Source organism: Cellulomonas hominis (genome assembly GCF_014201095.1).
In the GTDB taxonomy this organism is placed as follows: Bacteria; Actinomycetota; Actinomycetes; order Actinomycetales; family Cellulomonadaceae; genus Cellulomonas; species Cellulomonas hominis.
Genome location: NZ_JACHDN010000001.1, coordinates 621962 through 852647, shown reverse-complemented (window position 1 = coordinate 852647; position 230686 = coordinate 621962). Strand labels below are relative to the sequence as shown.

Genomic DNA, 230686 nt, shown 5'->3' with positions numbered 1-230686 from the left:
GCACCTGCCCGTCGAGGTGGCGCTCCCGGCGCTGGCACGCGGCCGCCAGGTCGTCGTCGTCGGGGACCGGCGCTGCGCGTCCGGCACCGCCGTGCGGGAGCTCGCCGAGGTGCTGCCGACCGTCCCGCTGCGCGCCGACGCCTCGCGCCGCGACCCGTATCTCACCGCGTTCCTCGCCGCGCACGGCTACAGCGACGTGCTGTCCCCGACGCCGCTGCCCACCAGCGCCGCGACCGTCGGCCACCACCTGGTCGACGGCACCGGCATGCCGGACGGCTCCGGGGCCGTGCAGAGCACCCGGGCCGACGTCGACCGGGTCGTCGAGCTCGTCATCGAGCACGCCCTGACCCGGCCCGAGGAGTCCCTCGCGGTCGTCACGGCCTCGCCGCTGCACACCGCGCAGGTCCGCGAGGCCGTGCTCGCGCAGGTGCGGGACTCGCCGTCCCTCGCCGCGTGCCTCGACGGGTCGCGGCCCGAGCCGTTCGTCGTCACCGACCTCACCAACGTCGCCGGGCTGCGCCGGGACGCCCTCGTGCTGTCGCTCGGCTTCGGCCGCACCCCGCACGGGCGGGTGCTGCACCGGTTCGGGCCGATCAGCGGTCCCGGCGGGGACGCGCTGCTGCTCGCCGCCCTCGGCGTGACCCGGCACCGGCTGGACGTCGTGTCCTGCTTCGCGTCGGCCGACATCGACCCGGACCGGCTGCGCGGGCCCGGGCCGCGGCTGCTCGCCGACCTGCTGCGGTTCGCGGAGCGGCGGGCCGCGGGGGAGACGGACCTCGCGGTCGCGGCGGAGCCGGTGGTGGCGGAGCCGGAGGTGGCGGAGTCCGGCGTGGCGGAGTCCGGCGTGGCGGAGGACGGCGGTGCGGAGGACGGCGCAGCCGCGCCCGCCGCGGCGGGGACCCCGGACGCGGCCGGGACGGCCGACGCCCCCGACGCGCCGGAGGCGCCCGGGGCGCCCAGCGCGACCGCGCGCGAGACCGACCGCCTCGTCGTCGACCTGGCCGAGCGGCTGTGGCGGCACGGCCTCGTCGTCGAGCTGGACCACGGGCTGCCCGGCGGCCTGCACCTGCCGCTCGCCGTCGGCCACCCCGACCTGCCCGGCGAGCTCCTCGTCGCCGTGCTGACCGACGACGACGCGTACCTGGAGGAGCCGAGCGTCCGCGTCCGGGACCGCCAGGTCGCCGAGCGCCTGGAGCGCCTCGGGTGGAGCGTGCTGCGCGTGTGGTCCGCCGCCGCGTTCCTCGACCCGGAGTCCGAGGTCGACCGCATCCGCCGCGCCCTGCACGCCGTCGCCGACCGTCGCGTCGCCGAGGCCCGGGCCGAGCGGGAGCGCGGCCTGCTGCTGGTGCCCGCGCCGCTCGACGACGACGGTACAGGCCCGGCTCCGACCCTGACCGGGTTCGCGGTGCTGCCCGCCGGGGGCCTGCCCGACGCCGGCGGCGGCGCCCGCCCGGAGGAGGTCCGCGCCCCCGCCGCGCAGGCCACCGCGGCCCCGGAGGAGGTCCGCGCGCCCGGCACCGGCACGCCCGAGGAGGTCCGCGCGCCCGGCGCCTGGGCAGCCCCCGAGCCGCCCGCCGACGCCGCGCCCGCGTCCCCCATCCCGGCGATCGCCGCGGACATCCCCGGCGTGATGGAGGCGGCGGCCCCGATGACCGGCGCGCTGCGCGCGGTGCAGCCGACGCTCGCCGTGCCCGGCGGCCCGCGCCCCGACGTCCGCCCGGGCCTGCCGATCAGCGCCTACTCCGACGACCAGCTCGACGACCTCGTGGCGTGGCTGGTCTCCGACGGCAGCGAGCGGACCCCCGACGAGCTGGCCGCCGCGCTGCGCCTGCAGCTCGGCATCACCCGCCGGGGTGCCCGGGTCGACTCGGTGGTCGCCGCCGCGGTCCACCGCGCCACCGACCCCCGCTGACCCCCGCCCCGCAGCGCCGGACGTGAGCCCGCCGAGATCGGCACCTGTGACCGAGATCGGTCCTCGCACGGACCGATCTCGGCGCGACCGACCGATCTCGGCAGCCCTCGTGCGCCGAGATCGGGCGGTTCGGCCGAGACAGGGCTGGAGGAGGAGCGATCTCGGCGCGACCGACCGATCTCGGCGGCGCTGTACCGATCGAACTCGGCGCGGGCGACCGAACTCGGCGTGCACGGCGGGGGCGCCGCGGGCGGGCCGGGGTCCGCGGGCGGGTGAGGTCGATGGCGGCGGTCGTCAGTGGCGCCGAGCGCGCACGGTCACCAGTGCGGGGGGACGTCCCGGAGGAGGCGGTCGTCGTTCGAGTCGCCGCGGTCGTCGCCCCAGCCCGTGTCGGAGTCGTCGGCGCTGCGGTCCGGGATCAGCGGGGCGTCGTCGACCACCCGGTGCGGGCGGTCGGGCTGCGGCTCGGCGGGGGAGGTGATCACCCGCCCAGTGTCGCACCGCGGCGGGCACCCGCCGCGGCGGGCGTCAGGCGACCGGCGGCCGCCCCGGCGCGCCCGGTGCGGCGGGGCCGGTGGGACCCGTCGGCCCGGCGGGCGGGACCTGCCCGGTGTCGCTGCGCAGCGCCGGGGTGGACTGGGCGGCGAGCAGGTCGCGGATCTCCTGGAGCAGCAGGATGTCCTCGGAGGGGCGCTCGGGCTCGGCCTCGATGCCGCGCTTGCGACGCTCGGCCAGGGCGTTCAGCGGCAGCACGATGAGGAAGTAGATCGCCGCCGCCGTGATGAGGAACTGCAGCAGCGCGTTGAGCATGAGGCCCATGTTGATCTTGGCCTCGCCCTTGGCCCCGATCACCCAGATGTCCGAGATGTCGGGCTGGCCGAAGATCATGGCGATCAGCGGCGCGATCAGGCCGTCCTGGATCGCCGTGATGACCCCGCCGAACGCGGCGCCGATGACCACACCGACGGCGAGCTCGATCGCGTTGCCGCGCGAGATGAAGTCCTTGAACCCCTGGAACACCCGGGCGAGGCCCCGCGCCCCCTCGGTCGTCGTGCGCAGACCCTGGCGCAGTGCGTCGCTCATGCCCTGGAGACCTCCGGTGTGCCGCGGCGAGAACGTCCGCATCATCCCACGATGACCGCTCCCAGCACCCGGGCGGCGGCCGCGGCACCTAGCGTGACGGACTCCGCGGGGCTCACCGCGAGCAGCACGGGGACGTCCTGCGCCGCGCCGCCGCCGGCCCCGGCGGCGCCGCCCGACGCGCCGAGCAGCCCGCCCGACGACCCCGCCCCGGCCTCCGGCACCGCGTCCGCCCCGGCCAGCACGAGGGCGTCCCGCGCCAGCCGTTCCGCCTCGGCCCCGTCCAGCAGGGCAGCGGCGACCACGTCCACCCGCATCCCGGGCCGCAGCAGCGCGGCGACCCCGGCGTCCGCGAACCGGACCGGCACCACGACGGAGCCCTCGGGCGGCGCCGCGGCCTCCTCGGCCAGCAGCTCGGACGCGAGCGGCAGCCCGGCGGGCACGCCGACGGCCGTCCGGTGGCCGAGCACGCCCGCCGCGTCCGTCGGGACGCCCGCGGGGACCAGCGCCACCGGCACCGGCACCACGGCGACGTCGTCGTCGGCGAGGACGGTCCCCGCCGGCAGGTCGCGCGCGGCGACGGTGACCTCCACCGCGGGCGGGTCGGGCGGTCGCAGGCGCTCGACGGCGAGCAGGACCGCGAGCCCGGCGCACAGCGCCGCGAGCGGCCGGCGGGCGCGCCAGGCGAGCACCCGCAGGCGGCGGCGGGTCGGGGCGGGAAGGCGGTCGGTCAGGCGCATGCCGCGACGCTAGGGCGGAAGCCCGGGGCCGCGGCGGTCACCGGACGCGCGCCTGGGGACCACGCACGGTCCGGGCGCCTGTGGAGGACTCGGTGCCGCGTGATCCCGCGGCACCCGGCGGGATCAGCCCGCGGCGGGCTTCGCGGCGCTGCTCGTCGAGCCGCTCGAGGACGACGACGTGGTCGCGGTCGACGCGGCGGCGGGCTTCGACGCCGGGGTCGAGGAGGACGACGCGGACGTCGACGGGGTCGAGCTCGTCGTGGACGTCGAGGAGGACCGCGAGTCCGTGCGGTAGAACCCGGAGCCCTTGAACACGACGCCGACGGAGGAGAACACCTTGCGCAGCCGGCCGCCGCAGCTCGGGCACTCGGTGAGCGCCGCGTCGCTGAACGACTGGTGGATGTCGAAGGCGTGGCCGCACTCGGTGCAGGCGTAGGCGTAGGTGGGCACTGCTGTCTCCCGCGGATGACGTGACCTGGTGGCGGAGGCGCCGGTCACCCGGGCTGCTCGGCCCGGCGTCCCTGGCACTCTCTCTGTCCGAGTGCCAATGATACGCGGCTCGGCGGTATTCCCCCGTTCAGCCGCCCAGGGACTGCCAGCGCTCGGGGGTCGCGACCATGTCGACCGTGCGGTCGTGCGGCTCGCGCGGCAGCGGGCGGACGGCGGCGTCGTACAGCTCCTCGGCGAACACCAGCGCGACCACGGGCGTCCCGGGGCGGGCGTGCGCGAGGGCCCGGTCGTACCAGCCGCCGCCCTGGCCGAGCCGCGTGCCGGAGGTGTCGACGGCGAGCGCGGGCGCCACGATGACGTCGGCCTTCGCGAGCGCCTCCGCCCCGAGCGACGGCGTGGACGGCTCGGGCGGCCGCCCGGGGGCGCGCTGCAGGAGGTCGTGCCGGCCGGCGTACGTCGCCCACTCGCGCTGCAGCCCGGCGCCGAGCACCGGGAGCAGCACCTCGACCCCCCGGGCGGCGAGCGCGTCGAGCAGCGGGCCGGTGTCCGGCTCGGTCGGCCGGGCGGAGTAGACGGCGACGCAGCCCGCGTCCGCGAGGGCGGGGATGGTCTCGACGACGTCGACGAGCGCGGCGGCGGCTTCGGCGCGCCGGCGGGGCGACCGGGCCTGGCGGGCGGCCCGCAGCAGCCCCCGGAACTCGTCCTTCACCTCGGTGATCGTGCTGCCGTCGGACGCGTGCGGGTACGGCTGGGCAGCGGCGCTCATGACTCCAGTCTCGCAAACGCCTGTCAGTGCTGGTAGGACCAAAGGGGGTTCGCGCGCGGCGGGCGGGTGCCCGGCGGGTGAGTCACAGCGGCCGACCGGCGCGGTGCGTGCGCGGTCGGCGGGGACTCGCGGGCAGAATGCGGGCATGAGATCCGTGCAGGACCAGCTCGCGGCGGTGCTGGCCGCGGTCGGGCCGGTCGCCCCGCTCGACGTCGTGCTGTCCGACGCGGCGGGCTGCATCCTCGCCGAGGACGTCGTCGCCCCGGCGGACGTCCCGGCGGTGCCGGTCGCGGGGCGCGACGGGTACGCCGTGGCCACGGGGGACCTGCGCGGCGGGGCGCCCGGCGCGCCGACCGTCCTGCCCGTGGCGCACGACGTGCTCGCGGGCGACCCGGCCGCGCTGCGGCTCGCCCCGGGCCAGGCCGTGCGGATCGCGTCGGGCGGCCCCGTGCCGGCGGGCGCGGACGCGGTGGTGCCGGCCGAGGACACGGACCGCGGCGCCGTGCGCGTGACGCTGCACCGGCTCCCGGAGCCCGGCGAGCACGTGCGGGCGGCCGGCTCGGACACGGCCCGCGGCGCGGTCGTGCTGGCGGCGGGCACCCGCCTCGGCGCCCGGCAGCTGGCGGTCGCGGCGGCCACCGGTCGCGGGCGGCTGCGCGTGCACCCCGCCCCGCGCGTCGTCATCGTCTCGATCGGCTCCGAGCTGGCCGAGCCCGGCACCCCGCGCCGCGACGGCAGCGTCTACGAGTCCGCGGGCCACGCCCTGGAGGCGGCCGTCCGCGACACGGGCGCCACCCCCGTCCGGGTCGGCGTCGTCACCGACGACCGCGCGGTGCTGCGCGAGGCGCTGGAGGACCAGCTGGTGCGCGCCGACGTCGTCGTGACCACCGGCGGGCTGTCGGAGTCGCAGCACGACACCCTGGCCGACGTGCTGGCCCCGCTGGGCACCGTGCGGTTCGACCAGGTCGCGATGGCCCCGGGCTTCCGGCACGGCTTCGGGACGGTCGGCGGCGGGGCGGGCGCGGTCCCGCTGTTCGCGCTCCCGGGACACCCGGTGGCGTCGCAGGTGGCGTTCGAGGTGTTCGTCCGGCCGGCGCTGCGGGCCATGGCGGGGCACACCGACCTGTTCCGGCCGTCGGTCGCCGCGCGCGCGGACGTCGGGTGGCCGTCGCCCGCCGGCGTGCGGCAGTTCGTGCCCGCGGCCGTCGTCGGCTCGCCGAGCGAGGGCTACCGCGTGACGCCCGTCGGCGACCCCGCGGTGTCGTCGGTGACGGGGCTCGCGCACGCGAACGCGCTCGCCGTGGTGGGGGAGCAGGACGGTGCCGTCGTCGCCGGGCAGGTCGTGCACTGCCTGGTGCTGGAGGGCTGATGCAGCGCGGCTGGCCCGTGGTGCTGACCGACGGCGACGTCCGGCTGCGCCCGCTGCGGCGTGCGGACGAGGCGGCCTGGATGCGGCTGCGCGCGACGAACGCCGCGTGGCTGGAGCCGTGGGACGCGACGTCGCCGGAGCCGGTCACCGGTCGGCGGCCGACGTTCGCGCAGTTCGTCCGGACCCTGGAGCGGCAGGCGCGGGGCGGCACGTCGCTGCCGTTCGCGGTGGAGCACGCCGGGGAGCTCGTCGGCCAGCTGACCGTCTCCGGCATCACCTACGGCTCGCTGTACTCGGCGTCCATCGGCTACTGGGTCGGGCAGCACGTCGCGGGACGGGGCATCACGCCCACGGCGGTCGCGCTGGCCACGGACCACTGCTTCCGCGCGCTCGGGCTGCACCGCGTCGAGGTGAACATCCGGCCCGAGAACGGCCCGTCGCTGCGCGTCGTGGAGAAGCTCGGCTTCCGGGACGAGGGCCTGCGCGAGCGCTACCTGCACATCCAGGGCGTGTGGTGCGACCACCGGACGTTCGCGCTGACGACGGAGGACGTCCCCGGCGGCCTGCTCGCGCGCTGGCACAGGGTCCGCGCCCGGCGGTTCTGACGCCCGGCTCCCGGGTGTGGGAGGCTGGCCCCGCCGGCGGGCGAATGACATCCGTGTGATTTTCCCCCGGCGTGCCGCTCGACACGCCGTGAGGGGTCCGGTCGCACCGGCCGCCCCGCACCTACCGTCGTGGAGTGTACGAATTCGCCGGTCCCGCCACCCTCGTGGTGGTCGGCCTGTGGATCGCGTACCTGGTGCCGCACAAGCTGCGGCACCGGCAGCAGTTGCTCGAGTCGCGGACCGACGACCGGTTCTCCGACGCGCTGCGGGTGCTCGCCGTGACCGGCCCGGAGGGGTCGTCCCGGCGCAGGCGCGCAGACGTGGCCCGGAGCGTCCGGCCGGACTGCGGCCCGGTGGACAAGCGGGTCGGGCTCCTCACCCCGGGACGGGGAGCACGGGTCGTCGAGACGGACAGGGGAGGGACCCACGTGGACCGACCGCACGGGACCCAGGACAGGATCGGCGCCGACGCCGCCCGCCGCGCCGCGCAGCTGCACGCCGCCCACGCCGCCGCGACCGCCCGCCGCGGGGCCGCCGCCCGCCGCCGCGGCCTGCTCGCCGGCGTGCTGCTCGTCGCGGCCGTCGCCGGCTGGGTCGTCGCCGGCGTGACCGCGCTCGGCGTCCTCGCGGGCGTCGTGCCGACCGTCCTGCTCGCCACGGTGCTCGGCCTCGGCCGGCACGCCGTCGTGCAGGGCCGGGCCGCCGAGGCCGAGTGGGAGCGCCGGATCGCCGAGGCGACCGCCCCGCTGCGCGCCCGGGAGGCCCGCGCCGCCCGCCGCGCCGAGCCGGGACGCGCCGTGCGCCCGTCCTCGACCGACACGCAGGCGATCACCCGCGTGCGGGTGGACGCCGACGGCACGCCCGCGCAGCCCGTCCGCGACGGGGGCCGCGAGGGCGACACCTGGTCGCCTGTCGCCGTGCCGCGGCCGACCTACGCGATGAAGGCGCCCGCGCCGCGCCGCGAGCCCGCGCCCCTCGGGGACGTCGAGGGCTCGACGCACGCCGCGGCGGCCGCACGCCCCGCGACCGAGGACGTCGCGGTGCCCGAGGCGCCGGCCGGGACCGCGGCGCCCGCCGCCGAGGCGCCGCCGGCGGAGGCCGCGGCGGCCGCCACCGGGACCACCGAGCCGGCGACCGCCGAGCCCAGCGGCTCGATCGACCTCAATGCCGTCCTCGCCCGCCGCCGGGCCGCCGGGGAGTAGGCGCGCCGGTCGGTGTCGTGAGCACCCCGTCGTGGGTGCTAGGCTGATCACCGCTCAAGGGGCTGTGGCGCAGTTGGTAGCGCGTCTCGTTCGCAATGAGAAGGTCAGGGGTTCGAATCCCCTCAGCTCCACCGGCACGAAGGCCCGGGATCCGCGGATCCCGGGCCGTCGGCGTTCCCGGCGCCTCTCGCGGCACGCCGGTCATCCGGGCCGCAAGGACCGCCTGCGTCGCGACATGTACCCACCGCACGGCCTCCGGGTGCCGGGACCTGCCCGGTGTCTCGGCGACCCTGCCTTCGAGACGGGAGCGGACGGTGGGTGGACGCAGTGCCGCCATCACGGCGGCTGTTCTGACGATGACGTGCCTCCTCGTCACGGCTCCGGTGCAGGCGGTGGCCGGACGTGCCGGCGGCGCCGCGAGCGGGTCCTGGGCGACGGCGGACGACGACCGGGCGGCCGCCGTCGGTGCCCCGGCCGCAGCGCCCCCTCGGGAGAGCCCCGGCGAGTTCGCCGAGGCGGTCCGGGCGGTCCGCGAGCGGTTCCCGGGCGACTACGCCGACTCCGCGTCCGCGGCGCCGGCCGAGGGCGGAGCCTGGGTCGCCTTCCGTGGTGCCGCGCCGGCCGGCGCGCGCGAGCTCCTCGAGGCGCTCCCGATCCCGGTCCGCGTGATCGAGGACCGCGGACTGTCGGCCGCCGAGCGCGCGCTCGCCGTCGAGACCGCGGCCGAGGCTCTCGGCATCTCCCACGACGCGATCGTCGAGATGCTCCCCGCCGGCGCGGTGATCAGGATGACGACCGGCGGCCCGGTCGACGTCGCGGCGGTCGAGGCGGCCGTCCGCGACGCGCTGGGGGAGCCGGCAGCGACCGTCGACGTCCGGGTCACCGTCCAGCGGCCCAGCGGCACGACGCCGCTCGTCGCGCCGGAAGGCCTCTCCGCCGGAACCGTGCCGTGACTCCGTGCCCGCGGCGCCCGGCCGGCCCCGGGCCGTGTCGGACCCCGCCGCTAGCGTCGCGTCCATGAGGGTGATCTACAACACGGCGACGACGCTCAACGGGTACATCGCGGACGAGGAGAACTCGCTCGCCTGGCTGTTCGCGGTCGAGTCCGGCTCGATGCCGGACCACATCGCGTTCCTCGAGCCGATGACGGTCCTGATCATGGGATCGACGACCTACGAGTGGGTGCTGCGCGAGGAGGACCTGCTCGCGCACCCGGAGAAGTGGCCCGAGTACTTCGGCGACCGGCCGCAGTTCGTCTTCACGACGCGGGACCTGCCCGTGCCGGCGGGGGCGGACGTGCGGTTCGTGCAGGGCCCGGTGGCCGACGCGCTGCCCGCGATCCGCGAGGCGGCGGGGGACGGCGACGCCTGGGTCGTCGGCGGGGGCGACCTGGCCGGGCAGCTCCTCGACGCCGGCGCGCTCGACGAGGTGCAGCTCTCGGTCGCCCCGGCGGCCCTCACGGGTGGCGCCCCGGTGCTGCCGCGGCGGCTGGGGCCGGACCGGCTGCGGCTGCGCTCGGCGGAGCGGTACGACCAGTTCGTCCACCTCGTGTACGACGTCCGGCCCGCGGGCTGACGGCGGGGGCACCGGGCGCCCGGTGGCAGAATGACCCGGTGCCTGAAGCGATCCCGCCCCGTCCGGGCCGGTGGTCCCGGGCCTGGTCCGCGACCAAGACGTGGGTGGACCCGCTCGTCGTCATGATCGTCGCGGTGTTCGTGCTCGGGCTGCTCGCCCCGGCGTCCGGCGCGTTCGCGACCGGGCTCGACCACGTGACCACCGCCGCCGTCGTCCTGCTGTTCTTCCTGTACGGCGCGCGCATGTCGACCGGCGAGGTGTGGGCCGGCCTGCGGAACTGGCGGCTCCAGGGCGGGATGCTCGCGTCGACCTACCTGCTGTTCCCGGTGCTCGGCCTCGCGGTGCAGGCGCTGCCCGAGTCGGTGCTGCCGCAGGACCTCCAGACCGGCCTGCTCTACCTGTCGCTGCTGCCGTCGACCATCCAGTCCTCGGTGGTGTTCACGTCCATCGCGCGCGGGAACGTCGCGGGGGCGATCTGCGGGGCGACCGTGTCGAACGTCCTCGGCATCGTGCTCACGCCGCTGCTGGTCGGCCTGCTGATGTCGCGGGCGGGCGGGCCGGTCGGCGGCTCGGCGGGGGCGACGCTCCTGCAGCTGCTGCTGCCCTTCGTGCTGGGGCAGCTCGTGCAACCGAAGATCGGCGCGTGGGTGCGCCGGCACAAGCCGCTCACCCTGGTCACCGACCGCAGCGCGATCCTGCTCGTCGCGTACGGGTCGGTGTCCGAGGCGCAGCAGTCGGGCGTCTGGGACCACCTGACCGTCGGGGTCCTCGTGGTGCTCGTCGCCGTGTGCGCCGCGCTGCTCGCGGCGATGCTCTCGGCGACCTGGTTCGGCGGCCGGGCGCTGCGGCTCGACCGCGCGGACCGGATCGCGCTGCTCATGTGCGGCTCGAAGAAGAGCCTCGCGACCGGCCTGCCGATGGCGAGCGTGCTGTTCGGCCCCGTGGCCGCCGCGGGGGTGGCGCTGCCGGTGATCGTGTTCCACCAGATCCAGCTCGCCACGTGCGCGGTCCTCGCGCGCCGGCTCGCGGCGACGGACCCCGACCAGCAGCCGGCCGCCGCCCGGGGCTGAGCCCCCGGGGTCAGGGGCGCGGGGACCCCGCGCCGACCGGCTCCCGGCCCTCGTCGGGCGCCGGCTCCGCGGGACCGTCCGGACCCGCCGGGCCCTCGCCCGGTCCGGCGCTCCCGCCCCGCCCCGGGCCGCCCGCACCGGCCCCCGGGGCGCCCGGCGACCGGCGCCGACGCAGCGCGCGGCGGACGAGCAGCACGGCGACCCCGACGACGGCCCCGACGGCCAGCCACGGGACGAGCGCGCCGAGCACGAGCGCGGCGACGCCGAGCACCTCGACCAGGGCGTCCCACCCGTTCTGCAGCCCGCCGAGGAACCCGGTACGCGCCTCCGTCTCGGTCACGACGGGCGTCCCCGAGGTCCAGATCGTCACGTGGAGGGTGGACAGCGCGACCTGCTCGGCGACGCGGGCGCGCTCCGCCTCCAGGGACTCCAGCGAGGCCTGCCGCTCGGTGAGCGTGCTCTCGGCCTCGATGACGTCCTCGGTGGTGGTCGCGCGGGACAGCAGGTCCTCCATCCGCGCGACCGACAGCCGCATGGCGCGGATCCGCGCGTCGAGGTCCTGCGCGGCCGCCGTGACGTCCTCGGACCGCAGGTCGACGCTCTGGACCTCGCCCAGGTCCTCGAGCGCGTCCAGCACTCCCGTGAGGCCGGTGGCGGGGACGCGCACCGTCAGGTCGGCGGTGGCGTCGACGTCGTCCTCCGCGCGCGCCGCCGTCTCCTGCCGGGCGTCCACCCGGCCGCCGGACTGCTCGACGACCGCGACGACCCGGTCGGCCGCCGCACGCGGGTCCGCGGCGGCGAGCCCGACGTCCCCGGTGGTGATGACCTGCCGGCCCGCGGCGTCGGCCGCCTCGCCGCCGGGAGCCGCGGCAGCGCCCGCGTCGGACGCCGCCGCGGCGTCGCCGTCACCGCCGACGCCCTGGTCGGCGAGCGAGCCGAGCTCCTCGGCGGTGCCGCCGGCGTCCGCCGCGGTCGAGTCCGCCGCCGCGCCGCACCCCGCGAGCAGGAGCGCCACCAGTGCCAGCCCGGCGGCGGCCCGCCGCACGTCCGTCCCCGTCCCCGTGGTCCGCATGCCCGGGACGGTAGAGGCTGAGCCCCCCGCCGTGGGCGGGTTCGGGAGGACGGAGACCGAATCGTTGCCGGAGGGCACCGCCCGCGTCCGCGCCGTGACCCGCCCGCGTCCGGCCCGTGACCAGCGCGCCCGGACTGCGGGTGCGCGCGGACCCCGCGGGCCACGCACCCGCCCCGCATCCGTCCCCGCGAGTCCCTCCCGGGCGCGCCCCGGAGACGGCACACTGGTCCCCGGGGGCTGGGCCGATGAGGGCCCGTCGTCGACCCGTCGTCCCGGAAGGTCTCCCGTGCCCGCTGCGCCCACCGTCCCGCGTCTCGTGCCCGCCCCCCGGTCGGTGGAGGTCCGCGAGGGCGCCCCGTTCGTCGTCTCGGCGTCGACCGCGGTCACCGTCGGGGTGAGCCCCGCGGAGGTGTCGCTGGGCGTCCTGGCCGCCGAGGGCCTGAGCCGGGTGTCGGGCAGCACGGTGGAGGTGCGGTACCGCGACGTCGCGGAGCCCACCCAGCCGGGCGACGTGGCGCTCCGGCTGGACGACGCCCTCGCGGGCGAGCAGTACCGCCTGGACGTGGCGACCGACCTCGTGGAGATCGTCGCGGGCACCCCCGAGGGCCTGATGCGCGGCCTGGCCACCCTGCACCAGCTCGTGCGGCCGGTGGACGGCGGGTACGCCGCGTGGCTGGTGCACGTCGAGGACGAGCCGGTGCACGGCTGGCGCGGGCTGTCGGTGGACGTCGCGCGGCACTTCTTCGGCCCGGACGACCTGCGGGTCGTCGTCGAGCTGATGGCCGCCTACAAGCTCAACGTGCTGCACCTGCACCTGTCCGACGACCAGGGCTGGCGCCTGGACCTGCCGTCCCGGCCGGAGCTGACGGCCCGGTCGTCCGCCACGGCGGTGGACGGGGACCCGGGCGGGTTCTTCACCACGGAGGAGTACGAGGCGCTCGTCGCGTACGCGGCGGCCCGCGGGGTGCGGGTGGTCCCGGAGATCGACGTCCCGGGCCACGTCAACGCCGCGCTGCACGCGTACGGCGAGCTCAACCCGTCGGGCGAGCCGACCGAGGAGTACACGGGCATCGAGGTCGGGTTCAGCAAGCTGGCGGCCGACCTGCCGGCGACGGAGCCGTTCCTGCGGGACGTGTTCGGCGACGTCGCCGCGGTGACGCCGGGCGACTACGTGCACATCGGCGGCGACGAGGTGCTGACGATGGAGCGCGAGGAGTACGCGCGCCTGGTCGCGATGGCGTCGGACGCGGTGCGCGCCGCGGGCAAGCAGGTCGTCGGCTGGCAGGAGATCGCCACGACGCCGCTGGAGCCCGGCACGGTCGTGCAGTACTGGGACACCCGGATGGACCCGGCGCCGTTCGTGGCGGCGGCGAGCGCGGGCGCGCGGCTGCTCATGAGCCCGGGGTCGAAGGCGTACCTCGACATGAAGTACGACAAGGACTCGGCGCTGGGCCTGGAGTGGGCCGGGCACATCGAGCTGCGGGACGCCTACGAGTGGGAGCCGACCGCGCTGGTGCCCGGGCTGCCCGCGGGGTCGGTGATCGGCGTCGAGGCGGCGGTGTGGACCGAGACGCTGCGGGGCCTGGACGACCTGCTGACGATGCTGCTGCCCCGGCTGGCGGCGGTCGCCGAGGTGGCGTGGACCCGGCCGGAGCAGCGGGACTGGGCGGACTTCCGGGAGCGCATCGCCGCGCACGGCCCCGCCTGGGACGCCCGCGGCCTGTCCTGGTACCCGAGCCCGCAGGTCGACTGGCACGTCGACCGGTCGTGACCCCCTAGATCCAGGACCGCAGCCACATGTGGACGTGCCAGAAGTCGTACGGCACGGTCCACCCGGTCCAGATCGGGTAGAAGAACGCGCTGACCGCGACGACGACCACGACGACGGCCGCCGTCACGGTCAGCCCGAGACGCCGGCGCGCCGGGTGCTGCAGCAGCAGGCTCAGCGCGTACACCAGCGTCAGCACGACCCAGGGCGTGAAGGCGATCGAGTAGAACGTGAAGATCGTCCGGTGCGCGTAGGCGAACCACGGCAGCCAGCCGGCGATGGTCCCGGACAGCACGGCGAGCGCCCGCCAGTCGCGCCGCACCACCAGCGCCCACAGCGCCGCGACGATCGCCAGCGCCCCGAGCCACCAGATCACCGGGTTGCCGAGCGAGGTGATCGCCTGCGAGCAGGCGTCCGCGGCGCACGCGGCCTCGGCGGCGGCGGCCTTCAGGCCGGAGACCTCGGTGGGGTAGTAGAACGACGTGGGCCGCCACTGCACGATCCAGCCGAGCGGGTGCGCGGCGTAGGCGTGCTCCGACGTGAGGTGGGTGTGGAACTCCCACATCTGGGTGTGGAACTGCCAGAGCGAGCGCAGCGCGGGCGGCAGCCAGGTGACGCCCTCGCCGGGGTGCTCCACGGCCCACTGCCGCGAGTACGACCCCGGGTGCGCGAACCACGACCACCACGACGCCAGGTAGACGGCCGCCGCGGTGAGCACCATGACCAGGCCCGCCGGGACCGCGTCCCGCCAGAGCGCCGCCGGGGCCCAGCGCCGGACGCCGACCGAGCGGCGGGCCGTCGCGTCCCAGGCGACCGACAGCAGCCCGAACACGGCGAGGAAGTAGATCCCGGACCACTTCGTCCCGATGCCCAGCCCGAGCAGGACGGCGGCGGCGAACCGCCACCAGCGCCGGCCGAGCCGCGGCCCGAGACCGAGCGCCGCCCCGGAGTCCAGCACCGCGGCGGTCCGGGCGGCGAGCCGGCGCCGGGCCTGCTCCCGGTCCAGCAGCAGCGCCCCGAACGCGGCGAGCGCGAACAGCATGACGAACCCGTCGAGCAGCCCCGTCCGGGAGTGCACGATCGCCTCGCCGTCGACCGCGAGGAACAGGCCCGCCAGGGTGCCGAGCGCGGTCGACGCGAACAGCCGCCGCCCGATCCGCGCGATCAGCAGCACCGCGAGCGTCCCCGCGACGGCGGACGCCAGGCGCCAGGCCGCGGCCGACTCGATGCCGCCGCCCGCCTGGATGCCGAGCGCGATGAGCCACTTGCCGACCGGCGGGTGCACGACGTACTCCGCGGTCGCCCGCAGGGCCGAGCCGTCGCCGGCCTCGAACGCCGCGTTCGCGCCGTCCCCCCAGGTGCCCTCGTAGCCCTGCACCAGGAGCGAGTACGCCTGCTTGACGTAGTAGGTCTCGTCGAAGACGAGCTCGTGCGGGCGGCCCAGGTCCCAGAACCGCAGCACCCCGGCCAGCGCCGTGACCGCCAGCGCCCACAGCCAGCCGGTGACCCGGGCCCGCCGGGTGGCGTCGAGCAGCAGCGTGCGGGTGCCGAGCAGCGCGAGCAGCAGGCGGTCGTGGGTGGACAGCCCGGGGTCGTCGGCGCGGTCGGGGTCGGCGGCGGGGGGCAGGTCGACGGTGCCGACGAGGTGGCGGGTGTCGTCAAGGCGCTCGGGCGCGACCACGGGCGGGAACGCGACGTGCGCGCCGCCCGCGTCGGTGCCGCCGGGCGGTCCGGGGAGCGCGGGGTCGCCGGGGCCCGGGGCGGCGTCGGGGCGGTCGTCGGGCTGCGGCACGGTCGCCATCGTAGGGGCGCAGGCTGAGCCGGACCTGGGCCGATGCGGGCCGGGCACCCGCGTCCGCCGCCGGAGGTGGCAGGCTGGCCCGCGTGACCCCCCAGGCTCCCGGCAGCGGCCGGCTCGTGCTCGCGGCGACCCCGATCGGCGACGTCGAGGACGCCTCACCGCGGCTGCGCCGCCTGCTGGCCGAGGCCGACGTGGTCGCCGCGGAGGACACCCGCCGGCTGCGCGCCCTCGCCGCGCGGATGGGCGTGACCGTCGGCGGCCGGGTCGTGAGCCACCACGAGCACAACGAGTCGGCGACCGCCCCCGAGCTGCTCGAGGTCGTCGCCGCCGGCGGGACGGTGCTCGTGGTGACGGACGCCGGGATGCCCGCGGTGTCCGACCCCGGGTTCCGGGTGGTGGCCGCCGCGGTCGAGGCCGGGCTGCCCGTCACCGCGGCCCCCGGGCCGAGCGCCGTGCTCACCGCGCTCGCGCTGTCCGGGCTGCCGACCGACCGGTTCTGCTTCGAGGGCTTCCCGCCCCGCAAGCCCGGGGAGCGGGCCCGGGCGCTCGCGGCGCTCGAGCGGGAGCCGCGCACGATGGTGTTCTTCGAGGCGCCGCACCGGCTGGCGGCCACGCTCGCCGCGATGGCGACCGCGTTCGGCGCCGACCGGCCCGCCGCGGTCTGCCGCGAGCTGACGAAGACCTACGAGGAGGTCCGGCGCGACGGGCTCGGGGCGCTCGCGGACTGGGCCGCCGCCGGGGAGGTGCGCGGGGAGATCGCCGTCGTGGTGGCCGGGGCGCCGGCGCGCGAGGTCGCGTCGACCGCGGACCTGGTCGCCGAGGTGCTGTCCCGGGCCGACGCGGGGGAGCGGCTGAAGGACGCCGTGGCGGAGGTCGCGCAGGTCGCGGGGGTGCCGAAGCGGGACCTGTACGCGGCGGCGCTGGCGGCCCGCGGGCGCTGAGAGGCGCGCCTCAGCCGGGGTGGACGACGGCGAGCGCGGCCCGCAGCGCCCCGAGCTCGACCTGCCCCGGCGCGGACGCCGCCCCCACGGTCCCGAACGTCGCCGCCGACCCGAAGGCCCCGCCGGCCACCCGGGAGGCCACCCCGGTGCCCGCCATCGCCATCGTGATCAGGGGCCGCTCGGTGCGCCCGGACGCCTCCCACGTGGCGGCGAGCAGCGCGAGCACGTCGCCGGGGTCGTGCGGCATGACCGCGATCTTCAGCACGTCGGCGCCGCGGTCCGCCATGTGCAGCAGCCGGCGCACGATCTCCTCCTGCGGCGGGGTGGCGTCGAAGTCGTGGTTCGAGGCGACGACGAGGGCGCCCGCGGCGTGCGCGAGGTCCACCAGGGTCCGGACGGTCGCCTCGTCGCGCATGACCTCGACGTCCACCAGGTCGGCGAGCCCCGCCTCGAGCACGGCCCGGTAGACCGCCACGTAGTCGGCGTCCGCGACGGCGGCGAGCCCGCCCTCCGCGGCGGTGCGGATCGTCACGAGCAGCGGCAGGCCGCCGAGCGCGGCGCGCAGCTCCCGGCCCGCGGCCACCACGTCGGCGGGTGCCGCGTCGCCGGGTGCCGCGCCGCCGGGGCCCAGGTGGTCCACCCGCCACTCGACGAGGTCCGGACCGGCGGCGACGACGTCCCGGGCCTGGTCGAGCAGGGCCGGGACCGTGCCGCCGGTCAGCGGGACGATCACCTTCGGCCGCCCGGCCCCCAGCACGGTGCCGCGGACGGTCACGGGCACGGTCACGGGTCGGGTGGCCGGCGTGCGGGTCATGGCGGGTCCTCTCGTCGGGCGGTGCGGACGCCCTGGTGCAGCATCATGCCCAGTCCGGCGGCCTGCCGGGGCCGCGTGCCGGGGAGCGGACGCGCGGGGGAGCCCGCCGGGGCCGTTGGTACGCTCGCCGCCGATGACGCCCCGACCCGCCCCGCACGCCGCCCCGGACCCGGGCGCGCTGCCGCCGCTGCCCGCGCACGGGCCGCTGGTGGTGCTGTGCGGGCCGATGGGGTCGGGCAAGACGACGGTCGGGCGGGCGCTCGGCCGGCGCTGGTCCGTGGACCTCCGGGACACCGACGCGGACGTCGAGCGGCGGGCCGGAACGGACATCCCGGAGATCTTCCGCGCGCACGGGGAGGCGGAGTTCCGCCGGCTGGAGCACGAGGCCGTGGCCGCCGCGCTGGCCGAGCACCGCGGGGTGCTCGCGCTCGGCGGCGGCGCGGTGCTGCACCCGGGCACCCGGGAGGCCCTGGCGGCGTACGTGGCCGGCGGCGGGGTCGTCGTGTTCCTCGACGTGAGCCTCGAGCACGCGGCACCGCGCGTCGGGCTGGACGCCTCCCGCCCGCTGCTGCAGGGCGACCCGCGGCAGCGGTGGGCCGACATCATGGCGGAGCGCCGCCCGACGTACGAGGCGGTCGCGACGCTGCGGGTCCCCACCGACGGGCGGACGGCCGGCGAGGTGGCGAGGGAGATCGAGCGCCGCCTGCGCGCGGCCGCCCGCGGCGCCTGACCCCGCCGAGCGCGCCGACCCTCCCGCCGCGCGGACCGCGCCGCTAGCGTGGGCGGATGGAGTTCCGCCGCATCCCCGGCCTGCCGCCCTACGTGTTCACCATCATCGACGCGCTCAAGGTCGAGGCCCGGCGGGCCGGCCGGGACGTGGTCGACCTCGGCTTCGGCAACCCCGACCTGCCCAGCCCGCAGATCGCCGTCGAGAAGCTCGCCGAGGCCGCGCACAACTCCCGCAACCACCGGTACTCCGCGTCCCGCGGCATCCCGAAGCTGCGGCAGGCCGTCGCGGAGCTCTACCAGCGCCGGTTCGGCGTGACCCTGGACCCGGAGACGCAGGTGCTGTCGACCATCGGCGCCAAGGAGGGGTTCAGCCACCTCATGTGGGTGCTGCTCCAGCCCGGGGACGCCGCGCTGGTGCCGACGCCGTCGTACCCCATCCACATCTGGGGGCCGTACTTCGCGGGCGCGGACGCGCGGCAGGTGCCGATCGGGGACGGCACCGACGGGGCCGGCTACGTCGACCGGGTCATGGAGGCGTGGGACCTCGGCTGGCCGAAGCCGCGGGTGGTCGTGCTGTCGTTCCCGCACAACCCCACGACCACAACCGTCGAGCTCGCGGACCTGCAGCGGCTGGTCGACTGGGCCCGGGAGCGCGACGTCGTCCTCGTGCACGACCTGGCGTACGCGGACATGTGCTTCGACGGCTGGACGCCGCCGTCGATCATGCAGTGCACCGGCGCCACCGAGGTCGCGGTCGAGCTGTACTCGATGACGAAGTCGTACTCGATGGCCGGCTGGCGGGTGGCGTTCCTCGTCGGGCGGGCCGACGTGGTCGGCGCGCTGGCGAAGCTCAAGTCGTACCTGGACTACGGCACGTTCCAGCCGATCCAGATCGCCGCCACCGTGACGCTCAACGAGGCCCTGGAGTACCCGGCCGAGCTGTCCGCGGTCTACGAGTCCCGGCGCAACGCCCTGGTGGACGGGCTGGGCCGGATCGGCTGGGACATCCTGCGGCCGAAGGGGACGATGTTCGCCTGGGCCCGGATCCCCGAGCCGTACCGGGACCTCGGGTCGATCGAGTTCGCCGAGCTGCTGGTCCGGGAGTGCGACGTCGCGGTGTCCCCGGGCGTCGGGTTCGGGCCGGGCGGCGACGGGCACGTGCGGTTCGCCCTGATCGAGAACGAGCAGCGGATCGCGCAGGCGGTGCGCGGGCTGCGGCGGGGGCTGACCCGGCTGGGCGGCTGACGCCCCGGGCGGGCCCGCGTCCCGCGTCCCAGGGTCCGTTCAGGGTGCGATCGGGGGCGTCCCCGATGGTCCCCGCCCCGGGCGCGCTGCGAGGCTCGCAGGGAGGCGGGGGACACACCCGCGCCCCGGCGGAGGAGACGGACGATGGCACGGCGGACGACGACGGTGGCGGCGACGACGGCGCTCGGGGTGCTCGCGGCGCTCGCCCTGACCGGCTGCGTGGTCGAGTCGGCCGGCCCGGCCGAGACCCGGGAGATCGACATCGAGGACGTCAGCGCCGTCGACCTCGGCACGTCGGGCGACCTCACCGTGCGCCGCGGCGCCACCCCCTCGCTGACCGTGACCGCCGGGGCGCGCACGCACGAGCGGCTGGTGTCCGAGGTGCGCGACGGCGTCCTGGTGCTGGACTCGCGGAGCTCCTTCGGGGTCCGGAGCGCCGGCGAGATCCGCTACCAGCTGGTGGTCTCGGAGCTGAGCGACCTGGCGGTGTCCGGCTCGGGCGACGTGACGGCGGACGACGTGACCGGCGACGTCCTGCGGGTGCTCATCGAGGGCTCCGGCGACGTGGAGATCGGGCGGGTCGACGCCACGGGCGTGCGGGTGTCCGTCGAGGGGTCGGGGGACGTCGAGCTGTCCGGCCGCGCCGGGTCCGTCGGGGTCGGCATCGAGGGCTCCGGCAACGTGGACCTCGGCGACCTGCGGGTGCAGGAGGCCGACGTGTCGATCGAGGGCTCGGGCGAGGTGGACCTCGACGTGCGGGACCGGCTGGCGGTGTCGATCAGCGGCTCCGGGACCGTGACCTACTCCGGCGACCCGGAGGTCACGCAGCAGGTCGAGGGCTCGGGCGACGTGCGGCGGGGCTGACTCAGAGCACGTCCGACCCGGCCACCAGCCGGGCCCCGGGCACCGGCCCGGAGGCGGTGAGCACCGAGTCCGCCACCCCGGCGGCCGTCATCGCCGCGGCGATCACCAGCGCGTGCTGCCGGCTGCGCGCGAGCGCCGCGACGGTCGGGCCGGAGCCGGACACCACGACGCCCAGCGCGCCGGCGTCCTCCGCGACCGACAGCGTCTCCACCAGACCGGGCGCCAGCTCGACGGCCGCGTCCTGCAGGTCGTTGTGCAGCAGCGCCCCGACGGCCGGAGCGTCCCCGGCCCGCAGCGCCTGCAGCAGCGCGACGTCGCCGTCCACCGCGGGCTCCGGGTGCCCGGCGGCGAGGTCGTCGAACTCCGCGTACACCCGCGCCGTGGACAGGCCCGCGTCCCGGACGCCGAACGCCCAGTGGTACTCGCCCCGGCTGAGCGCTGCGGTCAGCAGGTCCCCGCGGCCGGAGCCGACCGCCGTCTGGCCCATGAGCAGGAACGGCACGTCCGAGCCGAGCTCGGCGGCGATCTCGTGCAGCTCCTCGCGGGGGAGGGCCGTGCCCCAGAACGCGTCGCACGCGAGGAGCGCCGCGGCCGCGTCCGCGGACCCGCCCGCCATGCCGCCCGCGACCGGGACGCCCTTGTGCAGGTGCAGGTGCACGCCGTCGTCCACCCCGGTGCGCGCGGCCAGCGCCCGGGCGGCCCGCAGGGCGAGGTTGCTGTCGTCGGTGGGCACCAGGTCGGCCTGCGGGCCGGAGACGCTCACCCGCAACTCGTCCGACGCCGAGGCGACGACGTCCTCGTAGAGCGACACCGCCTGGAACACCGTGGCGAGCGGGTGGTACCCGTCGGGCCGGCGGGAGCCGACCCGCAGCGACAGGTTCACCTTCCCGGGCGCCCGGACGCGCACCTCACGGCCGGTGCGGGGGGCGAGGCGCAGGTCGGTCACGCGCCCCACTGTGCCAGGTCCGCGCGCACCCGGCGCGGTCGGCGTCGTCCCCCGTGCCAGGGGATCCGCTCGCGTGGACACCCGCGGGCGCGGCCGGTCGGGTGGACCCGCTCCGCGGTCGGAGGGCGGGGAGGGCGGGTCAGGACGGGGGGAGGTGCTCCGCGATGCGGGCGAAGGACGTGATGTCCAGGGCCTCGCCGCGGGCCTGGGGGTCGACGCCCGCGGCCTCGATCGCGCGGACCGCCGCGTCCGAGCCGCCGAGCAGCGGGGCCAGGGCGGAGCGCAGCATCTTGCGGCGCTGGGCGAACGCGGCGTCCACGACGGCGAACACCTGCTCGCGCGTCGCGGACGTGGCGGGGGGCTCGCGACGGTCCAGGCGGACGAGCGCCGAGTCGACGTTCGGCACCGGCCAGAACACCGAGCGCCCGATGGTCGACGTCCGGCGCGCGGCGGCGTACCAGGCGGCCTTGGCGGACGGGACGCCGTAGGTGCGGCTGCCGGGCGGTGCGGCGAGCCGGTCGGCCACCTCGGCCTGCACCATGACGAGCGCCCGCTCGAGCGACGGGAACCGCTCGAGGAACGTCAGCAGCACCGGGACGGAGACGTTGTAGGGCAGGTTCGCGACCAGGGCGGTCGGCGGGCGGCCGGGCAGCGCGCGGACGTCCAGGGCGTCGCCGCGCACGACGGTCAGGGAGGGGGCCGCGGGGGAGTCGGCCCCGGCGTCCGGCGCGACGCCCGGCGCCACGCCCGGCGCGACGTCCGGCAGGTCGACCACGTCCACGGGAGCCCCCGGCACGTGCCGCCGGACGGTGTCCGGCAGCAGGCCCGCGAGCACCGGGTCGATCTCGACCGCGACGACGTCGGCGCCGGCCTCGAGCAGCCCCAGGGTCAGCGATCCGAGCCCGGGCCCGACCTCGACGACCCGCTGGCCGGCGAGCACGTCGGCCTGCCGCACGATCTTGCGGACCGTCCCGCCGTCGAGCACGAAGTTCTGCCCGAGGGTCTTGGTCGGCCGGATGCCGGCGCGCTCGGCGAGGGCGCGGATCTCGGCTGGACCGAGCAACGGCCCCGCCGCGGGTGCGACGGGGCCGTTGCTGGTGGACATGCGGGCGAGCCTACCGGCCGTCCGTGGGGGAGGCGGTGCTCAGGAGAACAGCCGCGACCCGCAGTGCGGCCACTGGCCGGCGCCGGAGCGGTTGTAGAGCATCTGCGCGCGGGCGGTCTGCTCGTCGGCCGAGGCCTCCGAGGGTAGGCCCGTGCCGCCGACGGCCGCCCAGGTGGACACCGAGAACTGGTACAGCCCGTGGTACTTGCCCGACGCGGACACCGCCGTGGCGCGGCCGCCCGACTCGCACGCGGCCAGGGCGCCCCAGTTCAGGCCGGCCGCGTCGCCGCCGCCGACCGCGGGGGTGCCGCTGGTCGCGGGGGCCTGCGTGACGACCGGCTTCTTCGTGGTGCCGATGTTGGTGACCTGGTCGACCGGGGCCTGCGTGACGTTGTCCGACAGCAGCTCGCGGCCGGTCTCCGCGCCGTCGACCGTCGTGACGCGCTCGACCACGGTCCGCACGCCGGGCACGCCCGCCGTGGTGACCTTCGACTGGCCGACGTAGAGCGACGGGTCGTTCTGCTCGGTCGCGTTGAACGGCACCTCGTGCGTGGTGGTGACGTCCTGCACGACGACGCGGTTGACGATCACGGTGACGCGGTCGCCCTGGTGCCGGACGCTGACGCGGTCCAGGGGGGTCAGCTCGACGCCGAGGCGGTCCAGCGCGTCGGCGACGGTGGTGCTGCCGTCCGGGACGGTGCGGGTCTCGCCGTCGACGAGCACGTCGGCCGGGCCGTCGAGGGTCAGCTCGAGCGACAGGTCGGGGCGGCCGCCGGCTGTGGACCGGGAGGCCACCAGGCGCACGTCGTCCCCGCGGGCGGCGAGCATCTGCAGGGCCTCGTCGGCGGTCAGCGCGGTCGTCCAGACCGTCGCCTCCTGGCCGTCGGTCTGCACCGTGACCTGGTGGGCGTGCCGGACGACGACGTCGACGCCGTCCCGCAGCGCGCCGGACGGGCTGACGGTGTCGCGGGCCCCGAGCTCGAGCTCCTGCTCGGCGAGGAGGCCCTCCACGCTGCCCGCGAAGGTCGAGACGGTCGTGGCGACGCCGTCGACGTCGAGGGTCACGGTCTTGTGCGCGTCGGCGACGGCGACGCCGCCGGTGGCGAGGACGACCACGGCGGTCGCGGCGCCGACCAGGCGCACGCGGCCCCGGCGCGACCGGCGCTCGGTGGCGCGGCCCGGGGCGTCCCCGGGGTCCGTGGTGTTGCGGACGATGCGGGTGCGCAGGCTGGCGGGCGCGGCGGCGAGGCGCGTGCGGGCGCGGCGGAGCAGAGAGGTCACGTGGGTCCAGACGACGGCGGTCCCGGGCACGGGGGGCGGGGTGCGACGCCGGTCCGGCGACGCCCGGCGGTGCCGGGGGAGCTCGTCCCCACGGCGGCGGCGGCACCCGGAGGGGAGTGCCGCACCCGTCGGTCCCGGACCCACGATCCGGCGGTCATTTCCCCCCGTGGTTCCGAGGGGCCCAGCGTCCGGACCCCGGAGGACCGGGCTGTCACGGACGACACGCGACCGTAACCCATTCGTGACCCTCTGCCAAGTGCGGCCGGGTCGCGAGGAGGGGGCGGAGGGGTCAGTACCAGCCCTTGGCCTGGAACGACGACCAGGCGCCGCAGGGCGTCGAGTACCGGCCCGCGACGTAGTTCAGGCCCCACGTGATCTGCGTGGCCGGGTTGGTGCGCCAGTCCGCGGCGATGCTCGCCATCTTCGAGCCCGGGAGGGCCTGCGGGATGCCGTAGGCGCCGGAGGAGCGGTTCTCGGCGTCGACCCGCCAGCCGCTCTCCTTGTCCCAGAGCTGCACCAGGCACGCGAACTGGTCGTCGCCCCAGCCGCGCTCGGCGGCGAGCTGCTTGCCGATGTCCTTGGCGCTGCCCGGGGTCACGGTGATGTCGACGCCGGACGCGAGCTCCATCGTGCCGACCCGGACCACCTGGGTCACCGGCTCGACGGTGACGGCCGAGGCCACGACCTGCCGGTCCACCACGGCGCCGCCGACGGTGGCCGTCGCGTACGTCGTGGTGCGCACGCCCGTGCGGCCCTTGGTCTCGACGACCCGGTTGCCCGCGACGAGCGTGGGGTCCTCGACCTCCTGCTCCTCGAACGGGACCACCTCGTCGACCCGCTCGCCGGCGGTGGCGGCGCGGGTCACGAGGACCACGAGGCCGTCCGTCGCGGTGGCGTCCAGCGGGACCGACACCCGGTCGCCCTCGTTCAGCACCAGGCCGATCTCGCGCAGCGCGTCCCGGACCGTCCCGGCGCTGGTCAGGCCGTCCACGACCTGGCCGTCGACCGCGAGGTGGATCGTCTTCTGCGTCGAGACGCGCAGCACGTCGCCGCGGACCAGGGAGGACGACCGGGACGCCGACAGCAGGGTCTCGCCCTCGCGGAGCCCGAGGCCCTCGACCGCCTCGCCGACGGTGAGCGCGGTCGTCCACACGGTGCGCTCGGCGCCGTCCACCTCGACGTCGAGCTCGCGGCCGTGCCGCACGACGATCTGGGAGCCGTCCGCCACCGGGTCGCCGAGCGCCGGGGCCACCAGGTCGTGCTCGCCCACGGTGATGTCGCCCGCCGCGAGGACCTGGCCCACCGTGCGGCCGAACGCGCTGACCTGCGTCGGCACGCCGTCGACCTCCACCGTCACCGACTTGTGCAGCCCCGCGAACGCGGTCGTCGCGCCCGCGACCAGCAGGAGCGCCGCGCCCTGGGCGCCGAGCCGCAGCATCCGGGAGCGACGGGGACGGCGACCGCGCGGCTCGACGCCCGTGAGGTGCACGAGGGCGTGCTCGCGGTCGTCGGCGGCGACGGGCGAGGTCGGGTCGGGCGCAGGCACGCGGGGGGCTCCAGCGGTTCGGGACGGCAGGAGGGAGGGGTTCCTGCCGGGACAGCCACCCGACCGTAACCGAAACGTGACCCCGAGGGGAAGGCAGGAGGTCCCGTCACCACCCGGACGCGCGACGCCGCCGCCCCGTCCCGCCTGCGGGCCGCAGCGGGGCCGCGTCGCCGAGGTTGCAGGAGATGCGGGTCTCAGCCCGCCGAGGGCAGCATCTGCTGCAACCTCGGCGACCGCGCGGGGCGGGGGCGGCGGCGAGGGCGAGGGCGGGGCGGCGGCGAGACCGCAGGATCCGCGGGTCCGGCGGGGGGCGGTTTCAGGCGGCGGTTGCAACGAGTAGGTCGTTGAGTCGTTGTGCGGGATTCTGCCAGCCGAGGGTTTCGCGGGGTCGGCCGTTGAGCTCGCGGGCGACGGCGTCGAGGTCGTCCTGGGTGTAGGTGCGGAAGTCGGTCGAGGACCGGGGGAAGTACTGGCGCAGCAGCCCGTTGGTGTTCTCGTTGCTTCCGCGCTGCCAGGGCGAGTGCGGGTCGCAGAAGAACACCCGGCAGCCTGTGGCCAGGGTGAACGCCGCGTGCTGGGCCATCTCGGATCCCTGGTCCCAGGTCAAGGTCTTGGCCAGCTCGCCCGGGACCCGGCCCATCAGGTCGATCAGGACCCGGGTGACCTCCTCGGAGACCCGGGAGTTCGGCAGCGCCCCCAGCATCACGAACCGGGTGGACCGCTCGACCAGCGTGATGATCGCCGAGGACCCCCGCGCCCCGATCACCAGGTCACCTTCCCAGTGCCCCGGGACCGCCCGATCAGCGGCCTCGGCGGGTCTGGTCGAGATGTTCAGGTCCCCGATCCAGGTCTTCGCGCCCCGGCCGGCCGACGCAACCCGTGACTGAGGTCGGCGCGCTGCGCGCCCCGAGCGCAGCGCGACCTGCCGGTCCAGCTCCGCGCGCATCCCGCCGCGGGCCTGGTAGTAGATCGCCTGGTAGATCGTCTCGTGGGACACCCACTGCTCCGGTCGGTCGGGGAACTCCTGACGCAACCAGTGTGCGATCTGCCGAGGCGACCACCGTTGCGCGAGCTTGGCGGCGACCACCGGCCAGAGTCGACCCGGGAACGGCGCGCGACCCTTGACGTTCGCGTTCCCGATCAGCTTGCCGGCCCGGGGGCGCCGCGCGCGCCGGGCGGCCCGGGCGTGGGCGTTGCCGTGGGCGTAGACCCACCGGTAGGCCCCGCCGCGACCGGCCCGACCCGAATGAGCACCACCAGGATGCCGCGACCCGGCCCCACCCAAGTGCATACCCCGGTAGGAGTTGTTCCGCGTGACCTCACGCCAGACCGTCGAGCGATCACGCCCGATCGCCCGACCGATCGCCGGGAACGTCAGCCCCTGACCGAACAACACCTCGATCTGCGCCCGCTCCTGCAGCGACAACCTCGAACCAGCCATGCCACGCACCCTCCCGGTGAGGACCACGTTGCAACAACCACCTGACGCCAAGGGGCGTGTCGCAGTCGGATCCTGCAGTCTCGGCGGATGCGCGGATGCGCGGATGCGCGGATGCGCGGATGCGTGGATGCGCGGGGGCACGGCGGGGCGAGCGGGGCCGGCCGGGGGACGACGCGGCGGAGTGCGGCGGGGTCTACCAGGCGCCGTAGACGCGGGTCGCCGTGGCCGCGAGGGCCGCGCAGGCGTCGGCGAGCGGCAGCGCGCGCTCCTCCGCGAGGCGGCGGACGGTGTGCGGGAGGACGTACGGCGCGTTCGGCCGCCCGCGCAGCGGGTGCGGGGTCAGGTAGGGCGCGTCGGTCTCGACGAGCAGCAGGTCCAGCGGCAGCAGCCGCAGCGCGGCGCGCAGGTCCTCGTTCGCGGGGTAGGTCAGCGGGCCCGCGAACGAGCAGAACCAGCCCTCCCGCGCGCAGACCTCGGCGAGCGCCGGCCCGCCGGAGAAGCAGTGGAGCACCGTCCGCTCGGGGGCGCCGTCGCGCCGCAGCACGTCCACGACGTCCTCGTGCGCGTCCCGGTCGTGGATCTGCAGCGCGAGCCCGAGCTCCTTGGCGAGCGCGACGTGCGCCCGGAACGCCTCGCGCTGCACCTCGCGGCCCCGCGGCCCGGCCCGGAAGAAGTCGAGCCCGGTCTCGCCGATCGCCCGCACCCTGTCGTTCGCGCGCGCGACCGCCGCGACCCGGGCCAGCGCGTCGTCCAGGTCGACGTCGTGCCGCGGCTGCGGGTCGGGGTCCAGGCCGTCGGGGGCGACCTCGCGGACGCCGGCGTGCAGCACGGCCTCGTTCGGGTGGATCGCGACGGCCCCGAGCAGCGCGCGCCGGCCGGGCCGCAGCGGCACGGAGGCGGTCGCGCCCGCGACGCCGGCGTCCACCGCGAGCACCGCGTCGGTCCAGGCCACGGCGTCCAGGTCGCAGCCCACCTGCACCATCCGCGGCACGCCGACGGCCGCCGCGCGGTCCAGGTGGTCGTCCAGCCCAGCCGGCGCAGGCGACGACCCCGCGGGCACGTCGAACCCCAGCACCGACTCCAGGTGCGTGTGGTCGTCGACCACGCCGACGGGGAGCGCGTCCGGCGGCTCCGGCCAGCCGCGCTCCCGGTCCTTGCGCGAGCGGCCCACTCAGCCCTGCCGCAGCCGGTCGAGCTCCTCCTCGACGATGGCGTCGTCGAGCTTGGTGAACACCGGCTCCGGCTTGGCGACCGGGGTCCCCGGCACGACCGGCGCCGGCTGCCACGCGGCGAGGGTCTCGCCGCGGCGGTAGTCGCCGGTGATCACCGGGTAGTGCCGGGACGGGTCGTCCAGGTCAGTGACCTCGTCGATCCGGGGGAGCGGGGAGAACGCGCCCGTGCCGCCCAGGGCCTCGTGCACCTTCTGCGCCGAGTGCGGCAGGAACGGCGAGAGCAGCGTGTTGCAGTCGCTCACGGCCTGCGCCGCGGTGTGCAGCACGGTGCCGAGGCGCTCCGGGTCGTTCTTCAGCTTCCACGGCTCGGTCTCGGAGATGTACCGGTTGGCCTCCTGGACCACCCGCATCGCCTCGCCAATCGCCGCCCGGTGCCGGTGCGTGCCGATGAGCTCGCCGACCCGGCCGAACGCCGTCGTGGTCGTCGCGAGCAGGTCCTCGTCCACCGCGAGCCGCGGCCCCGGCGTCGGGATCGCGCCCACGTTCTTGTGGATCATGCTGGCCGTGCGGTTCACCAGGTTGCCCCAGCCGGCGACGAGCTCGTCGTTGGTGCGGCGCTTGAAGTCGGCCCAGGTGAAGTCGGCGTCCTGGCTCTCCGGCCCGGCGGTCGAGATGTAGTACCGCAGGGCGTCCGGCTGGTAGCGGCTCAGCAAGTCGCGGACGTAGATGACCACGCCGCGCGAGGACGAGAACTGCTTGCCCTCCATCGTGAGGAACTCGCTCGACACCACCTCGGTCGGCAGGTTCAGCCGCCCGTACGGGCCGGGCTCGCCGCCCTTCGACCCGCCGCCGGCGTAGCCGAGCAGCTCGGCCGGCCAGATCTGCGAGTGGAAGGTGATGTTGTCCTTGCCCATGAAGTAGTAGGACAGCGACTGCGGGTCGGTCCAGTACTGCCGCCACGCCTCCGGGTCGCCGGACCGGCGCGCCCACTCGATCGACGCCGACAGGTAGCCGATGACGGCGTCGAACCACACGTACAGCCGCTTGTGCGAGTCCTCCTGCCAGCCCGGCAGCGGGATCGGGATGCCCCAGTCGATGTCGCGGGTCATCGCGCGCGGGCGCACGTCGTCCAGCAGGTTCAGCGAGAACTTGAGGACGTTCGGCCGCCACTCGGTGCGGGTGCGCAGCCAGTCGCCCAGCGCGTCGACGAACGCCGGCAGGTCCAGGAAGAAGTGGTTCGACTCGACGAACGTCGGGGTCTCGCCGTTGATCCGGCTGCGCGGGTTCTTCAGCTCGATCGCGTCGAGCTGGTTGCCGCAGTTGTCGCACTGGTCGCCGCGCGCGCCGTCGTAGCCGCAGATCGGGCAGGTGCCCTCGATGTAGCGGTCGGGCAGCGTGCGGCCGGTCGACGGGCTGATCGCGTTCATGGTCGTCTGCTCGACCATGTACCCGTTCTTGTGCACCGTGCGGAACATCTCCTGCACGACGGCGTAGTGGTTCCGGGTCGTGGTGCGGGTGAACAGGTCGTACGACAGGCCGAGGTTCGCCAGGTCCTCGACGATGACGCGGTTGTACCGGTCGGCGAGCTCCTGGGGCGTGACGCCCTCCTGCTCGGCCTGGACGAGGATCGGCGTGCCGTGCTCGTCGGTGCCGGACACCATGAGGACGTCGTGGCCCGCCATGCGCATGTAGCGGCTGAACACGTCGGAGGGGACGCCGAAGCCGGCGACGTGGCCGATGTGGCGCGGGCCGTTGGCGTAGGGCCAGGCGACAGCGCTGAGGATGCGGGACATGGCGTCGATCCTAGTGAGCGGCGCCGACCCGCTCGTGCTCGGTCTCATCCCCCGGCGCGGCGTCCCCGTCGGCGACGCGGGCGGCGGCGTGCGCGGCGGTGACGCGGTGCCGGAGGAAGTACCACGCGACACCGAGCGCCCCGAACCAGACCGGCATCACCAGCAGCGCCACGCGGGTCTCCGGCTCGAGGGCCAGCACCACGACCATCGCCGCGAAGAACGCCAGCACCACCCAGCACATGACCCGCCCGCCCGGCATCCGGAACGACGAGGCCGCGTGCAGCTCCGGGGACCGGCGCCGGTACACCAGGTACGACGCGAGGATCACGGTCCACACCACGATGAACAGCAGCGTCGCGACGGTCGTCACCAGCGTGAACGCCTCGATGACGCTCCGCCCGGCGTACAGCAGCGCGACGCCCGGCAGCAGGCAGGCGCAGGAGAACAGCAGCCCGCGCGCCGGCACGTGCCGCGCCGACAGCAGGCCGAACCCGGCGGGCGCCTCCTTGTCCTCCGCGAGGCCGTACAGCATCCGCGAGGTGGAGAAGATGCCGCTGTTCGCGGACGACGCGGCCGAGGTCAGCACCACGAGGTTGATGACGCCGGCGGCCGCGGGCAGCCCGGCGAGCGCGAACATCGCCACGAACGGGCTCTCCGCGGGGTCGATCGAGCGCCACGGGGTGACGGCCATGATGACGACGAGCGCGCCCAGGTAGAACAGCAGCACCCGCACCGGGATCGCGTTGATCGCCCGCGGCAGGGTGCGCTCGGGGTCGCGGGTCTCGGCGGCGGTCGTGCCGACCAGCTCGATGCCGACGAACGCGAAGATCGCGATCTGGAACCCCGCGAGGAACCCGGTGAACCCGTGCGGGAAGAACCCGCCGTCGTCCCACAGGTGCGCGAGCGAGGCCGTCGCCCCGTCGGCACCGCGGAACCCGGACGCGATCATGACGACGCCCACGGCGATCAGCGCGACGATCGCGACGATCTTGACGATGGCGAACCAGAACTCCATCTCGCCGAACAGCCGCACCGCGACGAGGTTGAGCGCGAGCAGCAGCAGGACCAGGCCGAGCGCGGGCAGCCAGCGCGGCAGGTCCGGCGCCCAGAACGCCACGTAGCCGGAGACGGCCACCACGTCCGCGATGCCGGTGACGATCCAGCAGAACCAGTACGTCCACCCGGTGAGGAACCCGGCCCACGGCCCGAGGATGTCGGCCGCCATGTCCCGGAACGACTTGTACCGCAGGTTCGACAGCAGCATCTCGCCCATGGCGCGCATGACGAAGAACAGCATGAAGCCGATGACCGCGTAGACCAACAGCACCGACGGGCCGGCCAGGGAGATCGTCCGTCCGGAGCCCAGGAACAGGCCGGTGCCGATGGCCCCGCCGATCGCGATGAGCTGGATGTGCCGGTTGGACAGGCCGCGCTGCAGGTGGTCGCCGGGCTCGGTCGTCGGGGTGGCGGGTGCGTCGGGCACGAGGGGGTCCTGCCGTCGGGGATCGGGTGGGGGGACGCTACTGCCGGTGCACGGTACTCACCCGGGACCTCGCGCCCCGGGCCGTCTCATGAGCCGCGCGCCGAGGGGGCTCAGCCCTCGACGGCCTCCGCGAGCGCCATCCACCGCTCCTCGACCTCGGCGACCTCGGCCTCGAGCGCGCCCTTGTCCTTCCCGAGGGCGGTGAGGCCGACGTAGTCCGCCGGGTCGTGCTCGGCCATCGTCCTGTCGAGCGCCTCGATCTGCCCGGACAGCTTGGAGATCCGGCGCTCGAGGGCGCCGAGCTCCTTCTTCGCCGCGCGCAGCTCCGCTCCGTCCAGCCCGGGACCGCCGTCGGCCGCCGCGCCCCCGGTCGCCTCAGTCGGCGCGCCCGTGACCACCGGGTTCCCGCTGCGGTGGTGGTCGAGCAGCCGGAGGTACTCGTCCACCCCGCCCGGCACGTGGCGGAACCGGCCGTCGAGGATCGCGTACTGCTGGTCCGTCACCCGCTCCAGCAGGTACCGGTCGTGCGAGACGACCAGCAGCGTGCCCGGCCAGGTGTCGAGCAGGTCCTCCATCGCGGCGAGCATGTCGGTGTCCAGGTCGTTGGACGGCTCGTCCAGGACCAGCACGTTCGGCTCGTCCAGCAGGATGAGCAGCAGCTGCAGCCGGCGCCGCTGCCCGCCGGACAGGTCCTTCACCGGCGTGGACATCTGCGCGTTCGTGAACCCCAGCCGCTCGAGGAGCTGGCCCGGGGTCATCTCCTTGCCGCCGGCGACGTACGTGGTGCGGTAGCGGCCGATGACGTCGCTGACCCGGTCGTCGGCGATGTCGGCGAGCTCGGCGAGCTCCTGGGTCAGCGTGGCGACCTTGACCGTCTTGCCGCGCTTGACCCGGCCGGACGTCGCGGTGACCTCGCCGGTGACCAGGCCGAGCAGCGTGGACTTCCCCGCGCCGTTCACGCCGAGGATCCCGGTGCGCTCGCCCGGACCGACCAGCCAGGTCACCCGGTGCAGCACCTCGTGGTCCCCGTAGGCCACCGACACGTCCTCGATGTCCACGACGTCCTTGCCGAGCCGGGCGGTCGCCATCCGGGACAGCTCGACGGTGTTGCGCGGCGGCGGGACGTCGGCGATCAGGGCGTTCGCCGCGTCGATGCGGAACTTGGGCTTCGACGTCCGGGCGGGGGCGCCGCGGCGCAGCCACGCGAGCTCCTTGCGCATGAGGTTCTGCCGCTTGGCCTCCGTGGCGGCGGCCATCCGGTCGCGCTCCACGCGCTGCAGCACGTACGCGGCGTACCCGCCCTCGAACGGCTCGACGACCCCGTCGTGCACCTCCCAGGTCGCGGTGCACACCTCGTCCAGGAACCAGCGGTCGTGGGTGACGACCAGCAGCCCGCCGGCGTTCGCGGACCACCGGCGGTTCAGGTGCCGGGCCAGCCAGGTGACCGCCTCGACGTCCAGGTGGTTGGTCGGCTCGTCCAGCATGAGCACGTCGTCGTCGCCCGCGAGCAGCGCCGCCAGCGCGACCCGGCGCCGCTGCCCGCCGGACAGGTCACCGACCCGCTTGTCCCACGGCAGGTCCCCGACGAGCCCGCTCACCACGTCGCGGATCCGGGCGTCGCCGGCCCACTCGTGCTCGGCGCGGTCGCCGACCACCGCCGCGCCGACCGTGAGCGACGGGTCCAGGGTGTCGGTCTGGTCGAGCACGCCGATCCGCACGCCGCCGCGCACGGTGACCCGCCCGGAGTCGGGGGTCAGCCGGCCCGCGAGCAGCGCCAGGAGGGACGACTTGCCGTCGCCGTTGCGGCCCACGATCCCGACGCGGTCTCCCTCGTCCAGCCCCACGGTGACGCCGCCGAACACGCGCTTGGTGGGGAAGGACAGGTGCAGCGCTTCGCCGCCGAGCAGGTGGGCCATGCGGCAAGGGTAGGCGGCGCGGCGGCCGGTACGGTGGGCCGGTGCAGCCCCCCGTGCCCTCCGACGCGCCCGTCCACGACGACCCGGACGCCCCGGGCTGGCGGCGGCCGGCGATCACCGCGGACCAGCGGCGCGCCGACGTGCTGCTCGCCGCGGGCCTGCTCGTCGGGGCGATCCTGAGCCTCGCGCTCGGCCGCACGGCCGGCATGTACGAGGAGCCCGCCGAGGGCTGGGTGGCGGTGCTGCTCGTCCTGGCCGTGACCGCCCCGCTCGCGCTGCGACGCCGGTGGCCCGCGGCCGTCGCGCTCGTGATCACGGCGGCGTTCGTGGCGCTCGCGGAGCTGCGGGTGCCCGAGACGCTGTTCGCGAACATCTCCCTGTTCATGGCCCTGTACACGGTCGGGGCCTGGGACGCCCACCGGCTGCGGGCGCTGTGGGTGCGGGCCGGGATCGTCGTCGCGATGTTCGTCTGGCTGCTGATCGCGATGTTCCAGGCGGTCACCGACCCCGAGGGCATCGAGGGGTTCTCCAACGCGGGGGCGTTCTCGCCGCTGGTGGCGTACCTGCTCATCCAGCTGCTGACGAACATCCTCTACTTCGCCGGTGCCTGGTGGTTCGGCGAGCACGCGTGGAACGCCGCCCGCGAGCGCGCCCGCACCGAGTACCGCGGCCGGCTGCTGGTCGGCGAGCGGCGCCGGGTCGAGGAGCAGGCGGTGGCCATCGAGCGGCTGCGCCTGGCGCGCGAGCTGCACGACGCGGTCGCCCACCACGTGTCGCTGATGGGCGTGCAGGCCGCCGCCGCGCGCACCGTGCTGGCGAGCGACCCGGACGCGGCGGCCGACGCGCTGGTGCAGGTGGAGGACTCCGCGCGCGAGGCCGTCGACGAGCTGTACGGCCTGCTCACGACGCTCCGGGAGTCGGGCGAGGCCGGGCCCGACGCCGGGCCGGCGGTCGCCTCCCTGTCGGTCGAGCGGCTGCCCGAGCTGGTGCAGCAGGCCGCCGACGGCGGGCTGACCGCGGCGTACCAGGTGGTCGGCGAGCCGGTGCGGGTGCCGCCCCTGACGTCGCTCAACCTGTACCGGATCTGCCAGGAGGCGCTGACGAACGTGCGCAAGCACGCCGGCGCGGGCGCCCGGGTGGACGTCCGGCTGCGGTACGAGGGCGACGCGGTCGAGCTGGAGGTCGCCGACGACGGCACCGGCGGCCGGCGGCTGGGGCGGCGTCAGTCCGGGGGCCTGGGACTGGTCGGCATGCGGGAGCGGGTGGCCGCGGACGGCGGCACGCTCGAGGCGGGCGCCCGCGGGCGCGGAGGTTTCCTGGTGCGGGCGCGGGTGCCGCTCGCGCCGCGCTCGGGAGGGCCACGATGACGCAGGACACGACCACCTTCGGACCCGACCGGCCCGTGCGGGTGCTGCTCGCGGACGACCAGGCGCTGCTGCGCGCCGGGCTCGCGACCATCCTCGGCGCGGCCGTGGACCTGGAGGTCGTGGGGCAGGCCGGCACCGGGCGGGAGGCCGTCGACCTCGCGCGGTCGCTGCGGCCGGACGTCGTCTGCATGGACGTGCAGATGCCGGAGATGGACGGCCTGGAGGCCACCCGGCGGATCGTCGCCGACCCGGAGGTCAGCGCGGGCGTGCTCGTGCTCACGACGTTCAACCGGGACGACTACCTGCTGGAGTCGCTGCAGGCCGGGGCCGCGGGGTTCCTGCTGAAGAACTCCCGGCCCGAGCAGCTGGCCGACGCGGTGCGCGCGGTCGCGGCGGGCGACGCCCTCCTCTCGCCGGAGGTCACCCGCGCCGTGATCTCCCGCGCGGTGTCCGCCGGCTCCGCCCCGGGGATGAGGACGCCGGCCGCCGGCACCGCGCCCGGGGGCGACGCGGCGGCCGCGGCGGGCCTGACCGAGCGCGAGACCGAGGTGCTGCGCCTGGTCGCCCGCGGCCTGAGCAACGACGAGATCGCCGCGGAGCTGGTGCTCGGGCGGGCCACGGTCAAGACCCACGTGTCGAACGTGCTGATGAAGCTCGGCCTGCGGGACCGGGTGCAGGCCGTGGTGTTCGCGTACCGGCACGGCCTGACGGACTGAGCCCGCCCGGCGCTCCGCCCCCGGGCGGAGTCCGCAGGTTCCGCCCCGCGGCTGAGGTGCGCCGCCCCCCGCCTCCGTAGCGTTGACCTCGGACGACGCGACAGCGGGACAGGAGATCGACATGTTGCGACTCGACGGCATCCACCGGACCTTCGGGGACCGCCTGGTGCTGGACGACGTGGGCTTCGAGGTGCAGCGGGGCAAGCTGACGGGCTTCGTCGGCGGCAACGGTGCGGGCAAGACCACCACGATGCGGATCGTGCTCGGCGTGCTCACGCCGGACTCGGGCACCGTCACCTTCGACGGCCGGCCGCTGGACGACGACCGGCGGCGCGCCTTCGGCTACATGCCGGAGGAGCGCGGGCTGTACCCGAAGATGCACGTGCTCGACCAGATCGCCTACCTGGCGCGGCTGCACGGCTACGACCGGCGCACCGCCACCGAGCGGGCCCGGGAGCTGCTCGAGAAGCTCGGCCTCGGCGAGCGGCTGTCCGACCCGGTCGACGACCTGTCGCTCGGCAACCAGCAGCGCGCGCAGATCGCCGCGGCGCTGGTGCACGACCCCGAGGTGCTGGTCCTGGACGAGCCGTTCTCCGGCCTGGACCCGATGGCGGTCGACCTGGTGCTCGGGGTGCTGCAGGAGCACGCCGCCCGCGGGGTGCCCGTGCTGTTCTCCTCGCACCAGCTCGACGTGGTCGAGCGCCTGTGCGACGACGTGGTCGTCATCGCCGGCGGGAAGATCCGCGCCGCGGGGGAGAAGGAGGCGCTGCGCGCCCAGTACGCCGAGCCCCGGTACGAGATCACCTCCGGCGGTGACATGGGCTGGCTCCGCACCGAGCCGGGCGTGCGCGTCGTCGAGTTCGACGGCGGCTACGCGCTGTTCGACGCCGACGAGGCCACCGCCCAGCGGGTGCTCCGCGCCGCGCTCGACGCCGCGCCGGTCACCCAGTTCGCGCCGGTCCGCCCGCGGCTGGCCGAGATCTTCCGCGACATCGTCACCGACGAGGAGCGCCACGACGACGAGCCCGCCGCCGCGCGGACGAAGGAGACGGTCCGATGAGCTCCCGCACCCCCGTCCTGCCGACCGGCGACCGCCCGCGGCCCGCCACCCCGAGCGCCGTGCAGAGCACGCTCATGGTGGCCGAGCGCGAGATCGTCACCCAGGTCCGCACGAAGTCGTTCATCATCTCGACCGTCGTGCTCCTGGTCGCCGCCCTCGGCGGCATCATCCTCACCTCGGTGCTGGGCGACACGCTCGGCGGCGGCGACACCAAGGTCGCGGTGGTCCCGGAGACCGCCGCGGTCGTGGAGGACGTCGACGGGCTGGAGGCGGTCGACGCCGCCGACCCCGACGCGGCGCGCGCCCTCGTGGAGTCCGAGGAGGTCTCCGCGGCCGTGCTGCCGGACAGCGACCCGGACAACCCGCTCGGCGTCGTGGTCGTCGGCCTGGACTCCGCGCCGGACTCCGTGCTCGGGGCGCTCGCGGTGACCCCGCCGGTCGAGCTGCTCGAGGAGTCCGCCACCTCCGACGGCCTGCGCTACCTGGTGTCGTTGCTGTTCGGCGCCGTGTTCCTCATGGCCGCGTCCTCGTTCGGCGGAACCATCGCGCAGAACACCGTGCAGGAGAAGCAGTCCCGCATCGTGGAGATCCTGCTGTCCACCGTGCCGCCGCGGGCGCTGCTCGCCGGCAAGGTGCTCGGCAACACCGTCCTCGCGGTCGGTCAGATCGCCGCCATCGCCGCGGTCGCCGTGGTCGGGCTGGTCATCACCGGCCAGGACGACGTGCTCGGGCTCGTCGGGGCGCCGGTCGCGTGGTTCGTGCTGTTCTTCCTGGTCGGGTTCGTGCTGCTCGCGGCGATGTTCGCCTCCGCGGCCTCGCTGGTCTCCCGCATCGAGGACACCGGCTCGGTGCTCATGCCGGTGATCATGCTGGTGATGCTCCCGTACTTCGGGGTGATCTTCTTCAACGACAACGAGACCGTCCTGACCGTCATGTCGTACATCCCGTTCAGCGCGGCCGTCGGGATGCCGGTGCGGCTGTTCCTCGGGGAGGCCGCCTGGTGGGAGCCGCTGCTGTCCCTGGCGATCCTGCTGGTCTCCGCGGCGGTGGTCACGGCGATCGGCGCGCGGATCTACGAGCGCTCGGTGCTGCGCACCGGCCGGCGCGTGAAGCTGTCGGAGGCGCTGGCCAAGGCCGCCTGACGACGACCGGCGCGCGCGGCACCCGGGAGGGGGGTGCCGCGCGCGTCTGCGTCTGTGGGTCAGGGGGTGTCGAAGGGGGCGACCAGGGTGCGGAGCAGGTCCGCCAGACGGTCGCGGTCCGCGTCCGGGAGGGCCGACAGCAGGGTGCGCTCGACCTCCAGGAGCGTCGACATGGCCGCGTCCACCCGGGTGCGGCCCTCGTCCGTGAGGCTGACCAGCACCCCGCGGCGGTCGTCCGGGGACGGCAGCCGCTGCACCAGGGCGCGGGAGGCCAGCCGGTCGATGCGGTTCGTCATCGTCCCGCTGGTGACCAGGGTCTGCGTCAGCAGCGCCCCCGGCGACATCCGGTAGGGCGCGCCCGCGCGGCGCAGCGCCGACAGCACGTCGAACTCCCACGGCTCCAGCCCGTGCCGGGCGAACGCCTGCCGCCGCGCGAGGTCCAGGTGCCGGGACAGCCGGGTCACCCGGGACAGCACCGACAGCGGCGCGACGTCGAGGTCCGGGCGCTCGCGGGCCCACGCCTCGACGATGCGGTCCACCTCGTCCCGGGCGGGCGCGCTCCCGCCGGTCGCGGGAGGGACGGCAGCCGACATGCGGGCGAGGCTACCCGCTGCGCGTGCCCGCACCCCGGCAAGGGCGCGCGGTGCGTCAGGCCGGCGGGTCGCCGGCGTCGGGCTTCGGCGTCTTCGGGGTCGTCCGCGGCCGGGCCGCCTCGGTCGTCAGCTTCGGGCGGCGCTCCATGCCGGACAGGCCGTTCCACGCGAGGTTCACCAGCGCTGCGGCGACGTCCGCCTTCTTCGGGCTGCGGGCGTCCAGCCAGTGCTGGCCGGTGAGCGCGACCATGCCGACGAGCATCTGCGCGTAGATCGGGGCGGTGCGCGGGTCCAGGTGCTGCTTCTTGAACTGCGCCGCCAGCAGGTGCTCGACCTGGGTGGCGACGTCCCCGATGAGGCTCGAGAACGTCCCGGTGGCCTGCGCCACCGGGGAGTCCCGCACGAGGATCCGGAACCCGTCCTCGGAGTCCTCGATGTACCCGAGCAGCGCCAGCGCCGACCGCTCGACCATGACCTTCGGGTGCCCGCCCTCGTCCAGCGCCCCGGACAGCGCGCTGGTCAGCGCCTGGATCTCCCGGTCGACGACGACGGCGTAGATGCCCTCCTTGCCGCCGAAGTGCTCGTACACGACGGGCTTGGACACCTCGGCGCGCGCGGCGATCTCCTCGACGGACGTGCCCTCGAACCCCTTCTCGGCGAACAGCTGCCGGCTGACCTCGAGCAGCTGCTCGCGCCGCTGCGTCGCGGTCATGCGGGCGCGCGTCGTGCGGGGGCGCCGGGGTTCGGAGGCCATCGGGCCATCCTGTCAGGCCCGACGGGCCCGTGGGGCGACCCGGGGGCGCGCCGCGGCCTGGCAGACTGGCCGCCGACGCGCGGCCCCGGCCGTGCGGTCCGCCCTGGTGTAACGGCAGCACGCAGGCCTTTGGAGCCTTGAGGTCCGGGTTCGAATCCTGGGGGCGGAGCGGGGTGCGCTCAGCGCGCCGCCCTGCGCCGGGCGACCGTCATCTCGTGCAGCTCCTCGCGCTGCTCGTCGTCGTCCATGACCAGCCAGACGAGGCCGCAGTTCTGCGGGCCGTCCGCGCCCGGGAAGCAGAGGGTGCAGGCGTCGCCCGGTCGGATCGGGCACTTCGGGACCGGGTGTCCCATGGCATCTCCTTCGCGGACGCGCGGCGGGGGACGCGCCCCCGTGGCGAGCGTACGCCCGCGGCGGGGCCGCCCCCGCCAGGGCCCCGGCCGGCCGGAGGGCCGCCGGGCGGGCGTGCGTAGGCACCCGCCCGGCGGCCCGGTCCGTCACGCCCCGAGCAGCACCCGCGCCGCCTCGGCGTCGAGCAGCGCCCGCACGGCGTCCCGCCCGGCGGCGGCGTCCGCCGCCCCGAGCGCGGCGTCCGCCATCGCCCGGCAGTCCGCCAGCGTGTGCGCCCGGAGCGCGTACCGCGCGGCCGGCACCCGGACGGCCGCCATCGACAGCGACGTGATCCCGAGCCCGGCCAGCACGAGGGCCATCAGCGGGTCGGACGCGGACTCGCCGCAGACGCCGACCGGCTTGCCGAGCGCGACGCCGGCCCGCGCGGTGGCGGCGACGAGGTCGAGGACGGCGGGCTGCCACGGGTCGAGCAGGTCGGCGAGCTCGCCGCGTAGGCGGTCGGCGGCCATCGTGTACTGCGCGAGGTCGTTGGTGCCCAGGGAGACGAAGTCGACCTCGGCGAGGATGTCGCGGGCCCGCAGGGCGGCCGCGGGGACCTCGACCATGACGCCCACCGTCGCGATGCCGGCGGCGCGCGCCGCCGCGGCGAACGCCCGCGCCTCGGCGGGGGTGGCGATCATCGGGGCCATGACCCAGACGTCGCCGCGCCGCTCCTCGGGCAGTGCGCGCACGGCGGCCCCGAGCGCCTCGAGCTGCCGCTCGACGACGCCCGGCACCGACCGGACCAGGCGGTAGCCGCGGACGCCGAGCGCCGGGTTCTCCTCGTCGGGCTGGGTCGCGAACGCGAGCGGCTTGTCGGCGCCGGCGTCGAGCGTGCGGATGACGACCTTGCGGCCCGCGAACGCCTCGATCACCTCGGCGTAGGCGGCGGTCTGCGCGGCCACCGACGGCTCGGTGCGGGCGTCCAGGAACAGCACCTCGGTGCGGAACAGGCCCACGCCCTCGGCCGCGCCGGCGGCGTCCCGGGCGTCCGCCGGGGTGCCGACGTTGGCGAGCAGCGGGACCGGGTGGCCGTCGGCGGTGGCGCCCGGCCCGGTGGTGGCGGCGACGACCCGCTCGGCCGCGGCGCGGCGCTCGACCACGGCGACCGCGTCCGCCGACGGGTCGGCCTCGACGGTGCCCGCGGCGGCGTCCACCAGGACGCGCGTGCCCTCGGCCAGGGTGCCGGCGCCCGCGACGCGGACCACGCACGGCAGGCCGAGCTGGCCCGCGACGATCGCGGTGTGGCTGGTCGGCCCGCCGAGCTCGGTGACGATGGCCGCGACCTTCGTCAGGTCGAGCGCGGCGGTGTCGGCGGGGGACAGGTCGTCGGCGACCACGACGGCGGGGGCGTCGAGCGGCGCGAGGCCGGGCTCCGGGACCCCGAGCAGGCGGGCGACGGCGCGGTGCCGGACGCTGCGCAGGTCGGTGGCGCGCTCGGCCAGGTCGCCGCCCGCGGCGGTGAACACCGCGGCGAACCCCTCGACGGCCCGGTCGACGGCGGTCGCGGGCCCGGTGCCGGCGTGAACCAGGCGGGCGGCCTCGGCGGCGAGGGCCGGGTCGCCGGCCATGGTCGCGGCGGCCTCGAGCATGTGCCGCAGGTCCTCGTTGCCGGTCGCCGCGGCGCGGGCGCGCAGGTCGTCGCCGACCTCGCCCAGCACCGCGCGCAGCCGGGCCTCGGCGGCGGCGGGGTCGGCCGGGGCGGGCTCGTCGGCGGGCACCTCGGGCGCGGGGGCCACGCGGGCCACCGGGGCGACCGCGCAGCCGCGCCCGACGCCGATGCCGCGCAGGACGCGGGTGGCGGTGGCGGCGGCCGTGGTCACGACTGCCCCACCAGGTCGAGGTCGGTCGCCAGCAGGGCGGCGAGCTCCTCGAGCAGCGGCTCGGCGTCGGCGGCGTCCGCGGACAGCACGACCTCCTCGCCGTGCTGCAGCTTCAGGCCCATCACGGACAGGATGCTCGCGGCGTCGACGGCGGGCTCGCCGTCGCGGCCGATCAGCACGGCGTGGCCGCCGTCGGCCGCGGCGCGGGTGAGGAGGGACGCGGGGCGGGCGTGCAGGCCGGTGGCGGTCGCGACGCGGGCTCGACGGTGAGGCATGGCTTTCCCTTCGTCCCAGGGCGACAAAAAAGACCTGAGGCGTCCGACGTGGTGCCGGTGCCTCAGGTCTTGCCTGATCCGCTCAGTAACAACCCTGGTGGGCCCCAGTTGTACGACCCCGGCCCGCGCGGCGTCAAACCCCGGGGCGCCGGTGCGGCCTGACCTGGCTACTTGCGTTCCCTGCCGCGGCAGGGGCATGCTGCCGCCCGAAGCACCCGCTTCATCACGGCCACAGGGTTGTTACTCCTCGCGGAGGCAAGATCGGTGGCCCGGCGCACGGTCGTCCGTGCCTCCGGGTCTGATCGCCTCCCAGCGGCGGGACCGGACGCACGGTCCCAGGTCCCCGAGGACGACGTGGCCCCCCTCGCCCCGCGCTGGTCGCCGGCGAGACGCCCTCCTCCCCGCCCCGGGCGGTCGACGCGCCGCAGGCAGCCCCCGCCTGCGGTCGCCGAGCCCGCCGTCCGTTCCGCGCGCCGGCGTCCGACTGCGACGGAGCAGTCGCCCCCGTTCACGTCTCGGCCCCCTGCCGAGCCGGATCCGGTCCGCGGTGCAGCGGCCCGGGAGAGGAAGCGCCATGTACACCGAGTTCGCTCGCGTCACCGTCGACGCCGTGGGCGGCCCCGAGAACATCAGGCAGGTCACGCACTGCGCGACCCGCCTGCGGTTCCAGCTCGTCGACCCGTCGAAGGTCGACCGGCAGCGCATCGAGGAGCGCCCCGAGGCCGTCGGGGTCCTGGAGTCCCAGGGTCAGTTCCAGGTGATCGTCGGCCCGGGCGTCCCGGACGCCTACAAGGCCGTCGCCGCCGTCCCCGGCGTGCCCGGCGAGGACGAGGTGCGCACGCCGGCTCAGGCCGCGGCGGCCGCCGCCGCCGATGCGCCCGCCCCGGCGAAGGGCGGGTCCTGGCTCGACCGCCTCCTGGCGACGATCTCCGCGATCTTCACCCCGTACATCCCGGTGCTCGCGTCGGTCGGCATCATCAAGGGCCTGCTGGCCCTGTGCCTGCAGTTCGGCTGGCTCGCGGACACCTCGAGCACGTACGCGATCCTGTCGGCCGCCGGCAACGCGATGATCTACTTCTTCCCGGTGCTGCTGGCGTTCACGGCGGCGCGGCAGTTCGGCGCGAACCCCTACGTCGGCGCCACGATCGGCGCGGCGCTGATGGAGCCGACGCTCACGACGATCAACGTCACCGGCGAGCGCCTGGACTTCCTCGGCATCCCGTTCGTCGGGCAGTCGTTCGCCAACACGGTGATCCCGATCATCATCGGCATGTGGGCGTTCGCCTACCTGGAGCGGGGCCTGAAGAAGGTCCTGCCGCAGATCACGCACCTGCTGCTCGTGCCGGTGATCTCGCTGGTCGTCATGGTCCCGCTCATGCTCCTGGTGTTCGGCCCGATCGGGTTCGCGATCGCCAACGGCGTGGTCACCGGCTACGACTGGCTGGTCCAGTACCCGCTCGTGCTCAGCCTGATCTTCGGCGGGTTCTTCGTGTTCGTCATCGCCATCGGCGCGCACTGGCTGGTCACGCCGATCCTGCTGGCGATCCTGGCCGACCAGGGCAAGGAGTACGCGCTCGCCGCGGGTGGCATGGGCAACTACGCCATGCTCGGCGTCCTGCTCGCCGTGCTGCTGGTGACCCGGGACAAGGCGACGAAGACCGTCGCGGGCTCCGCGGCGTTCGTCAACGGCATCGCCGGCATCACCGAGCCCGGCCTGTACGGCGTCGTCGTCAAGAGCAAGAAGTACCTGGGCGCGGTGGTCGCCGGCGGCCTGGTCGGCGGCCTCATCTGCGGGCTGTTCGACGTGTACGTGACCGCGTTCGCGTTCAGCGGCGTCCTGGGCGCCCCGGCGTTCCTGGCCTCGCCGCGCGCGGTGCCGTACTTCGCGGCCGTGTTCGCGACCATCGCCGTCAGCTTCGTGCTGACGCTGCTGCTGGACCGGCGCGGCCGGGCGCGGCAGGACGCGGCGGCGGCCGAGGCCGTCGCCACCCCGGCGGCCGAGCCCGTCCCGGCCCGCTGACCCCCGCGGCGGCGGGGACGCCCCGCGCCTCCCCGCCGCCGCGCCCCTACCGCCCCGCCCCGCCCGCACCCGGAAGGCCCCCATGGATTTCCCGCACCTGTTCTCGCCCCTGCGCATCAACCGGGTGACCACCAAGAACCGCATCGTGGCGACCCCCACCGGGGACTTCTTCGAGGACAAGGCGCTCGGCGGCGCCGGCATCGTCATCACCGGCCACGCGATCGTCGAGCCGGGCCGGTCGTCCTACGCCAGCCCCGACGAGCCCGACGCGTTCTTCAAGTACGAGGTGGAGGACACCCGCCGCCGCGTGCTGAAGGCGCACCAGGCCGGGGCGAAGGCGTCGCTGGAGATCTTCCACGGCGGCCTGCACGCGCGCGTCAAGGACTTCGCCCGGGGCCCGTCGTCGTTCGTGCGGGAGGACGGCGTCGAGGTCCGCGGGATGTCCGAGGCCGACATGGCCGAGGTGCTGGAGCTGTGGGGCCGCACGGCCCGCAACGCCCGCGACCTGGGCTTCGACATGGTGTTCCTGCACTTCGGGCACGGGTGGCTGCCGGCGCAGTTCCTGTCCCCGCGCACCAACTTCCGGACCGACGAGTACGGCGGCTCCCTGGAGAACCGCGCGCGGTTCCCGCTGGCGATCCTGCAGGCGGTCCGCGCCGCCGTCGGGCCGGACTTCCCCGTGGACATGCGGATCAGCGCGGTGGAGTGGATGGAGAACTCCATCTCGTTCGAGGACACGCTCGCGTTCATCAGGCTGGCCGAGCCGTACATCGACACCGTGCAGATCTCGGCGGGCGTGGACATCGGGATCGAGGGCAACGTGCACCTCGCCACCACGAACTTCGAGGAGCACATGCCGAACGTGCCGTGGGCGGCGCGGGTCAAGGCGGAGGTGCAGATCCCGGTCAGCGTGGTCGGGGCGATCATGACGCCGGACGAGGCCGAGAACCTCATCGCGTCGGGCGTCGTCGACATGGTCGCGCTCGGGCGGCCGCTGATCGCCGACCCGGAGTGGCCCCGCAAGGCGCAGGAGGGCCGCGCCGACGAGATCGTGCCGTGCATCCGGTGCCTGCAGTGCTACCACATCAGCACCAACCGCCGGAACGTCGGCTGCTCGGTGAACCCGCGGTTCTGGAACGAGGAGTTCGTCCCGCGGCAGCTCACCATCACCCCGCGCCCGCGGCGCACCGTGGTCGTCGGCGGCGGCCCCGGCGGCATCACCGCGGCGCTCACCGCCGCGCAGCGCGGGCACGAGGTGGTGCTGCTGGAGCGGGAGGACGTGCTCGGCGGCCAGCTGCAGTACGTCGCCCGCGAGCACTACAAGCAGGACATCAAGGCCTACCTGGACTACCTGCTGCGGCAGATCGCGAACAGCAAGGTCGACGTCCGCACCGGCGTCGCCGCGACCCCGGAGGCCGTGCGGGAGCTCGCGCCGGACGCCCTGGTGATCGCGGTCGGCGCGACCGAGGTGGTGCCGCCGATCGTCGGGCTGGGCCAGCCGCACGTCATGACCGGGAACGAGGCGATCCTGCGGGAGGACGAGCTCGGCGACCGGGTGGTCGTCGTCGGCGCCGGGTCCATCGGCACCGAGATCGGCCTGGAGCTCGCGCGCCTGCGCGGCAAGGACGTCACGCTCGTCGACATCGGCACGACGTACGCGCCGCAGGGCAACAGCCTGTACCGCGAGGCCCTCCGCCAGAAGATCGAGGACACCCCGACGCTGGGCTTCCGGCTCGGGCGGCGCTGCCTGCGGATCGAGGCGGGCGCCGTGGTCGTGGCGGACGCCGACGGCGTCGAGGAGGCGCTGCCCGCGGACCACGTGGTCGTGTCCGTCGGCATGCGGGCGCGGGACGACCTGGCCCGGTCGTTCTACGGGATCACGCCGGAGACGGTGGTGGTCGGGGACTGCGTGCGGCCCCGGATCATCATGGACGCCGTCTTCGAGGGCCACACGTACGCCATGAACCTCTGACGGGCCCCGCGCCCGCCTGCACGTCGCACCACGAGAAGGAGCACCGATGCCCACGAAGGACGAGAGCCGCCGACCCCTCTGGGGCCGGGGGCGCCGCCGCGAGGCCGCCGCGCCCGAGCCCGTCGAGGCCGGCGCCGTCCGGGTCGGCGCTCCCGTCGCCGGCGCGGCCGTGCCGCTGGCCGAGGTCGAGGACCCCGCGTTCTCGGCCGGGCTGCTCGGCCCGGGGATGGCGGTCCGGCCGTCGTCCGGCACCGTCGTCGCGCCGCTGGCCGGCACCGTCGTGACGGCCATGCCGCACGCGTACGGCCTGCGGTCGGACGCCGGGGTCGAGGTGCTGGTGCACATCGGCATCGACACCGTCACGCTGAACGGGCAGCACTTCGCGCCCGCCGTCGAGGCCGGCGCCCGGGTGGCCGCCGGCGACGTGCTCGCCCGCGTCGACCTCGCCGGCGTCGAGGCGGCGGGCTGCCCCACCACGGTGGTGCTGGTCGTGACCAACGCGCGGGCGCTCGGCGGGGTCGAGACCGGGGCCCCGGGCCCGGTCGACGCCGGCCGGACGCTCCTGACCGTCACCCCTGCGGCCTGAGGAGGACCCGTGCAGCACCGCACCCTGCGCCCGTTCCCGCCGTCCTTCCTGTGGGGCGCCTCCACGTCCGCCTACCAGGTGGAGGGCGCCGCGGCCGAGGACGGCAAGGGCCCGTCGATCATGGACGCCCGCACGGACCGCCCGGCCGGCGTGGCGGACTACACCGTCGCGAGCGACCACTACCACCGGATGGAGGAGGACGTGGCGCTCATGGCCGAGCTCGGCCTGCGCGCCTACCGGTTCTCCGTCTCGTGGTCCCGCGTGATCCCCGACGGCGACGGCGAGGTGAACCCCGCGGGGCTCGCGTTCTACGGCCGGCTGGTCGACGCGCTGCTCGCCCACGGCATCGAGCCGGTTCTGACGATGTACCACTTCGACCTGCCGCAGGCGCTGCAGGCGAAGGGCGGCTGGTCCTCGCGGTCGACCGTCGACGCCTTCGAGCGCTACGCGCGGGTGCTGACCGCCGCGCTCGGCGACCGCGTCCGGTACTGGCTGACGATCAACGAGCAGAACATCATGATCCTGTTCGGCGGCGCGCTCGGGATCCCCGCGCCGGGCGGCGACGACCCGCAGCGCGAGATCTACCAGCAGAACCACCACATGCTCGTCGCGCAGGCGCGGGCCATGCGGGCGGTGCACGAGGTGCCCGGCGCGCTCGTCGGTCCGGCACCGAACATCGCCTGCGTGTACCCGGCGAGCAGCGACCCCCTGGACGTCGTCGCCGCCGAGGACTTCGCGGCGATCCGGAACTGGCTGTACCTCGACGCGGCCGTGCACGGGGTCTACAACCCGACGGCTTGGGCGTACCTGGGGGAGCGGGGCTGGCGGCCCGCGATCGAACCGGGCGACCTGGCCGACCTGGCCGCCGGGCGCCCGGACTTCGTGGCGTTCAACTACTACACGTCGCACACCGTCGGGGCGCCGACGCCCGACGGGCCCGAGAAGGGCGGCTCGCAGGACCAGCACCTGCTCATCGGCGAGGCCGGCGTGTACCGCGGGGTGTCCAACCCGCACCTGACGACCAGCGAGTTCGGCTGGGAGATGGACCCGGTCGGCTTCCGGACGACGTTCCGCCAGCTCTACGACCGGTACCGGCTCCCGCTGCTCGTCACCGAGAACGGGCTCGGCGCCCCGGACGTCCTCGAGGCGGACGGCTCGGTGCACGACCCCTACCGGATCGCCTACCTGCGCGACCACGTCGACCAGATCCAGCAGGCCGTCACCGACGGCGTCGACGTCCTCGGCTACTGCCCGTGGGCGGCGATCGACCTGGTGTCCACGCACCAGGGCATGCGCAAGCGGTACGGGTTCGTCTACGTCGACCGCGACGAGGGCGACCTGCGCACGCTGGACCGGTACCGCAAGGACTCCTTCCACTGGTACCGCGAGCTGATCGCGACCCACGGGCAGCGGAGGTGACGATGCGCGTCAAGCAGGTCCTGAACAACAGCGTCGTGCTCGGGATCGACGACGCCGGGACCGAGGTCATCCTGCTCGGTCCCGGCCTGGGCTTCCGCACCTCGCCGGGCGACGACGTGGACCCCGCGGCGGTGCAGCGCACCTTCGTGCCGGACGGCATCGGGTCGCTCGAGCGGCTCGCGGCGATGGTGGAGGAGATCTCCATCGACGCGGTGGCGGCGTCCGAGGAGGTGATGCGCGCCGGGCGCGAGCGCCTGGGGCCGCACGTGACCGCCCGGGTGCTCATCCCGCTCGCGGACCACATCGGGTTCGCCCTCCGCCGGGTCCGCGAGGGCACCGCGATGGAGTACCCGCTGCGCTCCGAGCTGTCCTACCTGTACCCGGCCGAGCTCGCGTTCGGGCGCGAGGCGCTCGACATCGTGGAGCGGCGGACGGGCGTGCGGCTGCCCGCGTCCGAGGCGGTGCCCATCGCCATGCACTTCGTCAACGCGCAGTTCGGCTCGGACGACATGCGCGAGTACGTGCGGATGACCGAGGCGCTGCAGCGGATCCTGCAGATCATCGACGACGAGCACGGCATCCGGTTCGACGAGGGCGCGGTCGACGTCGCCCGCTTCGTCACGCACCTGCGGTTCCTGTTCGTGCGGGCGCGGCAGCACCCGAAGCCGCCGGCGCCGGGCGTGCCGAGCGGCAGCGGCGACACCGACGAGGTGCTCGCGGCGGTGCGGGCGTCCAAGCCGCGGCAGTTCGCCTCCGCGGTGCGGATCGGCGCGCTGCTCGAGGAGCTCTTCGACTGGAGCGTCGACGCCGACGAGCTGCTGTACCTCACGCTGCACGTCGCCCGGCTGACCGGGTCGGCGCCGCGGTGAGGCCCCGGTGACTCAGCCCACGAAGATGCAGAACGGGTGACCGGCCGGGTCCGCGTACACGCGCAGCGGCTCGTCCGGGTCGTCGCGGCGGTCGAACAGCAGCCGGGCGCCCAGGCCGAGCACGCGCTCGTGCTGGGCGTCCAGCGTCCCGGCGTCCGGGACGGTCATGTCCAGGTGCAGCTGCTGCGGGACGTCCGGGTCCGGCCAGGTCGGCGGCGCCATCTCCGGCACCTTCTGGAACGCCAGCGGCCACCGGCCCTCGCCCTGCAGGACCAGCCAGTCCTCGCCGTTCGGGTCGGGCTCGCCGGGCGCCGGCGGCTCGTCGCCCGGGCGGTACTCGAGGCCCAGGAGCGCGCGGTAGAACTCGGCCAGCGCGCGGGGGTCGGTGGTGTCCAGGACCGTCTGGACCACGCGGGGGTACAGGGTGCCGTCGGCCATGTGCTGACCTCCCGGTCGGGCGGCGCGGCCGGGCGCCCGCCGCTGCGCACCAGTGTGACGCGCGTCGCCGTGACCGGCGCGGGGAGCCCCTCCCGGGTGGATCCGGCACCGGGTCCCGTGGCGACGGCGGTAGAGTGCATGAGCACGACGTCCCCGCCCGTGACCGCCCCCCGGCGCCCGGGCAGACCTCTCAGAGGGAGCACCCACAGGTGACCACCCCCCGCCCTGCCGCGGTCATCGTCCTTGCCGCAGGCGAGGGCACCCGGATGCGTTCGACGACACCCAAGGTCCTGCACACGCTCGCGGGCCGCTCCATGCTCGGGCACGCGCTCGCGGCCGCGCAGGCCCTCGAGCCCCGCCGGACCGCCGTCGTCGTGCGGCACGAGCGCGAGCGGGTCGCCCAGCACGCCCGCGAGCTCCTGCCGCAGGTGCTGGTCGCCGACCAGGACGAGATCCCCGGCACCGGCCGCGCCGTGCAGTGCGCCCTGTCCGTGCTCGACGCCGCCGCGCAGGCCGACGCCGCCTCCGCGGGCGACGGCCCCGGGGCGCCCGGGTCGGTCGCGGGCGTGCTGGTCGAGGGCCCGGTCGTCGTGCTGGCGGGGGACATCCCGCTGCTAGACGGCGGCACCCTCGCGGAGCTGCTCGCCGCGCACGCCGCGGACGGCAACGCCGTCACGGTGCTCACCACCGAGGTCGCCGACCCCACCGGGTACGGCCGCATCCTGCGCTCCGAGGACCCGGCCGACGCCGGGGACGTGGTCGGCATCGTCGAGGAGAAGGACGCGACCGACGCGCAGCGCGCCATCGCCGAGATCAACTCGTCGGTCTACGTCTTCGACGCCGCGGTGCTGCGCGGCGCGTTCGGCCGGCTCGGCCGGGACAACGCGCAGGGCGAGGTCTACCTCACGGACGTGCTGGCGATCGCCCGCGGCGACGGCGGCCGGGTGCGCGCGCTGCGCACCGACGACCCCGTCCTGGTCGAGGGCGTCAACGACCGCGCGCAGATGGCCGTGCTCCGCGCCGAGCTGAACCGCCGGATCCTCGACGACTGGATGCGCTCCGGCGTGACCGTCGTCGACCCCGCGACCACGTGGGTGGACGTCGACGTCGAGCTCGCGCAGGACGTCACCCTGCTGCCGGGCACGCAGCTGCACGGCGCCACCTCGGTGGCCTCCGGCGCGACGATCGGCCCGGACACGACGCTCACCGACGTCGAGGTGCACGCGAACGCCACCGTCGTCCGCACGCACGGGTCGCTCGCGGTCATCGGCCCGGACGCCACGGTCGGCCCGTTCGCGTACCTGCGCCCCGGGACCGTGCTCGGCGAGCGCGGCAAGATCGGCACGTTCGTGGAGACCAAGAACGCCGAGATCGGCGCCGGGTCCAAGGTGCCGCACCTGTCCTACGTCGGCGACGCGACCATCGGCGAGGAGACGAACATCGGCGCCGCGTCGGTGTTCGTCAACTACGACGGCGTCCGCAAGCACCGCACGACCATCGGCTCCCACGCGCGCACCGGCTCGGACAACATGTTCGTCGCCCCGGTCACGGTCGGCGACGGCGCGTACACCGGCGCCGGGTCGGTCATCCGGCACGACGTCCCGCCGGGCGCGCTGGCCGTGAGCGCCGGCGTGCAGCGGAACATCGAGGGCTGGGTCGCCCGGTCCCGCCCCGGGACGCCCGCCGCCGAGGCCGCCGCCCGCGCCCGCGGCGACGACGCCGAGCTCTCGCCGCAGGCCCGCGCCGAGCGCGAGCGCGCCGGCCGCCACGGCACCGAGGCCGGCGTCTTCACGACCCCGCCACCGCACCTGCCGGACCACCCGGTCCCGCTGCCCGACGCCCAGCCCAGCACGGAGGACACCGCACGATGACCGGGATCGTCTCGCAGGACGGTGAGAAGCGGCTCGTCCTGGTCTCGGGTCGCGCGCACCCCGAGCTCGCCGCCGCCGTGGCCAAGAGCCTCGACATCGACCTGCTGCCCACCACGGCGTACGACTTCGCGAACGGCGAGATCTACGTGCGGTTCGCCGAGTCGGTGCGCGGCGCGGACGTGTTCGTGCTGCAGAGCCACGCGGCGCCCATCAACCAGTGGCTGATGGAGCAGTTCCTCATGGTCGACGCGCTCAAGCGCGCCTCGGCCAAGACGATCACCGTGATCGCGCCGTTCTACGGGTACGCGCGGCAGGACAAGAAGCACCGCGGGCGCGAGCCGATCTCGGCCCGCCTCATGGCGGACCTGTTCCGGACCGCCGGCGCCGACCGGCTCATGAGCGTCGACCTGCACGCCGCGCAGATCCAGGGCTTCTTCGACGGCCCGGTCGACCACCTGTGGGCGATGCCGATCCTCACGGAGTACGTGCGGACCCGCGTCGACGTGCAGAACGTCACCGTCGTGTCCCCGGACGCCGGCCGCATCCGCGTCGCGGAGCTGTGGGCGCAGAAGCTCGGCGGCGGCCCGCTGGCGTTCGTGCACAAGTCGCGCGACATCCGGCAGCCGAACAAGACCGTCGCGAACCGCGTCGTCGGCGATGTCGAGGGCCGCACCTGCGTGCTGGTCGACGACCTCATCGACACCGGCGGCACCATCACCGGGGCCGTGCGGGTGCTCAAGGAGGCCGGCGCGAAGGACGTCATCGTCGCGGCCACCCACGGCGTGCTGTCCGACCCGGCCACCGACCGTCTGCAGCAGTGCGGGGCGCGCGAGGTCGTCGTGACCGACACCCTGCCGATCCCGGACGAGCACCGGTTCGAGGGGCTGACGGTCCTGTCGATCGCGCCGCTCATCGCCCGGGCGATCCGGGAGGTCTTCGACGACGGCTCGGTGACCAGCCTGTTCGACGGCCAGTCCTGACCCGCCGCGGCGCCCCGCGCGCCGCGCGTGCCGAAGGCCCGCCCGCCCCGCCCGGGGCCGGCGGGCCTTCGCGCACCCGGACACCCCCGGCAAGCGCGGGGTGTCCGGTGGGCGGGGGGCGCGCCCCCGGGCACCCGCGGGGCATGTGCCGCGCATCCGGGGTGGTGCGGGGAGCGCCCCCGATGCACGCAGGGTGCCCGGTCGGCGTCGGGTGCCCCTGCCGGGTGGCGCGGGGGCGGATTCGTCCCCACGGGCGGGGGCGGGTAGGATCGGCGGGTTGCCTCGGCGAGGGACGTCGGACGGTCGCTCCACACGACCCCGTCGACGGTCCGCCGGACGGCGCGGCGAGCACCCCGCGGGTGCGGAGCCGCGGCCCCCGGGCGGATCGCGTCGGTGTCAGGCCGCCACTTCCGTGATCGACAGGGTGGACGCCTCCGCGTGCCCGTCCCGTGTCCCGCGTCGAGGCCACCACATCCGTCTCGCCCGTCGTCATCCTCTGCTCTTGGGAGTCATCGTGTCCGAGGTCAAGCTCGCCGCCACCGCCCGCACCGAGTTCGGCAAGGGCGCCGCGCGCCGCCTGCGCCGTGCCCACCAGATCCCCGCCGTCCTGTACGGGCACGGGACCGAGCCGGTGCACGTCGCCCTGCCGGGCCACGAGACCATGCTGGCCGTGAAGCAGGCCAACGCCCTGTTCGAGATCGAGCTCGAGGGCAAGGCCACGCTGGCCATCGCGAAGGACGTCCAGCGCGACCCGGTCAAGAACGTCATCGAGCACGTCGACCTGCTGATCGTCCGCCGCGGCGAGAAGGTCTCGGTCGAGGTCCCCGTCACGGTCGTGGGCGAGTCGGCCCCCGGCACCATCCACATCGTCGAGACCCAGGCGCTGGCGCTCGAGGCCGAGGCCACGCACCTGCCGGAGCACGTCGAGGTCTCGATCGAGGGCCTGGAGGCGGGCACCGCGCTGACCGCCGGCGAGCTGACCCTGCCGAAGGGCGCCGCGCTGGTGACCGACGCCGAGACGATCGTCGTGACGGTGACCGTCCCGACCGTCTCCGCCGAGGACCGCGCCGCGGACGAGGCCGAGGCCGAGGCCGCCGCGGAGTGATCCGCCCGGCACGGACCTCCGTGCCGACCACGCTGGGGACGCCCGGTACCGTGCGACGGTGCCGGGCGTCCGGCATGAGGAAGGGAGTGGCGCCGCGATGAGCGAGGGGCGCTGGTTGGTGGTCGGCCTGGGCAACCCCGGGCCGCAGTACGCGGGCAACCGGCACAACGTCGGCCAGATGGTCCTCGACGAGCTGGCCCGCCGCGCCGGCGCGTCGTTCTCGTCGAAGGGCGGCGTGCTGTCCCGGCGCCCGCAGGCGGCGACCGCGGAGGTGCGGATCGGCACCGGCCCCGGCGGCGTCCCCGGCCCGCGCGCGGTGCTCGCGAAGCCGACCACGTACATGAACACGTCGGGCGGCCCGGTGGCGGCGCTGGCCCGGTACTACGACGTGCCGCCGGAGCGCGTGGTCATGGTGCACGACGAGCTCGACATCCCGTTCGGCGAGATCAAGCTGAAGATCGGCGGCGGCGAGGGCGGGCACAACGGCCTGCGCGACACCACCAAGGCGCTGGGCACGAAGGACTACCTGCGGGTGCGCGTCGGTGTCGGCCGCCCGCCGGGGCGGATGGACGCCGCGGACTTCGTGCTGCGGGACTTCGCCAAGCCGGAGCAGAAGGACCTGCCGTTCCTGCTGGACGACGCCGCGGACGCCGTCGAGCTGCTGGTGACCGAGGGCCTGGAGCGGGCGCAGCTGCGGTTCCACACCCGCACGTCCTGACCCCGCCGCGGCCGCCCGCCGCGCCCCGCACGACCCCGAGGCCGTCGCCCCGGGACCGTCCCTCCGACGGTCCCGCGGCGGCGGCCTCCGTCGTGCCCGCGCACGGCCCCGCGCGGCCGGGCGGGCCACCCGGATGGCCCACGCCGGGGGGCCCGGGCGGGGCGTCGTCGCAGGTCGTCTCGGAGACCTTCGCCCATACGGGTGCGAATGGGGTGAAAGCGGACAGATAGGGCGGACCAGGGCAAACCCGCTGATATAGCCTCAAGTCACACCAACGCCGCCCAGGGGGACGACCATGAGCCTGCTCGACGATCACGACGTGTCGCGCTCCACCGAGCGCACCGTCGCGGCGCCGGGCCCCGCGACCCCGACCCCGGAGCACGAGGCCGCCGAGCGGCGACGTGCGACCCGCGGTCCGCGGCTGTCCTGGGCCTCCGAGCGCCCGTTCGACGAGGCGCACCGCACGGCCGCCCCGTCGGGCTGGCGCAGCCAGCACGCCACGTACCAGGTCGAGACGCTGGCCCGGGACATCGTGCTCGCGACCAGCATCCCGACGCTGCTGCTGTTCGTCATGCACGCCGTCACGCTGGTGCAGCTGTCCTGGGGCCTGATGATCGGCCTGCTGTTCGTGGCGATGGTCGCCGTCGAGCGCGGCTACGACCGCCAGGTGATCGGCGACGGGCACCTCGAGTTCGAGGCCGTGATCCGCGGGGGCGTCCTGAGCGCCGCGGCGCTGGCCCTGCTCGCGGTCGGCCTGGACGTCGAGGTGCCGCGCACCATCGTGTTCTTCGCGCTGCCGCTGGTCGTGCTCGTGCTCATCACCGTGCGGCACCTCGCCCGCCGCGCGCTGCACCGCCGCCGCGCCGCGGGGGAGTCGATGCGCCGCACGCTCGTCGTCGGCGACGCGTCGTCGGTGACCCAGATCGTCGACGACCTGCGCGCCCTGCCGCAGTACGGCTACCAGATCTCGGGGGTGTGCGTGCCCTCGTTCGACGGCCCGCTGCCCCCGCTCGGCGTCCCGGTGCTCGGCACCGTGTCGGACGCGGTGCAGGTCGCGGCCGACGGGGTGTTCGACGTCGTCATCGTCACGGGGTCGGAGCTGTCCGGGCAGGCGCTGCGCCGGCTGTCCTGGGCCCTGCAGCGCACCAGCGCCGAGCTGGTCGTCGCGCCCGGCATCGTCGAGGTGTTCGGCCCGCGGGTGTCGCTCGAGCCGACCGCCGGCCTGTCCCTGATCCACGTGAACGCCGCGGAGTCCCGCCGCTCGCGCATCATCACCAAGCGCGCGTTCGACACCGCGTTCGCGCTGGGCGCGCTGCTGCTGCTCGCGCCGGTGATGGCGGTCATCGCGGTCGCGGTGAAGGTCACCAGCCCCGGCCCGGTCCTGTTCCGGCAGACCCGGGTGGGCAAGGAGGGCCGCGAGTTCACGATGCTGAAGTTCCGCACGATGGTCGTGGACGCCGAGGCGAAGCTCGCCGAGCTGCGCGCCGCGAACCAGGCGGACGGCCCGCTGTTCAAGATGGACCGCGACCCGCGCATCACCAGGGTCGGGCACTTCCTGCGCAAGCACTCCCTGGACGAGCTCCCGCAGCTGCTCAACGTGGTGCGCGGCGAGATGGCGCTGGTCGGGCCCCGCCCGCCGCTGCCGTACGAGGTCGCGCAGTACCGGGAGTCCGCCCGCCGCCGCCTGCTGGTGAAGCCGGGCCTGACCGGGCTGTGGCAGATCAGCGGCCGCGCGGACCTCGCGTGGGAGGAGGCGGTCAAGCTCGACCTGCGGTACGTCGAGAACTGGTCGATCGCCTTCGACCTCATGATCCTGTGGCGCACCCTCTACGTCGTCGTGAGCGGGCATGGCGGCCGGTGACGGGGTCGCGCTGGCGCACGACTACGCCACGCAGCGCGGCGGCGCGGAGCGCGTCGCGCTGGTGATGGCGGACGCGTTCCCCGGTGCCCCGCTCTACACCACGCTGTACCACCCCGGCGGCACGTTCCCGGAGTTCGCGCCGCTGGACGTGCGGACCAGCCCGCTGGACCGGGTCGGCCTGCTGCGCCGGCACCACCGGCTGGCGCTGCCGCTGCTCGCCCCGGCGGTGCGCGCGACCCCGATCGAGGCGGACGTCGTGCTGGCGTCCTCGACCGGCTGGGCGCACGGCTTCCCGACGTCGGGCCGCAAGGTCGTCTACTGCCACGCCCCCGCGCGCTGGCTGTACCAGGCGGACCGGTACCTCGGCCCGGCCCGCGGCCCGCAGCGATGGATGGCGGCGCGAGCGCTCGGCGCGCTGGCCCCGGGGCTGCGGCGGTGGGACCGGCACGCGGCCGCGACCGCGGACCGCTACCTCGCGAACTCGACGGTCACCGCCCGCGCGATCCGGGAGGCGTACGGCATCGAGGCGGAGATCCTGCCGCCGCCGCCCGCCATGCTCCCGGATGGCCCGGAGGTCCCGGTGCCCGAGGTCGAACCCGGGTTCCTGCTCTGCGTCGCCCGGCTGCTCCCGTACAAGAACGTCGACGTCGTCGTCGAGGCGGTGCGGCGCACGCCCGGCGCCCGCCTGGTCGTCGTCGGCGACGGGCCGGAGCGCGCGGCGCTCGCCCAGCGCGTCCGGGACCTGCCGCGGGTCCGGCTGGTCGGCCGGGTGGACGACGCCCGGCTGCGCTGGCTGTACCGGAGCTGCGCGGCCCTGGTCGCCGCCTCGTACGAGGACTACGGCCTGTCCCCGCTGGAGGCCGCCGCCTTCGGCCGCCCGTCCGTCGTGCTGCGCGACGGCGGGTACCTCGACACCGTCCGCGACGGCGTCACCGGCGAGTTCTTCGACGACCCCGACCCCGACCTCGTGGCCGAGGCCGCCGGGCGCGCGCTGTCCCGCACCTGGGACCCCGGCGTGCTCACGGCGCACGCCGACGCCTTCGCCGCCGGGCGGTTCGTCGAGCGGCTGCACGCCATCGTGCGCGAGGAACGCGCGCACCTGCACCCGGCCGCCGGCGACGCCCGGCCCGAGCCCGTCCCGACCGAGAGGCGCCCCCGATGACCCTGCAGGACATGTTCCGGACCATCTGGTTCGGCAAGTGGCTGGTCCTGGCCTCCGTCGTCGCCGCCCTCGGCGGTGCGTGGCTGTACGTCGACCGGCAGGAGCCCGAGTACGCGAGCGAGGCCACGGTGCAGATCGTGGACGCCGAGACGCTGGGCACGGCGGGCGTCCGCCTCGAGAGCGACCCGGCGCTGGTGACCGGCGACGCCGTGGCGACCGCGGCGGCCACCGACCTCGGCGACCCCGGCCTGGCGGACGACCTCGCCGCGCGCACCGACGCCGGGTACGACATGGACAGCCCGAACAACGTGGTCATCACGCAGACGGGTCTGGACCCCGACGGGGTGGTGGACGGGGCGAACGCCGTGGCCGCCGCGTACGTCGCGGCGCTGCAGGCGCAGTTCGACGAGGCCGTGACCGGCATGCAGCAGCGGCTCGCCGAGCTGGCGACGAGCATCGACCAGCAGCAGCAGGCGATCACCGCCGCCCGGCGTGCCGCGGCCGCCGCGGCTGCCGCGGCCGGCCCGAACGCCCAGGTGGACCCGGTCGAGGGCCTGCTCGAGGCGCAGTACGCCACGACGATGGACCAGTACCAGACGCTGTCGGCGCAGCTCACCCAGGCGCAGCTGCTGGCCTCGCCCGCCGTGATCCTGCGCAACGCGGTGCACGGCACGCTGATCAGCATCCCGCCGTCGCTGGTCTACGCGGTGGCGGGCCTCGCCGGCCTGCTGGTCGGCATCGGCCTGGCCGTGGTCCGCCGCGGGCTGGACACGAAGGTGCGCACCACCGGCGCCGCCCGCCGCAGCGCCGGCGCCCCGGTGCTCGCGCGGCTGTCCGGCACCACGCCGGCCCTGCGGTCCTACGAGGCCGAGGGCACCCTGCCGGTCGCGCGTCGCGAGGCCACGGCCTACACCCGGTCGGTCCGGGAGCTGCGCACGGCGCTGCAGGCCGCGGTGCAGAACGACTCCGGCACCGCGGTGATCGTCGTGACCGCCGCGGACGTCGAGACCCCGCGCTCGTTCGTCGCGGCGAACCTTGCGGCGTCCTGGGCGCTGTCGGGCCGCAGCGTCGTCGTGCTGTCGGGCGACCTGCGCCAGCCGCGGCTGAACGCGCTGCTCCCGGCGGTCGCGGACGAGCCGGTGCCCGCCGGCCGCGGCGGCGCCCGCCCGCGCACCGCCGTCGTGCCGACCGCGATCCCGCACCTGTCCGTGCACCCGGCGCTGCACACGGAGCTCGACCCCGCCGACTACCTGGCCTCCGACGAGGTCCGGGCCCTGGTCGAGCAGCTGCGGCGCACCGCGGACGTCGTGATCATCGACGCCCCCCCGATGCTGGTCGCGGCGGACGCGACGATCCTCGGCTCGTACGCCGACGGCGTGCTGCTGGCCGTGACGATCGGGCACACGCCGGTCGCGGCGGTCGAGGAGTCGGCGGACCGGCTGCGGGCCGCGAACGCCGCGCTGCTCGGGCTCTCGCTGGACGGGGCGGCCGAGCGCCGGCACGTCGCGTACGAGGCGACCTACGCCTACGCCGGCGAGACGACCGACGAGGCGGAGTCCGCCGCGCACGGCGACGCGGCGGCCGACCAGCCCGGCGCCCCGGCGGCCGAGGAGCCCGCCGCCGGCACCGCCACGGACGCCGAGGCCGACGGCACGACCGACGCCGGGACCGACGCCGACACCGACACCGACGCGGCCCCGTCGCGGAAGGGCCGCGCCCCGGTCGCCGTCGAGACGCCGTGACCCGCCCCCTGCGGGTGGCCGTCCTCGACCACACCGCGGAGCTCGGCGGGGCGGAGCTCGCCCTGCTGCGGACCTGCGTGGCGCTGGACCCGTCGCGGGTCGAGGTCACCGTCGTGCTGTTCGCCGACGGACCGCTCGCGGACCGGCTCCGGGCGGTCGACGTGCCGGTGCACGTGGTCCCGCTGGACCCGCGCACCGCGGCCACGGACCGGATGCAGGCGGGGCGGTCGGTCGCCGGGGCGGCGCGGTCGGCGGCGGCGACGCTGCCGTTCGTCGCGCGGCTCACCGAGGTGCTGCGCGGGATCGGCCCCGACGTGGTGCACACGACGTCCCTCAAGGCGGACCTGCTGGGCCTGCCCGCCGCGGCGCGGGCCCGCTCGCCGCTCGTCTGGCACGTGCACGACCGGATCGCCGAGGACTACCTGCCGGCGCCGGTCGCCCGCGCGCTGCGGGTGCTGGCCCGTCGCGGGCCCCGGCACGTCGTGGTGAACTCGCGCGCCACGGCGGAGACGCTGCTGCCGCTGCCGCGGGGCTGGACCCTGGCGTACCCGGGGCTGGCCCCGGAGCAGGTGGCCGCGGACCCGGCGTCGCGCGCCGTGCCGCCGGAGCCCGTGATCGGCCTGGTGGGCCGGGTGAGCCCGACCAAGGGCCAGCGGGAGTTCGTCGAGGCCTGCGCGCTGCTCGCGCCGCGGTTCCCCACGGCCCGGTTCCGGGTGGTGGGCGCGGCCCTGTTCGCCGAGGCGGCCTACGAGGCCGAGGTCCGGGCGCTGGCGGAGCGGCGCGGGCTGGGCGACCGGATGGAGTGGACGGGCTGGGTCGCGGACCCGGCGGCGGAGGTGGACGCGCTGTCCGTGCTGGTGCACGCCTCGCCGGTCCCGGAGCCGTTCGGCCAGGTGGTCGTCGAGGGCATGGCCCGCGGCGTGCCCGTGGTGGCGACGGCGGGTGGCGGGGTCGACGAGATCGCGCGTGCCGCGGACGGCACCGAGCGCTGCCTGCTGGTCCCGCCGCGCGACCCCGCGGCGCTCGCGGACGCCGTCGCGCGGGTGCTGGACCGGCCGCAGGAGGCCGCGGCGCGGGCGGACCGCGCGTGGAAGGACGTCCAGGCGGAGTTCGCCGTGGCGGAGACCGCCGAGCGGCTGACCGCGGTGTGGCGGTCGGTCAGCCGGCCGCGCGCACGCGGCTGAGCACGGCGGCCATCTCGGTCACCCGGTCCGACCAGCGCGGCACGTCCGCGGGGCCCGGACCCGGGCCGCCCGGCACCGGGCCCGCCTCCGCCAGCACCCGGCCGACCGCGGCGGGCAGGTTCTGCGGCGAGGCGGTGGTCACCCGGTCCGCGGGCTGGTCCCGGAACCCCGCGACCGGCGTGGACACGATCGGCCGGCCGACCGCGAGGTACTCGTAGAGCTTGATCGGGTCGAGCGAGTCGGTGAAGTCGTCGACCACGTGCGGCACGACCAGGACGCCGGCGTGCTGCAGGTACGCGGGCACCTGGGCGGCCGGCCGGGCGCCGAGCAGCAGCGCGCCCGCCGCCTCGAGCCGGGTGAGGTCCAGGGCGTCGAGCAGCGGCGGCCCGACGAGCACCAGGCGGGCACCCGACGCGCGCAGCCCGGTGGCCAGCCGCAGGCAGGCGTCGACGTCCAGGCGGTCGGGGTGCAGCGTGCCGACGTAGAGGGCGTACGCGCCCTCCGGCAGGTCCGCCGGGCGCGGCGCGGGCACCCGGTAGGCGTCCACGTCGACGGCGTTGGTCAGCAGCGTGACCGGCCGGTCGGCGCCCTTGGCCCGCACGAGGGCGGGGGAGCACACGACCACCTCGGCGCACCGGTCCATCAGCTCGGCCTCGGCGGCGCGCAGCCGCTCGTGCTCCGCGGGCTCCCGGACGGCGCGCAGCCAGTCGTCGGTCACGTCGTAGAGCGCGGGCCACCCGGTGGCGCGCAGCACCGCCGCACCGCCCGGGTCGTTGACCCACAGCACCGGCGCGGACATCCCGAGGCGCCGGGCGACCCGGGCGACCCCGCGGGCGCGCCGGTCGTCGCCGCCGGCGTCCCAGCGCCGGGGCAGCCACTTGGTCGGCCGGTACGCCCACGCGCGGCCCTCCGGCGCGCCGTCGCCGGCCCCGAGCCGGCGCAGCCGCCGGCCGAGCGTCGGGGAGGCGCCGCGGCGCAGGTCGTGCAGGTGGTCGACGGGCGGCTCGACGAACAGCACCCGCAGGCCGGGGTCCGCGCGCAGCAGGCCGGCCACCAGGTGCTGGTTGCGCCGCCACACCTCGTCCCACGGCTCGAGGGAGACGACGACGAGGTCCCGGCGGCCGGCGCCCGCCGCGGGCCGGGTCGCCGCGGCGGGGGAGGCCGCGGTCACCGGCCCACCGCCGGGGCCCCGGGCGCGGGCGAGGGCGCCGGGTCGGCCCCGAGCACCGCGCGGTACACGGCGGCGATCCCGTCGGCGTGCGCGTCCAGGCCGAACCGGCGCTGCTGCACCGCCCGGAGCTCCTCGCCGTACGCCGCCCGGCGCTCGGGGTCCCGCGCGAGGCGGGCGAGCGCGGCGCCAGCGGCGGCCGCGTCGTCGGCCGGGACCAGCACCGCGCCGTCAGCCGCGCCGACGGTCTCGTCGTGCCCGCCGCCGCGGCCGGCGACCACGGGCGTGCCGTGCGCCATCGCCTCGACGACCGACAGGCCGTACGGCTCGTCGGGTCGTGGCGCCAGGAACACCGCGGCGGACGCGAGCAGGTCGTCGACGTCGGACCGGGCGCCGAGGAACCGGCAGGACCCGGCGACGCCGAGCGACGCGGCGAGCGCCTCCAGCTCCCCGCGCCGGGCGCCCTCGCCGGCGACGTGCAGCTCCCAGCCGGCGTCCGCGAGCCCCGACGCTGCCCACATCCGCAGCCCGAGGTCGGTGCGCTTCTCGGCCTCGAGCCGCTGCGCCATGAGGACCACGGGGCGCCGCCCCGCCTCCGGGGCGTCCCGCCGCACGCTCGGCACGCCGGGGTGCACGACGGTGCACGGCCCCTCGACGCGGTCGGCGACGAACCGGCTGATCGCGACCTGCGCGGCGAGCCGCGGCGTGACGTACCGGCCGACCGCGCGGCCGGGGACCGAGGAGCCGCGGCGGTCCGCGAAGTGCCGGGTGGCGACCACCGGGGCGCGCCCGGTCGCGACCGCGGCGAGCTCCGCCGCGGTCATGTGGGCGTGCACCAGCCGCGCGTCGGTGCGGCGCAGGGCGACGGCGGCCCGCAGCGCGGTGGGTGCGGGCGCCCAGGCGACCCCGGTCCCGGCGAGCTCGGCCGGCATCCGCGCGGCGCTGCCGCCGAGCACGCGCACCCGCATCCCGCGGGCGTCCTGCGTGCGGGCCAGGGTGGTCACGTAGCGCTCGACGCCGGCGAACGCGTCCGTGCACACCACGTGCACGACGTCGGCGGTCACGAGCGCCCCCGGTGGCCGACGGGGAGCGGCAGCCGGCGGGCCCGCGGGCGGCGCGCGTGCCGCCCGGCCGGGCTGTCGGCCGGTCCCGGGGCGCGCGGGGGCGCGGGCTCGGCCGACCCGGGCACGGCGCGGGGCAGCCCGTCCTCGCCCGCCCCGGACCGCGCCGCGTACGCCTGGGCGCCGAGGCAGACGCCCGCGATGACGAACGGGATCGACACCTGCGCGGCCACCCAGAACAGGTCGAACTGCCCCTGCACGAACCGCATGAGGATCATGACGAACGCGAGCGTCCCGTACCGGGAGTCGACCCGCCACAGGATGACGAGGATCGCCAGGAACATGACGAGGAACCCGACCAGGCCGACGATGCCGCCGGAGGAGAGCATCTCGAACTCGGCGTTGGGCGGCTGGAACTTCTCGTCGAACCGGTCGGTGTACCACCAGCGCAGGCCGGCGCCGAACACCGGGTACTCCTGCCAGATCTCGATCGACTGCTGGAACCAGACGAGCCGCTGGTAGGCGGAGTTGTACTGGTCGCCGGACTCGAGCTGGTCCTGCACCAGGGTGCCGACGACCAGGGCCCCGCCGGCCACCGCCAGCAGCACCACCTTGGAGCGGTGCCGGTGCGGGTCCGGCCGCAGCGCGACCACGGCGACCGCGACGGCCACGCCGATCAGCGCCTGCCGCGACTGCGCCACGAGGATGCCGGCCACGAACAGCGTGAACAGCGCCAGGCAGACCAGGTCGTTCCAGCGCAGCCACCGGGGCCGGGTGTAGACGACCATCGCGGCGAATGCGAGCACGCACCCGATGTAGTTCTTGTGCATGGAGAACGGCTCGTTGAGGTACACCGGGCCGGTGTTCCCCTGCGTGAGGTTGACGACCCACTGGCCCAGCGCGGTGACCGCCACGGCGGCCGCGGCGGCGACGTAGAGCCCGAGGGCGATCCGCGCGTAGCCCGCCGCGCCGATCGCCCAGCCGACCAGCAGCGCCCCGCCCACGAGCAGCCAGGAGTGCACCCACTCGGTCGCGTTCGCGGCGTAGGGGTTGACGATCACCGTGAACAGCACGGTGGCCTGGTAGAACGCCGTCGCCCACAGCACCCCGCGCATCGGCGGCGACAGCGGCCGGCGGCAGAACAGCAGCGCGGGCCAGAACGCGGCGAACAGCACGAGGTCCGACACCGACAGCGTCCCGCCCACCCGGTTGACGAGCAGCAGGAACGGCACGGCCACCACGGGCAGGGCGACCGGCGCGCGCAGGGTCAGCCCGACGACCAGCACCCCCACCCCCGCGGCGAGCGTCAGCCACGGCTGCGCGGACGTGAGCAGCACGACCAGCACGCCGATGCCGACGACCCCCGCGGTCAGCGCCAGGGTCCGGGCGGGGGTCCGCCCGGGCAGCCGCTCGAGCACGCCCGGGTGGATGCGGGCGCGGTGCGGGCGGACGCCGGGCGCGAGCTCGGTCCGCGGCGGGAGCGTGGTGGTCATGCGGCGGTCTCCCGCTCGTCGTCGGGGGCGGCGTCGGGGCCGGCCGGGGCGGGTGCGGTGGCCGCGGCGGCCGGGGCGGGCGCGGCGGGCGCGCCCGGCAGCGGCGGCCGGGGCGTGCGGGGGTCGCCCAGCGCGGCCTCCGCGCGCAGCGGCCCGCGCAGGTACAGCCGCACCCGCAGCCGCGCGGCCGCGCCGCGCTCCCCGGGCAGGACCGCCCGCGGCACGCCGCCGAGCAGCACCGCCGCGCGCGCGACGGACCACCCCGCGGCGCCGTGGTGGGTGCGCAGGTACCGCTCCTGGCCGGCGTGGAAGTGCGTGTCCCGGCGGGTGGGGTCCGCGCTGGTGCCGGCGCCGACGTGCCGCGCGACCACCTCGGGCACGACCGCCGACCGCCAGCCGGCCCGGCGGGCGCGCCGCTGCCAGTCGGTCTCCTCCGAGTAGAGGAAGTACGCCTCGTCGAACCCGCCGACCGCGGCGAGCGCCTCGGCCCGGAGCAGCAGCACGGACCCGATGACGAAGCCGTCCGCGGTCTGCGAGACGCCGAGGCCGAGGGACTGCCGCCACGCGCCGCCGGGCGTCGGGTACGGCCAGAGCACCCGCGCGGGGCGGCCGTCCTCGTCCACCTGCGCGGGACCCACGGCGGCCAGGTCCGCGCCGGCGCGCAGCCGGGCGTGCAGCGCGTGCACCCCGGCGACGTCGATGCGGGCGTCGGGGTTGAGCAGCAGCACGTCGGCGCCCGGCACCAGCGGGTCGGCGAGCGCGCGGTTGACCGCCGCCCCGAACCCGAGGTTCGCGCCCGGGTCGAGGTACCGCGCCCCCGCGGCGAGGGCGATGCGCCGGACCTCCGGGTCCCCGGAGTTGTCCACCACGGTGACGGGCAGCGCCCCCGCCAGCGGCGCGAGCGCGCGTTCCAGCAGCCCCGCGGCCCCGTACGCCACGACCACCACCTCGAGCCCCCCGGCTCCGCCGCCCACGGGCCCTGCGGCCGCGCCGGCGGCACCGGCGGCACCGGTCGCGCCCAGCGCGGCGCGGTACAGGGCCTCGTAGCGCTCCGCCACCGCCCCCCACGTGTACTCCGCCGCGCGCGCCCGGCCCGCGGCGCTCAGGGCCGCCGCCCGCTCCGGGTCGTCCAGCACCTCCGCCAGGGCTCGGGCCAGGGCCGCCGCGTCGCCCGGCGGGACCAGCACGCCCGCGCCGCCCACGACGTCCCGCAGCGCACCCGAGTCGGACGCGACGACGGGGACCCCGGCGGCCATGGCCTCGACGGCCACCCGGCCGAACTGCTCCAGCCACCCCGGCGCCGGGACCGAGGGCACCGCCAGCACGCCGAGGGTCCGGTAGAACGCGGCGAGGTCGGCGCCCGCGAGGTGCCCGTGGAACGTCACCCGCCCGGCGAGCGCGGGCCCGGCGGCGCGGCGGCGCAGCGCGGCCTCGTGCGGTCCGGCGCCGGCGATCGCGACGTGCAGCCGCGGGTCGGCCTCGGCGGCGTCCAGCAGCACGTCGAGCCCCTTGTGCGGGGCGAGGAGGCGGCCGACGTAGCCGGTGCGCGCGGGGGCAGCCGCACCGACTACGCCGGCGTCCTGGGTCGAGCCGGCGCCCTCGGGCGGCTCGACGCCGAGCCCGATGACGTGCGCGGGGGCGGTCAGCCCCTTGGCGCGCAGCACGTCGCCGGCCTCGGAGTTGCAGACGCTGACCGCGCCCGCGTGGCGCAGCGCCCCCCGCTCCCACCACCGGAACGGCGGCGGGTAGCGCTTGGCGAGGTTCTGCGCGGAGTACAGCACGTAGGGCACGCGGGACCGGCGCAGCGCGCGCAGCAGCAGCACCTCGGCGGTGGCCAGCGCGGCGGGCTCCTCGTGCAGGTCCAGCACGTCCCAGTCCTCGCCGAGCGCGCGCCAGACCGGGCGGGGGTCGTAGAGGAACACGTTCGGGTGGCGCCCGAGCGTGCGGACGCCGACGACGTCCTCGCCCGGCTGCGGCTCCAGGTCGACGTCCCGGCCGCCCTCCTCCCACCTGCGGGCGGACAGCGTGCGGACGGTCATCCCGCGGTCGCGCAGGGCGGCCTCCCGGCCGCGCCACGCCGTGACGACGGCGCTGTGGGAGATCCGCAGGACGCGCATGGGGACCATCGTGCCGGTCACCGGGACAATCCGGACATTTGGTGCACGAGGTTCACCCGACCGGCGTGGGTGAAACGCCCGCGGCCTCGGCCAGCACGGCGTCCAGGTGGGTGCGCGCCCAGCGCCAGTCGTGCGCCTCCGCCCACGTCCGGCACTCCGCGCCGGTCCGGAGCCGGAGCGCCTCGTCGTCCGCCAGGGCCTCCAGCGCCGCCGCGAGGTCGGCCGGGTCGCCGGGGGCGACCTGCATCCCCGTGCCCTGCATGATCTCCGGGATGCCCCCGATCCGGCTGGCCACGACCGGCACGCCGGACGCCATGCCCTCCAGGACGGTGAGCGGGCAGGGCTCGAGCCAGCGCGACGCGACCACGACGACGTCCGCCTCGCGGTAGACGCCGGCCACCTCCCGCCGCGCGGTGAACGGGCGCAGCCGGACCCGGTCGCCGAGGGCGGCGGCCTTGCGGTGCAGCTCCTGCTCGAAGGGGGACAACGGCGCCCTCGCGTCGAAGCCCTGGCTGCCGACGATCGTCAGCTCGATGTCGTCGCGGTCGAGCAGCGCCACCGCGTCGAGCACCACGTCGGCGCCCTTGTCGCGGATCATCCGGCCGACGAACGTGACCCGCAGCCGGTCGCCGCGCGCCGGGTCCGCCCGCGGCACGAAGTGCGCCGTGTCGACGCCGTTGCGCACGACCCGGATCCGGGAGTGCAGGCGCGGGGGCAGGTACGGCCGGGTCTGCTCGGCGAGCGACTCGCTCACGCACACCAGCGCGTCGGCGCGGTCGAGCGCGCGCCCCGCCTCCCGGACGGAGTACGAGCGCAGCAGCAGGTTGTGCGCGTAGAGCACGGCGACGTGCCGGGGGTCCACGAGGCCGATCGCCTGCGGCGCGTTGTGCACCAGGACGGCCGAGCGCTCCCAGTCCCGCTGCGCGCCCAGCGCCGGCCGCAGCACCCGGCGGGCGCCCGGCCGCGGCAGGCCCGCGCGCCCGGCGAGGGCGTCCAGGTAGCGGTCGGCGCGGTGCGCCCGGGCCGGCGGGTACAGCACCGCGTCCGCGCTCGGGTAGCGGTCGGCGTACGTGCCCTCGGCCACCGCGACGCGCGGCCGCGCGAGCCCGGGCACGTCCGGCAGCGCCCCGCACAGGCCGTCGACGACCGTCGGGATCGCCGAGCCCGTGGAGGGCGAGAAGTGGTCGCCCGGGGTGATGACGTGCACCTCGGGGACGCGCGTCGCGGGCACGGGTGCCGCCGCGCGCGCGGCCGTGTCGTCGGCGAGGCTCACCGGACCGCCTCCGTCCCCGGGGTCCCCGGCGTCGTGGTCGTCGTCGCCCGCGCCCGGCGGACGGCGCTGCGCGGGGCCAGGCCGGCCGCCGTGCGCAGGTCGGCGGCCGGGCCGCGCCAGCGGGGCAGCGTCCACGACCCGGGGATCACCGCGAGGCAGCGCAGCTTCTCCGCGAGCGGGATCGGCGAGGAGGTCACCGCCCGGACCAGCTCGCCGGTGACCTTGGTGTGCGGGAACGCGAACCGCACCGCGGCCGTCGGGGCGTGCCAGGCGAGCTGGCCCCGGCCCTGCTGGGAGAAGGCCTCCGGGTGCCGCCGCTGCAGGAACAGCTGCTCGGGCACCATCGCGAACGGCCCGCGGCACGCGAGCTCGGCCAGCAGCACCATGTCGTTGCTCACGCTCGGGCGGATGAGCCGCGTGCTGCGCAGCACCTCCGTGCGGTGCAGGCCGTAGAAGATGTGCGCGCCCTGCGCCCGCAGGAAGTGCGCCATCCGCTCGTGCGGTGTCGGCTCGGCGCACTCCAGGTCGGCGTCGAACAGGTCCTCGGTCACCCGGCCCGCGGCGTCGATGATCTGCGTCCGCGGGTACACCAGCACCGTGGCGGGGTCGCGGTCGGCGAACGTCTCCAGGCAGCGGCGCACGAACGACGGGCGCCGGATGTCGTCGGCCGCGGCCCAGGTGAAGTACGGCGCCGACGCGAGCTCCACCAGGCGGTTGAAGTTCCACGCGCCCCCGCGGTTCACGTCCTGCCGGTGGTAGGTGACCCGCTCGTCCGCGGCCGCCACCGCCCGGCAGATCTCCTCCGTGCCGTCGGTGGACCCGTTGTCGGAGATCAGGATCTCGAGGTCCGGCTCGTCCTGGGCGCGGACGGACGCCAGCGCCGCCTCGACGTACTTCTCCCCGTTGTAGACGGGGACCCCGACGGTGACCCGCGCGGTCACGGCCGGCCTCCCTTCGTGCGGTCGGCGGCGTCGTCCTGGCGCATCGTGCCCTCCTGGTCTGCGGTCATGGCGCTCGTCCGGGGCCGTAGGCGGCCAGTCCGACGAGGGAGACGGGCCAGGTCGGCTCGGCCTGCACCGGCTCCCACGCCGGGAGCAGGCCGCCGGACTGGCCGCTGTAGTTCGCGCTGGGGATCGTCACGTCCCGCTGCTCGGTGGTCGGCACGGTGACGCGGACGGCCGTGGCCTCGACCGGGTCGAACCGGACCGTGCTGGTGCGCTCGAGGAACGCGCCCTCGACCCGCCCGACCTCGGTCCACGCGCCGTCGGACTCGACCTCGACGACGGCGTCCTTCACGCCGGTGGTGCAGCACCGGATGCCGGCGGAGCCGATGACCACGCGGTCGAGCGTCGCGGGCTCGGCGAGCTCCACCCGCACCCACGGGCTCACATCGGGGCCCTCCGCGGTGCTGCCGCCCGCGCGCCAGGGCGTCGCGAGGGCGCCCTCGGCGGTGACGAGCGTCGCGGCGTCGCCGTCCGAGGTGGACGACGCGGTCACGGTGCCCCCGGCGAGCAAATTGCTGCCCCCGTCCAGGGCCGCGACCCGGAGCCGGGTGGACGAGGGGGCGGCCAGGAACTGCGGCGCCCCGGTGGCCCGGAAGGTGGTGGCCTCGCCGCCCACGACGTCGACCGTGCGGGTCGCGCCGTACACGTCGGTGACGGTGACGGCCGCGTCCTCGTCGGCGAGCAGGGCGACGTCGGTCAGCGCGTCCAGCGTCCACACCGCGAGCAGCGGGTCGGCGTCCGACCCGGGCGCGGGCGGGACCGTCATCGCGCGGACCGTCGGGTCCTCGACCTCCGCGGGCTCGGCGGCCGGCCGGCCGGCCAGCAGCGGCCCCACCGTGGCCATCGCGAGGGCGCCGGGCTTCACGTACGAGCCGACCTGCACCAGCGACCAGGTGTTCTCGGCCTCGCCCCAGCCGCCCTCGCTGAAGAAGTACATCCAGGCCCCGACGCCGAGTGCGCTCTGCCACAGGGAGGTGCGGGCCACGTCGTAGGCCTGGTGCCACTCGTTCGCCGGCCCGTCCGACCACCAGCCGGACTCGGTGTTCCACACCTCCACGTCGTCGCCGCAGGCGGCCAGCACCTCGCGCAGCTCCGTGATCTGGCCGATCGGTCCCTGCGCGCCCTCCTCGTCCCAGGAGCGGTTGAACCCGGTGTACGGGTGGATGCCCACGACGTCCCAGGACGCGCACGCCCCGGCGTCGACGGCCTCGGCGTACCACGGCACCACCACGTTCAGCGCGTTCCCGCCGATCACCCGCGCGCGGGGGTCGGCGCGGTGCACCGCGTCCGCGGCGGGGGCGAGGATGTCCCGGGCGTAGTCCGCGCCGCCGATCCCGGTGTTGTTCGGCTCGTTCCAGGGCGCCCACAGCGTGACGTCCGGGGCCCCCTCGTGGATCGCGGTGACGATGGCGGACACCCACGCGCCCCAGGACCCGTCCGCGACGGCCTGCTGCGCGCGCTGGTCCGCCTCGCCGATCTGCACGTAGAGCAGCACGCCGCGCTCGACGGCCTCGGACGCGGCGGCGGCCAGCCCGGCGAACGGGTCGTCCTCCTCCGCCCCGGGGATCGCGCCGAGGTCCAGCGCCGCCACGGACGGGCGGGCGCCCTCGGGCACCATGCCGGAGAAGTCGAGCTGCACCCGGTGCATGCCGAGGCCGAGCTCGTCGGCGAGCTGCACCCCGCGCAGCGGTCCGGCCCCGCCCCAGTCGGCGCCGTCCGCGAGGGCGCCCGGGTCGAACGTCGCGCCCGGCGCGCCGACCGCGTACCGCAGGCAGGTGGCCGAGCGCGCGTCGCCGGTGGCCTTCTCCACCAGCGTGGCGTGCACCTGGTAGGGGCCCGGGCGGGCCGCCGGCAGGTCGAGCGGCACCTCGCCGCCGTCCGCGGGGATCGCGACCGTGCCGGTGACCGGGGCGATCGCGGGCTGCGCCCAGGGGTCGCCGCTCACCTCGTACCGGAGCTCGTAGTCCCCGGAGACCGCACCCCACCAGGGGTCGAAGGTGGCGTGCACGGCGGGGGTCTCGCCGTCGGCGAAGTAGTCGTACGGGGCGTCCGTCGCCAGCCCGGCGCCGAAGCCCAGCTTGTCGGTGGCGCCCGAGACCGCGACGTTCCAGGTGATCGGCGCGTCCAGGAGGGTGCGCATCTCGGGGGCCGTCACGCGGGTGAGCTGCACCGTGCCGTCCTCGGTCGCGGACAGGAACACGTAGTCGTCGCCCACCCGGCGCAGCGGCGACTGCTCGGCCATCCGGAACGTCGAGCCCTCCCCGCGCTCCGACAGGGCGACGCCCCGCCACACCCCGTCCGGGCCGATCTCGGCGATCCGCCAGGTCGGGCCGAACACGAGGAACCCGTCGCCGTCCGGGGCGGGCGCGACCCCGGAGGGGTGGTCGATCACCTGGGGCCGGCCGTTGTCGGAGTCCTCGGCCATCCGGCCGCCGACCTCGAGCAGCACCTCGCCGTCGGCGTCGTACCGGGTGAGGGTCGTGTAGGTGGACTCGCCGTCGACGTCGCTCAGGACGAACAGCGTGCCGTCGGGCTGCACGAAGAACCGCGGGTACCAGTCCCACGCGAGCTCCGGCCCGTCCGAGACGGTGCCGTCCGCGTGCAGCAGGCCGAGGGTGCGCGACCCCTCGAACGCGACGGCGGCGACCACCCCGGCCTCCCCGGCGGTGAACGGCAGCACGTCGATGACCCGGCCCTCGCCGGCGTCCGCGACGTCCCACACCGTGCCGGGGTCGTCGCCGCCGGTCCACGAGCCGACCTCGGTGCCCGGCTCGGTGCCGGTCGGCGCGATGACGGCGCCGTCCGGGGCCAGGGTGAAGACGCCGGGTGCGCCGGGGATCGTCACCGTGCGCTCCGCCGCCCCGGAGGCCGACCACGTCGTGATGACGCTGCCGCCGTCGCCGTGCGCGAGCGTCGCCACGTGGTCGCCGACCGCCTCCAGGCCGCCGGGCTCGCCGCCGCCCGCCGCCGTCAGGTCGGGCACCAGGGCGCGCGGCTCGACGCTCGGCGCGTCTGCCGCCAGGGCCGCGAACCGGCCCGGGTCCACCACGCCGCACATCCGGGCGGCGGGCACCCCGGCCGACGGGGGCGCGGCGCCGTCCGCCGCCGAGGAGGCGTCGCGCTCGCGGGTCAGGGCGACGGTCGTGCCCGCGGCGGCCACCGCCACCGCGACCACGCCGGCGGCCACCGCCCAGCGCGTGCGGCGGCCCCGGCCGGGTCCCGTCTCGGTCACGTCGTCCCCCTCGCGTCGTCCGCGTCGGATGTCGCCGGCGTCAGATGACGTCGGCGAAGCCGCGCTCCATCTTCGAGAAGATCAGCGCGCCGCCGCCGAACGCGACGACGCTCACCACCGCGGTCGCGGCCATCTGCCAGCCCGCCGGCTGCGCGAGCCCGAGGAGCGACCAGCGGAAGCCCTCCAGCACCCAGGTCAGCGGGTTGATGTCGAACAGCCAGCGGATGTTCTCGCCGACCTCGGACAGGGAGTACGCCAGCGGGCTGGCGTACAGCAGCGTCTGCAGCGCGAACGGCACCACGTAGGCGACGTCACGGAACTTCACCATCAGCGCGGAGCAGGCCATGCCGAGGCCCGAGCCGAGCAGGATCACCGCGAGGATCCACAGCGGCAGCGTGAGGATCGGCCAGCCCGGCGCGATGTCGTACCAGAACAGCAGCACGACCATCAGCGCCGAGGCGACCAGGAAGTCGACCAGCACGGACAGCACGCTGGACAGCGGCACGAGCATCCGCGGGAAGAACACCTTGGACACCAGCGCCTGGTTGCTCACCAGCGAGGGGGCGGCGCGGGACACGATGCCGTTGAACAGCGTCCACGCCAGCATGCCGGCGAACGAGAAGACGAAGTACGGCACGCCGTCGCTGGACAGGTCGGCGATCTGCCCGAAGACGATCGAGAAGATGCCGGCGCTCAGCAGGGGCTGCAGCACCACCCAGATCACGCCGAGCGCGGTCTGCCTGTAGCGGAGCTTGAGGTCGCGGGTGCCGAACCGGGTGAAGACCTCGCGGGCCTCCCACAGCTCGCGCCAGGACGGCAGGGGGAGCCGGCCGGGCGGGGTGATGACGACGGTGCGCGTGGCCACGGTCCTCACCGCCTCTCGTAGTCGAAGTCGGCCAGGACGAGGCCGGCGTCCAGCCCCTCGTCCGAGACGGCCTGCGGGTAGGGCAGGACCGGGTGGATCTCGAACCGGCCGGCGCCCTCGAACGCGTCGAGCACGCCCGAGGCGCACACGAACAGGTCGACGGAGTACTCGCCGGGCTTCAGCCAGGGGCCGTTGATGGTGAGCGCGACCTTCTGCTCGACCGACGGGTCCAGCCACAGGCCGGTGACCCGGGAGTCGCACTGCAGGATCGTCGTGCCGCGCGCGTCGTTCACGTGGCAGGAGACGAAGTACTTCCCGATGTAGTCGGGGTTGGCCGAGACCAGGAACTCGACGGTCTTGGACTCCGTGGTCCTGTACAGCGGGCTCGAGATCGTCGCCGAGGTGATGCGCAGCTCGCCGGTGCCGGGCCGCCGCTCGATGTCGGTCTGGCTCATCGCCACCCGGTCGCGGCTCGACTGGTACAGCTCGATCGCCTCGTCGACGTCGCCGTGCATGACGAGCTTCCCGTGCTCCAGGAACAGGGCCGAGGTGCACAGCGCCTTCACCGTCTGGATCTGGTGCGAGACGTACAGCACCGTGCGGCCCTCGGCGGCGACCGTGCGCATCCGCTCGATGCACTTGGCCTGGAACTCCGCGTCGCCGACCGCCAGCACCTCGTCGATCGCGAGGATCTCGGTGTCCAGGTGAGCCGCGACGGCGAACGCCAGCCGCACGTACATGCCGGAGGAGTACCGCTTCACCGGGGTGTCCAGGAACTTCTCGACGCCGGAGAACGCCACGATCTCGTCGAACCGTGCCTTGATCTCCGACTTCCGCATCCCGAGCAGGGTGCCGTTGAGGAACACGTTCTCGCGGCCGGTCAGCTCGGGGTGGAAGCCGGTGCCGACCTCGAGCAGGGACCCGACGCGGCCGCCGAGCTCCATGCGGCCGCTCGTCGGGGCGGCGACGCGGGTCAGGAGCTTGAGCAGCGTGGACTTGCCCGCGCCGTTGCGCCCGAGGATGCCGATGGCCTCGCCCCACGGCACCTCGAACGACACGTCGTCCAGGGCGCGGAACTCCTCGAAGTGCTGGCGCTCGAGCGGGTGGCGCAGCCGGCGCATGACGGCCTCGGCCGCGGTGGAGGGCTGGTGCTCGCCGCCGGCGGCGATGCGGTAGTGCTTCCCCACCCCGGAGGCGCGGATGGCGACGTCGGTCATGGCTGGTCTCCGTGCGGCTGGGCGGACGGGGTCCGCGGGGCGGTCGCGGCGGGCGCTGCGGGTGCTGCGGGTGCTGCGGCGGACGCGCGGGCCGGGGTGCGGTACAGCTCCTCGTAGGCGTCGGCGACCGCGGTCAGCGAGAAGGTCCGCGAGCGGGCGAGCCCCGCGGCCGACAGCGCCGCGCGCCGGTCGTCGTCGAGCAGCAGGTCCGCCACGGCGGTGCCGAGGTCCGGCAGCTCCGCGAGCACGGCGGCGCGGCCCTCGTCGCTGACGTAGCGGGCCCCGACGTTCGGCGTCGCGACGACGGGCAGGCCGCTCGCCATCGCCTCGGCGTACGGGATGCCGAAGCCCTCGTAGGAGGACGGCAGGCAGAACACCCAGGCCCGGCGGTACGCGTCGGCGAGCTCGGCGTCGGACAGCCGGCCCAGCACGCGGATGCCGGGGCCGGGGTCGGCCGGGGCGTCCCGGGTGACCATCCACAGCTCGGCTCCCGGCACGCGGGGCAGGACGTCGTGGGCGAACGCCTCGGCCAGGTCGCGGCCGCGCTTGCGCCCGTGCCAGGTGCCGACGAACAGCACGACCGGGTGGTCCGCGCGCCCGGCCTCGTCCGCGGGGACGAACCGGGTCGTGTCCACGCCGTTCGGGATCACGGCGTGCGCGCGGGGCACCCAGCGGCGCGTCTGCGGGGACACCACGACGACCCGGTCCGCGACGTAGGCGGCCAGCACCTCGCTGAAGCCGAGCAGCAGCATCCGCAGCTTCTCCTTGGCGCCGCGGATGTGCCGGGCCTCCTCGAAGCAGGAGCCGTGCACCGTCCGCACGTGGAGCGGGGCGCGCCGGCGCCACAGCCAGTAGTCGTCGCCGTGCGCGTGCAGCACGTCGTAGCCGCGCAGGTCCTGCCGGCGCAGCGCGGAGGCGAACCGGAAGGTCCGCAGCGAGCCGGACATGGCGACGTGCCGGTGCCCGTACGCCGCGCCCGGGACGGGCGGGCAGTCGCTGAACATGTCGACGTGGTGGCCCCGGCGGGCGAGCTCGGTGGCGAGCTCGTGCGCCTGGAAGCCCACGCCGATCTTGCTGCCGGACGGGAGGTAGTACGACAGCATCGCGATCCGCAGGGGAGGGGCCTCAGCCATGCGCGACCCCGCCGTCCGTCGGGGACAGGGCGTGCGTCGGGGTGATCACTCGGGCCGGCTGGGTGGCCAGCGTGCTGCGCTCGGTCAGCCCGTGGTGCAGGGCCTCCAGCCACGCGTGGCCGTGCTCGAGGTCGGGCTCCAGGTAGTTGCCCTCCGCCCACTCGTTCCAGGACTTCACCCAGAGCAGCCGCTCGGCGGCCGGGCGGTGCTGGAGCGTCGCGACCGCCTGGCGCACGTGGTGGCCGAACACCTCGGGGGAGGACCCGGTGACCGCGAGGCCGCGCGTGCCGGACCGGGGCGTGTTGTCCCAGTTCGGGTAGACGCACGGCAGCAGGCGGTCCGAGATGCCCGCGGGCGCGGGCCGGAACTCGGGGTCGTGCGGGTAGATCTCCGGGCGGCCGAGCTTGCGCCCGACCCGCATCCGCAGCACGTCCGCCCGGGTGCGCCGGGCCGGCAGCCGCATGTACACGCCCGCGTCGAAGCCCGCCGCGTCCACGTCGGTGTACCGGGGCCCGCGGCCGAGCAGGTCGGACACCTCGGCCACGAGGTACAGGCCGGGGAGGCCGGCGGCGCGCGCCATGGCCTGCCACCGGTCCACGAACGCTGCGGCGTCCGGCAGGTCCTCCGGCCGGAACACGTAGTACACCGGCCGGTCGTCCACCCGCAGGTAGCGCTCGTCCCGGAACGCGGGGAGCAGCGTGTCGAAGTGGCGCTGCTCGTCCTCGGGGCCCGGGTAGGTCTGCTCCATCAGGACGCGGTCGCTCGCGCCGTGCCAGATGCCGCTCCACGTCTGGTTCGCCCAGGCGAGGCAGAACTTCACCGACGGGGCGCCCGACGCCAGCACCTCCTGGAACGGCCGCTCGAGGATGCGCCGTCCGCCGCCGAACCAGTAGTGCCAGTAGATGAACGCCTCGACGCCGTACTGCTGGGCCAGGTCGCTCTGCGCCTCGCGCGCCTCCGGCATCCGCAGGTCGTAGAAGCCGAGGTCGGCCGGCAGGTGGGGCTGGACGTGCCCGCGGAACAGGGGCCGCGCCTTGGCGGCGTTGGTCCACTCGGTGAACCCCGGTCCCCACCAGGCGTCGTTCTCCGGCACCGGGTGGAACTGCGGCAGGTAGAAGGTCACCGCGCGGGCGCGCAGGGCGGTCGGTGCGGGCACGGTGGTCCCCCGTTCTCGGTCTCGGTGGAGGGCTCGGGCGACGGTTCTCCCGCCCAGGCCCGTTCCTGATTCGTGAGTCTATGAGTGGGTTTGTCCGGTTTGTCCGTCGACCCCGGGTGAACTGCCTGGCATCCGGGTGACGTGTCACCCGGCGGGGCACCGCGCGTGCTCGCGCCCCGCCCGCGGGGCATCACGCGATCCGTCGGGGCACACCGGAACCCGCCCCGGGTGCGCGAGAGGTGCCCCCTCGCAGGGAGCAGGCACCCGCGGCGCGGTCACGCGAGGGCGGACTGGGCCTCGCGGAGGCGGTCGATCAGGCGGTTCTCCGGGAGGGTGACGTCGTCGTACGTGAGGGTGCGGTCCTTCGGGACCGGGTGCTTCAGCACGCACCCCTCCGCCACGCCCACCGGGAGCAGGCGCTCCGTGCGCGTGGTGTCCGCGCGCTCCGCCTGGCCGTAGTAGTGGTAGCCGCCCAGGGCGTCGAGGACCGTGCCGGCCGGCAGGTCGGTCTTCGCCGTGGTCACGACCTCCACCGTGGGGGCGCCGAGCGGCCGGATGGTCGCGTCGCCGAGCAGGAACGCCCGCGCGACCGTGTTCGGCACCTCGAAGTGGCACAGGTGGTACGGCGCGTAGAACGAGTACAGCGGCCCGGTGCCCAGCTTGTAGAGCTCCAGGTAGTGCCGCTGCTTCGGGTCGTCGTGCGTCGCCAGGACGTACACCCCGGGGCCGGGCCGGGCGCCCACGACGTAGTCCACCGCGCCGCCGAGGGCGCGCAGCTCGTCCACGTCGTACCGGGTGGTCAGCTCGTCCACGTGCCCGTCGTGGTCCATGCCGAGCATGCCGCGCCGGTGCACGGACATGCCGGTCGCGTTGGCGACGAGCGCCTGCTCGACGGACACCTTGGTTCCGTCCGCGAACGACGTGACCATGTGCGGGTCCTGGCCCCAGCGCTCGGCGAACGCCTTCTGCGTCGTCGGGGTGCGGTACTCGTCCTGCAGGCCCTTGATGTTCCCCGCGACCAGCGGCGTCAGCCCGAGGCCCCGGACGAACCGGTACAGGTTCATCTGCACGCCCGGCTGGTCGCCGTCGCACCCGGTGTAGACGACCCCGGCCTTGTCGGCCAGCCGCGCGAGCTCCGCGCCGACCGTCGCGTCCACCTCGGCGTTCATCAGCACCAGGTGCTTGCCGTGCTCGAAGCAGTCCAGCGCCACGTGCGCGCCGTACTCGACGGCCCCGGTCACGTCGACCACCACGTCCACGGCGTCGGACGCCACGGCGACCCGGTGGTCCTGCGTGACGGCGGGGGTGCCGGCGGCGGCGGCGCGGGCGAGCGCGGCGGGGGAGTCGACCTCCACGACGCCGCTCAGCCCCGCCTCGGTGTACGCGCGGATCCCCTGCTCCGGCCGGCGCGCGACGATCGCCACCACGTCCATGCCCGGCACGGAGTTGACGATCTGGTTCACCAGGCCGCGGCCCATGAACCCGGCACCGACCAGCGCGACCCGGATCGGGCGGCCGTCGGCCTGGCGGGCGCGCAGCAGCGAGTCGGTGACGATCACTGCACCGGCTCCGGGGCCACGAGCGGCCACGCCGCGTCCTTCTCCGAGATCACCGTGACGGGCACCGGCCAGACGATGCCGAACGCGGCGTCGTCGTACCGGAACCCCTGCTCGCCCTCGGGGGCGTACGGCCCGCTGACCTGGTACACCACCTCGGCGTCTTCGGTGAGCGTCTGGTACCCGTGCGCCACGTAGGGCGGGATGAACAGCGCCCGCCGGTTGGCGGCCGACAGCTCGACCATGACGTGCGCCCCGTACGTCGGGGAGTCCGGCCGGACGTCCACGGCCACGTCGACGATCGCGCCCGCGGTGCACCGCACGAGCTTGCCCTCCGCGTACGGCGGGACCTGGCGGTGCAGCCCGCGCAGCGTCCCCGCGCGGTGGTTGTACGACAGGTTGCACTGCACGACGGCGGTGTCCAGGCCGTGGGCCTCGAACTCGGTGACGTCGAACGTCCGGGCGAAGAACCCCCGGTCGTCGGCGCGGTGCTCGAGGTCGACGATCGTCACGCCCTCGACGGCGGTCGGGGTGTACTTCACGGGTTCACCGTCCAGAAGAGCTGCGGGTCCACCTGGCCGGTCTTCAGCAGGTGCTCGATCTGCGCGAGGCGGGTGTGGCCGCGCCCGGTGAACGTCTCCGTGTCCAGGGCGATCTGCTCGAACACCCGGTGCAGCTGGGCCGCGCCGGCGGCGGCGTCCCAGTCGCATCCGAAGCCGGGCAGCACCTCGCGGATCTTCGCGAACGACACCCGGTACGACCGGTTGTCCGCGCTCGGCTCCCCGAACGACACCTCGCAGCCGGGGAACTCCGCGCCCACGGTCTCGGCGATCTCGCGCACCGTGTAGTTGTTGCCGTCCGCGCCGACGTTGAGCACCTGCGCGTGCACGTCCTCGCGGGGCGCGTCGAGCACCGCCCGGATCGCCTTGGCGATGTCCAGGCCGTGCACCAGCGGCCGCCACGGCGTGCCGTCGGAGGTCATCGCGATCCGGTGCGTCGTCCAGGCCAGGCCGGCCAGGTTGTTCAGCACGATGTCGAACCGCTGCCGCGGCGAGGCGCCGAACGCCGTCGCGTTGCGCAGGAACGTGGGGGAGAAGTCGTCGTCCGCCAGCGCGGTGACGTCCCGCTCCACCAGGGCCTTGCACCGGGCGTAGGCCGTCTGCGGGTCGGTCGGGCTGGTCTCGTCGACCGTCCCGTCCGCGACGCCGTAGACGCTGCACGACGACATGTACACGAACCGGGACACCCCGGCGCGCTTGGCCGCCGACGCGAGCCCGACCGAGCCGAGGTGGTTGATGTCGTACGTCACCTCGCCGATCCGGTCGCCGATCGGGTCGTTCGACAGCTCGGCCATGTGCACGACCGCGTCGAAGCCCACCAGGTCGTCCGGCGTGACGTGCCGGATGTCCTTGACCAGGGTGTGCGGCGTCTCGTGCACGCCGTTGTAGAGCCACCCGTTCTTGTAGTAGCCGGTGTCGAGGCCGGTGACGTCGTCGCCGCGCCCGAGCAGGGTCGGGGCGAGCAGGCTGCCGAGGTAGCCCTCGGTGCCGGTGACCAGGATGCGCACGCGCTCAGTCCTCCCAGATCTTCCACGGAGCGCGGCCGCTGTCCCACAGCCCGTTGAGCTCCGTCCAGTCGCGGAACGTGTCCATGCCCATCCAGAAGCCCTCGTGCTCGTACACGGAGAGCTGCCGGTCGCGGGCGAGCTGCTGCAGCGGGGCGCTCTCGAGCATCACCGCCGGGTCGTCGTCGAGGTACTTGTCGACGAACTCCCGCTCGAACACGAAGAACCCGCCGTTCACCCAGCCGTCGGCCAGGGTCGGCTTCTCGTTGAACTCGACCACGGTCTCGCCCTCGACCCGCATCTCGCCGTAGCGGCTGGACGGGTGCACGCCGGTGAGCGTGCCGAGCAGGCCGTGCTCGGTGTGGTGCCGCAGGGCTCCGGTGATGTCGACGTCGCCGATGCCGTCGCCGTACGTCAGGGCGAAGCGCGGGGCGTCCAGGTGGTCCGCGACCCGGCGGATGCGCGCGGCGGTCGCCGTGGTCAGGCCCGTCTCGACGAACGTGATCTCCCAGTCCTCCTTCGCGGCGGAGCCGTGGAACACCGGCTCGGCGTCCGACCCGTCGCCGCCGAGGTGCAGCGTGAAGTCGGACGTCAGGTGCCGGTAGTCCAGGAAGTACTGCTTGATCAGGTCGCTCTTGTACCCGAGGGCCAGCACGAAGCGTCGGAACCCGTGCTCGGAGTACGTCTTCATGATGTGCCAGAGGATCGGCCGGCCCCCGATGTCCACCAGGGGCTTCGGGAGCTTCTCGCTGGCCTCGCGGAGCCGCGTGCCCATGCCCCCGCAGAGGATCACCACCGGGATGTCGGCCGGCTCGGGCTCGGCTGCGGTCATGGCTCCTCCTCGGCAGGGGGGTTCGGGACGGTGAGTTGGCGGCGCGCCTGGCGTCGAGGCTAGTCCGGGCATATCGGTACAGATAGGTATGAACGGGTGAACTCGGACATATCACCCTCGAACGGACACGGCGCGTCCCCCGGACGGCTCTCACGAACCTGCGCCACGCGGGTGTAGACCAGGGCCGTCCCGCCCGAGCGGGACGTCGGCCGCGACACCCGGGGGTCCGCATGATCGTCGACGCGCGCACCCTCGATCCCGGTGCCGTCCGCACCGCCGACGTCTGCGTCGTGGGGTCCGGGCCGGCCGGCGTCACGGTCGCCCTGGGCCTGCTGGCGGGCGGGCTGTCGGTGGCCGTGCTCGAGTCCGGCGGCGTCGCCGCGGATCCCGAGGCCGACCGCCTGCAGCTCGCGGCGGACGGCCTGCGGTTCGGCACGGTCCCGCAGATCTCCGGCACCCGGCGCGTCGGCGGCAACGCGAACCTGTGGAGCGTCGACCTCGGCGGCGGGCGGCGCGGCCTGCGCCTCGTGCCGCTGTCCGCCGCCGACCTCGAGGCCCGGCCCTGGCTGCCGGGCAGCGGCTGGCCGATCACCGCGGACGACCTCGCCCCGGGGTACCGCCGGGCGCAGGAGCTGTTCGGCCTGCTGCCGCAGGGCTACGACGCCGCTGCGTGGGAGCGCCCGGGGACGCCGCGGCTGCCGCTGGACGACGCGGTGGTGCGCAGCGACGTGTTCCAGTTCGCCGACCGGACGGCGTTCGCCGAGCGGCACGTCGGCCGGCTCGCCGCGCACCCCGCGTGCACGGTGTACCACCACGCCTACGTCGTCGAGCTGCGGACCGACCCGGGGGCCACGCGGGTGACCGAGGTGCGCGCGCTGGCCGCCCCGGGCCGCGAGGTGGTGTTCCGGGCGCCGACCGTGGTGCTCGCCGGCGGCGGCCTGGCCACCACGCAGCTGCTGCTCGTCTCGGGCGGGGTGCGCCGGGCGCTGGACCGGGCCGGCGGCGCCCGCGGCACGGACGCGCTCGGCCGGAACTTCATGGACCACCCGCTGGTCGACGGCGGCGTGCTCGAGCCGGCCGACCGGACCCTGGTGGACCGGATGGCGCTGTACGACCTGCACGCCGTCGAGGGTGTCCCCGTCATGGGCCACCTGCGGCTCAGCGACGACGTGCTGCGCACCGAGCCGGTGACCCAGCTGTCCACGATGTTCTTCCCGCGGCACGCGAGCCAGCGCGACCCCGAGGCGGGCGACGACCGGGCGGACGCCGCGCGCCGGTCGGCGGTCGCGGTGCGCGCGGCCGTGCGCGACCGCCGGCTGCCGCGGCTGGCGGACCTGTGGGGCGCGGTCTCCCGGACGGACGCGGTGCTGCGCCGGGTCCTGCACTCGGGCGGCCGGCGGTCCACGTACGTCGGGCACGGCGGCTGGTCGACGTTCCGGCGGCCGTCCCGGCACTTCGACCACCTGCGGGTCCTGCACCAGGCGGAGCAGGCCCCGCACCCGGGCAACCGGGTCACGCTCGGCGACCAGAAGGACGCGTTCGGCGTCCCGCGGCTGCGCATCGACTGGGCGTGGACGCCGGACGACGCCCGGGCGGCCGCCGGCGCGCACCGGCTGGTCGCGGACGCGGTCCGGCGGTCGGGCCTCGGGGAGCTGCGGCTGGCGGCGGGCGGGGTGGACCCGGTGGTGCTCGGCTCCTCGACCAACCACTACCTGGGCACCACCCGGATGCACGTCGACCCGGCGGCGGGCGTGGTGGACGCGGACTGCCGGGTGCACGGCGTCGGCAACCTCTACGTGGCCAGCACGTCCGTGTTCCCCACCGGCGGCTTCGCGAACCCGACGCTCACGCTGGTGGCGCTCGCGGCCCGGGTGGCGGAGGAGATCCTGACCGTCCTCGGCTGAGCGGCGGCGCCCGACGCACCCGACCGGGTGACAGCCAGGGTGAAAAGCCGCAAACCGGACATATGCGGGCAGGTCGGGCGGGCACACTGGGGCGGCCCCGCGGCGACTGGCGGGGGCAGGGAGCGAGCAGGAGGTCGTCCATGTCCGTCACCGGTGTCGAGCAGCCAGCACCCCGGCTGCACCCCGGCCGTGGCCGGGTCGTGCTGCGCCGGGACATGGGTCCCTTCGCGGCCCCCGCGCCCCGGCCCCTGCCGCGGCACCTCGCCGTCGAGCTCGCCCGACCGGTGCTCCGGCCGCTGTCCGCGCTGGTCTGCGTCGACACCCTCGAGCCCGTCGTGGCCCTGACCTTCGACGACGGCCCCGACCCGGCCCACACCCCCGGGATCCTGGACGTCCTCGCCCGGCACGGCGCGCGCGCCACGTTCTTCGTGCTGAGCGAGCACGCCGAGCAGCACCCCGAGATCGTCCGGCGGATCGTCGCGGAGGGCCACGAGCTCGGCCTGCACAGCCGCGACCACCGCCGGCGCCTCGCGCAGGTGCCGTACGCGGAGGCCATGGAGGTCGTCGCCGAGTCCCGCCGCGTCGTCGAGGCCGTCGCCGGCCGGCGCGTGCACCTGTTCCGCCCGCCCTACGGCTCGCACACCGTCCGCCAGCGCCGCGGGTGGGCCCGGCAGGGGCTGCGCGTCGTCCTGTGGTCGTCCTCCGTCGAGGACTGGTACCACGGCGAGCAGGACGAGATGGAGCGCCGCGCGTACGCCTCGCTGCACCCGGGCGCGATCATCCTCATGCACGACACCCGCGCCGACCCGGAGCTCGCCGCCGACCCCGCCGACCTGCCCCGGCACGACCGCGCGGCGGTCCTGGACGCGTTCCTCACCCGTGCCGCCGCCGACGGCTACCGCACCCGCACGGCGGGCGAGATCCTGGCGGAGCACCCCCCGGTCCGCGCGATGATGCGCGACATGATGCGCTGACCCCGCGCCCCGGGCCGCCGCCCCCCGGGCCCGGCCCCCGGCCCGGCGCCCGGCTCGCCCCGCCTCCCCGGCCCGCCCCCGGCCGCCTCCCCGGGCCGCCCCCCGGCTGCCCCGGGCCCGGCCCGCCCCGCCTCCCCGGCCCGCCCCCGTCCGCCCGCCGGGCCGCCCCGCGCCCGGCCCCCCGGGCCGCCCCCGTCCGCCCGCCGCCCCCCCCGGCCGCCTCCCCCGGGCCGCCGAGATCGGTCGTCCGCGCCGAGATCGGCGCCTGGAGCGACCGATCTCGGCGCGAGGTGCCGATCTCGGCGGACGGGCTCGGGCAGGGGTGCGCGGGCGCGGGCGGCGCGGGGGCCGCCGGCGCGGGGCCCGCCGGCGCGGAGGCCCGCCGTCGGCGGGGCGTCAGGCCGCGAGCTGCTCCCCGCTCGACGCCTGCTCCGCGATCCGGACGATCTCCGCCGCCACCGCGCGCTGGTCGAACGCCGGCTCCGCCGCGTGCACGACGCCGGCCGCCCCGACCGCCGCGCGCCGCCCGGGGTCGGCGAGCAGCCCCTCGACCGCCTCGGCCCACGCGGAGGCCGGAGCGGCGGGGTCCACGAGCACCCCGCCGGCGCCGACGGCCTCGGGCAGCCCGCCCGCGCGGGTGGCGACGACCGGGATCCCGTTCGCCGCGCCCTCGAGCGCCACCCGCCCGAACGTCTCGACCACCCGCGAGGGCACGAGCAGCACGGCGGTGCGCCGGTAGACGTCGGCGACGCTGGCGGCGACCGGCGACAGCCGCACGTTCGGGAGGGCGCGCAGCCGGTCGAGCAGGGCGGCGCGCTCCGCGGGGTCGAGCGCCCAGGCCTCCTGGAGCAGGAACTGCCGGTGCGGCAGCAGCGCGGCCACGGCGAGCGTGGTGTCGATGCCCTTGACGTCGCGCGGGTTCACCATCGTGACGTCGGTCGGCTCGTGGACGGCGCTGCGGCACTCGTCCAGGTCGATCGGCGGGTACACGACCGGGGTGTCCAGGCCGAGCTGCCCGCGGACGCGCCCGGCGACGTACTGGGAGTTGCTGATCACCCGCACGGCGGGGTCGCGCAGCACCGCCGCGAAGGCGGGGTCGGCGGCGGCGCGGCGCTCGAGCGCGTCGACCTCCTGCACCGCGACGATCCGGATGAGCAGCGGCACGCGGCGCCGGTGCACCGCGTCGATGAGGTCGAAGGTCGCGACGTCCTGGAGTGCGACGACGTCCCAGTCGCCGCGGTCGAGCCGCTGGAGGACGCCCGTGTGCAGGGCCCAGTCGCCGTACCGGCTGGTCGGGTAGCCGTTGACGACGTCCCGCCAGACCGTGGGGCGACCGGGGCGCACGCGCTGGAGCAGCCGGTGGGGCAGCAGCCGGCGGCCGCCGTACTTCGTGGCGACCACCTCGGGCCGGTGCCCCTCGCGGGCGAGCTCGCGGGCCAGGTGGTGCAGGTCCAGGATGCCGCCGGCGGTGACCTCGGGGAGGACCGGATGCTTGACGATCAGGGCGATCCGCATGGTGGTTCCCTCCGGCTCAGGCCGCGTGCTCCAGGGGCAGTGCGGCGTCGAGCCGCTCGACGATGTGCCGCGCGATCTCGAGCGACGCGGTGGCCGCGGGGGAGGGCGCGTTGAGGACGTGGACCTGGCGGCCCGCCGTCTGGACGAGGAAGTCGTCGACCAGGCCGCCGTCGCGGCGCAGGGCCTGCGCGCGCACCCCGGACGGGGCGGGCACCAGGTCGGACGCGGTGATGCCGGGCACGAGGCGCGCGAGGCTGCGGGCGAACGCGCGGGTGGACAGCGAGCGTCCCACCTCGGCGGCGCCGGGGACGACGTTGCGGGCGGCGAGCCGCCACAGCCCCGGCCAGGCGAGGGAGTCCGCCAGGTCGCGCGGCGAGACGTCCCGCCACGTGTAGCCCTCCCGGGCGAGGGCGAGCACGGCGTTCGGGCCGGCGTGCACGTGCCCCTCGATCCCGCGGGTGAGGTGCACGCCGAGGAAGGGGAACCGCGGGTCCGGCACCGGGTAGATCAGGCCGCGGACCTGGTCCCCGGCCTCGGGGGTCAGCTCGTAGTACTCGCCGCGGAACGGCACGATCCGGGCCTCGGGCTCCAGGCCGCACGCCCGCGCGACGCGGTCGGCGTGCAGGCCCGCGCACACCACGAGCGCGTCGGCCTCCCGGTCGGCCTTGTCGGTGCGCACCTCGACGCGGCCGCGGGTCCCGGGCGCGTCGGCGACGGTGCGCGCGGCGAGCAGCTCCTCGCCCAGCACGATCCGCCCGCCGGCAGCCGTGACGTCCGCGGCCAGGGCCCGGCAGACGCCGGGGTAGTCGACGATGCCGGTGGAGTCGACGCGCAGCGCGGCGAGCGCCCGGACGTGCGGCTCGTGCTCGCGGGCCTCGGCCGGGGTGACGCGGCGGGCCGGGACGCCGTTGGCGACCGCGCGCTCGGCCAGCTTCTGCAGGCCGGGCAGCTCCTCCGGTCCGGTGGCGACGACGAGCTTGCCGCACACGTCGACGGCGACGCCGCGCGAGCGGGCGTACGCGACCATCGACCGCGCGCCGGCCGCCGCCATCGTGGCCTTGAGACTGCCGGGGGCGTAGTAGAGCCCCGAGTGCACGACGCCGGAGTTGCGCCCGGTCTGGTGCCGGGCGAGGCCGTCCTCCTTGTCGAGCACCGTGACCTCGTCGCCGCGGGCGGCGAGGCGCGCGGCGACCGCGAGCCCCACGATGCCGGTGCCGACGACCACGACGTGGCTCATCCGTGCTCCTCCCCTGGGCCCGCGCGGCGCGTGGAGCGCGGCCGTCGCGGGCGGTGCGGACCCCTCGTCCGCGAGCCGAGGCTAGCCGTCCGAGATGCGCCATATGTGGGCTTTCGTCCGAATTCACCCTGAAGGCGGTGCCGCGTCCGGGGGACCCCGACCTACGCTCGTCGCCATGACCCCCCCGAGCACCGTGAGCGCCGTCGTGTACTCGCGCGACGAGGCTGACCTGCTGCGGGACTGCCTACCGCGCCTGGCCGGCTTCGACGAGGTGCTGGTCTGCGACATGGCCTCCACCGACGACACCGTCGCCGTGGCCGCCGCGCACGGCGCCCGCGTCGTCCCGGTGCCGGACGTCCCGGTCGTCGAGCAGGTCCGGCAGCGCGGCCTGGACGCGGCGACGTCCGACTGGGTGCTGTTCGTGGACGCCGACGAGCACCTGCCGGCAGGGTTCCGCGCCGCGCTCCAGCCGGTGCTCGACGGGCCGTCCGACGTCGCCGGCGTGCGGCTGCGGTACGACAACGTCGCGTTCGGCCGCCTGCTCGAGCACTCCCTGCAGGGCAGCGCCAAGTACGCGCTGCTGCGCCGCGGCCGGGCGCACTACGCCGAGCCCGCGCTCGCGCACGTGCCGCCGGTCCTGGACGGGCGGGGGATCGACGCGCCCGCGTCCGTGCCCGGGATCGCGCACCTGAACTTCCGCTCCGTCGAGCAGACGACCGAGAAGATCCTGCGGTACGCCGCCAACAACCCCGGCCGGTTCACCCGGGTGGACGACCCCGTCGCCCTGCTGCGCGAGCTCCTGCGGTCCACCGTGTTCGGCGGCGCGTGGCGCGACGGCCGGGCGGGGTTCGCCGTCGCCGCGCTGCACACGTTCGGGCACCTGTACGGCTCGCTGCTGGAGGCCGAGCGCGCGGGCGTCCTGGCGCGCGACGTCCCCCCGCGCAGCGCCCGGCTCCTCGGCGCCGTCGAGGGCGTCCAGCGCGCCGCGGTCGCCGCGCGCGACGGGGTGCGGCGCGCGGTGCGGGGCCGCCGGTGACCGCGCGCGAGCCGCTCCGGCTGGTGCACGTGACGCGGCTCCCCCCGAGCCCGAGCGGCGTCGCCGCGTACGCGGAGGCGTTCCGCCCGGTGCTCGACGCGCTCGGCGAGGTGGACGTGGTGCGGCTGCCGCCCGACCCCGCCGCGTCGCAGTCCGGCGTCCTCGCCCTCCGCCTCGCGCGCCGCCTGGCACGCCGGGACCCGGCCGAGGTGGCCGTCGTCGAGCAGGCCGGCCGCGGCCTGGCGGAGTTCTGGGCCGCGTGGTGGCTCGCCCGGCGCGGGCGCCGCGTCTGGCTGATGGTGCACGACGTCCCGGAGCTGTCCGGCGGCGCGTTCTTCACGACGGCGCTGGACCGGCGGGGCGGTCGGCGGGTCGCCGCGGCGCTGTCGGCGACCCTCGGTCGCCGGGCCGAGCGGGACCTGCTGCGCCGGGCCGAGCGGGTGCTGTGCCTGTCCCCGGCCGGGGCGCGCGCACTGGAGTCCGCCCACCGGCTCGACCGCACCGTGCAGCACGTGCCGCACGTCGGCGCGGTCACGGACGCCCCGGTCGACGGCCGCACCGAGGTGCTGCTGCCCGGGTACGTCGCGGACGCCGCCGACGTGCTGCCGCTGGTCCGGGCCGCCGGCGACCTGCCCGACGGCTGGACCGTCGCGGTCGGCGCGGCCTCGGCGGAGACCGAGCGCCGGGTGCGCGCCGCCGCGGCGGAGTGCGGCGCCACCGGCCGGGTCCGGCTGCTCGGCTTCCTGCCGGAGCCCGAGGTGCGGGCCGCGTTCGCCCGCGCCGCCGTCGTCGTGCGCTGGCGCCGGGACGGCTGGGGCGGCGGCGGGGCGTACGCGGTCAGCGGCCCGCTGGTCGCGGCGCTCGGCCAGGGCTGCGCCGTGGTGACCAACGACTCCCGCGGCGCGGCGTACCTGTTCGACGAGGCGGGCGTCGCGGTGGTCGGCGACGGCGACGCGGGGGAACGGGACCTGCTCGCGGCGGTGCGCGCGCTCGCGGCGGACCCCGCCGAGCGACGGCGGCGCGGGGCCGCGGGGCGCGAGGTCGTGCGCCGCGACCACGTGCCCGAGGCGGTCGCCGCGCGCCTGCGCGGCAGCGTGGACCGCGAGCACGCGGGCGCGGCCCGCGGGGAGGACGGCTGACGTGGGACGACGCGGCGAGCTGCTGTTCAACCGGGTGGTGACGCACGTGCCGAGCAACGCGCTGCGCATCCGGACGCTGCGCGCGCTCGGCGCCGACCTCGGCGAGCACGTCTACCTGTTCGGCAGCTCCGAGGTGCTGGAGCCCGGGAACCTGCGGATCGCCGGGCGCTGCCACGTCGGCCGGTTCTGCCAGGTGGACGCGCGCGGCGGCATCGACATCGGCTGGGACGTCGTGATCGCGAGCCACGTGCTGCTGGTCACGGCGGACCACGACCTGCGCGACCCGGGGTTCCCCGGCCGGCTCGGTCCGATCAGCATCGGCGACCGCGCGTGGCTGGCCAGCCGGTCGACGGTCGTGCGCGGCGTGACGATCGGGGAGGGCGCCGTCGTGGCCGCGGGCGCCGTGGTGACCGAGGACGTGCCGCCGTGGACGATCGTCGGCGGCGTCCCCGCGAAGCCGATCGGGGAGCGGCCGCGCGAGCAGCACTACCGGATCGACTACGGCCCCGAGCGGTACTGACGTGACAGCCCCGCGGGCGGGACGCCCGGCCGCCGCCGGAGGTGCGCCGTGCCCGGGTCGCTGAGGCACCGCGCCGACGTGTCGGTGGTCGTGGTCGCGCACGGCACCGAGCCCGGGCTGCCGGAGTCCGTGCGGAGCCTGCTGGCGAGCCTGGACGACGCGGCGCGCGGGGCGCACGTCGGGGCGCGCGGGGCGCACGACGCGCCGCACGCGGACGCGGCCGGCGGGCTGCGGGGCGACCACCTCGGCGGCGAGCTCGTCCTCGTCGTGCGGGACGTCGCCGCGCTGCCGTGCGCGGTGCGCGCCGCCGACCCCCGCGTGCGGGTCGTGGCGGCACCGGGCGTGGCCGGCGGGCGCGCCCGCAACGTCGGCGTCGCCGCGGCGCGGGGGCGGTACCTGCTGTTCACCGTCCCGGGCGTGCGGGTCCCCGCCGGCTGGGTCGCCGCCCTCGTCGCCCCGCTGCGCTCGGGGCACGCGGACCTGGTCGCCGGCGCCGTGCATCCGCCGGGCGGCGCGCCGGCGACCGGTCCCGCGGCCGCGCTGCTCGGCCTGGTCGCGGACCCGCCGCCGCGCGGCGTGCTGCCCGAGGCCTCCGCCGGCGCGACCCGGGCCGTGCTGGAGGCCGTCGGGTTCGACGAGGCGCTCGGCACCGCCCGCTACCCCGGAGCGGCGGAGGTGTTCCGGCGGGACGTCGTGGGCGCCGGCTTCCGCGCGCACGCCGTCGCGGGGGTGCCGGTCGAGGTGCCCGCCGACCCGCGCGCGGCGGGCGGGCGCGTCCTCGCCGCCCGGGCCCGGGGCCAGGGCCGCACCGCCGCCTACGTCGAGCGGCACCTGCGCGACCGGCCACCCGCCGCGGCCGCCGCCGGCCTGCGCCTGCTGCGGGACGCCGCCGCGCTCGCCGCCGCGCGGGCGGGCCGGGCCCCGCTCGACCGGCTGCTGCCGGCGCGGGCCGCGGTCGCCCGCGACCTGAGGTCCCTGGCGCTGCTGCGCGCGCCGGACCGGGAGCGGCCGCGGTCGGCGGCGGGCGACGCCCCCGGGGGCGCCGGCGCCCCGCGCGCCGCCGAGCCGCGGGTCCTCGTCGCGCGCGGGGCGCAGCCGCCGACGACGCTGCCCGAGCTGCCCGCCGAGCGGCCCGCCGAGCCGCCGGCCGAGCCGCCGGCCCCGGCCGCCGCGGGCGGGGTCGCCCCCGGCGACCGCGGGGTCGTGCACCAGTTCTGGTCGCCGGCGCGCACCCGCGCCGCGGCGGCCCGCGGGTGGGGCGCGCTGCCGCCGACGGGCTGAGTGTCGGCGGACGCTCGTACAGTGGGACCCCACCCCGGATCCTGCGGATCCGGGGTCATCGTGCTGTGCGCCCCCGTGGCGGAAGGAACCCATGAACGTCGCCGGTCTGCTGCCCGTCCTGCTCGCCGACCCCGCCGTCGCGCGCGCCGTCGACCTGGTCCCCTCCCGGGGCGAGGTCGACGTCGTCGGCCCGGCCGGCGTCCGCCCGCCCCTCCTCGCCGCCCTCACCGGTGGTGCCGCGCCCGTGGTGCCGGCGGCGCCCGCCGGTTCCCGCCGCGCCGGCCGGCCCCTCGTCGTCGTCACCGCCACCGGCCGCGACGCGGACGAGCTCGCCGCCGCGCTGCGCTGCTACCTGCCCGACGACGACGTCGCCGTGCTGCCCGCGTGGGAGACGCTGCCGCACGAGCGGCTCTCTCCCCGGTCCGACACGGTCGCGCGCCGGCTGGCCGTGTTCCGCCGCCTCGCGCACCCCGACCCGGAGCAGAGCCACGCCGGACCCGTCCGCGTGCTGGTGCTGCCGGTGCGGGCGCTGCTGCAGCCCGTGGTCGACGGGCTCGGGGAGCTCGAGCCCGTGGCGCTGTCCGTGGGCGACCGGGCCGACCTGACCGACGTCGCCGAGCGCCTGGTCGGCGCCGCGTACTCCCGGGTGGACATGGTCGAGCGGCGCGGGGAGTTCGCGGTCCGCGGCGGCATCCTCGACGTGTTCCCGCCCACCGAGGACCACCCGCTCCGCATCGAGTTCTGGGGCGAGGACGTCGAGGAGATCCGCTGGTTCTCGGTCGCCGACCAGCGCTCCCTCGAGGTCGCCACGCACGGCCTGTGGGCGCCGCCGTGCCGGGAGATCCTGCTGACCGACGCCGTGCGGGAGCGCGCCGCGTCCCTGGTCGAGCGGCTGCCCGGGGCCGTCGACATGCTCGACAAGCTCGCGCAGGGCATCGCGGTCGAGGGCATGGAGTCCCTCGCCCCCGCGCTGGTCGAGCGCATGGTGCCGGTGCTGGACCTGGTGCCGGACGACGCGCTGCTGGTGCTCGCCGACCCCGAGCGGGTCCGGCGCCGGGCGCACGACCTCGTCGCGACCACCGAGGAGTTCCTCCAGGCCGCCTGGACGTCCGCCGCCGCGGGCGCGGCCACCCCGCTGGACCTGTCCGCCGCGTCGTTCGCCTCGTTCGCCGAGGTGCGGGCGCTCGCTGCCGTGCGCGGCCTGGGCTGGTGGACGCTGTCGCCGTTCACGCTGGACGCCGACGCGGTCGAGGGCGAGCCGGGGGCCGACGAGCTCCGCGGGGGCGACGGCGTCGAGACGCTGGTCGTCGGCGCGCGCGAGGTCGAGCGGTACCGCGGCGAGGTCGACCGGGCCGTCGCGGACGTCCGCCGGCTGCAGCAGGACGGCTGGCGGCTGCTGCTCGCCACCGAGGGCCACGGCCCCGCGCAGCGCATGGCCGAGCAGCTGCGCGCCGCGGACGTGCCCGCGCGCCTGGTGCCGGCGCTGCCGGACGAGATCGACCCCGGCGTCGTCCACGTCACGCCCGCGCAGGTCGGTCCGGGCTTCGTCGCCGAGGACCTGCGGGTCGCCGTGTTCTCCGAGACCGACCTCACCGGCCGCCCCGGGTCCTCCACCCGGGACATGCGGAAGATGCCCAGCCGCCGGCGCAACGTCGTCGACCCGCTGCAGCTGCGCCCCGGGGACTTCGTCGTGCACGAGCAGCACGGCGTCGGCCGGTTCGTCGAGCTCGTGTCCCGGACCATCGGCTCCGGCGCGGCCGCGGCCACCCGCGAGTACATGGTCATCGAGTACGCCTCGTCGAAGCGCGGCCAGCCGGGTGATCGTCTGTTCGTGCCGACCGACCAGCTCGACCAGGTCACGAAGTACGTCGGCGGCGAGGCCCCGAGCCTGAACAAGATGGGCGGCTCCGACTGGGCGAAGACCAAGGGCCGCGCCCGCAAGGCGGTCAAGGAGATCGCCGGCGAGCTCATCCGGCTGTACAGCGCCCGGATGGCGACCTCCGGGCACGCGTTCTCCCCGGACACCCCGTGGCAGCGCGAGCTCGAGGACGCCTTCGCCTACGTCGAGACGCCGGACCAGCTCGCCACGATCGACGAGGTCAAGCAGGACATGGAGAGGCCGATCCCCATGGACCGGCTGATCTGCGGCGACGTCGGCTACGGCAAGACCGAGATCGCGGTGCGCGCGGCGTTCAAGGCGGTGCAGGACGGCAAGCAGGTGGCCGTGCTCGTGCCGACCACCCTGCTCGTCCAGCAGCACCTCGACACGTTCACGGAGCGGTACGCCGGCTTCCCGGTCACGGTCAAGGCGCTGTCCCGGTTCCAGACGAAGGCCGAGTCGGAGGCGGTCGTCGACGGGCTGCGCGACGGGTCGGTCGACGTCGTCATCGGCACGCACCGGCTCATCACCGGCGAGATCCGGTTCAAGGACCTGGGCCTGGTCATCATCGACGAGGAGCAGCGGTTCGGCGTCGAGCACAAGGAGACGCTCAAGGCCCTGCGCACGAACGTCGACGTGCTCGCGATGTCCGCGACCCCGATCCCGCGCACGCTCGAGATGGCGGTCACCGGCATCCGCGAGATGTCGACGCTGGCCACCCCGCCGGAGGAGCGGCACCCCGTGCTGACGTTCGTCGGCGCGTGGGAGGAGAAGCAGATCTCCGCCGCCATCCGCCGCGAGCTGCTGCGCGAGGGCCAGGTGTTCTACGTGCACAACAAGGTCGAGTCGATCGAGCGCACCGCGTCCCGGCTGAACGAGCTCGTCCCCGAGGCCCGGATCGCGGTGGCCCACGGCAAGATGAACGAGCACCAGCTCGAGCAGGTGATCGTCGACTTCTGGGAGAAGCGGTTCGACGTCCTCGTCTGCACGACGATCGTCGAGACCGGCCTGGACATCTCGAACGCGAACACCCTCATCCTCGAGCGCGCCGACCGGCTCGGGCTGTCCCAGCTGCACCAGCTCCGCGGGCGCGTCGGCCGCGGGCGGGAGCGGGCGTACGCGTACTTCCTGTACCCGCCGGAGAAGCCGCTCACCGAGACCGCGCACGACCGGCTCCAGACCATCGCGGCGAACACCGACCTCGGCGCCGGCATGGCCGTCGCGATGAAGGACCTCGAGATCCGCGGCGCCGGCAACATGCTCGGCGGCGAGCAGTCCGGGCACATCGAGGGCGTCGGGTTCGACCTGTACATCCGCATGGTGGGGGAGGCCGTGGCGTCCTACCGCGGCGACCAGCCCGAGGAGCTGCCGGACGTCACCGTCGAGCTCCCCGTCGACGCGCACATCCCGCACGACTACATCGCGCACGAGCGGCTGCGGCTGGAGGCGTACCGCAAGCTCGCCGCCGCGGCCGACGAGGCGGCGCTCACCGAGATCTCGGAGGAGCTCGTCGACCGGTACGGGCCGATCCCGGAGGCGGTCGCGAACCTGTTCGCGGTCGCCCGGTTCCGGCTGCACGCCCGGAAGGCCTCGCTGTCCGACGTCACCGCGCAGGGCAAGTTCGTGCGGTTCGCGCCGGTCGAGCTGCCCGAGTCCGCGCAGCTCCGGCTCAAGCGCCTCTACCCCGGCTCCGTGCTCAAGCCCGCCCTGCGCACCGTGCTCGTGCCCTTCCCGACGACGGCCCGGATCGGCGGCAAGCCCCTGCACGGGGAGGCGGTCCTGGCGTGGGCGCGCGAGCTGATCGACGCCGTGCTGCTCGGCGACGTCGCGGCCGCGGCGTCGGTCGGCACCGGCGCGGCGCGCTGAGCGGCGCGGGGACGGCCGCGCGGGGTCCTACGATGTCCGGGTCCGAAGGCGACGAGGTCGAGAAGGCGTGGGTGAGCGTGCGGTGACGCGGAAGTCGAACCGGCGGGTGGTGGCCGTCCTCGGGGCGGTGGCGCTCGCGGGCAGCCTGGCGGCGTGCAGCGGCGGACAGCCCGGGGCCGCGGCGGTCGTGGACGGCCGGGTCATCCGGACCACCGACGTCGACCGCGCTACGCGCGAGCTGTCCGGGGTCTTCCCGGGCCTGACGTCCTCGGCCGTCGTGACGGTGCTCCTGGTCGAGCCGCTGATCAGCGCGCACGCGTCCGACGCCGGCATCGGGGTGTCCGACGAGCAGGCCGTCGAGGCGCTGCAGGCGCAGGCCGAGCAGCAGGGCGTCGAGCTCGCCGGCGACCTGTCCGGCGCGTCCGTGTCCGTCGCCCGGTACGCCCTGGAGTCCTCCGCGCTGCAGCAGTCCGACCAGGGCGCCGACATCCAGCAGGCCGTCTCCGAGGACCTCGCCGCCGCGGACGTCACCGTGAACCCGCGGTTCGGCACAGTCGGCGAGGGCAACGTCCCCGGCCCGACCAGCTACCCCTGGCTCGTCACCGCCGCGACCGAGGGCTCGTGACCGACCCGGGCGCCGCCGGCGACCCGCTGCGCCGGCTCGTCGCGGTCATGGACCGGCTGCGCTCGCCCGGCGGCTGCCCCTGGGACGCCGAGCAGACGCACGCCAGCCTCGTCCCGTACACGCTGGAGGAGGCGTACGAGGTCGCCGAGGCCGTCGAGCACGACGACCGCGCCAACCTCCGCGAGGAGCTCGGGGACCTGCTGCTCCAGGTGGTGTTCCACGCCCGCATCGCGCAGGAGCACCCCGACGACCCGTTCGACGTCGACGACGTCGCCACGGATCTCGTCGCGAAGCTGGTCCGGCGCCACCCGCACGTGTTCGCCGACGCCCGGGTCACCGACGCCGACGGCGTGCACCGGCAGTGGGAGCAGATCAAGCGCACCGAGAAGCAGCGGGAGTCCGTGCTCGACGGCGTCCCGCTGGCGCTCGGGGCGCTGGCCCGGGCGCAGAAGGTCGCATCCCGCGCCGCCCGCGCCGGGCTCGACGTCTCCGCGCCGGCGGGCGACGCCCTCGGCGAGCGCCTGCTGGCCCTGGTGCTCGAGGCGCGGGCGTCCGGCCTGGACGCCGAGGGCGAGCTCCGCCGCGCCGCGGCCGCGTGGGAGACCGACCTGCGCGCCGCGGAGCGCGCGGCCGCCCCGGACGCCTGACCCGCCGCGCGGCGCCGGCCGCCCCGTCTGCCAGCGGGAAAGCGCTTGCTGGGCCAAAGGTCCGGCCCGGTCGGCGCGCAGACTGGGCAGGATGGGCGCGGCCGCGGTCCGCCCGCGGCCCGTCTCGCGCCCCGCGGGCGCGCACGAACCGATGAGGAGGGGTCGATGAGGATCGGCGTCCCGAAGGAGAGCCGGCCCGGCGAGCGCCTGGTCGCCGCGACGCCGGCCACCGTCGCCCAGCTCGCGAAGCTGGGGTACGAGGTGGTCGTCGAGCACGGCGCGGGTGCCGCGGCGAGCTTCCCGGACGCGGCCTACGCCGAGGCGGGTGCGGCGCTCGCCGACACGGCCGAGGTGTGGGCCAGCGACGTCGTCACCGCGGTGAACGCGCCGGGGGAGGCCGAGATCGCGGCGCTCACGCCGGGCGCCACGGTGGTGTCGATGATGGCCCCGGCCGCGCACCCCGAGCTCGTCGAGGCCCTCGCGGCCCGCGGCGTCTCGGCGCTGGCCCTCGACGCCGTGCCGCGCATCTCCCGCGCGCAGGCCCTCGACGTGCTCAGCACGATGTCGAACGTCGCGGGCTACCGCGCCGTCATCGAGGCGGCCGAGGAGTTCGGCGGCATGTTCACCGGCCAGGTGACGGCCGCAGGCAAGACCCCGCCCGCCACGGTGTTCGTGATCGGCGCCGGCGTCGCGGGCCTCGCGGCCATCGGCGCGGCCGGCAGCCTCGGCGCGCAGGTCCGGGCGTACGACGTGCGGCCGGAGGTCGGCGAGCAGATCGAGTCGATGGGCGCGTCCTTCGTCCAGGCGCAGGCCGCCCAGCAGGAGGTCAGCTCGGACGGGTACGCGAGCGCGCTGACCGCGGAGCAGGAGCGCCTGACCGCGGAGATGTACGCGGCCGAGACGGCCAAGGCGGACATCGTCGTCACGACCGCCCTGGTCCGCGGCACCGCGCCCCGCACGATCAGCGCCGAGATGGTCGCCGCGATGCGGCCCGGCAGCGTGATCGTCGACCTGGCGGCGTCCGGCGGCGGCAACTGCGAGCTGACCGTCCCGGGCGAGAAGGTCGTCACCGACAACGGCGTGACGATCCTCGGGTACACCGACCTCACCAGCCGGATGGCGCGGCACACGTCGCAGCTGTTCGGCACGAACGTGGTCAACCTGCTCAAGCTGCTGACCCCCGGCAAGGACGGGGCGCTCGTCCTCGACCTCGACGACGTGGTGCAGCGCGGCATGACCGTGACCCGGGCCGGGGAGGTGATGTGGCCGCCGCCGCCCGTGCAGGTCTCCGCCGCGCCGGCCGCCGACGCCGCGCCCGCCGTGGCCCCGGTCGACCCGGCCGAGAAGGCCCGGCTCGCCCGCGAGGCCGCGGCGCGCAAGGGCCAGCGGCAGATGGTCGGGCTCGCGCTCGGCGCCGTCCTGCTCGCCCTGGCGATCACGTTCTCGCCGGCCGCGTTCCTCGGGCACTTCACGGTGTTCGTGCTCGCGGTGTTCGTCGGGTACTACGTCATCTCGAACGTCAGCCACTCGCTGCACACCCCGCTGATGGCCCAGACCAACGCCATCTCCGGGATCATCCTGGTCGGCGCCCTGCTGCAGATCGGCAGCGACAGCTGGGTCGTGTCGGCACTCGCGTTCGCGGCGGCCGCGGTCGCCTCCATCAACATCTTCGGTGGCTTCCTCGTGGCCTACCGGATGATCGGGATGTTCCGGAAGGAGGAGGCCTGAGATGCTCACCTCCGCTGTCCAGGGCGTGTACCTCGTCGCCGCCGTCCTGTTCGTCCTGAGCCTCGCGGGGCTGTCCAAGCAGGAGACCGCCCGCCGGGGCAACCTGCTCGGCATGGTCGGCATGGGCCTCGCCCTCGCCGCCACCGTGGTGCTCAGCCTCGACGAGTCCGAGCGCAGCCCGCTGGTCACGCTCCTGCTCATCGCGCTGGTGCTCGTCATCGGCATCGCCGTCGGCACCTGGCGGGCGCGCAGCGTCGAGATGACGCAGATGCCCGAGATGATCGCGATGCTGCACTCGTTCGTCGGCATCGCGGCCGTGCTCGTCGGCTTCAACTCCTACCTGACCGAGACGCACGCGGACGCGGTGCACCTGGTCGAGGTCTTCCTCGGCGTGCTCATCGGCGCGGTGACGTTCACCGGCTCGATCGTCGCGTACCTCAAGCTCTCCGCGAAGATGAAGTCGGCGCCGCTCACGCTGCCCGGCCGGAACTGGCTGAACCTCGGCGCCCTCGTGGTGTCCGCGGGCCTGATGGGCTGGTTCATCGCGAGCCCGTCCCTGGTCCCGCTGGCGATCATGACCGTCGTCTCGCTCGCGCTCGGCTGGCACCTCGTGGCCGCGATCGGCGGCGGAGACATGCCCGTCGTCGTGTCGATGCTCAACTCGTACTCCGGGTGGGCCGCGGCGGCCGCGGGCTTCATGCTGAGCAACAACCTGCTCATCGTCACCGGCGCCCTCGTCGGGTCCTCCGGTGCGATCCTGTCGTACATCATGTGCCGCGCGATGAACCGGTCGTTCATCAGCGTGATCCTCGGCGGCTTCGGCGCCGAGGGCGGGACCGTCAGCGCCACGGCCCAGGACTACGGGGAGCACCGCGAGGTCCAGGCCGCCGAGGTCGCCGAGCTGCTCAAGAACGCCGGCTCGGTCGTCATCACCCCCGGCTACGGCATGGCGGTCGCCAAGGCCCAGTACCCCGTCGCCGACCTGGTGGCGCGGCTGCGGGCCGCCGGCGTGGACGTGAAGTTCGGCGTGCACCCGGTCGCCGGCCGCCTGCCCGGGCACATGAACGTGCTGCTCGCCGAGGCCAAGGTGCCGTACGACATCGTCCTCGAGATGGACGAGATCAACGACGACCTGGCGGACACCGACGTCGTGCTCGTCATCGGCGCGAACGACACGGTCAACCCGGCCGCACTCGAGGACCCGGGCTCGCCGATCGCCGGGATGCCGGTGCTCGAGGTCTGGCACGCCAAGCAGGTCGTCGTGTTCAAGCGGTCGATGGCCACGGGGTACGCCGGCGTGCAGAACCCGCTGTTCTTCCGCGAGAACACCGCGATGCTGTTCGGCGACGCGAAGGACCAGGTGGAGCGCATCGTCGCCGCGCTCTGACCTGCCCGACCCCGCCCCGACCTCGCACGACGCGGCCTCCCGCACCGCCCGCCCGGCGGTCAGGGAGGCCGCGTCGTCGGCGCGTCGGGCGCGGTTCACCGAGCCCTTGCCAAAGGTCCCACCGCCGTTCGCGGCGGACGGCACTAGGCTGAGGTCGCAAACCACCGCATTCGTCGAAGGAGCACCATGGCCAGCATCGAGGCCGTCGGCGCCCGCGAGATCCTTGACTCGCGCGGCAACCCCACTGTCGAGGTCGAGGTCGCGCTCGACGACGGCACGATCGCCCGTGCCGGCGTGCCCTCGGGTGCCTCGACCGGTGCCTTCGAGGCCGTCGAGCGCCGGGACGGCGACAAGTCGCGGTACCTGGGCAAGGGCGTCGAGAACGCCGTCAACGCCGTGATCGACGAGATCGCCCCGGAGCTCATCGGCTTCGAGGCGTCCGAGCAGCGCCTGGTGGACCAGGCCCTGATCGACCTCGACGGCACCCCGAACAAGGGCAAGCTCGGCGCCAACGCCATCCTCGGCGTCTCGCTGGCCGTCGCGAAGGCCGCGGCCGACTCGGCCGACCTGCCGCTGTTCCGCTACGTGGGCGGCCCGAACGCCCACGTCCTGCCCGTGCCGATGATGAACATCCTCAACGGCGGGTCGCACGCGGACTCCAACGTGGACATCCAGGAGTTCATGGTCGCCCCGATCGGCGCCCCGACCTTCCGCGAGGCCCTGCGCACCGGCGCCGAGGTCTACCACTCCCTCAAGTCCGTGCTGAAGAGCAAGGGCCTGTCGACGGGTCTCGGCGACGAGGGCGGCTTCGCGCCGAACCTCGAGTCGAACCGCGCCGCGCTGGACCTCATCCTCGTCGCGATCGAGAAGGCCGGCTTCGTCCCGGGCAAGGACGTCGCGCTCGCGCTCGACGTCGCCGCCACCGAGTTCTTCAAGGACGGCGCCTACCAGTTCGAGGGCGTCGCGAAGACCCCCGCCGAGATGGTCGCGTTCTACGAGCAGCTCGTCGCGGACTACCCGCTGGTCTCCATCGAGGACCCGCTGTCCGAGGACGAGTGGGGCACCTGGTCCGAGCTCGTCGGCAAGATCGGCGACAAGGTCCAGATCGTCGGCGACGACCTGTTCGTCACCAACCCGGAGCGCCTGGCCAAGGGCATCGAGCTCAAGGCCGCGAACTCCCTGCTGGTCAAGCTCAACCAGATCGGCACCCTGACCGAGACGCTGGACGCCGTGACCCTGGCGCAGCGGAACGGCTTCACCACGATGACCTCGCACCGCTCCGGCGAGACCGAGGACGTCACGATCGCCGACCTGTCCGTCGCGACCAACGCCGGCCAGATCAAGACCGGTGCGCCGGCCCGTGGCGAGCGCATCAACAAGTACAACCAGCTGCTCCGCATCGAGGAGGAGCTGGACGACGCCGGCCGTTACGCCGGCGCGACGGCCTTCCCGCGCTGGAAGGCCTGAGCCCTCAGGCTCTCGACCGGAGGCCGGCGACCCCACGCGGGGTCGCCGGCCTCCGGCGCGTCCGGGCGCCGGCGCCGTGGCTGCTGCGCGCGTGTGCGGATCGTGTGCGCGTCGGCGGACACGGCCGGTCGTCCTGCGGGTCCGGAGGCCCCGCGCGGGGCACAATCGAGCCATGCCGCCCGCCCGTCGTCCCGCCGCGCCCCGCTCGGGTGCCGCGCCCGACGACCCGCAGCGGCCCCCGGCCCCCCGGTCCGCCCCGCGCACGACGGGCGTCCCGCGCTCGCCCGCGCCGACGCGCCGGACGGGGACGCCGGCCCCCGCGACCCGCCGCTCCGGCGACCCGGCTGCGCGTCCCGGGGCGCCCGCGACCGCCCCCGCCGGCGAGGCGTCGCCCCGCACCGCCGCGCCCGCCACCCGCCCGCCGGCCGGTGCCCAGCCCGCCACCCGCGCGTCCGGCGACCCTGCCCCGCGTCCCGGCGCCGGCGTCCCGCAGCAGTCGGTCCCGCGCCCCGCCGCGCCGCGCCCCGCGACGTCGCGGGCCCGGGCGACGCCGTCGGCCCCGCCCCGCCCCGCCACGTCCCGCCCGGGTGGCACCAGGCCGGGCGGCCGGGGCTCCGGCGGCCGGCGCGCCACGGGCACCGAGACGGTGCAGCAGCGGCTGCCGCGGCTGTTCACGGTGCGGGCGCTCGTGATGCTCATCGTGCTGTCGATCGCGTTCGTCCTGGTGTTCCCGACCCTGCGGCAGTACCTGGACCAGCAGGTGCAGCTCGAGCAGCTCCGCGCCGAGGTGTCGCGGGCCGAGGCGCGCAACGAGGACCTGCAGGCCGAGCTGGACCGCTGGTCCGACCCCGCCTACGTCGAGGCGCAGGCGCGGTCGCGGCTGGCGTTCGTCATGCCGGGGGAGCGGGCGCTGCGCGTGGCCGACCCGGAGGTCGTGCCCCCGGACGCCGCCCCGGAGGACGAGGCGGCCGGCCCGGTCAGCGGGGAGGCCGACGACCCGACCCGGCCCTGGTACGCCCGGGTGTGGGACTCCGTGCAGATCGCGGGGGTCGCCGGGACCGGCACGTCCGAGGGCCCGGCCGCGACGGGGGACAATGGGACGGCGCCGGAGGACGGCACCGGGGCCACCGAGCCCGCGGGGGAGCCCTCGGCGCCGACGCCCTGACGCCGATCCGCCGACCCGCGCACCCACCGATCCCCGAGGACCACCGTGACCGACCTGCCCGGACCCGCCCTGCCCGACCCGGCCGAGGTGCCGCGCGCCCGGCACGACGCGCCGGAGGTCACCGAGGCCGACCTGACGGTGCTCCGCGAGCAGCTCGGCCGGCCCGCGCGCGGCGTGGTCGGCGTCGCGGCGCGCTGCGTGTGCGGCCGCCCGCTGGTGGTGCGGACCGCCCCGCGGCTCGACGACGGCACCCCGTTCCCGACGACGTACTACCTCACCTGCCCACCGGCCGTCGGTGCCGTGAGCACGCTCGAGGCCACCGGCCTGATGAAGGAGCTGACCGCGCGCGTGCAGGCCGAGCCGGAGCTCGCGGCGGCGTACGAGCGCGCGCACCGGGCGTACCTCGCGGACCGCGCCGAGCTCGGGGAGGTCCCGGAGATCGCGGGCATCTCGGCCGGCGGGATGCCGACGCGGGTGAAGTGCCTGCACGTCGTCGTGGGCCACGCGCTGGCCGCCGGCCCGGGCGTGAACCCCGTCGGGGACGACGTGCTGCTGCGCCTCCGGGACGCCTGGCGCCCGGACCGCTGCACCTGCTGACCCGGCGCGCGTCGCGGTCGCCCGGGATGGGAGGATGGCCCGCGTGACGCGTGTGGCTGCCATCGACTGCGGGACCAACTCCATCCGGCTCCTGGTGGCCGACGTCGACCCCGCCGCGGGGACCCTGACGGACCTGGACCGGCGCATGGAGGTCGTGCGGCTCGGCCAGGGCGTCGACCGCACCGGCCGGATCGCCCCCGAGGCGCTCGCGCGGACCCTGGACGCCACCCGCCGGTACGCGCAGGTCTGCGCCGACCTCGGCGTCGAGGCCGTGCGCTTCGTCGCGACCAGCGCGTCGCGGGACGCCGAGAACCGCGACGAGTTCGTGGCGGGCGTCCGCGAGGCGCTCGGGGTCGAGCCCGAGGTGATCGGCGGCGTCGAGGAGGCCGCGCTGTCGTTCCGCGGGGCGACGGGCGTGCTCGGCTCCCGGCACCCCGGCCCGTACCTGGTCGTGGACCTGGGCGGCGGCTCCACCGAGGTCGTGCTCGGCGAGCGCACCCCGGAGGCCGCGTACTCGATGGACGTCGGCTGCGTCCGGATCACCGAGCGGCACCTGCAGTCCGACCCGCCGACGGCGGCCGAGGTCGCCGCCGCGGAGGCCGACGTCCGGGCGGCGCTCGACGTGGCCGCGCAGCACGTGCCGTTCGGGCGCACGGCGACGCTCGTCGGGCTGGCCGGCTCGGTGACCACCGTGACCGCGCACGCGCTCGGGCTGCCCGCGTACGAGCCGGCCGCGATCGACGGCTCGGTGCTCGGCGTCGACGCGGTCGTGGCGGCGTGCGACGACCTGCTCGCGCGCGACCGGGCCTCCCGCGCGGCGCTCGGCTTCATGCACCCCGGCCGGGTCGACGTGATCGGCGCCGGCGCGCTCGTGTGGCGGGAGGTCGTGCAGCGGGTCCGCGCGGAGGTGCAGGCCGCCGGCGGCGCCCTGACCGAGGTCGTCACGTCTGAGCACGACATCCTCGACGGCATCGCCTGGAGCGTCGCGGAGCGCACGGCGGCCCCGACGGCCTGACGTCCGGAGCGCGCGCCGCTCGGCCCTGCGCGCCGCCGCGCCCGCCGGCCCTGCGCGCCGTCGCGCCCGCCGGCCGCTCGGCCTGTGCGCCGTCGCGCCCGCACCGGCCGCTCGGCCCTCCGCGGCGAGTGGAGGGTTCTGGCGGGACACGCCGGCGTGTCTCGCCAGAAACCTCCACTCGGCGGGCGGGGTGGCGTGGGGATCGGCGGGCGAATGGCGTGGGACAGGCGCGGGTGGCGTGGACAGGCGCGCGGTGGCGCGCGACACGCCGCGCTAGCGAGGTGTGCCCGGTACTGCGCAATCTGTACTACCGTGTGTCCTGCGGGAGTCGAGGAGGGTCGCCTCCCGCACCAGCAGGCGGTGGTGCGGCGGACAGGGGGCGTCGCACCACCGCACCGGTCGCACGGCGCGGCCGCCGCTCACCCGGGGAGGCGCGTTGGACACGACCCAGCTGCTCAAGGGGGTCCTCGACGTCGCGGTGCTCGCCGTCGTGGCCGAGGAGGACGGGTACGGCTACGACGTCGTCCGCCGGCTGCGGGCCGCCGGGCTCGCCGAGGTGGGCGACGCCTCCGTGTACGGGACGCTCCGGCGCCTGTACTCCCAGGGCGCCCTGACGTCCTACGTGGTGCCGAGCGACGAGGGCCCGCACCGCAAGTACTACGGGATCAACGCGCAGGGCCGGGCCATGCTGGCTGCCCAGCGCAAGGACTGGCGCGAGTTCGCGGGGACGATGGCGCGCCTGCTCGAGGTGGAGGCAGCGTGAACGGGACCGCCCATGCCGCGGCGGCGCCGGGGACCGGACCGGTCGCCGACGTCGGGGAGTACGCCGCGCGGGTGCGCGCGCACCTGGCGGGTCTGCCCCAGGACCAGGTGGACGACCTGACCGACGGGCTGGAGGCGGACCTCGCGGACGCCCTCGCCGACCCGACGGTCGTGACGGGCACGGACCCCGGCGACCTGGTCGCCCGGTTCGGCGAGCCGCGCGACTACGCCCGGGAGCTGCGGCTCGCGGCCGGGCTGCCCGAGCCGGCCCCGGCGACGGCCCGTCCTCGGGGTCCGCGCGCGGCGGGGCGGCGGCTGGCGGCGCGGGTGCACGCCGGCGGGCGGCGGATGGCCGCCGACCTCGACGCGCAGCCGTGGTGGCCGCCGGTGCGGGAGTTCCTGGTGACGCTGCGTCCCGTGTGGTGGCTGATCCGCGCCTGGGTGGCGTACCAGCTGATCGTGCTGGTCGCGGGCCGGGGCGAGGGCTGGCTGCCGCGGGACCTGGTGACCGTCGTGCTGCTCGCGGTGCTGATGGTCGTCAGCGTGCAGTGGGGGCGGGGGCGGTGGCTGCCCCGCCGGGTCCGCTGGGTGCCGGCGCTGGTGTCGGTGGCGGCGGTGGTCCTGTTCGTGCCGGCGGTGGCGGTCGCGAGCGACGCCGAGCTGAACCGGCGTGCCCCGGTCGTCGAGTACTACCCCGAGTACGTCGAGTCGGGCGTGCCGTTCCCGCAGGACGGCGTCTGGGTGGACGGCATGCAGGTGAGCAACCTGTTCGCGTACGACGCCGAGGGCAACCCGCTGCACGACGTCCAGCTCTACGATGACCGCGGGCGTCCGGTCCGCACGACGTCGGACGGCGGCTGGGGCGAGTGGAGCCTGCCGGGCGTCGAGGACGCCTGGAGCTTCGTGCCGGTGCCGGACGAGGACGGCCGCCGGCTCTGGAACGTGTACCCGCTGCGGGGCGCGCCCTCGGAGGAGTTCGACTGGGACGCGGTGGGCGACGGCGTCCAGGTCGAGGGCACCCTCGCGGGAGACCCGCGCACCCCGCCCCGGCCGTTCGCGCAGGCCCCGGCGTTGGCCGACGCTTCCGCCCAGGACGAAAGTCCTGCGTCGGACGCGAGCGTCGCCCCGACGCCGACCCCCGAAGCGACTCCCTGACGCGTCGATCCGGGACTTTGTGCCCAGAATCACGTGGCTCAGGTTCGCCTTGCCTCAGTCATGGGACGTACCGTTGAACCATGTCTGAGTCCACCGTCACGACCCCGGCGCGCCCCTCCGCGAAGCCCCGGAAGGTGCCGCGCATCGTCATCCTGGGCGGCGGGTCCGTGGGGCTGTACTCGGCCCGCCGGCTCCGTCGGCGCCTGGGCAACCGCGAGGCCGCCATCGTCGTGGTCGACCCGCGCCCGTACATGACCTACGCGCCGTTCCTGCCGGAGGCCGCCGCCGGGTCCATCGACGCCCGGCACGTCGTCGCCCCGCACCGCCGCGCGCTCAAGGGCATCGACGCGCTGCAGGGCAAGGTCTCCGCGATCAAGCACGCCGAGCGCACGGTCGAGATCACGCCCGAGGAGGGCGACCCGTACTGGATCACCTACGACCACCTGATCGTGGGCCTCGGCTCGGTCGCCCGCACGCTGCCCATCCCGGGCCTCGCGGAGCAGGCGATCGGCTTCAAGAACGTCGAGGAGGCCATCGCCGTCCGCAACCACGTGCTGGGCCGGATCGACCGCGCGTCGTCCACCTGGGACGCGGACCTGCGCAAGCGGATGCTCACCTTCACGTTCGTGGGCGGCGGGTTCGCCGGCGTCGAGGCGATCGCCGAGGTCGAGGACATGGCCCGCGACGCGATCAAGCAGTACAAGTCGCTGGACGCCGAGGACCTGCGCTTCGTGCTGGTCGAGGGCTCGCGCCGCATCCTGCCCGAGGTCTCCGAGGAGCTGGGTGGCTACACCCTGGAGCAGCTGCGCAAGCGCGGCATCGAGGTGTTCCTGTCGACCTTCCTCAACTCGTGCGTCGACGGCCACGTCGTCCTGTCCGACGGCACGGAGTTCGACTCCGAGACGATCGTGTGGACCGCGGGTGTCAAGGCCAACCCGGTGCTGCAGAACTCCGACCTGCCGCTGGACCGGATCGGCCGCGTCATCGCGCTGCCCACCCTGCAGATCGCCGACGCCGAGGGGAACGTCGTCCCCGACGCCTACGCCGCCGGCGACTGCGCCGCGGTGCCGGACCTGACGAACCCCGGCCAGTTCTGCCCGCCGAACGCCCAGCACGCCATCCGCCAGGCGAACCACCTCGCCGACAACCTGGCCCGGGTGCTGCGCAGCGCCGAGCCGACGGACTACAGCCACAAGAACATCGGCGCCGTCGCGTCGCTCGGCATGTACAAGGGCGTCGCGCAGTTCATGGGCCGGATCAAGGTCCGCGGCTTCCTGGCCTGGGTCATGCACCGCACGTACCACGTGATGGCGATGCCGACCTGGAACCGCAAGATCAGCATCATGGCCGGCTGGACCGCGAACCTGCTGTGGCGCCGCGAGGTCGTGCCGCTGGGCTCGATCCACGACCCGCGCGCGGAGTTCCGCGCCGCCTCCGTGCCGCCGAAGCCGAAGCCCGCGCCGGCCGAGGACCACTCGCCGGTCCCGAGCACCGAGGCGACGCCCAGCGCGTCCGCCTGACGCACCCGCACCCGACGCCCGCCCGTCCCCGCACCCCGGGGGCGGGCGGGCGTCCGTCTGCCCCGCGGAGAATTCCCGCGACCCGTGCCGGACCCCGGTGGCACGATGTCCGGACCGTGCCGGCGTCCGACCCGTGGACGCCCGGGGATCCCCGTCCCCCGGCGGGGGTTCTGCGACGACGCACGCCATCCCCCCGGTGGACGACCACCCGACCCCACGAGGGAGACCCATGTCCGCGAACGCCGACACCGCGCGCCGCGCGCCGAGCACCACCACCCCCGGCGCCGCCGCGACGGCGTCCGCGCCGGCCCCCGAGCGCCTCGACCCCCGGGACCGCACCGTCATCGGCCTGCTCCTGGTCGCCGGCTTCGTCGTCATCCTCAACGAGACCGCGATGGGCGTCGCCCTGCCGGTGCTCATGTCCGAGCTCGGCGTCACCGCCGCCACCGGCCAGTGGCTGACCACGGGCTTCATGCTGACGATGGCCGTCGTCATCCCCGCGACCGGCTGGGTGATGGACCGGTTCCGGACCCGGCAGGTGTTCGTCGCGGCGATGTCCCTGTTCACCCTCGGCACGACCGTGGCCGCGCTCGCGCCGGGCTTCGGGGTGCTGCTGGTCGGGCGCGTCGTCCAGGCGAGCGGCACCGCCGTGATGATCCCGCTGCTCATGACCACCGTGCTGACGCTGGTGCCGCCGAGCATCCGGGGCCGCACGATGGGCACGATCTCGATCGTCATCTCGGTGGCGCCCGCCGTCGGCCCGACCCTGTCCGGCCTGGTGCTGTCGCAGGCGTCCTGGCGGTGGATCTTCGGCGTCATGCTGCCGATCGCCCTCGTCGCGCTCGCGCTCGGCGTGTGGAAGGTCCGGGACGTCACGACCACGCGGGACGCCCGGCTGGACCTGGCGTCGCTCGCGTTGTCGGCGGTCGGGTTCGGCACGCTGATCTTCGGCCTGTCCAGCATCGGCGAGTCCGCGGGCGGGCACGCGCCCGTCGCGCCGTGGATCCCGCTGGCGGTCGGCGCGCTCGCCCTCGCGGCGTTCGTCGTGCGGCAGCTGCGGCTGCAGCGGACCACCGGCGCGCTGCTGGACCTGCGGGTCTTCGCGGACCGCTCGTACACCGTGTCCACAGTGGTGCTGGTCATCTCGTTCATGGCCATGTTCGGTGCGCTGATCGTGCTGCCGATCTTCCTGCAGGACGTCCTGCAGCGCGGCACCCTGCAGACCGGCCTGCTCCTGCTGCCCGGCGGCGTCGTGATGGGCGCGCTGTCCCCGCTGGTGGGCCGGCTGTTCGACCGGTACGGCCCGCGCCCGCTCGTGACCCCCGGTGCCGTCGCGCTGAGCGCCGCGCTCTGGCTGCTGTCGACGCTGCACCCCGGGACCCCCGCGGGCGCGGTCGTCGCGGTGCACACCCTGCTCAGCGTCGGCCTCGCGTTCATGATCACGCCGCTGTTCACCTCGGCGCTCGGGTCGCTGCCCCGGAACCTCTACGGGCACGGCTCGGCGATCATCAACACCGTGCAGCAGCTCGCGGGCGCCGCGGGCACCGCGCTGTTCATCACCGTGCTGTCCACCACGACGGCGTCGCGGCTCGCCGCGGGTGCGGACGCGCTCGAGGCCACGGCCGCGGGCGTCCAGGGCGCATTCCTGTGGGGCGGCGTGGTGTCGATCGTCGCGGTGGCGGCGACGCTGCTGGTGCGCCGCCCGCCGGCCACCGCGGGGGACCTGCCGGCGATGCACTGAGCCGGCCTGCCACCGCGGCCCCGGGCGCCGGGACCGCGGTGGCAGGATGGCCCCGGCCCCCGTAGCCCAACCGGCAGAGGCAGCCGGCTTAAACCCGGCCCAGTGCGGGTTCGATCCCCGCCGGGGGCACCCATCCATGTGCCGGCAAGGCCCGCGGGATGGCGCGTCGCGACCGCCCGTGACACCGTGGACCCGGTGGCCGCACCTCGAGACGAGGGGAGGGCGGGCACATGGCGACGTACCTGCAGCGCTACGCCCGGACGGCCGCCGACGAGCTCGGCCCCGGCACGCACGCCAGCATCACGGTGCGGCACTTCGGCGCCACCGCGCGCGCCGGCAGCAGCAGCGACCGCGCGGCCCGGTGCGACGACGTCGAGGAGCGCACGCAGGTGGGCCCGTGCATCACGGCGATGCGCGGCATGGCCCCGGTGGTGCTGCCGGCCCTCGGCGGTGAGCAGCGGTGGCCGGAGTGGCGCGCCGCCTTCCGGGAGCAGGACTTCTCGTCGTTCGCGGCCGTGCCCGTCGTCGTCACCGCGCGGTGCGAGGTCGCGCTGAACCTGTACTCCGTCGGCCGGCGCGAGTGGGACGCGGCGGACCTCGCGGCCGTCGGGCGGGTCGCGGACGCGGCCGCGGTGGACGTGCGGGAGCGGCTGGACCGCGCCGGCCCGGCGCGCCGGGGCGACGGCGCCGAGGCCCGGGACCGCGTGGCGCAGGCCGTCGGCGCGCTCATGGAGCTGCGCGGCTGCGACGCCCCGGACGCGCAGGCGCTGCTGCTCCGGTTCGCCGAGCGCAGCGGCGCGGCGCTCCCGGACGTGGCGTCGTGGGTGCTGCTCGCGGCGGTCTCCCGGGTGGGCGGCTCCCGCTAGGCGTCCGGCAGCCAGTCCGGCCGGCGGCCCGCCGTGACGGTCTCCATGACCTCCCGCGCGACCTCGGTGATCGGCGCCCGGGTCGCGCGCGCCCGCTGCGCGAGCACGGTGAACGCCTGGCCCTCGTCGGCGTCGAGCAGGTACCGCAGCGCCCCCTTGGCCTGCTCCAGCAGCGCGCGGTGCTCGGCGGTCGCCCGGACCGCCTCGGCGACGGACGCCAGGTCGGGCCGGTCGCCGGCGTGCACGATGGCGACCGCCGCGATGTCGGCGAAGCCCCGGGCGGTCTGCCGCTCGTCGGCGGTGAGCGGGTGCGCCCGGGGGAGGAACACGTTGAGCGCGCCGAACGGCTGCCCGCGCCAGCGCAGCACGAACGCGTGCACGGCGTGGTACCCGGCGCGGGAGAGCGCCGGTGCCAGGCGGGGCCAGCGCTCGCGCATCGCGGCGTCGCCCACGACGGACACGTCGGCGTCCTCGGCCACCGCGTCCAGGCACGGGCCGGAGTCGACCTGGAGCTGGTAGAGCTCGAGCGACGCGGCGGCGTGCGACGAGGCGGCGAGCAGGTCGAGCCGGCCCGCGCGCGGCGCCGTCAGGTCCTCGGAGACGACGACCCCCACGTCGCCGTCGAGCGTCTCGGCGCTGGCGCCGACGGCCTCCACGAGCGTGCTGACGACGTCCTGCTCCTCGGCGAGGGCGGCGAGGCTCGACGTGAGCGCCGCCAGGTGGGTCCCACGAGTCATGGCTCTCTCCTCGGGCCGGACGTCGGTGCGACTGCGGCTGCGGCTGCGGTCGACGGTCTCATGATCCCTCGTCCGGTCGGAACTGGAGCGTGCGGTCCAGCACCTGCCCCGCCACCTCGGGCAGCGTCAGGTCCAGCGCGAAGGCGTGCGCGCGCAGCAGGGCGAGGGCGTCGGGCGCGGGGACCGCCAGCTGCGCCATCACCATGCCGGCCGCCTGGTGGATCACGGACCGCTCGTCCCAGGGGCCGGGCAGCGGCGGGCCGGCGGGCAGGGCGTCGTCCAGCACCGCGACCGCGATGACGTCCGCGAGGAACCCGAGGTCGTCCAGGCCGGCGGCAAGGGGGCCGGGCGCCGCGCGGTAGAGGCTCAGCAGCCCGAGCACGCCGGCGCCGGCGTGCAGCGGGACGACCGTGAGCGACGCGGCGCCGGTCTGCCGCGCGGCCATCTCGGCGTAGGCGGGCCACGGGCCGCCGCGGTCGGTCAGGTCGGGAGCTCCGCGGCCGTGGCGGTGAGCGCCGCGAGCAGGGCGGAACGGTCCACCATCGCCCCACCTCGCGGCTCGGTCGCGTCTGTCCGGATCAGCGTAGCCATGCGACGCCGAAGGGGCAGGACGGACGTCAGCGGTACCCGTCCCAGACCGGGGACGGGTAGAGCACCCGCTCGAACCGCGCCCACTCCGCGCGGAGGTCCACGGCGGGCCGCCGGAAGGCGCGCACCTGCGCGCCGTCCATGGCCTCGATGGTCATCTCCACGAGGTCGCGGAGCCCGTCGAACGGCCCCACCTCCGGGGGCAGCCGCCACGGCGTCCGCCGGTACAGGTCCCAGACCGCGTCCGGCCGGTCCGCGAAGTACGCGTGCGCGGGGTGCTCGGGCGACGCGGCCTCGGCCCCGAGCACCATGTAGAGCTTCATCAGCTCGGGCCGCTCGGCGTTGCGGTCGACGAGGAACCGGAAGTACCCGGGCAGCGACGGGCCGCCGGGGTGCGTGGCGGCGGGGTCGCCGCTCGCGAGGTAGTCCTCGGGGGTGTTGCGCCGGTCGTACCGCTGGGTGACCAGCAGCTCCAGCAGCCCCTCCTTGCTGCCGACGTGGTGCAGCAGGCCGGCCTGGGTGATGCCGACCTCCCGCGCCACGTCCTGGAGGGAGACGCCGTAGAACCCGTGCTGGGCGACCAGCCGGGTCCCGGCCTCGAGGATCTGCGCGATCCGCTGCTCGGGGGTCAGCCGCACCCGCTTGCGCGGCCGGTCGTCCTGCGTCGTCGCCACGTCTCCCGCTCCCGTCGTCACCGCGAGCGACCCTAGCGCCCCCGCGGCGCGGGTCAGGACTCGAGCACGAGCAGGTCCCACGCGCCGACGGTGACCTCGGCGCCCGCGACGACGTCGGCGCCGGCGAGGACCGACCGGCCCGTGACCGGCGCGGCGAACGTCACCGGCTCGGCCGAGTAGTTCAGCAGGTACGTGATCGCGCGCCCCGCCGCGTTGGTCCCGCGCCGCACCGTGACCGTGCCGGCGAGGTCCTGCGCCCAGTCGGCCACCCCGGCGTCACGGAGCACGAGGCCCAGCACGGCCCGGAGCAGCTCCGGCGAGGTCATGGTGCCGAGGTGGGTCAGCGACCCGGACCCGGTGCGGTGCCGGGTGACCGCGGCGTACCCGTCCCACGCCGGGTGGTCGTAGGACGCCAGCACCTCGGCCCCGTCCGGCCGCAGCAGCTCGAGGAACGTCCGCGCCCCCGCCTCGGCGCCGGCCGCGCCGGCCAGGTCGCCGTGCAGGGTCAGCCCGACGCCGTCCGGGACGGTGAACTGGTTGTACGTGGCGCCGGTCACCCCGGTCAGGCCGTGCGGGGCGGTGTCGTGCCAGACGGCCAGGTGCTCGTCGGCGACGGCCGTGCGGAACGTCGTGACCAGGTGCCCGCCGCCCCGGACGTACGCGTCCAGCCGGTCGACGGTCGCCTGCGGCGCGGCGTACAGCGCGGGCACGACGAGCACGTCGTACCGTCCGAGGTCCGCGTCGTCGGCGGGCACGAAGTCGACCTCGGCGTTCAGGTCGAACAGCGCGTCGTAGACCCAGCGCAGCACGTCGTTGTAGCCGGCCGACGACCCGAACACCCCGTCGATGAAGCCGGTCTCGAGCGTGAACCAGCGCAGGGCGGTCAGCGCCTCGTTGCTCACCATGACGGCGACCCGGTTGTGCTTGCGCAGGTGGAGCAGCGACCCGCCGACCCGGGCGGCCTCCCGGCCGAAGACGCCGGCCTCCTCGTACGTCGGGTTGCTCGCCAGGTCGTGCGAGAGCAGGCCCTTCCAGTACGTCTCGAAGGAGTGGTGGAGGGAGTGCCAGTGCCAGTACAGGACGCCGTCCGCGCCGGAGGCGAGGTGGCTGTACGCCTGGAGCCGCAGCTGCCCCGGGTAGGGGAGCCACGCGAGCTGCCCCTGCGCCTGGGTCTCCAGCACCAGGTAGTTGGCCCCGCCCTTGATCGAGCGGGTCATGTCCCCGCCGAACGCGATCTCCTTGCCGGTGAGCCGGGACTGCGTCGGGTGGTAGATGTCCACGCCGGCCACGTCCACCGCGGCGGCGGCCCGGAAGTGGTCGACGGCCGGCTGCAGCCCGTACGACCAGCCGGGGGTCCAGTCGAAGTCGAAGTTCTGCGTGACGAACTGGCCGGGGCGCGCGTATTCGCGGACGATGCCGGCCTGCCAGGCGAGGAACTCCTCGACCAGGCCGCGGCGGAACCGGTCGAACGCCGCGCCGAGGGAGCCGTTGACCGTGCCGCGCACGTCCGGGAAGTCCTCCCACGCGTCCACGCGGTTCGACCAGTAGTCGAGCCCGAAGGCGGCGTTGAGCGCGTCGAGGTCACCGCCGAACTCCTCCCGGAGGTGCTTCACGAACCGGCGCTGCACGGCGGGCCCGGCCGTGCCGTAGTGCTTCGTCTCGTTGTCGACCTGGAACCCGATGACGCCCGGCCGCGGCGCGGTGTGCGCCAGGAGCGCGCGGATGACCCGCTCCGCGTGCAGCAGGTACGCCGGGTTGGTGATGTCCATGATCTGCCGAGCGCCGTACCGCCCCTCGCCCGCGTCCGTCACCGCGAGCACGTCGGGGTACGAGGCGACCAGCCACGCCGGCACCGCGTACGTCGGGGTGCCCACGATCACGTGGATCCCGGCGGCCTCGAACGCGTCGAGCGCGCGGTCGACGTGCGTGAAGTCGAACACCCCCGGCTGGGGTTCCAGCGTGCTCCACGTCGACTCCGCGATCCGGACGACCGTGATGCCGGCCGCCCGCATCATCTCGACGTCCGTCGCGATGCGGTCCGTCGGCAGGTACTCGTCGTAGTACGCCGCACCGAACAGCAGCTCGTCCACCGGTTCACCCTTCGTCGCGCGATCGCCGGGCGGCGCGCGTGCGCGGGGTCCGGCCGGTCCGCCGTCGGACCGGTCGCCACTCTACCTACCAAGTGGTAGGTAGACGAACGCGCTGGTGGCGCCGCGGCGCCGCGCGAGCGGTGGCGGACCCGGCCGGAAGGGTCCAGCCTTGCCCCCTGTGCAGGAGCGCGCAGCCTTCGCGCGACGACGCCGGGGTGATCGAGCATGTCCGTCCAGGGGTCCGACGAGGCCGTGCGGCTGGACGCCGACGCCTCGCTCGACGCACTGATCCACACCCTCACCACGCAGGCCGGGCGCACGCTCGGGGTGGACGCGCACGCGTGCGCCACCGCGACCGTCCGGGGCCTGGACCGCTGGCTGGCCGCCGCCTCGGTGTCCGCCGCGCGCTGCGACGCGGCGCAGGACCGGCACCGCCAGGGCCCGCGCTACGACGTGCGGACGACGGCCGGGCCGGTGCTGATCGAGGACCTGGACGACGCCGCGGCCACCGCCCGCTGGCCGGTGTGGGCGCACGCGTGCCGCGTGCAGGGCTACCGGTCGGCGGCGGTGGTCACCGGCACGCACCGGGACGTCACCGTCTACCTGTCGTTGTACGGCCGGCGCCCGTGCGTCTGGGGGACCGCCGCGACGCGGGCGGTCGGCCTCGCGGAGGGCATCGCGTCCGTCGTCGTCGCGCGCGACGAGGTGATCGCCCTCGCGCACACGATGGACGACCTGCTCGCGTGCAGCCGCTCCCAGCCGCTGATCGACCGGGCCGTCGGCGTCGTGATGGCGCAGCGGCACTGCGACGCCACCGAGGCGCTGGCGTACCTGCGCTCCGCGGCGACCCACCGGGACACCCGGGAGGTCGCGGCCGGCCTCGTCGCGGGGGTCGTGCACCAGCGCTGAGCGGGTACGGTCGGCTCCCGTGACGGTGCACATCGACGGCGGGGACCTGGGCTGCGCGCGGCTGCTCGTGCTGCTGCGCGACCGCGCCCGCGAGCTCGCGCCCGGCACCGTCGTGCACCTGACGACGTCCGACCCGGTCGCACCGGTCGACCTGCCCGCGTGGTGCCGGCTGACCGGCCACCGCTACCTCGGGCCCGTGCCGGACGGCCCGCCGCCGGCGACCTACGCCGTCGAGGTGGTGGCCGGGGCGCGGGCCACGGACCCGGAGCGGCCCTGGCACCTGGCCGCGGGCGGCGCCGCGGACGGCTGACTCAGTCCAGCCCCGCGGCCGCCTCGTCGTCCTCGATGCGGCGCAGCCACTCGCGCTTGCCGGCGCGCCAGCCCTCGTCGTCCGCGCCGAGCCGCCAGTAGCCGGAGATCGACAGGTCGCCCGTGGCGAGCCCGCGCTCGACGCGCAGGTGGTGCCGCAGCTCGCGGACCGCGCCCGCCTCGCCGTGCACGAAGGCGTGCACCCGGCCGCCCGGCCAGGGCAGCGCCCGCACGGCCTCGACCAGCCGCGCGCCGGGGGCGGCGTCGCCCGTGTGCACCCAGCGCAGCGCGACGCCGTCGGGCACGCGCAGCGGGACCTCCTCCGCCCGGTCGGCGACCTCGAGCACCGCGACCCCGGCGGCGTCGTCGGAGAGCCGCTCCAGCGCGACGGCGACCGCCGGCAGCGCCGAGGCGTCCCCGACCAGCAGGTGGTGGTCGGCCGTCACGTCCGGGCTGTACCCGCCGCCGGGGCCGACCACGGCGATCTCGTCGCCCGGCAGCGCGGTGGCGGCCCAGGGCCCGGCGAGCCCCTCGGCGCCGTGGACCACCACGTCCAGCGTGACGGTGAGCTCCAGGTCGTCGTAGGCGCGCACGGTGTACGTCCGCAGCCGCGGCTGGTGCTCGGGCGGCAGCGCCTCCCGGGCGGCCGCGAGGTCCACGACGCCCTCCGGGGTGGTCCACGCCGCCAGGACGTCGGCGCCGGACGGCGTGCGGCCGACGCCCGGGAGCAGCACGAGCTTGACGTACGAGTCGGCGTACGGCGACGGCGCGAACCCGGCCAGACCGGGGCCGCCGAGCGTGACGCGGACCATGGCCGGCGTGAGGTGCTCGGTGCGCAGGACGGTCGCGCGCAGCGCGGTGCGGCCCTTGCGCGGCGGGGCGGCGGGGTCGACGGCGGGGTCGGATGAGGTCACGCGGGAGCACCTTCCGGGTGGTCGGGTGCCGGACGGGAGCGGCGCGGGTTCGCGGGCGCCACGGCCCGGGGGCGTGGCCGGTGCGCCGTGGTCGAGCGTAGGTGCTCGCGGCGCGGGACGTCACGCAGACCCGCGGCGAACCCCTTCAGCGACCCGGGTGGGCACGGCCCCAGGTGTCGACGTCGGCGTTCAGCCGCGTGAGCAGCCGGGCCAGGTCGGCGCGGTCGCCGTCCGTCCACGTCGCGAGGATCTCCCCGTACAGCCGGGCGCGCTCGTCCCGGGTGCGCCCGAGGGCGGCCACCCCCTCGGGGGTCGCGGCCACGACGGTCACCCGGCCGTCCGCGGGGTCGGTCCCGCGCGTCACGTGCCCGGCCTGCTCCATCGCGAGCACCTGGCGGGTCACCGTGGACGGGTCGAGGCGCAGCGCGTCCGCGATCGCGTTCACGCTGGCCGCGCCGCCCTCCACGAGCACGCCGAGCACGAGGTACGCGGAGCGCTCGAGCTCGCCCGACCGGCGCGTGGCCGAGCGGCGGGTGCGGTCGGACAGGCGCAGCAGCATGGCCACCTGGGCCTCGATCGTGCGCACGGCGTCGTCCATGGGTCCCCTCGCGTCGGTCGGCCGTGCGCAGTCTGCCACGGCGTCCTGGGGACGATATCTGTATGATGCAGATAAACCCCGCCGCCGACTCCCGAGGAACCCGCATGCCCAGCCGGCACCCCGAACCGCACCGCACCGCCATCTACGCCACCGCCCTCACCGCGTTCTTCGCGATCGCCGGCATCGCCGTGGTGGACCCGATCCTGCCGGTCATCGGCGCCGAGATCGGCGCGTCCACCTGGCAGATCGAGCTGCTGTTCACCGCCTACCTCGTCGTCATGGCGGTCGGCATGATCCCGGCCGTCATCGCGACCGGCCGGTTCGGCTACCGCGCCGTGCTCGCGACGGGCGTCACGGTCGTGGCGGCCGCCGCGGTGCTCGCCGCGCTGTCGGGGAACATCGCGGAGCTCGCCGTGCTGCGCGGGCTCTGGGGGCTGGGCAACGCCATGTTCTTCGCCACCGCGATGGTGCTGCTCGTCGCGCTCGCCTCCGACCGCGAGTGGGTGGTCGAGCTGTTCGAGACCTGCGTCGGACTCGGCTTCGCGGTCGGCCCGCTGATCGGCGGCCTGCTCGGGCAGATCTCCTGGCGGGTGCCGTTCGCCGCGTGCGGCGTGTTCATGCTCGTCGCGCTGGCGATGTCCATCACCCGGCTCCGCGACCCGCAGGACCCGCCGACCCCGCTGCGGCTGCGCGACGTGGTGCAGCCGTACCGCCGGCCCGCGTTCCGCACGCTGTGCGTCGTGACCGCCGCGTACAACTTCGTGTTCTTCGTCGTGCTGGGCTACACCCCGGTCTTCCTCGGGCTCGACGTCGTCCCGCTCGGCCTGGTGTTCACCGCCTGGGGCGTCGGGCTCGCCGTGGGCATCCTGGTCGTCGGCCACCGCCTCGCGCACCGCGTCGGGGCCGTGGCCACCGTCGGCGTCGCGCTCGCCGGCCTGCTGGTCGCCCTGGTGCTGCTCGCGACCAGCGCCGGCACCGCGGAGTCCGTGGCCGTGCTCGTGCTCGCCGGCGTGTGCATGGGCATCGCGAACGCCAACCTCACCGACCTCGCGCTCGGCATCGGCGGTGCCGAGCGCCGGACGACGACGGCCGCGTTCAACCTGGTCCGCTGGGGCTTCGCCGCGCCGGCGCCGGTGATCGCCGGCCTGCTGCACCCGCTGAGCGCGACCGCGCCCTACTGGGTCGGTGCCGGCGTGCTGGTCGTCGGCGTGGCGGTGTTCGCCTGGAAGGGCCAGGGCATGGCGACCGCGGTGGGGGAGCGCCTGACCTGGCGGCAGTGGGACCGCGCGGCCCGGGCGGTGGAGGGCACGCCGGAGGAGGCGATCGGCGAGGCCTGAGCCGCCGCGCCACGGCCGGCGCCGCGCCCGGCCGGCGCCGCGTCAGCGACCGACGAGGCCCGACTCGTACGCGAACACCACGGCCTGCACCCGGTCCCGCACGCCGAGCTTCGCGAGGATCCGCCCCACGTGGGTCTTCACGGTGGCCTCCGACAGGAACAGCCGCTCGGCGACCTCCGCGTTCGACAGCCCCTCCGCCACGGCGAGCAGCACCTCGCGCTCGCGCTGGGTGAGCTCGGCCAGCCGCGCGTCCCCCCGCGGGGCCTCGGCGGGTCCCTCGCCCGGCAGCTCCTCGGCGAACAGCTCGAGCATCCGGCGGGTGACCCGCGGCGACACCACGGCGTCACCGGTGGCCACCGCGCGGATCGCGGCCGTGAGCTCCGCCGGCCGGGCGTCCTTGAGCAGGAAGCCGCTGGCCCCGGCGCGCAGCGCGGCGAACGCGTACTCGTCCAGGTCGAACGTCGTGAGGATGAGCACCCGGGAGGACGCCCCGGACGCCACGATCCGCTCGGTCGCCTCGATGCCGTTCATCCCGGGCATCCGGACGTCCATCAGCACGACGTCGGGCTCGAGCGCCGCGACCTGCCGCAGGGCCTCCGTGCCGTCGCCGGCCTCCCCGACGACGGTCAGGTCCTCCTCGTCGTCCAGCACCAGGCGGAAGCCCATCCGTAGCAGGGCTTGGTCGTCGACCAGCAGCACCCGGATCGGCCCGCTGCGCGCGGGGGTCTCGGTCACGGGTGCTCCTCGGGGTCGGTCGGGGCGGTGTCGTCGGTGCGCAGCTCCACGTGCACGCGCCAGCCGGCGCGGTACGGACCCGCGGTCACGGTGCCACGGTAGACCGCGGCGCGCTCCCGCATGCCCACCAGGCCGCGGCCGGTCCGCACGGGCGGCGGCGTCACGCCGGGCACCGTCGGCACCGGTGCGGGCGCCGCCGTCGTCACGGGGTCCGCGTCGGTGCGCGCCTCGGGCGTGGTGCCCAGGCGCTCGCTGAGCCGGCCGCGCAGGCCGGGGCCGGCCGACGGGGGCTCCGCCACGGGCGCCGCGCCGTTGCCGTCGTCCACCACCTCGATGCCCACCCGGCTCTCGCCGTGCCGGACGAGGACGTCGACCCGGCTGCCGGGGCCGGCGTGCCGCAGCGCGTTCGTCAGCGACTCCTGCACCACCCGGTACACGGTCAGCGCCAGCCCCGCGTCGGACGGCAGCGGCGGGCCGGCCGTCGTCAGGTGCACCGTCAGCCCCGCGGCGCGGAACTGCTGCACCAGCGACTCCAGGTCCTGGGTCCCGGGCTGCGGCTCCAGCGGGACGTCCGCGCCGCGCAGCACGCCGAGCATCCGCCGCATGTCCGCCAGCGCGGAGCGCCCGGTCTCGGAGAGCAGGTCCAGGGCCCGCTCCGCGTCGTCGGGGGAGCGGCGGACCGCGACCCGGGCGCCGTCGGACAGGGCGATCATCACGGTCAGGCCGTGCGCGACCACGTCGTGCATCTCCCGCGCGATGCGGGTCTGCTCGGCGGCCGCGGCGAGCTTCGTCTGCTGCTCGCCGGCCTCCACGAGCTGCTGGTGCCGGTCCACCAGGCTGCGGGTGTGCAGCCGCCGGCCCCGCACGTTCGCGCCCACGGCCATGGCGATCAGGCCCAGCACGAGGAACGTCGACACGTCGGACGCGGTCGACGGGCCGGCGGAGTCCTCGAGCACCGTGCCGTCGGGCGCGGTGATGACGACCGGGGCCGCGGTCCGCCCGGTGGCGCCGTCGACACCCCACACCAGCAGCGACCCGGTGACGAGCACGGTGGCCCCCGCCAGCACCACCCAGCCGGTGCGCTGCGGCCGGGTCGCCGCCACCACGTAGAGCGCCAGCGCGAACCCCATCCCGAAGCCGCCGATCCCGCCCGCGACCAGCACGTGCGCGACGGCCAGCAGCGCCGTCGTCCCGGCGACCCGGATCGGCCACCGGCGGCGGAACCACAGCGTCACCACCCCGAGCGCGGTGAGCACCATCGAGCCCACCGCGGCGCCCGCGCCGCGCTGCTCGGCGGACACCTGGACGAGGCTCGAGACGCCCTCGCCGACCTCCGAGATGCTGCCGAGCACGAACGCCAGGCAGACGACGACGTCCGACGCCCGGGGGTGCTGCGCGAAGTAGCGCCGCACCCGGCCGAGGCGCCGGGCGTCGAGCTCGGTGAACGAGGCGACCGGCAGCCGGCCGTGGTCCTGGCTCAGCGGGTCCTCCTCGGGGTCTCGGCGGGGCGTCGGGCTGGGGGAACGGCGTGGCCCCGCCCCGGGGATGGGGGCGGGGCCACTGTGCCAGAGGCGGCGGGGCTCAGGCGTCCCGGCGCTTGATGAGGACCGCGGCGCCGGCGAACGCCACGACACCCCAGGCGAGGAGGACGCCGTAGCCCTGCCAGGGCGACAGCACGGCCTCGGGGTTGGCCGACTGGACGAGCTGGCTGCCCGCGGACATCGGCAGGTAGGGCGAGACCTTCTCGAAGAACGTCCACGGGATGCTCGCGAAGATCCCCTCGACCACCAGCAGCAGGCCGAGGACCGTGGCGAGCGCGCCCGCCGAGTGCCGGAGCATCGCGCCGATCCCGAACGCGAGCAGCGCGATCGCCGCCAGGTACAGCGGGGCGCCGAGCAGGATGCGCTGGTTCTCCGTGTCCGCGAGGTCCACGCGGGTCGACGGGTCGAGGACGAGGTACGTCACGAGCCAGGACAGCGCGGTCGCGACGACACCGGTGACGAAGGCGACCGCGACCGTCACCAGCCCCTTGGCCAGCAGCGCGGGCGTGCGGGTCGGCGAGGTGGACAGCGTGCTGCGGATCATGCCGGTCGAGTACTCGCCGGTGATCGTCAGGACGGCGAGCACGCAGATCGCGAGCTGCGAGAACTGGATGCCCCCGACGACCTCGCCGGCGCCGAAGCGGCCCAGGTCGGCGCCCGAGGCGCGGATCTCCTGCATGCCGAAGTGCGCGATCATCCACGCGATGCCGGTCTGCGCGATCACCGTGATGGGCAGCACCCACCAGGTGGACCGGACCGACCAGAGCTTGATCCACTCCGACCGCACGAGCCGGGGGAACGTCACCCGGAGGTCGCCCGCCGGGCGGGCGGCGGCGCGGGTGGCGGGGACGGTGGCGGTGGCGCTCATCGCCGGGCCTCCTCGGGGGTGCTGGCGGGGGTGGTGTCGGACAGGGTGGTGCCGGCCCCGGTGGGCGCGGAGTGGTACTCGACGTCGTCGGCGGTCAGCGACATGTAGGCCGCCTCGAGCGACGCCGCCACGGGGGTCAGCTCGTGCAGGACCACCGCGTTGCGGGCGGCGAGCTCGCCGACGTCCTGCGCGGACGCGCCCACGACCTCGATGAGGCCGGCCTCCACGGAGGTCACGGTCGTCTCGGGGCCGCGGAGCAGCTCCGCGAGCCGGCCCGCCTGCGGGCTGCGCACCCGGACGCGGGTGCCGGAGGCCCCGGCGACGATGTCGGACACCGGGGCGTCCGCGATGATCCGGCCGCGGCCGATCACCAGGATGTGGTCGGCGGTCAGGGCCATCTCGCTCATGAGGTGCGAGGACAGGAACACCGTCCGGCCCTCGGACGCCAGGTGCTTGACGAGGTTGCGCACCCAGAGCACGCCCTCGGGGTCCAGGCCGTTGACCGGCTCGTCGAGGATCAGCGTGCGCGGGTCCCCGAGCAGGGCGGCGGCGATGCCGAGCCGCTGGCCCATGCCGAGGGAGAAGCCGCCGACCCGCTTGCCGGCGACCGCCTGCAGGCCGGTCATCTCGATGACCTCGTCGACCCGCTTGCGGCCGATGCCGTGCGTCGCGGCGACCGCGCGCAGGTGGTTCGTCGCCGAGCGGCCGGAGTGCACCGCCTTGGCGTCCAGCAGCGCGCCGACCTCGGTCAGCGGCGACGTCAGCTGCGCGTAGGGGCGGCCGTTCACGGTCACGGTGCCGGCCGTGGGGCGGTCCAGGCCCATGATCATCCGCATGGTCGTCGACTTGCCGGCCCCGTTCGGGCCGAGGAAGCCGGTGACCTTGCCGGGCTGCACGGAGAAGTCGATGCCGGCCACGGCCGTCTTCTTCCCGTACCTCTTGGTCAGTCCTCGTGCCTCGATCATCGTGTCCTCACAGGGTGGTCATCCGGTACACCACGAACCTACGGACCCGGGCTCGCGGCCGGAACGCCCGTGCGGCCGAACCTGCGGGGCGCGGGGCTCGCCCACCGGGAGGACGGGGGTCCACCTCACGGATGACCCCGGGGGTGGCGGCCTCGGACCGAAGTCGGCGGTCCGGCTGCGGGAACTTCCTGAGCGGTCGCGGCGTTCTAGGCTGGTGAACCACTGCCGGCTCGATCGCGAACCGACCATGGAGGACCGATGACCAACCCGGTGTTCAACAACAGTGCCGTCTTCGGCGACCCGCGCGCCCGCGGCAAGCGCGGCGGCCGCGTGCAGCAGGGCGCGCCGACGGGGACGCTCGGGGGTGCCACCGGTCCCGTGATCGAGGCGTCGACCCTCGAGCAGATGTACGGCGCGCCGTCCGCGACGACCCGGGACACCGGGCGCCTCACGTACGACGACGTCATCGTCAAGACCGGCGGGCTGCTCGCGCTGCTCGTCGTGGTCGCCGCGGCGACGTGGAACCTCGCGCCCGGCATCTGGCCGCTCGGCGCGATCGTCGGCCTGGTGCTCGGCCTGGTCAACGCGTTCAAGCGCGAGCCGAGCCCGCTGCTCATCACGCTGTACACGGTCGCGCAGGGCGTGTTCCTCGGCGGGATCAGCCTGGCGTTCCAGAACATGACGTTCGACGGCCAGAACGTGCAGCCGATCGTGCTGCAGGCCGTGATCGCGACGTTCGCGACCTTCGGCGCCGCGCTGTTCCTGTTCAAGTCCGGCCGCGTGCGGGTCACCCCGAAGTTCACGCGCTGGCTGCTCATCGCGATGGTCGGCTACCTGGCGTACTCGCTGGTGAACGTCGTCATGATGTTCTTCGTCCCGAGCGACGGCTTCGGCCCGCTGCGCGAGGGCCCGGTCGGCGTCATCGCCGGCCTCGTCGCCGTCGGCCTCGCCGCCGCCAGCCTGATCATGGACTTCGACGCCATCAAGCGCGGCGTCGACCAGGGTGCCCCGGCCAGGATGGCCTGGTCCGCCGCCTTCGGCCTCATCGTCACGCTGGTCTGGCTGTACCTCGAGATCCTGCGCATCCTCGCGATCCTGCAGGGTCGCGACTAGCACCCCACGACGACGGCCCCGACGCCCGGCCCTAGGCTGGACGGCGGGGCCGTCGCGCGTCCCGCCGCCGTTCAGCCGTCTGGAGCACCGTGAAGTACGCGCAGCACATCTCCGAGCTCGTCGGGAACACCCCGCTCGTCCGGCTGAACGCCGTCGCCGCCGGGCTGTCCGCGACGATCCTGGCCAAGGTCGAGTACCTCAACCCGGGCGGGTCGGCCAAGGACCGCATCGCGCTGAAGATGATCGAGGCCGCCGAGGCGTCGGGCGAGCTGAAGCCCGGCGGGACGATCGTCGAGCCCACGAGCGGCAACACCGGCGTCGGCCTGGCGCTGGTCGCGCAGCGCAAGGGCTACCGCTGCGTGTTCGTCTGCCCGGACAAGGTCTCCGAGGACAAGCGCGACGTGCTGCGCGCGTACGGCGCCGAGGTCGTCGTCACGCCGACCGCGGTGCCGCCGGACCACCCGGACTCCTACTACTCCGTCTCGGACCGGCTGGTCACCGAGATCGAGGGTGCCTGGAAGCCGAACCAGTACGCCAACGTCAACGGCCCCGCGAGCCACTACACGTCCACGGGGCCGGAGATCTGGTCCGACACCGACGGCCGGGTCACGCACTTCGTCGCGGGCGTGGGCACCGGCGGCACGATCACCGGCACCGGCCGGTACCTGCACGACGCGTCGGCCGACCGCCCCGAGGCCGACGGCGGCCGGGTGCGCGTCGTCGGGATCGACCCGCTCGGGTCGGTGTACTCCGGCGGGGACGGGCGGCCGTACCTGGTGGAGGGCGTCGGCGAGGACTTCTGGCCGGCCGCCTACGACCCGTCGGTGCCGGACGAGATCATCGCGGTCTCGGACGCCGACTCGTTCGCGATGACCCGGCGCCTCGCCCGCGAGGAGGCGCTGCTGGTCGGCGGCTCCTGCGGCATGGCCGTCGAGGGCGCCCTGCGCCTGGCCCGGCGCCTGCAGGACGAGGACCCGGAGGCCGCGGCGCGCGCCGTCGTCGTCGTCCTGCTGCCCGACAGCGGCCGGGGCTACCTGTCGAAGATCTTCAACGACCGGTGGATGCGTTCCTACGGGTTCCTCGACGCCGACCAGGGCGCGACCGTCGGCGACGTGCTGCGCACCAAGGACGGCAGCCTGCCCGCCCTCGTGCACACGCACCCGAACGAGACCGTCCGCGACGCCATCGAGATCCTCCAGGAGTACGGCGTCTCGCAGATGCCCGTCGTCGGGGCCGAGCCGCCGGTGAAGATCGGCGAGGTCGCCGGCGCGGTGTCCGAGCGCGAGCTGCTGGACGCGGTGTTCTCCGGTGCCGCGGCCCTGTCCGACCGGGTGGACCGGCACATGTCCGCGGCCCTGCCGCTGATCGGCTCCGGCGAGACCGTCGACTCCGCCCGGGACGCGCTGCAGAAGCACGACGCGCTCATGGTGGTGGACGACGGCCAGCCCGTCGGGGTGCTGACACGGCACGACCTGCTGGCGTTCCTGGCGCGCTGAGCGGCGCGGCGCGCGTCGGGCGCCGGGGGGGCTCAGCCGGCCAGGACGTGCCGGTCGACGAACGCGTTCCGGAACGTGCCCTCCGGGTCGAGGCGGGCCGCCAGCGCCCGGAAGTCGTCGAGCCGGGGGTACAGGTCGCGCGGGTCCGACCCGGGCACGCCCACGGAGGCGAACAGCTTGCCCCAGTGCGGCCGCGCCCCGAGCGGCGCGAGCGCGGCCTCGATCCGCGGCAGCACCGCCTCGACCTCGGGCTGCCGCGGCAGCCACGTGAAGTGCAGGCCCACGCGGTCGCCGCCGTACGCGCTGCTCAGCCACAGGTCGTCCGCCGCGACGGTGCGGATCTCGGCGACCTGCAGCAGCGGCGCGACGACCGGGCCCAGCGCGCGCAGCACCGCGATCGCCTCGACCGCGCGCTCGCGCGGGACGAGGTACTCGGACTGCAGCTCATCACCGTTGCTCGGCGTGAACTCCAGGCGGAAGTGCGGCAGCCGCTCGTGCCACGGGCCGGGGACGCCGAGCTGCTGGGTGCAGTTCACGGGGTCGATCCCGGGCAGCGGGTGCAGCGGGCCGGTCGCGGGGCGGGCGCCGAACAGGTCGGCGCGCGGCTCGTGGGTGGCGCCCGGGGCGAGCCGGGTCTTGCGCCACACCTGGTTCACGGCCGGGCCGGTCCAGTCGGTGAACAGGCTGACCGAGTCCGCGGAGCCGGTGATCTCGTCCAGGTGCTCCGCGACGGCCTCCCACGGCAGGTCGGTGTGCACCTCCTGCGCCACGTCGTACGTCGGCTCGACGTCCAGCGTCACCCGCACGACCACGCCCAGGGCCCCGAGCCCGACGACGGCGCCCGCGAGGTCCGGGTCGGCGCGGGTCAGCTGGCGCAGCGAGCCGTCGGCGGTCACGAGGTCCAGCCCGGCGACGGCGGCGGCGAGGTTCCGGGACCGGTCGCCGGACCCGTGCGTGGCGGTCGCGACCGCGCCGGCCACCGAGATGTGCGGCAGCGACGCGAGGTTGTGCAGCGCCCACCCCTGCGCGTGCAGCGCGCGTGCCAGCGTGCCGTACCGGGTGCCGGCCGCGACGGTGACCGTGCGGGCGGCGGCGTCCACCCGGACGTCGGGGTCGAGGGCGTCGAGGCGCACCAGGTCGTGCTCGGTGTCCGCGAGGTCGTTGAAGCAGTGCCGCGTGCCGAGCGCCCGCACCCGTCGCGCCCCGGCGACGACCTCCTGCACCTCCTCGACCGTGCGCGGCTCGTGCACGCGCGCGGCGGCGTAGGTGCGGTTCCCGGCCCACGTGGTCAGCGACATCGGTGCTCCCGTCCCGGCGGGCGCCCCTCGCCCGCCGGGACGACGCTAACCCGGGCGGGACCGCCGCGGGGCGGAGGCCGCGCGTGCGGCCGGGGGTGGACGCCGGCGGCCCGGCCCGGTCCCGGGGGCGGACGCGGGGACGGGGCGGCGCTGCCTAGCGTCGGTGGACATGACCGCACCGACCTCGACCCCCGCCGGATCCGACCGCGCGGACCGTGCCGACCGCGCGGACCGTGCCGAGCCGCCGCTCGCCGGGGCGCGCGCCGGGCTCGTCCTGCTCGGCACCGCGCTGGCCGTCGCGGCCGCCCGCCTGCTGCGCGCCCCGAGCGAGGCGCTGTACCTCGCGGTCGTGGCGCGCACGGGCGACCTGCCGGGCCTGGACGCCGCCGCGGCGGGGGGCGTGCTCGCGCTGCTCGTGCTGCTCGGCGTGGTCGCGGCGGCGGGCACGGCGGGCCGGGGGCGCTCCGGGGCGGCCGTCCTCGTCACCGCGGCGCTGGGCGTGGGCGCCTCGGCGGGCGCCTACCTGGTGAGCGAGGGCCTCAAGGGCGTCGTCCGGCAGCCGCGCGGCTGCTGGGACCTCGCCGCTGTCGCGGACTGCCCGGCGCGCGGGGACTGGTCGTTCCCGTCGAACCACACGACGGTCGCGGTGGCGCTCGCGGTGACGGTGGCCCTGACCGCCGCCGCGGCCGGGGTGCGGTGGGCCACGGCGCCCGCGGTGCTGCTCGCCGTGCTCGTCGCCGGGGCGCGGGTCGCGCAGGGGGCGCACCTGCCGCACGACGTCCTCGCCGGGGCGGTGCTCGGGGCGGGGATCGTGCTGGCCGTCGTGCCGCTGCTGCGCGGGCCCGCCGTGCGCGCGTTGGCCGCGCGGGCCGGGTAGGCGGCAGGATGGGGGAGTTCAGCCCACGACCAAGGAGACGTCATGTCCACCCTGCCCGAGGCCACCGGTTCGTTCGGTGAGAAGCCGACCCTGACGTTCCCCGAGGGCGACGCCCCCGCCGAGCTCGAGGTCGTCGTCCTGTCGCCCGGTGACGGCGCGCTCGTCGAGGCCGGCGACGACCTGGAGGTGCACTACCTGGGCCAGTCCTGGAACGGGCACGTCTTCGACAACTCGTACGACCGCGGGTCCTCGATCTCGTTCCCGATCGGCGTCGGCGCCGTGATCGGCGGCTGGGACGAGGGCCTCGTCGGGCAGCCGGTCGGCTCCCGCGTGCTGCTGTCGATCCCGCCGCACCTCGGCTACGGCGACCGCGGCGTGCCGCAGGCCGGCATCCGCGGCGGCGACACGCTGGTGTTCGTCGTCGACATCGTCGGCACGCACTGACCCGAGCACGTCCCGAGCACGTCCCGCGCCGCCGCCCGCCGCCCCACCGCGCCGGGCGGCGGCGCGGCGTCCGGCACCCCCCACCGCCACGACCCAGGAGCCCCGCCATGCCCACGCCGCACATCTCCGCCGAGCCCGGCGCCTTCGCCCCCGACGTCCTCATGCCGGGCGACCCGCGTCGCGCGACCCGCATCGCGGAGACCGTGCTGGAGGACGCCCGCCTCGTGACCGAGGTGCGCGGCGTCCTCGGCTACACCGGCACCTGGCAGGGCCGCCCCGTGTCGGTCATGGCGTCCGGCATGGGCGTGCCGTCGATCTCGATCTACGCCACCGAGCTGTTCCGGTTCTACGACGTGCGGCGCATCGTCCGCATCGGCACCGCGGGCGGCATGCAGCGGCACCTCGAGCTCGGCGACGTCGTCATCGCGACCGCCGCGCACACGGACTCCGGCGTCAGCGAGCACCGCATCCCCGGGCTGCACTACTCGCACGTCCCCCACTTCGGGCTCGCCGCCGCCGCGTTCGCCGCCGCGGCCGACGTCCCGGGCGCGCGCGTGCACGCCGGCCCGGTGTTCACCTCGGACTCGTTCTACGCGGCCCGCCCGCAGCTCACCGAGGCGCTCGTCGCGCACGGCACGCTCGCGGTCGAGATGGAGGCCGCCGGCCTGTACGCCGTCGCCGACCGGGAGCAGGCCGAGGCGCTGGCGATCATGTCGATCTCGGACTTCACGTTCCAGGCCGCCGAGCTGTCCGCCGCCGAGCGCGAGCAGCTGTTCGACCACGCGGTGCAGATCGCGCTCCGGGCGCTCGCGGCGGCCTGACCCCGCGGGGCGCGGCCCTCAGGCGCCGTCGACGGTGCGGGTGACCGTCCGCACGACCTCCAGCGCGCCCAGCGGGCGGGTCACGCCGTCGAGCAGGAAGCCGCAGACGTCGGACGGCCAGCGCACCCGCACCGCGCGCCCGTCCGCGTCGACCAGGTAGACCTGCGGCTGCGACTCCCACATCGCCGGGCACGCCTGGCCGGGCGGGGCGACCTGGCTCGGCCGGGCGAGGACGCCGAGCAGCGGGCCCAGGTCGCCCTCGAGCCGGGCCTCGACGACCGTCACGGGGGCGGCGTCCGGGGGCGTCGTCGACTCCGGCGGCACGGCATCCGCGGTCGGCGCCGCGGGGATCGTCGCCCGGAGGTCGGGCGGCTCGACGAGCGCCACCGGGGCGTCGAGCGGGCCGCGGCAGTGCACCGCCGCGACGGGCTCGAACCCCGCGGGGACCGAGCCCGCTGCCGGAGCCGGCCGGTCGTGGCCCTCCGGCGGGACCACGCCGAGGCCCCCGAGGACCTCCGTCGCCGTGCAGTCCGGTCCGTCGACGGCGATCGCCGCGTCCGGGGGCCGGGCCGTCGCCGGGCCGCAGCCGCCGCCGGCGAGGACCGCGGGCAGCACGAGGGCGAGGGCGGTCCCCGCGATGCGGCGGTCGCGGCGGGCCGCGCGGGCGCCGGGCGCCGGCGGCGTCGCGGGCCTGGGGGACGCGGCGGGCGGCGGGGTCGGCACGGGCGGCTCCTCGGGGCGGGCGTCGGGACGTCGGTGCGGGGCCGGCGCCGCCCGGACCGGGTGGCGCCGGGCCGGGCCGGTCAGTCGAGCAGGCGGCGCAGGCGGGACTTCTTCTCGTTCTCCCGGACGACCCACGCGACGTCGGCGTCGTCGCCCGCGCCCGCCCGCAGCGCCGCGAACGCCGGGAGCCCCGCGGCCGGGTCGCCCGCGACGGCCACGCTCCAGCAGTAGCCGAGCGCCTGGCGCAGCGTGCGCACGTCGGGATCGCGACGAGCGTCCGGGGGCACGGCCGCGAGGCCCGCGGTCGCCACGGCGCAGGCGTCCAGCGCCGCCGCGGCCGTCGCGGGGTCGCGGAGCAGGCGCGGCTCGCAGACGCCGGCGACGGCGGCGCGGCGGACCAGCGGGTGCGGGTCGCGGACCCAGTCCGCGACGAGGGTCCGGAGCGTCGCGGGGTCGTCGTCCCCGATCCGCTGGAGCGCCATCGCGGTCGCCTCCCGGACCCGCCACAGCGGGTCGGCGGCCCGCTCCCGGAGCAGGGCGCCCAGGTCGTCGGCGTCGGGTCGGCCGCGGGCCTCGAGGAGCAGCCGCCCGAGCCCGGCGGTCCCGCAGCAGCGCAGGTACTCGTCGGCGTCGTCGGCGAGCGCCCGGACGAGCGGTCCGGGGGCGACGTCCGCGAACGCGTCGATCAGCTCGAGGTTCCCGCGCGGCCCCGGCAGCCCCGAGTGCGCCGCCAGGTACGCGCGGACGTCGTCGTCGAGCGCGCGCAGCGCGGCGCGGTGCTCCTCACGTCGGCCCATGCCCGCGACGCTAGCGGGCGGGGCGTGCGCCGGGACAGGGCCGTCCGGTCGAGATCGGCCGCCCCGTCCCGGCGCCGGCGGTCACGCGTCCAGGGGACGCGGGCAGGACACGCCCGTGCCGCCGAGCCCGCAGTACCCGTTCGGGTTCTTGTCGAGGTACTGCTGGTGGTAGTCCTCGGCGTAGTAGTACGTCCCGGCCTCCGCGGCGGGCCGGATCTCCGTGGTGATCTCGCCGTACCCGGCGCGGGTCAGCCGCTCCTGGTACGCCGCGAGGGTCTCCCGCGCCGCAGCCTCCTGCTCCGGGGTCGTCGGGTAGACGGCCGACCGGTACTGGGTTCCGACGTCGTTGCCCTGCCGGTACCCCTGCGTCGGGTCGTGCGACTCCCAGAAGGCGCGCAGCAGGTCGGCGTCCGAGATCACCGCCGGGTCGTACGCGACCTGGACCATCTCGGCGTGCCCGGTCAGGCCGGTGCAGACCTCCTCGTACGTCGGGTACGGCGTGAACCCGCCCTGGTAGCCCACCGACGTCGAGACCACGCCCGGCAGCTGCCAGAACGCGCGCTCCGCGCCCCAGAAGCAGCCCAGGCCCAGGGTGATCGTGCGGGTGCCCTCGGGCCACGGGCCCTGCAGCGGCGTCCCCAGCACGGTGTGCGTGGCGGGGACGTGGTACGCGTAGCCGTCGCGGCCCTTCAGCGCGCGCGACGGGTCCACCATCGTCGACTTGAGGGCGGATCCGAACAGCCAGCTCATGGGTGTCTCCCTTCCTCGGCTCCGACGCTCTCAACCGGTGCGCGGGCGCGGGTGTTCCCCCGAGGCCCCCGCCGAGACTGCAGGATCCACGCGCGCAGGGTCGCCCCGCCCAGTCCGATCCTGCAGTCTGGGCGAGTGCCTCTAGCCTGGGGTGCGTGACTGACGAGACGCACCCCACCCTGCCCGGTTCCGGCGACCTCGGCGCGCACACCGACGACGGCGACTGGTCGTCCGCCGGCTTCGCGACCCGGGCGATCCACGCGGGCCAGGAGCCCGACGGGGCCACGGGCGCGGTGGTGACCCCGATCTACCAGGTCTCGACGTACAAGCAGGACGGCGTCGGGGGGCTGCGCGGCGGGTACGAGTACTCCCGCTCCGGCAACCCGACCCGCGCGGCGCTGGAGGAGGCCCTGCGGGCCGCGGAGGGCGGTGGCGCGGGGTTCGCGTTCGCGTCGGGGCTCGCGGCGGAGGACACGCTGCTGCGTGCGGTGCTGCGCCCGGGCGACCACGTCGTGGTGCCGGACGACGCGTACGGCGGCACGTACCGGCTGATCGCCCGGGTGTTCGGGCCCTGGGGCGTCGAGCACACGCCGGTGCACCTGTCGGACCCCGACGCGGTGCTCGCCGCGATCCGGCCGGGGGAGACGAAGCTCGTGTGGGTGGAGACCCCGACGAACCCGCTGCTGGGCGTCTCGGACATCGCGGCGCTCGCCGCGCACGCGCGGGCCGCCGGGGCGGTGCTCGTCGTGGACAACACGTTCGCGACGCCGTACCTGCAGCAGCCGATCGCGCTGGGCGCGGACGTCGTGGTGCACTCGACGACGAAGTACATCGGCGGGCACTCGGACGTCGTGGGCGGTGCCCTGGTCGTCGCGGACGGCGCGCAGCTCCCGGTGGGGCTCGAGGGGCCGACGGGCTCCACCTCGCTGGCGGACGCGGTGGCGTTCCACCAGAACGCCTCGGGCGCGGTCGCGGGTCCGTTCGACTCCTGGCTGACCCTGCGCGGGCTGAAGACGCTCGCGGTGCGCATGGACCGGCACTCCGCGAACGCCGCGGCGGTGGCCCGGTTCCTCACGGAGCGCGAGGACGTCGGCGAGGTCCTGTACCCGGGACTGGACTCGCACCCGGACCACGAGGTGGCGGCCCGGCAGATGTCCGGGTTCGGCGGCATGGTGTCGTTCCGCGCGGGCAGCGCCGAGCGTGCCGCGCAGGTGTGCGCCCGCACCCGGGTGTTCACGCTGGCGGAGTCCCTGGGCGGCGTGGAGTCGCTCATCGAGCTGCCGGCGCGGATGACGCACGGCTCGGTGGTCGGCACGGACCTGGAGGTCCCCGACGACCTGGTGCGGCTGTCCGTCGGCATCGAGGACGAGGCCGACCTGCTGGCCGACCTGGCGCAGGCGCTGGCATGACGACCCCGGGCCGGCCCGAGCGGGGCTGGCGCGCGCGGTCCCGCGGGGGACGTCCGGCGGGGACGCCGCCGGCACCGCCGGCCCCCGTCCTGCACGAGGGCGACCTCACCACGGGGGCGACCCCGCGCGGCTGGTCCGCGGAGCAGTCGGTGTCGCCCTCGGTGCGGGCCGCGGCGGCGTGGTCCTGGCGGTTCCTGCTGATCGCGGCGGCGTCCGCGGTGGCGCTGTGGATCATCGGGTACTTCAAGGTGATCGTCGTGTCGGTGGCGGTCGCGCTGCTGCTGTCCGTGCTGCTGGCGCCGGTGGCGCGGTGGCTGCGCCGGGTGCTGCGGTTCCGGCGCGGGGCGGCGGCGATCACGTCGGTGCTGCTGCTGCTCGCGGCGGTGGCGGGGCTGGTGGTGCTGGCGGGCCGGTCGATCGTCAACGGGTTCGGGGACCTGTCCGACCAGGCGTCGCAGGGCGTGGACGAGGCGCTCGCGTGGCTCTCGGACGGCCCGCTGAACGTGAGCACCGACCAGCTGGACCAGCTCATCGGGCAGGCGCGGGACCAGCTGAGCGAGAACGTGGACACCGTGCTGTCCGGCGCGCTGTCCGTGACGACGACGGTCGGGCACGTGGCGGCGGGCGCGCTGATCGCCCTGTTCTGCACGTTCTTCTTCCTGCTGGACGGCCGGACGGTCTGGGCGTGGGGCGTCGGCCTGCTGCCGCTGTCGGTCCGCGAGCGGGTGCACCAGGCCGGCCGGCGCGGCATCGTCACGCTGTCCGGGTACACGCGCACGCAGATCCTCGTGGCGTTCGTCGACGCGACGGGCATCGGCCTGGGCGCGGCGATCCTCGGGGTGCCGCTCGCGGTGCCGCTGGCGACGCTGGTGTTCGTCGGCTCGTTCATCCCGATCGTCGGTGCCATCGCCACCGGCGCGGTCGCCGTGCTGGTCGCGCTGGTCGCCAAGGGCTGGGTCGTCGCGCTGATCATGCTGGGCGTCGTGCTGCTGGTGCAGCAGGTCGAGGGCCACGTCCTGCAGCCGTTCCTCATGGGCCACGCGGTGTCGCTGCACCCGGTCGCGGTGCTGCTGGTCGTGGCGGCCGGGTCACTGGCGGCGGGCATCGTCGGGGCGCTGTTCGCGGTGCCGATCGCCGCGGTGCTCAACACGGTGGTGCTGTACCTGCACGGCCACGACAAGTTCCCGCAGCTCGGCACGGACGACCACCTGGAGCTCCGGCCGCCCGGCATGTTCTCCCGGCGGGGGGCGGGCGGCGCGGACACCGCCGCGCGTGGGTGAGGATACGCACGTGACCTTCCTCGACGACGCCCGGGCTGCCGCGCGCCTGCTGACCGGTGTGGCGACCCGCACCCCCGTGGAGACCTCGCGGGCCCTGTCCCAGATCGCCGGCACGCCGGTGCTGCTCAAGTGCGAGAACCTGCAGCGCGCGGGCTCGTTCAAGATCCGCGGGGCGTACGTGCGGATGGCCCGGCTCTCGCCGCAGGAGCAGGCGCTCGGCGTCGTGGCGGCCAGCGCCGGGAACCACGCGCAGGGCGTCGCGCTGGCGGCTCAGCTGCTCGGCCTGGACGCCGTCGTGTACATGCCGGTCGACGCCGCGCTGCCGAAGGTCGCCGCCACCAAGGAGTACGGCGCGGAGGTGCGCCTGCACGGGCACAGCGTCGACGAGGCGCTGGTCGAGGCGCGCGCCGAGGCGGAGCGCACCGGGCGGGTGCTGATCCACCCGTTCGACCACGCGGACATCGTCGCGGGGCAGGGCACGCTGGCCCTGGAGATCCTCGAGCAGGTGCCGGACGTCCGGACGATCGTCGTGCCGCTCGGCGGCGGCGGCCTGGCGGCGGGCATCCAGGCGGTCGTCGCCGAGGTGGCGCCGCACGTCCGCGTGGTCGGGGTGCAGGCCGCCCGGGCGGCGGCGTACCCGGCGTCGCTGGTCGCGGGGGAGCCGGTGACCGCCGGCGAGCTGCACACGATGGCGGACGGCATCGCGGTGGGCACCCCGGGCCGGGTGCCGTTCGACGTGCTGCACCGGCACGCCTGCGAGGTGCGCACGGTCTCGGAGGAGGACCTGTCCCGGGCGCTGCTGCTCGTCGCCGAGCGGGCCAAGCTCCTGGTCGAGCCGTCGGGCGCCGCGGGCGTCGCCGCCGTCATGGCCGCCGGCGCGGGCGACCTGGAGGGCCCGGTCGTCGTGCTGCTGTCCGGGGGGAACATCGACCCGCTGGTGCTGCTGCGCGTCGTCCGGCACGGCCTCGCGGTGTCCGGCCGCTACCTGCAGCTGCGGGTGCGGGTCACGGACACGCCCGGGGCGCTGGCCGACCTGCTGCGGGAGCTCGCGGCGGCGGGCGGCAACGTCATGCACGTGTCGCACGTGCGCACCGGGGTGGACCTGGAGATCGACGAGGTCGAGATCGAGGTCCAGGTGGAGACCAAGGGCCCCGAGCACTGCGTCCGGGTGCTGCAGCGCCTGCGCGACGCCGGCTTCCGGCTCGCCGAGCACTGACCCCCGGCAGACCCCGGCACGCCGAGAGGCCCCGTCCGCCGGACGGGGCCTCTCGGCGTGGTGCGCGAGGGCTCAGCCCTCGAACGGCTTCGCGGCCTTGATCTCGACGGGGATCTCGCGGCCGTTCGGCGCGGTGTAGGCGACGGTGTCGCCGACCTTCCGGCCGTTGATCGAGGAGCCGAGGGGCGACGTCGGGGAGAAGACCTCGATGTCGGCGGACCCGGCGATCTCGCGCGAGCCCAGCAGGAACGTCATCTCGTCGCCCGCGACGACCGCGGTCACGACCATGCCCGGCTCCACGACGCCGTCGTCCGGCGGGGTGCCGATCTGCACGTTGCGCAGCTTCTCCTTGAGCTCGCGGATGCGGGCCTCCTGCTTGGCCTGCTCCTCGCGGGCGGCGTGGTAGCCGCCGTTCTCCTTGAGGTCGCCCTCGTCGCGCGCGGCGGCGATCCGCTCGGTGACCTCGGCGCGCCCCGGGCCCTCGAGGTGCTCGAGCTCCGCCTTCAGGCGGTCGTACGCCTCCTGGGTCAGCCAGGTGGCGGCCTGCGTCGTGTCGGTCACGTCCACTCCTTCCCTGCGTGTGCAGCACGCCCGTCGGGGGCGTACCACGTCTCGTCGGCCCCGGTCAGGCGTGCGCGGACTCGCGAGAGCGTGAACGGGTTCCGCCGTATCCCTCGCGGTCGCGTCGGCCTGCGGTGACGTCGGGCGACATCGGACCGGGGCGGCGTATGAATCGGCAAGCATAGCAACGTCGCCGCTCCGGCGTGGGGTTTGAGGCGTGTTCGCGCGGGTGCGTCGTCAGGCGGGCTCGCAGGACAGGACGACGGCGGTGACGGCCTCCTGCGCGGTGGGGATCGTCGTGGTGACCCGCTGGGTGCGCGTGCCCGCGGGCCCGACCTCGACGGACTGCACGCCGACCTCGGCGTACCGGTCCGACATCGCCTGCACCCGGCAGACGGCGGTGGCGCCGGGGTCCTTGGTGACGTCGAACGTGATGTCGGTCGACGTCGGGCCGTCCACCCGGAACCCGACCTCGGTCCACGTCACCGGCTTGCCGGCCTGCCCCAGCCCGATCCACAGCACGAGCGCGAGGCCGGCCACCACGAGCACCGCCAGCGCGGCGAGGGCGGCACGCCGGCGGCCCGGCGTCGGGGTGCGGCCGTAGCGCCCGGCGGGCGGGGCCCCGGCGGTCGGGTCTGCGGTCACGCGCTGCTCCTGCAGGTCGGCGGGGCGCCGGTGGCGCGCCGTGTCGGTGGGGTGAGCGATCATTGTCTCTCGTCGGCCCCGGCCGGCGTCGAACGTGGAAGGACGACGGGAGAACCGTGACCGATCAGCTGCGCCTCATGGCCGTGCACGCCCACCCCGACGACGAGTCGAGCAAGGGGGCCGCGACGACCGCCCGGTACGCCGCGGAGGGCGTGGACGTCCTCGTCGTCACCTGCACCGGCGGCGAGCGGGGCGACGTGCTCAACCCGCACCACCCGCCCGTCGAGGGCGGCATCGAGGAGATGCGCGCGGTCCGGCGCACCGAGATGGCCGCGGCGGCCGCCGCCCTGGGGGTGCGGCAGCACTGGCTCGGCTTCGTGGACTCCGGCCTGCCCGAGGGTGACCCGCTGCCGCCGCTGCCGGAGGGGTGCTTCGCCCTGCAGCCGCTCGAGGACGCGTCCCGCCCGCTGGTCGAGCTGGTCCGCGAGTTCCGGCCGCACGTCATCACGACGTACGACCCGACCGGCGGCTACCCGCACCCGGACCACATCATGTGCCACCGCGTCGCCTTCGAGGCGTTCCACGCGGCGGGCGACCCCGAGCGGTACCGAGGCGCGGGCGAGCCGTGGACGCCGCTCAAGCTGTACTACAACCACGGGTTCTCGATGGCCCGGATCCGCGCCGCCCACGAGGCGCTCGTGGCGCGCGGCGTGGAGTCCCCGTTCGGCGAGTGGGTCGAGTCCCGCGCCGCCCGGGAGATCCCGGAGCGCGAGGTGACGACGCTGGTGCCGGTGGCCGAGTACTTCGACGCCCGGGACGCCGCGCTGCGCGCGCACGCCACGCAGATCGACCCCGAGGGCTTCTTCTTCGCGATGCCGCGCGACCTCGAGGTGGAGGTGTGGTCCACCGAGGAGTACGAGCTCGCCGAGTCCCGGGTGCCGACGACGCTGCCCGAGGACGACCTTTTCGCCGGCGTCCGGGAGGCCCTGGCATGAGCGGGCTGCTCGCCGTCGCGCACGGTGCGCTGCTGCAGGCGGCCGGGGACCCGTCGCCGTCGCCCAGCACGATCGAGATCCCGCCGGAGGACCAGACCTCGCCCGGGCTGCTCGGGTTCCTCGTGACGTTCGCCGTCGCGGCCGCGGTGATCGCGCTCGGGTTCTCCCTGGTGCGGCACCTGCGGGTCGTGGACCGCAACGCGCGACGGCTCGAGGCGGAGGAGGCGGCGGCCGCCGCGGGGTCGACGCCGGGCACCCCGGGCACGCCGGGATCCCCGGACGCGCCGCGCGCGGACGGACCCGACGGCCCCGCCGCCCCGACCCCGCCCGGCCCGGCCACCCCGCCGCCCGGCGACCGGCCGTGAGCAGCGTCCCGCCCCCGGTGCGCCCCGCGGTGCGCGTCACCGTCGGCCAGCTCCGGGTCAGCGACGACCACGACGCCAACCGCGAGGTGGTCCGCCGGGCGTTCGACACCGCCGGCCGCGCCCGCGCGGACGTCCTCGTGCTGCCCGAGTACGCCTCCGGCTTCGACCCGCGCGGGACCGGGCCCGAGCACGCCGAGCCGCTGGACGGTCCGTTCGTCACCCTGCTGCGCGAGCAGGCCGCCGCCCGCGGCGTCGCGGTGGTGGCCGGCACGACGCTCCCCGGCGGCCGCGACGACCGGGCCGTGAACGCCGTGGTGGCCGTCGCCGCGGACGGCGCGCTCGCCGGCGTGTACCGCAAGGTCCACCTGTACGACGCGTTCGGGCACCGCGAGTCCGACCGGCTGGAGCCCGGCCCCGCCGACGCCGCGCCGCTGACCCTCGACGTGGCGGGCCTCCGGCTCGGCGTGCTCACCTGCTACGACCTGCGGTTCCCGGAGTCGGCGCGCCGCGCGGTCGACGCCGGCGCCGACGTGCTCGTCGTGCCGGCCGCGTGGGCGGCCGGGCCGCTCAAGGAGCACCACTGGCGCACGCTCGCAACGGCGCGGGCGATCGAGAACACCGCGGTCGTCGTGGCGGTCGGCCAGGCCGGGCCGGGCGTCACCGGGCACTCGCTGGTCGTCGGGCCGGACGGCGTCGTCGGGCTGGAGCTCGGGGCCGAGCCGGAGCTCCGCACGGTGGACCTGGACCCGGCGGCGCTCGCGAGCGTGCGGGAGTCCAACCCGTCCCTGGCGCACCGGCGGTACCGGGTGGTGCCGGCCGTCTAGGGGTGCGCGACCCCGCGCAGCGGGAACGACGCGATCGTGCGGACCTCGGTCTGCGACCACGACACCAGGTGCACGTCCTCGACCAGCGCGGTCTGCGGCAGCCAGCCGCGGAGCAGGTCGAGGTCGGCGTCCGGCACGTCGTGGCCCAGCGGCACGTGCGGAACGGCGCGGTCGCCCGCCCCGCCGTGCGCCGGGTGGCCGGGGAACGCGGCGGCGAACGCCTCGGTCATCGCGACGAGCCGGTCGGACGGCTCGGGCGCGAGGCAGATCGGGCCGCCGGGGAGCCGCCGGATCTCGGCGAGCCGCAGCACGAGCGGGTCCCACCGCGCGCACTCCCGGGCGAGCGCCTGGAACAGCTCCGGCCCGGCGTCGGCCTCGTCGACGAACGGGTCGAGCAGCGCCACGTGGGCGCACCACGTGTCCCCCTCGGGCTCGCGCAGCCGGGGGTTCTCGGCGCGCAGGCGGGCGCGCACGAACGGCTCGAGGTCGAAGACCGGCAGCTGCAGGACGGTGTGCGCCACGGCGTCAGTGTGGCGGACCGGCGACCCGTCAGGTGCGCGGCCGGCCCTCCGAGTCCAGCCCGGTGTCCGGCGACGGCCAGAACGAGCGCAGCAGCTCCTCCGGGCTGAGCACGGCCTCGGCGTGCTCGACGGGCTGCTCCTCGCCGGCCAGGGCCTTGACCTCCTCGTGGATCCGCTCCATCGACGCGTCGAGGGACGCCGCGACGTCCGCCGCGAGCTTGAGGGAGTCGGTGAGGTGCCGGGGGACCTGCCGGCCGTACTTGTAGTAGATCTTGTGCTCCAGGCTCGCCCAGAAGTCCATGGCGATGGTCCGGATCTGGATCTCGACGATCACGTCCTCCACCCGGTCCGACAGGTAGACGGGGACCTGGACGATGAGGTGCAGCGACTTGTAGCCGTTGCCCTTGGGGTGCGCGATGTAGTCGCGCTCCTCGAGCAGCGTGAGGTCGGACTGGCCGACCAGCATGTCCCGGACCCGGTAGATGTCCGAGACGAACGAGCACGTGACCCGCACCCCCGCGATGTCGAACATCTCCGCCCGGACCGCCTCGGGCGTCAGCGGGATCCCCTTGCGCCGGCACTTGGCGACGATGGACTCGAACGACTTCAGCCGGGACCCGACGTGCTCGACCGGGTTGTAGTTCTGCATGTGCCGGAACTCGTCGCGCAGGATCGCGATCTTCGTCATGACCTCGTCGATCCCGAACTTGTACGTCAGCGCGAGGCGGCGCATGTCGCGCATGAGCGCGCGCACCTGCGCGGGTTCGGGGACGTCGTGCAGGGAGGTGGCCGCGGTCATGCCCTCCACCGTAGACGTCAGTGGAGAACGGCCATGGTCACGGCGATGTAGTGGCACGTGAACCCGACGACGGTCAGCAGGTGGAAGATCTCGTGGAACCCGAACCACCGCGGGCTGGGGTTCGGCCGCTTCAGGCCGTAGACGACGGCGCCGAGCGTGTACGCCAGGCCGCCCGCGATGACCAGCCAGACGACCGCCGGGCCGCCGTTCTCGGCCCGCCAGAACGTCGGCAGGAACCACACGGCGACCCAGCCGAGCGCGATGTACACCGGCACGTACACCCAGCGCGGGGCGCCGAGCCAGAAGATGCGGGCGAGCATGCCGACGAGCGCGCCGGCCCAGACGATGACCAGCAGCAGCCGGGCGGTGTCCGCGGGCAGCAGCGCCACGGCGAGCGGGGTGTAGGTGCCCGAGATCACCAGGAAGATGTTCGTGTGGTCCATGCGGCGCAGCACGCCGGCGACCCGCGGCGACCAGGTCCCGCGGTGGTAGACCGCGCTGGTGCCGAACAGCAGCATGGCGGCGCCGCCGAACACGGCGCACGCGATCGTCAGCGGGGCGGTGGGCGCCAGGACGACGAGCACGATGGACGCGGCGGTCACCAGCGGGAACATCCCGGCGTGGATCCAGCCGCGCAGCCGCGGCTTCACGGCGTCGGCGACCTGCTCCGCGGTCTCGCTGACCTTCACGGCGGTGCTCCTTCCGGACGAGGGACGCGACGAAGCCTAACCTACGAATGCGTAGGTTACGGGTGCGTAGGTTGCACGCGCGGGCGCCGCGCGGGCCTGCACGAATCCTCCCCGCGCCGTCCCCGGGACGCGCCGGGTGCGGCACCGCCCGGGCGGTAGCGTGAGCACCGCCATCCGCCCGATCGAAGGAGTACCGCGCGTGCGCCTGCCCCACCCGCTGTACGGGCTGTACGAGCGCCGGCTCGCCTCGTCGCTGCCCCGCGACCGGGTGCCGCGGCACGTGGGCGTCATCCTCGACGGCAACCGGCGCTGGGCGCGTCAGCTCGGCGAGTCGACGGCCACCGGGCACCGCCGCGGGGCGGACCGGATCTCCGACCTGCTCGGCTGGGGCGAGGAGGTGGGCGTCGAGGTCGTCACGCTGTGGATGCTCTCCACGGACAACCTCACCCGGGACCCCGAGGAGCTCGAGGCGCTGCTCGGCATCATCGAGGACGCCGTGCGCGAGCTCGCGGCGACCCGGCGGTGGCGGCTGCAGGCGGTCGGCTCGCTCGACCTGCTGCCGGAGCGCACCGCGCGCACCCTGCGGGACGCCGAGTCGGCGACGGCCGACGTCGACGGGCTGCACGTGAACGTGGCGATCGGCTACGGCGGCCGGCGGGAGATCGCCGACGCGGTCCGGTCCTACCTCGCCGAGCGGGCCGCCGAGGGCGCGTCGCTGGACGACATCGCGGCGACGTTCGACGTCGAGCACATCGCCGACCACCTCTACACCAAGGGCCAGCCGGACCCCGACCTGGTCATCCGCACGTCGGGCGAGCAGCGCCTCGGCGGCTTCATGCTCTGGCAGTCCGTGCACTCGGAGTACTACTTCTGCGAGGCGTACTGGCCGGACTTCCGGCGGGTCGACTTCCTGCGCGCGGTGCGCGACTACGCCGCCCGCGAGCGCCGCCACGGGCGCTGAGGCGAGCGCCGGGTGAACATCGCGTTTCGAGTGCCGCGGCCCGCGTGTCGCGCGGGCGCGGGTGTCGGAGGCCGGGCGTAGCGTCCGAGAGGACGGGCGGCGGCCGCCGTCCGCGTCCCGCCGGAGGGAGCCTGCCGTGGTCAGCAAGCTGGGAACCGCCACCGCCTCGACCGACCAGCCGGAGGGGCGCCGGACGCACGTCCTCGACACCTCCGTCCTGCTGTCCGACCCGAAGGCGATCACGCGGTTCGCCGAGCACGACGTGGTCCTCCCCGTCGTGGTGATCACCGAGCTGGAGGGCAAGCGGCACCACGCCGAGCTGGGCTACTTCGCGCGGGCCGCGCTGCGGCTGCTCGACGACCTGCGGGTGCAGCACGGCCGCCTGGACGCGCCGCTGCCGATCGGCGACCAGGGGGGCACGCTCCGCGTCGAGCTCAACCACACCGACCCCGCGGTGCTGCCGGCCGGGTTCCGGCTCGGCGACAACGACACCCGGATCCTGTCGGTCGCGGCGAACCTCGCGGCCGAGGGGTGCGACGTCACCGTGGTGTCCAAGGACCTGCCGATGCGGATCAAGGCGTCGGCGATCGGGCTGCGGGCCGAGGAGTACCGGCACGAGCTCGCCGTCGACTCCGGGTGGACCGGCATGGACACCCTCGACGTCACCGAGCAGCAGATGGCGCAGATGTGGGAGCACGAGTCGCTGCCGCTCGCGGACGTCGCCGACGCCCCGACCCTGCCGTGCCACACCGGCCTGGTGATCCACAGCCCGCGCGGCTCCGCGCTGGGTCGGGTGACGCCGGACAAGCACGTGCAGGTGGTCCGAGGCGACCAGGACGTGTTCGGGCTGCACGGCCGGTCGGCGGAGCAGCGGATCGCCATCGACCTGCTGCTGGACGAGCAGGTCGGCATCGTCTCGCTCGGCGGCCGGGCCGGCACCGGCAAGTCGGCTCTCGCGCTGTGCGCCGGGCTGGAGGCGGTGCTGGAGCGCCGGCAGCACCGGAAGGTCATGGTGTTCCGGCCGTTGTACGCGGTGGGCGGCCAGGAGCTCGGCTACCTGCCGGGCAGCGAGGCCGAGAAGATGAACCCCTGGGCGCAGGCGGTGTTCGACACCCTGGGCGCGGTGGTGAGCCGCGAGGTGGTCGAGGAGGTCATCGACCGGGACCTGCTCGAGGTGCTGCCGCTCACGCACATCCGCGGGCGCTCGCTGCACGACGCGTTCGTGATCGTCGACGAGGCGCAGTCCCTCGAGCGGAACGTCCTGCTCACGGTGCTGTCCCGGATCGGGCAGAGCTCACGCGTGGTGCTCACGCACGACGTCGCCCAGCGGGACAACCTGCGGGTCGGCCGGCACGACGGCGTCGCGGCGGTCATCGAGGCGCTCAAGGGCCACCCGCTGTTCGCGCACGTCACCCTGACCCGGTCCGAGCGGTCGCCCGTCGCGGCGCTCGTCACCGAGATGCTGGAGGGGATCGAGCTCTGACGGCTCCGGCCGGGCGGCGGCGACCGCGACCAGCACCCCGACCAGCGCGCCGACGGCGGTGTCCAGCGCGCGGTCGAGCGCCAGCCCGGCCGGGTCCGCCGGCGCGCCGAGGGACGTCATGAGCAGCGCCATGGGCGTGATGGTGAGCATCGCCGCGCCGTAGTGCCGGCCGACCACCAGCTCGGTGACGACCTGGAGGACGACGACCAGCGCGGCGACGACGGCGAAGTCGAGGTGCGCGGCGAGCAGGGGGAGCGCCAGTACGGCGCCGCACGCCGTCCCGGCGGCGCGCTGCAGCGCCCGCACGCCCGTGTGCCGCACGTGCGTGCCCTGGAGCGCGGCGGCGGCGCCCATGACGGCCCACGCGGGGTGACCCCACCCGGCGGCCGTGGCGGCGGTCCCGGCGAGCGCCGCGGCCACCCCGACGGTGAGCGCCGGGCCCAGTGCGGCGCCGCCGGCCGTCCCGGCGCGCACGACGTCGCGCAGCGGGGGCGCCGGGTCGACCGGGCGCGCGCGCCACCGGTCCAGCAGCACGCCGCCGGTGCACACCGCCAGCGCCACCGCGGCGCCCGCGGCCACCGCCAGGGCCCGTGCGGGGACGTCGGACGGTGCGGCGGCGGCCGAGCCGGCACCGGCGGCGAACACGAGGATGGTCGCCCCCGGCGGGCCGGTGCGCAGGGCGGCGGCCCCGGCCGTCGCGCCGGCGGCGAGCAGCGTCAGCGCGCCGAGGACGAGCGGCGCCGGGGCGCGGGTGGCGGCGAGGGCCGACATGAGGGCCACCGCGCCGGTGAGCCCGAGGCCGACCAGCGCCATGAGGCGGGCGCGCCACGCGTATCCGGCGCTGCGGCCGTACAGCGACGCGAGCGCCCCGAGCGAGGCGTAGCCGGCCAGGTCGTGCCGGCCGAGGGCCGCGACGAGCAGGAAGACGAGCGCGACGCTGGCCCCGCAGCGCAGGGCCCCGCCGACGACGGCCCGCGCGGACGGCCCGGGGCCGCGGTGGGGACGCAGCGCGGCGCGGAGCTGCTCGGGGTGCAGGAGGGCGGCGAGGAGGGAGAGGCGGTGCATCGCCCACCAGGGTACGCGGGAATCTTCGTCGGTGTTTTATTCGTGAACGAACTCACGCTCGGTAGGGTGGCGCGCGTGGACAGCGTGGACCGCCTGCGCGCGGACTGGCACCGGGAGCTGCCGGACCTCGACGTCGCCCCGATCGCCGTCGCGGGCCGGGTCACCCGGATCGCCGCGCTGCTCGACGCCCGGGCCGAGGCCGAGCTCGCCGCGGACGGGCTGAGCCGCGGGGAGTTCGACCTGCTGTGCGCCCTGCGCCGGGCGGGCCGGCCGCTGCGCGCGAGCGAGGTCTCGACGATCACGGCGGCGTCCGGGGCGGCGATCACCAAGCGCGCGGACGCCCTGGTGCGCGCGGGCCTGGTCGAGCGCAGCGTGCCGAGCCGGGACCGCCGTGGCGTGCTGCTCGCGCTCACCGCAGCCGGCCGGGACGCCGTGGACCGGCTGATGCCCGCGCACCTGGCCCGCGAGGCCGACGCGCTCGCCGGCCTGACCCCGGCAGAGACCGAGCGGCTCGCGGCGCTGCTGTCCCGGGTGCTGGTGCGCGTCGAGGGCCGCGCCTGACGGGTGAAATCCGCGCCCGCCGGCTCACGGAGGGCGCGCGACGGCCGATGGGAGGCCCGTCAACGCCGGTGCCGAGGGGGCTGGCGCCGGTCCACCCGGCCCCGGAGACGCCCGTGCCCCTGCACCGCCCGCGCACCAGCCTGCGCACCAGCCTCCGCGCCCAGCTCGTCGCGACCGGCGCCGGTGCCGTCGCCGCCACCGCCGCCCTGCTCACCGCCGTCGGCGGCTGGCAGGTGTCCGGCCTGGCCCGCGACGCCGGTGCGGACGTGGACCTGCTGACCCGGGACGCGATGACCCAGACCACCCGGCAGGCCGTCACGCTCGTCAGCACGCAGGTCGCCACGGTCACCGACCGGATGGCCGCGGACCTGCGGGCCGCCGAGCAGACCCTCGCGCAGGCCGGCCCCGTGACCTTCGGCGGCCCGGAGCGCTGGACGGTCACCGACCAGACCAGCGGCGCCACCCGCGAGGCCGACCTGCCGCAGCTGCTCGTCGGCGGCACCTGGCTCGGCCGCACCACCGACCCGGCCGCGGTCGTGCCGGTCGTGGACGACATCAGCACGCTGCTGGGCGCCGCCGTCACCGTGTTCCAGCGGGTCGACGAGGGCGGCGACATGCTCCGCGTCGCCACCAGCGTCCGGAACGCCGAGGGGAACCGGGCCATCGGCACCGCGATCGCCGCGACCGGCCCGGACGGGACGCCGAACGCCGTCGTCGCCGCGCTGCTCTCCGGGCAGCCGTACTACGGCACCGCGCAGGTCGTCGGGCAGCCGTACGTCACCGCCTACGCACCGCTGGTCGTGGACGGGGCGGTCGCCGGGGCGCTGTTCGTCGGGGTGCCGCAGGCCGAGGTCGACGAGCCGCTGCGCGCGGCGCTCGCGGAGGTCACAGTCGGGGAGCGCGGGTACCTCACGGTCGCGGACGACACCGGGGCCTGGGTGGTGCCCCCGCCCGGGGGTGCCGCGGCGGACGCCGCACCGGCCCTCGTCGCGGCCGGCGCGGAGCTCGAGGACGGGGCGACCACCACCGAGCGGGTCGACCTCGGCGAGGACGCGGCCACCGTCCAGCTCGCCCGGTACGCGCCGTGGGGCTGGACCGTCGCCGCCTGGGGGATGGACGCGGACCTGCGGGCCGTCTCCGACGAGCTGGCCGCCGGGTCCGGGACGCTGGTGCGGACGCTGCTGGTCGTCGGCCTCGTCGTGGCCGTGCTCGCCGTCGCGCTCGTGGTGTGGATCTCCGGGCGGGTCGTCGGCCGGGTCGGTCGGCTCACCACCGCGCTGCGCCGCGTCGCCGACCGGGACCTGTCGGGCGAGGTCCGGGGCGAGGGCCGCGACGAGATCGGGGTGATGGGTGCCGCGCTCGGCGAGGCCATCGACGCGATGCGCGCCGCCCTGGGCCGGATGCAGGCCGGGGCCGAAGCCGTGCGCAGCACCGCGGGCCGGCTCGACGGGTCCTCCGGGACGCTCGAGGCCGCCGCGGGGCGCACGGTGTCGCGGGCCGAGGGCGCCGCCGGGTCCGCGTCCGTCGTGAGCACCGAGGTGCAGACCGTCACCGCCGCGATGACCGAGATGCGCGCGTCCATCGAGTCGGTGGCGCAGGACGTCACAGCGGCCTCCGGCCAGGCCGCGCAGGCGGTGGGCATCACCGACGAGGCCGCGGGCGCCGCCGACCGGCTCGCCGCGTCCACGTCGCAGATCGCCGCCGTCCTCGACACGGTCACCGCCATCGCCGGGCAGACGCACCTGCTTGCGCTGAACGCCAGCATCGAGGCCGCCCGCGCGGGCGCCGCCGGCGCCGGGTTCGCCGTCGTCGCCGGGGAGGTCAAGGACCTCGCGCAGCAGACGTCGAGCGCCATCGGGACGATCGCCCCGGTGCTCGAGGCCGTGACCCGCGACGCCGCCGACGTGCGGACCGCCGTCGCCCGCATCTCCGAGGTCGTGACCACGGTCGACGGGCTGCAGGGGGCGGTGTCCGCGGTCGTCGAGCAGCAGAGCGCGACCACGTCCGAGATCGAGCGGAACCTGCTGGTCGCCGCCGAGTCCACCGCCGACATCGCGGGCTCCGCGGCCGACGTCGCGCAGGCCGCGGGCCAGGCGTTCGACGGCGCCGCCGAGGTCCGGCAGGCCGTGGTCACGCTCGCGGACGTCGCCGAGGAGCTCGCGGCCGGCGCGGAGGAGTTCACGCTGGCGCGCTGACCGCACGGGCCTGCCCGCACCCGCGCGCTCGCGCCCGCGCGGCGACGGGGCACCTCGCGGCCGACCGGGCATGCACCGGCGTGCCCCCGTCGCGCGTGCGGTGCCCCGCCGGCAGGCGGTGGGGGCTCGCCCCGGTCAGGTCGCCGGGCGCGTCATCCGCAGCAGGTCCAGGGCCTCGTCCAGCTGGGCCTCCGTGAGGTCGCCGCGCTCGACGTGACCCAGGGCGAGGACCGCCTCGCGGACCGTGACGCCGTGCGCGACCGCGTGCTTCGCGATCTTCGCGGCCGCCTCGTACCCGATCAGCCGGTTCAGGGGCGTGACGATCGACGGCGACGACCCGGCGTAGGCCGCGCCGCGCTCGACGTCGACCTCGATGCCGTCGACGCACCGGTCGGCCAGCACCCGGCACGCCGCCGCGAGCAGCCGCTCGGACTCCAGCACCGCCTGGCCCATCACCGGGATCTGCACGTTGAGCTCGAACGAGCCCGAGGCCCCGGCCCACGCCACGGTCGCGTCGTTGCCGACCACCCGGGCGCCGACCATGAGCACGGCCTCCGGGATCACCGGGTTCACCTTGCCCGGCATGATCGACGAGCCGGGCTGCAGGTCCGGGATCCGGATCTCGCCCAGGCCGGTGTTCGGGCCGGAGCCCATCCAGCGCAGGTCGTTGCAGATCTTCGTCAGGCTGACGGCGATGGTCCGCAGCGCCCCGGACAGCTCGACCAGCCCGTCCCGCGCGCCCTGCGCCTCGAAGTGGTCGCGCGCCTCGGTCAGCGGCAGCCCGGTGTCCTCCGCGAGCAGCGCGATCACCCGCTGCGGGAAGCCCGCCGGCGTGTTGATGCCGGTGCCGACCGCGGTGCCGCCGAGCGGGACCTCCGCGACACGGGGGAGGGCGGCCTGCACCCGCTCGACGCCCCGGCGCACGGCCGCCGCGTACCCGCCGAACTCCTGCCCGAACGTCACGGGGGTGGCGTCCATGAGGTGCGTCCGGCCGGACTTCACGTCGCCGGCGTGCCGCGCGGCCAGCCGCTCCAGCGACCCCGCGAGGTGCTCGAGGGCGGGGACCAGGTCGTGCACCGCGCCGTCCGTCGCGGCGACGTGCACCGACGTCGGGAAGACGTCGTTGGACGACTGCGAGGCGTTGACGTGGTCGTTCGGGTGCACGTCCGCGCCCAGCGAGCGGGTCGCCAGCGTCGCCAGGACCTCGTTCATGTTCATGTTGGAGGACGTGCCGGAGCCGGTCTGGTAGACGTCCACCGGGAAGTGCGCGTCGTGCTCGCCCCCGGCCACCTCGTCCGCCGCCGCGGCGATCGCGTCGGCGACGGCGGGGTCGAGGATGCCGAGCTCGGCGTTCGCGCGGGCGGCGGCCTTCTTGATCCGGGCGAGCGCGGCGACGTGCCCGCGCTCCAGCGTGGTCCCGCTGATCGGGAAGTTCTCCACCGCGCGCTGGGTCTGGGCGCGGTAGAGCGCGTCCGCGGGCACGCGGACCTCGCCCATCGTGTCGTGCTCGATGCGGTACTGGACGTCGTCGTCGGCGTGCAGGCTCATGCGCGGCATCCTGCCACCGCGCGCCGCGGGGCGGCCCACGGACCGGGACCTAGGTCCCCGGTCCGTGGCGCACGTCACACCGGCGCGACCGGCTGCTCCCCGATGTCACCCACGGCGCTCGTGAGCCGCGCCCGGCCGTCCGCCAGCGCGTACTCGACGCCGACCACCGCGCACCGGCCCTCGTCGATCGCCTCGGCCAGCGTGACCGAGTACGACCGCAGCATGTCCACGGTGTGCCGGACGTGCTCGTGGCCCAGGTCGGCCGGGTCGACGGTCGACAGGTCGCGCGGGTGGCCGTCGGCGTCCGGCCCGTGCGCGAGGGACACGATGCTCGGGATCACCCGGTCCACGACAGCCCGCACGAAGCCGCGCGGGAGCTCGCCGGTGGTGAGCGCCGCGGTCGCGGCGGCCACCGCGCCGCACGAGTCGTGGCCCAGCACGACGACCAGCGAGGCGCCGAGGACCTCCACGCCGTACTCGATCGAGCCGATGACCGTGGTGTCCAGCACGTGCCCGGCGGTGCGGACGACGAACACGTCGCCGAGCCCCTGGTCGAAGATGATCTCGGCCGCGACGCGGCTGTCCGAGCAGCCGAAGACCACGGCGAACGGCTGCTGGCCGGTGCTGACCTCGGCGCGGCGGTCGATGCCCTGGGACGGGTGCTCCATGGCGCCGCGGACGAACCGGTCGTTCCCCTCGCGGAGCGCGGACCAGGCCTCGGCGGGGGTCGTGGGGTGTGCCATGCGGCCCATCGTCGCACCGTCGGGCGGGTGCTTCGCGGCGTGTCCGCCGCCACCCGGACCGGGTGCTTCCGGTGGCAGGGCCGCGCGGACCGGTGTAGCCCTGGGGGGTGGCAGACGTGCGGGAGGTCGCGGATCCCCTGGTGGGGGCACGCGACGCCGGGGGAGGGGAGCGGTGACGGTGCACAGACGATCGAGGGGGATCGCCGCGGTGGCCGTGCTCGCCCTGGGGGCGGGTCTCGCGGCCTGCGCGCCGGCGGACGACACCCCGGTGCTGACCTGGTACACGAACCCGGACGCCGGGGGACAGGCGACGCTCGCGCAGCAGTGCACCGAGGAGGCCGGCGGCGCCTACCGGATCGAGGTCTCGGTGCTGCCGCGCGACGCCAGCTCGCAGCGCGAGCAGCTCGCCCGGCGGCTCGCCGCCTCCGACTCCTCCATCGACCTCATGAGCCTCGACCCGCCGTTCATCCCGGAGCTGGCGAACGCGGGGTTCCTCGCGCCGGTGCCCGACGACATCGCCGAGCAGGTCAGCCAGGACGTCGCGGAGGGGGCCCTGCAGGGCGCCTCCTGGGCCGACGAGCTCGTCACCGTCCCGTTCTGGGCCAACACGCAGCTGCTCTGGTACAAGAAGTCGGTCGCCGAGGCCGCCGGGCTGGACCCCGCGACCACGCCGGTGACCTGGGACCAGGTGATGGACGCGGCGCGCGACCAGGACCTCGCGCTCGGCGTGCAGGGCATCAAGGCCGAGGCGTACACCGTGTGGATCAACGCGCTGGTGGAGTCCGCGGGCGGGCACATCGTGGAGACCCCCGAGGCCCCGGCGGAGGACATCGAGCTCGGCCTGGAGTCCGAGGCGGGCCGGGAGGCCGCGCGGATCATCGGCGAGATCGGGAAGGACCGCCTCGGCGGGCCCGGCCTGCCCACGCAGGACGAGAACGCGTCGCTCACCCAGTTCCAGGGGGACAGCGGCTCGTTCATGGTGAACTGGCCGTTCGTCTGGCCCGCGATGCAGGGGTCGGTCGAGGACGGCGCGCTCGACCAGGCGTTCCTCGACGACGTCGGCTGGGCCGTGTACCCGCAGGTCGTCGAGGGCGAGGACGCCCGGCCGCCGTACGGCGGGATCAACATCGGCGTCGGGGCGTTCAGCGAGCACGTGGACGAGGCGTACGAGGCCGCCGCGTGCATCGTCCGGCCGGAGCACCAGGCGGCGTACTTCGTCACCGACGGCAACCCGCCCTCCAACACCACCGCGTACGACGACCCGGAGGTGCAGGAGACGTTCCCGATGGCGGACGTCATCCGGCAGTCGCTGGAGCAGGCGGCGCCGCGGCCCCAGACCCCGTACTACAACGAGGTCTCCCAGGGCCTGCAGGAGACCTGGCACCCGCCGGCCTCCGTGGACCCGGACTCCACGCCGCAGGAGTCCACCGACTTCATCGTCGCGGTGCTGCGAGGGGAGCGGCTGCTGTGAGTACCGAGATCACGGGGGCCACGGCCGGGACGACCGCGCGCGCCACGCGCGGGGCCGGGCCCGACCGCGGGTCGAAGCCCCGCAAGAGCGACCGCGCCCGGGCGGAGGCGCGGCTCGGCTGGCTGCTGGCCGGCCCGGCGTTCGTCGTCATGCTCGCCGTGACGGCCTACCCGATCCTGCAGGCCGTCTACGACTCGCTGTTCCGGTACCGGCTCACCGCGCCGGACGACCGCGGGTTCGTCGGGCTCGGCAACTACGGCGTGATCCTGGGCGACCCGGTGTTCTGGCAGTCGCTCGGCGTGACGACGTTCATCATGGTCGTCACGGTGGCGATCGAGCTGGTGCTCGGCTTCGCGCTCGCCCTGGTCATGCACCGGGCCATCACCCGGCTGCGCGGCCTGCTGCGGACGGCGATCCTCGTGCCCTACGGGATCATCACGGTCGTCTCGGCGTTCGCGTGGTTCTACGCGTTCGCCATCGAGTCGGGGTACGTCAACCAGTGGTTCGACTGGGTGCCCGGCATCGGCCCGGACCTCAACTGGTTCGCCGAGCGCGGCACCAGCCTGTTCGTCATCATCGCGTCCGAGGTCTGGAAGACGACGCCGTTCATCTCGCTGCTCCTGCTCGCCGGCCTGGCGCAGGTGCCCGGCGACCTGGAGGAGGCCGCGCAGGTCGACGGCGCCACCTGGTGGCAGCGGATGCGCCGGGTCGTCATGCCGAACATGAAGGCCGCGATCATGGTCGCCGTCCTGTTCCGGGCGCTCGACGCGTTCCGGATCTTCGACAACGTCTTCATCATGACGAACGGCGCGAACGGCACCACGGTGCTGTCCCTGCTGGCCTACCGGACGTCCATCGGGCGGCTGGAGATCGGCCTGGGGTCGGCGATCTCCGTGCTCCTGTTCCTGTGCGTGATCGTCATCTGCTTCATCGCGATCAAGATCTTCAAGGTCGACCTGGCCGGCGCGAGGGGGGAGAAGTGATGGGCGCCCTGTCCGGCAAGCAGAAGGTGGCCTGGGCCGCCATCACCGTCGCCGTGCTGGTGTACGCGCTGTTCCCGGTGCTGTCGATCCTCGCCACGTCGTTCAAGCTGCCCAGCGACCTGAACACCGGCAAGTTCCTCCCGACGACGTGGACGTGGACCAACTACGAGCAGATCCTCGGGCCCGACGGCTCCGCGCAGGAGCTGTTCCTGTCGTCGTTGCGGAACTCGGTCGGCATCTCGCTGATCGCCACCGCCATCTCGTCGGTGCTCGCGACCCTCGCGGCCTACGCGATCGCCCGGCTCGCGTTCCCCGGGCGCAAGCTCATCCTCACCACCGCGCTCGGGGTCTCGATCTTCCCGGTGATCTCGATCGTCACGCCGCTGTTCAACCTGTGGCGCTCGATCGGCCTGTACGACACCTGGGCCGGCCTGATCATCCCGTACCTGTCGCTGACCCTGCCGATCTCCATCTGGACGCTGACCGCGTTCTTCCGGCAGATCCCGTGGGAGCTCGAGCAGGCCGCGCAGGTCGACGGCGCCACCACCTGGCAGGCGTTCCGGAAGGCGATCGTGCCGCTCGCCGCGCCCGGGGTGTTCACCACCGCGCTCATCGCGTTCTTCATCGCGTGGAACGACTTCGTGTACGGCATCTCGCTGACCTCGACCGAGGCGGCCCGGCCCGTGCCCGCCGCGCTGGCGTTCTTCTCCGGCGCGTCCCAGTTCGAGGACCCGACCGGGGCCATCTCCGCCGCGGCCGTGGTCGTCACCATCCCCGTCGTCGTCCTGGTGCTGCTGTTCCAGCGCCAGATCGTGTCCGGGCTGACCCAGGGCGCCGTCAAGGGCTGACGCCCCGCCGCGCACGAGGAGGAATCCATGGCATCCATCACCCTGACGGACATCGTCAAGCAGTACGGCGACGGCTACCCCGCGGTCAACGGCGTCAGCCTCGACATCAAGGACGGCGAGTTCGTCATCCTGGTCGGGCCGTCCGGCTGCGGGAAGTCCACGCTGCTGCGCATGATCGTCGGCCTGGAGGACATCACCTCCGGCGAGCTGCGGATCGGCGACGAGGTCGTCAACGAGAAGGCACCGCGCGACCGGCACCTCGCGATGGTGTTCCAGAACTACGCGCTCTACCCGCACCTCACGGTGTTCGAGAACATCGCGTTCCCGCTGCGGCTGCAGAAGGGCAAGTTCACCGACGACGAGATCCGCGAGCACGTCGAGTTCGCCGCCGACACCCTGGAGCTGCGCGAGCACCTCGACCGCAAGCCCGCGAACCTGTCCGGCGGCCAGCGCCAGCGCGTCGCGATGGGCCGCGCGATCGTCCGGGACGCGCGGGCGTTCCTGTTCGACGAGCCGCTGTCCAACCTCGACGCGAAGCTCCGCGGGCAGATGCGCACCGAGATCGCCCGGATGCAGCGCCGGCTCGGCACCACCACCGTGTACGTCACGCACGACCAGACCGAGGCCATGACCCTCGGCGACCGGGTCGCGGTGCTCCGCAAGGGCGAGCTGCAGCAGGTCGCCAGCCCGCGGGCGCTGTACGAGCAGCCGGTCAACCTGTTCGTCGCCGGGTTCATCGGGTCGCCCCCGATGAACTTCCTGCCCGGGGAGGTGCGCGGGGACTCCCTGCGGCTGCCGTTCGGCGAGGTGCCGCTGTCCGAGGAGCTCCGGCAGCGGATCGACGGGCGGGAGCTCGTCATCGTCGGCCTGCGGCCCGAGCACGTCGAGGACGCCGCGGTGCTCGACGACACCAAGCGCGACGGCGGGGTGACGTTCGCGGCGGACGTGGACGTCGTCGAGTGGCTGGGCGCCGAGCTCTACGCGTACATCCCGTTCGAGACGCACGCCGACGTCGCGCAGAAGCTCGAGGAGCTCGACCGCGACCTCGACGGCGAGGGGATGCGCACGCAGATGGTCGTCGCGCTCGGGTCCGAGAGCCGGGTCCGGGACGGCAGCGAGGCCCGGCTGTGGTTCGACCCGAAGCGGCTGCTCGTGTTCGACCCGGAGTCCGGGGAGAACCTCACCTACGACGACGCCGAGGCGCAGCGGGTGGACGCCGAGACCGAGGAGGACCGGCGGGCCGCGCTGGAGCGGGCGCACCGCGACGCGGAGCGCGCCGCCGCGGGGCAGGGGCGGCACCGCCAGGCGAGCTGACCGGGGCACCTGCGGGCGTGCAGCTCGCCGAGGTCGAGGGTGTCGTGCGAAGTCGAGGGTTTCGGCGCCCCGATCGGCGCGAAACCCTCGACCTCGGCGACTGCGGCTGCGGCTGCGGCTGCGGCGCGGCGGGCGGCGGGATCAGGCCTCGCCGAGCTCCGCGCGCGTGGGCGGGTTCGCGCCGGCGCGGGAGACCGTGATCGCGGCGACCTGCGCGCAGCGGACCAGCACGCGCTCCACCGTGGGGCGGTCGATCGCGCGCAGGCGCTCGCGGGCGTCCGCACCGAGCAGGTCGGCGGACCACAGGCCGTCGATCAGCGCGGCCATGAACGAGTCCCCGGCGCCGACGGTGTCGGCCACCTGCACCGGTGGGGCCGTCACGGCCACCTCGTCGCCCGCGGCGGTGACGGCGAGCGCGCCCTCGCCGCCGAGCGTGACGACGACCAGCGCCGGCCCGCGACCCAGCCAGTCGCGGGCGATCTCCACGGGCGGGACGCCGGGGTGCAGCCACGCGAGGTCCTCGTCGGACACCTTGACCACGTCCGCCAGCGCGACGAGGCGCTCGACGACCGGCAGCGTCCGCTCCGGGGAGCCCATGAGCGCCGGGCGCAGGTTCGGGTCGTAGGTCAGCGTCGAGGCGCCCCGGCGGTCGGCGAGCAGCCGGGCCACGGCGTCGCCGCCCGGCTCGATGACCGTGGCGATCGAGCCGGTGTGCACGACGACGGGGTCGCCGTCGCCCTCGTCCCAGCGCGCGGGCAGGTCCCACGTGAGGTCGAACTCGTACGTCGCGACGCCGTCGCCGTCCAGGTGCGCGCGGGCGACCGGCGTGCGGTCCGGTGCGCTGTCGCCCGTCAGCACCGCGACGCCGGAGCCCGCGAGGTGCTCGCGCACCAGGTCGCCGTAGGCGTCGCCGGCGAGCCAGGTCAGCAGGCCGACCTCCCGGCCGAGCCGGCCGAGGCCGATCGCGACGTTCGCCGGGCTGCCGCCCGGGTGCTCGGCGGGCTCGGCGCCGGGTCGCAGGACCACGTCGACGAGGGCCTCCCCGACGACGAGGGCGCGGGCGGGGGCGGACTGCTCGGGCATCGGGCTCCTTCGGTCCGGCAGCGGTGCCGGGGTCGGGGTGGGGTGGTGCGGGTGCCGCGGGTCGCACCGGGCGGCGCGCGGCGGCTGCGGCGGCGCGGTCAGGACGCGGGTGCGTCCTCGCCCGGCGCGTCGTCGCCGGACCGGGCGGCGTCGAGCCGTGCGCGGGCGCCGTCCAGCCACTCCTGGCACCGGGCGGCCAGCGCCTCGCCGCGCTCCCACAGGGCGAGGGACTCCTCGAGGCTCGCGCCCCCGGCCTCCAGGCGGGAGACGACGGCGACGAGCTCCTCGCGGGCCTGCTCGTAGGACAGCGCGGCGACGCCCGGGGCGTCCGGTGCGTCGGGTGCGGGGGAGGTGGCGCTCACGGCCCCCATCTAACCAACGACCACGAACACCGCGCGCCGCCTCACGCGCCTGCGGCGTCCTCGTCGGGCCGGCGGCGCCCCGGCGCGACGGCCACGACCGACGCGATCAGCTCGCCGCGCGCCAGCCGTACCCGCAGCGTGTCCTTCGCCGACACGCTCGTCGCGTCCCGCACCACGGAGCCGTCGGAGGTCTGCACCACCGCGTACCCGCGCTCGAGCGTCGCGGCGGGGGACAGCGCCCGCACCTGCGCGGCGAGCGCCCGGGTCGAGGTCGCCGCCCCCGACAGGGCGTGGTCGAGGCAGCGGCGGGCGTGCTCACGCAGCCGGTGCACCTCCGCCTCGCGGGTGTCGACCATGGTGTGCGGCCGGGCGAGCACCGGGCGGCTGCGCACCTGCTCCAGGGCGGCGGTCTCCCGGGCGACCCGGTGCTCGATCGCGGACCGGATGCGCGCGCGGGCCTGGGTGACGCGGGCGCGCTCCTCGGCGACGTCGGGGACGATCCGCTTGGCCGCGTCCGTCGGGGTGGACGCGCGGTAGTCGGCCACCAGGTCGAGCAGCGGGGTGTCGGTCTCGTGCCCGATCGCGGACACCAGGGGCGTGCGGCAGGCGGCCGCCGCGCGGACCAGGGCCTCGTTGCTGAACGGCAGGAGGTCCTCGACCGACCCGCCGCCGCGCGCGACCACGACGACCTCGACCCGCGGGTCGGCGTCCAGCTCGGCGATCGCGCGGCTGACCTGCGGCACCGCGCCGACGCCCTGCACCGCGACCTCGCGGATGACGAACTCCACCTGCGGCCACCGCGCGCGGGCGTTCACCACGACGTCGTGCTCGGCCTTCGACTCCCGGCCGCACACGAGCCCGACGACGCGCGGCAGGAACGGCAGCGGCACCTTGCGGTCCGCGTCGAACAGCCCCTCGGCCGCCAGCACCCGCTTGAGGTGCTCGATCCGGGCCAGCAGCTCGCCGACGCCCACCGCCCGCACCGCGTCGGCGCTGAGCTGCAGGGTGCCGCGCTTGGTCCAGAACGTCGGCCGGGCGTGCACGACGACGTGCGCGCCCTCGGCCAGCGGGGTCTGCGCGGCGGACAGCACCTGCGCCGGCATCGACACCGGCAGGGACATGTCCGTGTCGGTGTCCCGCAGCGTCAGGAACGCGATGTTCGCCCCCGGCCGGCGGTTGAGCTGCACGACCTGGCCCTCGACCCACAGCGCCGACATCTTCGCGACGTAGTCCGCGATCTTCGCCGAGAGCAGCCGCACCGGCCACGGCCGCTCCGGGGTGGTCTCGACCGCCTTGGCGGGCAGGTCGGCGGGGAGCCCGCCGGGGCGCGGGGCGTCCGCGCGCGGGGCGTCGGGGGTGGACTGCTGCACGGGCCCACCCTGTCACGCCGCCCCGACATCGCCGGACCGGCGGCGCCCCGCGCGCCGAGTGGAGGGTTCTGCCCGACACGCCCGGTGTGTCGCGGCAGAACCCTCCACTCGGGGCCGGGGCCGGGGCCGGGGCCGGGGCCGGGGCCGGGGCCGGGGCCGGCGCCCGGGCTGGGGCCGGGACCGGGGCTGGGCCGTCACCGGGCCCGCGGCCCGGCGGGGGGTGGCGGGCGCGACCTAGACTGGCGCGGTGACCCACGCCACCGGTGCCGCGCCGGACGTCGCGGCTCCCGTCGCCGCGCACCTCGCGGCGGACGTCGCGGCTCCCGCCGTGCCGGCCCCGGGCGGCCGGCGCGTGCTGCTGGCGGCCCCCCGCGGGTACTGCGCGGGCGTGGACCGGGCGGTCGTCGCGGTCGAGCAGGCGCTGGAGCACTACGGGGCCCCGGTGTACGTCCGCAAGGAGATCGTGCACAACCGGCACGTCGTGGACACCCTGGCGGCCCGCGGCGCGGTGTTCGTCGACGAGACCGACGAGGTGCCCGAGGGCGCCCGCCTGGTGTTCTCCGCGCACGGCGTCTCCCCGGCGGTCCGCGCGGCGGCGCAGGCGCGCTCGCTCCGGACGATCGACGCGACCTGCCCCCTGGTGACGAAGGTGCACAAGGAGGCCGTGCGGTTCGCGGCCGACGACCTCGACATCCTGCTCATCGGGCACACCGGGCACGAGGAGGTCGAGGGCACCCAGGGCGAGGCCCCCGGGCACGTGCAGGTGGTCGACTCCCCGGCGGCCGTCGCGGACGTGCGGGTGCGCGACGAGAGCCGTGTGGTGTGGATCTCGCAGACCACGCTGTCGGTGGACGAGACGATGGAGACCGTCCGCCGGCTGCGCGAGCGGTTCCCGCTGCTGCAGGACCCGCCGAGCGACGACATCTGCTACGCCACGCAGAACCGGCAGGTCGCGGTGAAGAAGCTCGCGCCGGAGTGCGACGTCGTCATCACCGTCGGGTCGGCGAACTCGTCGAACTCGGTGCGGCTGGCTGAGGTCGCGAAGGAGGCCGGCGCGCGGGCGTCGTACCGGGTGGACACGGCGGCGCAGGTGGACCCGGCCTGGCTGGTGGGCGCGCGCACGGTCGGCGTCACGTCGGGGGCCTCGGTGCCGGAGATCCTGGTGCGCGACGTGCTGGACCTGCTCGCGCGGCACGGGTTCGCGGACGTCGAGGAGGTCCGGACGGCGACCGAGGACCTCATGTTCTCGCTGCCGCGCGAGCTGCGGGCCGACCTGCGCGCGGCCGGCGGCGAGGACCCGCGCCCGCGGCGCGAGCAGCGCCGGGACCTGTCGATCCGCCCGGTCTGAGCCGGCCTCAGCCCTCCGGCCGGACGTCTCCGAGCACGGCGTCGTCGAGCGCGCCGAGCGCGTCGGCCCGCCCGGCGGCGGCGGTCCCGGCGCGCGGCAGGTCGCCCTCGAGCCCGACGACCCGGGCCTGCTCCCACGCCACGAGCTCCGGAGCGGTCACCACGGACAGCCGCCGCTCCACCGGCAGCGGCGCCGGCAGGTCGGTGTCCACCACCCGCAGGTCCGCGAACTTCCGCGCCGAGACGAGCACCCGGGACTCGAGCGAGGCGATCGACTGGTTGTACGCGGTGGCCGCGCCGTCGAGCGCCCGCCCGACCTTCGCGAGGTGCCCGCCGAGGGTCGCGATCCGCCCGTGCAGCTCCTTGCCCAGGTCCAGGACGGCCTGCGCGTTGTCGGCGAGGGCGTCCTGCCGCCAGGCGTAGGCGACCGTCCGCAGCAGGGCGAGCAGGGTCATCGGGGTGGCGATGACGACGTTCTGCTCGAACGCGCGCTCGACGATCCCGGGGTCCACGTCGAGCGCCGCGTGCAGGAACGCCTCGGCCGGCACGAACATGACGACGAACTCCGGAGCGGGGGCGAACTGGTCCCAGTACCGCTTGGCGGCGAGCTGGTCCACGTGCGCCCGCACGTGCCTGGCGTGCGCCGCGGTCCGGCGCTGACGCTCCGCGGGGTCGGTGGCCTCCGCCGCCTCGAGGAACCCGAGGAACGCCACCTTGGCGTCCACGACGACGCGCTTGCCCCCGGCGAGGTGCACCACCATGTCGGGCCGCAGCAGGCCGTCGTCGGTCCGGACCTGGTCCTGCTCGACGAAGTCGACGTGCGGCAGCATCCCGGCGGCCTCGACCACGCGGCGGAGCTGCACCTCGCCCCATCGCCCGCGCACCTGCGAGGACCGCAGCGACGTGACGAGCTGCGACGTCTGCTCGCGCAGCCGCCCGGCCTCCTCCCGCATCTGCCGCACCTGCTCGCCGAGGGCCGCCCCGCCCTCGACCCGCGCCTGCTCGGCGGTGCGCAGCTCGGCCCGCACCTGGTCCAGCGTCCGGGCGAGGGGGTCCACCAGGGCCCGCACCGCCTGCTCGCGCTGCGCGAGGTCGCCGGCCTGCTCCTGGTGCCGCGCCGCGAGGCTCTGGTGCGCGAGGGCGAGGAACTGCTCGCTGCTCTGCGCCAGCGCGTCGGCGGCGAGCGCCCGGAACCGGTCGGCCTGCCGGTCCTCGTCGAGGGCGCCGCCGCCGAGCTCGGCTGCGGTCCGCCACCGCGCGGCGTCCACCTCGGCCGCCCGCAGCCGCGTCGCCGCGCGCCCCGCGGACACGAGCCACCCGACCGCGACGCCCACGAGCAGAGCCCCCGCGAGCGCGACCACCAGCGCCAGATCCGTCATGACCCGCAGACTGCCAGCCACCACCGACATCCCTGCTCCTATGCTGGCCGGATGACGGCGCAGGACGAGCCCGCGAGCCCGCGACCACCCGCGCCGCCGGCGCTCTCGCTGCAGGGGCTGTGGAAGCGGTTCGGCCCGAAGATCGCCGTCGCCGGCGTCTCCCTGGAGGTCCCGGCCGGCTCGCTGTACGGGCTGGTCGGCCCGAACGGTGCGGGCAAGACCACCACGCTGTCCATGGCGACCGGCCTGCTGCGCCCGGACGCGGGCCGCGTGCTCGTGCGGGGCAGCGACCTGTGGGCCGACCCGCTGCACGTGAAGGCGACGATCGGCGTGCTGCCCGACGGGGTGAAGCTGTTCGACCGCCTCACCGGCCAGCAGCTCGTCACCTACGCCGGGCTGCTGCACGGCCTGGACAGGTCCACGGTCGCGGACCGCGCCGCCGACCTGATCCGCACCTTCGACCTCGCCGCCGACGCGGACACCCTGGTCGTCGACTACTCCGCCGGCATGACCAAGAAGATCGCCCTGGCCTGCGCGCTCGTGCACGCCCCGCGCGTCCTGCTGCTCGACGAGCCGTTCGAGGCGGTCGACCCCGTCTCCGCGGCCAACATCCGGGACATCCTCGCCGCGTACGTCGCCGGCGGCGGGACGGTCGTGGTGTCCTCGCACGTCATGGACCTCGTGCAGCGCATGTGCGACCACGTCGCCGTGATCGCCGCCGGCCACGTGCTCGCGCAGGGCACGGTCGACGAGGTCCGCGGGTCGGCCAGCCTGGAGGACCGGTTCGTCGAGCTGGTCGGCGGCCGGCACACGGAGGAGGCGCTCGCGTGGTTGCGCACCTCGTCCGACTGAAGCTCGCCCTGCTCCGCAACGGTCTGCGGCGCAGCGTGTGGAAGCTGATCGGGCTGCTGCTCGGCTGCCTGTACGTGGCCTTCCTGCTGGTGATGGCGGGCGCGGGGCTGGTGCTGCTGGGGTCGAAGGGCGATCCGGAGCTCACCCGCACCCTGCTGGTCCTCGCGGGGACGGTGCTGGTCGCGGGCTGGTGGCTGCTCCCGCTCGTCGCGTTCGGGGTGGACAGCACGCTGGACCCCGACCGGTTCCGGCTGTTCCCGGTCCCGCGGCGCTCGCTGCTCACCGGGCTGGCGCTGGCGGGCCTGGTCGGGCTGCCGGGCGTCGCCACGGTGCTGGTGTCCGCCGCGACCTCGCTCGCCTGGTGGCGCACCCCGGCCGCCGTCGTGGCCGCGCTGGTGGGCGGCGCGCTCGGCGTCGCGCTGTGCGTGGTGGGGTCGCGGGCGGTGACGACGCTGCTGGCCCCGCTGGTGACCGGGCGCCGGTTCCGCGAGGTCGCCGCGGTGCTGGTCATCGTCCCGCTGATCCTCGCCGGGCCGATCATGCTCGGCGTCACCTCGGGGCTCGCGGCCGTCGCCGACGCGCTGCCCGCCATCGCGCAGGTCGTCGGCTGGACCCCGGTCGGGGCGCCCTGGGCCCTCGCCGCCGACGTGGCCGACGGCGCCTGGCTCGCCGCGCTCGGCCGGCTCGCCGTCGCCCTCGCCTCGCTCGCCGCGCTCGTCGTCGTGTGGGACCGCGCCCTGTCCGCCGCGCTGGAGCGGCCGGAGGGCGGGGCGCGCGTCGCCCGCAGCACCGGGCTCGGCTTCCTCGGCCGCCTGCCCGCGACGCCCACCGGCGCCGTCGTCGCCCGCTGCCTGACCTACTGGGTGCGGGACGCGCGCTACGCGGCGGCGGTCGCCGTCGTGCCGGTCCTGGTGCTGCTGCTGTGGTTCCTCGGGCGCGGGACCGACGCGCTGCTCGCCGCGGGGCCGGTCGTCGCGTTCGTCATGGGCTGGGCGCTGTCCGCCGACGTGTCCTACGACCACACCGCGTTCTGGACGCACGTCGCCGCGCCCATCGAGGGCCGGGTGGACCGCACGGGCCGGGCCGTGGCCGGGCTGCTCGTCGGGACCGTCGTGGTGCTGGTGGTCGCCCTGGTCGCGCTCGCGGTCACGGCCCGGTGGGACGCCGCGGCGCCGGTGCTCGGGGTGTCCCTGGGCGTGCTGACGACGGCCCTCGGCACGTCCAGCGTGTACTCGGCGCGGGTCGTCTACCCCGTGCCGAAGCCGGGGGAGAGCCCGTTCACCACCCCGCAGGGCACCTCGTTCGCGGTCATGGTGTCGCAGTGGGTCGGGATGCTCGTGCTCGGCGCCCTGTGCCTGCCCGGGGTCGGGCTGGGGGTCGCCGGGATCGTGACGGGGCACCCGCTCCCGACGGTCCTCGCCGCCGTCGTCGGGCCGGCGGTCGGGGTGGTCGTGCTGGTCGCGGGCATCCGGATCGGTGCGCGGATCTACGACCGGCGGGCGCCGGAGCTGCTGCAGACCATCCGCTCGTTCGCCTGAGGCGGCCCGCCCTCTAGGATGGTCGCCCGTGGCACTCACCATCGGCATCGTCGGCCTGCCCAACGTCGGCAAGAGCACGCTCTTCAACGCCCTCACCCGCGCGCAGGTGCTCGCGGCGAACTACCCGTTCGCCACGATCGAGCCGAACGTCGGCATCGTCCCGCTGCCGGACCCGCGCCTGGAGACCCTCGCCGGGATCTTCGGCAGCGAGCGCATCCTGCCGGCCACGGTGTCGTTCGTCGACATCGCCGGCATCGTCAAGGGGGCCAGCGAGGGGGAGGGGCTCGGCAACAAGTTCCTCGCGAACATCCGCGAGGCCGACGCCATCTGCCAGGTGACGCGCGCGTTCGCCGACCCCGACGTCGTGCACGTCGACGGCCGCGTGTCCCCGAAGGACGACATCGAGACGATCAACACCGAGCTCGTCCTCGCCGACCTGCAGACGCTCGAGAAGGTCGTCCCCCGCCTGGAGAAGGAGGTCCGCATCAAGAAGGCGGACCCCGCCGAGCTCGCCGCCGCCCAGGCCGCGCAGGCCGTGCTGGAGTCCGGGCAGACGCTGTTCCAGGGCGCGAAGGCCGCGGGGCTCGACCTGGCCGACCTCGCCTCGCTGCAGCTCATGACGGCCAAGCCGTTCATCTACGTCTTCAACACCGACGACGCCGGGCTCGCGGACACCGCGATGCAGGAGGAGCTGCGCGCGTTCGTGGCCCCCGCCGACGCGATCTTCCTGGACGCGAAGTTCGAGTCCGACCTGGTCGAGCTCGAGCCCGACGAGGCCAAGGAGATGCTCGCGGAGAACGGCCAGGACGAGGCGGGCCTCGACCAGCTCGCCCGCGTCGGGTTCCACACCCTCGGCCTCCAGACCTACCTCACGGCCGGCCCGAAGGAGTCCCGGGCGTGGACGATCCGGCAGGGGTGGACGGCCCCGCAGGCCGCCGGGGTGATCCACACGGACTTCCAGAAGGGCTTCATCAAGGCCGAGGTCATCTCGTTCGACGACCTGGTCGAGGCCGGGTCCGTCGCGGCCGCGCGGTCCGCCGGGAAGGCGCGGATCGAGGGCAAGGACTACGTGATGGCCGACGGCGACGTGGTGGAGTTCCGCTTCAACGTCTGACCGGCAGCCGCCGGACCCGGACTGCTAGCATAACGGCTAGCAGTCCGTCCGGAGGTGCCGCCATGTCCACCATCGTCGTCCGCGGGCTCGACGAGTCCGTCAAGCAGCAGCTCGCCCGCCAGGCCAAGGAGCACGGCCGCTCCATGGAGGCCGAGGCGCGCGACATCCTCACGCGGGCCGCGCGCCGGCCCCACATCGGCGTGGCCCTGCTGCGCGCGGCGCGTGAGGCCGGTGGCGTCGACGGCCTCCACGTGCCGGAGCGCGCCGACGAGGCCAGGGCGGTGGACTTCGGGTGATCGTGCTGGACACCAACGTCATCTCGGAGATCTTCCGGCCCGACCCCGAGGCTCGTGTCGTGACCTGGCTGGAGGGCCTGACGGGCGACGTCGCGATCACCGCCGTGACGCTCGCCGAGCTCCTGGCCGGGTTGCACCGGCTCCCCGAGGGACAGCGCCGGACCGCCCTCGTCGAGCAGGTCGACCTCGCCCTCGAGCCCTACCGCGCGACCCGGGCGATCCTTCCGTTCGACGCCGCGGCGGCCGGGCAGTACGCCGAGGTGCTGGCCGTCCGCGAGCGAGCGGGCCGGCCGATCCACACCGCCGACGCGCAGATCGCGGCGATCTGCCGCGCGCACGGGGCCACGTGCGCGACGCGCAACGTCAAGGACTTCGACGGGACCGGGATCGACGTCGTGAACCCGTGGGCCGCGTGACCGAGGACCTGCTCGCCGCCCTGCGCTGCGACCCCGAGATCCCGGCTCCCGACCTCGTGGCCGTGGACGCCGCGGACCGGCTGCTCCTCGACGAGGCGGCGCCGGTCCTCGCGGGCGCGGCACCCGGGACGGTCGTCGTCATCGGCGACCGGTACGGCGCGGTGACGCTCGGCGCGGTCGCGAGGTCCGGGGCCGCCGGCGTGCGCGCGCACACCGACCGCCTCACCGGCGAGCTCGCCCTGGCGGCCAACGCCGCGCGCGTGGGCGGTGCGGGCGCGTTCCGGTCGCTGGACCGCCTCGGTCCCGAGCTGGTGGCCGGCGCGCGGGTCGTGCTGCTCCTGCTGCCGCGGTCGCTCGACGCGCTGGACGAGATCGCGGGCCTGATCGCCCGGCACGCCGACCCCGGGGTCGTCGTGGTCGCAGGCGGTCGCGAGAAGCACATGTCGCGGTCGATGAACGAGGTGCTCGCGCGGCACTTCGCCGACGTGCGGGCCAGCCGCGGCCGGCAGAAGGCGCGGGTGCTGCACGCCTCCGGCCCGCGGGCCGGGGCGTCCACCTCGTGGCCCGTGCGGGAGCGGCACGCCGACCTCGGCCTGACCGTCTGCGCGCACGGTGCCGCCTTCGCCGGGCCCCGGGTGGACATCGGCACCCGGTTCCTCGTCGACCACCTCGCCGGCGCCCTCCCGGACGCGCGGCGGGCGGTCGACCTCGGCTGCGGCACGGGCGTGCTGGCCTGCGCGCTCGCCGCGGCCCGGCCGGAGATCGAGGTGGTGGCCACCGACGAGTCGGCCGCCGCGGTGGCCTCCGCGCGCGCCACGGTCGAGGCCAACGGCCTGGCGGACCGGGTCCGGGTGCAGCGCGCGCGGGGGACCGCGGGCATCGACGACGCGAGCGTCGACCTGGTGCTGCTCAACCCGCCGTTCCACGTCGGCGCGGCCGTGCACGACGGGGTGGCGCGCGAGCTGTTCGGCGAGGCGGCCCGGGTGCTGCGGCCGGGCGGCGAGCTGTGGTGCGTGTGGAACTCCGGGCTCGGCTACCGGCCGGCGTTGCAGGCGGCAGTGGGGCCGACCCGGCAGGTCGCGCGGAACCCGAAGTTCACCATCACGGGGTCGGTGGTCACAGCAGCGTCGTGAGCACGCCCCCGTCGGCCCGCACGGCGGCGCCGTTGGTCGCCGACGACAGCGGGCTCGCGAGGTACAGCGCGAGCCGGGCGATCTCCTCGGGCTCGATGAACCGCTGCAGCAGCGACGTCGTGCGGGCGGCGGCGAGCACGTCCTTGAGGTCGGACGCCGGCACGCCCTGCGCGTGGGCGATGCCGTCGACGGCCTGCGCGACGCCGTCCGAGTAGGTCGGCCCGCCGAGGATGGTGTTCACCGTGACGCCGGTGCCGCGCGTGAGCTTCGCCAGCCCGTTGCCCAGGGCCAGCGCGCCCGCCTTCGTGACCCCGTAGTGCGTCATGTCCGCGGGGACGTCCACGCCGGACTCGCTGCTGATGAACAGCACCCGGCCCCAGCCCCGTGCGAGCATCGGCCCGAGCAGCCGGCGGGCGAGCCGGACGCCGCTCAGGAGGTTGACGTCGAGGTACCGCTGCCAGTCGGCATCGGTGATCCGGTCGAACGGGGCGACCTCGAACACCCCGACGTTGTTGACGAGCACGTCGACGTCGCCGAGCTCGTCGAGCAGCTGCTCGACCTGCACCGCGTCGGCGAAGTCGGCGGCGATCCCGGAGACCGCGGCCCCCGGGGCGTCGGCCCGCAGCCGGGCGACCGCGTCCGCGACCCGGTGCTCGTCGCGCCCGTTGACCACGACCTCGGCGCCCTCGGCGAGCAGCGCCGCGGCGATCGCGTAGCCGATGCCCTGCGTCGACCCGCTCACGAAGGCCCGCTTGTCCGTCAGTCCCAGCTCCATGGTGCTCCTCCTCGCCCGCCGCGCCGTGCGGAATCACTTGCTCAGGAAAGTCAACGTACGTGGCGATCACTTTCCTGAGCAAGTTATGACCGGCTAGGCTCGCCGCATGACGAACTCCCGCACCCCCGCCGCGCTCATCGGGGAGGACCTCGAGGCGTGGTCGGCGCTCGCCACGGTCCTCGAGTGGCTGCCGCCCGCCCTCGACGCCCAGCTGCAGCGGGACGCGGGGCTCACGCACTTCGAGTACGGGGTGCTGTACGCGCTGGACCGCGCGGAGGACGGCACCCTGCGGATGAGCGTGCTGGCCGACTACGCGAACAGCACCCTGTCCCGGCTGTCGCGCGCGGCGGCCCGGCTGGAGGCGCGCGGCTGGCTGCGCCGGAGCCCCGACCCCGAGGACGGGCGCTACACCCTCGCGGCGCTCACGGAGGCGGGACGGGCCGCGGTCGCCGGGGCGACGCCGGGGCACGTGCAGACGGTGCACCGGCTGGTGCTCGACCGGCTGACGGGCGCGCAGGTCCGGCAGCTGCGCGAGATCGGGCGGCGCATCGCCGGGGGGATCCGTGAGGACAGCGGGTGGCGGCCGGCCGAAGATGACGAGTAGCCCACCTGCGTGCCTGCGCACCCCGGCTTGCGGGGTGCCGGTGACGAGCCTGCAAGACGTAGCGTGGGAAGCCTGCGAAACGTAGCGTAGGCCGGCTCGCGACGGTCGTCGCCCCCGGTTCGGAGCGGTGCGGCAACCGGGCGTGCCCGTCGTCGAAGCGGCGTCCCCGGCGACGAGCGTGCACGCGCGCGAGCGCACTCTCGCCGCCGCCGTTGCTGCCCTCGCGGCGGCGGGTCGGCGCCCCGGGGCGGTCACCCCGCGGCGCGCGCCACCAGGGTCCGGATCCGGTCCTCCACCTCGGGGGTCAGCTCCGTCAGCGCGTACGCCGTCGGCCACATCGCCCCGTCGTCCAGCGCCGCGCCCTGGTCGAAGCCGAGCGTCGCGTAGCGGGCCTTGAACTTCGCGGCCGCCTGGAAGAACACCACCAGCTTCCCGTCCCGGGCGTAGGCGGGCATGCCGTACCAGAGGCGCGGCACCAGGTGCGGCGCGGCCTCGCGGACGAGGGCGTGCACCCGCTCGGCGAGCAGCCGGTCGGCCTCGGGGAGCTCGGCGATCTTCGCGAGCACCTCGGGCTCGGGGTCGGCCTTGGCGTTCTTCCGCTGGGACCGCACCTCCCGGGCGCGCTCCTTCATCGCGGCGCGCTCCTCGGCGGTGAAGCTCCCGCCCTCGTCGGTGGACGTCCGGGCCATGGCGCTGCTCCTCGCTCGTGGGGTCGGGCCCATGCTCCGCAGCGGCCCGCGGGTGGTCAACCCCCGTGCGGCCGGCCCGCGGCGTACCGCTGTAGGAACAGCGCCTCGGTCAGCGCCATCGCCTCGATCTCCGCGGGGTCGACGCTCTCGTTCGGCGCGTGGATCAGCGCGAGGGGCTCCTCGACGCCGAGCAGCACGATCTCGGCGTCCGGGTAGGTCTCGGCGAACACCGTGCACAGCGGGATCGACCCGCCCTGCCCGAGGCGGCTCATCGGCCGGCCGTACGCCTCCTGCATGGCGGCGTCGAGCGCCCGGTACGCGGGGCCGTCGGTCGCGGCCTCGAACGGGGAGCCCTCGGCCTCGGCCTCGACGGTGACCCGGACGCCCCACGGCGCCGCCGCGTGCAGGTGCGCGTCGAGGGCGGCGCGGGCCTCGCCGGGGGTCGTGCCGGGCGGGATCCGGAGGTTCAGCCGGGCGGCGGCCCGGGGCTGGATCGCGGCCGCGGAGCCGACGACCGGCGGGCAGTCGATGCCGAGCACGGTGAGCGCGGGGCGGGCCCAGATCATGTCGGACACCGTGCCGCTGCCCAGCAGGTCCGTCCCGTCCAGCAGGCCGGCGTCCGCGCGGAACGCCGACGGCGGGTACGGCTCGCCCGTCCAGGTCTGGTCGGACCGCAGGCCGCGGACGACCGTGTCGCCCTTCGCGTCCCGCAGCGACGCCAGCACGGCGACGAGGGCGGCGAGCGCGTCGGGCGCGGGGCCCCCGAACATCCCGGAGTGCACCTCGCTGCGCAGCGCCTCGACCGTGACGACGACGTTGACCATGCCGCGCAGGCTCACGGTCGCGGCGGGCCGGCCCACGGCGGCGTTGCCGGTGTCGGCGACGAGGATCGCGTCGGCGCGCAGCAGGTCCGGGTGCTCGACGACGAACGCCTCCAGCCCGCCGGTGCCCTGCTCCTCGGAGCCCTCCACCACGAGCCGCAGGTGCACCGGCACGTCCCCGCCGAGCGCCCGCAGCGCCGTCAGGTGCATGAGGATGTTCCCCTTGCAGTCCGCTGCGCCCCGGCCGTACCAGCGGCCGCCGACCTCGGTCAGCGCGAACGGGGGAGTCCGCCACGCGGCGTCGTCGAGCGGGGGCTGCACGTCGTAGTGCGCGTACAGCAGGACGGTCGGGGCGTCCGGGTCGGCGCACGGTCGCGAGCCGACGACGGCCGCGCTGCCGTCGGGCGTCGGCTCCAGGCGCGCGTCCGCGAAGCCCAGGTCCGCGAACCGGGCGCGGACCCACTCGGCCGCGCGGGCGCACTCCTCGGGCGGGAACTGCCGGGGGTCGGCGACGGACCGCAGCGCGACGAGCTCCGCGAGCTCGTCGCGCACGCCCGGCATCAGGGCGCCGACCCGGTCGGACAGGACGCCCACGTCAGTCGCCCGCCGTCTCGAGCCGCAGGTCGTCGATCACGGCCTGGAGGTCGTCGAGCTCCTCGGGGCAGTACACCTCGACGATGAGGAGCTCGGCCTGCGCGGCGTCGCTCTGGGCGATCCCTGCGCGCTGGCCCGTGCCCCCGGCGGCGGTGCTGAGCCCCGCGAACAGGGCCGCGCTGCTGAGCGCGGAGCCGGGGTCGGCGCACACGACGCCGCCGTCGGTGCCGAGCACGGCGGCGACCCGCTCGGGCGGGGGCACGTGCTCGGCGCCGGCGTCGGCCAGGGCGGCCGTGAGCTGCGCGGCCTTGTCGGCGGCCTCGGCGGTCTCGCGGTGCTCCCGCCACGTGAGCAGGGCGACGAGGACGCCGACGGCGAGCAGGACGACCGCCGTCCAGTAGATGACGGTCCGCTCGCGGCGGGTGCTGGTCTCGACGGGTGCGGTCACCGCTCGCTCACCTCCGGCTGCTCGGGCCCGGACGGGACTCCGTCGGTGTCGGCGGCATCGTCGTCCGCGGCGGACGCCTGCCGCCACGACGGCTTGCGGAACCGGTAGAACAGGAACGGCACGAGCAGCCCCAGCCCCAGCGCGCCGCCGCCCACGATGACGAGGTACACCCACGGGCTGGTGGTGCCGAACTGCGACGGCGGCACGAAGCCCACGAGCAGCGCGGCGGCGGAGGCGACGAACCCGACGCCGCACAGCGTCCGGAGGATCGGCGCGCGGTAGCCGCGGGCGTGGTCGGGGTGCGTGCGCCGCAGCCGCACGGCGGCCACGAACATGAGCAGGTACATGATCAGGTAGACCTGCGTCGTGATCACCGAGAACACCCAGTAGGCGCTGGAGACCGACGGGATCAGCGCGTACCCGAGGGCGATCACGGTGGTGACCGCGCCCTGCGTGACGAGGATGTTCTGCTGCACGCCGTTCTTGTTGAGTCGCTGCAGGAACGGCGGCAGGTAGCCCTCCTGCCGGGAGATCAGCAGCAGGCCCTTCGACGGCCCCGCGAGCCACGTCAGCATCCCGCCGAGCGACGCGGCCACCAGCATGATGCCGATCACCGGCGTGAGGATCTGCCAGCCGAACTCCGCGAACACCGTCTCGAACGCCTGCATGATGCCGGCGGTCAGCGACAGCTCCTCGGCGGGCACGAACCAGGAGATGGCCAGCGCCGGGAGGATGAAGATCAGGAGCACGAGCCCCATGGCCAGGAACATCGAGCGGGGGAACTCGCGCCCGGGGTTCCTCAGCGACGACACGTGCACCGCGTTCATCTCCATGCCGGAGTACGACAGGAAGTTGTTGACGATCAGCACCAGGCTGGACAGGCCGGCCCACGCGGGCAGGAGGTGGTCGGCGTCCATCGGCGCGGCGGACGGGTTGCCCTGCCCGAGGAACACGACGCCGAGGGTCACCAGCAGCACGCCCGGGATGAGCGTGCCGATGATGAGGCCGCCCGACGCGAGCCCGGCGATGGCCTTGGTGCCGCGCGACGAGACCCACACGCCGGTCCAGTAGACGACCACGATGACCGCCGCCGTCCACACGCCGCTGGTCGCCAGCGCCGGGTTGATGACGTACGCGAGCGTGCTGGCCACGAACCCCAGCAGCGTCGGGTAGTAGAAGATCGTCATCGCGAACTGGCACCACACCGCGAGGAAGCCCATCGGCTTCGAGATGCCGGTCGCGACCCAGTTGTAGACGCCGCCGTTCCACCCGGAGGCGAGCTCGGCGGACACCAGGGACGTCGGCAGCAGGAAGACGATGGCCGGCACGACGTACAGGAACACCGCCGCCAGCCCGTACACCGCCATCGTCGGCGCGGGGCGCAGGCTCGCGACCGAGCTCGTGGTCATCAGCGCGAGCGCGACCCAGGAGATCCAGGCGGAGGCGGGCACCGGCGTGCGGCGCGGCGCCGCCTCGGCCGGCGGGCTCTCCGGCGTGCCCGCGTCCACCGGGGGAGCGGGTGCGTCCAGGCGGTGCCGGGGCGCCGCTGCGCCCGTGGTCGGGGTGTCACTCGTCGCGGACATGGCGCCCCCCGTCTGCTGCGGCCCCTGCGGCCGATGCGCGCCACGGTAGGAACCTGCCGGGTCCGGGGCCTCACCCTGCCGGGGTGAGGGTGCGCGCGCCGTGGCCTGCGAGGGCCCGGACGTACGCTCGCGTTCGCCGGTCGGTCGACGGTCGGCCGACCCGCACGAGGAGGCCACCATGCTCTCCGACCACACGGCGACGCCCTGCCTCGCGGTACGCGACCTCGCCCGGGCCCGCCGGTTCTACGAGGACACCCTCGGGTTCACGGAGCAGGAGCTCCCGGGCTTCGGCGACGACGACGAGATGGGCGTCTTCTACGGGACGAAGAACGGCGGGCTGCTGGTGTACCCGTCGTCCTTCGCGGGGACGAACAAGGCGACGTCGGTGTCGTTCCAGGTGGACGACGGGGCGTTCGACCAGGAGGTCGCGACGCTGCGCGGGCACGGCGTGGAGTTCCAGACCTTCGAGATCCCGTCGGGGACGTGGGACGACGGCGTCCTGACCGACGGCCCGATGCGGTCGGTGTGGTTCGCCGACCCGGACGGGAACATCCTCAACCTCGAGGCGGTCCGCCAGACGGCGATGGCCTGACGCGCCAGGGGCATAGCACATCCGGGGCCGTCTCCGCTGAGCGGAGGCGGCCGCGGAGGGGGTGCTGCCCCGCGGTCCCCGGCCGAACCGGGTGTTTCTGGGATGTTACGGGCATGTTCCGTCCCGAATGCTGGACACTACTGCTCAGTATCGATCCGGTAACGATCGCCCCTGCGGGGGTGCTGTGTCCGAATTGTCCCCATGGACGTCACTACCGTTGGCGCATCCATGGCGGGACCGTGCGTCCGCCTCCCTCGGGCCGGCTCCGGCCGAGCCCGCGGGTGGCCACCGACGCTGGGCGCCACCTTCACAGGAGGAACATTGAAGATCAGGCGAACAAGCGCCGTCCTGGCCGCTGCGGCGGCCGGCGCGCTGGTGCTGACGGCGTGCTCGACCCCGGCGGAGTCCGAGATCGAGTCGGAGACCGCGGTCACGGTCGGCTGGAACCAGCCGTTCTACGCGTACAACAGCCTCACCACCACGGGCAACGCGACGACGAACAACAACGTCCTCTACATGACGACGTCCTGGTTCAACTACTACGACGGGGACCTCCAGCTCCAGAAGAACGAGGACTTCGGCACGTACGAGCGGATCTCCGAGGACCCGCTGGTCGTCAAGTACACGATCAACGAGGGCGTGACCTGGTCCGACGGCACCCCCGTCGACGCCGCCGACCTCTACGCCGTGTGGGGCCCGCTCCGTGACGCGTTCGACAACGTCGAGCCCGAGTACGACGACGAGGGCAACATCACCAACCAGGAGGCCATCGACGCCGGCGTGTACTTCGACGGCTCCTCGGCCGCGATGAACATGGTCAGCGAGGCGCCCGAGGTCGGCGACGACGGCCGCTCGATCACGCTCACCTACGACTCCCCGCGGTCCGACTGGGAGCTCTCGCTCGAGCGCTCGACCGTCCCCGCGCACGTCGTGGCCCAGCGCGCCCTCGGCATCGAGGACCCGCAGGAGGCCAAGGACGCCTTCATCGCCGCGTTCCAGGACAACAACACCGAGGACCTCTCCAAGATCGCCAAGGTCTGGAACGAGGACTTCAACTTCACGTCCCTGCCGGACGACGAGGGCCTGTACCTCTCCAACGGCGCGTTCGTCATCAGCGACTTCGTCGAGAACCAGTACCTGACGCTGACGGCCAACGAGGACTTCGACTGGGGCCAGCAGCCCAAGGTCGACAAGGTCACCATCCGCTACTCGGAGGACCCGCTGGCCTCGGTCACCGCGCTGCAGAACGGTGAGGTCGACCTCATCGCCCCGCAGTCCTCGGTGGACGTGCTCGCGACGCTCGAGGGCATCGACAACATCACGTACACGACGGCGCCCGAGGGCACCTACGAGCACGTCGACCTGATGATGGCGAACGGTGGCCCGTTCGACCCGGCGACCTACGGCGGCGACGCCGAGAAGGCCCGCAAGGTCCGCGAGGCGTTCCTCAAGACCGTGCCGCGCCAGGAGATCATCGAGAAGCTGATCACCCCGCTGCAGGAGGACGCCACGACCCGTGACTCGTTCACGGTCGTCCCGGGCGCCCCGAACTACGACGAGGTCGTCGCCGCCAACGGCTCCGACGCCTACGCCGAGGTCGACATCGCCGGTGCCCAGGCCCTCCTGGCCGAGGCCGGCGTGACCACCCCGGTCGACGTCCGCTTCCTCTACGGCAAGTCGAACGTCCGTCGTGCGAACCAGTTCCAGCTGATCGCCTCGTCCGCGGCCCAGGCCGGCTTCAACGTCATCGACGAGGGCGACGACAACTGGGGCTCGCGCCTCGCGTCCACCGAGACGTACGACGCGTCGCTGTTCGGCTGGCAGTCGACCAACACGTTCGCCCTGAACTCCGAGGCGACGTACATCACCGGCGGTCTGAACAACTTCGGTGGCTACTCGGACGCCCAGATGGACGCCTGGTGGCAGGAGATGTACACGGCTGACGCCGAGCAGGAGACCCAGCTGACGATCGACATCGAGAAGCAGCTGTACGCCGACGCGTTCGGCCTCCCGATCTTCCAGTTCCCGGGTGTCGTCGCGAGCCGCGACGTCCTCCAGGGTGTCTCGACGATCGCGCTCGCGCCGACGATCTTCTGGAACTACTGGGACTGGGAGATCTCGGCTGAGGACTCCCTGGACGCCCCGACCGGGGACGCCACGTCCTGACGTCACCTGAGCAGACACGACCCGGGGGTGCCGCGTTCGCCGTGGCACCCCCGGTTCGTGCCCGGGAAGCCGTCCGCGCCGCTCGCGCGACGTGCCGGTCGTGTCCCGTTCGCGCGGTTTTTTCCGATGGCGCCGCCGCGCTCGTAGACTCTCGTCGCCATCATCCACTCCAGTGAGGTTCGGACCCCATGGTCACCCCAGAACTCCGCGTCGCCCCCGGGCAGGCGCGGTCATGACGGCGGCCGCCGTCACCACCCGGCGCCGGCTCCCCAGCGCGCCGATGATCGCGTTCCTCGGCCGCCGGCTCCTCGGGTCGCTGATCGTCCTGCTCGGCGCGACGTTCATCGTCTACATGCTGCTCGCCTACGCCCTCGACCCCCTCGAGGACCTGTACGCGAGCTCCGCGCCCAACAAGCAGCAGCAGATCGAGTCGCGCATCCAGCTCCTCGACCTCGACACCCCGCCCGTCATCCGCTACTTCAAGTGGCTCGGCGGCGCCGCCGGGTGCGTGGTGGGGCAGTGCGACCTCGGCCAGAGCTGGGTCACCAAGCAGGAGGTCACGCGGCTGCTGTCCGTGGCCGTCCCCTCGTCGGTGCAGCTGGTCGCGACCGCGACGATCATCGCCGTCGTGCTCGGCATCGTCGTCGGCGTCGCGTCGGCGCTGCGCCAGTACAGCGGCTTCGACTACACGGTGACGTTCTTCTCGTTCGTCCTGTACTCGCTGCCGGCCTTCTGGGTCGCCGTGCTCCTCAAGCTCTGGGGCGCCATCGGCTTCAACGACTTCCTGGCCGACCCGACGGTGTCGACACCGGTGCTCATCGGGTTGTCACTCGTCGCGGGCCTGATCTGGCAGGCGGTGGTCGGGGGCGACAGACGACGGCGTCTGACGACCTTCGGGGTCTCGACCCTCGCGACCGGCCTGGTCATCTTCGGTGCCACCGCGACCGGCTGGCTGCTCGACCCGAGCCTGGGGATCGTCGGCGTGGCCGTGCTCGGCGCGAGCGTCGCCGTCGGCCTCACCGCGCTGACCTCGGGCCTGCGGGACCGCCGCGCCCTCACCGCCGCCCTCATCACCGTGGGCATCGGCGTGGCGCTGTACTACCCGATGCAGTACGCCTTCGCGGCGGTCACCGGCACGGCGATGATCTTCCTGCTGGGCCTCGCGGCGATCGCCGTCGGCCTGCTGGTCGGCTGGCTCGTCGGCGGTCCCGACCGCCGGGCGCAGATGCGCAACGCTGCCCTCGTCGCGCTCGCCGTCGGCGGCTTCATGTTCGTCGACCGCGTGATGCGGGTGTGGCAGACGTACTCGAACGCCTCCCAGATCAACGGGCGCCCGATCGCGACCATCGGCTCGCAGACGCCGGGCCTGAGCGGCGACTACTGGGTCACGACGCTCGACACGTTCACGCACCTCGTGCTGCCGACGATCGCGCTGACGCTCATCTCGTTCGCGCAGTACACCCGGTACTCCCGGTCCAGCCTGCTCGAGGTGATGAACCAGGACTACATCCGCACCGCGCGGGCCAAGGGTCTGCCGGAGCGCGTGGTCACGGTGCGGCACGCGCTGCGCAACGCGCTCATCCCGCTCGCGACCATCGTGCCCCTCGACATCGCGTACATCTTCGGTGGCGCGATCATCACCGAGCGGATCTTCTCGTGGAGCGGCATGGGCACGCTGTTCCTCAAGTCCCTGCAGACCGCCGACGCGAATCCGATCATGGGCTACTTCCTCGTGATCGGGACGATGCTCGTGCTGGCCAACGTCGTCGTGGACCTGATCTACGCGGCGCTCGACCCCAGGATCCGGGTGAACGCATGACCTCCGTCGAGACCCCGACCACGGACGCCGTGGAGAACGCGATCGAGCTCAAGGAGGTCGAGGGGCTCTCCCAGGGGCGCATCGTCCTGCGGCGCTTCCTGCGCCACCGCGGCGCGATGATCTCCGCCGCGGTGCTGATCTTCGTCATCCTGCTCGCGACCACGTCGATCGGCTGGGGCCCCATCCCCGGCTGGTGGAAGTGGACGATCCTGGACCAGGCCCCCATCGTGAACGGCGGTCACCCGACCCTGTCGTTCTCCGGCGGCCTGACCATCGGCGAGCACCCGTTCGGCCAGGACAACATCGGCAAGGACGTGTTCGCGCTCGTCATGCGCGGCACGCAGCAGTCCCTGCTGGTCATGTTCACGATCGGCCTGCTCGCGACGACCATCGGCATCCTCGTCGGCTCGGCCGCCGGGTTCTTCCGGGGCCGGCTCGACAACATCCTCATGCGCGGCACGGACATGGTCATCACCATCCCGACGATCATGGTCGGCGCCATCCTGGGCCGCTGGGTCGGCGGCGCCAGCCCGATCGCGCTCGCCCTCGCGCTCAGCGCGATCACCTGGACGTCGATGGCCCGCCTCGTGCGCGGCGAGTTCCTGTCGCTGCGCGAGCGGGAGTTCGTCGACGCGGCCCGGGTCGCCGGCGCCAGCAACGGCCGGATCATGTTCAAGCACATCCTGCCGAACTCGGTCGGCGTGATCATCGTCAACGCGACGCTGCTCATGGCGTCCGCGATCCTGCTCGAGACCGCGCTGTCCTACCTCGGGTTCGGCATCGCGTTCCCGGACGTCAGCCTCGGCAACCTCATCTCCGAGTACCAGACCGCCTTCGCCACCCGGCCCTGGCTGTTCTGGTGGCCGGGCGCGTTCATCATCACCATCGCCCTGTGCGTCAACTTCATCGGCGACGGCCTGCGCGACGCGTTCGACCCGCGGCAGCGGCGCATCCCCACGCGCCGGGCCCTGGCGCGCGCCGACCGCAAGGCGGAGCGCCGCGCGGCGCAGGCCGCGGCGAAGGCCTGACGTGTCAGAGCAGGGGCGCGAGCGCGCCGGCGACCACCAGCACGCCGACGAGGGCCAGCGTCCGGCCGTGCCAGCGCACGACCGGCGCCGGCCGCTCGAGGCGGGGGTCGTCGAGCGCGCCCGCGTCCCGCAGCTCCTCCCAGCGGTACCGCACCAGGGCGGCGGCCTGACCGGAGTCGGTGTTGGCCAGGTCGCCGATCGCGACGGTCGTGTCGCGGTAGGCCGTCTCGGGCAGGTTCCGGGCGTCCGGGCGGGCGGCGAGCTTCACGCGGGTCCGGCTCGGCGCGGGCGCGGCCCACGCCGCGTAGGTGCCGTAAGCGGTCTGCAGCGTCAGGGCGTACTGCGTCGTGACCGCCTGGACGGCCGGCCACGGGATCTCGATCGTCCGCGTGACGTTGCGGATCTCGACGCCCGCGGGGCTCACCACGACGGCGGGACGCCAGTACGCCGCCCACACCAGCACGACGACGAGGGCCAGCACGGGCAGGTAGCGCACGGTCTGCGCGGGGTCCTCCACCAGGCCGGAGACGGCGCCCGCGCCGGCGACCGCCGCCACCATCACGACCAGCCAGCGGCCGAACCTCGGCCGGAACTCCACGACGTCCGTCTGCATGCGGACATCGTCCCAGACGGCCGGACCGGGGCCGATCGCCCCGGCGCCGCCTCGGACCGCACGGAAGGAACCCCGCGGTGAGCACGGACACCCACACGACGGCGACCACGTCCGTCAAGGACCCGATCCTCGAGGTCAAGGACCTCACGGTCGAGTTCTTCGTCGACGGCGAGTGGTACCCCGCCGCGATCGACGTCACCTACGACGTGCGCCCGGGCGAGGTGCTCGCCATCGTCGGCGAGTCCGGCTCCGGCAAGACGCAGTCGTCGATGTCGCTGATCGGCCTGCTGCCCCCGAACGGCCGCTCGAGCGGCTCGGCGAAGCTGCAGGGCCGCGAGATGCTCGGCCTCTCGCACAAGCAGCTCTCCCGGGTGCGCGGCGAGGACGTCGCCGTCATCTTCCAGGAGCCGATGACGGCGCTGAACCCCGTGTACTCCATCGGGTTCCAGATCGTCGAGACGCTGCGGGCGCACCAGGAGATCGGCCCGAAGGCCGCGCGCGAGCGCGCGATCGAGCTGCTCCGCCTGGTCGACCTGCCCGACCCGAAGCGGTCGATCGACAAGTACCCGCACCAGCTGTCGGGCGGTCAGCGCCAGCGCGCCATGATCGCGCAGGCGCTCGCCTGCGACCCGAAGCTGCTGATCGCCGACGAGCCGACGACGGCGCTCGATGTGACGGTGCAGGCCGAGATCCTCAAGCTGATGCGCGACCTGCGGCACCGCATCGACTCGGGCATCGTCCTCATCACCCACGACATGGGCGTGGTCGCGGACCTCGCGGACCGCGTCATCGTGATGAAGAACGGCCGCGTCGTCGAGCAGGGCACGGCCGACCAGATCTTCAACGCGCCGTCCCACCCGTACACGATCGCGCTGCTCGACGCGGTGCCCCACCTGGGGTCGGCCTCGCTGGCCGCGAAGGGCTCCTCGGAGCACGTGCACGTGCTCGAGCACGAGGAGGCGGCGGCCGCGGCGGCCGCGACGACGACCGGGTTCGCGCTCGAGGCCACCGACCTCGTGCTCGAGTACCCGTCGCGCGGCCGGATCCCGGCGTTCCGGGCCATCGACGGCGTCAACCTCACGATCGCCCGCGGCGAGGTCGTCGGCCTGGTCGGCGAGTCCGGCTCCGGCAAGACGACCGTCGGGCGCGCCGCGGTCGGCCTGCTGCCCGTCGCCGGCGGCTCGATGAAGGTCAACGGCGTCGAGCTGGCCGGGATCTCCGCGAAGGACCTGCGCGCCGTGCGCCAGGACGTGTCGATCGTGTTCCAGGACCCGGGCTCCTCGCTGAACCCCCGCCTGCCGATCGGCGAGTCGATCGGCGAGCCGCTCATGCTGCACAAGATCGCGAAGGGCGCCGAGCTGTCCCGCCGCGTCGAGACGCTCCTCGACCAGGTCGAGCTGCCGCGCGCCATGCGGAACCGCTACCCGCACGAGCTGTCCGGCGGCCAGCGCCAGCGCGTCGGCATCGCCCGGGCGCTCGCGCTGTCGCCCAAGCTGCTCATCGCGGACGAGCCCACGTCGGCGCTCGACGTGTCGGTGCAGGCCCGCGTGCTGGAGCTCTTCCAGGAGCTGCAGCGCGAGTACGGGTTCGCGTGCCTGTTCATCAGCCACGACCTCGCGGTCGTGGAGATCCTGTCCAACCGGATCGCCGTGATGAGCAAGGGCCGGCTGGTCGAGTCCGGCCCGCGCGAGCAGATCCTGCACCACCCCACCGAGGACTACACCCGGCGCCTGCTCGCCGCGGTCCCCGTGCCGAACCCGGCCGAGCAGAAGGCGCGGCGCGAGACCCGCGACCGGCTGCTCGAGCAGGCCGCGGCCGAGCTCGCCGCCCGCGACGCCGCCGAGGCCGGGTCGCGCGACCCGATCGCCGAGCACGAGGCGGCGGAGGGCACCGGCACCGCCCACCCGTGACCGTCCGGCACGCCGAGAGCCCGGCCCCGGTGCGCGCGACCCGCGCCGCCGGGCCGGGCTCTCGCCCGTGACCAGCACTCCGGCGCGCTCCGGCACCGTCCGGCCGGCCACGAGGGACGCCCGCGGCCGGAACCGGTAGAATCGATCGGCGCTCGACGTCGTCGCGCCCTCTGATCTCCCACCCCTCGCGGAATGAGTCCTGATATGTCTGTGCCCTCGACGCCCACGGGGACCCGTGTGCGCGGCGATCTGCGCAACGTCGCGATCGTCGCCCACGTCGACCACGGCAAGACCACGCTCGTCGACGCCATGCTCTGGCAGTCCGGCGCGTTCGGCGCGCACGCCCACGTGGACGAGCGCGCGATGGACTCCGGCGACCTGGAGCGCGAGAAGGGCATCACGATCCTCGCGAAGAACACCGCCGTCCGGTACTCCGGCCCCGCGGCGGCCGCGGCGGGCCAGCCCGACGGCATCACGATCAACGTGATCGACACCCCCGGGCACGCGGACTTCGGCGGCGAGGTCGAGCGCGGGCTGTCCATGGTCGACGGCGTCGTGCTGCTGGTCGACGCGTCCGAGGGCCCGCTGCCGCAGACCCGGTTCGTGCTCCGCAAGGCGCTGGCCGCGAAGCTCCCGGTGATCCTCGTGGTGAACAAGGTCGACCGGCCCGACTCCCGGATCTCGGAGGTCGTGCACGAGGCGACCGACCTGCTGCTCGGCCTGGCGTCGGACCTGCACGACGAGGTCGAGGACCTGGACCTCGACGCGATCCTCGACGTCCCGGTGGTGTACGCCGCCGCGAAGGCCGGGCGCGCGTCGCTGAACCAGCCGGCCGACGGCGGCCTGCCGGACTCCGAGACCCTCGAGCCGCTGTTCGCCACGATCCTCGAGAAGATCCCCGCGCCGACCTACACCGAGGGCGCGCCGCTGCAGGCCCACGTCACGAACCTCGACGCCTCGCCGTTCCTCGGCCGGCTCGCGCTGCTGCGCATCTTCAACGGCGAGCTGACCAAGGGCCAGACGGTGGCCTGGGCCCGCGCCGACGGCACGATGCAGAACGTCCGCATCACCGAGCTGCTGGAGACCAAGGCGCTCGAGCGCGTCCCCACGGAGAAGGCCGGCCCCGGCGACATCGTGGCCGTCGCGGGCATCGCCGACATCACCATCGGCGAGACCCTGACCGACCCCGAGGACCCGCGCCCGCTGCCGCTCATCACGGTCGACGACCCGGCGATCTCGATGACCATCGGCATCAACACCTCGCCGCTGGCCGGCAAGGGCGGCAAGAACCACAAGGTCACCGCCCGCCAGGTCAAGGACCGCCTCGACTCCGAGCTCATCGGCAACGTGTCGCTCCGCGTCGTCCCGACCGACCGCCCCGACGCCTGGGAGGTGCAGGGCCGCGGCGAGCTCGCGCTGGCGATCCTCGTCGAGCAGATGCGGCGCGAGGGCTTCGAGCTGACCGTCGGCAAGCCGCAGGTCGTCACCAAGAAGATCGACGGCAAGGTCCACGAGCCGGTCGAGCGCATGACCATCGACGTCCCCGAGGAGTACCTCGGCTCGGTCACGCAGCTGCTCGCGCAGCGCAAGGGCCGCATGGAGACCATGGCGAACCACGGCACCGGCTGGGTCCGCATGGAGTTCCTCGTCCCGTCGCGCGGCCTGATCGGCTTCCGCACCCGGTTCCTCACCGACACCCGCGGCACCGGCATCGCGTCCTCCATCGCGGAGGGCTACGAGCCGTGGGCCGGCCCGATCGAGACCCGCGTGTCGGGCTCGCTCGTCGCCGACCGCGCGGGCTCCGTGACGCCGTTCGCGATGATCAACCTGCAGGAGCGCGGGTCGTTCTTCGTCGACCCCACGCAGGAGGTCTACGAGGGCATGATCGTCGGCGAGAACTCCCGCGCCGAGGACATGGACGTCAACATCACCAAGGAGAAGAAGCTCACCAACATGCGCTCCTCCACGGCCGACAACTTCGAGAACCTGGTGCCGCCGCGGCACCTGACGCTCGAGGAGTCCCTGGAGTTCGCCCGCGAGGACGAGTGCGTCGAGGTGACCCCCGAGGTGGTGCGGATCCGCAAGGTGGTCCTGGACCAGACCGAGCGCGCCCGGCAGACCGCGCGGGCCAAGCGGGCCTGAGCGCCCCGTGACCCCCGCCGCGAGCACGCCGCCCGTCACGGGTGGCGTGCTCGCGGTGCACGCGCACCCGGACGACGAGACGCTGACGTCGGGCGCGCTGCTCGCGACGTGGGCGGCGGCCGGGCTGCCGGCCCTGGTCGTGACCTGCACCCGCGGCGAGCGGGGCGAGGTCATCGGGGCCCGGCTGGCGTCGCTGGAGGGCGACGGCCCCGCCCTGGCCCGCCACCGGGAGACCGAGCTGGCCGCGGCCGTGCACGCCCTGGGCGCGGACCAGGTCTTCCTCGACACGCTCCCGCCCCTGGGCGGCGCCGAGACTGCAGCAGATGCGGGCCTCGGGGCGCCGGAAGCAGCATCGTCCGCACCCTCGGTGCCGGATCCGGGGCCGTACGAGGACTCGGGCATGGACTGGGTCGGGGTCGGGCAGGCCGGTGCGGCGGCCGAGGTGCCGGCCCGGGCCTTCGTGGGGGTGCCGCTGGACGAGGCCGCGGGACGGCTCGCGGGGCTGCTGCGGGCCCGGCGGCCGGACCTGGTCGTGACGTACGAGCCGGGCGGCGGCTACGGGCACCCGGACCACGTCCGCGCGCACGAGGTCACGATGCGGGCGGTCGCCCTCGCCGCGGACCCCGCGTGGGCGCCCGGCGCTGCACCGAGTGGAGGGTCTCGCCACGACACGCCGGGCGTGTCCGGCGATTCGCTCCACTCGGCGGCGACGACTCCCGCGCCCGACCCCGCGTGGGCGCCCGCGGTGGCGTGGGCCGTGCAGGAGCCCGCCGCCCTGCGGGCCGGGTACGCCGCCCTCGCCGAGGACCCGGCGGCCCGCGCGGTGCTCGCCGCCGGGTCCGGTGACCGCCGCGCCACCCGCGAGGGGCCGCTCGCCCTGCCCGACCCGGCCGGCCCGCTGCCGTCGGTCGCCGCCGCGGGGGAGCCCGACCTCGCCGTGGACGCGCGGCCCGTCCGGGAGCGGGTGCTCGCCGCGCTGCGGGCGCACGCGACCCAGGTGCAGGCGGTCACGCCGCTGGACCACCCGGCCGCGGTCGCCTGCCACGCGCTGTCGAACCTCGTCCTCGCGCCCGTGCTGCCGGCCGAGGGGTACCGCTGGGCGCCCGGGCACGCGCCCGCGGGACCGCTGCCGCTGCCGCCGGGCGTGACGCGCGTGCGCCCCCGGACGTAGCCTGGCGCCCGTGCCGACCCTGTCCCTCCGCCTGGTCCTCCGCGCCCTGGGCGCCCTGCTGCTCGGCGTGGTCGTCGGCTCGGTCGGCACGGTGCTGCACCGGTCGACCCCGCCGTGGGGCGTCGTGGTGTGCCTGCTGCTCGTCCTGGCCGCCTCGGTCGCGGTGCGCGCCTCCGGCGGCTGGGTGGCGTCGGTCGCGCTGCTCGTGGGTCTGTTCCTCAGCGTGCAGGTGCTGTCCGGGCGCGGCCCCGGCGGCGACGTGCTGGTGCCGGCGGGCGGCGCGATCGGCTGGGTGTGGGCGATCGGCTCCCTGGCGGTCGCGGTGGCGGTCGCCCTCGCGCCGCGGGCGTGGTTCGCGGACGTGCCCCTGCGCCGGCGGCCGGGCACCCCGTGACCGGACCGGCCGTCGACCCGCTGTACGGCGACGGCGTCCCCGACACCGGGCAGGCCGCCACCGACGCGTTCCGGGCCGCGATGGGCCGGCTGCCCGCCGGCGTCGCGGTGGTCGCGGTGCGCTGGCGCGGCACGGACCACGCGATGACGGCGTCCGCGCTGACCTCGGTGTCGCTCGAGCCGCCGATGCTGCTGTTCTGCGTGCACCAGGACGCCCGGCTCCGCGAGGCGCTGGACGACGTGGACACCTGGGCGATCAGCGTCCTCGCGGACGACCAGGCCCCCGTCGCGGACTGGCTCGCGTCCCCGGGCCGCCCGAGCATCGGGCAGCTGGACCGGGTGCCGCACGACCGCACCCCCGCCTCCGGCGCCGCCTGGGTGCGCGGGGCGGCCGCGTGGTTCGAGTGCCGGACCGCCCGGATCGTGCCCGCGGGGGACCACGACGTCGTGCTCGGCGAGGTGCTGACGTCCCGCGAGGGCAACCCGGGGTCCGGCAGCCTGGCCCACCTCCGCCGCCGCTTGCGGCCGCTGCGCTGACCCGACCGGCGCGCGCCCGGCCCGCCGCGTCGGCGCGTCGTTGCGACATCGTGATCTCGCAGGTCCGGACAAACGGGACCTCGGGGCCGGTGTCCCGCGGTGGCGCCCGTAGAATCAGCGCTTGCGGCGTGCGAACCGGGCGCCGCGGGTCTCGCGAGGGGGAACCGGATGGCCAAGGGCAGCGCGGAGGGCACCGAGCCCGTCGTGGATCCCGACGGGATCGCGGAGCCCTGGTCGCCGCTCGAGGAGTTCGACGAGGACCGCCCGCGCCGCCGCTGGCTCCGGGTCACGCTGATCGTCCTCGCCGTGCTCGTCGTGCTCGGCGGCGCCTACGTCGGCGCCGCGTACGCCCTGGCGGACCGCGTCCCGCGCGGCACGACCGTCGCCGGCGTGGCCGTGGGCGGCATGACGAGCGCCGACGCGGAGCAGGCCCTCACCGACGGGCTCGGCGAGCTCGCGGCCCAGCCCGTGCCGGTCACGGCGCAGGACATCACCGGCTCGGTCGACCCCGCGACCGCCGGCCTGACGCTCGACGTCCCGGCCACGGTGGACGGGCTGACCGGCGTCGACCTGCGCCCGCAGCGGCTGTGGCAGCACATCGTCGGCGGCGGTGACGAGGACCCGGTCACGGAGGTCGACGAGGGCGCGCTGGGCGCGGCGGTCGACTCGCTCGCCGGCACCCTCGCGCTCGCCCCGGTGGACGGTTCGGTGGTGTTCGCCGACGGCGCCCCCCACGCGGTGGACGCCGTGGACGGCTGGGCGCTGGACGTCGACGCCGCGCGGGCCACGCTCGAGGAGAGCTGGCTGACGGCCGCCCGCCCCCTGGAGCTGGCCACCGAGTTCGTCGAGCCGGACATCACCCAGGAGGAGACCGACCGCGCGCTGCAGGACGTGGCGACCCCGCTGGCCTCCGCCCCCGTGCGCGTCGAGGTCGCCGGCCAGACGGTCGAGCTGCCGGTGGACGTGCTGGTGTCCGCAGCGTCGTTCGTGCCCGAGGCCTCCGACCTGGTGCTGCGGATGGACGGCCCCGTGCTCGTCGACGCCGTGCTGTCCCGGACCACCGACCTGCTGACGTCCTCCTCGGACGCGTACTTCGACCTGTCGAGCGGCGCCCCGGTCATCGTGCCGGGCACCCCGGGCACCACGCTGGACCCGGACGCCCTGGCGCAGGCCGTGGCCGCCGCGGCGGTGTCCGACACCCGCGCCGCGCCCGTCGAGCTCGTCGCCTCCGACCCGGCGCAGTCCACCGAGGCCCTGCAGGCGCTCGGCATCGTGCAGCCGATCTCCGAGTTCTCCACGCCGCTGACCAGCGAGCCGCGCCGCACCCAGAACATCCGCGCCGGCGCCGAGGCGATCAACGGCACGCTGGTCCGCCCGGGCGAGGAGTTCAGCCTCACCGAGGCGCTCGGCCCGATCGACGCCGCGCACGGGTTCACCACCGCGGGCGCGATCGTCAGCGGCGAGCACACCGACGCGTGGGGCGGCGGCCTGTCGCAGCTGTCCACCACGACGTTCAACGCCGCGTACGAGGCCGGCATGGAGGACATCGAGCACAAGCCGCACTCCGAGTGGTTCCAGCGGTACCCCGCGGGGCGCGAGGCGACGATCTACACCGGCACGCTCGACATGCGCTGGAAGAACAACACCCCGACCGGCGTGCTCGTGCAGGCGTGGGTGGCGGACGGCCGCACCTGGGTCCGGCTGTGGGGCACCCCGTACTGGGAGGTCACGTCGGAGTCCGGGCCGAAGACCAACGTCGTGCAGCCGACCACGGTGTACTCGCAGTCGCCGACGTGCGAGCCGCAGTCCGCGGGCAACCCCGGGTTCCGGATCACCGTGACCCGCACGATCAAGCTCAACGGCGAGGTCGTCTCGGTCGAGCCGTTCACGTGGACCTACAAGCCGCAGAACCGCGTGGTCTGCGGGGCCGACCCGGCCACGGCCGCGCCCGCGGGCTGACCGCTCACCCCTGCGGACGGCGCGGGCGGCGCGGCGGCGCGGGCGGCACGACCTTGCCGATCGCGATCTCGTCGCCCGGCACACGCACGTCGCCGGCGCGCCGCGTGCGGACGGTGACCCCCTCGTCGTCCACCGCGACCAGGTCGCCCAGCACGTCCGTGTAGGGCTGCGGCTCCCCGGCGGGCAGCCGCCGCCGCACGACCACGCGCTGCCCGGCGGACCAGGCGCGCCAGGGTGCCGGGGGAGTCGCGGCGTCGTCCGTGGTCACTGTGCTCTCCGTCTCGTCGCTGCGCCGCGCGTGCGCAGGTGAGCGATACTAGGACGACCATCTCGACCAGACCCGCGACCGCGCCGGACCCCCTCGGGCCGGGCGCGTGGAGGACGCACCGTGACGTATGTGATCGCCCAGCCCTGCGTGGACGTCAAGGACAAGGCGTGCATCGAGGAGTGTCCGGTCGACTGCATCTACGAGGGCAAGCGGTCCCTGTACATCCACCCGGACGAGTGCGTGGACTGCGGCGCCTGCGAGCCGGTCTGCCCGGTCGAGGCGATCTACTACGAGGACGACGTCCCCGAGCAGTGGAGCGAGTACTACAAGGCGAACGTCGAGTTCTTCGACGACCTCGGGTCGCCGGGCGGCGCGGCCAAGCTGGGGATGATCGAGAAGGACCACCCGATCATCGCCACGCTGCCGCTCCAGGTGCACGGCGACTGAGCGCGTGGGCCTGCTGACCGGCGCGCTGCCGGATTTCCCCTGGGACACGCTGACCCCGTACGGCGACCGCGCCCGGTCGCACCCGGGCGGCATCGTCGACCTGTCCGTCGGCACGCCCGTGGACCCGACGCCGGAGCTGCTCCGCCGCGCCCTCGCGGACGCCGCCGACGCGCCCGGCTACCCGCAGACCTGGGGCACCCCGGCGCTGCGCACCGCCGTGGCCGGGTGGTTCGCGCGCCGCCGCGGCGTGCCGGACCTCGACCCGGCCGGCGTGCTGCCGACCGTGGGCTCGAAGGAGATGGTGGCGTTCCTCCCCGCCCTGCTGGGCCTGGGCGCGGGCGACCTGGTCGCGCACCCCGCCGCGGCGTACCCGACCTACGACGTCGGCGCCCGCCTGGCCGGCGCGGAGCCGGTCGCGACCGACGACCCGGTGGCGCTGCTGTCCGGGCCGGACGGCGACCGCGTCCGCCTGGTCTGGCTGAACTCGCCCGGCAACCCGGACGGCCGCGTGCTCGGCGTCGACGAGCTGCGCGCGGTGGTCGAGGCCGCGCGGGCGGCGCAGGCCCGCAGCGGCCGGCCGGTCGTCGTGGCGTCGGACGAGTGCTACGCCGAGCTGGCGTGGGACGAGCCGTGGGCGTCCGCCGGCGTGCCGAGCGTGCTCGACCCGCGGGTCACCGGCGGGGACGTCGCCGGGCTGCTGGCGCTGTACTCCCTGTCCAAGCAGTCGAACCTCGCGGGCTACCGGGCGGCGTTCGTCGCGGGTGACCCCGCGGTCGTGGCGGGCCTGCTCGCCACCCGCAAGCACGCCGGGATGATCGTGCCCGCGCCGGTGCAGGCCGCGATGACCGTGGCGCTGGGCGACGACGCGCACGTGGCGGAGCAGCGCGAGCGGTACCGCGCGCGGCGCGCGGCGCTGCTCGGCGCGCTCGCGGGGGCGGGGCTGGTGGTCGACCGGTCGGCGGCCGGCCTGTACCTGTGGGCCCGTCCGGCCGAGGGCGACGACGACTGCTGGGCGACCGTCGGGCGGCTCGCGGACCGCGGGATCCTCGTGGCGCCGGGGGCGTTCTACGGGGCGCCGCGGCACGTCCGGGTGGCCCTGACCGCGACCGACGAACGGATCGCCGCGGCGGTCGGGCGGCTGACGCCCGCCGGCGCCCTGTGACCCGAGTCACAGCCCGACAGGCGGTCACCGGTGTGGTCGCCTGCGCGGACGCGAAGTAGCGTCAGGGCACCGACGCCTGGCGCGTCCGCACCGCTGCGGCCCGCCGGCCGACCTCGCGGACCGGACCCAGGTCCGACCCCCGCTGATCGCCCGAGGAGGAGCGCCATGACCGACGTCGCCACCGAGCCCGTCCAGCTGGTCGTCAACGGCACGAGCCACGACCTGCCGGTGGTGCGCGCGACCGAGGGCAACGACGGCGTCGTCGTGTCCTCCCTGCTGCGCGACACCGGGCTGGTCACGGTCGACCCCGGGTTCATGAACACGGCGTCCTGCGAGTCGCAGATCACCTACATCGACGGCGACGCGGGGATCCTGCGCTACCGCGGGTACCCGATCGACCAGCTCGCGGAGAAGTCCTCGTTCCTCGAGGTCGCGTACCTGCTGTTCAACGGCGAGCTCCCGACGGCGGACCAGCTCGACGCGTTCGTGGAGCGGGTCAACCGGCACACGTTCGTGCACGAGAACTTCCGCACGTTCATGGGGACCTTCCCGTCCGGCGCGCACCCGATGGCCGTCATGTCCTCGGCGATCAACGCGCTCGCGACGTTCTACCCGGAGTCGCTCGACCCGTTCGACCCCGAGACGGTCGAGCTCGCGACGGTGCTCATCCTCGCGAAGACCCGGACCATCACGTCCTACCTGCACCGCACGTCGCGGGGCGAGCCGCTGCTGTACCCGGACTACTCGCGCGGGTACATCGAGGACTTCCTGCGGATGACGTTCGCGGTGCCGTACCAGCAGTACGACGTCGACCCCACCGTGGTGCGGGCCCTGGACAAGCTGCTCATCCTGCACGCCGACCACGAGCAGAACTGCTCGACCTCGACCGTCCGCATCGTCGGGTCGAGCCACGCGAACCTGTACGCCTCGGTCGCGGCGGGGATCAACGCCCTGTCCGGCCCGCTGCACGGCGGGGCGAACGAGGCCGTGCTGCGGATGCTCGCGGAGATCCAGGCGAACGGCGGCGACGCCTCCGACTTCATGCGCCGCGTGAAGAACAAGGAGCAGGGCGTCCGGCTCATGGGCTTCGGCCACCGGGTCTACAAGAACTACGACCCGCGCGCCGCGATCGTGAAGGAGAGCGCCGACGCGGTGCTCGCGGCCCTCGGCGGCAACAACGAGCTGCTGGACATCGCCCGCACCCTCGAGGAGATCGCGCTGTCCGACGAGTACTTCATCTCGCGCAAGCTCTACCCGAACGTCGACTTCTACACCGGCCTGATCTACAAGGCCATGGGCTTCGACGAGAGCATGTTCACGCCGCTGTTCGCGCTCGGCCGGATGCCGGGCTGGATCGCGCAGTGGCGGGAGATGATGCGCGACCCGCAGACGAAGATCGGCCGGCCGCGCCAGGTGTACTCCGGCTCCCCGCAGCGGGACTACGTGGAGATGAACGCGCGGTGACGCGGGCCTGAGGGTTCCGGCCGCCCGAAAAACGGCAATCGCTTCCCCGGCATCCGGCCCGGACGAACCGGTCAGATCGGGGCGGACCGGGCCGATCAACGGAGCATGTCGCCCACTCTGACCGCGTCGCGCGGGACGAGCCGGCGGGACGGGACTGCGCGAGGGCGGCGCGCAGTGGTGCCCACCGGCGTCGAACGGCCCTACGGCCCCGAGGAGATCATCGTCTCCAAGACGGACCCCAAGGGCATCATCACGTACGCCAACGACGTGTTCCTGCGAGTCGCGGGGTACGAGGAGCACCAGATCGTCGGCGCGCCGCACAACATCATCCGGCACCCGGCGATGCCCCGGGCCGTCTTCCAGCTCATGTGGGAGGTCATCCCGACCGGCCGCGAGCTGTTCGCGTACGTGCTCAACCTGGCGGCGGACGGCGGGCACTACTGGGTGCTCGCGCACGTCACCCCGTCGTTCGGGCCCGGCGGCGCGATCACGGGCTACCACTCGAACCGGCGGTGGGTCCCGCCGGGCACGCGGCGCACCGTGGGCGACCTGTACGCGCGGATCCGCGCGGCCGAGGACGCCGAGTCCCGGACCCCCGACGCGATCGCGGCCGGGACCGCGGCGCTGGAGGGGGCGCTGGCCGACGCGGGGGCCACCTACGACGAGTTCGTCTGGTCGCTCGCCGCGGCCGACGACGCCGCGGACGAGCCCGCCCGCCGCGGGGGTCTGCGGTGAGCCCGCTCCGGCGGCGCGCGGCCGCCCCCGCCGCGGAGGGCCCCGTCGTGGACGACGTCACCCGGGCGTCCCTGGAGCAGATCGCCGCGTTCTGCGACCGGGTCGCCGAGGGCGACCTCGAGGACCGGCTCCCCGTGCTCGACGGCGACCCGGCGGTGCAGCGCGCCCGCGTCTCGCTCAACCGCCTCGCGGACCTGGTTGACGCCTACGTGCGCGAGTCCCAGGCCTCGCTGACCGCCGCGGGAGAGGGGCGGTTCCACCGCCGGTTCCTGCGCCGCGGCATGCCGGGGGCGTTCCGGGACGGCGCGGTGCGGATCGACGCCGCCCGCGCCGGGCTCGAGTCCGCGGCGACGCGGACCGCGCGCGACCAGGCCGAGCGCGCCGACCTCGCCGAGCGGATGGTCGTCGTCGCGGCGCGCCTCGCGGACTCCGCGCACGGCCTCACGTCGTCGGCCGCGACGCTGGCCGCCGCGGCGCAGTCCGCGACGACCGCCGCCCACGACTCCCGGACCACCGTGCAGGGCCTGACGGACACGTCCGCGCAGATCCAGGAGGCCGCCGGGCTGGTCAAGACCATCGCGTCCCGCACCCGGCTGCTCGCCCTGAACGCCGCGATCGAGGCCGCGCGGGCCGGGGAGGCCGGGCGCGGGTTCGCCGTCGTCGCCGACGAGGTCCGCACGCTCGCCGACGACTCCGCGGGCCGGTCCGACGACATCGCGCGCCAGGTGGTCGCCGCGCAGGCGGCCGCCGAGGACGCGGGCCGGGCGATCGAGCGGATCGACGAGATCATCGGCGGGATGTCCGAGCAGGTGGGCGCGGTCGCCGCGGCGGCCGGCGGGGGCGACGGCGCGGGCCTCGCGGAGCTCGCGGAGCAGCTCCGGGCGGAGATCACGGCCTTCGCGGCCCTGAGCTGACCGCGCGGGGCGCGGGTTTCACGGGGCGGCGAGGGTGAGGGCGACCGTGCCCGCGGGGAGCGGGGCGGGGGCGCCGTCCTGCCAGCCGGTGCCGCCGCGCTCCCAGCGGGCGTCGCCGACCTCGACGCTCTCGGCGCCCAGCGCCTCCGCGGCGGCGACGGCCCACTGCGCGACGGCCCAGCCGCTGCGGTCGGCGTCCCCGCCGGAGGCGGCGGTCAGCCCGGCGGTGTCCAGCAGCACGACCGGGCCGCCGGTGCCGTCCGCGGACCCGTCCACCGCCGCGGACACCGTCCCGCCCAGGTCGCGCTGCACCCGGGCGACCACGACGTCCGGGTCCCCGGGGCCCGCCGCCGGGTCGAGGTCGCAGTGCACCGCGGCGGGGGACCAGCCGGTCAGCGCGGACGCCCACGCCCGCGAGCGGGGCTCGTGCTGGGCGTAGGCCTCCGGGAACGCCGACCGCTGCACCGCCTGCGCGGCCTCGGTCACCTCGAGCTCGGTGTACCCGGGGACCCGCACGAGCCCGTCGTAGAACTTCCCGGTCGAGTACACCGGGTCCATGATCTGCTCGACCGTGCCCCAGCCCTGCGACGGCCGCTGCTGGAACAGCCCGATCGAGTCCCGGTCGCCGTAGTCGATGTTGATCAGCCGCGACTCCTGCAGCGCGGTCGCCAGCCCGATCGTCGCGGCGCGCGCCGGGAGCCCGCGCTCGACCGCGGTCAGCGCGATCAGCGCGGCGTTGTCCGCCTGGTCGGCGGACAGCTCCCACGCGGTGCCGTCGACCGTCGCGGTGCACCGGCGGGAAGCCGCGTCCGGGCGCGACCCGCCGAGCGCCCACACCACCACGGAGACCGCCCCGGCCAGCAGCACCAGCGCCGTGAGCGCCGCGCAGCCGAGCCGGGACCCCCGAGCCATGGCGGTCAGTTGGCGTGCAGCGCCGCGTTCAGCGTGATGCCGGTGCCGGTGCGGGCCACCGCCTCGACGCCGCCCGTGAGGGAGTTGCGGCGGAACAGGATGCCGTCCGCCCCGGCGAGCTCGCGGGCCTTGACGACGCGCGGGGCGCCGTCCTCGCCGGCCTGGCCGACGAGGGCGACCTTCGTGCCGGCCGTCAGGTAGAGGCCCGCCTCGACGACGCAGTCGTCGCCGAGCGGGATGCCGAGACCGGCGTTCGCGCCGAGCAGGGACCGCTCGCCGATCGACACCCGCTCGCGGCCGCCGCCGGACAGGGTGCCCATGATGGACGCGCCGCCGCCGATGTCCGAGCCCTCGCCGACGACGACGCCCTGCGAGATCCGGCCCTCGACCATCGACGTGCCGAGCGTGCCGGCGTTGAAGTTGACGAAGCCCTCGTGCATGACGGTGGTCCCGGACGCGAGGTGCGCGCCGAGCCGGACCCGGTCGGCGTCCGCGACCCGCACGCCGGACGGCAGCACGTAGTCCACCATCCGCGGGAACTTGTCGACCCCGAGCACGGTCACCGGCCGGCCGGTCGCCGCGCGCAGCCGGGCGCGGGTGGTCTCGAAGCCGTCGACCGCGCACGGGCCCCGGTCGGTCCACACGACGTTCGGCAGCGCGGCGAAGATGCCGTCGAGGTTGATCGTGTTCGGCAGCACGAGGCGGTGCGACAGCAGGTGCAGCCGCAGGTACGCGTCGGCGGTGTCCACCGGCTCGGCGTCCAGGTCCACCACGATGAGCACCGTCTCGGTCCGCACGCCGCGGGACTCGTCGGCGCGGACCAGCGCGGCCAGGTCCTCCGGGCACTCGGCGGCGTCCGGGACGTCGCCGAGGGCGGGCTGCGGGTACCAGGTGTCCAGGACGGAGCCGGCGTCGGTCACGGTGGCCAGGCCCCAGCCCCAGGCGGTGCGGTCGCTCATGCCCTCCAGCCTAGGGGGCCGCGCGGGGCACCCGGGCGCGCGCGGGTAGGGTCGCGACCGTGACGACGACCACCCCCCTGGACCTGACCGCCGACCTCACGAGCCTCACCGCGGCGATCTGCGACATCGCCTCCGTGAGCGGCGCCGAGGCCGCGCTGGCGGACGCGGTGGAGGCCGCGCTGCGCGCGTACCCGCACCTGGAGGTGCTGCGCGACGGGGACGCGGTGGTCGCCCGCACGCACCTCGGCCGGGCGTCGCGCGTCGTCGTCGCCGGGCACCTGGACACCGTCCCGGTCGCGGACAACCTGCCGTCCCGGCTCGAGGGCGACGGCGCGGACGCGGTGCTGTGGGGGCGGGGGACCGTCGACATGAAGGGCGGCGTCGCGGTGCAGCTCGCGCTCGCGGCGGCGCTGGCCGAGCCCACCCGGGACGTGACGTGGGTGTTCTACGACCACGAGGAGGTCGACGCGGCGCTGAACGGGCTCGGCCGGATCGCCCGCGCCCACCCGGAGTGGCTCGCCGCCGACTTCGCCGTGCTGTGCGAGCCGACCGACGCGGGCCTCGAGGGCGGCTGCAACGGGACGCTGCGCGCGGAGGTGCGGGTGCCGGGCGTGGCCGCGCACTCGGCGCGGGCGTGGACCGGGGTGAACGCGATCCACGGCGCCGCGCCGGTCCTCGCCCGGCTCGCCGCGTACGAGCCCGCCTCGGTCGAGGTCGACGGGCTCGTGTACCGGGAGGGCCTGAACGCCGTGCTGATCAGCGGCGGCGTCGCCACCAACGTCGTGCCGGACCGCTGCGTCGTCACCGTGAACTACCGGTTCGCCCCGTCGCGCTCGGTCGCCGAGGCCGAGGCGCACGTCCGGGACCTGCTCGACGGGTTCGAGGTCGTCGTCACCGACGCGGCCGCGGGCGCCCGACCGGGCCTGGACGACCCGGCGGCCGCGGAGTTCGCGGCCGCGGTGCTCGGCGTGACGGGCGGGGCGCCGGCGCCCAAGTACGGCTGGACGGACGTCGCCCGGTTCTCCGCGCTCGGCGTGCCGGCGGTGAACTTCGGCCCCGGCGACCCGCTGCTCGCGCACAAGGACGACGAGCGGCTGCCGGTCGCCCAGCTCGCGCTGTGCCACGACGCCCTCCGCGCCTGGCTGACGGCCTGAGCCCGCTGGTCACGCGGCGTTCATCCGGGCCCCGCCGTGCGTCCACGGCCGGCGCACGTAGAGTCGGCTCCCATGAGCGACGACGGCGTTCCCGCACCCGGTTCCGGCTACCGCAAGGGCCCGGTCCTGCTGCGACGCGGGCAGATCCCGGCGACCACGTCGGACCAGCGCCTGCTGTCGGGCGGCGACGGCGCGGACTGGCTGCACGGCGACCCGTGGCGCGTCATGCGGATCCAGAGCGAGTTCGTCGAGGGCTTCGGCGCCCTGGCCGAGCTCGGTCCCGCGGTCTCCGTCTTCGGTTCCGCGCGGACGCTGCCGGAGCACCCCGACTTCGCGCTCGGCGAGCAGGTCGGTCGCCGGCTCGCCGAGGCCGGGTACGCCGTCATCACCGGCGGCGGGCCGGGGATCATGTCCGCCGCCAACAAGGGGGCGTCGGAGGCGGGCGGCCTGTCCGTCGGGCTCGGCATCGAGCTGCCGTTCGAGCAGGGCATGAACCCCTGGGTCGACCTCGGCGTGAACTTCCGCTACTTCTTCGCCCGCAAGACGATGTTCGTCAAGTACGCCGAGGGCTTCATCGTGCTGCCGGGCGGCTTCGGCACGTTCGACGAGCTGTTCGAGGCGCTGACGCTGGTGCAGACGCACAAGGTCACCGAGTTCCCGATCGTGCTCGTCGGCTCGGACTACTGGACCGGCATGCTCGACTGGCTGCGCGGGCCGGTGCTCGAGCGCGGCATGATCCGCGAGGCCGACCTGGAGCTGCTCCGGCTGGTCGACGACCCCGAGGACGCCGTGCGGATCGTGCGCGACCGGGGCGTCGAGCTGCGGGCCGCCGAGCGCGAGGCCGCTGCCTCCGCCGCCCGGGCGCAGGAGGTCGCCGAGCAGGAGGTCGAGGCGGAGGCCGCCGAGGAGGGCCGGGCGGGCGCGGGTGGGCGCTGACCCCGCCGGCGCCGACCCCGCCGTCCCCGCGCGCGGCGTCCCCGCGGCGGGCGCGCCGCTGCTGCTCCGGGGCCGGTGGTTCGGGCCGGAGCACCCGGTCGTCATGGGCGTCGTCAACCGCACGCCCGACTCCTTCTACGCCGCCGCCCGCTACGACGACGCCGGGGCCGATGCGGCGGTGGCGCGCGCGGAGGAGGAGGGCGCGGACCTGGTGGACCTCGGGGGCGTGCGCGCCGGCCGGGGCCCGCGGGTCGAGGTCGCGGAGGAGATCGCCCGCGTCGTGCCGCTCGTCGAGCGCGTGCGGCGCCGGCACCCGGACCTGCTGGTCAGCGTGGACACCTGGCGCGCGGAGGTCGCGCGGGCGGCGGCGGACGCGGGCGCGGACCTGCTGAACGACACCTGGGCCGGGCACGACCCCGCCCTCGTGGAGGTCGCCGCCGAGCGCGGGCTCGGGGTGGTGTGCTCGCACACGGGCGGGTTGCCGCCGCGCACCGACCCGCTCCGGGTGAGCTACCCGCTGCCCGACGACGCCCCGGACGGCGCGGACCCGCGGGACGGCGTGCTGCTCGACGTGCTGGCCACCCTGCGGGCCGCCGCCGACCGCGCCGTCGGCCTGGGCGTGCACCCGGCGAGCGTGCTCGTCGACCCGACGCACGACTTCGGCAAGAACACCTGGCACTCGCTGCACCTGGTGCGGCGGACCGCCGCGCTGACCGCGCTGGGCCACCCGGTGCTGGTGGCGCTGTCCCGCAAGGACTTCGTCGGCGAGACCCTCGACCTGCCGCCGGAGGAGCGGCTGGAGGGCACGCTGGCCGCGACCGCCGTCGCCGCCTGGGCCGGCGCGCGGGTGTTCCGCGCGCACGACGTGCGGGCGACCCGGCGGACCGTCGACATGGTGGCCGCGCTGCGCGGGGACGCGCCCCCGGCGCGCGCGGTGCGGGGGCTCGCGTGACGGGTGCCGCGCGCGTGACGGGCGCGGCTCGCGGGACCGCCCGGCCGCTGGACCCCCGGACGTGGCCCTGGTGGGCGCAGGTGCTGGCCGTGTACGCGGCGGCGCGCGCGTTCTCCGCCGTCGTGCTGCTCGTCGTCGCGACCCGGCAGGAGGCCAACGGCTGGACGGGCGCACGGCCCGGGTACGCCGACTACACGGGCCTGATGTGGGACGCGACCTGGTACCGGCGGATCGCCGAGGGCGGGTACCCCGCGACGCTGCCGGTCGGCGCCGACGGCCTGGTGCAGCAGAACGAGTGGGCCTTCTTCCCGCTGTACCCGCTGCTCGTGCGCGGCGTCATGGCGGTGACCGGCGGGTCCTGGGCGCTGGTCGCCCCGACCGTGTCGCTGCTGGCCGGTGCCGCCGCGATGCTGCTGGTGCACCGCTCGGTCGTCCGGGGCGCGCCCCGCGCGGTCGCCGCCCGGCCCGGGCTGCCGCTCGCCACCGTGCTGCTGGTGTCGGTGTTCCCGACGTCGGTGGTGCTCCAGGTCGGGTACACCGAGGCGCTCGCGCTGCTGCTGGTCGCCGCCGCGCTGCTCGCCGTCGTCACCCGCCGGTACGGCTGGGCCTGCCTCGCGGTGCTGGCGCTCGGCTTCACCCGGGCCGTGGCGCTGCCCATGGCCGTCGTCGTCGCGGTGCACGCCCTGGTGCGGTGGCGGACCTGGCGGGCGGCGGGGGAGCGTCCGCCCGCCCGCGACCTCGTCGGCATCGGGGCGCTCGCGGTCACCGCGGTCGCCTCCGGGTTCGTCTGGCTCGCGGTGTGCGCCTGGGTGACCGGGGTGCCCGACGCCTACCTGCAGACCCAGGAGGCGTGGCGGGGCGCGCGCACCACCGCGCCGTTCGCCGGCTGGGCGTACGTGCCGCAGTTCTGGTTCGGGGGCGCGGCGCCGCTCGTGGTGCTGGCGGCGGCGGCGTTCGTCGTCGCGTGCCTCGTCGTGCCGTCGGCCTGGAGGCTGGGCCGGGAGCTGCACGCCTGGTCGGCCGCGTACCTGCTGTACCTGGCCGCCGCGGTGGAGCCGGGGAGCAGCCTCGCGCGGTTCCTGCTGCTGGCGTACCCGCTCGGCGCGGCGACCGCGGGGGTGGTCACCGGGCCGCGCCGGGCGCGGTGGGCGTGGACCGCCGCGGTGGTCGCGCTCATGCTCGCGCTCCAGGTCGTCTGGGTGTGGCGGATCTGGCGCCTGGTGCCGCCGTCGGGGTGGCCGCCGTGAGCCCGACGGGGTGCGGTGCGCCGCGCTGCGGACCCGCTGCCGGCCCGCTCCCGGCCCGCTCCCGGCCCGCTCCCGACCCACGCTGTCGCCTCGGTGAACTAGACTGAGCGACGGACATCCGCCGACCCGAGACCCGGCAGCGCCGCGCCCGCCCCCCGCGGACCAGCGCCTTCGGACCCCGGGTCGCACCGACGTGAAGGAGAGCCCCGCATGGCCGCGATGAAGCCGAGGACTGGTGACGGTCCGCTCGAGGTGACCAAGGAGGGCCGCGGCATCGTCATGCGGGTCCCGCTCGAGGGCGGTGGCCGACTCGTCGTCGAGCTCAACGCGACCGAGGCGCAGGAGCTGGGCGAGGCCCTCACCTCCGTCGTCTCCTGACGCGCCGGGGGCTCGCTCCGACGTGGCACGTTCCCTGACGCACCCCGAGGTGCGCATCGGCCGGCCGGTGCCGGCGGTCGCCCTGGCCGGGGGCTCCCTCGCGACCTCGTCCCTCCTGCTGGAGGCGGACGTCGACGCGGTGGCGGTCCCGGTCGCACCGCCGGCCCCGGACGACACCGACCTGCAGCCCGGCCGCGGCACGGCCGACGCGGCCGCCCGCTACGGCATCGACCTGGCCGAGGTCGCCGAGCGCGCCGGCCTGACCGGCGCGCCGGGCGAGGCCTGGACCCTGCTGCTGCCGCGCCCGGTCGGCAGCGCCGGCGGCACCCTGCCCTGGGACGGGCTGCCGCGCCGGCTCGTCCTCGTCGGCGTCGGCACGGGCACGCCCGACGACCTGCGCCGCGCCGGCGCCGCCCTCGCACGGGCCACCCGCGGCCTGCGCCGCGTGCTCACCACCGTGGCCACCGAGCCCGGCGCCGACGGCCCGCGCGCCGTCCGGGCGTTCGCCGAGGGCTACCTGCTGGCCGCCTACCGCGTCCAGCGCATCGGGGCACCCGCGCCCGAGAAGGACCGCCCGGCGGCGGAGCTCGTGGTCGTCGGCCGCGACGGCGTCCGCGCCCAGGCCGCGCTGGACGAGGCCGTGCGCGGCGCGACCGCGACCTGGCTGGTCCGGGACCTCGCGAACACACCCTCCAGCATCAAGGACCCCGCCTGGGTCGCCGACCGCGCCACGGAGCTGGCCCGCGCGGCCGGCCTGGCCGTCGAGGTCCTCGGCCCGCGGGAGCTCGCCGCGCAGGGCTTCGGCGGCATCCTCGCCGTCGGCGCCGGCTCGGCGTCGGCGCCGCGGCTCGTCACCGTCTCCTACACCCCGGCCGCCGAGGCGGGCGCCCGGCGCCCCCGGCACGTGGTCGTGGTCGGCAAGGGCATCACGTACGACACCGGCGGCCTGTCCATCAAGCCGCGCGAGGCCATGGTCCCGATGAAGACCGACATGGCCGGCGCCGCCGTCGCGCTCGCAACCGTGCTCGGTGCCGCCGCCGCGCAGGTCCCGCACCGGGTGACCGCCGTGCTGCCGCTCGCGGAGAACCACGTCGGGGCCGCCTCGTACCGGCCCGGCGACGTGCTCACCCTGTGGGGCGGGCGGACCGTCGAGATCGCGAACACCGACGCCGAGGGCCGCCTGGTCCTCGGGGACGCGCTCGCCTGGGCGGACGGCACGCTCGAGCCGGACGTGCTCGTCGACGTCGCGACGCTCACCGGCGCCGCGAGCCTCGGGCTCGGCAAGCAGCACGCCGCCCTGTACGCCACGGACCCCCGCCTGACCGCCGCCCTCGAGGCCGCGGCCGCCGAGTCCGGCGAGCCGGTGTGGGCGATGCCGCTGGTCGAGGACTACGGCGACGCCGTGCGGTCGGGGGTCGCCGACCTGCGCCACGTGCCGCAGGACCTGAAGTACGGCGCGGGGTCCATCACCGCCGCGCTGTTCCTGCGGGAGTTCGTCGGGGCCCGGACGTGGGCGCACCTGGACATCGCCGGGCCCGCGCGCGCGACCGCGGACAAGCACGAGGTCACCGAGGGGGCCACCGGGTACGGGGCGCGGCTGCTGCTGCGCTACCTGGCGTCGCTGCGCTGAGCCACCGCGCGGCCCCGCGGGGCGCCGCTCAGCGGCGGACGGCCACCAGCAGGCCGTCGCCCACGGGCAGCAGCGCCGGCAGCAGCCGCTCGTCGTCGCGCACCCGCCGCCCGGTCTCCCGGACGATCGTCGTCGCCTCGTCGCGCCGGGCGGGGTCGGCCACCCGGTCGTGCCACAGCGCGTCGTCCACCGCGAGCACCCCGCCCGGGCGCAGCAGCCGGACGGCCTGCTCGACGTACGCGGGGTAGCCCTCGATGTCGGCGTCCACGAACACCAGGTCGTACGCCCCGTCGGTGAGCCGCGGCAGCACGTCCAGCGCGCGGCCGGAGATGGTGCGGGTCCGGGCCGGCCGGACGCCCTCCTCGGCGAACGCCTGCTTGGCCGCGCGCTGGTGCTCCACCTCGACGTCGATCGTGGTCAGCACGCCGTCCGACGGCATCCCGCGCAGCAGGTGCAGCCCGCTGACGCCCGCGCCCGTGCCCACCTCGACGACCGCCCGGGCGCGCGCCGCGGCGGCCAGCACGGTCAGCGCCGCCCCGGTGCCGGGCTGGACCGGGGTGCAGCCGAGCTCCCCGGCGCGGTCCCGCGCGCGCAGCAGGGTGTCGTCCTCGGGGGCGAAGCCCTCCGCGTAGACCCAGCTGGCGGCCTTGTCGGTGGCGATGGTGTCCTCCTCGGACGCGAGATGCGGCATGTCGGCGCAGGCCAGCCTAGTGCGCGCCGCGGCCCGGGGACGGGCGGCGGGCCGCGACGCGCGGGCCGGTCCCGCCCGGCGGGAACTGGGCGGGGTCTGTGCGCGTTGCGGGGAGGAAGGGGTGGCACCGGTTCGCACCGGGACCCGCGCCCTGGGACACTGTGCTCCTGGGACCACGCGCCGCGCCCGCGGCACCCGACACGAAGGACCTGGATGGCGAACTCGGTGCCCGACCCGGACTGGCAGCCCCCGACCTGGGAGGCGATCGTCCGGGAGCACTCCGCGCGCGTCTACCGCCTGGCGTACCGCCTCACGGGGAACCGGCACGACGCCGAGGACCTCACGCAGGAGGTCTTCGTCCGGGTGTTCCGCTCGCTGTCCAGCTACACGCCCGGCACCTTCGAGGGCTGGCTGCACCGCATCACCACCAACCTGTTCCTCGACCAGGCGCGCCGCAAGCAGCGGATCCGGATGGACGCGATGGGCGAGGACGGCGACCGGTACCCCGCGTCCGACGCCGGTCCCGAGCGCGCGTTCGAGCACGGCAACCTCGACGTCGACATCCAGAAGGCGCTCGACGAGCTGCCGCCGGAGTACCGCGCCGCCGTCGTGCTGTGCGACATCGAGGGGCTGTCGTACGAGGAGATCGCCGTCACCCTGGGGATCAAGCTCGGCACCGTCCGCTCCCGCATCCACCGCGCCCGGGCCCGGCTCCGGGTGGCGCTGGAGCACCGCGCCCCCGCCGCCGCGCGCGCCGCGCACGACGAGGTGACCGCCGCCGCGGGGGTCCGATGAACGGGCACCTCGGGGACCGCGTGAGCGCCCTCGTCGACGGCCAGCTGGGGCCGGCGGCGACCGAGCGCGCGCTCGCGCACGTCACGGGGTGCGCCCGCTGCGCCACCGACCTCGCGGCCGCCCGCGCCGCGCGTCGCGTGCTGTCCGACGTGGACGACGTGCGGCCCGCCGGTGACCTGACCGCGCGGCTGCTGGCGCTCGGCGGCGCCGGGCTGCCGGACGCCGGTCGCACCGACACCGGCCGGACCGCGCCGCGCCGCCCGATGGACCCGTTCGTCCCGCCGTCCGGGGCGCGCGCCGCCGCGGTCGCCGACCCGGGCGCGTCGCTCGCCGGGCTGCTCGGGGGCGGCCGCGGCCTGCTCGGTCAGGGCGCCGGCGTGCTGGGCTCGCGCGGCGTTCTCGGCTCCGGATCGGTGCTCGGGACGGGCTCCGCGCTCGGCGGCACCGGGACGGGGCGGCGCCGGCTGCGCGCCGCCGTCGGGTCGCTCACCGGCCTCGGCATGGTCGCGGTCGGCCTGTTCCTGCTCGGCGACCGCCCCGAGGTCGCGCCCGCCACGGCCTCCGCCGAGGCGCTGTCGCTGCTCGGCGACGCCGGCACCGCGGCCGTCCCCGTGGCGACGGTGAGCGAGCCCGCCGTCGGCGCGTCCACGCAGGAGTACCTGGACTGGATGCGGACGCAGGGCTGGACCTGCCCGACCGAGGTCCCCGCCGGCTGGAGCGTCACCTCCGTGCGCGAGCGGGACGGCGGCAGCACCCTCGAGGTGGACCTGTCCGGGCCGTCGGGCGACGTCGTCGTCACCGAGCAGCACGGCCGCCTGGACGCGGGCGCGCTCACGGCCGCCGACCGGATCGACCTCGCCGGGCACACCGTGTACGTGCTGTCCACGGCGCCGTGGCACGCCGCCTGGCAGTCGGGGGACACCGTGGTCGAGATCGTCTCCGCCGGCAGCGGGCCCGAGGTCGCGACCGTCGTCGCGCAGTTCCCCGACGGGGACTTCGACACGGGCCTGCCCGCCCGGCTCACCCGCGGCTGGGACACCCTGACCGCCGCGGTGCACCTGCCGTGACCGGCCCGGTGGAGCCGCGCCCGGACGCCGGCAGGCCCGCGTACCCGAACCCGTTCGCGGCGCCCGGCGGGCCCGCGGCGCGCGCGGCCGACCCGTTCGCGGCCCCGGCGCCCGCGCCGCAGGGATGGACGGCGCCGCCGGCCGTGCCCGCGTCGGCCGCGCCCGCGTCCGGCCCGGTCGCCGAGGGCGCTCCGCTGCGGACAGCCCCGCTGCCGCCTGCGCCGCTGCCGGCCGACCCCGGCGCCGCCCCCGCTCCCGCGCTCCTGCCGTCCGGCGCGCCCGCCTGGCCCGACCTCGCGCCCCCGGCCGCCCCGGCGCGCCGCCGCCGCGCGCGGCTGCCGCTCGGCGTCGTCGCCGGCCTGGTCGTCGCCGCGTTCGGCGCGGGGCTGCTCGGCGGCCTCGTCGGCGCGCGGGTGTCCGACGGGGACGACCGCCTGGTCGACGCCGGCCTGCCCGCCGCGGTCGGGACCGGCGCCGGCGACCGCGCCCCGGACAGCGTCGCGGGCATCGCGGCGACGGTGCTGCCGTCGGTCGTGTCGATCGAGTCCACGACGGCGGCCGGGTCGTCGACCGGGTCGGGCCTCGTGCTCCGGCAGGACGGCTACATCCTCACGAACCACCACGTCGTCGCCGGGGCCGACGAGGCCGGCGCGACCCTGGTCGTGCTGTTCGCGGACGGCTCGCAGGAGGCCGCGACCGTCGTCGGCAGCACGCCGGACTACGACCTCGCGGTTCTCAAGGTGGAGGTCACCGGGCTCACCCCGCTCGCGCTCGGCGACTCCGACCAGGTGCAGGTCGGGGACCCGGTCGTCGCGGTCGGCGCGCCGCTCGGCCTGGCGGGCACCGTGACCTCCGGCATCGTCAGCGCGCTCAACCGGCCGGTGGCCGCGGGCGACGGCGGGGACGCCACCGCGTTCATCAACGCCATCCAGACCGACGCGGCCATCAACCCGGGCAACTCCGGCGGCCCGCTGGTGAACGCCGCGGGCGAGGTCGTCGGCATCAACTCCGCCATCGCGCAGCCGCCGGGCGCGGCCGTGACCGGGGGCGGCAGCATCGGCCTCGGGTTCGCCATCCCGTCCAACCAGGCGCGGCGCACCGCCGAGCAGCTCATCGAGACCGGGCGGGCGACCTACCCGGTGATCGGCGCGATGCTCGACACCCGGTACACCGGCGAGGGCGTGCGCGTCGCGGAGGAGTCCCAGCAGGGCCAGCAGCCGGTCACCCCCGACGGGCCCGCGGACCGCGCCGGCATCCGCCCGGGTGACGTCATCCTCGCGATCGAGGGCCGGCCGGTCACCCAGCCCGACGAGCTCATCGTCGCCATCCGCGCGCGGACCCCCGGGGAGGCCGTGCTGCTCCGGGTCCGGGGGGCGGAGGGCGCCGAGCGGGACGTCCGCGTCGTGCTCGACGAGTCCGCGCAGGGCTGAGCCGCCGGACGCGGTCCTGAGGGCGGTGGGAGGGGCACCGCCCGGGCGGTAGCCTGGTCGGGTGTTGTTCGACATCAACGGCGGCGAGCTCCTCGTGATCCTGCTCGTCGCCGTGATCGTCATCGGCCCCAGCCGGCTCCCGCGGTACGCGGAGCAGCTCGCGCGGCTGACCAAGCAGGCCCGGCACCTCCTGCAGGACGCGCGGCGCCGCGTGGACGACGAGCTCGGTGACGACGTCAAGGACATCGACTGGGACGCGCTCGACCCCCGGCGGTACGACCCGCGGCGCATCGTGCGCGACGCCCTGCTCGACCCCGAGCCCGGCACGGCCGCGCGGACCGCCACGGGTACCGCCGCCGGTGCCCGTGGCGCCACCGCCGCGCGGACCGGCTCCGCGATCCGCGGGTCCGCCCCGCCCGGTGCGGCCGCCGCCGCGGCACCCGGGCCGCCGCCCGACACCGGCGGACCCCCGCCGTTCGACGACGAGGCCACCTGACGCCTCCACCCGCTCGCCCGACCCCCTCCACCGGGCCACCGGCCCCCGACCGTCAGAATGGACCCATGGTCTCCGGCTCCCCTCGCATCTTCTCCGGGATGCAGCCCACCTCCGACTCCCTCCACCTCGGCAACTACCTGGGCGCGCTCACCCAGTGGGTCGCGCTGCAGGACTCCTACGACGCGCTGTACTGCGTCGTCGACCTGCACGCCCTGACGGTCGCCCCGGACCCGGTCGCGCTCCGCGAGCGCACGCGGCGCACCGCCGCCCAGTACCTGGCCGCCGGCGTCGACCCCGCGCGGTCGATCCTGTTCGTGCAGTCCCACGTCGCGGAGCACGCCGAGCTGTCCTGGCTGCTGTCCTGCCAGACCGGGTTCGGCGAGGCCGGCCGGATGACCCAGTTCAAGGACAAGTCCGCGAAGCACGGCGCCGAGGGCACGACGGTCGGCCTCTTCACGTACCCGATCCTCATGGCCGCGGACATCCTGCTGTACGACACCGCGCTCGTGCCGGTGGGCGAGGACCAGCGCCAGCACCTCGAGCTCACGCGCGACCTCGCGCAGCGGCTGAACTCCCGGTTCGGCGACGGCACCGCGGTCGTCCCGGAGCCGCACATCGTCAAGGCCACCGCGAAGATCTACGACCTGCAGGACCCGACGGCGAAGATGAGCAAGTCCGCCGCGAGCCCGAACGGCATCATCGAGCTGCTCGACCCGCCGAAGACCGTCGCCAAGCGCATCCGGTCCGCCGTCACCGACGCCGAGGGCGTCGTCCGGTTCGACCGCGAGGCCCAGCCCGGCGTCGCGAACCTGCTGACGATCTTCTCCGCCCTGAGCGGCCGCGAGGTCGCGGACATCGTCGCCGACTACGACGGCAAGGGCTACGGCCACCTCAAGGTCGACCTCGCCGAGGTCGTCACCGACTTCCTCACGCCGTTCCAGGAGCGGGTGAACGGGTACCTGTCCGACCCCGCCAGCCTCGACGCCGTGCTCGAGGACGGCGCCGACCGCGCGCGGGCCATCGCCCGGGCCACCCTCGGCCGGATCTCGGAGCGGTTCGGCCTGCTGCCGCGCCGCGGGACGGCATGAACCCCACCGGGCCCTTCGGCGAGGAGCTGCGGATCGGGGTCGCCGTCGCGGTCCCCGAGCCGTACGCCGGCGCGCTGCAGGCCGCCCGCGCCCGGGTCGGGGACCCCGCCGCCGAGCTGATCCGGCCGCACATCACGCTGCTGGGCCCGACCGTCCTCCCCGCGGCGGCGCTGCCCGACGTCGACCGGCACCTGCGCTCCGTCGCCGCGCGGCACCGGCCGTTCACCGTGCACCTGCGCGGCACCGCGACGTTCCGGCCGGTGTCGCCCGTCGTGTTCGTCGAGGTGGTCGAGGGCATCGCGTCGTGCGAGCTGCTGGAGGTCGACATCCGGTCCGGGGTGCTGGAGCAGGAGCTCCGGTTCCACTACCACCCGCACGTCACCATCGCGCACGAGGTGCCCGACGAGGCCCTCGACCGGGCGTTCGCCGACCTCGCGGGGTTCGAGGCGCGGTTCGACGTCCCGGAGATCCACGTGTACGAGCACGGGGACGACGGCATGTGGCGTCCGATGGGCCGGTACGCGCTGACGGGCGGGGACGTGGCCGCAGGTCAGCCCCGGGATGCCGGCGGCGGCGCCTCCTCCTAGGGTCGCCTCATGGGAGTCCCGGCCGAACCGCGAGGAGCCGGGCGCGCGCACGCCGGCGTGAGCACCACCGAGGACCTCGCTGCGGGCAACCGCACCGACATCGGAGCCCGCGTGTACCCCGGCGGGTTCGCCGGGGTGGTCGCCCGGGCCAAGGCCGTGCTCGCGTGGTGGCAGCGGACCCGCGCGGCACGGGCGAACGCGCGGTTCGGCGCCGCGGGCGGGGGCGTCCTCACCGGCGGCATCGCGTACGCGACCATCTTCTCCCTGTTCGCGGGGCTGACCATCGGGTACACGGTGTTCATGGCGGTCCTCGGCGAGAACGAGGATCTCCGGCAGTCGGTCCTCGACGCGATCAACGCCAACCTGCCGGGGCTCGTCGACACCGGGGCGGGGTCCGACGGGCTCGTGGACCCGGACACCCTCGTGCTCAGCACCGGGGTCGGGATCGCCGGGGCCGTGGCGGCGGTGGTCCTGCTGGTCAGCGCGATCTCCGCGATGGCGGCCCTGCGCACTGCCGTGCGCGCCATGTTCGCCGACGCCGGCCCGGGCGGGAACGTCGTCTCCGGCAAGCTCCGGGAGCTCGGCGGCTTCGCCGGCCTCGGCCTCGCGATCCTGCTGTCCGCCACCCTGACGCTGGCCTCGACCACGGCCGCGGACTGGGCGCTCGACGCGCTCGGGCTGTCCGGCTCGGCGGTCGGGTCCGCGGTGCTGCGCGTGGTCGGCCTCGCGGCGGCGTTCCTGGTCGACGCCGGGACGTTCGCGCTGATCGTGGTCGTCCTGGCGGGGCAGCGCCCCGCGTGGCGGGACCTGCGGCAGGGGATGGTCGTGGCCGCCGTCGGGCTCGGTGCCGTGCGGTTCCTCGGCACGTCCGTGGTCACGGGCTCCGCGGGGCAGAACGCGGTGCTCCAGTCGTTCACGGTCATCGTCACGCTGCTGGTCTGGGTCAACCTGATCGCCCGCATCGTCCTCCTGGCCTCGGCCTGGACCGCCGACCCCCCACCCCGGGAGCCCACCCCAGCCTGAATCCGCACGGTGGAAGGTTGGGACGGACACGCCAACGGTGTGTCCGTCCGAACCTTCCACCGCGTGTCGGGGGCACAGGCCCGGGGCGGGCCGCGCCGGGTCTGCGACACGCCGGTGGGCGTCCCCAAGGGGGCCGGCTCGGTTGGGTGGGACCGCGGCCGGCGGTCGAGGGTGGGGTGATGGAGACCTCGTCCGACGGCCGCCTCGCCGGCCCCGTGCTGCCTGCCGTGCTCGCCACGCGCGACGCCCGCGCGCAGGGCGTGCTCGCCGACGTGCGGGCGGGGTACGTTCCCGCGGCACGCGGGGTGCACGTGGTCGCCGGAGCGGACGTCACGGACCCGGACGTGCGGACGGCGGTCGCCATGGCGCGGGTGCCGGAGGAGGTGACGCTGGGTGGATGGGCCGCGGCGCGGGTCCACGAACGGACGGCGCTCGCGTCCGTGCCGGCGTCCGGGTCGGCACGGCGACGCGGCAGGGCCGGGCGCCGGCAGGAGGAGCAGCCGTGGTTCGACGGTGTGCCGGTGCACGGCAGACCCGGGGACGATCTCCCGGTGCTGCTCCTCGCGCCGCCCGAGGTGCGGCTGGCCGCGGGTCACGGGCGCCGACTCGTGCGCAGCCGCGTCGCGCCGGAGGAGCGGGTGGTCGCAGGGGGCCTGCCCGTGACGTCGGTGCTCCGGACCGCGTTCGACCTGGCTCGGCTCGGACGCGCGGAGGACGCCGTCGTCGGGCTCGACCGGCTGCGCGTGCTGGGGCTGCTCGACGCCGGCGAGCTCGACGCCCTGATCCGCCGCCGGCGCGGCTGGCTCGGCGTAGCGGCCGCGCGCCGGGCCCTCGCGCTGTCGGCCGACGGCGTGGAGTCGCCGCAGGAGTCCCGGATGCGTCTCGTCTGGCTCGCCGCCGGCCTGCCGGTTCCGCGGTGCAACGCCGTGGTCCTCGACGGAGCCGGTCGGTTCATCGGCCGCGTGGACGTCCTGGACGAGGGGAGCGGCCTCGTCGCGGAGTACGACGGCGCCGTCCACGCGGCGGCGGACCGCCACAGCGCGGACGCGGCTCGTCAGGAGCGGCTGCAGGCAGCGGGACTCGAGGTCGTCCGCGCCACGTCGGCGGACCTGGCCACCGCGGAGGCCCGCGCCCGCTGGCAGACCCGCGCGGTCGCGGCCCACACCCGCGCCGTGGCCCACCGCCGGCGCGCGACCTGGCGCCTGGCCGGTTGACGGCTCGCAGAGTGGAAGGTTCGAGCAGACACGCCGACGGCGAGTCCGGTCGAACCTTCCACTCTGCGGGGGCGGGCCCCCGGGGTCAGAAGGCGCGGGTGATCATCGCCCGCTTGACCTCCTGGATCGCCTTCGTGACCTCGATGCCGCGGGGGCACGCCTCGGTGCAGTTGAAGGTGGTCCGGCAGCGCCAGACGCCCTCCTTGTCGTTGAGGATCTCCAGGCGCTGCGCCCCGCCCTCGTCGCGGCTGTCGAAGATGAACCGGTGCGCGTTGACGATCGCCGCCGGGCCGAAGTACTGGCCGTCGGTCCAGAACACCGGGCACGAGCTCGTGCACGCGGCGCACAGGATGCACTTGGTGGTGTCGTCGAACCGGGCCCGCTGCTCCGGGGACTGCAGGCGCTCGCGGGACGGCTCGTGCCCGGTGGTGATGAGGAACGGCATGATCTCGCGGTACGAGGCGAAGAACGGCTCCATGTCCACGACGAGGTCCTTGATCACCGGCAGCCCCTTGATGGGCTCGACGAGGATCGGCTTGTCGGGGTTGAGGTCCTTGAGCAGGGCCTTGCACGCGAGCCGGTTCCGGCCGTTGATCCGCATGGCGTCCGAGCCGCAGACGCCGTGCGCGCAGGAGCGCCGGAAGGTCAGCGACCCGTCGTGCTCCCACTTGATCTTGTGCAGGGCGTCGAGCAGCCGGTCGGTGCCGTGCGCGGTGACGGTGAACTCCTGCCAGTACGGCTCGTCCCCGTGGGTCTCGGGCGTGTACCGGCGGATCTTCAGGGTGACGTCGAACGAGGGGACCGCCCCGGCCTGCGGGGTCGCCTCGCGGTCCACGACAGCAGTCATCAGTACTTCCGCTCCATCGGCTGGTACACGGTGGTCACGACGGGCTTGGTGCCCAGGAGCACGACCGGGCGGCCCGGCCCGGGGGGCGGGACCTCCTCGCCCTTCGGTGCGGAGCCGGCGGGGGAGTCGACCGGGACGCCCGGGACGCGCCGGTAGGCCATCGTGTGCTCCATGAAGTGCTCGTCGTCCCGCTTCGGGTAGTCCTCGCGGAAGTGCCCGCCCCGGGACTCGCGGCGGTTGAGCGCCCCGACGACGACGGTCTCGGCGATGTCGAGCAAGAACCCGAGCTCGAGCGCCTCGATCAGGTCGGTGTTGAACGACCGGCCCTTGTCCTGGACGGACACCCGCGAGTAGCGCTCCTGCAGGATCTGGATGTCCTGAAACGCCTGCCGCAGGGACTCGGCGGTGCGGAACACCTGCGCGTTGGTGTCCATCGTCTGCTGCAGCTCGCGGCGGACGTCGGACACGCGCTCGCCCTGGGGGCGGCTGCGCATGGTCTCGAGCTGCTCGACGACGGCGGCCTCGGGGGCCTCCGGCAGGTCGACCCACGGCGCGGTCTGCGCGTACTCCGCGGCGGAGATGCCGGCCCGCTTGCCGAAGACGTTGATGTCCAGCAGCGAGTTGGTGCCGAGCCGGTTCGAGCCGTGCACCGACACGCAGGCGACCTCGCCGGCCGCGTACAGGCCCTTGACGACGTGCGTCGTGTCGCGCAGCACCTCGCCCTCGACGTTGGTCGGCACGCCGCCCATCGCGTAGTGCGCGGTGGGGTAGACGGGCACCGGCTCGGTGTACGGCTCGATGCCGAGGTAGGTGCGCGCGAACTCGGTGATGTCCGGGAGCTTCGCGTCGATGTGCGCGGGGTCGAGGTGGGTCAGGTCGAGCAGCACGTAGTCCTTGTTCGGGCCGGCGCCGCGGCCCTCGCGCACCTCGTTGGCCATCGACCGGGCGACGATGTCGCGCGGCGCGAGGTCCTTGATGGTGGGCGCGTACCGCTCCATGAACCGCTCGCCGTCGGCGTTCCGGAGGATGCCGCCCTCGCCGCGCGCGGCCTCGGACAGCAGGATGCCCAGGCCCGCGAGGCCGGTCGGGTGGAACTGGAAGAACTCCATGTCCTCCAGCGGCAGGCCGCGGCGGTAGGCCAGGGCCATGCCGTCGCCGGTGAGGGTGTGCGCGTTGGAGGTGGTCTTGTAGATCTTGCCGGCGCCGCCGGTCGCGAGGACCACGGACTTGGCGCGGAAGATGTGGATCTCGCCGGTGGCGAGCTCGTACGCCACGACACCGGAGACCGCGACGTCCTCGCCGTCCGGCACCTCGCGGCCGGTCAGGTCGTGCGTCAGCAGCAGGTCGAGCACGTAGAACTCGTTGAAGAACGCGACCTCGTTCTTCACGCACTGCTGGTACAGCGTCTGCAGGATCATGTGGCCCGTGCGGTCGGCGGCGTAGCAGGCCCGGCGCACGGCGGCCTCGCCGTGGTTGCGGGTGTGGCCGCCGAACCGGCGCTGGTCGATCCGGCCCTCGGGCGTGCGGTTGAACGGCAGGCCCATGCGCTCCAGGTCGAGCACCGCGTCGATGGCCTCGTTCGCCATGATCGTCGCGGCGTCCTGGTCGACCAGGTAGTCGCCGCCCTTGACGGTGTCGAACGTGTGCCACTCGGGGTTGTCGTCCTCGACGTTGCCGAGCGCGGCGCACATGCCGCCCTGGGCCGCGCCGGTGTGGGAGCGGGTGGGGTAGAGCTTCGAGATCACCGCCGTGCGCGTGCGCGCGGAGGACTCGAGGGCGGCGCGCATCCCGGCGCCGCCGGCGCCGACGATGACGACGTCGTACTGGTGGGTCTGCATCGGGGTCGATGCCTCCAGTCGGGGGGTTCAGGCGGGGGTCAGGCCGTGCAGAAGGAGGGCAGCAGGTCCGCGGGCGAGTTCGCGGGGCACGGGTCGAACGTGAAGATCACGAGCGTGCCGAGCACCACGACGATCGTGAACGCCGTGTACAGGGCGAGCTTGAGCACCAGGCGGGTGCCGTCGCGCTCCGCGTAGTCGTTGATGATCGTCCGCACGCCGTTGGTGCCGTGGATCATCGCGAGCCACAGCATGAGCAGGTCCCAGATCTGCCAGAACGGCGACGCCCACTTGCCGGCGACGAAGCCGAAGTCGATCGCGGAGATGCCCTCGCCGGCCACGAGGTTGACGAACAGGTGGCCGAAGATCAGCACGAGCAGCACGACGCCGGACGCGCGCATGAACACCCAGCCGTACAGCTCCCAGTTGCCGCGCGAGGTGCGGCGGCCGGGGCCGCGTCCGACGGAGGTGCGGGGGGCGGGGATCGTCGTCATCACTCGCCTCCGAAGACGTGCATGAGGTGCCGCGGCAGGAAGCCCGCCATCGTCACGACGAACAGGCCGACGACCACCCAGAGCATCACGCGCTGGTACCTCGGCCCCTTGGACCAGAAGTCGACGAGGATGATCCGGATGCCGTTGAAGGCGTGGAACACGATCGCGGCGACGAGACCGGCCTCGCCGAGCCCCATGATCGGGTTCTTGTACGTGCCGATCACGGCGTCGTAGGCCTCGGGGGAGACCCGCACGAGCGACGTGTCGAGCACGTGCACGAGCAGGAAGAAGAAGATGAGCACGCCGGTGACCCGGTGAGCGACCCAGGACCACATGCCTTCGCGGCCGCGGTAGAGGGTGCCGCCGGGGGTCCGCTTCTTGGCCGGTCGGGGGGCGACGGCGCGCGGTTCGGCAGGCGCAGTGGGCACTGGATGCCTCCTGGCGAGTTCGGGCGGGACTGCAGTGTCCGGTCAGATCACTGTAGTGATGGTGCGCTCTCCGGCCCGGTGGGAGGGAACCGATCCGGCCGACTGTGACCAAGCGCACACCGCGACATGGACGGAGGTCCCTGGCTCGCGGGCGGGGTCGGTCGGGAACCGCCGGTACCCGCGGCGCCGCGTCCGCACCGATACGCTGACCGGCATGTCTGCCGCCGCCACCGCGCCGTCCGCGATCCCCGGCTTCCACGCCGTCGTCCCCGCCGGCGGCGCCGGCACCCGGCTGTGGCCGCTGTCCCGTCAGGGCGCCCCGAAGTTCCTGCACGACCTCACCGGCACCGGCCGCACCCTGCTGCAGGGGACGGTCGACCGGCTGCTCCCGCTCACCGGCCCCGAGGGCGTGCTCGTCGTGACGGGCGTGCGGCACGCGCCGGCGGTCGCCGCGCAGCTCCCCGAGCTCGGCGCGGACCAGATCATCGCGGAGCCGTCCCCGCGCGACTCGATGGCCGCCATCGGCCTGGCCGCGGCGGTCCTCGCGGAGCGGCACGGGCCCGACGCGGTGCTCGGGTCGTTCGCGGCCGACCACGTCATCACCGACCTGGACGGGTTCTGGGCGGCGGTCACCGAGGGCGTCGCCGCGGCGCGCGCCGGGTACGTGGTGACCATCGGCATCACCGCCACCGAGCCGTCGACCGCGTTCGGGTACGTGCGCTCGGCGGACCCGCTCGGCGTCGCGGACGCCCCGAGCGCCCGGCACGTCGCCGGGTTCACCGAGAAGCCGGACGCCGAGACCGCCGCGGCCTACCTCGCGACGGGGGAGTACCGGTGGAACGCCGGGATGTTCCTCGTGCAGGCGGGCGTGCTGCTCGACCACCTCGCGCAGCAGCTGCCGCCGCTGGCCGCCGGCCTGCGCACGATCGCCGCCGCCTGGGACGACCCCGAGCGCCGGGACGCCGTGCTGGCCGAGGTGTGGCCGGGCCTGACGAAGATCGCCATCGACCACGCGATCGCCGAGCCGGTGGCCGCGGCCGGCGGGGTCGCCGTGGTGCCCGGCGCGTTCACGTGGGACGACGTGGGCGACTTCGCCTCGCTCGGGACGCTGCTGCCCACCGTGGACGCCGACGGCGCGCGGACGCTCGGCGACGACGCCCTGGTGCTGCGGCTGTCCGCCCCGGGTGCGCTGGTCGTGCCGGCGGCCGGGCGGACCGTGACGGTGCTGGGCGTGCCGGACGCGGTCGTCGTCGACACCCCCGACGCGCTGCTGGTCACGACGACCGCCCACGCGCAGGCCGTCAAGCAGTCGGTCGACGGCTGGCGGGACCGGGGCCGCGACGACCTGCTCTGAGCACCGCGCGCCCCGCACCTGCGACGACGACTAGGGTCGGGTGGGTGATCGTCGACGCCTCCCGGGTGACCCAGCTCGTCGCCACCCTGCACCCCGAGCTCGTGGAGATCCGCCGCGACATCCACGCGCACCCCGAGCTCGGCCGCACGGAGCAGCGCACCACCCGGATCGTCGCCGAGCGCCTCCGGCTCGCGGGCCTCAGCCCCCGCCTGCTGCCCGGCACGGGCCTGACCTGCGACATCGGCCCCAGCCCGGTGGAGACCGGTCGCCGCCGCATCGCCCTGCGCGCCGACATGGACGCGCTGCCGGTGCAGGAGACCACAGGGCTGCCGTTCGCCTCGACGGTGCACGGGGTCGCGCACGCCTGCGGCCACGACGTGCACACCACCGCCCTGCTCGGCGCCGGCCTGGTGCTGGCCGAGCTGCACGCGGCCGGCGAGCTGCCCACCGGCGTGCGGCTGGTGTTCCAGCCCGCGGAGGAGGTGCAGCCCGGCGGCGCGCTCGACGTGATCGCCGCGGGCGCCCTGGACGGCATCGGCCGCATCTTCGCCGTGCACTGCGACCCGAAGGTGGACGTCGGCCGCATCGGCACGCGGATCGGCCCGATCACCTCGGCGTCCGACGAGATCACGGTCGTCGTCACGGGCGCCGGCGGGCACACGTCCCGCCCGCACCTGACCGAGGACGTCGTGTACGCGCTCGGCCAGGTCATCACGCAGGTGCCGGCGGTGCTCGGCCGGCGGCTGGACCCGCGGTCCGGCGTCAACCTCACGTGGGGCGCGGTGCAGGCCGGGTCGGCGCACAACGCCATCCCGGCGTCCGGCTCTGTGCGGGGCACGCTGCGGTGCCTGGACGTGCGGGCGTGGGAGCGGGCGTCGCAGGTGGTGCACGAGGCCGTCGAGCAGGTCGTCGCGCCGTACGGCGTCGAGGTCGAGGTGCGGCACCAGCGCGGCGTCCCGCCGGTGGAGAACGACGAGCGCGCCGTCGCCGTGCTCGAGGCCGCCGCCCGCGACGTGCTGGGCGAGGAGTCGGTGCAGCTGACCGAGCAGTCGCTCGGCGGCGAGGACTTCGCCTGGTACCTGACGAAGGTGCCGGGCGCGATGGCCCGGCTGGGCACCCGCACGCCCGGCGGCCGGACCTACGACATCCACCAGGGCGACCTGGTCGTCGACGAGCAGGCGATCGCGGCGGGTGCCGCGCTGCTCGCCCGGGCGGTGCTGCGCGTCGGGGCGACGCCCGGGGGCTGAGCCGGGCGGGTGACCGCCAACCGGGCAAATGTTCCAAGTCCGTAACGAAGGCGCCAGGTGACGCCCCGGTAACACTGCCGATACCTGGGCCTCGCTAGGGTCGGTCCGAACACCGGACGGAACCGACCCGTGCCGCGCGCAACGACGCGGGCGCCGCGGGCGGTCCCCCGGACCGGTCGACGACGAGAAGCAGGAGTGTCGCGTGAAGAAGATCATCCGTGTGGCCGCCCTCAGCGGGGCCGTCGCGCTCGCCCTCGCCGCCTGCGGCAGCGCGCCGGAGGAGACCGACGAGACGGCTGGTGCCGGGACCGGCACCTCCGACTTCAAGGCCTGCATGGTGTCCGACTCGGGCGGCTTCGAGGACAAGTCCTTCAACCAGTCCGGTGCCGAGGGCCTGGACCGCGCGGTGGACGAGCTGGGCATCCAGGAGGTGAAGGTCGAGTCGAGCTCCGACACCGACTTCACGCCGAACATCGACTCCCTGGTCCAGCAGGACTGCAACCTCATCATCGGCGTCGGCTTCCTGCTCGAGGACCCGATCCAGGCCGCGGCCGAGGCGAACCCCGACATCGAGTTCGCGCTCATCGACTCCGCGTTCAGCGACGCCGACTTCAACCCGGTGACCCTGGACAACGCCAAGCCGCTGCTGTTCAACACGCAGGAGGCCGCGTACCTGGCCGGCTACGTCGCCGCCGCCACCTCGAAGACCGGCACCGTCGCCACCTTCGGCGGCATCCAGCTGCCGTCGGTCTCCATCTTCATGGACGGCTTCGCCGACGGCGTCGCGAAGTACAACGAGGACAACGGCACGGACGTGAAGGTCCTCGGCTGGGACAAGGAGGCCCAGACCGGCTCCTTCACCGGTGACTTCGAGAACCAGGCCAACGGCCAGAACCTGGCCAAGGGCTTCATCGACCAGGGCGCGGACGTCATCATGCCCGTCGCCGGCCCGGTCGGCCTGGGTGCCGCCGCCGCCGCGCAGGAGGCCGGCAACGTCTCCATCGTGGGCGTCGACGCCGACTGGTTCCTCACCGCCCCGGACTACTCCTCGATCGTCCTGACCTCGGTCATGAAGGAGATCGGCCAGGCCGTGTACGACACGGTCAAGGAGGCCTCGGAGGGCAACTTCACGTCCGACCCGTACGTCGGCACGCTGGAGAACGAGGGCATCGGCATCGCCCCGTTCCACGACTTCGACTCGGTCGTGCCGGAGGAGGTCAAGACCGCGGTCGAGGACCTCAAGGCGCAGATCATCTCCGGTGACCTGGTCGTGGAGTCCCCGAGCCAGAACTGACGCACCGCACCCAGGGGTGGCCCGGGCAGGACGACTGCCCCGGCCACCCCCGTGCGTTTCCCGCACGCGCGCGCGGGTGATGCAGGGCTCACAAGGCGCCTGAATTGCCCTAGTGTGCGCACGACGAACGATCGAAGGAGCAGACCCACGTGAAGCTGGAGCTGCGGGGGATCACCAAGCGTTTCGGCGCCCTGGTGGCGAACGACCACATCGACCTGGTGGTCGAGCCCGGCGAGATCCACGCGCTGCTGGGCGAGAACGGTGCGGGCAAGAGCACGCTGATGAACGTGCTCTACGGGTTCTACGACCCCGACGACGGGCAGATCCTCGTCGACGGCGAGCCCGTGACCTTCGCCGGACCCGGCGACGCGATGGCCGCGGGGATCGGCATGGTGCACCAGCACTTCATGCTCGTCCCGGTGTTCACCGTCGCGGAGAACGTCGTCCTCGGCTACGAGCCGGTCAAGGGCGGCGGCCTCATCGACCTCCCCGAGGCGCGGCGCCGCGTCAAGGAGATCTCCGACCGCTTCGGGTTCGACGTGGACCCCGACGCCATGGTCGAGGACCTCCCGGTCGGCGCGCAGCAGCGGGTCGAGATCATCAAGGCCCTGTCGCGCGACGCGAAGGTCCTCATCCTGGACGAGCCCACCGCGGTGCTCACGCCCCAGGAGACGGACGAGCTGATCGCGATCATGCGGCAGCTCAAGGCCGCGGGCACGTCCATCGTGTTCATCACGCACAAGCTCCGTGAGGTCCGCGCCGTCGCGGACCGGATCACGGTCATCCGCCGCGGCAAGGTCGTCGGCAGCGCGTGGCCGGACGCCGCCGAGACCGAGCTGGCCTCGCTCATGGTGGGCCGGTCGGTGTCGCTCGGCGTCGACCGCGCGCCCGCGCAGCCCGGCGAGGTCGCGCTGCAGGTCCGGAACCTGTCGGTCCTCGACGAGGCCGGCGTGCGGCAGGTCGACGACGTGTCGTTCGACGTCGCGCGCGGCGAGATCGTCGCGGTGGCGGGCGTGCAGGGCAACGGCCAGACGGAGCTCACCGAGGTCATCCTCGGCCTGCAGCAGCCGGTCGCCGGGTCCGTCGTGCTCGACGGCACGGAGCTGATCGGCAAGTCCGTCAAGGACGTGCTGCTCGCCGGCGTCGGGTTCGTGCCCGAGGACCGCACCGAGGACGGCGTCGTCGCCGACTTCTCGGTGGCGGAGAACCTCATCCTCGACATGTTCGACCGCGAGCCGTTCGCGCGCGGCCTCTCCCTGGACCCGCGCAAGGTCCGGGCGAACGCCGAGCAGCGGACCGTCGAGTTCGACGTGCGCACGCCCTCGGTGGACGCGCACGCGGGCACCCTGTCCGGCGGCAACCAGCAGAAGGTCGTCCTGGCCCGCGAGATGTCCCGGCCCCTGCGCCTGTTCATCGCGTCGCAGCCGACGCGCGGCCTGGACGTCGGGTCCATCGAGTTCGTGCACAAGCGGGTCGTGCAGGAGCGGGACAACGGCACCCCGGTCATCATCGTGTCCACCGAGCTCGACGAGGTGCTCGCGCTGGCCGACCGGATCGTCGTCATGTACCGCGGCCGCATCGTCGGCATCGTCCCCGGCGGCACCGACCGCGACGTGCTCGGCCTCATGATGGCCGGCGTCCCCCTGGTCGAGGCCCAGCAGCAGGCCGCGACCCACCACACCGTGCTCGGCGAGGCCGACATCGAGGCCACCGAGGAGGAGACCAAGTGAGCGAGGCGACTCCCGCCCCCGACAAGCCGACCGGGTCGACGGCACCCGCGCCCGAGCGGCGCGACGACGGCCTCGAGGCCCGCGCCCAGGGCGCGCTCCGCGAGATGCTGGCCAGCTCCTGGCTGGTGACCGTCGCCGCGATCGTGCTGGCGCTGGTCATCTCCGGCGTCCTGATCGCCGCGGCCGACGCCGAGGTCCAGGACGCGGCCGGCTACTTCTTCGCCCGGCCGGCGGACTTCTTCTCCGCCGCGTGGGACGCGGTGTCCAGCGCGTACGTCGCGATGTTCCAGGGCGCCGTGTTCGACCCGACCGCCTCGACCGCGGCCCGGATGTTCCGGCCGCTGACCGAGACCATGACGTGGTCGGTGCCGCTGATCCTCGCGGGTCTCGGCCTCGGCATCGGCTTCCGGGCCGGCATGTTCAACATCGGTGCGCAGGGCCAGATCATCCTCGGCGCGATCTTCGCGGGCTACATCGGCTTCGCGTGGTCGCTGCCCCCGGGCCTGCACCTGCTGCTCGGCGTCATCGGCGCGGCGATCGGCGGCGGCCTGTGGGCCGGCATCGCCGGCTTCCTCAAGGCCCGGACCGGCGCCAACGAGGTCATCGTCACGATCATGCTCAACAACATCGCGATCTACCTCGTCGGCTACCTGCTGACGCTGGGCGCGTTCAAGCGCGGCGGGAGCAACAACCCGGTGTCGCCGCCGATCAAGGAGTCGGCGTTGTACCCGCTGCTCCTCGGCTCGCAGTTCCGGCTGCACCTCGGCTTCGTCGTCGCGATCCTCGCGGCGGTGTTCGTCTGGTGGCTCATGAACCGGTCGACGCTCGGCTTCGCGTTCCGCGCGGTCGGGTCGAACCCGAGCGCGGCGCGCACCGCGGGCATCAACGTCAACCGGATGTACTTCCTCGTGATGGTCGTCGCTGGTGCGTTCGCGGGCCTCGCCGGGTCGGCGCAGGTGCTCGGCACGGAGAAGGTGCTGACGGCGGGCGTCGCCGCCAGCTTCGGCTTCGACGCCATCACGGTCGCGCTGCTCGGCCGGTCCAAGCCGCTCGGGACGTTCTTCGCGGGTCTGCTCTTCGGCGCCCTGCGGGCCGGCGGCTTCGCGATGCAGGCCCGCACGGGGACGCCGATCGACATCGTGCTCGTCGTGCAGTCCCTCGTCGTGCTGTTCATCGCGGCGCCCCCGCTGGTGCGCGCGGTGTTCCGCCTCCCGTCCCCGCGCGGCTCGTCCGGCGCCCCCGCCGGCGAGCTCGCCGCACCCGTCGTGAAGGAGGCCGCCGCGTGAGCGCCGTGACCGCCACCGCCCCGGCCGCCCCGGCGTCCGCCGCGGGCAAGCCCCTGCCGCCGATCTCGTACAAGGCGCCGATCGGCTACGCCTCCGTGGCCGCGCTCGCGCTGCTGCTGTTCGGCATCCTCCCGGCCTCGGGCCGCGAGACGACCTTCACGATGTTCTGGCCGGGCGAGAACCTCGAGTTCACCGTCCCGTCCAAGCTCACGGCGATCGTGCTCTGCCTGGTCGCGCTCGCGCTGTCGGCGTGGAGCTTCCAGGCCGCCCGCACCCGCCGCAAGGTCGGCATCTGGCTGCCGGCCGTGTACTCGGTCGCGCTGATCTTCGCGCTGCTCACCTGGGCGGTCGCGGGCAAGGCCCAGCCGCTCCCGCTGACCTCGCTGCTGCAGGGCTCGCTGTTCCTCGCGGTGCCCCTGGTGTTCGGCGCCCTCGCCGGCCTGCTGTGCGAGCGGTCCGGCATCATCAACATCGCCATCGAGGGCCAGCTGCTCGCCGGGGCGTTCCTCGCCGCGGTGGTCGCGACCCTGACCCAGAGCGCCTACATGGGCCTGGTGGCCGCGCCGATCGCCGGTGCGCTGGTGTCCGCGCTGCTGGTGGCGTTCGCGATCAAGTACGTCGTCGACCAGATCATCGTCGGCGTCGTGCTCAACGTGCTCGTCGTCGGCATCACGAGCTACCTGTTCTCCACGGTGCTCAAGGACAACGCGGGGACGCTGAACTCCCCGCCGCGCCTGCCGACGATCGCGATCCCCGGGCTGTCCGACATCCCGGTCATCGGCCCGGTGCTGTTCCGGCAGACGGCGCTCGTGTACATCATGTACATCGTCGTGATCGTGCTGCAGGTGCTGATCTTCCGCAGCCGCTGGGGCCTGCGCCTGCGGGCCGTCGGCGAGCACCCGAAGGCCGCGGACACCGTCGGCATCAAGGTCAACCGCACCCGGCTGCGCAACACCCTGCTCGGCGGCGCGGTCGCCGGGCTCGGCGGCGCGTTCTTCACGGTCGCGAACGGCCTGGCCTTCGGCAAGGAGATGACCGGCGGGAAGGGCTTCATCGCCCTCGCCGCGATGATCCTCGGCCGGTGGAGCCCCAAGGGCGCCCTGGCCGCGGCCCTGCTGTTCGGCTTCGCGGACAACCTGCAGGTCGTGCTGGGCATCATCGGCACGCCGATCCCGAGCCAGATCATGCTCATGACCCCGTACGTCGTGACCATCTTCGCCGTGGCCGGCCTCGTCGGCCGCGTGCGGGCCCCCGCCGCGGAGGGCGTCGCGTACGTGAAGTGAGCGCGCCGGCCGCCGCCCGCAGACCGCGGGCGGCGGCCGGTCCGTCTCCGCACCAGGACGGGCGACCCCCGTCGGAAGGAGTACCCCGGATGCCCGAGATCGACTGGGACGCCCTGCGCGCCGCGGCCACCGAGGTGATGCACCGCGCGTACGTGCCGTACTCGAAGTTCCCCGTGGGCGTCGCCGCCCTGGTGGACGACGGCCGCATCGTGACCGGCTGCAACGTCGAGAACGCGTCCTACGGCCTGACCCTGTGCGCCGAGTGCGCGCTGGTGTCCGGCCTGCACGTGTCCGGCGGCGGGCGCCTCGTGGCGTTCGCCTGCGTGGACGCCCACGGCAACGCCCTGATGCCGTGCGGCCGGTGCCGCCAGCTCCTGTGGGAGCACGGCGGCCCGGACCTGCTCGTCGACACGGTGAGCGGGATCAAGCCGATGACCGAGGTCCTGCCCGACGCGTTCGGGCCCGCGGACCTGGTCGAGAGGAAGTCGCAGTCGTGAGCACCGAGCAGTTCGACGCCGTCGACGTCATCGTCACCAAGCGGGACGGGGGCCGCCTCAGCGACGCCCAGATCGACTGGGTCATCGACGCGTACACCCGCGGCGTGGTCGCCGAGGAGCAGATGTCCGCCCTCAACATGGCGATCCTGCTGAACGGCATGGACCGGGCGGAGATCGCCCGGTGGACCGCCGCGATGATCGCCTCCGGCGAGCGGATGGACTTCTCGGGCCTGCGCCGCCCGACCGCCGACAAGCACTCCACCGGCGGCGTCGGCGACAAGATCACGCTGCCGCTCGCGCCGCTGGTGGCCGTGTTCGACGTGGCGGTCCCGCAGCTGTCCGGACGCGGCCTCGGCCACACCGGCGGCACGCTCGACAAGCTCGAGTCGATCCCCGGCTGGCGCGCGGCGCTGTCGAACGACGAGATGATGGCGCAGCTCGACGACGTGGGCGCCGTGATCTGCCAGGCCGGCTCCGGCCTCGCGCCCGCGGACCGCAAGCTCTACGCGCTGCGGGACGTCACCGGCACGGTCGAGGCGATCCCGCTCATCGCCTCGTCGATCATGAGCAAGAAGATCGCGGAGGGCACCGGCGCGCTCGTGCTGGACGTCAAGGTCGGCTCCGGCGCGTTCATGAAGGACCTGGACCGGGCACGCGAGCTCGCCCGCACGATGGTCGACCTCGGCACCGACGCCGGCGTCCGCACGGTCGCCCTGCTGACCGACATGTCGACCCCGCTCGGCCTCACCGCGGGCAACGCGCTCGAGGTCCGGGAGTCGGTCGAGGTGCTCGCCGGCGGCGGGCCGTCCGACGTCGTGGAGCTCACGGTCGCGCTCGCGCAGGAGATGCTCGCGGCCGCCGGCCGCCCCGACGAGGACGTGCGGGCCGCGCTCGCCGACGGCCGGGCGATGGACGCGTGGCGGCGGATGATCCAGGCGCAGGGCGGCGACCCCGACGCCCCGCTGCCGGTCGCCGCGCACACCGAGCAGGTCGTCGCGGAGACCTCCGGCGTGCTGACCGGGCTGGACGCGTACGCGGTGGGCATCGCCGCGTGGCGGCTCGGCGCCGGGCGCGCGCGCAAGGAGGACCCGGTGCAGGCCGGGGCGGGCGTGGAGATCCACGCGAAGCCGGGCGACACCGTCAGCGCCGGGCAGCCGCTGCTGACCCTGCACACGGACACCCCGGAGCGGTTCGGGCGGGCGCGGGACGCGCTGGCCGGGGCCGTGACGGTCGAGGCCGGGGCGGCGTACGCGCCGACGCCGCTGGTGCTGGACCGGATCGCCGCGGTCTGACGGCCGCGACCACCCGCCGGCCGCCCGCCCGCCGACCACCCGCCCGCCGACCACCCGCCCGCCGACCACCCGCCCGCCGACCACCCGCCGAGAGTGCCGTAGTTGTCGCCCTCGGGCGCCGCGAGGCAGCATCTACTGCACTCTCGGCGCCCGGGGACGACCGGGGCGAGGCGGCATCCACGGAGGGAAGGGCGGGTGGCATGGCGAGCGGACGGCAGCTGACGACCGTGCTGCGGAGCGTGCTGGGGCGGTCCGTGCCCCCGGCCCCGACCCCGACCCCGGCACCGGCCCCGGCCCCGGCCGGGACGGGTCCGCGGTCCGTGGCGGCCCGCCCCGCGGCGGCGCTGCCCGAGGCCCTGCTCGACGGCCTCGACCCCCGCCGCCGCCGGCAGGTCGTGCGGCCCCTGGACGTCCCCGCCGGTCATCCGGTCCGGTGGGGCACCGCCGCCGCCCGGCAGGTGGACGGCACGACCTGCGGCGCGGCCGTCCTGGGCCTGCTCGCCGCGGCGGGGGACCCGCGCCTCGCGTACTGGCTGGTCACCGGGGACCTGGCCGACGGCAGCCGCCCGCCGGAGCTCGACGGCCTGGACCTGCCCGACCCGTGGCACCCCGAGGACCCGGACGCCCCCGGGTGGTTCCGCACCCCGGACGGCCGGGCCGCGCACGCCGCCGCGACGGCGGACGAGGCGGCGGCCGCCCGCTGGGGTCTGCTGCAGGCCGCCCTGCACCGGCGCAGCACCGCCCGGGCCCTCGCCGGGCTGCTGCCGTGGCCGCGGGCGCTCGGCACGCCGCCGTGGGGCGCGGCGCGGCTCGCGCGGTTCCCCGGCGTCGCGTACCGGTCGGTGCTGGTGGACGACACCCGCACCGCAGAGGTGGACGACCTGCTGGCGCGCGTGGACGACGCCCTGGACCGCGGCGTCCCCGTGCCGCTGTACTCCGGCGGCGACACCGGCGGCGGGCTCGCCGCGGCGGTGCCCCGGCACGTCGTGCTCGCGGTCGGCCGGTCGGACGGCGGGTACCGGGTGTACGAGCCGGGCGCGGGCGCGGTGCTCGGCGTCTCGCGGGAGACGCTGCGGCACCCGGACGGCCCCGTGGCCGCGCTGGGGCACTGGACGCACCTGACCTGGGCGCTCCTGCCCGTCCCGCGGCGCTGACGGCCCGGGTGCCCTGGCGGGTCGCGCGCGGCGGGGCCACGATGGAGGGGTACCGCAGCTGACGTCAGGAGGCGCCATGAGCACCGTGCCCGGAGACCGGACCTGGCGGGACGCCGGGCTGGTCGAGCCCGCGCTGACCGACCTGCCCGAGGTCGAGCCCGACGACGACCGGGACGCGCGCGACGGCGCGTACACCCCGGACGAACCGCGGCCGGACCTCGCGGGGGAGGCCGACCCGGGGGACGTCGCCGAGCAGGCCACGCCGGTGCCCGAGGACGAGACCGAGGAGTACCCCGCCTGACCCGGCACCCGGCCCGCAGCCGCCCCCGCCGCGGGATGCGACGGCCGGGGCTACGGCCCAGTACGGTGGGCGCATGACCGTGACCTTCGAGCAGATCGTCGCGCTGCCGAAGGTCCTCCTGCACGACCACCTCGACGGCGGCGTGCGCCCGGCGACCGTCGTGGACCTCGCCGCCGAGGCCGGCCACGAGCTCCCGACGACCGACCCCGAGGCGCTGGCCGCCTGGTTCGCCGAGCGCGCCGACTCCGGCAGCCTCGAGGCGTACCTGGAGACGTTCGTGCACACCGCCGGGGTCATGCAGACCGCCGACGCGCTGCGCCGGGTGGCCCGCGAGGCCGTGCTCGACCTCGCCGCGGACGGCGTCGTCTACGCCGAGGAGCGGTTCGCGCCCGAGCTGCACCAGGCGCGCGGGCTGTCGCTCCAGCAGGCCGTGGACGCCGTCCGGGAGGGGCTGGCCGAGGGCGAGGCGGAGGCCGCCGCGGGCGGCCGGACGATCCGGACCGCGCTGCTCCTGTGCGCCATGCGGGACTCGGACCGCGCCGACGAGGTCGCCGCCCTGGCGCTGGCCAACCGGGACCGGGGGGTGGTCGGCTTCGACGTCGCCGGCCCGGAGTCCGGGTTCCCCGCCACGGCGATGGCCGCGGCGTTCGCGCAGCTGCGCAAGGCCCGGTTCCCGGTGACCGTGCACGCCGGCGAGGCCGCGGGCCGCGACTCGCTGGACGACGCCGTCGACGTCGGGGCCCTGCGCCTGGGCCACGGCATCCGCGTCATGGACGACGTCACGACCTCCCCGGACGGGACGCACCGGCTCGGCCGGCTCGCGCACTGGGTCCGGGACCGGCGGATCGCGCTCGAGGTCTGCCCGACGTCCAACGTGCAGACCGGCGGCGCCCCGTCGATCGCCGCGCACCCCGTCACCGCGCTGCTGCGGCTCGGCTTCGCGGTGACCGTCAACACCGACAACCGCCTGCAGTCCCGCACCGGCCTGAGCCGGGAGCTGCACCTGCTCGTCACCGAGGCCGGCTGGACGCCCGACGACCTGCGGACGGTCACCGTGACCGCCGCGCGCCACGCGTTCCTGCACGAGGACGAGCGCACCGACCTCATCGACCGGGTGATCCTGCCCGGCCACGCACCCACCGCACCAGGAAGGCACCGCGCATGAGCGCCTCGTTGGACGCCGCAGGACTGGCGAAGTTCGTCGACCACACGCTGCTGAAGCCGGAGGCCACCCGGGCCGACGTCGAGGCGCTGATCGCGGAGGGCGCCGAGCTGGGCGTCTACTCCGTGTGCGTCTCGCCGTCGTTCCTGCCGCTGGACGCCCGCGGCCTCAAGGTCGCCACGGTGTGCGGCTTCCCGTCCGGCAAGCACCACAGCGACGTCAAGGCCGCCGAGGCCGCCCGGTCCGTCGCGGACGGCGCGGACGAGGTCGACATGGTCATCGACGTCGGCGCCGCCAAGGAGGGCCGGTTCGCCGACGTGCAGGCCGACATCGCCGCCGTGCGCGTCGCCGCGCCCGCGCCGACCGTGCTCAAGGTCATCATCGAGTCCGCCGCGCTGAGCGACCACGAGATCGTCGAGGTGTGCCGCGCCGCCGAGGCCGCGGGCGCCGACTTCGTCAAGACCTCCACCGGCTTCCACCCGGCGGGCGGCGCGTCCGTGCACGCCGTGGAGGTCATGGCCGCGACCGTCGGCGGACGCCTCGGCGTCAAGGCGTCGGGCGGCATCCGGACGACGGCCGACGCGCTCGCGATGATCGAGGCCGGCGCGACCCGGCTCGGGCTGTCCGGGACCGCGGCCGTGCTCGGCGGGTTCGAGGCGGACGGCGGGTACTGAGACCCGCCTCCGGAGCATGCGCGACGGCCCGGCACCCGCAGCGGCGGGGGCCGGGCCGGGTCTGCGGCGGTCAGCGGCGTCCGCCCTCCCAGAGGGCGCTGAGCGCCGACGTCATCTCGCGCGCGAGGTCGCTGGTGGCGTGGGTCTGGAGCCGGGCCATGGCGAGCCGGTAGCACTCCTCGTCCACCCGCGAGCCGATGACCCAGATGACGCAGACGGTGCCGTCCTCCTCGACGCGGTAGACGACGCGGTACTGCCGGTCGCCCACGACGAGCTTGCGGAACCCCGTGAGGTTGCCGGTCCGCCGGCTCCCGAGCGGGGCCCCACGCGACTCCGGGGAGTCCTCCAGCTTGCGCAGAGCACGCAGCACCAGGCGACGGGCCGAACCGTCGAGGTCGCGGAGGTCCTCCTTCGCCTCGTCGGTGAGGACGACCCGGGCCACCGCGCGGACTCCTACTCGTCCTCGTCGAGGTCCACGCCGAACTCGGCGGCGACGTCGGCGAGCTCGTGCCGCTCACCGGAGTCGGTGACGGTGCGCGCGAGGGCCAGGCCCCAGAGCAGCAGGTCCTCCTCCAGCTCGTCGATCCGGTCGATGCGGTCCATGCGGTCGAGCGGGACGAGCGCGGCGGTCGGCTCGTTGTTCCGCACGATGACGATGCTGCGGCCCTCGGACACCTCCGAGGTGTAGCGGCTGAAGTTCTTGGCGGCGTCGGAGACGCTGACGATGTCGCGCGTGTCGGTGCGCATGGGCTCGACCTCGGGTTTCGGTCAGGCGGCTGATGCGGAGAATCTTACGGCAGATCTGCCGTAGTGCGCCAGTACGAGCCGCCGAGGCCTTAGATCCCGAGCGCCGCCGCGACGTCCGCGCGCACCCGGTCCAGCCGGTCCCGGGCGGCAGCCCGCGCGGCGCCCACGGTCTCCGCGGACGCGTGCTCCTCGACCGGCACGACGACCTCGAGGTAGCACTTCACCTTCGGCTCGGTGCCGGACGGCCGCACGATGACCCGGGTGTCGTCCTGGGACAGCAGCCGGATGCCGTCGGTCGGCGGGAGGCCGCCGCGGTCGGCGTCGGAGCCGGCGGCCAGGTCGACGACCGACATGACGGGCGACCCGGCGAGCAGCACCGGCGGGTGCTCCCGCAGGCGCTGCATCGTCTCCGGGATCTGCGACAGGTCGGTGAACCGCGCCGAGAGCTGGTCCGTGAGGTGCAGGCCGTGCCGGCGGGCCAGGTCGTCGAGCACGTCGACCGGGGTGCGGCCGGCGACCTTGAGCCGGGCGGCCAGGCCCGCGAGGGTCAGCGCCGCCGAGATGCCGTCCTTGTCGCGGACGTGCGCGGGGTCGACGCAGTAGCCGAGGGCCTCCTCGTAGCCGAACACGAGGCCGTCGACCCGGGAGATCCACTTGAACCCGGTGAGCGTCTGCGCGTGCCGCAGGCCGGCGTGCGCGGCGATCCGGCTGAGCAGCCGGGACGACACGATGGAGTTCGCGAGCACGGGGGAGTCGTCCGCGGGGGCGGTCCCGGGCGTGCCGAACCGCTCCGCGGCGACGCTGCCGAGCAGGGCGCCGGTCTCGTCGCCGTGCAGCATCCGCCAGCCGTCCGACGCGGCGGCGCCGGGGCCGCCGTGCGTGCGGGCGCGGGGGTCCACGACGGCGGCGCCGCAGCGGTCGGCGTCCGGGTCGAGCGCGATGACGAGGTCGGCCCCGACCTGCGCGGCGAGCGCGACGGCCAGGTCGATCGCGCCGGGCTCCTCGGGGTTCGGGAACGCGACCGTCGGGAAGTCGGGGTCCGGCTCCGCCTGCTCGGCGACGACGTGCACGTCGGTGAACCCGGCCGCGGCCAGCACCCGGCGGGCGGTCGCGCCGCCGACGCCGTGCATCGGGGTGAGCACGATGCGCAGGTTCGCGGCGGCCGCGAGCGCCTCCGCGGAGTCGTCCGCGAGGCCCAGCACCCGCGCGACGTAGGCGTCCTCGACCTCCGGGCCCGCCGTGGCCCAGCCGTCCGCGGCGCGCGGCACGGCGGCGACCGAGGGCACGTGGCCGATCTCGGCGGCGATGTGCCCGTCCATCGGCGGGACGATCTGCGCGCCCTGGCCGGAGTCGGTGACCACCCGGCCGCCGAGGTACACCTTGTAGCCGTTGTCCTGCGGCGGGTTGTGGCTGGCCGTGACCATGACGCCCGCGTCGGCGTCGAGGTGCCGCACCGCGAAGGCGAGCACCGGGGTGGGCAGCTGCGGCGGGAGCATCGTGACCCGGATGCCGACGGCCGTCAGCACCGCGGCGGTGTCCCGGGCGAAGTCCGCGGAGCCGTGCCGGGCGTCGTGGCCCACGACGACGTGCGGGGCCGGGTCGACGCCCTCGAGCTCGCCGAGCAGGTACGCGCCGAGCCCCGACGCGGCCCGGATGACGACCGCGCGGTTCATCCGGTGCGGGCCGCCGCCGATCGCGCCGCGCAGCCCGGCGGTGCCGAACTGCAGCAGCCCCTGGAACCGGTCGGCGAGGTCGTCGCGCGCCTCCTGCACGTCGAGGACGGCCTGCCGCTGCTCGGGGGTGACGGTGTCGCCGGCGTCGGGCAGGTCGGCCTCGGCGCGCTCCAGCAGCGCCGACAGCTCGGCGGCCGTCGTCGGGTCCGGGTCGTCCGCGATCCACGTGCGCACCTGCTCGGCCAGCGCCGGCCTGCCGCCGGTCCGGGTCTCGGCGGCCTGCTGCTCGCTCATCCGGGTCTGCTCCCTCGTCCTGTTCTCGTGCTCGGCGCGCGTCAGATGCGGCCGACGATGTCCGCCAGCAGGCGGCTGATCCGCGGGCCGGCCGCGCGGCCGGCCTCGAGGACCTCCTCGTGCGACAGCGGCTCGTCGCCGACGCCCGCCGCGAGGTTGGTCACCAGCGAGATGCCGAGCACCTCCATGCCGACGTGCCGGGCGGCGATGGCCTCGATGGTCGTGGACATGCCGACCAGGCTGCCGCCGATGACGCCAGCCATCGCGACCTCGGCCGGGGTCTCGTAGTGCGGCCCGCGGAACTGCACGTACACGCCCTCGTCCAGGCTCGGGTCCACCTGGTGCGCGACGTCGCGCAGCCGGGAGGCGTACAGGTCGGTCAGGTCGACGAACGTCGCGCCCTCGAGCGGAGACACCGTCGTGAGGTTGATGTGGTCCTTGATGAGGACCGGGGTGCCGGGGCCCCAGGACGGGTCCAGGCCGCCGCAGCCGTTGGTCAGCACGATCGTCGAGCACCCCGCGGCGGCGGCGGTCCGGACGCCGTGCACGACGCGGCGCACCCCCTTGCCCTCGTACAGGTGGGTGCGCGAGCCGAGGACGAGCGCGTGCTTGCCGGTCGCCGCGATCCGGATGGAGCGGATGGTGCCGACGTGGCCGACCACCGCCGGGGCCGCGAAGCCGGGGACCTCGGGCGCGGGGATCTCCGCGACGGTCTCGCCCAGCAGGTCGGCGGCGCCGCCCCAGCCGGAGCCGAGGACCAGCGCGACGTCGTGCTTCTCCACCCCGGTCGCCTGCGCGAGGAACGCGGCGGCGTCGGCGGCGACGGCCAGCGGGTCGGTGGTGGGGTCGTCGAGGCGGGCGTCGTCGGCCATGCGGGTGCTCCTCCTGCGGGGCGGCTGCGGCGGGTGGTCTGGCGCCCCCGGGCACGGCCGGACGCACCCGCCGAGCCTACCGGCGGGTACGGTCCCGCGGCGTGCCGCGCTCCGCGCCGAGACGGCCCGTCCGCCTGCTGGTCACGGGCGGGGTGCTCGGGGCGAGGGTGCGTCCGCGCGGGCGAGGGTGTGCTCGCGCGGACGCACTCACGTCGGCGGTCGCGCACTCCCGCGGGCACCGACCGCTCCCGGGTCCCGCACGGTGCGGCGCGCGCGCCGCGGGCCCGCAGGGGTGAAGATGGCGGCGTGACGCCGACGACCCCCACGCCCGCGCCCGCCGACCCCGCCGCGACCGAGGCCCCCGCGACCCGGCCGGAGCCGACGCCGACCCCGGGCGCCGACGCCCGCCCCGCGCCGCGCGTCGTGGTCGTCGGCGGCGGCCCCGGCGGGTACGAGGCCGCGCTCGTGGCCCGGCGGCTCGGCGCGGACGTCACCGTCGTGGAGCGGGCGGGCCTCGGCGGCTCCGCCGTGCTGACGGACGTGGTGCCGTCCAAGACGCTCATCGCGACGGCGGAGTGGATGACGATCGCCGAGCGCGCCCCGGACCTCGGCATCCGCCTGGACATCCCCGCGTCCCCGGCCGACGACGCGGCGCCGTCCGCCGACGGGGACCCGGGCCGGCGCCGGCGGCACAGCGTGGACATGGCCGCGGTCAACGCCCGTGTGCGGGACCTGGCCCAGGCCCAGTCGCAGGACATCCGCACCCGCCTCGAGCGGGAGGGCGTCCGCGTCGTCATCGGGCACGGCCGGCTCGACGGGCCGGAGCGCGTGGTCGTCACCGGGGACGACGGCGAGCGGGTGCTCGACGCCGACGTGGTGCTGCTGGCCACCGGCGCGACGCCCCGCACGCTGCCGGACGCCCGCCCGGACGGCGAGCGGATCCTCACCTGGACGCAGCTCTACCACCTGGCGGAGCTCCCGGAGCGGCTCGTCGTGGTCGGCTCGGGCGTCACGGGCGCGGAGTTCGCGGGGGCCTACGTGTCCCTCGGGTCGCAGGTCGTGCTCGTGTCCAGCCGCGACCGGGTGCTGCCGGGGGAGGACGCCGACGCCGCGACGATGCTGGAGGAGGTGTTCCGGGCGCGCGGCATGGAGGTGGTCGGGCAGGCCCGGGCGACGGCGGCCCGCCGCACGGACGACGGGGTCGTGGTGACCCTGGCGGACGGCCGGGAGATCACCGGCTCGCACGTGCTGCTCGCCGTCGGGTCGATCCCCAGCACGGCGGACCTCGGGCTCGCGGAGGCGGGGGTGCGGACGACGCCGTCGGGGCACATCGAGGTGGACAAGGTGTCCCGGACCTCGGCGCGCGGCGTCTACGCGGCGGGCGACGTCACCGGGGTGCTGCCGCTGGCGTCCGTCGCGGCGATGCAGGGCCGGATCGCGATGTCGCACGCACTGGGCGACGCGGTCGCGCCGCTGAAGGTGCGCGGGGTCGCGGCGAACATCTTCACCGCCCCGGAGATCGCCACCGTGGGCCTCAGCGAGCGCGCGCTGGTCGAGCGGGACGCGCACTTCGTCACCCACACGCTGCCGCTGGCCCGGAACCCGCGGGCGAAGATGCTCGGCGTCCGGGACGGCTTCGTCAAGCTGTTCGCGCACTCCACGGCGGGCACGGTGCTCGGCGGGGTGGTGGTGGCGCCGCGGGCGTCCGAGCTGATCTTCCCGATCACGCTGGCCGTGGCGCACGGCCTGACGGTCGACGACGTGGCGAGCGCGTTCACGGTGTACCCGTCGCTGTCGGGCAGCATCGCCGAGGTCGCCCGGGTGCTGCACCACACCGAGTGACGGTCAGCCCCCGGCGCGCACCAGCGTGACGACGGGCAGGTGGTCGGAGGAGTCGTCGGTGCCCACGTGGGCGTCCGCGAACGTCACGCCGCGCCCGAGCAGCCAGTCGATGCGCACCTCCGGGTCGTCACTCGGGTGCGTGAGGGCGGCCGGGTCGCCCGCGGTGTCGAGCGCGCTGGTCCAGCCGGCGGCGTCCACGGCCTCGAGCTCGGGGGAGCCCGGCTCGGCGTTGAGGTCCCCGCCGAGCACGGACGGCCCGTCGTCCGGCAGGGCCGCGTCCAGCGCCGCGAGCTGGTGCAGGCGGGTGGTCGTGTTGTCGTCGCGGTGCTGCAGGTGCACGGACGTGACCCGCACGGGCCCGCCGTCCGGCCCGTCGACGACCGCGGTGAGCGCGGACCGGCTCTGCGGGCCCGCGCCGTACGGCAGGTGGATCACCTCGACGTCCCGCAGCGGCGTCCGGGACAGGATCGCGTTGCCGAACTGCCGGTCCGCGGCGGGGGCGAACGCCACCTCCATGCCGAGCCGGTGACCGAGCCAGGTGGCCATGTCCGTGCCGCCGCCCAGCACCCAGCCGCGCGCGACCTCCTGCAGCAGGACGACGTCGGGCGCCGAGGACTCGATCGTCCGGGCGATCTGCTCGAGGTCCACGGCCGTGTCCGCGGCGACGCCGTAGTGCAGGTTCCAGTCGAGGACCACGAGCGCGTCGCCTGCCCGGTCCGTGGTGGCGGTCGCCGGCCCCGCGGCGGAGGCCCACCAGCCCACCAGCAGCAGCGCCACCGACGGCAGCACGAGGAACCGCAGGGCGTTCGCGCGCAGCGGCGGCGCCGGCTCCCGCGGCGCGACCGGCGCGCTCGGGGTCCGCCAGCGCAGCCCGCCCACGGCGAGCAGCGCGGCCGCGAGCACCACGACCCAGGCGTTGTCGACCGGCAGCGGGACGTCGTAGTCGAGCAGGTACACGAGCAGCACGGCCACGAGCCCGAGGCCGACGCCCCCGGTCGCGAGCGCCGTGCGCGGGATCCCCGGGGGCGCGGGGCGTCGGGTGCTCAGCGCGGCCGCGAGCACGACCCCGGCGGCGGCCTCCGCGGCGACGATCGCGACGAGCGACGCGACCCCGGTCACGAGCAGGCCGACCGCCACGGCCACGGGCAGCAGCACGGCGGCCCACACCCGGACCGCGGGGACGAGGACCCGCGGGACCAGCAGCACCCAGACGGTCAGCGCGGACGCGAGCACGCTCGCGGTGCCGGCGACCATGAGCGGCAGCCCCGACTGCGACGCGGCGAACGCCGGGTTCGCGAGCACCATGAGCACGAGCGCCAGCGCGGGGCCGAGCACCCAGGTGCGGCGCGGCCGGCCGGTGGCGCCCTCCGCGCGGGCGACGACGGCGAGCGCGACCGGCAGCGCCACGAGCAGCACCGCGACGACCGTCCCGGCGACGCCCCCGCGCCACAGCGGGTCCCACGTGCCGAGCGCGAGCTGCAGCGCGGCCGACAGGCCGGAGCCGAGCGTGAGGCCGAGCGCCGCCTGCCGGCCGCCGCCGGGGCGCCCGGCGACGAGGGTCGCGGTGAGCACGAGCGTCGCGACCGCGAGGGCCGCGGTGACCAGCCCCGCGACGAACCGGGCCTCGTCGTGCACGGCCTGGGTCACGAGCCGGAGGACGCCGGTGGCGACGACCGCCGCCAGCACGGTGCGCCCGGAGGCGGTGCCGGTGCCGCGCCGTCCGGTGGCCAGCAGCGCGACCGCGGCGACGAGGCCGGCGCCGGCGAACGTGACCAGCGCGGTGAGGGCCACGGTGAGCGTGCCGACCGTGAACGCGCGGTCGAGCACCGGGCCGGACGCGCGCACCACGTCGGTCGTCAGCACCGCCACCAGGGCGAGCAGCGACACCCGGGTCGCCGTCCCGGCGTCGGGCGGCAGCGGGCTCCCGGAGGCGGGCGTGGCGGGGCGCGCGGGCGACGGGACGGTCATCCGGCCAACCTACCGCCGGGGACGGCGCGTCCGGGTGGTGGTCCACAGCCCCGGGTTCGCGGGCCGTGCCGCAGGTCAGGCGGGGCGCTCGACCTCGGCCGGCAGGCCCGCGCGCAGGGCCGGCCACGCGTCGGCGAACGCGGGCAGCAGCGGCAGCGCCGGCACGTCGTCCAGCGCGACCCAGGCGATCGCCAGGCTCTCGTCGTCGGTCGGCCGGGCGTCGACCGGCCCGTCGGCCACCGCGACGACCGTCGTGTACGACCAGTCCTCGTGGTCCAGCACGTGCTCCCCGACGACGCGGACCGACGCCGCGTCGATGCCGGCCTCCTCCGCCGCCTCGCGCAGCGCCGCCGACCGCGCGTCCTCCCCGGTGTGCCGGGCACCGCCGGGCAGCCCCCAGGTGCCGCCCTGGTCGCTCCACGGGGCGCGGTGCTGCAGCACGACGGCCGCGGCGCCGGCGCCGTCCGCGGGGCGCGCCAGCAGCAGACCGGCCGCGCCCGACAGCCCCCAGTGCCGCCGCCCGCAGCGGCACTCCACCCAGCCGTCGCCGGGGTGCCGCGGGCGGCCGACCGTCATCCGCGCGCCCTCAGTCGACGATCTCGCAGATCGCGGACCCGGCGGCGACCATGCCGCCGACGCCCGCGGACAGCGACGCCACGGTGCCCGCGCGGTGCGCGACCAGCGGCTGCTCCATCTTCATGGCCTCGAGCACGACGACGAGATCGCCCTCGGCCACCCGGTCGCCCTCGCCGACGGCCACCTTGACGATGGTGCCCTGCATGGGGGAGGTCAGGGTGTTCCCCGACGCGGCGACCGTCCGGGTGCCGGAGCGGCGCGGCGCCGCGCGCCGGGGGCCTGCCGGGGTGCGGCCGCCGCGGCCGGCGCGGAGCGCGAGGGCGGCGGGCAGCACGACCTCCAGGCGCTTGCCGCCGACCTCGACGACGACGCGCTCGAGCTCGGTGGGCACGTCGTCCTCGTCGGCGCTCGGCGCGGTGACGGCGGGGGCGCCGGTCAGGGCCGGGAGCCGGTCCGCGAACTCCGTCTCGATCCAGCGGGTGTGCACCGCGAACGGCTGCTGCGGGTCGGCCGGCACGAACGCCGGCTCGGCCATCACCGCGCGGTGGAACGGCACGACGGTCGGGATGCCGGCGATCTCGAGCTCGGCCAGCGCGCGGCGGGCGCGCTCGGCGGCCTGCTGCCGGGTCGCGCCGGTGACGACGAGCTTCGCGATCATCGAGTCGAACGCGCCGGACACCGTGTCGCCCTCGACCACGCCGGAGTCCACGCGGACGCCCGGGCCTGCCGGGAAGCGCAGCGTCGTGATGCGGCCGGGGGCGGGCAGGAACCCGGCGGCCGGGTCCTCGCCGTTCAGGCGGAACTCGAAGGAGTGCCCGCGGGTCTCGACGTGGTCGTAGCCCAGCGGCTCGCCCGCCGCGATGCGGAGCTGCTCGCGCACCAGGTCGATGCCGCTGATCTCCTCGGAGACCGGGTGCTCCACCTGGAGCCGGGTGTTCACCTCGAGGAACGAGATGGTCCCGTCGGCGGCGACCAGGAACTCGCAGGTGCCCGCGCCGACGTAGCCGGCCTCCTGGAGGATGGCGACCGACGCGTCGACGAGCTGCGCGCGCTGCGCGTCGGTGAGGAACGGCGCCGGGGCCTCCTCGACCAGCTTCTGGTGCCGGCGCTGCAGGGAGCAGTCGCGGGTGGACACGACGACGACCGTGCCGCGGGAGTCCGCGAGGCACTGCGTCTCCACGTGCCGCGGGCGGTCCAGGTACCGCTCGACGAAGCACTCGCCCCGGCCGAACGCCGCCGTCGCCTCGCGGACCGCGGAGTCGTACAGCTCGTCGATCTCGTCCTCGGTGCGGGCGACCTTGAGCCCGCGGCCGCCGCCGCCGAACGCCGCCTTGATCGCCACCGGCAGGCCGTGCTCGGCGACGAACGCGTGCACCTCCGCCGCGCCGGACACCGGGTCCGGGGTGCCGGCCACCAGCGGGGCGCCGGCGCGCTGAGCGATGTGCCGGGCGCTGACCTTGTCGCCGAGCTCGCGGATCGCCGACGGCGGCGGCCCGACCCACGTCAGGCCGGCGTCGATGACCGCCTGGGCGAACTCGGCGTTCTCCGACAGGAACCCGTATCCGGGGTGCACGGCGTCCGCGCCGGACCGGCGGGCCACGTCGAGCAGCTTCGCGACGTCGAGGTAGGTCTCGGCCGCCCGGGCTCCGTCCAGGGCGTACGCCTCGTCCGCGACGCGCACGTGCAGCGCCTCGCGGTCGGGGTCCGCGTAGACGGCGACGGAGCCGATGCCGGCGTCGCGGCAGGCGCGGGCGATGCGGACGGCGATCTCGCCGCGGTTCGCGACGAGGACCTTCGAGATGCGGGGCACGGCTCACGGTAACGCGAGGGGCGGCGGCGATCACGCTCGCGGGGAGGCGCGCCGCCAAGATTGCGGAACCGCCCACCTGGCGTGCTCGCGGCTTGGAGGTTCCGGCAACGCCCTGGCGTCGGACGGCCCGCCTGCCCCGGACGGCCTTGTCCGGACGGGACAAACGCGCGACCTCGCCGACGGTGCCCCGAGGGGCGCCTGCGCCGGACCCGAGCACGGTCCGCCGACGAGGTCGGCGAGCCGAGGGGGCATGCCGGGTGCCGAGGGGGTGCGCCGCGAGGCGCCGCGGATGCGCGCGGGGTGCCCCGGGCGCGCGGAGGGTGCGCGGACGGTGCGTGCGGTCAGGCCCAGAGGGTGTGGATCGGGGTGCCGCGCCGCGCGAGGAGGGTGCGGAGCAGGGGCAGGCTCAGGCCGACGACGCCGTGGTGGTCGCCCTCGACGCGCTCGACGTACGGGCCGCCCAGGCCGTCGATCGTGAACGCGCCCGCGACCCACAGGGGCTCGCCCGTGGCGACGTACGCCGCGATCTCCTCGTCGGTGAGGTCGGCGAAGTGCACCACCGTGGTGGACGTGGCGCCGACCTCGCCCGGGGCGGCCGGCCCGCCGCGGCCGTCCACCAGGCAGTGCCCGGTGTGCAGCCGGCCCGCGCGCCCGCGCATGGCGCGCCACCGGTCCGCGGCGTCCGCGGCGTCGGCGGGCTTGCCCAGCACCGCGCCGTCGAGTTCCAGCATCGAGTCGCAGCCCAGCACCAGCGCGCCCGGGTGCGCCGGCGCCACGTCGCGGGCCTTCGCCCGCGCGAGCAGCAGCACGGCCTCCGCCGGCGGGACGTCCCCCGCGGCGGCCAGGACGGCCGGCTCGTCGACGGCGGACACCGCGACGAGGGGCTCGATGCCGGCGGACCGCAGGGTCGCGAGCCGGGCGGGGGACGCGGAGGCCAGCACGAGGGAGGTCACGGCAGCGAGCCTACGGGGACGTCCGCCGCTCGCCGCCCCGGGGACGTACGTCCCTGTGGCCACACCCCCCGGATGCCGATGATGTCCCGGGAACGTCCAGGGGAGGGTGGCACGATGACCAGCGTGACGGAGCTGCAGGGTGCCGCGGTCGCGCCCACGCCCACCGACCTGACCGACCCCGTCGACCCCGACCCGGACTCGCCGCCCCGGCGCGCGTGGCGCCGGCGCACGGCGATCGAGATGGTCGTGTCCGGGGTCCTCGGGCTCTACACCTCGTTCGTGCTGTCGATCGAGGCGTGGCACCTCGCCGCGGACCCGGACGCCTCGTTCGGCTGCGACCTGTCCTCGGTCATCTCGTGCTCGACGGTCGCGAGCACGTGGCAGGCGCAGCTGCTCGGGTTCCCGAACGCGTTCCTGGGGATCGCCTTCGAGTGCGTGGTCATCACGATCTCGGTCGCGGCGATCGGCGGCGTGCGGTTCCCCCGCTGGTTCATGCTCGGCACCCAGGCGCTGTACACGATCGCCCTGCTGTTCGCGTACTGGTTGTTCCTGGAGTCGTACTTCGTCATCCGGGTGCTGTGCCCCTGGTGCCTGCTCATCACGGTGACCACGACGCTCGTGTGGGCCGGGCTGACCCGGTGGAACGTCCGCGACGGGCACCTGCGCCTGCCGGGCCGCGCCGGGCAGTGGGCCCGCGACTTCGTGGCCGCCGGCACCGACTGGTACGTCACGGCCGCGTGGCTCGTGGCGTTCGCCGCGATGGTGGTCCTCAAGTACGGGCCCTCGCTGCTCGCCTGACGCGGCGGCGCACCCCGCCGCGCACGACGACGGCCCCGGACCCTCTCGCGAGGGACCGGGGCCGTCGTGCGTGGTGCGGCGCGGTCTCAGGACAGCGCGCCCCGCAGCACGTCGAGCGGCAGCGCGCCCATGCCGAGCGCGCGGGCGTGGAACTCGCGCAGGTCGAACGCCTCGCCGCGGGCCTGTGCGGACGCCGCGGCGCCGTCGCGCACCTGCTCCCAGATGCGCTGCCCGATCTTGTAGGCGGGCGCCTGCCCGGGCCAGCCGAGGTACCGGTTCAGCTCGAACCGGACGAACTGCTCGGGCATGTTGACGTTGGCCCGCAGGAACTCCCAGGCCTTGTCGGCGTCCCAGGTGCCGCCGCCCCAGCGCTCGGGGGCCGGCAGGCCGAGGTGCACGCCCAGGTCCAGCACGACGCGGGCGGCGCGCATCCGCTGCCCGTCGAGCATGCCGAGCCGGTCGCCCGGGTCGTCGAGGAAGCCGAGGTCCGCCATGAGCCGCT

The 230686-nt window shown here is 75.5% G+C and carries 210 protein-coding genes, 3 tRNA genes and 1 pseudogene (2 of these 214 cut by a window edge); 125 read left to right on the top strand and 89 right to left on the bottom strand.

Features of this window, described 5'->3' with window-relative positions; translation table 11 throughout:
• On the top strand, positions 1-1912 hold the 3' portion of the coding sequence (locus HNR08_RS04000; protein WP_146835476.1) for a hypothetical protein. It extends 2816 nt beyond the left edge of the window; the window shows 1912 of its 4728 coding nt (coding positions 2817-4728); the start codon falls outside the window, past its left edge; it ends in the stop codon at positions 1910-1912.
• 317 nt (positions 1913-2229) lie between these two features.
• Here the strand turns inward: HNR08_RS04000 and HNR08_RS03995 are convergent, their stop codons facing one another.
• The 5 genes from HNR08_RS03995 to HNR08_RS03975 form a co-directional block, all read right to left on the bottom strand.
• A complete protein-coding gene (locus HNR08_RS03995) occupies positions 2230-2397 on the bottom strand; it encodes a hypothetical protein (protein ID WP_183835412.1) in 168 nt (55 codons plus the stop codon).
• Positions 2398-2440: 43 nt separating this feature from the next.
• The gene (gene mscL / locus HNR08_RS03990) at positions 2441-2995 is read right to left on the bottom strand and encodes a large conductance mechanosensitive channel protein MscL (protein WP_146835479.1); all 555 of its coding nucleotides are present in this window, start codon (positions 2993-2995) and stop codon (positions 2441-2443) included.
• Positions 2996-3036: 41 nt separating this feature from the next.
• A complete protein-coding gene (locus HNR08_RS03985) occupies positions 3037-3732 on the bottom strand; it encodes an SAF domain-containing protein (protein WP_146835482.1) in 696 nt (231 codons plus the stop codon).
• A gap of 123 nt (positions 3733-3855) precedes the next feature.
• Positions 3856-4182 carry an FmdB family zinc ribbon protein gene (locus tag HNR08_RS03980; protein WP_146835485.1) on the bottom strand — a complete coding sequence of 109 codons (327 nt, stop codon included), beginning with the start codon at positions 4180-4182 and terminating at the stop codon, positions 3856-3858.
• Positions 4183-4309: 127 nt separating this feature from the next.
• Entirely contained in the window at positions 4310-4948 is a 639-nt protein-coding gene (locus HNR08_RS03975; RefSeq protein WP_146835488.1) for a 5-formyltetrahydrofolate cyclo-ligase, read from the bottom strand.
• 145 nt (positions 4949-5093) lie between these two features.
• On the opposite strand from HNR08_RS03975, the gene HNR08_RS03970 reads away from it, so the two are divergent.
• The 7 genes from HNR08_RS03970 to HNR08_RS03940 all read left to right on the top strand — a co-directional run bounded on the left by HNR08_RS03970 (position 5094) and on the right by HNR08_RS03940 (position 10769).
• Positions 5094-6317, top strand: coding sequence for a molybdopterin molybdotransferase MoeA (locus tag HNR08_RS03970; RefSeq protein ID WP_146835490.1), 1224 nt, complete (start codon positions 5094-5096; stop codon positions 6315-6317).
• Entirely contained in the window at positions 6317-6922 is a 606-nt protein-coding gene (locus tag HNR08_RS03965; RefSeq protein WP_146835493.1) for a GNAT family N-acetyltransferase, read from the top strand. The genes HNR08_RS03970 and HNR08_RS03965 overlap by 1 nt, the downstream gene beginning before the upstream one ends.
• A gap of 134 nt (positions 6923-7056) precedes the next feature.
• Complete coding sequence (locus HNR08_RS03960; protein ID WP_146835496.1) at positions 7057-8124, top strand: hypothetical protein; 1068 nt, start codon at positions 7057-7059, stop codon at positions 8122-8124.
• 58 nt (positions 8125-8182) lie between these two features.
• Positions 8183-8255, top strand: a tRNA-Ala gene (locus tag HNR08_RS03955).
• 225 nt (positions 8256-8480) lie between these two features.
• Positions 8481-9077 carry a hypothetical protein gene (locus HNR08_RS03950; protein WP_146835499.1) on the top strand — a complete coding sequence of 199 codons (597 nt, stop codon included), beginning with the start codon at positions 8481-8483 and terminating at the stop codon, positions 9075-9077.
• Between the two features lie 64 nt (positions 9078-9141).
• Entirely contained in the window at positions 9142-9699 is a 558-nt protein-coding gene (locus HNR08_RS03945; RefSeq protein WP_146835501.1) for a dihydrofolate reductase family protein, read from the top strand.
• A gap of 38 nt (positions 9700-9737) precedes the next feature.
• A complete protein-coding gene (locus tag HNR08_RS03940; protein ID WP_307724249.1) occupies positions 9738-10769 on the top strand; it encodes a bile acid:sodium symporter family protein in 1032 nt (343 codons plus the stop codon).
• Between the two features lie 10 nt (positions 10770-10779).
• Here the strand turns inward: HNR08_RS03940 and HNR08_RS03935 are convergent, their stop codons facing one another.
• Positions 10780-11841 (bottom strand): DUF4349 domain-containing protein, encoded by a 1062-nt coding sequence (locus HNR08_RS03935; RefSeq protein WP_146835504.1) that lies wholly within the window; start codon positions 11839-11841, stop codon positions 10780-10782.
• A gap of 286 nt (positions 11842-12127) precedes the next feature.
• Here HNR08_RS03935 and HNR08_RS03930 point away from each other — a divergent pair, with 286 nt between their 5' ends.
• Positions 12128-13612 (top strand): family 20 glycosylhydrolase, encoded by a 1485-nt coding sequence (locus HNR08_RS03930; protein WP_246802993.1) that lies wholly within the window; start codon positions 12128-12130, stop codon positions 13610-13612.
• Positions 13613-13616: 4 nt separating this feature from the next.
• On the opposite strand, the gene HNR08_RS03925 is transcribed toward HNR08_RS03930, so the two are convergent.
• Complete coding sequence (locus HNR08_RS03925; protein ID WP_146835510.1) at positions 13617-15410, bottom strand: dolichyl-phosphate-mannose--protein mannosyltransferase; 1794 nt, start codon at positions 15408-15410, stop codon at positions 13617-13619.
• 83 nt (positions 15411-15493) lie between these two features.
• Here HNR08_RS03925 and rsmI point away from each other — a divergent pair, with 83 nt between their 5' ends.
• On the top strand, positions 15494-16351 hold the full coding sequence (gene rsmI, locus HNR08_RS03920) for a 16S rRNA (cytidine(1402)-2'-O)-methyltransferase (protein ID WP_146835513.1): 858 nt from the start codon (positions 15494-15496) through the stop codon (positions 16349-16351).
• A gap of 10 nt (positions 16352-16361) precedes the next feature.
• On the opposite strand, the gene aroD is transcribed toward rsmI, so the two are convergent.
• Positions 16362-17165, bottom strand: coding sequence for a type I 3-dehydroquinate dehydratase (aroD, locus tag HNR08_RS03915; protein WP_146835517.1), 804 nt, complete (start codon positions 17163-17165; stop codon positions 16362-16364).
• Positions 17166-17298: 133 nt separating this feature from the next.
• Between aroD and HNR08_RS03910 the strand changes: the two genes are divergently transcribed.
• The 3 genes from HNR08_RS03910 (at position 17299) to HNR08_RS03900 (ending at position 20003) form a co-directional block, all read left to right on the top strand.
• Positions 17299-17895, top strand: a complete 597-nt coding sequence (locus tag HNR08_RS03910) for a shikimate kinase (RefSeq protein WP_146835520.1) — start codon at positions 17299-17301, stop codon at positions 17893-17895.
• Between the two features lie 56 nt (positions 17896-17951).
• Positions 17952-19139, top strand: coding sequence for an aminotransferase class I/II-fold pyridoxal phosphate-dependent enzyme (locus HNR08_RS03905; RefSeq protein ID WP_146835524.1), 1188 nt, complete (start codon positions 17952-17954; stop codon positions 19137-19139).
• Positions 19140-19283: 144 nt separating this feature from the next.
• Positions 19284-20003 (top strand): head GIN domain-containing protein, encoded by a 720-nt coding sequence (locus tag HNR08_RS03900; RefSeq protein ID WP_146835527.1) that lies wholly within the window; start codon positions 19284-19286, stop codon positions 20001-20003.
• Between the two features lies 1 nt (position 20004).
• Here the strand turns inward: HNR08_RS03900 and HNR08_RS03895 are convergent, their stop codons facing one another.
• The 9 genes from HNR08_RS03895 to HNR08_RS03855 form a co-directional block, all read right to left on the bottom strand.
• Positions 20005-20949, bottom strand: coding sequence for a 4-(cytidine 5'-diphospho)-2-C-methyl-D-erythritol kinase (locus HNR08_RS03895; RefSeq protein ID WP_146835529.1), 945 nt, complete (start codon positions 20947-20949; stop codon positions 20005-20007).
• A 139-nt stretch (positions 20950-21088) separates the two neighbouring features.
• The gene (locus HNR08_RS03890) at positions 21089-22054 is read right to left on the bottom strand and encodes a ribosomal RNA small subunit methyltransferase A (RefSeq protein ID WP_146835532.1); all 966 of its coding nucleotides are present in this window, start codon (positions 22052-22054) and stop codon (positions 21089-21091) included.
• Between the two features lie 39 nt (positions 22055-22093).
• Complete coding sequence (locus HNR08_RS22205; RefSeq protein ID WP_276509351.1) at positions 22094-23335, bottom strand: resuscitation-promoting factor; 1242 nt, start codon at positions 23333-23335, stop codon at positions 22094-22096.
• Between the two features lie 289 nt (positions 23336-23624).
• Positions 23625-24881 (bottom strand): aggregation-promoting factor C-terminal-like domain-containing protein, encoded by a 1257-nt coding sequence (locus tag HNR08_RS03880; RefSeq protein ID WP_246802994.1) that lies wholly within the window; start codon positions 24879-24881, stop codon positions 23625-23627.
• Positions 24882-25197: 316 nt separating this feature from the next.
• On the bottom strand, positions 25198-26322 hold the full coding sequence (locus HNR08_RS03875) for an IS30 family transposase (RefSeq protein WP_183834709.1): 1125 nt from the start codon (positions 26320-26322) through the stop codon (positions 25198-25200).
• Positions 26323-26515: 193 nt separating this feature from the next.
• Positions 26516-27493 carry a TatD family hydrolase gene (locus tag HNR08_RS03870; protein ID WP_146838275.1) on the bottom strand — a complete coding sequence of 326 codons (978 nt, stop codon included), beginning with the start codon at positions 27491-27493 and terminating at the stop codon, positions 26516-26518.
• Positions 27494-29287, bottom strand: coding sequence for a methionine--tRNA ligase (gene metG / locus HNR08_RS03865; protein WP_146838273.1), 1794 nt, complete (start codon positions 29285-29287; stop codon positions 27494-27496).
• A 10-nt stretch (positions 29288-29297) separates the two neighbouring features.
• On the bottom strand, positions 29298-30770 hold the full coding sequence (gene cycA / locus HNR08_RS03860; RefSeq protein WP_146838271.1) for a D-serine/D-alanine/glycine transporter: 1473 nt from the start codon (positions 30768-30770) through the stop codon (positions 29298-29300).
• Positions 30771-30880: 110 nt separating this feature from the next.
• Positions 30881-32686, bottom strand: coding sequence for an ABC-F family ATP-binding cassette domain-containing protein (locus HNR08_RS03855; RefSeq protein ID WP_146838269.1), 1806 nt, complete (start codon positions 32684-32686; stop codon positions 30881-30883).
• Positions 32687-32727: 41 nt separating this feature from the next.
• Between HNR08_RS03855 and HNR08_RS03850 the strand changes: the two genes are divergently transcribed.
• The 4 genes from HNR08_RS03850 (at position 32728) to HNR08_RS03835 (ending at position 36971) form a co-directional block, all read left to right on the top strand.
• Positions 32728-34053 carry a sensor histidine kinase gene (locus HNR08_RS03850; RefSeq protein WP_146838267.1) on the top strand — a complete coding sequence of 442 codons (1326 nt, stop codon included), beginning with the start codon at positions 32728-32730 and terminating at the stop codon, positions 34051-34053.
• Positions 34050-34769: a response regulator gene (locus HNR08_RS03845; protein WP_146838265.1), complete on the top strand. Its 720-nt coding sequence runs from the start codon at positions 34050-34052 to the stop codon at positions 34767-34769. Before HNR08_RS03850 ends, HNR08_RS03845 begins: the two co-directional genes overlap by 4 nt.
• 121 nt (positions 34770-34890) lie before the next feature.
• Positions 34891-35829: an ABC transporter ATP-binding protein gene (locus tag HNR08_RS03840; protein WP_146838264.1), complete on the top strand. Its 939-nt coding sequence runs from the start codon at positions 34891-34893 to the stop codon at positions 35827-35829.
• The gene (locus HNR08_RS03835; RefSeq protein ID WP_146838262.1) at positions 35826-36971 is read left to right on the top strand and encodes an ABC transporter permease; all 1146 of its coding nucleotides are present in this window, start codon (positions 35826-35828) and stop codon (positions 36969-36971) included. The genes HNR08_RS03840 and HNR08_RS03835 overlap by 4 nt, the downstream gene beginning before the upstream one ends.
• Before the next feature lie 59 nt (positions 36972-37030).
• Here HNR08_RS03835 and HNR08_RS03830 read toward each other — a convergent pair whose 3' ends face one another.
• Complete coding sequence (locus tag HNR08_RS03830; RefSeq protein ID WP_146838260.1) at positions 37031-37564, bottom strand: MarR family winged helix-turn-helix transcriptional regulator; 534 nt, start codon at positions 37562-37564, stop codon at positions 37031-37033.
• Between the two features lie 55 nt (positions 37565-37619).
• On the bottom strand, positions 37620-38276 hold the full coding sequence (locus HNR08_RS03825; RefSeq protein ID WP_146838281.1) for a TetR/AcrR family transcriptional regulator: 657 nt from the start codon (positions 38274-38276) through the stop codon (positions 37620-37622).
• Between the two features lie 139 nt (positions 38277-38415).
• Here HNR08_RS03825 and HNR08_RS03820 point away from each other — a divergent pair.
• Positions 38416-38487, top strand: a tRNA-Gln gene (locus tag HNR08_RS03820).
• A gap of 10 nt (positions 38488-38497) precedes the next feature.
• Here the strand turns inward: HNR08_RS03820 and HNR08_RS03815 are convergent.
• The 3 genes from HNR08_RS03815 to HNR08_RS03805 form a co-directional block, all read right to left on the bottom strand.
• Positions 38498-38671, bottom strand: a complete 174-nt coding sequence (locus tag HNR08_RS03815) for a DUF6767 domain-containing protein (protein ID WP_183834791.1) — start codon at positions 38669-38671, stop codon at positions 38498-38500.
• 144 nt (positions 38672-38815) lie between these two features.
• A complete protein-coding gene (gene ptsP / locus HNR08_RS03810) occupies positions 38816-40531 on the bottom strand; it encodes a phosphoenolpyruvate--protein phosphotransferase (protein WP_146838258.1) in 1716 nt (571 codons plus the stop codon).
• The gene (locus HNR08_RS03805) at positions 40528-40806 is read right to left on the bottom strand and encodes an HPr family phosphocarrier protein (RefSeq protein WP_146838256.1); all 279 of its coding nucleotides are present in this window, start codon (positions 40804-40806) and stop codon (positions 40528-40530) included. The genes ptsP and HNR08_RS03805 overlap by 4 nt, the downstream gene beginning before the upstream one ends.
• Positions 40807-41380: 574 nt before the next feature.
• Here HNR08_RS03805 and HNR08_RS03800 point away from each other — a divergent pair.
• The 5 genes from HNR08_RS03800 (at position 41381) to HNR08_RS03780 (ending at position 47672) form a co-directional block, all read left to right on the top strand.
• The gene (locus HNR08_RS03800) at positions 41381-42826 is read left to right on the top strand and encodes a PTS transporter subunit EIIC (RefSeq protein WP_146838254.1); all 1446 of its coding nucleotides are present in this window, start codon (positions 41381-41383) and stop codon (positions 42824-42826) included.
• Between the two features lie 82 nt (positions 42827-42908).
• Positions 42909-44798 (top strand): oxidoreductase, encoded by a 1890-nt coding sequence (locus HNR08_RS03795; protein ID WP_146838252.1) that lies wholly within the window; start codon positions 42909-42911, stop codon positions 44796-44798.
• Positions 44799-44844: 46 nt separating this feature from the next.
• Positions 44845-45384 (top strand): PTS sugar transporter subunit IIA, encoded by a 540-nt coding sequence (locus HNR08_RS03790; RefSeq protein WP_146838250.1) that lies wholly within the window; start codon positions 44845-44847, stop codon positions 45382-45384.
• A 9-nt stretch (positions 45385-45393) separates the two neighbouring features.
• Positions 45394-46803, top strand: a complete 1410-nt coding sequence (locus tag HNR08_RS03785) for a glycoside hydrolase family 1 protein (protein ID WP_146838248.1) — start codon at positions 45394-45396, stop codon at positions 46801-46803.
• 2 nt (positions 46804-46805) lie between these two features.
• Positions 46806-47672: a PRD domain-containing protein gene (locus HNR08_RS03780; protein WP_146838246.1), complete on the top strand. Its 867-nt coding sequence runs from the start codon at positions 46806-46808 to the stop codon at positions 47670-47672.
• A gap of 12 nt (positions 47673-47684) precedes the next feature.
• Here the strand turns inward: HNR08_RS03780 and HNR08_RS03775 are convergent, their stop codons facing one another.
• Positions 47685-48110 carry a VOC family protein gene (locus HNR08_RS03775; RefSeq protein WP_146838244.1) on the bottom strand — a complete coding sequence of 142 codons (426 nt, stop codon included), beginning with the start codon at positions 48108-48110 and terminating at the stop codon, positions 47685-47687.
• A 209-nt stretch (positions 48111-48319) separates the two neighbouring features.
• Here HNR08_RS03775 and glmU point away from each other — a divergent pair, with 209 nt between their 5' ends.
• The 8 genes from glmU to HNR08_RS03735 all read left to right on the top strand — a co-directional run bounded on the left by glmU (position 48320) and on the right by HNR08_RS03735 (position 58733).
• Positions 48320-49981 (top strand): bifunctional UDP-N-acetylglucosamine diphosphorylase/glucosamine-1-phosphate N-acetyltransferase GlmU, encoded by a 1662-nt coding sequence (glmU, locus tag HNR08_RS03770; protein ID WP_146838242.1) that lies wholly within the window; start codon positions 48320-48322, stop codon positions 49979-49981.
• Positions 49978-50961 (top strand): ribose-phosphate diphosphokinase, encoded by a 984-nt coding sequence (locus tag HNR08_RS03765; protein ID WP_146838240.1) that lies wholly within the window; start codon positions 49978-49980, stop codon positions 50959-50961. Before glmU ends, HNR08_RS03765 begins: the two co-directional genes overlap by 4 nt.
• A 514-nt stretch (positions 50962-51475) precedes the next feature.
• Positions 51476-52066 carry a 50S ribosomal protein L25/general stress protein Ctc gene (locus HNR08_RS03760; protein WP_146838279.1) on the top strand — a complete coding sequence of 197 codons (591 nt, stop codon included), beginning with the start codon at positions 51476-51478 and terminating at the stop codon, positions 52064-52066.
• A 97-nt stretch (positions 52067-52163) separates the two neighbouring features.
• A complete protein-coding gene (pth, locus tag HNR08_RS03755) occupies positions 52164-52784 on the top strand; it encodes an aminoacyl-tRNA hydrolase (protein ID WP_146838238.1) in 621 nt (206 codons plus the stop codon).
• A 295-nt stretch (positions 52785-53079) separates the two neighbouring features.
• Positions 53080-54645 carry a sugar transferase gene (locus HNR08_RS03750; protein WP_146838236.1) on the top strand — a complete coding sequence of 522 codons (1566 nt, stop codon included), beginning with the start codon at positions 53080-53082 and terminating at the stop codon, positions 54643-54645.
• A complete protein-coding gene (locus HNR08_RS03745; protein ID WP_146838234.1) occupies positions 54632-55807 on the top strand; it encodes a glycosyltransferase in 1176 nt (391 codons plus the stop codon). The genes HNR08_RS03750 and HNR08_RS03745 overlap by 14 nt, the downstream gene beginning before the upstream one ends.
• Complete coding sequence (locus tag HNR08_RS03740) at positions 55804-57549, top strand: Wzz/FepE/Etk N-terminal domain-containing protein (RefSeq protein WP_146838232.1); 1746 nt, start codon at positions 55804-55806, stop codon at positions 57547-57549. Before HNR08_RS03745 ends, HNR08_RS03740 begins: the two co-directional genes overlap by 4 nt.
• Positions 57546-58733: a glycosyltransferase gene (locus HNR08_RS03735; protein ID WP_146838230.1), complete on the top strand. Its 1188-nt coding sequence runs from the start codon at positions 57546-57548 to the stop codon at positions 58731-58733. Before HNR08_RS03740 ends, HNR08_RS03735 begins: the two co-directional genes overlap by 4 nt.
• Here HNR08_RS03735 and HNR08_RS03730 read toward each other — a convergent pair.
• The 15 genes from HNR08_RS03730 to rfbF form a co-directional block, all read right to left on the bottom strand.
• Positions 58708-59904 (bottom strand): glycosyltransferase, encoded by a 1197-nt coding sequence (locus tag HNR08_RS03730; protein ID WP_146838227.1) that lies wholly within the window; start codon positions 59902-59904, stop codon positions 58708-58710. The two genes, HNR08_RS03735 and HNR08_RS03730, sit on opposite strands and share 26 nt — an antisense overlap.
• Positions 59901-60965 (bottom strand): glycosyltransferase family 4 protein, encoded by a 1065-nt coding sequence (locus HNR08_RS21465; RefSeq protein WP_146838226.1) that lies wholly within the window; start codon positions 60963-60965, stop codon positions 59901-59903. The genes HNR08_RS03730 and HNR08_RS21465 overlap by 4 nt, the downstream gene beginning before the upstream one ends.
• Positions 60962-62455, bottom strand: a complete 1494-nt coding sequence (locus HNR08_RS03720; protein WP_146838224.1) for an O-antigen ligase family protein — start codon at positions 62453-62455, stop codon at positions 60962-60964. The genes HNR08_RS21465 and HNR08_RS03720 overlap by 4 nt, the downstream gene beginning before the upstream one ends.
• Positions 62452-64572, bottom strand: a complete 2121-nt coding sequence (locus HNR08_RS03715; protein WP_246803082.1) for a glycosyltransferase — start codon at positions 64570-64572, stop codon at positions 62452-62454. Before HNR08_RS03715 ends, HNR08_RS03720 begins: the two co-directional genes overlap by 4 nt.
• 52 nt (positions 64573-64624) lie before the next feature.
• Positions 64625-65845, bottom strand: coding sequence for a glycosyltransferase family 4 protein (locus HNR08_RS03710; RefSeq protein ID WP_146838222.1), 1221 nt, complete (start codon positions 65843-65845; stop codon positions 64625-64627).
• Positions 65842-66786 carry a glycosyltransferase family 2 protein gene (locus tag HNR08_RS03705; protein ID WP_146838220.1) on the bottom strand — a complete coding sequence of 315 codons (945 nt, stop codon included), beginning with the start codon at positions 66784-66786 and terminating at the stop codon, positions 65842-65844. Before HNR08_RS03705 ends, HNR08_RS03710 begins: the two co-directional genes overlap by 4 nt.
• Positions 66787-66850: 64 nt before the next feature.
• Positions 66851-70081 carry a discoidin domain-containing protein gene (locus HNR08_RS22590; protein ID WP_183834789.1) on the bottom strand — a complete coding sequence of 1077 codons (3231 nt, stop codon included), beginning with the start codon at positions 70079-70081 and terminating at the stop codon, positions 66851-66853.
• 40 nt (positions 70082-70121) lie between these two features.
• Entirely contained in the window at positions 70122-70955 is an 834-nt protein-coding gene (locus tag HNR08_RS03695) for an ABC transporter permease (protein ID WP_146840614.1), read from the bottom strand.
• Positions 70952-72163, bottom strand: a complete 1212-nt coding sequence (locus HNR08_RS03690; RefSeq protein ID WP_146840613.1) for an ABC transporter ATP-binding protein — start codon at positions 72161-72163, stop codon at positions 70952-70954. Before HNR08_RS03690 ends, HNR08_RS03695 begins: the two co-directional genes overlap by 4 nt.
• Positions 72160-73296, bottom strand: a complete 1137-nt coding sequence (locus HNR08_RS03685) for a glycosyltransferase family 4 protein (protein ID WP_146840612.1) — start codon at positions 73294-73296, stop codon at positions 72160-72162. The genes HNR08_RS03690 and HNR08_RS03685 overlap by 4 nt, the downstream gene beginning before the upstream one ends.
• Positions 73289-74452 carry a glycosyltransferase WbsX family protein gene (locus HNR08_RS03680; RefSeq protein WP_221286306.1) on the bottom strand — a complete coding sequence of 388 codons (1164 nt, stop codon included), beginning with the start codon at positions 74450-74452 and terminating at the stop codon, positions 73289-73291. Before HNR08_RS03680 ends, HNR08_RS03685 begins: the two co-directional genes overlap by 8 nt.
• A gap of 275 nt (positions 74453-74727) precedes the next feature.
• The gene (locus HNR08_RS03675) at positions 74728-76011 is read right to left on the bottom strand and encodes an NAD(P)H-dependent oxidoreductase (protein ID WP_146840616.1); all 1284 of its coding nucleotides are present in this window, start codon (positions 76009-76011) and stop codon (positions 74728-74730) included.
• Positions 76008-76550: a dTDP-4-dehydrorhamnose 3,5-epimerase gene (gene rfbC, locus HNR08_RS03670; protein WP_146840611.1), complete on the bottom strand. Its 543-nt coding sequence runs from the start codon at positions 76548-76550 to the stop codon at positions 76008-76010. The genes HNR08_RS03675 and rfbC overlap by 4 nt, the downstream gene beginning before the upstream one ends.
• A complete protein-coding gene (locus HNR08_RS03665; RefSeq protein ID WP_146840610.1) occupies positions 76547-77575 on the bottom strand; it encodes an NAD-dependent epimerase/dehydratase family protein in 1029 nt (342 codons plus the stop codon). Before HNR08_RS03665 ends, rfbC begins: the two co-directional genes overlap by 4 nt.
• A 4-nt stretch (positions 77576-77579) precedes the next feature.
• Positions 77580-78404, bottom strand: coding sequence for a glucose-1-phosphate cytidylyltransferase (gene rfbF, locus HNR08_RS03660; protein ID WP_146840609.1), 825 nt, complete (start codon positions 78402-78404; stop codon positions 77580-77582).
• A gap of 230 nt (positions 78405-78634) precedes the next feature.
• Here rfbF and HNR08_RS03655 point away from each other — a divergent pair, with 230 nt between their 5' ends.
• Complete coding sequence (locus HNR08_RS03655; RefSeq protein ID WP_146840608.1) at positions 78635-80308, top strand: GMC oxidoreductase; 1674 nt, start codon at positions 78635-78637, stop codon at positions 80306-80308.
• A gap of 140 nt (positions 80309-80448) precedes the next feature.
• Positions 80449-81282: a polysaccharide deacetylase family protein gene (locus HNR08_RS03650; RefSeq protein ID WP_183834785.1), complete on the top strand. Its 834-nt coding sequence runs from the start codon at positions 80449-80451 to the stop codon at positions 81280-81282.
• 396 nt (positions 81283-81678) lie between these two features.
• Here the strand turns inward: HNR08_RS03650 and HNR08_RS03645 are convergent, their stop codons facing one another.
• Complete coding sequence (locus tag HNR08_RS03645) at positions 81679-82797, bottom strand: glycosyltransferase family 4 protein (protein ID WP_146834316.1); 1119 nt, start codon at positions 82795-82797, stop codon at positions 81679-81681.
• Positions 82798-82813: 16 nt separating this feature from the next.
• A complete protein-coding gene (gene lhgO, locus HNR08_RS03640) occupies positions 82814-84034 on the bottom strand; it encodes an L-2-hydroxyglutarate oxidase (RefSeq protein ID WP_146834313.1) in 1221 nt (406 codons plus the stop codon).
• A gap of 175 nt (positions 84035-84209) precedes the next feature.
• Here lhgO and HNR08_RS03635 point away from each other — a divergent pair, with 175 nt between their 5' ends.
• From HNR08_RS03635 to HNR08_RS03545, 19 genes are all read left to right on the top strand, one after another.
• The gene (locus tag HNR08_RS03635; RefSeq protein WP_183834783.1) at positions 84210-85070 is read left to right on the top strand and encodes a glycosyltransferase; all 861 of its coding nucleotides are present in this window, start codon (positions 84210-84212) and stop codon (positions 85068-85070) included.
• A complete protein-coding gene (locus HNR08_RS03630) occupies positions 85067-86209 on the top strand; it encodes a glycosyltransferase family protein (RefSeq protein WP_146834307.1) in 1143 nt (380 codons plus the stop codon). The genes HNR08_RS03635 and HNR08_RS03630 overlap by 4 nt, the downstream gene beginning before the upstream one ends.
• A 1-nt stretch (position 86210) precedes the next feature.
• The gene (locus tag HNR08_RS03625) at positions 86211-86729 is read left to right on the top strand and encodes an acyltransferase (RefSeq protein WP_146834304.1); all 519 of its coding nucleotides are present in this window, start codon (positions 86211-86213) and stop codon (positions 86727-86729) included.
• Between the two features lie 48 nt (positions 86730-86777).
• Positions 86778-88010, top strand: a complete 1233-nt coding sequence (locus HNR08_RS03620; protein ID WP_146834301.1) for a glycosyltransferase family protein — start codon at positions 86778-86780, stop codon at positions 88008-88010.
• A gap of 91 nt (positions 88011-88101) precedes the next feature.
• Entirely contained in the window at positions 88102-91755 is a 3654-nt protein-coding gene (gene mfd, locus HNR08_RS03615; RefSeq protein ID WP_146834298.1) for a transcription-repair coupling factor, read from the top strand.
• An 82-nt stretch (positions 91756-91837) separates the two neighbouring features.
• Positions 91838-92380 (top strand): SurA N-terminal domain-containing protein, encoded by a 543-nt coding sequence (locus HNR08_RS03610; protein ID WP_221286305.1) that lies wholly within the window; start codon positions 91838-91840, stop codon positions 92378-92380.
• Positions 92377-93027 (top strand): nucleoside triphosphate pyrophosphohydrolase, encoded by a 651-nt coding sequence (locus HNR08_RS03605; protein ID WP_246802946.1) that lies wholly within the window; start codon positions 92377-92379, stop codon positions 93025-93027. The genes HNR08_RS03610 and HNR08_RS03605 overlap by 4 nt, the downstream gene beginning before the upstream one ends.
• Positions 93028-93192: 165 nt before the next feature.
• Positions 93193-94755 (top strand): Re/Si-specific NAD(P)(+) transhydrogenase subunit alpha, encoded by a 1563-nt coding sequence (locus tag HNR08_RS03600; protein ID WP_146834292.1) that lies wholly within the window; start codon positions 93193-93195, stop codon positions 94753-94755.
• A 1-nt stretch (position 94756) separates the two neighbouring features.
• Positions 94757-96142, top strand: a complete 1386-nt coding sequence (pntB, locus tag HNR08_RS03595; RefSeq protein WP_146834289.1) for a Re/Si-specific NAD(P)(+) transhydrogenase subunit beta — start codon at positions 94757-94759, stop codon at positions 96140-96142.
• Positions 96143-96328: 186 nt separating this feature from the next.
• Complete coding sequence (eno, locus tag HNR08_RS03590) at positions 96329-97609, top strand: phosphopyruvate hydratase (protein WP_146834285.1); 1281 nt, start codon at positions 96329-96331, stop codon at positions 97607-97609.
• A 172-nt stretch (positions 97610-97781) separates the two neighbouring features.
• Positions 97782-98774: a septum formation initiator family protein gene (locus tag HNR08_RS22200; RefSeq protein ID WP_276509345.1), complete on the top strand. Its 993-nt coding sequence runs from the start codon at positions 97782-97784 to the stop codon at positions 98772-98774.
• Between the two features lie 54 nt (positions 98775-98828).
• A complete protein-coding gene (locus HNR08_RS03580) occupies positions 98829-99371 on the top strand; it encodes a DUF501 domain-containing protein (protein WP_371862360.1) in 543 nt (180 codons plus the stop codon).
• Positions 99372-99414: 43 nt separating this feature from the next.
• Complete coding sequence (locus tag HNR08_RS03575; protein ID WP_146834282.1) at positions 99415-100386, top strand: Ppx/GppA phosphatase family protein; 972 nt, start codon at positions 99415-99417, stop codon at positions 100384-100386.
• A 436-nt stretch (positions 100387-100822) separates the two neighbouring features.
• Positions 100823-101149: a PadR family transcriptional regulator gene (locus HNR08_RS03570; protein ID WP_146834279.1), complete on the top strand. Its 327-nt coding sequence runs from the start codon at positions 100823-100825 to the stop codon at positions 101147-101149.
• Complete coding sequence (locus HNR08_RS03565) at positions 101146-102303, top strand: HAAS signaling domain-containing protein (RefSeq protein WP_146834276.1); 1158 nt, start codon at positions 101146-101148, stop codon at positions 102301-102303. Before HNR08_RS03570 ends, HNR08_RS03565 begins: the two co-directional genes overlap by 4 nt.
• Before the next feature lie 80 nt (positions 102304-102383).
• A complete protein-coding gene (locus tag HNR08_RS03560; protein WP_146834274.1) occupies positions 102384-103823 on the top strand; it encodes an NAD(P)/FAD-dependent oxidoreductase in 1440 nt (479 codons plus the stop codon).
• Positions 103824-104052: 229 nt separating this feature from the next.
• Complete coding sequence (locus HNR08_RS03555; RefSeq protein ID WP_146834271.1) at positions 104053-105564, top strand: MDR family MFS transporter; 1512 nt, start codon at positions 104053-104055, stop codon at positions 105562-105564.
• 55 nt (positions 105565-105619) lie between these two features.
• Positions 105620-105693, top strand: a tRNA-Leu gene (locus HNR08_RS03550).
• A gap of 101 nt (positions 105694-105794) precedes the next feature.
• Positions 105795-106430, top strand: coding sequence for a GAF and ANTAR domain-containing protein (locus tag HNR08_RS03545; protein WP_146834268.1), 636 nt, complete (start codon positions 105795-105797; stop codon positions 106428-106430).
• On the opposite strand, the gene HNR08_RS03540 is transcribed toward HNR08_RS03545, so the two are convergent.
• The 4 genes from HNR08_RS03540 to HNR08_RS03525 form a co-directional block, all read right to left on the bottom strand.
• Entirely contained in the window at positions 106427-107167 is a 741-nt protein-coding gene (locus tag HNR08_RS03540; RefSeq protein WP_146834265.1) for an ANTAR domain-containing protein, read from the bottom strand. The two genes, HNR08_RS03545 and HNR08_RS03540, sit on opposite strands and share 4 nt — an antisense overlap.
• A gap of 58 nt (positions 107168-107225) precedes the next feature.
• The gene (locus HNR08_RS03535) at positions 107226-107612 is read right to left on the bottom strand and encodes an ANTAR domain-containing protein (protein WP_146834262.1); all 387 of its coding nucleotides are present in this window, start codon (positions 107610-107612) and stop codon (positions 107226-107228) included.
• 172 nt (positions 107613-107784) lie between these two features.
• Complete coding sequence (locus tag HNR08_RS03530) at positions 107785-108429, bottom strand: TetR/AcrR family transcriptional regulator (protein WP_146834259.1); 645 nt, start codon at positions 108427-108429, stop codon at positions 107785-107787.
• Positions 108430-108482: 53 nt separating this feature from the next.
• Entirely contained in the window at positions 108483-110519 is a 2037-nt protein-coding gene (locus HNR08_RS03525) for a beta-galactosidase (protein WP_222595995.1), read from the bottom strand.
• 225 nt (positions 110520-110744) lie between these two features.
• On the opposite strand from HNR08_RS03525, the gene HNR08_RS03520 reads away from it, so the two are divergent.
• Complete coding sequence (locus HNR08_RS03520; RefSeq protein WP_146834256.1) at positions 110745-111428, top strand: ANTAR domain-containing protein; 684 nt, start codon at positions 110745-110747, stop codon at positions 111426-111428.
• A 19-nt stretch (positions 111429-111447) separates the two neighbouring features.
• Positions 111448-111738 carry a sulfurtransferase TusA family protein gene (locus tag HNR08_RS21450; protein WP_146834253.1) on the top strand — a complete coding sequence of 97 codons (291 nt, stop codon included), beginning with the start codon at positions 111448-111450 and terminating at the stop codon, positions 111736-111738.
• Position 111739: 1 nt separating this feature from the next.
• On the opposite strand, the gene HNR08_RS03510 is transcribed toward HNR08_RS21450, so the two are convergent.
• Together HNR08_RS03510 and HNR08_RS03505 are read right to left on the bottom strand one after the other, a co-directional pair.
• Positions 111740-112651, bottom strand: coding sequence for a siderophore-interacting protein (locus HNR08_RS03510; RefSeq protein WP_246802945.1), 912 nt, complete (start codon positions 112649-112651; stop codon positions 111740-111742).
• A gap of 145 nt (positions 112652-112796) precedes the next feature.
• Positions 112797-113249, bottom strand: a complete 453-nt coding sequence (locus tag HNR08_RS03505) for a MarR family winged helix-turn-helix transcriptional regulator (protein WP_146834250.1) — start codon at positions 113247-113249, stop codon at positions 112797-112799.
• 104 nt (positions 113250-113353) lie between these two features.
• Between HNR08_RS03505 and HNR08_RS03500 the strand changes: the two genes are divergently transcribed.
• The gene (locus HNR08_RS03500) at positions 113354-114586 is read left to right on the top strand and encodes an MFS transporter (RefSeq protein ID WP_146834247.1); all 1233 of its coding nucleotides are present in this window, start codon (positions 113354-113356) and stop codon (positions 114584-114586) included.
• Positions 114587-114628: 42 nt separating this feature from the next.
• On the opposite strand, the gene HNR08_RS03495 is transcribed toward HNR08_RS03500, so the two are convergent.
• The 4 genes from HNR08_RS03495 to HNR08_RS03480 form a co-directional block, all read right to left on the bottom strand.
• A complete protein-coding gene (locus HNR08_RS03495; RefSeq protein ID WP_146834348.1) occupies positions 114629-115252 on the bottom strand; it encodes a response regulator in 624 nt (207 codons plus the stop codon).
• Positions 115253-115317: 65 nt separating this feature from the next.
• The gene (locus HNR08_RS03490; RefSeq protein ID WP_146834244.1) at positions 115318-116733 is read right to left on the bottom strand and encodes a sensor histidine kinase; all 1416 of its coding nucleotides are present in this window, start codon (positions 116731-116733) and stop codon (positions 115318-115320) included.
• Between the two features lie 169 nt (positions 116734-116902).
• The gene (locus HNR08_RS03485; RefSeq protein ID WP_146834241.1) at positions 116903-117730 is read right to left on the bottom strand and encodes an ABC transporter permease subunit; all 828 of its coding nucleotides are present in this window, start codon (positions 117728-117730) and stop codon (positions 116903-116905) included.
• Positions 117727-118695 (bottom strand): ABC transporter ATP-binding protein, encoded by a 969-nt coding sequence (locus HNR08_RS03480; protein ID WP_146834238.1) that lies wholly within the window; start codon positions 118693-118695, stop codon positions 117727-117729. The genes HNR08_RS03485 and HNR08_RS03480 overlap by 4 nt, the downstream gene beginning before the upstream one ends.
• 258 nt (positions 118696-118953) lie before the next feature.
• Here HNR08_RS03480 and HNR08_RS03475 point away from each other — a divergent pair, with 258 nt between their 5' ends.
• A complete protein-coding gene (locus tag HNR08_RS03475) occupies positions 118954-119808 on the top strand; it encodes a Bax inhibitor-1/YccA family protein (RefSeq protein ID WP_146834235.1) in 855 nt (284 codons plus the stop codon).
• A gap of 89 nt (positions 119809-119897) precedes the next feature.
• Complete coding sequence (locus HNR08_RS03470) at positions 119898-121304, top strand: cystathionine beta-synthase (RefSeq protein WP_146834232.1); 1407 nt, start codon at positions 119898-119900, stop codon at positions 121302-121304.
• Positions 121305-121336: 32 nt separating this feature from the next.
• Here HNR08_RS03470 and HNR08_RS03465 read toward each other — a convergent pair whose 3' ends face one another.
• Positions 121337-122602, bottom strand: coding sequence for an FAD-binding protein (locus HNR08_RS03465; RefSeq protein WP_146834229.1), 1266 nt, complete (start codon positions 122600-122602; stop codon positions 121337-121339).
• Between the two features lie 169 nt (positions 122603-122771).
• Between HNR08_RS03465 and HNR08_RS03460 the strand changes: the two genes are divergently transcribed.
• From HNR08_RS03460 to deoD, 3 genes are all read left to right on the top strand, one after another.
• Entirely contained in the window at positions 122772-123479 is a 708-nt protein-coding gene (locus tag HNR08_RS03460; RefSeq protein ID WP_146834226.1) for a phosphatase PAP2 family protein, read from the top strand.
• A 42-nt stretch (positions 123480-123521) separates the two neighbouring features.
• The gene (locus HNR08_RS03455; protein WP_146834223.1) at positions 123522-123923 is read left to right on the top strand and encodes an FKBP-type peptidyl-prolyl cis-trans isomerase; all 402 of its coding nucleotides are present in this window, start codon (positions 123522-123524) and stop codon (positions 123921-123923) included.
• A 107-nt stretch (positions 123924-124030) separates the two neighbouring features.
• Positions 124031-124744 carry a purine-nucleoside phosphorylase gene (gene deoD, locus HNR08_RS03450; protein ID WP_146834220.1) on the top strand — a complete coding sequence of 238 codons (714 nt, stop codon included), beginning with the start codon at positions 124031-124033 and terminating at the stop codon, positions 124742-124744.
• A gap of 18 nt (positions 124745-124762) precedes the next feature.
• On the opposite strand, the gene HNR08_RS03445 is transcribed toward deoD, so the two are convergent.
• From HNR08_RS03445 to msrA, 3 genes are all read right to left on the bottom strand, one after another.
• Positions 124763-125467: a hypothetical protein gene (locus tag HNR08_RS03445; RefSeq protein WP_146834217.1), complete on the bottom strand. Its 705-nt coding sequence runs from the start codon at positions 125465-125467 to the stop codon at positions 124763-124765.
• 80 nt (positions 125468-125547) lie between these two features.
• Complete coding sequence (locus tag HNR08_RS03440) at positions 125548-126264, bottom strand: HEAT repeat domain-containing protein (RefSeq protein WP_146834214.1); 717 nt, start codon at positions 126262-126264, stop codon at positions 125548-125550.
• Positions 126265-126345: 81 nt separating this feature from the next.
• Complete coding sequence (gene msrA, locus HNR08_RS03435) at positions 126346-127014, bottom strand: peptide-methionine (S)-S-oxide reductase MsrA (protein ID WP_146834212.1); 669 nt, start codon at positions 127012-127014, stop codon at positions 126346-126348.
• Positions 127015-127193: 179 nt separating this feature from the next.
• Here msrA and HNR08_RS03430 point away from each other — a divergent pair, with 179 nt between their 5' ends.
• Genes HNR08_RS03430 through ilvA form a run of 3 tightly spaced genes read left to right on the top strand, consistent with a single transcriptional unit; the run spans position 127194 to position 130919 of the window.
• Complete coding sequence (locus HNR08_RS03430; protein ID WP_146834345.1) at positions 127194-128423, top strand: cystathionine gamma-synthase; 1230 nt, start codon at positions 127194-127196, stop codon at positions 128421-128423.
• Positions 128420-129703 (top strand): AI-2E family transporter, encoded by a 1284-nt coding sequence (locus HNR08_RS03425; RefSeq protein ID WP_146834209.1) that lies wholly within the window; start codon positions 128420-128422, stop codon positions 129701-129703. The genes HNR08_RS03430 and HNR08_RS03425 overlap by 4 nt, the downstream gene beginning before the upstream one ends.
• Positions 129704-129713: 10 nt before the next feature.
• On the top strand, positions 129714-130919 hold the full coding sequence (gene ilvA / locus HNR08_RS03420) for a threonine ammonia-lyase (RefSeq protein WP_146834206.1): 1206 nt from the start codon (positions 129714-129716) through the stop codon (positions 130917-130919).
• Positions 130920-130991: 72 nt separating this feature from the next.
• Here the strand turns inward: ilvA and greA are convergent, their stop codons facing one another.
• Both greA and HNR08_RS03410 read right to left on the bottom strand, forming a co-directional pair.
• Positions 130992-131480 (bottom strand): transcription elongation factor GreA, encoded by a 489-nt coding sequence (greA, locus tag HNR08_RS03415; RefSeq protein ID WP_146834203.1) that lies wholly within the window; start codon positions 131478-131480, stop codon positions 130992-130994.
• A 237-nt stretch (positions 131481-131717) separates the two neighbouring features.
• Positions 131718-132125: a DUF4307 domain-containing protein gene (locus tag HNR08_RS03410; protein WP_246802944.1), complete on the bottom strand. Its 408-nt coding sequence runs from the start codon at positions 132123-132125 to the stop codon at positions 131718-131720.
• A gap of 137 nt (positions 132126-132262) precedes the next feature.
• On the opposite strand from HNR08_RS03410, the gene mca reads away from it, so the two are divergent.
• The 3 genes from mca to HNR08_RS03395 are packed head-to-tail and all read left to right on the top strand — an operon-like array spanning position 132263 to position 134309.
• A complete protein-coding gene (gene mca, locus HNR08_RS03405; protein ID WP_183835287.1) occupies positions 132263-133120 on the top strand; it encodes a mycothiol conjugate amidase Mca in 858 nt (285 codons plus the stop codon).
• The gene (locus HNR08_RS03400; RefSeq protein WP_146834194.1) at positions 133117-133485 is read left to right on the top strand and encodes a hypothetical protein; all 369 of its coding nucleotides are present in this window, start codon (positions 133117-133119) and stop codon (positions 133483-133485) included. The genes mca and HNR08_RS03400 overlap by 4 nt, the downstream gene beginning before the upstream one ends.
• The gene (locus tag HNR08_RS03395) at positions 133482-134309 is read left to right on the top strand and encodes a carbon-nitrogen hydrolase family protein (RefSeq protein WP_146834191.1); all 828 of its coding nucleotides are present in this window, start codon (positions 133482-133484) and stop codon (positions 134307-134309) included. The genes HNR08_RS03400 and HNR08_RS03395 overlap by 4 nt, the downstream gene beginning before the upstream one ends.
• Here the strand turns inward: HNR08_RS03395 and HNR08_RS03390 are convergent.
• Genes HNR08_RS03390 through trhA form a run of 3 tightly spaced genes read right to left on the bottom strand, consistent with a single transcriptional unit; the run spans position 134306 to position 136318 of the window.
• Positions 134306-134830, bottom strand: coding sequence for a 2'-5' RNA ligase family protein (locus tag HNR08_RS03390; protein WP_146834188.1), 525 nt, complete (start codon positions 134828-134830; stop codon positions 134306-134308). The two genes, HNR08_RS03395 and HNR08_RS03390, sit on opposite strands and share 4 nt — an antisense overlap.
• Before the next feature lie 28 nt (positions 134831-134858).
• Positions 134859-135629 carry a GTP pyrophosphokinase gene (locus tag HNR08_RS03385; RefSeq protein WP_146834185.1) on the bottom strand — a complete coding sequence of 257 codons (771 nt, stop codon included), beginning with the start codon at positions 135627-135629 and terminating at the stop codon, positions 134859-134861.
• 17 nt (positions 135630-135646) lie between these two features.
• Positions 135647-136318: a PAQR family membrane homeostasis protein TrhA gene (gene trhA / locus HNR08_RS03380; RefSeq protein WP_146834182.1), complete on the bottom strand. Its 672-nt coding sequence runs from the start codon at positions 136316-136318 to the stop codon at positions 135647-135649.
• Positions 136319-136517: 199 nt separating this feature from the next.
• Here trhA and HNR08_RS03375 point away from each other — a divergent pair, with 199 nt between their 5' ends.
• Together HNR08_RS03375 and HNR08_RS03370 are read left to right on the top strand one after the other, a co-directional pair.
• Complete coding sequence (locus tag HNR08_RS03375; RefSeq protein ID WP_146834178.1) at positions 136518-137279, top strand: isoprenyl transferase; 762 nt, start codon at positions 136518-136520, stop codon at positions 137277-137279.
• Positions 137280-137427: 148 nt separating this feature from the next.
• Positions 137428-138762, top strand: a complete 1335-nt coding sequence (locus tag HNR08_RS03370) for a PhoH family protein (RefSeq protein WP_221286498.1) — start codon at positions 137428-137430, stop codon at positions 138760-138762.
• 39 nt (positions 138763-138801) lie between these two features.
• Here the strand turns inward: HNR08_RS03370 and HNR08_RS22195 are convergent.
• Positions 138802-139533, bottom strand: a pseudogene (locus tag HNR08_RS22195) (FUSC family protein); the annotation flags it as partial.
• Between the two features lie 369 nt (positions 139534-139902).
• Between HNR08_RS22195 and HNR08_RS21440 the strand changes: the two are divergent.
• Together HNR08_RS21440 and HNR08_RS03360 are read left to right on the top strand one after the other, a co-directional pair.
• Positions 139903-140388 (top strand): MarR family winged helix-turn-helix transcriptional regulator, encoded by a 486-nt coding sequence (locus HNR08_RS21440; protein WP_221286303.1) that lies wholly within the window; start codon positions 139903-139905, stop codon positions 140386-140388.
• A gap of 113 nt (positions 140389-140501) precedes the next feature.
• Positions 140502-142583, top strand: a complete 2082-nt coding sequence (locus HNR08_RS03360; RefSeq protein WP_146834166.1) for a methyl-accepting chemotaxis protein — start codon at positions 140502-140504, stop codon at positions 142581-142583.
• 135 nt (positions 142584-142718) lie between these two features.
• On the opposite strand, the gene HNR08_RS03355 is transcribed toward HNR08_RS03360, so the two are convergent.
• Both HNR08_RS03355 and HNR08_RS03350 read right to left on the bottom strand, forming a co-directional pair.
• The gene (locus tag HNR08_RS03355) at positions 142719-144131 is read right to left on the bottom strand and encodes a class II fumarate hydratase (RefSeq protein ID WP_146834163.1); all 1413 of its coding nucleotides are present in this window, start codon (positions 144129-144131) and stop codon (positions 142719-142721) included.
• Between the two features lie 74 nt (positions 144132-144205).
• Positions 144206-144874: a carbonic anhydrase gene (locus HNR08_RS03350; protein ID WP_146834160.1), complete on the bottom strand. Its 669-nt coding sequence runs from the start codon at positions 144872-144874 to the stop codon at positions 144206-144208.
• 178 nt (positions 144875-145052) lie between these two features.
• Here HNR08_RS03350 and HNR08_RS03345 point away from each other — a divergent pair, with 178 nt between their 5' ends.
• Genes HNR08_RS03345 through HNR08_RS03330 form a run of 4 tightly spaced genes read left to right on the top strand, consistent with a single transcriptional unit; the run spans position 145053 to position 149490 of the window.
• Positions 145053-146345, top strand: a complete 1293-nt coding sequence (locus tag HNR08_RS03345; protein ID WP_246802947.1) for a sugar ABC transporter substrate-binding protein — start codon at positions 145053-145055, stop codon at positions 146343-146345.
• Entirely contained in the window at positions 146342-147328 is a 987-nt protein-coding gene (locus tag HNR08_RS03340) for a carbohydrate ABC transporter permease (RefSeq protein WP_246802943.1), read from the top strand. Before HNR08_RS03345 ends, HNR08_RS03340 begins: the two co-directional genes overlap by 4 nt.
• The gene (locus HNR08_RS03335; RefSeq protein WP_146834155.1) at positions 147328-148176 is read left to right on the top strand and encodes a carbohydrate ABC transporter permease; all 849 of its coding nucleotides are present in this window, start codon (positions 147328-147330) and stop codon (positions 148174-148176) included. The genes HNR08_RS03340 and HNR08_RS03335 overlap by 1 nt, the downstream gene beginning before the upstream one ends.
• 27 nt (positions 148177-148203) lie before the next feature.
• Complete coding sequence (locus tag HNR08_RS03330; protein ID WP_146834152.1) at positions 148204-149490, top strand: ABC transporter ATP-binding protein; 1287 nt, start codon at positions 148204-148206, stop codon at positions 149488-149490.
• 141 nt (positions 149491-149631) lie between these two features.
• Here the strand turns inward: HNR08_RS03330 and HNR08_RS03325 are convergent, their stop codons facing one another.
• The 3 genes from HNR08_RS03325 to xseA form a co-directional block, all read right to left on the bottom strand.
• Positions 149632-150573 carry a carbohydrate kinase family protein gene (locus HNR08_RS03325; RefSeq protein WP_146834149.1) on the bottom strand — a complete coding sequence of 314 codons (942 nt, stop codon included), beginning with the start codon at positions 150571-150573 and terminating at the stop codon, positions 149632-149634.
• Positions 150574-150671: 98 nt separating this feature from the next.
• The gene (locus HNR08_RS03320) at positions 150672-150944 is read right to left on the bottom strand and encodes an exodeoxyribonuclease VII small subunit (RefSeq protein WP_146834146.1); all 273 of its coding nucleotides are present in this window, start codon (positions 150942-150944) and stop codon (positions 150672-150674) included.
• 32 nt (positions 150945-150976) lie between these two features.
• On the bottom strand, positions 150977-152305 hold the full coding sequence (gene xseA / locus HNR08_RS03315; RefSeq protein ID WP_146834143.1) for an exodeoxyribonuclease VII large subunit: 1329 nt from the start codon (positions 152303-152305) through the stop codon (positions 150977-150979).
• Between the two features lie 328 nt (positions 152306-152633).
• Here xseA and HNR08_RS03310 point away from each other — a divergent pair, with 328 nt between their 5' ends.
• A complete protein-coding gene (locus tag HNR08_RS03310) occupies positions 152634-153653 on the top strand; it encodes a 4-hydroxy-3-methylbut-2-enyl diphosphate reductase (RefSeq protein WP_146834339.1) in 1020 nt (339 codons plus the stop codon).
• A gap of 7 nt (positions 153654-153660) precedes the next feature.
• Here HNR08_RS03310 and HNR08_RS03305 read toward each other — a convergent pair whose 3' ends face one another.
• Positions 153661-155031, bottom strand: a complete 1371-nt coding sequence (locus tag HNR08_RS03305) for a DNA recombination protein RmuC (RefSeq protein WP_246802942.1) — start codon at positions 155029-155031, stop codon at positions 153661-153663.
• 51 nt (positions 155032-155082) lie between these two features.
• Here HNR08_RS03305 and HNR08_RS03300 point away from each other — a divergent pair, with 51 nt between their 5' ends.
• The 6 genes from HNR08_RS03300 (at position 155083) to HNR08_RS03275 (ending at position 160380) form a co-directional block, all read left to right on the top strand.
• The gene (locus HNR08_RS03300) at positions 155083-155883 is read left to right on the top strand and encodes an ABC transporter ATP-binding protein (protein WP_146834137.1); all 801 of its coding nucleotides are present in this window, start codon (positions 155083-155085) and stop codon (positions 155881-155883) included.
• Entirely contained in the window at positions 155859-157421 is a 1563-nt protein-coding gene (locus tag HNR08_RS03295; RefSeq protein WP_146834134.1) for a hypothetical protein, read from the top strand. The genes HNR08_RS03300 and HNR08_RS03295 overlap by 25 nt, the downstream gene beginning before the upstream one ends.
• 28 nt (positions 157422-157449) lie before the next feature.
• Positions 157450-158535 carry a redox-regulated ATPase YchF gene (gene ychF, locus HNR08_RS03290; protein WP_146834131.1) on the top strand — a complete coding sequence of 362 codons (1086 nt, stop codon included), beginning with the start codon at positions 157450-157452 and terminating at the stop codon, positions 158533-158535.
• 62 nt (positions 158536-158597) lie between these two features.
• Positions 158598-158831, top strand: a complete 234-nt coding sequence (locus HNR08_RS03285) for a FitA-like ribbon-helix-helix domain-containing protein (RefSeq protein ID WP_146834128.1) — start codon at positions 158598-158600, stop codon at positions 158829-158831.
• Positions 158828-159247 carry a type II toxin-antitoxin system VapC family toxin gene (locus tag HNR08_RS03280; protein WP_146834126.1) on the top strand — a complete coding sequence of 140 codons (420 nt, stop codon included), beginning with the start codon at positions 158828-158830 and terminating at the stop codon, positions 159245-159247. The genes HNR08_RS03285 and HNR08_RS03280 overlap by 4 nt, the downstream gene beginning before the upstream one ends.
• A complete protein-coding gene (locus HNR08_RS03275) occupies positions 159235-160380 on the top strand; it encodes a class I SAM-dependent methyltransferase (RefSeq protein ID WP_246802941.1) in 1146 nt (381 codons plus the stop codon). The genes HNR08_RS03280 and HNR08_RS03275 overlap by 13 nt, the downstream gene beginning before the upstream one ends.
• Here the strand turns inward: HNR08_RS03275 and HNR08_RS03270 are convergent.
• Complete coding sequence (locus tag HNR08_RS03270) at positions 160364-161155, bottom strand: SDR family NAD(P)-dependent oxidoreductase (RefSeq protein WP_146834120.1); 792 nt, start codon at positions 161153-161155, stop codon at positions 160364-160366. The two genes, HNR08_RS03275 and HNR08_RS03270, sit on opposite strands and share 17 nt — an antisense overlap.
• Before the next feature lie 106 nt (positions 161156-161261).
• Between HNR08_RS03270 and HNR08_RS03265 the strand changes: the two genes are divergently transcribed.
• Complete coding sequence (locus HNR08_RS03265; protein WP_146834117.1) at positions 161262-161759, top strand: MarR family winged helix-turn-helix transcriptional regulator; 498 nt, start codon at positions 161262-161264, stop codon at positions 161757-161759.
• Positions 161760-162010: 251 nt separating this feature from the next.
• On the opposite strand, the gene HNR08_RS03260 is transcribed toward HNR08_RS03265, so the two are convergent.
• The 4 genes from HNR08_RS03260 to gadC are packed head-to-tail and all read right to left on the bottom strand — an operon-like array spanning position 162011 to position 165894.
• Entirely contained in the window at positions 162011-162448 is a 438-nt protein-coding gene (locus HNR08_RS03260; protein ID WP_146834113.1) for an iron chaperone, read from the bottom strand.
• Positions 162449-162504: 56 nt separating this feature from the next.
• Positions 162505-163863 (bottom strand): dipeptidase, encoded by a 1359-nt coding sequence (locus tag HNR08_RS03255; protein WP_146834110.1) that lies wholly within the window; start codon positions 163861-163863, stop codon positions 162505-162507.
• 1 nt (position 163864) lies between these two features.
• Positions 163865-164311 (bottom strand): hypothetical protein, encoded by a 447-nt coding sequence (locus HNR08_RS03250; protein WP_146834107.1) that lies wholly within the window; start codon positions 164309-164311, stop codon positions 163865-163867.
• Positions 164308-165894 (bottom strand): glutamate/gamma-aminobutyrate antiporter GadC, encoded by a 1587-nt coding sequence (gene gadC, locus HNR08_RS03245; protein WP_146834104.1) that lies wholly within the window; start codon positions 165892-165894, stop codon positions 164308-164310. Before gadC ends, HNR08_RS03250 begins: the two co-directional genes overlap by 4 nt.
• Positions 165895-166072: 178 nt before the next feature.
• On the opposite strand from gadC, the gene HNR08_RS03240 reads away from it, so the two are divergent.
• The 4 genes from HNR08_RS03240 to HNR08_RS03225 all read left to right on the top strand — a co-directional run bounded on the left by HNR08_RS03240 (position 166073) and on the right by HNR08_RS03225 (position 171499).
• Positions 166073-166486: a VOC family protein gene (locus HNR08_RS03240; RefSeq protein WP_146834101.1), complete on the top strand. Its 414-nt coding sequence runs from the start codon at positions 166073-166075 to the stop codon at positions 166484-166486.
• Positions 166487-166807: 321 nt separating this feature from the next.
• Positions 166808-168652 (top strand): ABC transporter family substrate-binding protein, encoded by a 1845-nt coding sequence (locus tag HNR08_RS03235; protein WP_146834096.1) that lies wholly within the window; start codon positions 166808-166810, stop codon positions 168650-168652.
• Positions 168653-168884: 232 nt separating this feature from the next.
• Positions 168885-170471: an ABC transporter permease gene (locus HNR08_RS03230; protein ID WP_371862359.1), complete on the top strand. Its 1587-nt coding sequence runs from the start codon at positions 168885-168887 to the stop codon at positions 170469-170471.
• The gene (locus HNR08_RS03225; RefSeq protein ID WP_146834093.1) at positions 170468-171499 is read left to right on the top strand and encodes an ABC transporter permease; all 1032 of its coding nucleotides are present in this window, start codon (positions 170468-170470) and stop codon (positions 171497-171499) included. The genes HNR08_RS03230 and HNR08_RS03225 overlap by 4 nt, the downstream gene beginning before the upstream one ends.
• 4 nt (positions 171500-171503) lie before the next feature.
• Here HNR08_RS03225 and HNR08_RS03220 read toward each other — a convergent pair whose 3' ends face one another.
• Complete coding sequence (locus HNR08_RS03220) at positions 171504-172112, bottom strand: PH domain-containing protein (protein WP_146834090.1); 609 nt, start codon at positions 172110-172112, stop codon at positions 171504-171506.
• Between the two features lie 77 nt (positions 172113-172189).
• Between HNR08_RS03220 and HNR08_RS03215 the strand changes: the two genes are divergently transcribed.
• The 6 genes from HNR08_RS03215 to HNR08_RS03190 all read left to right on the top strand — a co-directional run bounded on the left by HNR08_RS03215 (position 172190) and on the right by HNR08_RS03190 (position 180224).
• A complete protein-coding gene (locus tag HNR08_RS03215; protein WP_146834087.1) occupies positions 172190-174022 on the top strand; it encodes an ABC transporter ATP-binding protein in 1833 nt (610 codons plus the stop codon).
• Between the two features lie 204 nt (positions 174023-174226).
• The gene (gene typA, locus HNR08_RS03210; protein ID WP_146834084.1) at positions 174227-176164 is read left to right on the top strand and encodes a translational GTPase TypA; all 1938 of its coding nucleotides are present in this window, start codon (positions 174227-174229) and stop codon (positions 176162-176164) included.
• 7 nt (positions 176165-176171) lie between these two features.
• On the top strand, positions 176172-177335 hold the full coding sequence (locus tag HNR08_RS03205) for a PIG-L family deacetylase (protein ID WP_146834081.1): 1164 nt from the start codon (positions 176172-176174) through the stop codon (positions 177333-177335).
• Positions 177336-177345: 10 nt separating this feature from the next.
• Entirely contained in the window at positions 177346-177729 is a 384-nt protein-coding gene (locus tag HNR08_RS03200; RefSeq protein ID WP_146834078.1) for a hypothetical protein, read from the top strand.
• A complete protein-coding gene (locus HNR08_RS03195; RefSeq protein WP_246802940.1) occupies positions 177726-178265 on the top strand; it encodes a flavin reductase family protein in 540 nt (179 codons plus the stop codon). Before HNR08_RS03200 ends, HNR08_RS03195 begins: the two co-directional genes overlap by 4 nt.
• Before the next feature lie 168 nt (positions 178266-178433).
• Positions 178434-180224 (top strand): VanW family protein, encoded by a 1791-nt coding sequence (locus HNR08_RS03190; protein WP_146834075.1) that lies wholly within the window; start codon positions 178434-178436, stop codon positions 180222-180224.
• Between the two features lie 4 nt (positions 180225-180228).
• On the opposite strand, the gene HNR08_RS03185 is transcribed toward HNR08_RS03190, so the two are convergent.
• Positions 180229-180492: a putative acetyltransferase gene (locus HNR08_RS03185; protein ID WP_246802939.1), complete on the bottom strand. Its 264-nt coding sequence runs from the start codon at positions 180490-180492 to the stop codon at positions 180229-180231.
• Between the two features lie 120 nt (positions 180493-180612).
• On the opposite strand from HNR08_RS03185, the gene fdxA reads away from it, so the two are divergent.
• The 5 genes from fdxA (at position 180613) to HNR08_RS22585 (ending at position 185214) form a co-directional block, all read left to right on the top strand.
• Positions 180613-180939 (top strand): ferredoxin, encoded by a 327-nt coding sequence (fdxA, locus tag HNR08_RS03180; RefSeq protein WP_146834073.1) that lies wholly within the window; start codon positions 180613-180615, stop codon positions 180937-180939.
• 4 nt (positions 180940-180943) lie between these two features.
• Positions 180944-182101: a succinyldiaminopimelate transaminase gene (gene dapC / locus HNR08_RS03175; RefSeq protein ID WP_146834070.1), complete on the top strand. Its 1158-nt coding sequence runs from the start codon at positions 180944-180946 to the stop codon at positions 182099-182101.
• 165 nt (positions 182102-182266) lie between these two features.
• Complete coding sequence (locus HNR08_RS03170; protein ID WP_146834067.1) at positions 182267-183565, top strand: citrate synthase; 1299 nt, start codon at positions 182267-182269, stop codon at positions 183563-183565.
• Between the two features lie 177 nt (positions 183566-183742).
• On the top strand, positions 183743-184300 hold the full coding sequence (locus HNR08_RS03165) for a PAS domain-containing protein (protein ID WP_246802938.1): 558 nt from the start codon (positions 183743-183745) through the stop codon (positions 184298-184300).
• Positions 184297-185214: a methyl-accepting chemotaxis protein gene (locus tag HNR08_RS22585; RefSeq protein WP_276509342.1), complete on the top strand. Its 918-nt coding sequence runs from the start codon at positions 184297-184299 to the stop codon at positions 185212-185214. Before HNR08_RS03165 ends, HNR08_RS22585 begins: the two co-directional genes overlap by 4 nt.
• Before the next feature lie 18 nt (positions 185215-185232).
• On the opposite strand, the gene HNR08_RS03155 is transcribed toward HNR08_RS22585, so the two are convergent.
• Together HNR08_RS03155 and dapD are read right to left on the bottom strand one after the other, a co-directional pair.
• Positions 185233-186126, bottom strand: a complete 894-nt coding sequence (locus tag HNR08_RS03155) for a hypothetical protein (protein ID WP_246582572.1) — start codon at positions 186124-186126, stop codon at positions 185233-185235.
• A gap of 5 nt (positions 186127-186131) precedes the next feature.
• Positions 186132-187085: a 2,3,4,5-tetrahydropyridine-2,6-dicarboxylate N-succinyltransferase gene (dapD, locus tag HNR08_RS03150; protein ID WP_146834061.1), complete on the bottom strand. Its 954-nt coding sequence runs from the start codon at positions 187083-187085 to the stop codon at positions 186132-186134.
• Between the two features lie 59 nt (positions 187086-187144).
• Between dapD and dapE the strand changes: the two genes are divergently transcribed.
• The 6 genes from dapE to HNR08_RS03120 all read left to right on the top strand — a co-directional run bounded on the left by dapE (position 187145) and on the right by HNR08_RS03120 (position 193382).
• Entirely contained in the window at positions 187145-188239 is a 1095-nt protein-coding gene (dapE, locus tag HNR08_RS03145) for a succinyl-diaminopimelate desuccinylase (RefSeq protein WP_146834058.1), read from the top strand.
• A gap of 72 nt (positions 188240-188311) precedes the next feature.
• A complete protein-coding gene (locus tag HNR08_RS03140) occupies positions 188312-189175 on the top strand; it encodes an LOG family protein (protein WP_146834055.1) in 864 nt (287 codons plus the stop codon).
• Entirely contained in the window at positions 189165-190127 is a 963-nt protein-coding gene (gene folP / locus HNR08_RS03135; RefSeq protein ID WP_146834052.1) for a dihydropteroate synthase, read from the top strand. The genes HNR08_RS03140 and folP overlap by 11 nt, the downstream gene beginning before the upstream one ends.
• The gene (locus HNR08_RS03130; RefSeq protein ID WP_146834049.1) at positions 190124-191374 is read left to right on the top strand and encodes a hypothetical protein; all 1251 of its coding nucleotides are present in this window, start codon (positions 190124-190126) and stop codon (positions 191372-191374) included. Before folP ends, HNR08_RS03130 begins: the two co-directional genes overlap by 4 nt.
• Before the next feature lie 210 nt (positions 191375-191584).
• On the top strand, positions 191585-191752 hold the full coding sequence (locus HNR08_RS03125; RefSeq protein ID WP_082812748.1) for a DUF3117 domain-containing protein: 168 nt from the start codon (positions 191585-191587) through the stop codon (positions 191750-191752).
• A gap of 22 nt (positions 191753-191774) precedes the next feature.
• Positions 191775-193382, top strand: a complete 1608-nt coding sequence (locus tag HNR08_RS03120) for a leucyl aminopeptidase family protein (RefSeq protein WP_146834046.1) — start codon at positions 191775-191777, stop codon at positions 193380-193382.
• 28 nt (positions 193383-193410) lie between these two features.
• Here the strand turns inward: HNR08_RS03120 and HNR08_RS03115 are convergent, their stop codons facing one another.
• A complete protein-coding gene (locus HNR08_RS03115) occupies positions 193411-194073 on the bottom strand; it encodes an O-methyltransferase (protein WP_146834043.1) in 663 nt (220 codons plus the stop codon).
• 213 nt (positions 194074-194286) lie between these two features.
• On the opposite strand from HNR08_RS03115, the gene sigE reads away from it, so the two are divergent.
• From sigE to HNR08_RS03075, 8 genes are all read left to right on the top strand, one after another.
• A complete protein-coding gene (gene sigE / locus HNR08_RS03110) occupies positions 194287-194868 on the top strand; it encodes an RNA polymerase sigma factor SigE (RefSeq protein WP_146834041.1) in 582 nt (193 codons plus the stop codon).
• A 20-nt stretch (positions 194869-194888) separates the two neighbouring features.
• Complete coding sequence (locus HNR08_RS03105) at positions 194889-195935, top strand: zf-HC2 domain-containing protein (protein WP_246802937.1); 1047 nt, start codon at positions 194889-194891, stop codon at positions 195933-195935.
• Positions 195932-197365: a S1C family serine protease gene (locus tag HNR08_RS22580; protein ID WP_246802936.1), complete on the top strand. Its 1434-nt coding sequence runs from the start codon at positions 195932-195934 to the stop codon at positions 197363-197365. Before HNR08_RS03105 ends, HNR08_RS22580 begins: the two co-directional genes overlap by 4 nt.
• 61 nt (positions 197366-197426) lie before the next feature.
• Positions 197427-197861, top strand: coding sequence for a twin-arginine translocase TatA/TatE family subunit (locus HNR08_RS03095; RefSeq protein ID WP_307724244.1), 435 nt, complete (start codon positions 197427-197429; stop codon positions 197859-197861).
• A 65-nt stretch (positions 197862-197926) separates the two neighbouring features.
• Positions 197927-198949, top strand: coding sequence for a tryptophan--tRNA ligase (gene trpS / locus HNR08_RS03090; RefSeq protein WP_146834035.1), 1023 nt, complete (start codon positions 197927-197929; stop codon positions 198947-198949).
• Positions 198946-199536, top strand: coding sequence for a 2'-5' RNA ligase family protein (locus HNR08_RS03085; RefSeq protein WP_146834032.1), 591 nt, complete (start codon positions 198946-198948; stop codon positions 199534-199536). Before trpS ends, HNR08_RS03085 begins: the two co-directional genes overlap by 4 nt.
• Before the next feature lie 57 nt (positions 199537-199593).
• Complete coding sequence (locus HNR08_RS03080; protein WP_246802935.1) at positions 199594-200559, top strand: YihY/virulence factor BrkB family protein; 966 nt, start codon at positions 199594-199596, stop codon at positions 200557-200559.
• A 179-nt stretch (positions 200560-200738) separates the two neighbouring features.
• Entirely contained in the window at positions 200739-201773 is a 1035-nt protein-coding gene (locus tag HNR08_RS03075; RefSeq protein ID WP_146834026.1) for a hypothetical protein, read from the top strand.
• A gap of 85 nt (positions 201774-201858) precedes the next feature.
• Here HNR08_RS03075 and HNR08_RS03070 read toward each other — a convergent pair whose 3' ends face one another.
• Genes HNR08_RS03070 through sdhC form a run of 4 tightly spaced genes read right to left on the bottom strand, consistent with a single transcriptional unit; the run spans position 201859 to position 205284 of the window.
• On the bottom strand, positions 201859-202620 hold the full coding sequence (locus tag HNR08_RS03070) for a succinate dehydrogenase iron-sulfur subunit (RefSeq protein ID WP_146834023.1): 762 nt from the start codon (positions 202618-202620) through the stop codon (positions 201859-201861).
• Positions 202620-204458, bottom strand: coding sequence for a succinate dehydrogenase flavoprotein subunit (gene sdhA, locus HNR08_RS03065; protein ID WP_183834778.1), 1839 nt, complete (start codon positions 204456-204458; stop codon positions 202620-202622). Before sdhA ends, HNR08_RS03070 begins: the two co-directional genes overlap by 1 nt.
• Before the next feature lie 38 nt (positions 204459-204496).
• Positions 204497-204949: a succinate dehydrogenase hydrophobic membrane anchor subunit gene (locus tag HNR08_RS03060; RefSeq protein ID WP_146840267.1), complete on the bottom strand. Its 453-nt coding sequence runs from the start codon at positions 204947-204949 to the stop codon at positions 204497-204499.
• Positions 204949-205284, bottom strand: a complete 336-nt coding sequence (gene sdhC, locus HNR08_RS03055; RefSeq protein ID WP_210737037.1) for a succinate dehydrogenase, cytochrome b556 subunit — start codon at positions 205282-205284, stop codon at positions 204949-204951. Before sdhC ends, HNR08_RS03060 begins: the two co-directional genes overlap by 1 nt.
• A 307-nt stretch (positions 205285-205591) precedes the next feature.
• Between sdhC and HNR08_RS03050 the strand changes: the two genes are divergently transcribed.
• The 12 genes from HNR08_RS03050 (at position 205592) to deoC (ending at position 218651) form a co-directional block, all read left to right on the top strand.
• Positions 205592-206731 (top strand): mannose-1-phosphate guanylyltransferase, encoded by a 1140-nt coding sequence (locus HNR08_RS03050; RefSeq protein WP_146840263.1) that lies wholly within the window; start codon positions 205592-205594, stop codon positions 206729-206731.
• 44 nt (positions 206732-206775) lie between these two features.
• Positions 206776-207978: an amidohydrolase gene (locus HNR08_RS03045; RefSeq protein WP_246803171.1), complete on the top strand. Its 1203-nt coding sequence runs from the start codon at positions 206776-206778 to the stop codon at positions 207976-207978.
• Between the two features lie 202 nt (positions 207979-208180).
• Positions 208181-209272 (top strand): BMP family lipoprotein, encoded by a 1092-nt coding sequence (locus HNR08_RS03040; RefSeq protein ID WP_146840261.1) that lies wholly within the window; start codon positions 208181-208183, stop codon positions 209270-209272.
• Positions 209273-209421: 149 nt separating this feature from the next.
• Positions 209422-211002, top strand: coding sequence for an ABC transporter ATP-binding protein (locus tag HNR08_RS03035; protein WP_146840259.1), 1581 nt, complete (start codon positions 209422-209424; stop codon positions 211000-211002).
• The gene (locus HNR08_RS03030; RefSeq protein WP_371862406.1) at positions 210999-212288 is read left to right on the top strand and encodes an ABC transporter permease; all 1290 of its coding nucleotides are present in this window, start codon (positions 210999-211001) and stop codon (positions 212286-212288) included. The genes HNR08_RS03035 and HNR08_RS03030 overlap by 4 nt, the downstream gene beginning before the upstream one ends.
• Entirely contained in the window at positions 212285-213571 is a 1287-nt protein-coding gene (locus HNR08_RS03025; protein WP_371862405.1) for an ABC transporter permease, read from the top strand. Before HNR08_RS03030 ends, HNR08_RS03025 begins: the two co-directional genes overlap by 4 nt.
• A gap of 89 nt (positions 213572-213660) precedes the next feature.
• Complete coding sequence (locus tag HNR08_RS21425; protein WP_146840257.1) at positions 213661-214068, top strand: cytidine deaminase; 408 nt, start codon at positions 213661-213663, stop codon at positions 214066-214068.
• Complete coding sequence (locus HNR08_RS03015) at positions 214065-215360, top strand: thymidine phosphorylase (RefSeq protein ID WP_146840256.1); 1296 nt, start codon at positions 214065-214067, stop codon at positions 215358-215360. Before HNR08_RS21425 ends, HNR08_RS03015 begins: the two co-directional genes overlap by 4 nt.
• A gap of 200 nt (positions 215361-215560) precedes the next feature.
• The gene (locus HNR08_RS03010) at positions 215561-216514 is read left to right on the top strand and encodes a hypothetical protein (RefSeq protein WP_146840254.1); all 954 of its coding nucleotides are present in this window, start codon (positions 215561-215563) and stop codon (positions 216512-216514) included.
• A 76-nt stretch (positions 216515-216590) separates the two neighbouring features.
• Entirely contained in the window at positions 216591-216815 is a 225-nt protein-coding gene (locus HNR08_RS03005; RefSeq protein WP_146840252.1) for a hypothetical protein, read from the top strand.
• 73 nt (positions 216816-216888) lie between these two features.
• Positions 216889-217980 (top strand): adenosine deaminase, encoded by a 1092-nt coding sequence (locus HNR08_RS03000; RefSeq protein WP_146840250.1) that lies wholly within the window; start codon positions 216889-216891, stop codon positions 217978-217980.
• Positions 217977-218651, top strand: coding sequence for a deoxyribose-phosphate aldolase (gene deoC / locus HNR08_RS02995; RefSeq protein WP_146840248.1), 675 nt, complete (start codon positions 217977-217979; stop codon positions 218649-218651). The genes HNR08_RS03000 and deoC overlap by 4 nt, the downstream gene beginning before the upstream one ends.
• A 70-nt stretch (positions 218652-218721) precedes the next feature.
• Here the strand turns inward: deoC and HNR08_RS02990 are convergent, their stop codons facing one another.
• The 4 genes from HNR08_RS02990 to HNR08_RS02975 form a co-directional block, all read right to left on the bottom strand.
• Entirely contained in the window at positions 218722-219093 is a 372-nt protein-coding gene (locus HNR08_RS02990; protein ID WP_146840246.1) for a type II toxin-antitoxin system RelE family toxin, read from the bottom strand.
• Positions 219094-219104: 11 nt separating this feature from the next.
• Positions 219105-219398 carry a type II toxin-antitoxin system Phd/YefM family antitoxin gene (locus HNR08_RS02985; protein WP_146840244.1) on the bottom strand — a complete coding sequence of 98 codons (294 nt, stop codon included), beginning with the start codon at positions 219396-219398 and terminating at the stop codon, positions 219105-219107.
• A gap of 89 nt (positions 219399-219487) precedes the next feature.
• A complete protein-coding gene (locus HNR08_RS02980; RefSeq protein WP_146840242.1) occupies positions 219488-221365 on the bottom strand; it encodes a phospho-sugar mutase in 1878 nt (625 codons plus the stop codon).
• Between the two features lie 41 nt (positions 221366-221406).
• Positions 221407-222237 (bottom strand): purine-nucleoside phosphorylase, encoded by an 831-nt coding sequence (locus HNR08_RS02975; protein WP_146840240.1) that lies wholly within the window; start codon positions 222235-222237, stop codon positions 221407-221409.
• 423 nt (positions 222238-222660) lie between these two features.
• Between HNR08_RS02975 and HNR08_RS02970 the strand changes: the two genes are divergently transcribed.
• Entirely contained in the window at positions 222661-224079 is a 1419-nt protein-coding gene (locus HNR08_RS02970) for an NAD(P)H-quinone dehydrogenase (protein ID WP_168431709.1), read from the top strand.
• A gap of 3 nt (positions 224080-224082) precedes the next feature.
• On the opposite strand, the gene HNR08_RS02965 is transcribed toward HNR08_RS02970, so the two are convergent.
• From HNR08_RS02965 to HNR08_RS02950, 4 genes are all read right to left on the bottom strand, one after another.
• Positions 224083-226047 (bottom strand): endonuclease/exonuclease/phosphatase family protein, encoded by a 1965-nt coding sequence (locus tag HNR08_RS02965; RefSeq protein WP_146840138.1) that lies wholly within the window; start codon positions 226045-226047, stop codon positions 224083-224085.
• Between the two features lie 75 nt (positions 226048-226122).
• Positions 226123-226623, bottom strand: coding sequence for an NUDIX domain-containing protein (locus HNR08_RS02960; RefSeq protein ID WP_146840136.1), 501 nt, complete (start codon positions 226621-226623; stop codon positions 226123-226125).
• Between the two features lie 10 nt (positions 226624-226633).
• On the bottom strand, positions 226634-228433 hold the full coding sequence (locus HNR08_RS02955) for an acetyl/propionyl/methylcrotonyl-CoA carboxylase subunit alpha (RefSeq protein ID WP_146840134.1): 1800 nt from the start codon (positions 228431-228433) through the stop codon (positions 226634-226636).
• Positions 228434-228774: 341 nt separating this feature from the next.
• The gene (locus HNR08_RS02950; RefSeq protein WP_146840132.1) at positions 228775-229386 is read right to left on the bottom strand and encodes a Maf family protein; all 612 of its coding nucleotides are present in this window, start codon (positions 229384-229386) and stop codon (positions 228775-228777) included.
• 114 nt (positions 229387-229500) lie between these two features.
• Here HNR08_RS02950 and HNR08_RS02945 point away from each other — a divergent pair, with 114 nt between their 5' ends.
• The gene (locus HNR08_RS02945; RefSeq protein WP_146840130.1) at positions 229501-230184 is read left to right on the top strand and encodes a vitamin K epoxide reductase family protein; all 684 of its coding nucleotides are present in this window, start codon (positions 229501-229503) and stop codon (positions 230182-230184) included.
• Positions 230185-230270: 86 nt separating this feature from the next.
• Here the strand turns inward: HNR08_RS02945 and HNR08_RS02940 are convergent, their stop codons facing one another.
• A protein-coding gene (locus HNR08_RS02940; RefSeq protein WP_146840128.1) for a DUF885 domain-containing protein crosses the window boundary here: on the bottom strand, positions 230271-230686 show its 3' end. Its footprint extends 1306 nt past the window's final position; the window shows 416 of its 1722 coding nt (coding positions 1307-1722); its start codon lies off the right edge, out of view; the stop codon is at positions 230271-230273.

Excerpts from the sequence above, each read along its gene's own strand:
- HNR08_RS03645 (WP_146834316.1), bottom strand. The coding sequence starts at position 82,797 with ATGCGGATCGCCCTGATCGTCAAGCATCCGGTCCTCCCCGAGGTCACC.
- typA (WP_146834084.1), top strand. The coding sequence starts at position 174,227 with ATGTCTGTGCCCTCGACGCCCACGGGGACCCGTGTGCGCGGCGATCTG.
- HNR08_RS03910 (WP_146835520.1), top strand. The coding sequence starts at position 17,299 with ATGACGCCCCGACCCGCCCCGCACGCCGCCCCGGACCCGGGCGCGCTG.
- HNR08_RS03260 (WP_146834113.1), bottom strand. The coding sequence starts at position 162,448 with ATGGCCCGGACGTCCACCGACGAGGGCGGGAGCTTCACCGCCGAGGAG.
- HNR08_RS03335 (WP_146834155.1), top strand. The coding sequence starts at position 147,328 with ATGGGCGCCCTGTCCGGCAAGCAGAAGGTGGCCTGGGCCGCCATCACC.
- HNR08_RS03325 (WP_146834149.1), bottom strand. The coding sequence starts at position 150,573 with ATGCCCGAGCAGTCCGCCCCCGCCCGCGCCCTCGTCGTCGGGGAGGCC.
- HNR08_RS03425 (WP_146834209.1), top strand. The coding sequence starts at position 128,420 with ATGACGACCCCGGGCCGGCCCGAGCGGGGCTGGCGCGCGCGGTCCCGC.
- HNR08_RS03355 (WP_146834163.1), bottom strand. The coding sequence starts at position 144,131 with ATGAGCCTGCACGCCGACGACGACGTCCAGTACCGCATCGAGCACGAC.
- HNR08_RS03265 (WP_146834117.1), top strand. The coding sequence starts at position 161,262 with ATGACGAACTCCCGCACCCCCGCCGCGCTCATCGGGGAGGACCTCGAG.
- HNR08_RS03000 (WP_146840250.1), top strand. The coding sequence starts at position 216,889 with ATGACCGTGACCTTCGAGCAGATCGTCGCGCTGCCGAAGGTCCTCCTG.
- HNR08_RS03505 (WP_146834250.1), bottom strand. The coding sequence starts at position 113,249 with ATGGACGACGCCGTGCGCACGATCGAGGCCCAGGTGGCCATGCTGCTG.
- HNR08_RS03050 (WP_146840263.1), top strand. The coding sequence starts at position 205,592 with ATGTCTGCCGCCGCCACCGCGCCGTCCGCGATCCCCGGCTTCCACGCC.
- HNR08_RS03155 (WP_246582572.1), bottom strand. The coding sequence starts at position 186,126 with ATGGCTCGGGGGTCCCGGCTCGGCTGCGCGGCGCTCACGGCGCTGGTG.
- HNR08_RS03790 (WP_146838250.1), top strand. The coding sequence starts at position 44,845 with ATGCCCACGAAGGACGAGAGCCGCCGACCCCTCTGGGGCCGGGGGCGC.
- HNR08_RS03765 (WP_146838240.1), top strand. The coding sequence starts at position 49,978 with ATGACCGGGATCGTCTCGCAGGACGGTGAGAAGCGGCTCGTCCTGGTC.
- trpS (WP_146834035.1), top strand. The coding sequence starts at position 197,927 with ATGGTCTCCGGCTCCCCTCGCATCTTCTCCGGGATGCAGCCCACCTCC.
- sigE (WP_146834041.1), top strand. The coding sequence starts at position 194,287 with ATGGCGAACTCGGTGCCCGACCCGGACTGGCAGCCCCCGACCTGGGAG.
- HNR08_RS02945 (WP_146840130.1), top strand. The coding sequence starts at position 229,501 with ATGACCAGCGTGACGGAGCTGCAGGGTGCCGCGGTCGCGCCCACGCCC.
- metG (WP_146838273.1), bottom strand. The coding sequence starts at position 29,287 with ATGTCCCGCATCCTCAGCGCTGTCGCCTGGCCCTACGCCAACGGCCCG.
- HNR08_RS03600 (WP_146834292.1), top strand. The coding sequence starts at position 93,193 with ATGAGGATCGGCGTCCCGAAGGAGAGCCGGCCCGGCGAGCGCCTGGTC.
- HNR08_RS03975 (WP_146835488.1), bottom strand. The coding sequence starts at position 4,948 with ATGAGCGCCGCTGCCCAGCCGTACCCGCACGCGTCCGACGGCAGCACG.
- dapD (WP_146834061.1), bottom strand. The coding sequence starts at position 187,085 with ATGAGCGACCGCACCGCCTGGGGCTGGGGCCTGGCCACCGTGACCGAC.
- deoC (WP_146840248.1), top strand. The coding sequence starts at position 217,977 with ATGAGCGCCTCGTTGGACGCCGCAGGACTGGCGAAGTTCGTCGACCAC.
- lhgO (WP_146834313.1), bottom strand. The coding sequence starts at position 84,034 with ATGAGCCACGTCGTGGTCGTCGGCACCGGCATCGTGGGGCTCGCGGTC.
- HNR08_RS03825 (WP_146838281.1), bottom strand. The coding sequence starts at position 38,276 with ATGACCGCGACGCAGCGGCGCGAGCAGCTGCTCGAGGTCAGCCGGCAG.
- HNR08_RS03800 (WP_146838254.1), top strand. The coding sequence starts at position 41,381 with ATGTACACCGAGTTCGCTCGCGTCACCGTCGACGCCGTGGGCGGCCCC.
- HNR08_RS03475 (WP_146834235.1), top strand. The coding sequence starts at position 118,954 with ATGACCAACCCGGTGTTCAACAACAGTGCCGTCTTCGGCGACCCGCGC.
- HNR08_RS02985 (WP_146840244.1), bottom strand. The coding sequence starts at position 219,398 with ATGCGCACCGACACGCGCGACATCGTCAGCGTCTCCGACGCCGCCAAG.
- HNR08_RS03685 (WP_146840612.1), bottom strand. The coding sequence starts at position 73,296 with ATGGCTGAGGCCCCTCCCCTGCGGATCGCGATGCTGTCGTACTACCTC.
- HNR08_RS03350 (WP_146834160.1), bottom strand. The coding sequence starts at position 144,874 with ATGGCACACCCCACGACCCCCGCCGAGGCCTGGTCCGCGCTCCGCGAG.
- HNR08_RS03925 (WP_146835510.1), bottom strand. The coding sequence starts at position 15,410 with ATGGCGACCGTGCCGCAGCCCGACGACCGCCCCGACGCCGCCCCGGGC.
- HNR08_RS03060 (WP_146840267.1), bottom strand. The coding sequence starts at position 204,949 with ATGACGACGATCCCCGCCCCCCGCACCTCCGTCGGACGCGGCCCCGGC.
- HNR08_RS03545 (WP_146834268.1), top strand. The coding sequence starts at position 105,795 with ATGGCGACGTACCTGCAGCGCTACGCCCGGACGGCCGCCGACGAGCTC.
- HNR08_RS03835 (WP_146838262.1), top strand. The coding sequence starts at position 35,826 with ATGAGCTCCCGCACCCCCGTCCTGCCGACCGGCGACCGCCCGCGGCCC.
- HNR08_RS03270 (WP_146834120.1), bottom strand. The coding sequence starts at position 161,155 with ATGGAGCTGGGACTGACGGACAAGCGGGCCTTCGTGAGCGGGTCGACG.
- HNR08_RS03845 (WP_146838265.1), top strand. The coding sequence starts at position 34,050 with ATGACGCAGGACACGACCACCTTCGGACCCGACCGGCCCGTGCGGGTG.
- sdhC (WP_210737037.1), bottom strand. The coding sequence starts at position 205,284 with ATGTGGTCCTGGGTCGCTCACCGGGTCACCGGCGTGCTCATCTTCTTC.
- HNR08_RS21425 (WP_146840257.1), top strand. The coding sequence starts at position 213,661 with ATGCCCGAGATCGACTGGGACGCCCTGCGCGCCGCGGCCACCGAGGTG.
- HNR08_RS03775 (WP_146838244.1), bottom strand. The coding sequence starts at position 48,110 with ATGGCCGACGGCACCCTGTACCCCCGCGTGGTCCAGACGGTCCTGGAC.
- mfd (WP_146834298.1), top strand. The coding sequence starts at position 88,102 with ATGAACGTCGCCGGTCTGCTGCCCGTCCTGCTCGCCGACCCCGCCGTC.
- HNR08_RS03905 (WP_146835524.1), top strand. The coding sequence starts at position 17,952 with ATGGAGTTCCGCCGCATCCCCGGCCTGCCGCCCTACGTGTTCACCATC.
- msrA (WP_146834212.1), bottom strand. The coding sequence starts at position 127,014 with ATGAGCTGGCTGTTCGGATCCGCCCTCAAGTCGACGATGGTGGACCCG.
- HNR08_RS03225 (WP_146834093.1), top strand. The coding sequence starts at position 170,468 with ATGACCTCCGTCGAGACCCCGACCACGGACGCCGTGGAGAACGCGATC.
- eno (WP_146834285.1), top strand. The coding sequence starts at position 96,329 with ATGGCCAGCATCGAGGCCGTCGGCGCCCGCGAGATCCTTGACTCGCGC.
- HNR08_RS03115 (WP_146834043.1), bottom strand. The coding sequence starts at position 194,073 with ATGCCGCATCTCGCGTCCGAGGAGGACACCATCGCCACCGACAAGGCC.
- pntB (WP_146834289.1), top strand. The coding sequence starts at position 94,757 with ATGCTCACCTCCGCTGTCCAGGGCGTGTACCTCGTCGCCGCCGTCCTG.
- HNR08_RS03690 (WP_146840613.1), bottom strand. The coding sequence starts at position 72,163 with ATGACCGACGTCGCCATCCGCGCCTCCGGGGTGGGGAAGCACTACCGC.
- HNR08_RS03520 (WP_146834256.1), top strand. The coding sequence starts at position 110,745 with ATGTCCGTCCAGGGGTCCGACGAGGCCGTGCGGCTGGACGCCGACGCC.
- HNR08_RS03320 (WP_146834146.1), bottom strand. The coding sequence starts at position 150,944 with ATGGGGGCCGTGAGCGCCACCTCCCCCGCACCCGACGCACCGGACGCC.
- HNR08_RS03220 (WP_146834090.1), bottom strand. The coding sequence starts at position 172,112 with ATGCAGACGGACGTCGTGGAGTTCCGGCCGAGGTTCGGCCGCTGGCTG.
- HNR08_RS03635 (WP_183834783.1), top strand. The coding sequence starts at position 84,210 with ATGACCCCCCCGAGCACCGTGAGCGCCGTCGTGTACTCGCGCGACGAG.
- HNR08_RS03500 (WP_146834247.1), top strand. The coding sequence starts at position 113,354 with ATGCCCAGCCGGCACCCCGAACCGCACCGCACCGCCATCTACGCCACC.
- HNR08_RS03965 (WP_146835493.1), top strand. The coding sequence starts at position 6,317 with ATGCAGCGCGGCTGGCCCGTGGTGCTGACCGACGGCGACGTCCGGCTG.
- HNR08_RS03900 (WP_146835527.1), top strand. The coding sequence starts at position 19,284 with ATGGCACGGCGGACGACGACGGTGGCGGCGACGACGGCGCTCGGGGTG.
- HNR08_RS03330 (WP_146834152.1), top strand. The coding sequence starts at position 148,204 with ATGGCATCCATCACCCTGACGGACATCGTCAAGCAGTACGGCGACGGC.
- HNR08_RS03815 (WP_183834791.1), bottom strand. The coding sequence starts at position 38,671 with ATGGGACACCCGGTCCCGAAGTGCCCGATCCGACCGGGCGACGCCTGC.
- HNR08_RS03740 (WP_146838232.1), top strand. The coding sequence starts at position 55,804 with ATGACCCTGCAGGACATGTTCCGGACCATCTGGTTCGGCAAGTGGCTG.
- HNR08_RS03540 (WP_146834265.1), bottom strand. The coding sequence starts at position 107,167 with ATGACTCGTGGGACCCACCTGGCGGCGCTCACGTCGAGCCTCGCCGCC.
- HNR08_RS03840 (WP_146838264.1), top strand. The coding sequence starts at position 34,891 with ATGTTGCGACTCGACGGCATCCACCGGACCTTCGGGGACCGCCTGGTG.
- aroD (WP_146835517.1), bottom strand. The coding sequence starts at position 17,165 with ATGACCCGCACGCCGGCCACCCGACCCGTGACCGTGCCCGTGACCGTC.
- gadC (WP_146834104.1), bottom strand. The coding sequence starts at position 165,894 with ATGTCCGCGACGAGTGACACCCCGACCACGGGCGCAGCGGCGCCCCGG.
- HNR08_RS03085 (WP_146834032.1), top strand. The coding sequence starts at position 198,946 with ATGAACCCCACCGGGCCCTTCGGCGAGGAGCTGCGGATCGGGGTCGCC.
- HNR08_RS03465 (WP_146834229.1), bottom strand. The coding sequence starts at position 122,602 with ATGTCGCTGACCACGTGGGCCGGGAACCGCACCTACGCCGCCGCGCGC.
- HNR08_RS03460 (WP_146834226.1), top strand. The coding sequence starts at position 122,772 with ATGACCGCACCGACCTCGACCCCCGCCGGATCCGACCGCGCGGACCGT.
- HNR08_RS03005 (WP_146840252.1), top strand. The coding sequence starts at position 216,591 with ATGAGCACCGTGCCCGGAGACCGGACCTGGCGGGACGCCGGGCTGGTC.
- HNR08_RS03300 (WP_146834137.1), top strand. The coding sequence starts at position 155,083 with ATGACGGCGCAGGACGAGCCCGCGAGCCCGCGACCACCCGCGCCGCCG.
- HNR08_RS03950 (WP_146835499.1), top strand. The coding sequence starts at position 8,481 with ATGACGTGCCTCCTCGTCACGGCTCCGGTGCAGGCGGTGGCCGGACGT.
- HNR08_RS03985 (WP_146835482.1), bottom strand. The coding sequence starts at position 3,732 with ATGCGCCTGACCGACCGCCTTCCCGCCCCGACCCGCCGCCGCCTGCGG.
- HNR08_RS03560 (WP_146834274.1), top strand. The coding sequence starts at position 102,384 with ATGTCTGAGTCCACCGTCACGACCCCGGCGCGCCCCTCCGCGAAGCCC.
- HNR08_RS03285 (WP_146834128.1), top strand. The coding sequence starts at position 158,598 with ATGTCCACCATCGTCGTCCGCGGGCTCGACGAGTCCGTCAAGCAGCAG.
- HNR08_RS03890 (WP_146835532.1), bottom strand. The coding sequence starts at position 22,054 with ATGTCCACCAGCAACGGCCCCGTCGCACCCGCGGCGGGGCCGTTGCTC.
- HNR08_RS03305 (WP_246802942.1), bottom strand. The coding sequence starts at position 155,031 with ATGACGGATCTGGCGCTGGTGGTCGCGCTCGCGGGGGCTCTGCTCGTG.
- HNR08_RS03650 (WP_183834785.1), top strand. The coding sequence starts at position 80,449 with ATGTCCGTCACCGGTGTCGAGCAGCCAGCACCCCGGCTGCACCCCGGC.
- HNR08_RS03970 (WP_146835490.1), top strand. The coding sequence starts at position 5,094 with ATGAGATCCGTGCAGGACCAGCTCGCGGCGGTGCTGGCCGCGGTCGGG.
- deoD (WP_146834220.1), top strand. The coding sequence starts at position 124,031 with ATGCCCACGCCGCACATCTCCGCCGAGCCCGGCGCCTTCGCCCCCGAC.
- rfbF (WP_146840609.1), bottom strand. The coding sequence starts at position 78,404 with ATGACCGCAGCCGAGCCCGAGCCGGCCGACATCCCGGTGGTGATCCTC.
- HNR08_RS02965 (WP_146840138.1), bottom strand. The coding sequence starts at position 226,047 with ATGACCGTCCCGTCGCCCGCGCGCCCCGCCACGCCCGCCTCCGGGAGC.
- HNR08_RS03140 (WP_146834055.1), top strand. The coding sequence starts at position 188,312 with ATGAGCGACGACGGCGTTCCCGCACCCGGTTCCGGCTACCGCAAGGGC.
- HNR08_RS02975 (WP_146840240.1), bottom strand. The coding sequence starts at position 222,237 with ATGGCCGACGACGCCCGCCTCGACGACCCCACCACCGACCCGCTGGCC.
- HNR08_RS03125 (WP_082812748.1), top strand. The coding sequence starts at position 191,585 with ATGGCCGCGATGAAGCCGAGGACTGGTGACGGTCCGCTCGAGGTGACC.
- HNR08_RS03750 (WP_146838236.1), top strand. The coding sequence starts at position 53,080 with ATGAGCCTGCTCGACGATCACGACGTGTCGCGCTCCACCGAGCGCACC.
- HNR08_RS03805 (WP_146838256.1), bottom strand. The coding sequence starts at position 40,806 with ATGCCTCACCGTCGAGCCCGCGTCGCGACCGCCACCGGCCTGCACGCC.
- HNR08_RS03745 (WP_146838234.1), top strand. The coding sequence starts at position 54,632 with ATGGCGGCCGGTGACGGGGTCGCGCTGGCGCACGACTACGCCACGCAG.
- HNR08_RS03720 (WP_146838224.1), bottom strand. The coding sequence starts at position 62,455 with ATGACCACCACGCTCCCGCCGCGGACCGAGCTCGCGCCCGGCGTCCGC.
- HNR08_RS03655 (WP_146840608.1), top strand. The coding sequence starts at position 78,635 with ATGATCGTCGACGCGCGCACCCTCGATCCCGGTGCCGTCCGCACCGCC.
- HNR08_RS03455 (WP_146834223.1), top strand. The coding sequence starts at position 123,522 with ATGTCCACCCTGCCCGAGGCCACCGGTTCGTTCGGTGAGAAGCCGACC.
- HNR08_RS03535 (WP_146834262.1), bottom strand. The coding sequence starts at position 107,612 with ATGGCCGCGCGGCAGACCGGCGCCGCGTCGCTCACGGTCGTCCCGCTG.
- HNR08_RS03715 (WP_246803082.1), bottom strand. The coding sequence starts at position 64,572 with ATGCGCGTCCTGCGGATCTCCCACAGCGCCGTCGTCACGGCGTGGCGC.
- HNR08_RS03485 (WP_146834241.1), bottom strand. The coding sequence starts at position 117,730 with ATGAGCGCCACCGCCACCGTCCCCGCCACCCGCGCCGCCGCCCGCCCG.
- HNR08_RS03075 (WP_146834026.1), top strand. The coding sequence starts at position 200,739 with ATGGAGACCTCGTCCGACGGCCGCCTCGCCGGCCCCGTGCTGCCTGCC.
- HNR08_RS03555 (WP_146834271.1), top strand. The coding sequence starts at position 104,053 with ATGTCCGCGAACGCCGACACCGCGCGCCGCGCGCCGAGCACCACCACC.
- HNR08_RS03170 (WP_146834067.1), top strand. The coding sequence starts at position 182,267 with ATGACCGACGTCGCCACCGAGCCCGTCCAGCTGGTCGTCAACGGCACG.
- HNR08_RS03070 (WP_146834023.1), bottom strand. The coding sequence starts at position 202,620 with ATGACTGCTGTCGTGGACCGCGAGGCGACCCCGCAGGCCGGGGCGGTC.
- HNR08_RS03480 (WP_146834238.1), bottom strand. The coding sequence starts at position 118,695 with ATGATCGAGGCACGAGGACTGACCAAGAGGTACGGGAAGAAGACGGCC.
- HNR08_RS03010 (WP_146840254.1), top strand. The coding sequence starts at position 215,561 with ATGGCGAGCGGACGGCAGCTGACGACCGTGCTGCGGAGCGTGCTGGGG.
- HNR08_RS03400 (WP_146834194.1), top strand. The coding sequence starts at position 133,117 with ATGAGCGGGCTGCTCGCCGTCGCGCACGGTGCGCTGCTGCAGGCGGCC.
- HNR08_RS03945 (WP_146835501.1), top strand. The coding sequence starts at position 9,142 with ATGAGGGTGATCTACAACACGGCGACGACGCTCAACGGGTACATCGCG.
- HNR08_RS02980 (WP_146840242.1), bottom strand. The coding sequence starts at position 221,365 with ATGAGCGAGCAGCAGGCCGCCGAGACCCGGACCGGCGGCAGGCCGGCG.
- HNR08_RS03240 (WP_146834101.1), top strand. The coding sequence starts at position 166,073 with ATGCTCTCCGACCACACGGCGACGCCCTGCCTCGCGGTACGCGACCTC.
- HNR08_RS03935 (WP_146835504.1), bottom strand. The coding sequence starts at position 11,841 with ATGCGGACCACGGGGACGGGGACGGACGTGCGGCGGGCCGCCGCCGGG.
- mscL (WP_146835479.1), bottom strand. The coding sequence starts at position 2,995 with ATGAGCGACGCACTGCGCCAGGGTCTGCGCACGACGACCGAGGGGGCG.
- HNR08_RS03440 (WP_146834214.1), bottom strand. The coding sequence starts at position 126,264 with ATGGGCCGACGTGAGGAGCACCGCGCCGCGCTGCGCGCGCTCGACGAC.
- HNR08_RS03190 (WP_146834075.1), top strand. The coding sequence starts at position 178,434 with ATGGCCAAGGGCAGCGCGGAGGGCACCGAGCCCGTCGTGGATCCCGAC.
- HNR08_RS03795 (WP_146838252.1), top strand. The coding sequence starts at position 42,909 with ATGGATTTCCCGCACCTGTTCTCGCCCCTGCGCATCAACCGGGTGACC.
- HNR08_RS02960 (WP_146840136.1), bottom strand. The coding sequence starts at position 226,623 with ATGACGGTCGGCCGCCCGCGGCACCCCGGCGACGGCTGGGTGGAGTGC.
- HNR08_RS03495 (WP_146834348.1), bottom strand. The coding sequence starts at position 115,252 with ATGGGCTTCCGCCTGGTGCTGGACGACGAGGAGGACCTGACCGTCGTC.
- sdhA (WP_183834778.1), bottom strand. The coding sequence starts at position 204,458 with ATGCAGACCCACCAGTACGACGTCGTCATCGTCGGCGCCGGCGGCGCC.
- HNR08_RS03855 (WP_146838269.1), bottom strand. The coding sequence starts at position 32,686 with ATGGCCCACCTGCTCGGCGGCGAAGCGCTGCACCTGTCCTTCCCCACC.
- HNR08_RS03230 (WP_371862359.1), top strand. The coding sequence starts at position 168,885 with ATGACGGCGGCCGCCGTCACCACCCGGCGCCGGCTCCCCAGCGCGCCG.
- HNR08_RS03875 (WP_183834709.1), bottom strand. The coding sequence starts at position 26,322 with ATGGCTGGTTCGAGGTTGTCGCTGCAGGAGCGGGCGCAGATCGAGGTG.
- mca (WP_183835287.1), top strand. The coding sequence starts at position 132,263 with ATGGCCGTGCACGCCCACCCCGACGACGAGTCGAGCAAGGGGGCCGCG.
- HNR08_RS03780 (WP_146838246.1), top strand. The coding sequence starts at position 46,806 with ATGCGCGTCAAGCAGGTCCTGAACAACAGCGTCGTGCTCGGGATCGAC.
- HNR08_RS22200 (WP_276509345.1), top strand. The coding sequence starts at position 97,782 with ATGCCGCCCGCCCGTCGTCCCGCCGCGCCCCGCTCGGGTGCCGCGCCC.
- pth (WP_146838238.1), top strand. The coding sequence starts at position 52,164 with ATGAGCGAGGGGCGCTGGTTGGTGGTCGGCCTGGGCAACCCCGGGCCG.
- HNR08_RS03385 (WP_146834185.1), bottom strand. The coding sequence starts at position 135,629 with ATGACCGCGGCCACCTCCCTGCACGACGTCCCCGAACCCGCGCAGGTG.
- HNR08_RS03830 (WP_146838260.1), bottom strand. The coding sequence starts at position 37,564 with ATGTCGGCTGCCGTCCCTCCCGCGACCGGCGGGAGCGCGCCCGCCCGG.